The organism is Gilvibacter sp. CC01 (assembly GCF_055755295.1).
On record NZ_CM146909.1, the window covers coordinates 344,504 to 575,189 of the forward strand.

Here is a 230,686-nt window from a genome sequence, read left to right on the forward strand (position 1 = left end):
AGATTATCACTTGGGGCAAATCCTAGTCCAGAACGGTGATTTTTATATCCTTGATTTCGAAGGAGAACCAGAAAGTACCATCCGAGACAGAAAGGTAAAACAACCTCCGCTTAAGGATGTGGCCGGTTTGTTCCGCTCTTTCCATTATGCCATTTACGCTACTATCTTTAACGAAGGAGAACATTTCCCTTACGAGCAAAAAGATTTGTTCGCGGCCGGAGAATTGCTTTACCGTTACATGATCGGCGTCTTTTTGAACACGTATACGGATGTAGTACGCAATGCCAACATTAACATTGGGTATGAACAGGAACGCGTTTTCATGCTCAAATACTCCATGTTAGAAAAGGCGGTTTACGAACTCGGTTACGAAATGAATGCGCGTCCGCGCTGGGCGGTGATTCCTCTAGAAGGGATCGCATCAATAATGAATGAAAACTAAGATTAGCACATGTCTAAGGTAATAGCACACAGTTTTTTCAGCGATTTTGACATTGACCTCTTTAAGGCCGGAAAGCACTTTAAACTTTACGAGAAGTTTGGAGCGCATTTAACGGAGGTAGACGGGGTTCAAGGCGTGTATTTTGCCGTTTGGGCTCCTGCTGCCAAGGCGGTCTCTGTAATAGGAGATTTCAATTATTGGCTAGAAGGAGAGCATCCGCTCAACATACGCTGGGATGCCTCTGGAATTTGGGAAGGCTTCATCCCCGGGGTGCAAAAAGGCGCTAAATACAAATACAAGATCCACAGCCATCACAACGACATAAAGACTGAAAAGGCAGATCCTTTTGCCTTTAGAACAGAACATCCGCCTAAGACCGCTTCTATAGTTTGGGATGCGCCTTACACTTGGAAAGACAATAACTGGCTTAAAGAACGACCTAAGCGCAACGCGCTGGACCAGCCGTTCTCTGTTTATGAGGTACACTTAGGATCTTGGATGCGCAATGGTGCAGAAGACCGCCCATTGACCTATATCGAACTAGCTACAGAACTGGTCGATTATGTAAAGAAAATGCAGTTCACCCATGTGGAGTTCATGCCAATTATGGAATACCCTTATGATCCTTCTTGGGGCTACCAACTTACGGGCTACTTCTCTCCTACTTCTCGTTTTGGGAAGCCAGAGGATCTTAAATTTTTGATCGATGCGCTGCACCAAGCTGGAATTGGTGTGATCTTGGATTGGGTGCCTTCGCACTTCCCAGAAGATGCCCACGGTCTTGGACTCTTTGACGGAACACATGTATACGAACATCCTGATCGTAAAAAAGGCTATCACCCAGACTGGAAGAGTTTGATCTTCAACTACGGACGCAACGAAGTACGCGCCTTTTTGATCAGTAATGCCCTCTTCTGGTTAGATCAATACCATGCAGACGGCCTGCGTGTAGATGCGGTAGCTTCTATGTTGTATCTGGATTATTCCAGAGAAGATGGGGAGTGGGAACCGAATCAATTCGGTGGCCGCGAGAACTTAGACGCGATCTCCTTTTTTAAAGAGCTCAATGAAGCTGTATATGGCGAGTTCCCTGGCGTACAGACAATAGCCGAGGAATCTACCTCATTTCCCATGGTCTCTAAACCTACTTTTTTAGGCGGATTAGGCTTTGGAATGAAATGGATGATGGGTTGGATGCACGACACCTTGGAATATTTTAAGAAGGAGCCTATCTACCGACAACATCACCAGAACGACATTACTTTTAGTCTTACCTACGCCTTTACAGAGAATTTTATGCTGCCGCTGAGCCATGACGAGGTGGTCTACGGTAAGAAATCTATTCTAGATCGCATGCCGGGTGATACTTGGCAGCGTTTCGCCAATTTGAGGTTACTCTACGGATGTATGTTTACCCACCCAGGAACCAAGCTACTCTTTATGGGAGGAGAATTCGGACAATGGGGCGAATGGGATTACAGCAAGAGCCTAGACTGGCATTTGACTGAGTACGATGACCACAAGAATATGCAGCAATATGTAGCAGCCCTGAATGGACTCTACAGAAAAGAAAAGGCTTTACATGAAAAGCAGTTCAATGCAGAAGGCTACGAATGGATTGACTATACGGACAACACAAACTCGGTGCTAGCCTTTATTAGAAAAGGAAACGGCCCTAAGGACGATCTAGTAATTATCTGCAATATGACACCGGTAGTACGTGAGAACTACCGCGTAGGTCTGCCGCAAGCAGGCGCTTATAGAGAGATATTCAATTCTGACGATCCAAAATTTGGAGGCAGCGGCGTTGTGAGCACTCAGCGACCTAAAGCAGAAGCCATCCGGTCTCACAATAGGGACTATTCGCTGGCCTTTACCTTGCCCCCATTGGGAATCAAGGTCCTGAAACGCGTCCAAAGCAAATCTTAACCACACGACAAAGACGACATTAATCTATGATCACAAATACCGAACTCGAACGGAAAGGGAACCAGTTTCCTGGACCGATTACCACCTTTAGTAAAAAAGCAGACACCTTTAGCATAGCGGCAGATAATGGCGTACTGCTGCAGATCACTGTGATTCGGGACAGTATCTTCCGATTTCGCTATGCGACAGAAGGAAATTTTCCAGCGGATTTTAGCTATGCCTTAGATAAGAACGCTACACACGGTTATAACCACTTGGAATATTCCGAAACGCCTGACACTTTTATCATAAAGACAGCCAAGTTAGTGTTGCATATAGATCGTGTGTCCATGAAAAAGCGTATTTATGATCTGGAGGGCACCTTGATCAGCGAGGATGAAGCTGGTTTCCACTGGGAGTTCAGCTACGAGCACGGATCTGACATCGTTAAAATGAGTAAGCACGCCCAGAAGATGGAGAGTTACTACGGTTTGGGAGACAAGCCAATGCACTTTAACCTCAAGGGCAAACGCGTGGAGAACTGGGTGACCGACCAATATGCTTTTGGGAAAGACCAGGACCCGCTCTACAAAGCCATCCCTTTTTATGTTGGCTTGCATTCGGACAAGGCTTACGGAATATTCTTTGACAATACCTTTAGAACCTTTTTTGACTTTTGTCAAGAAAGAAGAGATACCACGAGTTTTTGGGCGCAGGGAGGAGAAATGAACTACTATTTCATTTATGGACCTGGAATTGACCGTGTGGTGAGTAGTTATACCGATCTTACCGGAAAGCCAGAAATGCCGCCACTTTGGGCCCTTGGCTTCCATCAGAGTAAATGGAGTTATTATCCGGAAAGCAATGTGCGCGAAGTAGCTAGCAAATTCCGCGAATTGCGAATTCCTTGCGATGCGATCTATCTGGACATTGATTATATGGACGGATTCCGTTGTTTTACATGGAACAACGAATACTTCCCAAATCCGAAGAAAATGATAGACGACCTAGAAGCAGACGGCTTTAAAACGGTGGCTATTATCGATCCGGGAATCAAGATAGATAAGGACTACGATATCTATAACGAAGCCTTAGAAAAAGACTATTTCTGCAAACGTGCCGATGGCCCCTTAATGAAAGGAAAGGTTTGGCCGGGCGAATGTAACTTCCCTGACTTCACCAATCCAAAAGTACGCGAATGGTGGGCAGATCTATACCATGAGCTCATAGGCGAGACTGGAGTTCACGGCGTTTGGAACGACATGAACGAACCTGCTGTGATGGAAGTTCCTACCAAGACCTTCCCGCTCGACGTGCGCCACGACTATGACGGACATCCTTGTAGTCACCGCAAGGCACACAATATCTACGGTATGCAAATGGCCCGTGCCACCTATCACGGAGTAAAAAAATACACCTATCCGAAGCGTCCGTTTATCATTACACGTTCTGCTTATTCTGGAGCCCAGCGTTATTGTTCTTCTTGGACTGGAGATAATGTCGCCACCTGGGAGCATCTTTGGGTAGCTAACCAGCAGATACAACGCATGTGTCTTTCGGGTATGTCCTTTATTGGAACCGATATCGGTGGATTTGCCGAGCAACCTACCGGTGAGCTATTTAGCCGTTGGATACAGTTAGGTGTGTTCCATCCGTTCTGTCGCGTGCACTCTTCTGGAGATCATGGCGATCAGGAACCTTGGTCATTTGACGAAGAGGTAACCAATATTGTGCGCGATTATGTAGAACTGCGTTACCAGTTGTTACCTTACCTCTACACCATGTTCTGGGAATATGCACAAGAGGGTATTCCTATGATCAAACCTTTGGTTTATTTTGATCAGGAGGATCACCAGACCTTTTACCGTACCGATGAATTTATCTTCGGAAACGATATTTTGGTCTGCCCTATCTTGGAACCCAATGCACAAGGACGCCGTATGTATATCCCTCGTGGGCTTTGGTATAACTACTGGAGTGACGAAGTGGTTGAAGGTGGCAAAGAACTTTGGGTCGATGCAGATATCAATAAGATCCCACTCTTTGTACGCAGCGGGTCTATGATCCCTAAATACCCTGTTCAGCAGTATGTTGGAGAGAAAAAAGTGGAATCTTTGACCTTAGACGTTTATTACAAGGAAGGCAAAGGACAAGCCAAGGTTTACGAAGACGGACAAGACGGCTACGACTACAAAAAAGGTCGTTTCAGTTTGCGCTCCTTTAAGTTGACAGGTAAAACTAAAGAACTGATCATTCAGCAACATAAAGAAGGTAAGTTTGTGACAGACTACGATACCATTACCTTGAAATTCCACGGATTACCTTTTAAGGTGACTGCTATAGAACTGGATAACCAATTGGATACCAGCATAAAATTCAATGGAGAAGCTACTTTACAGATCACCAAGGATTTTACAGAATTGCATCTTATCGGCGAATAAGAATTAGCATTTTACACTTAAATATGGCCAAGGATATTTGATATCTTTGGCCTTATGTATATACCAGAACTCTTTAAAGAGACCGATCAACAAAAGATCACGGAGTTTTTAAAGCAAAATGCTTTCGGGCTACTCATCACTCAACACCAGGGTAAACCCCTAGCCACACATTTGCCATTAGAATATCTAGAAAAAGCCGGAAAGGCATATTTACATGGGCATTTTGCCAAGGCGAATCCGCAGTGGAAATCCTTCGAGGAGCAAGAGCAGGTCTTGGCCGTATTCAATGGGCCACACTCTTATGTTTCTGCCAGCTGGTACAGCATAGAAGAAGTTTCAACCTGGAATTACGTTTCTGTTCATATTTACGGAAAATTGAGAACTATGGCCCAAGAAGAACTGATGCCAATGCTCGAAGCCTTAATGGACAAATACGAAAGCGATGTGCAGCGGCCGGTTGTCATGAGCAAACTTTCTAAGAAAACCTTGAATCAGGTATACGGAATAGTTGGATTTGAAATTGAGATCACCGAGCTACAAGCCAAGTACAAAATGTCTCAAAATCGCTCTGAAAAAGACTATGACAACATCGTTGAGAACTTGGAGGACGGACGCGGGACTCAAGCGGCAGAAACAGCAAAACTTATGCGTGAGTTTAGGCCAGACCTTAGCGGCAACAAATAATATTAAATACTTCCAATCGAATTAATTTAGAGGGAAAACCCTGTTGACCTTCAGGGAGTTAAACACTACATTTACTGTCTTTGCACGCAACTGCAATCGACTTAACGCAATTGTAGTGAAAAAGAAAAAAATTCTGCTACATGTTCAAAGAACCCGATCGGCACGGATCGGGTTTTTTATTGATGCTATTTGTTTTCTCGGCGCATTTGCCTTTGAATCTTATTTATTGCAGTCTCAATAGACTTTTCGGGTTCAATAACATTTCTTGGCCCCCAGAAATCAGGATCGGAGAATCCAGTGATCGCATCGGTGATCACCACAGAAGGGCGTAATCTATCTTTAGGTCTAGCAACCTGATCGTTCGAGATAAGCTCCCAGTCTGTCACGGCCATTTCACTGTTCAAGGTGTAAATGGAATTAAAAAGTTTGCGTTTTTTATTAATCTTAAAGCTCAAATCCACACTGCCGTAACCATAGAACCAGCGGCCATCCTTTTCTCTGTAATCTACACGATATGCCGCCTTTAAAGGAGTTACCTCGATATCTCCGGGCTTTCGTCTCACAAAAAGGGCACTGGCTGCCTTTTTATCGTTGAGCAGTAATTGGTAGTTGGCACTGGTCAAAGCAAGCGTCTCGGTATCTATGTATAATTGCCCATAATAAAGCGGATCTAAAACAAAGTCCTTCTGTTTAAAATTGACCACATAGACCGGTCTGTCGTTTACTGCGGTAGAACGTTCCAAAGAAAAGTCGTAAAGATCATAAGTGTCTTCGGTAAAGATGTACTCCGGATACTTCATAATATCCAAATACAAGGTGGAAAAAGGACCGCCTTGAAGTTTTAGTGCAACGGTGTCCAACCTACGGTAGTCTGTACTCTTCCGTGCTTTATCTAAGGAAACAACGTCCTTAATATTATTCGTGCTCGGTTGTTTGTAAAGGTTCACTACCGCCTCAGTAAGAGAAACATTTCGGTTTCTCCTTTTAATGGTCTCCCGGTAAAAAGCAGTCATTCTAGCCGTCTGGGGGAGCGTATTCTCTCCTCGCTTTCTAAACACAGCGCGAACTAACGCATTGGCATCTGCAAAGCGAGTTACACTGATCTCACTGAGTTGAGAAACCTCTATATTGAGGTAAATGGTGTGTCTGTCCTTAGGTATCTCGCTTAGCTCGGCTGTATAGGTCTCAAAACCAAGCATGGTAACCTCTAGGGCCGCATCTAGATGTTCATTGGGCACTTTTAAAAGGTAGTTGCCTTCAGTATTACTTACAGTACTAATATTTGTACCGCTAACCAATAAAGTGGCAAAGACCACAGGATCCTTCCCTTTACTGTCTAATATCTTTCCGCGAAATTCGGTATACTCCTCTGCAGCATTCTGGGCTATAGTCGCTGCGGATGGTACTAAGAGTAAGATCGACAGCAGCAGCACCAGACCGCGGAAATTGCACTTTGGAGTTTGTGGTTGGGCTCGCATTGGGCAAAATTTAGCATCAGATTAGTCCACCTAATTTACTAATTAATAGAATAATAGGTATAAATACGCTGTCTAGATTTAAAACAGTCCTATACTTTGTGTGCAAATAATAACACATAACAACATTCCATCCAAAACCTCAAGGCGTAACCATTAACGGACAGCATTACACCTTAACCACATTTTATTATCCAGGCTATCAGACCAGTTATGATCTGATATACGAGGCCGACTTTCTAGGAAACTTTTACCCTTGTAGTTTGACACTGAATCACGGAGGTGTTTCCGCTACATTTCACAATACGGAAGCTGCTTTTCAAGCCACTAAATGGTGGTATGATCCGAAAATACGAGCAGAATTTGAAAACGCACTGACCGGTGGCGATGCCTTTAAAATCAAAAAGAAGTATCGAGGTACGGAAGACTGGACTTACGGTGGTTATGGTAGTAATTTGAATGCCATGCGCGCCATTCTAGACGTCAAATTTGCGCAAAGTGATTTTAAACAAGGTCTTTTAGATACTGCGAACTCCTATCTACTAGAACATAATGAAAAACAAGGGCGTGACAACTTCTGGAGCGATGACAACAACGGATTCGGTCAAAACCATTTAGGATTAATGCTCATGGAAATTCGAGCCCAATTGGGAGGCAAAGCCAATCCTGCAGTTGGCATTCCAGTTGTCGACTTCACTAAAAATGTCAAATACCATTAAAACCATATATCATGAATTCACCATTAAAAGCAAAAATGATCATACCAAAAAACGGCCATGCCTTATGGACTAAACTAATGCAAAACGGCAGTGCTGCGCAAAAGGGAATTTCAGAAGGCGACTTTATCGCTGCCTCTTTTGCCCAATTCAGTGATGGAACCTATGTCTTTGGCGGCATCGCTCAGGGGCCAGAAAACGAGTACAACTATCCGGCATTTATGGTTTTCAAGGCGGATGGCAATCAAGTGGCCGGTTGGCCTATAGACCCTTCCGATTGGAAAGATTTTAGTGTAAAATCCATTTCGTATTGTATTGATCCTGACTGTGACCAAGATCAATACCAATTAGAAATAGTCGAAGCAGATTAGACCAAAATTTTGTGTAAGGTCACTTTAAAAAGCTGATCTTACGCGATAAGACCATAAAAAAACCCAGCCAAATGGCTGGGTTTTTAAGTTATATATGTTGTGAATTACTTCACTTCTTCGAAGTCTATCACGTGTCATGCACGTGACAGGCTACTTGACTTCTTCGAAGTCTACGTCTTCTACATCAGAACCCTGATCCTCTCCCGCAGCATTGGCATCACCTGTCGGCGCACCTTGTTGCTGAGCTTCGGCTTGGGCTTTGTACATTTCCTCGCTTGCCACCTTCCAGGCCTCGTTCAGCTTGTCTAGCGCAGGTTGGATCGTTTCTACCTCCTTGGTCTCAAAAGCCTTTTTAAGGTCTTCTAAAGCAGCTTGGATAGGCGCTTTCTTATCATCGCTGATCTTATCGCCAAACTCTTCCAATTGCTTTTCGGTTTGGAAGATCATCGCGTCAGCTTCATTGATCTTGTCTGCCTTTTCTTTTGCAGCCTTATCTGCCTCAGCATTAGCTTCTGCCTCTGCTTTCATTTTCTCGATCTCCTCTTCTGTAAGTCCAGAAGATGCTTCGATTCGGATGTCTTGAGATTTTCCAGTAGCCTTATCTGCAGCGGTCACTTTAATGATACCGTTAGCATCGATATCAAAGGTCACCTCAATTTGAGGCATTCCGCGCGGTGCTGGTGGAATTCCATCTAAGTGGAATCTACCAATGGTCTTATTGTCTGCTGCCATAGGACGCTCCCCTTGCAGTACGTGGATCTCTACACTTGGCTGGTTGTCTGCAGCCGTAGAGAATACTTGAGACTTTTTAGTAGGAATGGTCGTATTGGCTTCGATAAGCTTGGTCATTACGCCACCCATGGTCTCAATACCCAGTGAAAGTGGTGTAACATCTAGAAGCAAAACGTCTTTTACGTCTCCGGTAAGTACCCCACCTTGAATTGCAGCTCCAACAGCTACAACTTCGTCTGGGTTAACACCTTTACTCGGTTCCTTGCCAAAGAATTTCTTTACAGCCTCTTGTACTGCAGGGATACGAGTTGAACCTCCTACTAGGATTACTTCGTCGATATCAGAAGTAGAAAGTCCTGCGTTCTTAAGAGCGGTTTGACATGGCTCTATAGTTCTTTTTACCAAGTCGTCGATCAGTTGCTCAAATTTAGCACGGCTCAAAGTGCGTACCAAGTGCTTTGGTCCACTAGATGTAGCCGTAATGTATGGTAAGTTGATCTCGGTCTGAGAAGAAGAAGACAATTCGATCTTGGCTTTCTCTGCAGCTTCCTTAAGGCGTTGCAAAGCCATAGGATCTTGTCTGAGGTCCATGCTTTCGTCTGCTTTGAACTCGTCTGCCAACCAATTGATGATCTTGGTATCCACATCGTCACCACCCAAGTGGGTGTCTCCGTCTGTTGCCAATACTTCAAATACGCCGTCTCCAAGCTCCAAAATAGAAACGTCATGCGTTCCACCTCCAAAGTCGAATACAACGATCTTTTGATCAGATGTCTTCTTATCTAGTCCATAAGCCAATGCAGCTGCTGTTGGCTCGTTGATAATTCTACGAACGGTAAGTCCTGCGATCTCTCCAGCCTCTTTTGTTGCTTGACGCTGAGAGTCATTAAAATAAGCCGGAACGGTAATTACGGCCTCAGATACAGAAGTACCTAAATAATCTTCTGCGGTTTTCTTCATTTTCTGAAGTACCATTGCAGATAATTCTTGTGGCGTGTAAAGACGACCATCTATATCCACACGTGGCGTATCGTTGTCTCCTTTTACCACTTTATATGCAGCGCGATCTGCCTCTTGCTGAGACTCGCTGTATTTGTTCCCCATAAATCGTTTGATAGAAGCTACGGTCTTGGTTGGGTTGGTTACCGCCTGACGCTTTGCAGGGTCACCCACCTTGATCTCTCCGCCTTCTACAAAAGCAATTACGGATGGTGTTGTTCTTTTTCCTTCGGCATTCGGAATCACCGTAGGCTCGCTTCCTTCCATTACGGCGACACACGAGTTGGTGGTTCCTAAGTCGATTCCAATTATTTTACTCATAATTCTATGCTATAGGTGTGTTGATTCAAAATTTAAACTCACTCCCCTATAGTCAATCATTATGCCAGTCGTATTTTTATGACAGGCTGTCAGTTGAATTGTCAGGCACTAAAAATTAATACTCTGGCAATAGAAAATTATCTGCCACAATGAACTAAATTTAGCCCCTAAAATACTACCGTGGAAAGCATCAGTGTATTCGATATGCTCAAAATAGGCGTTGGCCCTTCGAGCTCGCATACTTTAGGCCCCTGGCGGGCCGCCAACCGATGGATCAAGATCGCCAAGAAACGCGGTTATTTCAAACAGATCGATCAGGTAACCGTTAATCTTTATGGCTCTTTGTCTTTGACAGGAAAAGGTCATGCCACAGACATTGCTGTGCTTTTAGGTCTCTGCGGATTTGACCCTGTGAGTTTCCCAACGGATAGGATCGAAGCAGAGATCGCACTGATTAAAGAAAACAAGACCCTGGCCCTTAACGGAGAGCGTCCCTTGCAATTCGATATGGACAAACAAATTGTTTTTAATAGAGAGTTCCTTCCCTTTCATCCGAACGGGATCGAATTCATAGGGTTGCTCAACAACGGCAAGCTCTTTAAAAAAACCTTTTACAGTATCGGAGGTGGATTTGTAGTAGAAGAATCTCGCAAACGCGCCGCCGCTAAAAAAGAGGCTTTTAGCCATTTTCCCTATCCGATCCAGCGAGCAGATGAGCTTCTTCAATATTGTCAATCATTAGGCATGAAAGTGTCCGAAGTCGTCTATCAGAATGAATTATCACTCCGCAGTCCGGAGCAGATAGACGCAGATTTCAAGGCAGTTTGGGACGTAATGTTGGAGTCCATGTATATTGGCTGCCACACAGAAGGTGTGCTGCCCGGCGGGTTAAACGTACGCAGACGAGCTTATGATTCTCATAAAAAACTCATCAGAAACACCAACTACAGCAATCCACAAGAATGGATCGCTGCCATCCGTGACGGGGAGGTGAAATTCCGAGAGATCTTAAAATGGGTGAGCTGTTTTGCCCTGGCGGTCAATGAGGTGAATGCTTCCTTAGGCCGAGTTGTAACGGCTCCTACCAACGGAAGCGCAGGAGTTATTCCAGCGGTGCTGATGTATTATATGGTCATTGAGAACCACGACGCGAATTTTGACGATGTAAAACAGTTCTTATTGGTAGCCGGAGAAATTGGCAGTCTCTTTAAGAAAGGAGCGACTATATCTGCTGCCATGGGTGGTTGTCAAGCAGAGATAGGGGTGTCTTCTGCTATGGCTGCGGGAGCATTAACCGAGATCATGGGAGGAAGCCCTGAACAGGTCTTAATGGCCTCAGAAATTGCAATGGAACATCATTTGGGCCTCACCTGTGATCCTATTGCCGGCCTAGTTCAAATACCGTGTATAGAACGCAACGCCATGGGAGCAATTAAAGCCATTAATGCAAGTGAGATGGCTTTAGACAGCGACCCAAAGAATGCCAAGGTGCCTTTAGATAAGGTGATCAATACCATGTGGCAGACCGCGAATGATATGAATACCAAATACAAGGAGACCAGTGAAGGTGGCCTCGCGGTCAATGTAGCTCTATCGGACTGCTAGTCCTGCTGTTCACAGCTTCCTTTGCGTCTGCTATCAATAAGACTTTGAATACGCCAACCGTCATTGGTTTGAATTAGCGTAAAGGCATTGGCTCCACAGTGACTAAAACTTCCGTTGAGATAAAACCTGTAAGGAGTCCAAACTTGAGCCAGATCCCCATCTATTTGAACCGAGTAATCCAATAGTTCTTCTTTCCACACCTGCTCTGCCGGCCGTTGTGCTATACCCTCCAAGAGTCTATCTACAGAACCAGTAACCAAACGTTTTTCACCATTGGGCGTGGTATAGACCGTATAGGTGGGGACTTCTTTTAAAAGTACGGAGCGCATAAGGGTGGTGTCACCCTTGTGAAAGCCTTCGAAAAAGGTGTCGATAACAGCCTTTGCGTCCTCTTGAGTAAAATCTTGGGCCTGTACGCTGAAGCTAAAACTCAGCAAAAGAAATAAGGAAATTCGTCGAAACATGATGTAATAAATGAAATATAGACTATACGACTCCGTGTCGTTCGGTTTCCTGTTAAAATTAGTATTTTTATTGCCTAAAACCTTATTAAATGTCTACGGCCAAAAAAGAATACAAAAGAATAACCACCAAAACTTTGGTGGATATGAAGCATAACGGTGAAAAGATATCCATGCTTACTGCTTATGATTATACGATGGCCCGTATTGTTGACGGTGCAGGTATCGATGTGATTCTGGTGGGAGATTCTGCTTCTAATGTAATGGCCGGACATGAAACCACCTTGCCTATTACTTTAGATCAGATGATCTATCATGCATCTTCTGTAATTCGCGGTATTACTAGAAGCTTGGTAGTTGTAGACCTGCCTTTTGGGACCTATCAGTCGGATCCTAAAGAAGCCCTGCGATCTGCAATCCGCATTATGAAAGAAAGTGGCGGTCACGCTGTAAAACTAGAAGGGGGACGCGAGATCAAAGAATCCATTAAGCGCATTCTAAATGCCGGTATTCCGGTAATGGGACATTTGGGCTTAACACCACAGTCGATCTACAAGTTCGGAACCTATACCGTCCGTGCAAAAGACAAAGATGAGGCCGAAAAACTCAAAGAAGATGCTTTGATGCTGGAACGTATTGGATGCTTTGCCATAGTTTTAGAAAAGGTTCCTGCTTCTCTAGCGGCAGAAGTTGCCAAGAGTGTACAGATACCTATCATTGGTATTGGAGCTGGCCCAGGCTGCGACGGACAAGTATTAGTAACTCATGATATGTTGGGGATGACCTACGAGTTCAATCCGCGTTTTTTACGTCGATATTTGGATCTGTACACCGAGATGACCAACGCTTTCTCCAAATACAGTGAAGATGTGAAGTCGGGCGACTTCCCGAACGAGGACGAGCAATACTAAAATTTACTGATGCGATCCACTCCGGATAACATTGACATTTTATACGAAGACAATCATCTGTTGGTGGTCAATAAACGCGCTGGCGATCTGGTTCAGGGCGATCAAACGGGAGATGAACCGCTTGTAGAAATAGCCAAAACCTATATCGGTAAAAAATACAACAAACCCGGAAAGGTATTTTTGGGAGTTGTGCATCGCTTGGACAGGCCCACTAGTGGCGTGGTGGTCTTTGCTAGGACATCTAAAGCCTTGAGCAGACTAAATGCCATGTTCCAAAAGCGAGAAACTGAAAAAACCTATTGGGCTGTAGTTGAGAATTGCCCAGAAGCTGAGCAGGATCAACTGACTCATTTTCTAGTTCGCAATCCAAAGCAAAACAAATCCTATGCCCATTCCAAAGAGGTAGCCAACAGTAAAAAAGCTTCCCTGAGCTATAAAGTTCTGAAGCGTTTAAAGAATTATACAGCATTAGAAATAAACCTCCATACCGGGAGGCATCACCAGATCAGGACACAGTTGGCGGCAATTGGCTGTGTGATCAAAGGTGACTTGAAATACGGTGCTAAAAGATCGAATCCAGACGGAAGCATCCATCTACACGCTTACCGTTTAGTTTTGAACCACCCAGTCAAGAAAACACCGCTTGAACTGTTGGCCTTACCCAATACTGCGGACCCGATCTGGGACGCGCTTATTGAATCTGATAAAGCCCATGCTTAAGAGCGTAGATAACCAGTCCTACCCTGTTTTTAATGTGTAAACGCGTGAAGAGTTCATGCCGATAACCATCGATGGTTTTAGGGCTAAGATTCATTTTTTCAGCTATTTCCTTATAAGTCATTTCGGTACAAGCCAGACTGATAAAAATACGCTCGTTCTCTTTTAAATGGTGTTCTGGCTTTTCTTTGGACGGATTCAACGATTGCAAGAGTGTAGCCGCAACTTTTTCTGAATGATAATAACCTTTATGGAGCACCTCTAACAAGGCTTCTCTAAGTTTATCTGGATGAATGTCCTTAAGCAGATAACCGTTGGCGCCACAGCGCAACATGCGTAAAATGGTCTCTTCGTCATCGTCCATGGACAGCGCCAACACCTTGATATCCTTGCGGTATGAACTGAGCCAATTGGCAGTCTCGAAACCGTCCATTACAGGCATGTTTATATCTAGCAAAACCACGTCAGGTTGTACGCTACACCCTTTTAATTGCTGTTGAAAATCAGCTCCGTTCTTGGCGTGGAACAAGACGTTGAATTCGCCAAATGACTCTAATAATTTGGCAAGAGAACCCGCAAAAAGCAGGTGATCGTCAACGATTACAATATTGTGTTTAGTTTTGGCGGTCATTGTCTTTATAAGGATATTCTAGGTTTAGGGTAACTCCTCGGCCTTGTTCGGAATCCAGATCCAATTGGGCATTGATTAAAGCGGCACGGCTTTTCATATTCAAAAGTCCGTTGCTGCCGCGAATGTCTGTTTGGCTGAATCCTATACCGTCATCACTTACCTTTACGAGCAATCTGTGGGGCTCAAAGTTTAAATTTACAAATAAATTATCGGCCTTGGCGTGCTTGATCACGTTGCTAAAGAACTCTTGCAGAATACGATAGATGATAATTTCATCTTTGGCATTGATACAACACTCTTCTCCAGATACACTGAGCTCGGCATTCAAAAAGTTCATACGATTGAACCGATCAATCTCGCGTTTTATGGAATTGATGAGTCCGTCGTTCAGAATCGCATCTTTGTTCAAAGAGCGGGAAAGGTTTCGTATCTCCTTAAGGCTCTCCCCCACAATTCCTTTAGTCTCCTTGAGTTGGGGTTTGTCGGCCTCGTCTAATTTAGGTTCGAGCATGTTGAGCTGAATATTGGCGACCGATAAGAGTTGACCAACGTTGTCGTGCAGTTCCCAGGCGATGTTCTTAAAGGTCTGCTCTTGTATCTCTAAGCGGGAATTTGCAAGCTCGCTTTCAAATTTCTTTTCCGCTTCCAGTTGCGCAAGAATGAGTTTATTCTTCCTGTGAATGAATACAGAGAAAAAACGGATTGCTACAATCACTATTATTAATAGAACAGAAGCGATATAGACTATTAACAGTATTAATTCTGATTCGGTTTGCATAAAATAAATCCCAAAGTAAATGTTCCATACATCACAACATTAGCTATAGCTAGAGTATATATATAGAACTTATTGAAAGTATCACTGCTTTCACCAGTGTAATAATAACTCCCATAAATAAATAAGGGTGTCATCGTTAAATAATAAATGAGCAATCCAACAGAGATATAAAAGGTCAAAGACTGACTAAATCTTAAAATATTATCACTTCGAAGCAATTCGAAATAATAAACCAATATTGCAATTAGTAGTAAGATCGAACCTATTATATATGTGAACTTTGATATCCCGTTGAAGTAGACGCCAGATAATAAAAGATTAACCAAAGCACCAATCATGAAAACAATAATTACCAACTTGATAATACTTGCTAACAATCCGGGTTTTAAACTCGACCTAAAATAATTTGCAAAAAAACCAAAGGTGATGATCAACTGAATATTATGAACCCAAAAATTCTTTTCAAAGGGAGTGCCTTTAACAAAGCCAAAATATTCGAAATCACTTGCTTTGGCAATCGGAACATAGGTAGAGAAAAGCTCTGTGATCGCCACAAAGAATAATATAAGTACAAGCCTTTTTGTTATTTTACTAACTCTATATTTTTGAATGTATTTCAATCCTGCAGATGCAGCAATGAATTCAAGAATAATAACTAAGACCAGTACGTAATAAGCCATTAGTATTGCTTTGGAGGAAATCCACCAGTAATTGTATTATACGGTTGAATATCATAGTTGTTATCTGAATTCTTAGCGTCTGACATGGTTGCGCTGAGAAAAACAGTTGCTAGATCTGAATTCATATTGTTGTAAGCCGCAAAGTACAGCCGTACTCCCGGATTGTTAATGCCATTTTTCTTAGACTCTGATTTTACATAATCCAGAAATTCTTCTAGTTCTGCTATATTAAAAACCATTTCGCGAGCATCTTGTTGTCCTCCTCTGGCTTGTGTTATAGCGGGTTCGCGGGTATTCACCCAATTGTCTTGAAGTTGTCTGGCTTGTTGTACTGTGATACACTTGGCAGGTATGGCCATATTCTAATTTTTTTAGTTATAACTCTTTAAAGTTTATAAAAAGCAACGGGTAATTCAAAGCAATACTGGAAAAAAAGGAAAAATCCCCTCTGGGCTGATTCAAGGAAAATAAAGGGACTCAATAAAGTACAGGGTTTAACCTCTTGTAGCTTAAGCTAATAGCGTCTACCTTTAACAAAAAGACAATTATGAGAACGCTAAGACATCGATCCCAAGGCTCCGACGTTCACACCTTAGAAGAAATGCTTGTCGCTTTAGGATATAGCGTCAAGATCTCGGAATTCTTTGGTCTGGATACGCAGAAAGCCGTTATGGACTTTCAATCGCAAAACAATTTGGTGGTAGATGGCATTGTGGGCCCAAAAACCTGGTCCGTCCTAATTGCAGCGCACGATAATTTGACACGCTTTAACGATAAATTCTTGGGCGAACAAGACCTTATAGAGTTTGCTTCTCGTTACAATCTAGAAGTGGCTGCGGTAAAAGCAGTAAACGAAATAGAAAGTAGCGGTAAAGGTTTCCTTTTAGATGGTCGGCCTCGTATCTTATTTGAAGGACATATCTTTTGGAAGCAATTGGCTAAACGCGGCTTGAGACCAGAGGATTTTGTGGAGGACAGAACAGCCAATGTACTTTACAAGTCTTGGACAAAAGCGTTTTACGAAGGGGGTGAGCAAGAATACGACCGTTTAGTAAAGGCAGCAGGAATGAGCGATCTAGACGCTGTCCACGACGCTGCGTACTGTTCAGCTTCTTACGGAGCCTTTCAAATCATGGGGTTTCACTACGACCTCTTGGGGTACCCTAATGTCGATACCTACGTAGCTCATATGTACACCCATGAAAGAGCCCATTTAGAGGCCTTTGGCAGTTTTTGCTTAGCGAATAATTTGATCAGACATTTACAGTCTAAAAATTGGACTGCCTTTGCACGTGGCTATAACGGACCAGGCTTCGCTCAGAATAAATACGATATCAAGCTAGAAAAGGCCTACCAGAAATACAAAAGTCTTTAAGTTGTAGTTTTTAGTCTAAACTGCAAAGTTGTTCCCGGAATCTGTTGTGCTAACACACTAATCGCATCTGGCATTAATTGTAAGATACGCGCGTATCCTCCAGTAGTTTGTGCGTCTCGCATTAGTACTATAAGTTCTCCTCCTGGTGTCAACTGTACCGTTCCTGCTTGTACAGGCCCAGTTAGGATTCCATCTGAATGTAAGCCAGGTTTAGGATTAAAACGATAACCCATACGGTTTATATTTCTGCTGAGCTTATGCGAGCTATTCCATAATATCTCCTTTTGTTCTGGGCTGAGTCTGTCGTATTCTGGCCCTTGTGTAACTTCAATGTGTTCGGTTTGGAAAATATGTGCGATGGATTTCACTCGGGCCAAGCTAGGCACCTCGATGGTGTAGTTTTCATTGAAGTTGAGTTTGTCCCCTCGTTCTAATCTGATACTTTTGGTAATACCCTGACAATAGGATCTGCTTCCCAAAACTAGCTCTGAATCAAAGCCACCGGCAATAGCTAGATATCCAAAATTGGTAGCTGCCAGGGAGTTTATACTCAGCTCTTGTCCAGACTTGACCTTATGAGCCCTGAACAGTGATTTTGATTCTCCATCGATCACGAGTTCGAAATTTTGTCCGGTAACAGCGATCACAGCATCAGCCTCAAATTGCAAGCTCGGCCCTCTTTGATAAAATTCCAAGACCGCATCTTCTGGAGTATTTTGCACCAACTCTTTGGCCAATCCGGCACTGAAGCTATCCATAGGTCCACTCCAAGGAACTCCAAAGCTGCGGTAGCCAAACCGGCCAGCATCTTGCAGGCTCGATAATAACCCTGGATGAATGACTGTTATCATGACAACTCCGTTTTTAGAAGTTCATAGCTTCCTTTAGCAACTTCTTGCTCAATAGCATGGTATTGCTGGAGATCTACTGGCACAAAGCGGATCAGTTGTCCTGCATAAAATGGACTCGGTCTGTCATCTTCCTGCGGATCAAATACGGGTACCGGACACCGACCTATAATCCTCCAACCTCCCGGGCTATCACTGGGATAAACTCCTGTCTGCGACCCCGCAATACCAACAGACCCCGCAGGAACGTGAGTTCTTGGCACTGCTAGCCTTGGGCTATGTAGGGCTTTGTTGAGCCCTCCTAAATAAATGAAGCCAGGTAGAAATCCGCAGAAATAAATATGATAATCCACCTCACTGTGTAACTTGATGAGCTCCTGCTTGCTCATTTGCTTTTCTTGGGCGAGTTCTTCGAGGTCCATGGCGAGTTGTGTGTCATAACACACTGGCAAATCCCAACGCATACTTGGCGGTAAGGGAGTTACCTCGTTCAAACTAATGGTCTCTTCCAACTGCGCTTTCAGTGCATTAGGGGAATGCCCTGGTTTTAAGTGTAAGGCAATGGCATTATAAGTTATGACCGTTTCTGCGATCTGATCCGCGAATAATTTGGACAATTTGCGGTAGGCCAACAGCTCGGCATGGATCTCAGGACTAATTAGCTGTGGCCATTCTATAAGCAGTGTCTGTGGGCCAAAAGATCTGATCTTTAAACTGTTCATATTGCCAATTGCAGATTATTCGCCGCCATTTGCTGGTGAATATGAGTTAATAAATCCAAAGCCCCCGGGGTGTCGCTATGCACACAGAATGTTTTGGCCTTTATTGGGATCATGGTTCCCTGTACACTGCGGATGTGCCCTTGCTTTACAAGCATTTCTAATTGCTGCCAAGCCTCTGATGGGTCAGTTATCAGTGCGGTAGATAAGCTTCTGGACACTAAAGTATAATCGGCATTATAACGGCGGTCTATAAAAGCTTCAGGAATGATCTCCAGATCGCTTGCCAAGGAATCCAAGATACTGCCAGACAAGGTGTATAGTGGTAATTTTTGATCGATGGACTCCATGACCTCAACGATAACTTTTGCGGTCTGTAGATCCTTGGCGGCTTGGTTGTAAAGCGCGCCATGGAGTTTGATATGATGCGCTTGTATATCCAGTTCCGAACAACAACTAAAGAACAGTTCTAATTGGCTTAAAAGCTCGTCTTTTAGGCGCTCAACTTCTATGTTAATGACCTCTCGGCCAAAATTGGCTTTGTCTGGATAGGCTGGATGCGCCCCTACTTTAATTCCCGCTCCGCGAGCTAGTTCCAAGGTCTTTAATACACTATCTCTGTCTCCATAATGACCACCACAAGCCACATTGCAACTACTTAGCAGGGGAATGATCTCTGCCTCGGTAGCTACGCCTTCACCTACATCTGCATTTAGATCTATGCGATATTCTAAGCCAGCCATGTAGTGATGAGTTTGTAAAGCGTTCTTCCACTAAGTAGCACGCATATTATAATGATCAACAATCCTAATAAGTTTTGCAGCTTAGAGTTCACAAATTGGCCTAAAAGCGCTTTTTTATTGACAGCCCAAACCAGAAAGATTGCAATGAGTGGTAAGACGATGCCGTTGGCTATTTGGGCAAACTGAATGATCGCTATAGGGCTACTCCCGCTAAGGGCAAAAAATACACCGACAAATAGCACGATCATCCAAACACTGCGAAATCTTATGTCTTTTAGTCCAGCATCCCATCCGAAGCAACCTCTAGCCACATAGGCAGCCGCCAAAGGTGCTGTGATAGCCGAAGTAATACCTGCAGCAAAGAGCGCGAGGGCTATAAAATATTTGGCAAAGCCTCCTAGTAGTGGTTCTAGACCCTTGCCAAGATCGGCAGCCGAATTAACCGACATGCCTTGCAGTGCTGCTCCGCAGAGTAAAATTGCCATAGATACCAAGCCTCCTACACCAACAGCGATAAGCGTGTCCTTGCGCACCCATCCCAGATCTGAACTCGATTGCCATTTTTCACTGACCAGTGCTGCGTGCAAAAACAAATTGTAAGGTACTACTGTGGTTCCAATTAGCGCTATGATGGTATATATACTGTCTTGAGGCGCAGACGGGATCAATAAGCCTTTGAGTAAGGATAAGAGGTCTGGTCCGGTGAGTACGGCTGTAATTAGAAAGCAAAGACTCATTAGCAAAACCAAGCCCATAAGTACGCGCTCCAAAAGCTTGTAAGTGCCCAAATAAAGCAAGATAAAGGCCACCACGCCAATAACTATCACCAAGGATTCTAAGGGAAATCCGAATAAACTGAACTGCGTATTGGGAATCAACTCACGCAAGCCTAAGACACCGCCGCTAATATTTCCTGCCTCATAAGCACTATTGCCAATAATAATGGCGGCAAACACTAAGATCAACGCTGTATTTCTGAGACCTGAATTGCTGAGTTGTGATCGGATAGCTTCTGCCAAACCTTTACCGGTGATTAGACCTAAACGAGCAGCCATCTCTTGCAGTACGATAGTTGCGAGCATGGACAAAAGCAGTGCCCAGAGTAGGTTCATGCCAAAATTCACTCCCGCTAAGGTGCAAACTGTTACAGTTCCAGGACCAATAAAAGCAGCAGCGATCAAGGTCGCTGGGCCAATTTTCTTATACCAAGCTTTACGCATCGCACTAAAGTTAAAAAATAAAAAAAGGAGCCCCGTATGGAGCTCCTTTTTATTTTCGTCGAAAAGGAAATTACATTTTTACGTCTTCCAGTTCTACTTCTTTAGCATCTTTATCTACCAATTTCACCTCGTCAAAGCCCATGTCCTTGAACTGTGCGTATTGGGTAGCGGCATCACCAACAACCAAGTAAAGCATGCGGTTCTCGTCCAATAGTTTATTGGCAAGCTCCTTGTGCTGCTCTAAAGTCATATTATTGATGATAGCTTCTTCCTGCTCAATGTAATTAGGAGCTAAGCCGTAGTTACTCATTTCAGAAAGCATTCCCAAGAGTGAGAATTGAGTCTCGAAACGACGCGCGTTAGACTTGATCATAGCGTTCTTAGTGAACTCAAGGTCTTCTGCTGAAATTCCTTCTTTGTAAGCCTTGATCTGATCTCTAAAGATCTCCACAGATTCACCAGTGGTGTTGGTTCTTACACTAGAACTCGCGTTAAAGGTTCCAGGGATCTTAGTTCCGCTAAAACCAGAGCGCGCTCCGTAAGTATAACCTTTCTCCTCACGAAGGATCAAGTTCACATTACCGGAGAACGAGCCTCCAAGTTTGTAGTTCATCACCTCTGCCGGATAGAAATCCTCGTTATCTCTTGCCATAGACAAGTAACCGATGTTGATTACCGATTGCTTCGCATTTGGAATATCTACAAAAGCAAGGGTTGACTTATCGCGAGAAGTGTCTACAGGGAATTCTGGAATTGTTACTTCCTTAGCTGCCCAGTTAGATTCCAAACTGTTTAGCGCAGCTATAGTTTGATCTTGATCGATCTTACCAACAATTAAGAAACGGCTAATAGAAGGTGAAAAGTTCTTCTGATAGAAGGCCTTTAGATCGTCCATAGTAATTGCCTCAACAGATTCCACAGTACCACTAGTTGGGTAAGCAAATGGATGTCCTTCTCCGTAAAGCATCTTGTTCCATACGCGGTTCGCTACTGCATTAGGGTTAGCGTCAGAACGCTTAATGCTGTTAATAGTAGCTGTTTTGATACGGTTGAATTCTGCCTCATCCCAACGCGGTTCTAATAGGATCTCCTCTACCAAAGTCATCAACTTATCAAAGTTTCTCACCAAGGTATTTCCTTGTACTACGATAGATTCACGTGTGGTATACATGTTTAGACTCGCTCCAAGCAATTCGATCTCTTCTTCTAATTCCTGCGGAGTCTTGTTAGCGGTTCCTTCCATCATGATATCACTCATTAGGTTGGCAACACCGTTCTTAGAAAGATCGTCAAGTAGGTGTCCACCCTCGATGATCAGACTAAAGTTTACTGTCGGGATCTCATCTTGAGAAATTCCGTAAACCACCATGCCGTTGCCCAGCTCTGATTTCCAACTTGTTGGTATATTAAGTGCAGGAGCTTCTCCAGTTCCTGGCTCTACAGAACGGTCAAAAGCAGAAGGAGTCTTAGCGATCTCTTCTTCTGTATTGACGATCTCTCGAGCAACATTCTCTTTGATCTCTTCTTCGACCACTGGAGCAACCTCAGAATTGTTCGCTGCCAATTCTGGCTTTCCTTTAGGTACAAAACTTGTCAATACATATGGCTTGTCTTTGATGTAGGTATTGTACACACGCATTACATCTTCCTTGGTCACGCTCTGGATATTCTCCAAGTCTTTCTTATAGAATTCAGGATCTCCAGCAAAAACATTGTACTGTGCCAAGTTGAATGACTTTCCAAGCACACTGCTGATCTGGTTGTAGAAATCTGTCTCTAAGCTTGCCTTGATACGCTCAATATCGCGGTCGGTAACTCCTTGTTCTTCGAACATAGTGAAGGCTTCAAAGATCGCATCTTCCACCTCTTGAAGCGTCTTACCTTCGTTAGCGGTAATGATGATTCTAAAGGCACCTGCAATTTCTTGAGAGTTGTTAAAAGCCGTTGTGCGAGAGGTCAATTCCTTTTCCTCTACCAATACCTTGTACAACGGAGCTTTCTTTCCTTGAGACAACAATTGTCCTAAGAAATCTAAAGCGTAAGCATCGTCGGTATATTGCTGAAGCGTTGGGTAAACCATGTTAAGCTGAGGCGCTGTAGCAAAGTTATCCTCGTGCATCAAACGCTTGGTAGCATCTAAAGTAACAGGCATAGGCTCTAGTGGCGCTACCTCTTGACGTTTTTTGATCTCGCCAAAGTACTTCTCGATCATTGGCTTGATCTCTTCTGTTTCGAAGTCTCCGGCTATAACGAGCGTAGCGTTGTTTGGCCCGTAGTATTTGTCATAGAACTCACGAACATCTTCTACGGTGGCGTTTTGTAAGTCCACCAATTCCCCAATAACTTGCCAGTTATACGGATGTCCTTCTGGGTAGATGTTCTTGTCGATAACCCAGCCAGTATGTCCGTAAGGATTGTTGTCTACGCGCTGGCGCTTTTCGTTCTGAACTACTTCTTGTTGATTGTAGAAAGCTGATTCTGTCACTGTATTGATGAAGAATCCCATACGGTCGCTCTCTAACCACATGATCTTTTCCAAAGCGTTCTTAGGAACAACTTCGTAATAGATGGTTCCATCCTTCCAGGTACCACCGTTAAGTGTTCCTCCAACATCTTGAATCTTCTTGAAGAACTGATCTTGCCCCACGTTCTCTGACTCTTGGAACAACATATGCTCAAACAAGTGAGCAAAACCAGTTCGTCCGGTCTTTTCTCTGTTAGAACCAACACCGTATTGGATCGCCATAGAAACGATAGGGTCACTCTTGTCCTGATGCAAGATTACATCCAGGCCATTTTCCAGTTCGTACTTCTCGAATTCAAGAGTGAGATCGCTGTTTGCTGAATCTGCTGCTCCTCCTCCATCTTTACACGAAGTGGCAAAGACGAGCAGTGCTGCAGGAATTAACAACAGACTGCGTTTGATTGATTTTCGCATGATTGATTTTTTTTAAGTGGGTTAAAGATAGGTAATTCGGGTTTCCTTACTGCGGATGGAATTCTAAAATATCTGTTAAAAAGCCCGTAAATAAAGCCGTTATACACTCCTCAAGTGAACCTATTTGACGGTCAACTGACCAAAATCATGTTTTAGGCGCTTAAAACAGCCTAAACTTGAAGAGCAACTATTAAACGCTTCAATATGGGAAGACATGACGTAGCAGGATTGACACAAAGTCAGGCAAAGGCCGAATTCTTAGCACATTTACTCAACGATATCAAGGCCCTAGATCACTTGTTGGCCACAGGGCAAATTGAATCTGGAATTACCCGTATAGGAGCGGAACAAGAGTTTTGCTTAACTGATGCGCAATGGCAGCCTGCTCACAATGCCCCGGAGATCTTGGCTGAAATAACCGATCCGCATTTTACTTCCGAATTAGCTCGATATAATCTGGAGATCAACCTGGACCCCCTAAAGCTAGAAGGAAAATGTTTTAGCGAGATGGAACAAGCCCTAAAAGGACACCTGCAACTTGCCAAGAAACATGTGGAGGCAGCGGGTAGCAGTGTTCTGCTCACAGGAATACTTCCCACCATCGGACCCAAGCATTTGGAATTGGACTATATGACTCCCAGCCCAAGGTATTACGCCCTTAACGACATGATCAAACATACGCGTGGTAGTGACTTTCAATTGCATATCCGCGGTGTAGAAGAACTAAGCATACTCCACGATTCTGTGCTTTTTGAAGCCTGCAATACCAGTTTTCAAATGCATTTACAGATCGATCCGGAGGATTTTATATCGAGCTTTAATTGGGCGCAAGCGCTAGCAGGTCCAATCCTTGGGATTTGTACCAATTCTCCTTTGCTACTTGGAAGAGAATTGTGGAAAGAGACCCGTATAGCACTGTTTAGACAAAGTATAGACACCAGACCTACACGCTCAGCACTAATAAATAAGCAGCCTAGAGCGCAATTCGGAACGGCTTGGGCTCAAGGCGACGTGAGTTCCATATTTAGAAATGAAATAGCAGCGCATACGGTGATCTTACATCACGAGATCAAAGAAGATGCTTTGCGTATGGCCCGAGCCGGACAGGCACCTAAATTAGAAGCCCTAAACCTGCACAATGGCACGCTTTACAATTGGAACCGCGCTTGTTATGGTGTTGGTGGAGATAAAGCGCATTTGCGTATAGAGAATCGCTATGTGCCCTCTGGACCTACTGTTCAAGATGAAATGGCAAACTTCGCCCTCTGGGTTGGCCTTATGAAAGCCAGACCAAGCGCCTGTGACAATATGGCAAGCGCAATGGACTTTAAATCGGCTAAGAATAACTTTTTAAAGGCTGCTCGTTACGGTTCTGAATCTGTAATGGAATGGATGGGCGACAGTTTGGGCGTTAAGAAACTAATTGGCCGAGAATTGCTCCCTATGGCAGAGTCGGGATTAAAGTCTGCAGGAATAGACCCTGCGGATATCCAACGTTATTTGACCATCATAGACAAGCGCTTACACGCCAAAGACGGCTCCAAATGGATCGTTTCCAATTATCGTGAGGCGAGTAGAAAATACGGTAAGGATGCTGCTAGGCGCATGCTCTCTAAGACCATCTATGACAACCAACAAGAGGATAATTGTATTGCCGAATGGGGACCACTCTGTGATTTTAAAGACATGGATCCGCCAGAAAGAATATCTCAGATCATGTCCACTGGAGTTATCACAGTGCGCGAAGATGACTTAGCCGCCTTGGCGACCAGCATTATGGACTGGAAGAACATACATCACGTTCCTGTGGTTGATCGCAACGATTCATTGATAGGATTGCTTACTTGGACCCATGTGATTCACACCGATTATGCTGTAGCTATAGACGACGGTCTAAGCGTTGGCGACATTATGGTTAAGGCTGTTGTCAGCGCATCCCCAGATACGGATATACAAGAAGCTATAAAAATCATGAAACATCATGAGATTGGCTGTTTACCGGTAACCGAAAAAGGAACCTTAGTTGGAATTGTGACCATTAAAGATATACAACTCTATGACCCTGAACCTATCGATGGCTGATCTACAAAGCCTGGACCTCATAAAATCTCGATCAATTGTCCCGCCCATTGTAAAGAATGACGGTCCTGTAGTGATTTTCATAGGTGGGATTCACGGTAATGAACCTGCCGGCATAGTTGCGCTAAAGCAGCTACTTATAGAACTACAAGAGCAGCAGGAGCGCATGGTTGGTTCTGTTTATGGTCTTATCGGTAATAAAGCGGCATTAAAATCTGGGCAACGCTATTGTGAGGTTGATCTGAATAGAATATGGTCCAAGGGCGAAATTGCCGCGCTCTCCCAACAAGATGCATTGAATTCAGAACAAAAAGAGCAGCTCGAGTTATGGCTCGCGTTGCAAAATATAGTTGATCAACATAAAGGCCCTTTTTATTTTATGGACCTACACACGACTTCGGGACCCACAGCGCCTTTTTTAACAGTAAATGACAGCTTGTTGAACCGCCATTTTACTCAGCACTATCCCCTACCCGTAGTTTTAGGGATAGAAGAGTATCTGCAAGGACCGCTGCTGAGTTATATCAACGAACTTGGATATGTGGCCTTTGGTTTTGAAGCAGGGCAACACGATGATCCCTTGAGCATTCAGAATTGTTACGATTTTGCGCGTTTGTCGCTAGAGATCATAGGACTTATTCCCAGTGGATCTGAGCAGGAACACCAACTAAGACTCGGACGCCAATGCAGTGATTTAGAACAGTTCTACGAGATCACTCACAGACATGAAGTGCAGCAGCGAGAAGCTTTTAAACTAAATCCTGGTTACCGCAATTTTCAGCAGGTTCCCTCTGGAACGATTTTGGGTTACGATGGCGACGTCGCCTTGATCTTAGAGCAGCGAGGGCAATTGTTCATGCCTTTATACCAGGGACAAGGGGAAGACGGTTATTTTCTAATTCGCAGTGTGCCTGCGTTCTTTTTGGGCTTGAGTAAAATACTTAGAAAATTACGTGTGGATAAGGTATTTCCACTACTTCCCGGAGTACATTGGATGACAGAAGACAAAAGTAAATTAAGGATTGATCTTAAGATAGCAAGATTCTTTACCACAGAAGTGCTGCATCTATTCGGGTATAGAAAAAAGGAAAGGTCCGCAGAAGAACTCATAGTGACCAACCGAGAGGCGGCTTCCAAGCACGAGGCTTATAAGAAGGCGTCTTGGTACTAACTCAATTCACGCAGTTCTATAGTCTCTCCCGGATTTACAAAAGCAAAGGCGGTATATCCCATTGCCTTGAAGTCATCTAGTTGTCTTCCGAGATTTTTTGCCTTATAATCAAGCAAAACAGTATTGCCATCCGCTCTAAGTGAAGCTGCGTTCTGGCGCATGGCTCTAATAGAATCAGCGTCTTTATTACCTAAGAGCGCAATGCGTTTGCGGCTGTCTGGTATTTCAAAGCCCTGTTCTTCTAAAATCAAAGCCAAGCGCTCAAATCCGATCGAAAAACCACAAGCTGGAATTTGCTGTTTCCCTCCAAGAAAACGTCCTATCATACGGTCATAACGCCCTCCACCTGCGATGGACCAGGAATACCCCTTGACCTTCACTTCGAAGATCATTCCGGTGTAATACCCCATGCCGCGAACCAAAGAAAGATCAAATGCTATGTCTATGCCCGAGCCTGTTTCTTTTTGAATCGTATCGATCACAAATTTTAGATCTTCCAACAGTTCGGCAGGGACTATATTCTGTTTTTCATTGGCAGTTATAAAGTCTTCAAAAGCATGTGAGGTAAAGGAGGAAACTATTTCTATGAAGGTGTCACATTGCGTCTGATCTAGCTCCGTCGCTGCCAATTCTTCCTTGATTCCACCGATACCGATCTTGTCCAGTTTGTCTAAAATGATAAAGACCTCTGCGGCTTGGTCTTCGTTAAATCCGCAGTAATTAGCAATAGCCATTAAAAGGCGCCTGTCATTGATCTTTACTTCAAAACCGTCGAGGCCAAATTGCTTCAAAGTTGCTGTAGTGGCAGATATAAGTTCCAACTCAGCCAAATAAGTAGGGTCTCCAATGACATCTATGTCACATTGGGTGAATTGGCGATAACGCCCTTTTTGAGGTCGCTCAGCACGCCAAACATTTCCTATCTGAATAAACTTATTCACCTTGGGCAATTGCCCCATATTATTGGCATAAAAACGCGCTAAAGGCACTGTCAGGTCAAAACGCAGCCCAAGATCGGCCAAGTCGTCCATACTGGATTTAGCCAATTTGTCTCCTCGCTTTAAGATCTTAAAGATCAACTTCTCGTTCTCACCACCTTGTCCGCTGGATAGCAAATCGATGTTCTCCACACAAGGAGTTTCGATCTGTCTGAATCCGAAGGTTTGATAATGCTCCAAGATCACATTTTGAATGTAATTTCGAATCGCCTTTTGATCGGCTGTGAACTCGCGCATGCCCTGAGGAGGTGTCTTTAGTATCTTCATGGGTTCCCTTTGGATTTTTAAGATGCCACAAAAATAGCAATTGCACTACAGATGCAGAAATACCGAGCTCCTTATTTTCAAAGCCCACCCATCCAACCAGGTCTATCAAGGTTGCGATACTGAATGGCTTCCAGTAAATGCTCCTCTTTGATCTGAGCAGCTTCGTCCAGATCTGCCATGGTTCGAGCTACTTTCAAAATCCGATCGTAAGCTCGAGCAGAGAGACCCAAACGATCCATGGCCTGCCTTAAGAGTTCTTTGCTGGCTGCATCCAACTTGCAATACTTTCTAATGGCCTTAGACTGCATTTGTGCATTGTAATGCACTGCCTCTTGATCTTTAAACCGCTGCTCCTGGATTGCCCTCGCCTTTATAACCCGAGCTCTTATAGTTGCGCTAGAAGTTCCTGCAGGAGCATCGCTTAGTTTATCGAACCCCACAGGATTAACCTCTATATGCATATCCATCCTGTCTAATAACGGACCTGAGATACGCCCTAAATACCTTTGGATCTCCTGCGGAGAGTTGACCACAGGAGCATCTGGTTCGTTGAAATAGCCTCCGGGACTTGGATTCATACTAGCAACCATCATAAAACTAGCCGGATAGGTAACATTGAAACGGGCGCGAGAGATACAAACTTCTCGATCTTCTAAGGGTTGCCTTAAAACTTCTAGCACTGCTCGTTTAAACTCTGGTAACTCATCTAAGAACAATACACCATTATGTGCAAGCGAGATCTCTCCCGGCTGTGGATAGGTACCTCCTCCTACCAAAGCCACATCGCTTATGGTGTGGTGAGGACTTCTAAAGGGACGCTGGGTTAGTATGCCTTTTGCCTCTTTGGTGCGCCCGGCAACAGAGTGGATCTTAGTGGTCTCCAAGGCCTCGTCCAAAGTCATTGGTGGTAAAATAGACGGAAGCCTTTTGGCTATCATGGTCTTGCCGGAACCTGGTGGTCCGATAAGCAGTATGTTATGTCCTCCTGCGGCCGCCACCTCCATACATCGTTTAATACTTTCTTGCCCTTTGATATCGGCAAAGTCCATACTTATAGTGTCATTTTGCCTTGCAAAAAGCAAGTTTGGATCTACCAATACCTGTTTTAAGGCCGTCCCTTTATTAAAATGATCAATTACTTCGCCGATTGACCGAACCCCATAGACTTCGAGTTCTCGAACAATGGCTGCCTCTTCGGCATTTTGAGACGGAAGTATCATGCGTTTAAAGCCTTCTTCTCTAGCCTGTATTGCCATGGGCAACGCCCCTCTTATTGGTTGCAGCGTACCGTCCAGAGAGAGTTCTCCCATCATGATATAAGATTCCGGATCGTGCTCTTGGGCGATTTGCTCGCTGGCCAATAAAATACCCATAGCCAATGGCAGATCGTAGGCTGCACCTTCTTTTCGAAGATCTGCCGGAGCCATATTGAGGGTTAACTTTTTGCCTGGGATTTTAAAGTTGTGTGTAAGTAGTGCTGCAGCAATGCGGTAATTGCTTTCTTTGATCGCATTATCTGGTAAGCCTACCAAATGATATCCTATACCGTTATCTACATGGACCTCTATAGTAATGGTGGTTGCATCTATACCGAAAACGGCACTCCCGAATACTTTTGTAAGCATAGCTTAATCATTGGGAGGAGTAATACCCTAGCAAGCTAAGAAAGCAAGACCGAAAATTTGAGGTCTTAATTATACTTAGACCACCAGATTTATAAAAATGTAGTCAAACTATTGCTCGGAAACCAAGGCCTCTGCACGTTTTATCTCAAATGGAGTAAACCAGTCCCAACTCACACCTACACTCAGTTGATTTCCGGAATCGACAAAACGGTAATTGTAATTGTCATGACCGTAGATATAACTGACAAAAAAGCCAAAATCACTTTTAAAAGGATACCAAGTACCAAAGACTTCTGTTCGGAGCGGTTCCACGCTGGGGTGCGCTCCAGATATACCTTGTAAGCAGAAGCCGACTGAATATTTAAGCGTCTCTTTATAGGTGTGTAGGTATTCATATTCAAAGCCCATTCTATGGCGCCCATAGATATCAATATCTAGAGGATTATAACCCCCAATATCTGCCACAAAGAACATATTGTTGTGCCACAACTCATACCATCCGGTAAAGGAATGCACCTGGTACGGAGTGTTCTTTTTAAGGTTGTTGAGTCTAAAGTTCCCACTGACCCTAGTGAAGTTCGTAGAAAAGTTTCCGTTGACTCTGTTGAGAATGTCAGACAGATTGGTTTGATCGGTTATAGCCGCATAAACGGCATCGCAGGGCGAAGTTTCGTCGTCCAAGTTGGTATCGAAAGCACATCCGGATTGGCCGTTGGAATAATGTCCGGATTCTAAGGCAGCAGCCAGAAAGTGGTTCCCGTCTGTCTTGCGCAGCAACTGAAAGCCAAGGAAAACACGATACGATGGCGTTTTTACAGGTCGAGAATTCTCGTTATACATGCGGATATGTGGCTGAAAACTCGCGTAAAAGGTGCTGCTAAAACGTTTGTCATTGACGTCTTGCAAGTTCTTGACCATATTGTTGTAGAAGCTGTAATAAACCACCGGATTGGCATCAAAAAGTATCTCTTCTTGTTCTACCATACTGGAGAGGTAGCGAACCGTAGGTTTTATGCTAATGGGGTAATAATCACCAAAAACAGAAGTTTGCTGCTCCGTTGTTTCCTGAGCTGAAGCCACCAAACCGATCAGCATAAAAAGAAGTAAAAGTCTGCGCACCGCAAATAGAAGTTGGTTAGTTACCCGAAGGTACTACAAAGAAATGTAAAAGCGACTACCGGGCGGCAGTCGCTCTTATCTTAACAGACTAACTTAACTCGTGGTGCTTGCGCCTGCACCTGTGGAGTTATTAAATAGTCCAGAAAATTTAAAAAGGTTGCGTAAAAATTTTAAAAAAATTTTAAAACCCCTGTTTCTTAACTACTTAGGTGACCTAATAAGGCCTGAGTAGAACCATCATGTGTTTTAGAAACATGTCCAGACTCAATATCACTCAAAGTATTCTTAGCCAAAACCTTACCTAATTGCACACCCCATTGATCATAACTAAAAATATTCCAGATCACCCCTTGAGTAAAGAGTTTATGCTCATAAAGGGCAATGAGCTTTCCGAGGGAATTAGGACTCAGTTGATCGATCAGAATCGTGTTGGTAGGACGGTTCCCTGTAAATACCTTAAACGGCGAATCTACCTGCTGCCCTGCAGTTCCCGTCATTAAAGCTTGGGTCTGGGCAATGAAATTGGCCATAAGTGCATCTTGATGCGCTTTCTGGTTGTGCTGATCTTTTTTAAAGCCGATGAAATCCGCAGGGATCACTTTAGTCCCCTGGTGGATCAATTGAAAGAAAGCGTGTTGGGCATTGGTCCCTGTAGATCCCCATACAATGGTCCCCGTTTGGTAATCGATCACCTCTCCGTTGCGATCAACTCCTTTCCCATTACTCTCCATTATGGCTTGCTGCAAGTAAGGAACCAGCTTGGTCAAATACTGCGTATATGGAATAACGGCCTCACTTTCGGCACCCACAAAGTTGTTGTACCAAACAGAGATCAGGGCCAACACAACCGGGATATTCTGCTCAAAAGGAGTATTAGCAAAATGCTGATCCATCTCGTGTGCACCGCGGAGCAAGTCCTCGTATTGCTCATAGCCGATCGCACATGCAATGCTCAAACCTACGGCACTCCAAAGTGAAAAACGACCTCCTACCCAATCCCACATGGTAAAGATGTTGTTAGGGTCGATTCCGAAGTCTTTTACCGCCGGAATATTGGTACTAACGGCAACAAAGTGTTTTGCGATGTTCTCTTCGGAGGTATATTGTAAGAACCATTTGCGAATGGTCTGAGCGTTCATAAGGGTTTCTTGGGTAGTAAAACTTTTAGAAACAATGATGAACAAAGTGGTTTCTGGGTCTAATCCATTTAGTGACTCGATAACGTGATCGCCCTCTACATTCGATACAAATCTAACATTCAAATGGTTACGTTGGTTGCGCAAGGCCTCCACAACCATATCCGGACCAAGGTCGCTCCCTCCTATTCCTATATTCACTACATCGGTGATGCTTTTACCGGTATAGCCTTTCCAAGCACCAGAAATGACCTGCTCGGTAAATGACTTTATCTGCGCCAAGACCTCTGAAACCTCTGGCTTCATAGCGGAGAAGTTACGCAATGCCGTATGCAACACAGCGCGATCTTCGGTCTGGTTAATGTGTTCTCCTGTAAATTGAGCAGCAATAGCTTCCTTAAGTTTAACCTCCGAAGCAAGATCCAGTAAGGCCTCTTTTATTGCAGCATTTATATGGGTTTTAGAAAAATCCACATAAAAATCCTGCCATTGCAAACTATAGGCTGCTGCCCTGTTGGCATCCTCTTTAAAAAGATCTTGCAAATTGGTGTTAGCAGTATTTTCAAATAAAGCAGTTAAGGCTGCCCAGGCTTTGGTTTGTGTCGGATTTACAGACGGAAAACTCATTTTTTTCTCTTTGGTTATCCCTGCAAATTTAATCACAAATCAGTAGAGACCCTTATCTAAAATGACCAAATTGTGCCGAATTGCAAACAAAACCAATCCGGCTACGTTCTTAGAATTGGTTTTCTGTAAAAGATTGTTCCTATGGCCCTCTACAGTGCGCGGGCTAATAAAAAGTCGCTCTGCTATTTCGTGAGTGGTGAGTTGGTCGCAAATAAGTTGAAGCACTTCCTTTTCTCGACTGGTCAGCTCGTCTGCATCGATTACCGTTCGGTGTTGACCGCCTTGAAGCTCATCTTGAATGATCTGCATGACCTGATAATTGTAATAAAATCCACGGCTTACCACTTCTCGAACCGTATGTTTTACGGTTTTAGGAGTAGAATTCTTGACCAAGAAAGCCGCTGCACCTATATCTACCATATTGGCAATAAACCCACGGGTGTTGTAACTGGTAAGCGCAATGACCTTAACCTGCGGATATTTCTTCAAAACAGCTTTGGTTGCCTCTATCCCGTTGAGCATGGGCATTTTAAGGTCGGTCAAGATTACATCGGGGAGCTCGTCCATGGTGGCCAAGGTATCCAGTAGTTTTTGACCATTCTCTGCTTCAAAGACCACTTCGAAATCGGGCTCACGTTCCAAGATAAAGGCTATGCCTTTGCGAAATAGTTCTTCATCGTCGGCCAAACCGATCCGTATTATATTGTCACTCATGCTGGTTTAATTTTAATGAAAAACTTATTCCTTCTCCGGGGGAACTTTTAAAAGTCGAGCTAGCTCCTAAAAGTGCCACTCTACTTTCTATATTCTTCATACCGAGCCCGGGGCTACCACCACTCTCGGTATTTTCAAAGCCCACTCCGTTGTCTGTATATAGCAGGCTCAATGGTTGTTGTTTAATGGAAATGGTAATAGCACTCGCCTTGCCGTGTTTAAGTGAATTGTTGACCAATTCTTGGATTATTCGGTACAGATGAAGCTCTGCCTTGGCGTCGAGTAATTTGGGCTGATAATCGCTATTAAAGCTGATCAAATTGGCTGTAGCCCTGTTAAAGTCATTGGTAAGCTCTTCTACTGCTGGAATTAGTCCGAATTTTTCCAGAACAGGCGGTAGCAGATCATGGGCTATGCGTCTGGAACTCTCTAGAGTAGTATTGGAGATTTGCAGAATAGTACCCAAGAGCTCGTTGGATTCTTGTTCATTCACGCCTCCTTCTAAAAGCACATTGGTGTTCAAAGAAACTATATTCAATTTAGAGGAGATAGCGTCGTGGAGGTCTTGTGCAATGCGCTTACGTTCCTTTTCTTGAGTGATAATGGTGGCCTGAAGCATTTCTTTCTGATGCGATATTTCCAGGTTGGCCTTTTCTAGCTCAGCATTGATAACCTTCTTCCTCGACAAAAAGAAAAAAGTGACCAGAGCAATGGCCATCAGCAATAAAAAGCTAAGCGCAATAAGAATTAAAGAAATTATGTCTGTGTTCTCAAACATTTAGGCACTGTGCTTTAAGCTTCTATAATTTTGAAACCACTCTACCATGATCAAGGTTTGAAAGATCAAATAGAACACAATATTGAGGTTCAAAAGCAAGATATAACTGTCTTTAGAAAGTTCGTACTGCAAATTTCCGCTAGCAAAAATCAGGGTGCTACAGATTAAATAGACAAACACCCCCACGTTTACAATAATAAAAGGCGTCTTAGCACTGATTGAACGATAAAAGTATACGACACAATACCCGATTATTAGCGCCTGACTTAGCGAGATTGCAATAGAATTATACCTGCTAAATAAACTCGGATCTAATATGTATTGAACAGTAATGAATGCAAGGAGTGCTCCAGAAAGTATATAAATGATCTTTTTGCTTATAAGCTCTCCGTAAAAAAGACTCAACAGCACCAATTGGATCACCGTATATATACTCGCGATAAATATATTTGGCTTACCCAAAATCACAAGAAGTATCATGCCCAATTGCGTCAAAGACATGGCAATGAGATACAGCGTAAAAATCTTAAAAGCTTTGCTTTCTTTTGCAAAGTTTTTAAGAAATAATAAGGCATTGATTATAAGAATGATCGTAGCGAGATACGATAAATTCTTAAAGAACCGTGTCATCGGTAATTAGCCGTTCAATTGACTCGAAGGATCACATACGGGAGGACAAGGCATTGTAAAATCGAAAATATAATTGCCGTTGTCACGACCGCTTGGGTCCGGTAATTTATCCTTGTAGGTACCGTCTATCTGATGCGTGCAGCCTACAATTACTAGTTTCTCCTGACCATTATCGTCTATTGCCAAATAGGCGCGTACGGCATTAGGATTCTCAGCTAATACACCCGTTAAGTCATCTTTTGGAATCAAAAAGGCTTTAACGGCGTTGGGGTTTTGAGTGCGCCAATTGGTTGTCCAGTTGGTCGCATCGCTTAACGAAATAGTGTCGTTGGGAGTACTCATAGTTAGGAAATGTTGTTTGGTTATTATATCACTCCCTGAAGATACTCAAATTGGTTCGCTCAAAACTAGAATTACGGTATAGCCGTAATTAGTTTAACGTAAAACCATAATGTTACTTACAACCCTCGTTGCGCTTGTAATAATCGATAAGTCCGTCTATAGGTCTACGGATAATATTTCCCAACTCCAAGTGGTAAGGTTTCATGCAATCTCTAATTATATCCTCGGAGAAATGCGCAATGGAACCAATAAAGTGAATGGGGACATGCTGTGCCTCTTTATAGCAGAGAATCTTGTTCTCTATGAACTTAAACATACCCTCGCTGATGAGTTTGTAAAAATAACCGTTCACCTCCTCGCTAGTAAAGATAAACTCTGCAAAAGACGCCAGATAGGTATTCGGATTCGGACGTTTATAGACATTGAGTTTGATCACATCGGTGTTTAGATCAAAGCGCTTTTCAAACTCTTTAGCCAGTTTCTCTGGCATTTTTTTGTAGAAATAATCGCGGATAAGACGTTTTCCAAAGTAATTTCCACTGGCTTCGTCCATTAGGGCATAACCTAGGGAATCAACCTCCATGTGGATATTCTTACCATCAAAGTAACAACTGTTAGAACCTGTTCCTAAAATACAGACAATACCAGGTTCGTCTGTAGCGGCGTAAACTGCAGCGGCTACATCTTCTTGCACACTGATCTTGGCTCCCATAAATAGGTTTTGCAATACAGCGTAAAGCGAAGCTTTTGGTGAAGGTGTTCCACAACCAGCACCGTAAAAATCAACCTTTTTAACAGTCTTGAAAAGTCCTACAAGTTCGGTGTTCTCGCGGATGCGACTTTCTAATTCGTCGGGTTCTACTACAGCCGGATTCAAGCCCTTGGTTCGGGTCTTGAGTACTTTTTCGCAGGAATCGTCAAGGAGGACCCAATCGCACTTGGTGGATCCTCCATCAGCAATTAAAATCATAATTAAATCTTAGATACTGGCAATATGAGCCGCAAGATCGATCAATTTAGACGAATATCCGTATTCGTTATCGTACCAAGCCACCAATTTAAAGAAGTTGTCGTTCAATGCAATTCCTGCATCTGCATCGAAATTACAGGTGTTTGGATCGGATACGAAATCCTGAGAAACCACAGGCTCGTCTACAAAGTCGATCACCCCGGCATATGCTCCAGCGGCTGCATCTTTAAAAAGTGCTTTTACTTCTTCATAAGTTGCAGATTTCTCTGTGCGTACCGTTAGATCTACCACAGATACATCTGCAGTAGGAACACGGAAAGCCATACCAGTTAGTTTTCCTTTCAACTCTGGAATTACTTTAGTTACTGCTACGGCAGCTCCAGTAGAAGTAGGAATAATGTTATTCAAGGCAGAGCGTCCTAAGCGATAGTTCTTGCGAGAAGGTCCGTCTACTGTCATTTGAGTCGCTGTTGCAGCGTGAACAGTGGTCATAAGTCCTTCTACAATTCCAAGATTATCGTGGATCACTTTGGCCATAGGCGCCAAACAGTTGGTGGTGCAAGAAGCGTTAGATACGATTTTGTCTTCTGGCTTCACCTTGTCGTGGTTCACACCCATTACGAACATAGGCGCGTCTTTAGAAGGTGCAGAGATCACTACTTTCTTGGCCCCGGCATCTAAATGCGCCTTTGCAGTATCCATAGTAGTGAAGATTCCAGTACAATCGATAACGATATCAACTCCAGCTTCGTCCCACTTCAATTGAGAAGGATCGCGCTCCGCAGTTACTCGTACCGTGTTTCCATTCACTTTTAAGTGTCCGCCGTCTACGGCTACAGTACCAGCAAATTTTCCGTGTACTGAATCGTACTTCAACATATAGGCCAAATGATCTACATCTAATAGATCGTTTACTGCAACCACCTCTACATTAGGATTTTGAGAGGCAATTCTAAAAGCCAATCTTCCAATTCGGCCAAAGCCGTTAATTCCAATTTTTGTCATAATTATATGAATTAAACAGACGTGATGTCTGCTACTCGAATTAGTTCTACATCTATTTCATTTTCCCCACTGATCGCTCTCGCGAAGGGAACATATACTATTTTTCTGTTTGCTATTCCAACCATAACATCCTGTTGACCAGCCAACAAGGCATCTATTGCGCCAACTCCTAAACGGCTTGCCAATACGCGGTCATAACAACTCGGTGCACCACCGCGCTGAATATGCCCTAAAACAGTTACGCGCACCTCGTAGGCGCTCATATTGTCTTCTATGTATTTAGCCAGATCAAAGATGTTCTTCCCGATCTGATCACCCTCGGCCACCACAATAATGCTTGAAGTCTTTCCAGATTTCTTACTGCGACGCAAGGATTCCAAAAGTCTGGTGCGGCCCATATTCTCTTCTGGAATAAGGATCTCTTCCGCTCCTGCACCAATACCGGCGTTTAGAGCTATGTCTCCTGCATTGCGACCCATTACTTCCACCAAGAACAGGCGGTTGTGCGAATTGGCCGTATCGCGGATCTTATCTATAGCTTCCACTACAGTATTGAGCGCGGTATCATAACCGATGGTATAATCGGTTCCGTTAATGTCGTTGTCTATGGTTCCGGGTAGGCCAACAATCGGGAAATCGTGTTCGCCTTTAAAAACGGATGCTCCGGTAAAGGTTCCGTCTCCTCCAATGACCACTAAAGCATCGATTCCTGCCTTCTTAAGATGGTCATAGGCTTTCTGTCGACCTGCTACAGTCATAAACTCCTTAGAGCGAGCGGATTTTAAAAAAGTTCCACCACGGTTAATGATGTTCTTCACCGAACGCGCGTCCAGATCTTCAAAATCACCTTCAATAAGGCCTTGATAACCTCTAAAGATCCCTACACAGGAAAGATCATTGTATGCACAAGCTCTAACAACTGCGCGAATAGCGGCGTTCATTCCAGGGGCATCTCCCCCAGAAGTAAGCACTCCAACCTTAGTAATTTTTGTACTCATTTAATGCTAAACTAGGGCATTCTGTGCAACTCCACAATAGCCCGATTAAACTAAAACGTTTTCGTTTGATAAATTTTTATAAAAAACTCCTAATTGCCTGATTTCCCTTTAGTTTTTAACTAATAACAGATAGGAATTCGGGGCGATCTCAAAGTTCTTTTCGCCATCGATCTGCACCTTTTCTCCAGATTTAAAAAAGCTAAAAGTACCCATTGCTTTTACTGGAAGATTTTTTACTTCGGATGAGAAGTTTGCCAGGTACAGAATTTCAGAATTATCTTTAAATCTTCTAAACGCCAACAGGTCCGGATCGTGAAAGGTATGGATCCACTCATAGTTGGCTGCATTTACTGCGCCGTGCAAGGCAGGAACCTCTTTTTTCACCGCTGCCAGTTTTTCTAGAACAGGCCAGATCTTGCCTTTGGTTTTAGGTATGCTGTCCTTTTCAAAGAATTTCAAACTGTGATTCAGATCGTATTCGAGGCCGCTGTATATAAGTGGCATACCGGGTAAGGCATAGCTAAGCACCAAACAGGATTCCCAATTGGCTCCAGTTCTTCCTAAAAAAGTACCGTTCCAAGAGTTCTCGTCATGGTTCTCTACAAAATTCATCACATAGTCGCCAGGCGCCCATTTTTCCATTTGCCCGTTGTAGTGTGCCCACCACTGCGCAGCGGGTTGCTCACCTTTGGCAATGTCGTTCATCAAGTGATGGTTCGCCCAGCCGTAGGCCATATCGAACAAGCCATCTTCCAATAGCTCCGGATTGTCTGCCTCTGCCAACATAAAGATCTTCTTTTCTGCACGCAGCTCCGGAATCGCCTTACGCCAGAATTCCGTAGGCACAAAACCTGCTACGTCGCATCGAAAACCATCAATGTCTTCTTCGGTGATCCAATACTTCATCTCTGCGATCATGGCTGGAGTTAGCTCCGGATTGTCAAAGTTCAGATCGGCTACATCGGTCCAACCCTCTGGGGTACGACCGTCGTCCTTTAGAGGTTCTGAGACCTCTCCTGCTTCGTTCTTGGTGTAGTAGTCCGGATGCTCTTTGATCCAATGATGATCCCAACCCGTGTGGTTGGCCACCCAGTCCAAGATCACGTAGATCCCATTGTCGTGCGCTGTTTTCACCAAGCGTCTAAAATCTTCTAAGGTTCCAAACTCCGGGTTGATCGCTGTGTAATTAGATATCGCATAATAGCTACCTAAATATTTCTTGCGCTCTTCTGGATCTTCAATATCGTCTGCCATCACATTGCCATAAGCCTTGCGTTTAGTAGAAGAGATCGGATAGACCGGCATGAGCCAGATAACATCCACCCCTAAGGCTTTAAGCTTAGGGATGTCTGCCGTAAAGGCATCGAAACTACCTTCTGGAGAGTATTGGCGGATATTCGCCTCATAAAGAATAGCGGTCTCTAGAAATTCATCGGTCAATGGTGGCATGGTAGCCACCTCAGCAGTTTGGTTCATAGCTTCTGGGTTTGAGGTATTTTGCTTACAGGCCATAAGTGTTATCACTAACAGCAATAAAACTATGGTTTGATATTTTTGCTTTTTATTCATCAATAGCCTCCAATAAAACAAGGGTTGCATCAGAAGTAAGGCTTACTTGGCCATCTTTTACAGTTACTGTCTTGTCGGAATATGCATCCCGTAGGGTCGCTCCCTCTGCAAAGGCCATTCCTATCTCAATGATCTTTGCCCCTTTTGGTGCGTTTAGAGCTACAACAACGGTGTCTTCTCCTTCGGCATAAGTACGAGAAAAGGTATAAGGCTCAGCAGCCAATTGTTGATGTCTACCAATCCCTACAGCCAGATGATTGTTCTTAAACTGACCCAATTTTTGGTAATGGGCTAAAAGGCGTTGTGCTTGGGCATCTTGAGCATATGCTTCCCAATCCATGGCGGAACGCAAGGTGGCATCGCCGTTGGTGCCTTCAATAAGCAGAGAACGACCTACTTCATCTCCGTAGTACATCTGAGAACCACCTGGAGTTAGCAACAAGAGGTTTGCTGCCGTATAAGTGTTCTCGCGAGCTTTATCAAAAGGGTAACCGTCATCGTGAGAGGTCAAGTAGCTCAAGGTCCCGTAATCTGACAAGGTCGTATTCAAAATAGAATCATAGCGAGAGAAAACTGCCTCGTAATCTACATCCGCCTCCTGAGAGCGCAGATCAAAATTGATCATAGCCGTAAAAGCATCCTTGTAATAGTCTTTTTGAACATCGCCAAAATTGGTCATCAGGCCATCGTTAATACCATAACCATAGACCTCGCCTACGGTGTAGAAAGGCGTGTCATCCATCACTTTATCTGGGTTGGCCTCTTTCCAGGCATTAAAAGCGTAGTCACACTCTTTTTTGAACTCCTGCCACACATAGGCTTCGGTATGTCTTACCGTATCTACACGGTAACCGTCAATTCCAAAGTCGGTGATATAATCAGTAAGCCATTTCATAATATAAAAGCGCGGCGCTCTTGGGTAGCCTGTTCGTGCAAAGAATGCATCCAGCTCTGCCATTTCTGCCTCGTAACGGCCTTCTGCCTTCCATTTGGCAACCAAGACCGGCGGTAATTCCACATCCTGGTTGCTTTCTGTCTTAATATCCGGTAAGTTCTTAACCAAGGTACACTCTACGGTAGTTTCGTATGAGGTGTAGGTACAGGTTGGCTCAGTACGCACCCACTCCTTGGGCCACACCGCATCTTGCTCGGTGACAGGCCCTGTATGGTTGATCACTGCATCTAGCAGAATGCGAATTCCTTTGCCATGAGCTGCTTCTACTAAAGCTGCGAGATCTTCAAAGGTTCCGAAATTCGGGTCTAATTGCGTCCAATCTTTTGTCCAATAACCGTGATAGGCATAGGTATAGCCAGTGCCTTCGTCCGTACCGTCGTGAACCTGCTCTACTATTGGAGTCATCCAAATAGCATTGATACCAAGGTCCGAGAAATAACCTTCCTCTATCTTCTGGGTGATCCCTTTTAGGTCTCCGCCTTCAAAACCTCGCAAAACAGCGGTCTCTTTGTTGCGCTCAAAATTAACATCGTTAGTAGTGTCGCCATTGTTAAAACGGTCGGTCAACAAAAAGTACAAATTGGCAGCCTTCCAATCGAAAGCTTTAGCTGTCTCGCTTTGCGTTTCAGCCTCAGCAACCGACTCTTTGGCCTCCTGTTTGCAAGCCATCAAAGCAAGCATCAGCAGTACATAAAATACAGATCGTAATCGCATAGTCTTAAAGATTTACAGTGGTTGCAGCCCCTTGGCTAACCGAAACATCCTGGCCGTTAATGCTAACAGTTAGCGAACTGTCTCCGTCAACTTCTAAACTACACAAATTAGCATCTATGGTCACAGTAAGGATCTGTCCTCTAAAATTCACACGGAAACGATAGCTGTCCCATTGTTCAGGTATTCTCGGAGTTAAACTCGGTTTATCATCGCGAATTCTAAAGCCAGCAAAACCCTCCACAATACTCATCCAAGTACCGGCCATGGAGGTGATGTGACAACCTTCTTCCACTTCTTTGTTGTAATCGTCCAAATCCAGACGAGAAGTTCTCAGGTAAAAAGTATACGCCTGCTGCATACGACCTAACTTGGCAGCCTGTATAGCATGTACACAAGGCGATAAAGAAGATTCGTGAACAGTAAATGGCTCGTAGAAATCAAAATGTCTTTCCAACTCCTCATCTGTAAACTGATCTTCAAAGAAATAGAACCCTTGAAGCGTATCCGCTTGTTTGATGTATGGCGAACGCAAAATACGATCCCAAGACCAGTGTTGATTTATTGGGCGCTGCTTCGGGTCAAGATCACCAACCTCAATGAGCTCTTTATCTAAGAAGCCATCCTGTTGCAAAAACACATTGTGCTCCTCTGAATACGGAAAATAAAGGCCGTCGGCAACAGCAGTCCAATCTTCTATCTCGGCAGCCGTTAAATTCGTTTTGTTGGTGATACGCTCGTAATCTGCAGCTGCTTCGGATTGAATGCGGTTCATCTGCGCTGCGGCGTAATTCAAACACCATTGGGCACTGAAATTGGTATACCAGTTATTGTTGACGTTATTTTCGTATTCGTTCGGACCAGTAACTCCTAAGATCACATATTTCCCTTTCTCTTTGGAGAAGGTAGCGCGCTGCTTCCAGAATCTAGCGATCCCGATAAGCACCTCGGCGCCCATCTCGTTGATATAAGAGGTGTCTCCTGTATAACGGGCATAGTTAAAGATCGCAAAGGCAATAGCCCCATTTCTGTGTATTTCTTCGAAGGTGATCTCCCATTCATTATGGCACTCCTCCCCGTTCATGGTTACCATAGGATACAATGCCGCTCCATCGGTAAAACCAAGTTTCTGAGCATTCTCAATGGCCTTTTGCAGGTGTTTGTATCTATAGATCAAAAGGTTTCTGGCCACCTGCTGATTCTTGGTAGCCATGTAGAATGGCAAGCAATAGGCTTCGGTATCCCAATAGGTACTACCTCCATATTTTTCGCCCGTAAAGCCTTTAGGGCCAATGTTCAAACGCGGGTCTTTACCCAAATAGGTTTGGTTGAGTTGAAAGATATTAAAACGGATTCCCTGCTGCGCTTTATCATCCCCTTGAATTTTGATATCTGCCATGGCCCAAATCTGCTGCCAAGCAGCCGCCTGAGCGTTAGCTAATGCCTTAACTCCGGTTTCCTTTCCTTTTGCCAAAACAGCTTTGGCTGCTGGGATCAAATCATCTATGGCATGGTTGGTAGATACTGTATAACCGGCATACTTTTCTAAATTGATGGTATCTCCTTTAGCGACCATGGCCTCATAAGTAACACTGGCCGTCATTTCAGTTTGATCTACCTGACTTTCTGCAACAGGTTTGTCGTTTAGAAAGACCTGAGAATCCATATAAGTACACACATGGAAGGCGGTCTTCTCTGTGGCTGAATGTATAAAAGCTGCAGATTTGTTCGCGCTGATGCCTTTGATATCCCAGAATTTATCGTCCCAGTTAGAGTCTTCATTGGTGATCCCGGCATCGATATAGGGCGTAAAACTGATCTGAGCGTCTGCGCTCAGTGGTGTAACGCGATAATCAATAACGCCTAACTCGTCCATATCCAAGGAAAGGAATCGCAAAACGGCAACCTCAACCTCCTTGCCATTTTGTAGCCTTGCTTTAAAGCTACGGGTGTATAGGCCGGTCTTCATGTCCAACTCGCGCTTAAAGTCAACAACACTTTTACAAGTATGCAAGTCTAGCGCTTCTCCATCAACACTAACATTTACGCCTATCCAATTCGGCGCATTCAGTACTTTGGCAAAATATTCTGGATAACCGTTTTTCCACCAACCCACTCGTGTCTTGTCCGGATAGTAGACTCCGGCAATATAGCTTCCTTGAAAGGTGGGACCTGAATACTGCTCTTCAAAATTGGCGCGTTGGCCCATTGCTCCGTTACCGAGACTAAAAAGACTTTCAGATGATTTTACGCGCTCCGGATCAAATCCTTCTTCTATGATAGACCACGGATGTGTTACGATATATTCCTGATTCATTTTACTTCTTCGCTGGTTAATTGATTTATAAAATCGGTTGGTATTTGCTCAAAATTTTCAAAGACGTGATGGGCGTGAGACAGATGCTCTTGTTTTCCAATTCCCACGGAGACCATGCCACCATTGTTAGCAGCCGTTACTCCCGCCTTAGAATCTTCAAAGACCACACATTGTTGTGGTTGTAATCCGAGAAGCTCTGCGCCTTGCAAAAAAACCTCAGGATCTGGCTTGGCAGCGGAAACGTTCGTACCGTCCACTATGGCGTCAAATTGATTGATCATGCCAACACGTTCTAAAATATGTCTGGCATTCTTACTGGCAGAACCTAAGGCAACACGATACCCTTCGCGCTTTAATTTGGCAATGAACTCACGTACCCCTGGCAGTACGTCGTCTGCACTCATGGTGGCTATATGTGCCAAGTAGTCGACATTCTTGTCCGAAGTCAAAAAGTCAAATCGCTCTTGAGTGATCTCTATCCCTGCCCAATCTAATATTTTTTGCAGGGAATCAATACGGCTAACGCCTTTGAGTTGTTCGTTTAATTCTGGTGTTAGCTCAAAGCCTAAGGTGGCTGCAGTTTTTTTCCAGGCTAGGTAGTGGAAATGGGCTGTATCTACAATTACCCCATCCAGATCAAATATAATTCCTTCTATTTTCATCGTAATTATAACGCGACCTGTGCCTCCAACTAAATAGATGTTGAAAGCTGCAAATCGCTTATGTATTTAAGCGACAAGCACTATGCTCATCTGCGTCAAAAAAAGGGAAGTAATAATAGCCGCAGAAATGCGGTATAAATATAAGGAATTTTTACACCAAAGCCTTATTTGGCAGTTGAGGCTCTGGGAATCAATTCGGTCTGTATCACTAAGGTCTGATAAGCGTCGTCCGGGTCGTCGTTCTCAATTCTGTCTATCAGTAAATGTGCTGCGCGTTTTCCCATATCATACCCGTGTTGACTTACTGTAGATAATGGCGGTTGCGCGTATTTAGAAAGCAAGCCGTCTGTAAAACCAACCACTTTTACATCTTGTGGCACTTGTTTACCAGTTTTTTTAACCGCATTCATGGCAGCAATCGCAAAGATCTCATTCACGGCAAAAATAGCATCCAGGTCAGGGTTTTTATCTAAGTAAGCGCCTATGGCCAAGTCTAAGGCATCACTCTGCGCTATGGTGTCCATATCGTCATCTAGTTTTAACACCCGCTGCGTCATTTCTTCTTGACCTGCATCCTTTAAGGCTTTCTGATAGCCCATATACCGTAGCTTACCTACATTGACATGATCGTTTGTGGTAATGATACCAATATTGGAACAGCCCTGATCTACCAAGTAAGAAACTGCTGTTCGAGCGCCACGCACATCGTCTACCACTACTTTATCGGTGTCCAGATCTGGCAGATCCCTGTCCACAATAACAATTGGCATTCCTTGATTTATGGTCTCGCGCAAATGGTGATAGTCTTTTTTAAGCAGGGTTTCCTTTGCTACGGAGATGATAAAACCATCTATACTCCCGTTGGCTAGGGTGTCCATATTGTGCACCTCTTTGGCAAATGACTCGTTAGAGAGTCCAATTACCACATTATAACCTCTACTATTGGCCTCCTCTTCTACGCCTTGAATTACCGTAGTGAAAAAATGGTGGACAATCTCCGGAATAATGATCCCTATGGTATGAGCCCGTTGATTCTTTAGGCTTAAGGCTATATTATTGGGCTTGTAATTGTACAAGGCGGCAAATGCCTGGATTTTCTTGCGGGTTTCCTCCCCAATTTCGTGGCTGTCCTTTAATGCTTTAGATACGGTAGAGATAGACACCTCTAATTCTGAGGCGATCTTCTTTAGGGTCATTTTTGGCATAGGCTCTCGTGTAGGATTCTAAAAAGTGCTAAACAATTGATAATCAAAGGCCGAAATATTCTCGATTCTGTAGTATTCGTCCGTAAAATTTTAGAAAGCGTTAAAATACGCAAACTTATCAACACGCAAACGTTTTCGTGAGTCTTTCTTAGCTGCGCAAGCTTTGCAGACTCAATATTTAGGCTACTTTTACTTTAAGGAAGTAATAATAGCATCTATTAGTGAATTTTTAGCCCGTTAAGGGTCGCTATTATAGTTGATATTAAAAAGAAGGCGCTCAATGAGCGCCTTTTTTGTTATTGGAAGTACACATAGGTGCTGATAACTATAATCACCACTATCGCTCCGGCAAGCTTAACGTGTTTCCATGGTTCTATATCAACCTGCTCGGTATACTTTTGTACATAAGGCGTTTCTCTCGGCTTCCACTTTCCGATAGCGAGCATAATCAAAGTGTTTAATACAAACAGGATCGCCATTACGTGTAAGAAGTGCGGATAAGCGTCTGCCATGATCTCAGCAATTTGCTGCTGATCGGTTATACCTTCTGCGGCGATTCGCGCCTCTGCACGACCTACAAAATATGGCTGCAAAATGAACTGGCTTATGCAATAAAGCAATGACCCGGACAAGAGTCCGATCTTTGCTGCTATAGCAGGTACGCGTTTTGTCAAATAACCTACCACAATAATGGTAAGTATGGGGATCGAATAGATTCCATTCACTTCTTGCAAGTAATCGAACAGCGAACCAGCATTGGCTAATTGCGGCGCAATGAACATCGAAGCCAACGCAAGTACAACTCCAAAGGTCTTTCCGTTCTTAACTACGGTCTTCTCGTCGGCATCTTTGTTTATATGCTGCTTGTAGATGTCTATCCCGAAAAGGGTCACCGAACTGTTAAGTACCGAGTTGAACGAACTCAAGATCGCTCCAAAGAGCACCGCCGCAAAGAAACCTAGCCAAGCCGAAGGCAATACAGCATTTACTAGTCTAGGGTAAGCCGCATCGGCCTGGTCCAATCCGCCTTGAAAATAATGGAAGGCGATAATACCCGGCAATACCACGATCACAGGGCCTAATATTTTAATAAAAGAAGCCAGAATCAGTCCTTTTTGGCCTTCTTTAAGGTTTTTAGCCGCCAAGGCACGCTGAATGATCTGCTGGTTGGTTCCCCAGTAGAAAAGTTGAACCAGCATCATTCCTGTAAAAATGGTAGAAAATGGGATCGCACTGGTTTTGCTACCCATAGCGTCGAATTTCTCCGGATTCGCCTCGGTAAGTGTTGTCCAGCCGTCCATGATACTGCCATCACCTATGGCCATCAGTCCGAAGATAGGTATAAGCAATCCCCCTATGAGTAAGCCAATGGCATTGATGGTGTCAGAAACGGCTACTGCCTTCAGCCCTCCAAATACGGCGTAAATAGAACCGATAATTCCGATCCCCCAAACACAGATCCACAGTGCTGCGGTATCTGAAACGCCTAATAATTCTGGGATCCCAAACATATTGGAGATCGCCAAAGATCCGGAGTAAAGAATAACAGGTAATAATACAACTACATATCCAGTTAAGAACAAACCAGATGTCAATGTTTTTGTGGTGACATCAAAACGATTGGCCAAAAATGTAGGTACCGTTGTGAGTCCGCCTTTTAAATAGCGTGGTAATAGAAATAAAGCGGTAACAACTATAGCAATCGCCGCAAGGGTTTCCCAAGCCATTACCAAGATACCTTGATCGTAAGCAGATCCGTTAAGACCAACGATCTGTTCTGTGGAAAGGTTGGTCAATAAGAGCGAGCCGGCAATGACACCAGCCGTAAGACTTCGGCCACCGAGAAAATAACCGTCACTGGTATTTTCGTCTGTTTTTCGGGTTGCTAAATAAGAGATCACACCCACCATTGCGGTAAAGCCTACGAAGGATAAAATTGCTAGCATAGTTGTTTGATGTTGGTTGATAAAAACTTGCCCAAACGGACAGTCTGGGCAAGTTAATAATAAAAATGAAGAACGTATTGTTCTTTAGGTTTGCCGTCTTTTTAGACTATCGCTTTACGATCTTGATCTGCTGCTGACCAGCATCAGTGGTCACTGTAGCAAAGTAAACTCCGGTCTTAAGACCAGCTACATTGATAGCAGAGTTTGTTCCAGTAAGCTTCTGAGTCAATACTTGTTGTCCAAGTACATTGTAAATAGCAATTCCTGTTTGCTCTGTTCTAGTCTGTACGTTTAACACATCACTAGCTGGGTTTGGATAAGCAGACAAGCCGATGATCTCAGCATCGTTCACATTAAGAGCAACTGGTCCTACTACTACGCTTCCTAGTGTACCTTCATCTGCTGGGTTAGCGTTAGGTCCAGATACTTCAAATCCGAACTGTACTTGTCCATCAGCTGCATCAGTTTCAGTCATGGTCATAGAGAATACACCAGCTTCTGTGATTGGCAAAGTCATCTCACGAAGTAAAGCAGAAAAATCTGCGTTGAATACACGGATAAAAGCAACTACGCTATACTCAGAACTCAAAGTATAGCTCTCTACACCACCTGTGAAAGTCTGCTCTCCACCCAGTCCAGAGTTGTCTCCTACAATAGTGTTAGCTCTCATGAACTTAGCACCTTCTCCAGTAGTTTGGTTTACCCAAAACGGATCGTCTGGGTTTTCTGCGTAAGTGTTGAAGTTTGGCTGAAGCGTGATACGCCCGTCAGCACAGTTTACAGTTGACTTAAGATCTCCTACACCCCATCCAGAGTTGAATACAAAAGTTGTTTCGTCTAATTCGAATACATTCATGAATCCGAACCAAGCGTCTCCGTCAACTCCAGCACAAGGATCTACTTCGATCGTTGTTTGTGCATTACTTGTGAACATCGCAAACATTGCTGCTAATAGTAAGTAAGTTTTTCTCATCACATTTTAATTTAAATTAATAATCAAGTTTCAAGTTTAAAAATTGTACACCTTCACATAGTCCACGATAAAGTCCTGCGGAAAGATGTTATCATCTACCTCAGGGCCGCCAAAATGTCCTCCAATCGCCATATTAATTATCAAATAGAATGGCTTATCAAACGGCCAGGTCTGGGCGTTCTTTGTCTTGGGCTTAAAAGTGTATACTTCTTTACTGTCTATATAAAAGCTGATCTTGTCTGCCGTCCAATCCGTACGGTACACATGGAAATCGTTTTCCACATCAGCTATATGTGTTTGTTTTGAGTTGATCGTTGCGCCATAACTGTCGGGCGTATGCAAGGAGTTATAGATAACCCCAGGTTGCTTGCCAACGTATTCCATAATATCGATCTCTCCACAAGCCGGCCAAGTGTTGGTGTCAATATCGTTGCCTAACATCCAAATGGCTGGCCAGATTCCTTTTCCTTTAGGTAATTTGGCTCGAACCTCAATACTGCCATATTGGAACTCCATTTTACCCTTGGTGGTGATACGACTACTGTTGTATACCTCACCTTTTTTAGTGGCGGAGATGATCAAATGACCGTTATCTACCACAGCATTGGCTTTGTTGTAGATCTGTCGCTCGTTGTTACCCCAACCGCAGAGATTAGGACAACCGTCGCCGAGTTCGTAATTCCAATAGACCTCATTGAGCTGATTCCCGTCAAAATGCTCCTCGAAAACGAGCTTGCTAGAAGTGTGTCCACAACCAGCTAAAAGCAAAAAAGACGATATGATCAAAATGGCTCTTAACATGTTTTATCTGGCAAATTCTGTACTGTATTGAGTTGCCGAGCTTCCTCCAACAAAAACTCGGAAAAGACCATCTTCCACTATAAATTCGCCTTCATTATTATAAAAACCTAATTCGGCATCACTCAAGTTAAATGTTATCTCTTTGGATGCTCCTGGTTCTAATTCCACCAGTTCGAATCCTTTGAGTTCACGAACAGGTCGGGTTACAGAAGCAGCAACATCTTGTATATATAGCTGAGCTACCTCTTTGCCTTTAACAGCTCCGGAGTTTGTAAGGGTAAAGCTGACTTTATAAGTGCCGTCTCCGTTGGCATTGACCTCTAAACCATCATATTTGAACTCTGTGTAACTCAAACCATGACCAAATGGATACAAAGGCGCGTTGGATTCGTCCATATAATGTGACCAAAAAACCAAATTTGGCGCTGGAATAGTCGGTCTACCCGTGCTCTTATGGTTGTAATACAAAGGAATTTGCCCCTTGTCTCTTGGCGTGGTCATCGGCATCTTCCCGCTCGGGTTGTAATCTCCATAAAGCACTTGAGCAATAGCGTTTCCACTTTGAGTTCCCAACTGCCAAGCTTGGACAATAGCTGGAATGTTTTCGTCTGCCCAAGGCAAGGCCAAAGGACGTCCACTTTGCAATACCAATACTATGTTCTTATTGACTTTATAAACTGCCTCTAAAAGCTCTTGTTGAACGCCTGGCAGATCTATATTTACTCGACTGCGTCCTTCTCCACTTTGCCATCCAACCTCTCCGAGATTCATGATCACAACATCTGCCGCACGAGCTACGCGAATTGCCTCTGCAAATCCACTGGTGTCATCTTCGTTGATCTGAGTTTCCATGACAAAAGAGGTAGGTCCAACGGATACTTGCGCCCCTAAGGCGTAAGTAAGCCTGTTGTCTGGGTAGGCTGCCATACCCTCCATTAATGAAACGGCAGTATTGTCATCGGCAGCAATTCTCCAACTACCCAGTGGGGAGTTTTTGTCATTAGCAAACTGACCTATTACGGCTATGCGTTGCCCAGACTTTTTCAAAGGGAGTAATTTGTTTTCGTTCTTAAGCAGTACAATAGACTTTTTAGCCATATCTAGCACAGCCTCTTGATGTGCTTCTTTACCTATGGTGGCTTTTTCTCGGGCCTCATCACAATATTTGTAAGGATCCTCAAAAAGACCCAATTCGTATTTCACTGTTAAGATTCGTCGTGCAGCATCGTTGATATAGGCCTCATCCACCTTACCTGCTCTTACTAGTTTGGCCAAATGCTCAACATACAGATAAGATTCCATATCCATATCCGAACCAGCATTTGCGGCCAACTCGGCAGCGTGTTTTCCATCTTTGGCATAACCGTGCGCTACCATTTCTCCAATTGATCCCCAATCGGAAACCACAAAACCTTGGAAATTCCATTGGCCTTTTAATATCTCTCGTTGAAGAAACTCATCTCCAGTTGCCGGTATTCCGTTAAGCACATTGAAACTATTCATAAAGGTCTTTACATCGGCATCTACTGTAGCTTTGAAAGGGGGTAGAACCATATTGTATAGCGTACTGCTGCCAAAATCGGCTGTGTTGTAATCTTTTCCACCTTCGGCAAAACCATATCCCGCAAAGTGCTTGGTGCAAGCCGCAATGGTAAAGGGGTCAGAAAGGTCATCACCCTGGAACCCTTTAACACGAGCCATGGCTATCTTGCTTCCGAGGTAAGGATCTTCTCCTGCTCCTTCCATTACTCGACCCCAACGTGGATCGCGTCCTATGTCCACCATAGGAGCAAAAGTCCAGTTTATTCCAGACGCTGCAGTCTCTGCTGCAGACACCTCTGCTGATCTTCTAATGGCTTCCATATCCCAGCTAGCGGATTCGGCCAGTGGGATTGGACTTAGGGTTTTATATCCGTGGATGGCGTCAAAACCAATGATAAGCGGTATTCCCAAGCGGGTCTCTTCTACAGCTATCTTTTGAACTGCGCGCACATTTTCAACTCCACGAACATTCAACATAGAGCCCACCCAACCTTTCTTCAGGTGATCGTACTTTTTGTTTGCAGCCTCATCACCCGCTGGTACTGGCCCTGTTACGTTCCAGAAACCGTTGTACTGATTCATTTGGCCGATCTTCTCTTCCAAGGTCATGATATTCAGTAAAGAATCAACCTCGGCTGCAAAAGGACTCGAACTGTCTGTATTGGCTGTAGACGACCCTGTTCCTGAATTACAGGCCGCAAAGGTCAAAGCCAAAATAACTATCCCGAAAAATGCTGCTTTTTTCATCTATTGGTATACTCTTATATAATCGATTTCGAATGTAGATTCCGTAAAGGCCGGATCTATAGCACCACCAAAGGTTCCTCCCATGGCCACATTGACCAAGAGGAAAAAGTCCTTTTGGAATGGTACCGACTCAGAATTTGGAAAGCTCAATCCAACAGTATCATTGACATAAAAGGTTATCTGATCCTCTGTCCATTCCAAGGCGTAGATATTAAAGTCGTCTGACGCTCCAGGTAATGGGGTGTCCACTGTGATGGCGTCTCCTCCGGAATTCCCAGGGAAGTGAAGGGAATTAAAGATCACGTCTTGGCTGTTGCCAACGTGCTCCATAATGTCCATTTCTCCGGCTCCTGGCCAAGGGTTGGTGTCTATATCCGCTCCTAGCATCCAAAATGCTGGCCAAGTTCCGGCGCCCGTAGGCAGTTTGGCACGCATTTCCACACGTCCGTATTGGAACTCGAATTTATCTTTGGTGATCATACGAGCCGAGGTATAGTTTGACCCTTCAAATGCCTCTGCTCGTGCAGTGATCTTTAATACACCGTCTTCTATAATAGCATTCTCTGGACGATCTGTATAGTACTGTGCCTCTGCGTTACCCCAGCCACATAGGTCAGGACAACCGTCTCCGATCTCAAAGGTCCAATTGGCTTCGCAAGGCGCTCCTGGAGTATCGAATTCGTCGGCCCATACTAAAACATCATTGTTTCCACTTCCGGTGGCTCCTGTAGAACCGCCAGCACAACCTGGAGCTCCGCCGCCACTTTCTGGCACAAAGGTGTGGTACCAAGCTAATGGATCTCCTGGTGGATCGAATGGATTCTGAATTCCACGAACCACTAATTTATTCTCAGTCAGTTCTACGATCTCATATTCTGTAATTCCTGCATAATAAGACAAGGTACTTCCTGGAACTGTTAGCGTTGTTGTGCCGTCTGACTCAATTAATGAGAAGTTTGTACTGAGTTCTATCTGATCAGATATGTCGCGGCATTCATCTACAAACTCTCCTGGACTAGCATCAGGAAAGAAACGCTTAATTTCTGTCCAGTTAATAAAGGTCTCCGCACCAGGGTTAAGGGTATAGAAAAAGCCTCCAGCTCCGTCGAAGCTGAAAGTTATAGTGTCGTCATAAAGGCAAGGATTTAATTGGTTGGGAGCTGCACTAAAGAAGTTCGCAAAGTCAACATCTGGAGCACCCACTCCGAAGTGGCCTCCATTTGCTGAATCCCATACCCACGTCTTGCTGCCGTCTCCCGCCAAGGCAAATTGAACCTCCGGATCCAGCACCAAAATAACGTCGAGTTCTGCTGTTAATTGCAATGAGCTGGAAGCCCCTCCTCTACCAAAGGCCACTACAACGATATCTCGTGTGTACTGGCCAACTTCGATATAGCGGAAGGTGGCTTCCTGTCCATTACTAACTACCACAGGGTCAGCATCAGGCTCAAAAAAGACATGAAAATTAATGGCATTGTCTGCCGATGGTAAAACACTAACTATGCCTGATTGGTCACTGGCCACTGTGAGTTCAACTTGCAAATTAGTCGGTGCAGTGACATCGCCGAAGACCTTATCGTCTTCTTGACATCCCTGGACACCTAGAATCACTGTGATGATGAAAAATAATTGATAAATACGTTTCATAGTCTATTTTTTAAAAAGCAAGTTGAATGTCGTCAAAATAATAGGTCGATCCGTCTCCAGGGAGGTCTACTACGAACTCAAAGAAAATAATCACCCTGTCGTAAGTTCCTGTTGGACTTGAACCAGAAAAGTCCCAAGTCAAGGTCTCCCAGGTGTCGATGACATTGGTATTGACATCGAGCTCTACAAACTCGCCTGGATCTGCTGAGTTCTCCAATTTTAAACGTACCGGAATCCCGGCTTTAGGAGAATAAGTATTCACAGAAATCATTTGTGTTGCAGAGAAGTCAACTGGACTGTCTAGTTCCACTATGGTTCCTGCAAAGAATTGAGCCCCTACTGTTTTAGTAGTTCGCACCACTGTTGCACTGGTGTTTATACCACCAGGTACGGCATTGGCTTCTACTGCAGAGTCTGCACCTTCGAATCCGAAGACGGTATAGGTCAGATCAGGATCTTCAAAGTCCACTGGTAATTCAACACCAGCCGGTGTGTCTAATTCAATATCATCGAAATAATAGGTAGAACCATCTCCAGGTAAGTCCACTATGAACTCAAAGAATACGATTACTTTATCGTAGGTTCCTGATGCACCGGTGAAGTCGTATACTAAAGTCTCCCAAGTATTGATCACGGTGGTGTTGGCATCTAGCTCAACAAATTCGCCCGGATCGGCAGAATTCTCCAGTTTCATACGTACTGGAATTCCAGCTTTAGGAGAATAAGTTTTCATTCGGATAGAAGAAGACTCAGTAAAGTCAATAGGCTCTCCCAGTTGTACAATGGTCCCTGCAAAGAATTGCGCGCCTACCTCTTTGGTAGTGCGAACCACATTAGCACTCGTATTGATACCACCTGGCACCGGATTGGCCTCACGAGCAGAATCTGCACCTTCGAATCCGAAGATACCGTAATCCAAAGTATCGTCTTCAAAGTCTACCGGCAGTGTTACAATAGGACCTGTAGTAACATTGGCTTGTTCAATATTGTCGTAATAGAAAGTGTCACCTGCTCCGGCATTACCGAAGTCAAAGAAGATCACCAACTTAGAATATTCTTGGGTCAGGTCTGCTCCCGAGAAATCAAAACCTAGCTGCTCCCATTCATTGGTAACAGAGGTTACTGCGTCAATCTCTGTGGCAATAGCCGGATCGTCTGCATTCTCTAATTTCAATTTAACCACGGCTCCTGCTATTGGAGACCATACGTCTACCGTAAAGCTTTGGAACTCGCTAAAATCTATTGGATCTCCCAATTGCAGTATGGTTCCCGCAAAGATCTCAGCATCTGGTTCTTTAAAGAACTCCGCAACCTTTGTACTAGTGTTTATTCCAGAAGGATCAGGATTGTCAATGACCTGGCTTTGTGCTCCGCCAAAATCTACAAATGCGTAATTGATAGTGCTAGATTCAAAATCGATAGGCAATACTATCGGGTTTCTGATCTCTATGGTAACGGTCTCTTCTACAGTGGCTGCACCACCGCTCAAGGCCACAACGCGAACATCGTAAAAGCCAACCTCGGCATATGTATAAGGCACGGTCTCTCCTATTCCAAACGGAGTAGCTTCTTCATCTGCAACCTCACCAAAGAATACTTCAAAGCTGGCAGCAAAGTCAGCTGAGGCAGAAACCTCTATAGTGAAAGCATCACTGGTTTGCACCACATTGACCACTAAATTCTCTGGCGCGCGAAACGATACAACTACCTCTTGCTCCAAGGTTGTACTCTCTCCTTCCAAATTAAAAGCCGTTAGTGTAGCAGTGTAGGTTCCCTCTGCATAGACATGGCTGTCTTGTTGCCCCGGAGTCAATTCATCGCTAGACCCTCCACCATCGCCATAGTCGATAACAAAGGTCGAAGCGCCTTGGGCCGTAGGCGTAAAGGTCACCGTTCCGGAATTGTCTTGGGCCAGAAGCACCCCGAGTCGCAAGTCCTGAGGAACGGTTATCTGATCTAAAAAGTCAAGATCGCGGTCGTCATCCTTACAGGCGCTAAAAACAAGCAGAAAGACAAAGGCAACTGCCGCAAATGGTCGTATGGTTCTCACTAAATGCTTCATATTAATATCCGGGGTTTTGTTCCCATCGGTTACCCGCTAATTGAATTTCAATTTCTGGGATTGGAAATAATTCGTGTTTGCCGGTTTGAAAACCGTCTATATCAGTAGCTGCACGGCCAGTTCTTACCAAATCAAAGAAATGGTGTCCCTCGCCTACAAGCTCTAATCTTCTGTCTAGGTAAATAGCCTCTGTTAATGCAGCTCCAGTCGCAGTGATCGGACCTAGGCCTGCTCTTTCGCGAACCTGATTCAGATACTGCTGTGCAGTTACATCAGAGCCTCCTCCACGATTGTGCGCCTCCGCAGCCATTAGTAATACGTCTGCATAACGGATAGCTCTGTAGTTGTTCGGATTGGTCAGGTTTTGATCTCCCACATTGAGATCCCCTTGTCTTGCAATATACTTTCTGTTGTAAAAACCAGTGTGCTCAAAACCTTCTACCCAAGATACTCCTGCTCCACCATTGTAATCTGCATTCTCTGCAGCAAACAGCTCGATATTCAAAATACCGGCATCTCTTCGGGTGTCAGAGTCATCATAGGCGTCATAAGTTTCTTGAGTAGGTACATTAAAACTAAAGCCTGAATCGTACAACGGGCCGCTAAAATTGCGGATCCCATTGAAACCAACGGCAACGTTTCCTTCGCTACACTGCAAACAGTCAAAACTCGCTCCTTGTATATCTGTATACTGTACTTCGAAAACAGATTCTGGTCCGTTTTCTCCTTCCAATTCCCAAATGTCTGCAAAGTTCTCTACTAAAGAATAGGCGCCAGAGTTAATCACTTGATCTAGAACAGTGGCAGCATCGCCGAATTTATTCTGATACAAGTAAACTTTACCCAGAAGCGCTTGAGCAGCACCTTTGGTCACGCGCCCTGTTTCAGGTTGTGCCACGGGCAGGTTGTCTATAGCAAATTGTAGATCGGCCTCGATCTGAGCATAAACCTCTGCCGCTGGAGTTCTGTCGATACTGGTCTCTTCTCCAAAAAGGATGCGTTTGTCTACCGCTAGCGGTACATCGCCAAAGAATTTTACCAATTCGAAATAATAATAAGCTCTAAGGAATGTGGTTTGTCCAAGCACATTAGCTTTCCCTGGGAAATCGGTCTTGTCTTTAAACTCCATAATAAAGTTCGCACGGTTGATTCCACCGTACATCCAAGTCCAGATGTCACGTAGCTGTTGGTTGATAGGTGTGTGACGCATATCGTCTATCTCCTGAATTCCAGGAACGTCGATCGCACTTTCACCACCGGCCAAAGTATTGTTAGAGGCTATCTCGCCTAACATCACGTTGATATAGCTACTCTGGAGTAGATCGTAAGCCGCGATTAAGGCAGATTGATACTCCTCTTCGTTGTTGAAATAGTCTTCTGAATTAGCCACAGGAGCGTCAACGTCTACAAAATCGTCGCTACAACTCCAGGCAAAGCCTACAAGCAGGCAAAAAGCTAAGACAGGTTTTAGAAAAATGGACACTTTCATGGGTTTAATATTTGATGTTTAAGCCTAACAAAAAGGTTCTTGGCGTAGGATAGAATCCTTGGTCAATTCCCGCTCCAATTGGTGCGCCACCAGAAGCTGTCGGGTCATACCCTTGATATTCGGTTAGGGTGAATAGGTTCTCAATAGATACGTATACTCTAAACTTGCTGAGCTTGAATTTCTCGCGCATGCCTTCTCCAAAAGAATATCCCAATTGAAGATTCTGCATTCTCAAGAAACTACCGTCTTCTACATAGAAATCCGAGAATAATGTGTTTGATGTAGCCGCAGTGGTCACACGCGGGAAAGAGTTTGAGCTTCCTGGACCAGTCCAGCGGTCTAAATAATATACGGTTCGGTTGGTTAGCTGCTGATTGCGTTCGTAATTACGAACAATGTCGTTTCCGACAGATCCGAAGGCATAAGCCAAGAAATCAAAGTTCTTCCACTCAAATGAGAGGTTCAGACCAAAAGTGAGATCAGGAATTGGATCTCCGATATTGGTTCGGTCGTTGCTGTCAATGACACCGTCGCCATTTACGTCAACAAAGCGAAGATCTCCAGGTAATGCACCGTCTTGAATAGCGTGTGCGTCGATCTCTGCCTGATTTTGAAAGATCCCGTCTGTTTGTAATCCGTAGAAATATCCGATAGGGAAACCGGCCTCCATACGGGCAGGGAAATCTTGTCCGATCCCAAAGGAACCTCCAGGCAAGAATGAATTGTCGCTATTAACGAACAAAACTTCATTGCGCAGGGCAGTCATGTTACCACTAATGCTGTATCTAAAATCTTCGTTGATAGTTCCGCGCCAAGACACGGCAAATTCAATCCCTTGGTTCTCTACAGTACCAGCATTTACGATAGGTGGTAATGATCCTGGCGCACTGGCTCCAAGGATACCAGAGATCGGTGCAGATACCAATAAATCGTTGGTCTGTCTGTTGAAGTAATCAACAGTCACGTTTAAGCGGCTGTTAAAGAAACGCGAATCGACTCCGATGTTGAAAGACTCTTGCTGCTCCCACTGGATCTCTGGGTTAGCAATAACCCCAAGCGTAGGGCGTTGCTCTAAGTTGCCGTCTATAACGTATTCTCCTTCACCTCCTAGTAGAGAAACGAATTGGAAATCTGGAATACGGTCGTTTCCGAGTATACCATAAGAAGCTCTTAGCTTTAAGAAATCTAACCAAGACACATCTGCCAAAAAGGCCTCATCACTCATGATCCAACCCGCAGAGAACGATGGAAAGATCCCGAACTTGTTTCGAGGTCCGAACTTGGTTGAACCGTCGCGTCTTACAACCCCGGAGAACAAGTACTTTCCTTTATAATCGTACTGAACTCGCGCGAAATACGAAAGCAAGCGCGCATCGAAAGTATTAGGAACATTCAAGAAATTATCGATAACATCTGAGGCATTGGCTATAGTCGCGTTGGCAACATCGTTGTCTGGAATGTCAAAACCAGTTGAACCTGTGAATTCGCCTACTGTTTGGAAAACCGAAGTACCAATGGTGGCCTTGATGTTGTGATCGTCTCCGATGGATTTGTTGTAATTTACAAAGGCATCAAAGGTGTAATCTTTAAAGGTATTTAAGGACTCCCCAACAGCATTACGGGCAATATTAAAGACCTTACCAGATCCGTAAAAAACCTCTGGCTGAAAGAACCAACTGTCAACTTCGGAATAGTTTCCTTGAAAACGGGCCTCCGCAGCAAAATCATCTAAGAATTCATATCTAAGCGTGGCACTACCACCAATCTTATTCACTTTGGTTCTGTTGTAAGTATTCTCTAACTGCGCCAAGGGGTTGATCACCTCGTTGCCGAGTCCTTCTGCCAAAGTAAAATCGCCGTTAGCATCGCGAATAGCGAAAGTCGGCGCATTGTTGAGTGCGTTGTAAAGTACAGATCCAATAGCGTTCTCTAGGATACCACGGCTGTCTGTATAGGTGTAAATCGCAGCGGTAGTGAATTTTAAGTTGTCTAGTATATCGTATTGGTAGTTAAGACGTCCTGTGGTTCTTTCGAAGTTAGATTTATCTCCTCCACCTACAATACCGTCTTGGTTGGTGTAGGCCAAACTGAAGGAATAACGAGATTTTTCACCTCCACCATCTCCAGTGAGTTCTATAAAAGAACGAGCGGCTGAGGTAAACACTTCATCTTGCCAATCTGTACCCTGCCCTAATCCAGAAACGTCATTAAATAAAGGAGCCTGTCCTCCATTGGTTCTAGCCTCATTGACCAATAAAGCATACTCTGTAGCGTTGAGCGCAGGGATCTTTCTGCTGGTCTGCTGAAACCCGGTAAAGGTGTTTAGACTTAATGATAGCGGTGCATTTTTACGACCAGATTTGGTAGTAATAAGGATAACACCATTTGCAGCACGCACACCGTAGATACCTGCTGTAGCATCTTTTAGTACATTGATAGACTCAATATCTGTTGGACTAATAGTACTTAAGTCCTCAATTACGTTTCCGTCTACTAATATTAACGGACGAGAATCCCCGTTGGTGGAAACACCACGGATAGTAATATTAAGTCCGGCGCCTGGCGCCCCGGATCCAGAGGTAACTTGAACCCCAGCCACTTGACCTTGAAGCGCCTGTTCCACACGTGTTGGCTTTAGTTCTTCTATGGTTTCTGCGGATAGGACAGTCACTGCCCCAGTAATCTCTTTACGTTTTTGAGCTCCATAACCCACAACCACTACTTGATCTAGGGCCTGCGCATCTTCTTCCATTATTACAGTAAGGGCTCCAGTGGAATTTACAACCTGAGTCACAGTTTTAAACCCTATATAGGTAAATTCCAAGGTAGCACCAGCTGGAACATTCTGGATCTCGAAATTTCCATCGAAGTCAGATATAGCCCCAAGGTTGGTATTTTGAACTACAACATTAACACCCCCTAAAGGAATGTTCTGATTGTCGTAAACGGTACCGGTGATGTTGAGTTGCTGTGCGGAGACAGACAAGATAAAAAAGCCGAAAATTGCAGTGAAGAGCAGTTTCATAGAGATACTTTAATAATACATCCACTAAATTACACTACTACATTTACGACTTGATAATTTACACCCCTACAAAATATCTACATCCTAAAATTTTAACATTTAAATTGTCGATTTAATAATTTTAAAATTATAATTGCCTATTTTACAGCTAATTAACAAAATACTTGTTGAGTCACTTCGGGTAAAATAGTACAGGTTTAGATCAATATTGTATAGGTAATGTTGAGTTTTAATTAACAATCTAACACCTCAACATCATATGGAAAGTATGTGATCGACCAAGTTTATCTCTGTAGGCAATCCCATTTTCTTGCGTAAGCGATACCTGCTGATCTCTACAGAACGGACCGAGATATTTAAAAGAGGTGCGATCTCCTTTGAACTGAGATTTAAACGCAAATAGGTACATAGTTTTAGGTCGTTTGGAGTAAGTTTTGGATACTTGGTCTTTAACTCCTTGATAAAATCCTTATCAACATTATTGAAGGCCTTTTGCAAAAGTTCCCAATCGCTACTGTCGTTTAGATTGTTCTCTATCATGGAACGCACATGCTTAAGAGCTTGTCTGGCGTCATTCTCGTCGATCTTATCGAGGTCTTTCTTGATCCCTTGTAGAGCCTCATTCTTGCGCGCCATACCCATAGTTGCAATGGCTAACTCTTGATTCTTGCTCACCATATCGCGCTCTAGATTAGCATTGCGCAAAGCTATGCTCTGTTTTTCATTTTTAAGGCGTTCCAGTTCTAACTTGCGCTGATTGTCCTCCTCTATTTTCTTGCGTTGTTTCTTATAGCGGCGTCGGTAAACTTCATTGATAAAAAGCATGCTCAGCAAGCCTAGAAGGATATAGCAACCAACTGCCCAATTGGAAGCGTACCAAGGTTTCGCTATGGTAAATTCCCAAGTGGCCGTATTGGAAGATGGGTTTAAGCCCACACGAGACTGAGCTTCTATAGTATAGGTTCCTGGAGGCAAATTCTCAAAGATCACCGTATTGTCCTTACTCCAAGGACTCCATTGTTCCCTAAAATCAAGCAAACGATAGCGAAACTCCTTACTGAGATAGGTATCGTAATTGGCCGTGTGGAGTGCTAAATGTAAACTGTTGAATTTTGAATTGAACTGCTCTTCGGACAGTATGATGGCTCTTTCTTCTCCGCGTTCACTAGTCATATAACCTGTACCAATTTGCACCACATTAACTCTGGGAGCAAAGCCTTCTATATCCAACATAAGGTATCCAGTGGTGGTTCCGAGGATATATTGACCGTCTGCGGTTACACCAACTTCTTCATACCCAATCACTTGATTTCTAATATCTTCGGACAAGGCAATGTTCTTCATGACTATGGAGCGACCGAATGAACTAGGTCCGTAGATCTTGATCTGATTAGCTCCAAAAAGCCAAAGATTCTGCTGCTCGTCTACATCTAACTGGCCTGTTACATATTGATCGTCTTTCTGATATGCTGCAGATAAGAGACTGTCTAATTTAAACTCTTGTCCAGGATCTTTTACAAAAACTCCAGATTCTGCAGCGTAGACCAAACGATCTTTATAACGTACCAATCCTGAATTCTTTCCAAGTGGCAAATCATCCTCCCGGTTAATATTGAGCAGTCGTTTGTTTTCTAGATCTAGTTCGAGCTGAAAAACCCCTTTATACTCATGATTCATCCACACCTTGCCATCGGCATCATAATACAAAAATCTCGAGGAGTATTGAAAATCTTCTATTACGCCATCAAATTCCCAGTTGCCGTTATTGCGTTTTAAAAGGCTTATTCCCTGATAATTACCGACCAGAATACGATCTGGATCGTCTCGAACAGCCAAAAAGGTCCAACTACCCGAGTGGTCAGATAAAAGCGTAGCTGTGCTCCCCTTGATTATCATCGTGCCATCGTTATGCGCACAGAACAAATTGCCATCGATTAGTTTTAACTCCCAAACCTGGCCATTGGTACCATCTACTCTTTGAAACTCTACAGCCTCGTTAAGATCGCGATAAAATAGCCCTTGATTGGTGCCCAAATACATCATTCCCTGATGTTCAACTGCCGTATAAACACTGCCGATGGTTCCATTTACATCTGTATAGATCTTTAATGGAGCGTTGAGATTTAGGACATCTATCCCATTGTCCAAGCCCGCCCACAAGTTGTTGTCGGCATCTTCATAAAGTGCCAGTACCGTGTTATTTGATAGGCCATTGCGCTGATTAAATTGAGCGATCAATTGCCCTTCGCTGTTTAAGATCAATAGGCCATAAGCCACGGTGCCCACAGCAAAATTCCCATTCTCTAGTTGAATTGCTGCGTAGACTCTCAAATCGGTGGCCATTTCGTCTAAAGCTGTTTGCCAAGGCTCATAGCCGTTCGGGGTCAACCGGTAAAACCCAGAGGTCTGACTGAGCAATAAGGTACCTGTACTTGTCGGAAATAGCGCCACTACCCGATCACTACTAAAATCGGACAGATCTCCTGTTCGCTGGGCTAATTGCTCATCAATGCGGTAAAAGCTCAAGTCGTTATCTTGGAAATAAAAAGTGTTCCCCTGTCTGAACATCTTAAAGATTCCAGGCGTTGGAACCGTCTCTATACTTGAGTTGACCGTGTCATAAATATAAATTCTATCCAAAGACTGAAACAACACCAGGTCGTCCACTTGCTGAATACTCCAGAATTGTTCGTCTTCCACTAGACGCCCAGCTATGTCCTGACTCAAAGAAGTGTATTGGTAAGCTCCAGCAGGATTCTTTTCCCAAAATCCAAACTCCATATAACAACCAGTGTAAACACGCTCGCCAACCGCAAGTACCGATCGCATTATGGTTTTATTTGGTGAATTGTAAAGCTTCCAGTTATTGCCGTCAAAATGAAGCAAGCCCTCATTGTTGGCAAAGAACATATTATTATTGGAATCTTGGCTTATGCCCCAATTTTGGTTTCCGGCCTGGTAGTTTTTAGAGGTATACGCCTTTATGGGAGGAAGTTCCTGTCCATATACCATGCATTGGAGCAAGCAGAAAATACCCGTTAAAAGCAATAATCGCCTCATAAGATGTGAAAATACCAAAAAATTGGCGTAAATGCTTATCTTAGTGGACTTGAAAAAATACGTGGAAGTACGTATAGGATATGCGTCCATCCGATATTATTTTTAACCAACTAAGAAAACGTGCTTTTGTCATTACAATTAATAATTTTTTGTGGGGATGAATTTTTATTAATAGACACAAGTATGTAACTGAAGCTCAAGAGCTTCAGTCTTTGTTAAGTTAGGTTTGTCTAAGCACTCTCGTACTTCGGTTCAGAGTGCTTTTTTAATTCCCGACAATTGGCTTTGGTGCTTTTGTAGCATTGAAGTTTTCCAGCCCGGTTTTCAGCCAAGAAGCAAATTCGTCGGCGTCTGGAGTATATCCTACTGGCCTGTTCAGCAGATTCAGGTCTGCATCCATAAGAACATAATAAGGCTGAGAGTTGTTCTTAAAGTTCACGGTTTGGAAGGTTGCCCATTTATTACCTACGTTGCGAATTGATTTTAAGCTACCGTCCTGACGTAAAAAATTGAATTGCTCTGAGGCATCTAAAGGCGCTCTATCGTCCACGTAAAGAGAAACAAGCACATAGTCTTGGTGTAATAAATCTCGGACTTGTGGCTCGACCCATACCTGTTCTTCCATCTTACGGCAATTAACACAGGCCCAACCGGTAAAGTCTATTATCAGCGGTTTGTTTAAACTACGAGCTGCAGCCACACCTTGCTCAAAATCTGTATAGGTGTGCTCTCCGTGAATATCGGCTATGTCTTTATCGTAGACACTGTAGAACATCGGCGGTGCAAAACCACTCAATAAAGGTAGGTTCGATTTAGGCGGATTGGTCAAGCCTAAGGTCATATAGCCCGCAAAAGCTACAAACAAGAGCCCGAGCAATACCGGGATCGCCTTGCGCTTGCTTTTAGCTTCGTGCGGAAACTTAAAGAATCCGAAGAGATAGGCCGCTAGGGCCAAGCTCAAGAGTATCCAAACTCCTAAAAAGATCTCCCGCTTAAGGATTCCCCAATGCGAGACCAGATCGGCATTACTTAAAAATTTAAAGGCAAAACCGAGTTCTAAAAATCCGAGAACCACTTTTACTGTGGTCATCCACCCGCCGCTTTTGGGTAAGGAGTTCAACCAATTCGGGAACATGGCAAAAAGTGCGAATGGCAAGGCCAGTGCCAATCCGAAGCCTGCTATACCATAAGTTAACTGCCAGGCACCTCCATCGGAAGAAAGTGAATTCCCCAAGAGCGTACCCAAAATAGGTCCGGTACAAGAAAAAGACACAATGGCTAAGGTTATCGCCATAAAGAAAATACCTAGCACACCACCTAAAGAGCTCGCTTTTTGATCCATTTTAGTTCCCCAAGAGCTCGGTAAGGTCAATTCAAAATACCCAAACAAGGAAAAAGCAAAGACCAAAAAGATCACAAAGAAGACCACATTGAGCGTAACATTGGTAGAGATGGTGTTGAGGATCTCTTCATTTATAGAATCCAAAACGTGAAAAGGAACACTCAGCAGCACATAGATAAGCGCAATGAATAAACCGTAGAGCACAGCGTTGAAAATACCTTTCTTTTTATCTTCGCTGCCCTTGGTAAAAAAGGAGACTGTGAGCGGGATCATAGGAAAAACACAGGGTGTAAGCAGTACGATGAGTCCGCCTAAAAATCCTAAGAAAAAATTCATCCAGCCGGAATTCTCTTCCTGATCCGTCTCTAAGTACTGGCCATTACCCAGATCGAGTTTAAGAGCATCACTAAGTGCCTTGTCCTTTTCTGTGGCTTCAGGGTTTTCAATTACCGAACTACTTCCAGGCACAGGAACAGCCAGCACAGCGTTTTCGAATATACAGCGCTCCGCATTACAAGACTGATAGTCTACTACAATGTTTAGTGGCGCACCTTGCTTATGCTGAATAACAGATTGTGTAAAAGTTGCGGTCTGCTCGTGAATACCTATCTCCATTTCGAAGGTCTCATCGAATTTACGGATCACTTCACTCTCTGCAACATCGTCTAAAACGGTATATTCTCCCTCAGTAAATTCATATGATATCTCGGTGGGAATAGGCCCTCCTTCGTCCATATAATAAGCATAGGTATACCAATCTTCAATGATCTCAGCATTTAGGCTGAGCTTTAAGGTATCACCGCGCTGCTCGCTTATGCTTACCTCCCACTTGATTGGATCAATGACCTGACTGTTAGCAGTTAAGGCGAAAAATAAAACCAATAAAGTTATTAATGACTTGAAGCTGCGCATGAAATTTGGAGTAGATTTTTAGTGTTTTCGGTTACTTTAAATCGATCGTCAGCTCGATAGCCAACAACCCAAACGATTTCAGAATCGCTGCAAAGTAGCCATATTTTTTCTTTTTCTGGTCCCGAAATCTTCTGGTCTGTAAAGTAGTCACTCAATTTTTTAGAACCTTGCATTCCCAATGGAAAAAATCGATCTCCAGGCTGCCATTTTCGCAAAATCAAAGGGCTCGATAAACAGTCCTGATCCACTACTATAGTATGGTTTGCAAGTTTGGACCAACTGCTAACCTTTTTAAACTGTAGCGCTACAGGCAGCTCTTGGGTGTTAAAGGCATCAAACTCGAAATAGGCATCTTGAGTGCTCACCTCCTTCTTGGTTAGAAGCAGCTGCTCTCTATCTTTTAATAGCTGATGCGTTGCAGAATAAACCTTTTTACCCGTTTGGGCTTGTTTAAGCTCTCCTATGGCCTTCCAATCTGTAAACCCATAATCACGCAGCAAATGAAACAGCAGAGCATCTGCAGCTCCAAGGTCACTGAGCGCATCAAGGTCTATTGTCATGCCGTTAAAAGTAGGCTGCCAAACTTTGCCCCTTAACTGCTCCACAAGGCTCTCAAGGAGTTTCAAATCTTGTTGTAAATAGGTTTGCGTCTGTAAAAGTTGGCTTTCTATATCGGGAAGCTGCTCTTTTAACTTAGGAATCACATTATGGCGCAAAGCGTTGCGCAAATAGGCATCGGAAGCGTTGGAACTGTCTTCTCGCCAAGCAAGCCCTTCTTTTTTGGCAAAGGCCCTGAGCGTGTCTCGATCAAAACTCAATAGCGGCCTTAACAGTTTATCGTTATGCGATGGGATCCCGCAAATGCCTTTAATTCCACTTGCTCTACTGATATTTATCAGGAAGGTCTCCAGATTGTCATCAGCATGATGCGCGGTCATCAGATAGTCAACTTGCTGCTCTTGGAGCAACTGCTCGAACCAATCATATCTCAGCCTGCGAGCCAGCATTTGAAGCGATTCCCCGCTTTGCTCTAGTAAGGCCTTTGTTTCAAAGGTTTTTTCAAAGAAATCCACATTATAATTAGCAGCTAGCTCACGAACAAACTCCTGATCTTGGTCGCTCTCCGCGCCTCGCAATTTAAAATTGCAATGGGCTACCATTAGCTCACAATCTTGTTGCGCCATTAAATGTAAGAGTACACAACTGTCCAAGCCACCACTACAGGCAACGAGAACCTTGGCTCCCTTAATTTCGGGGAGGTTTTCACCAAACTGAGCTGAAAAGATAGTGAGCATGCGCAAAGATAGGATTTGCCAATCAATACAACTGTTAAGGCTTTTCTAAGAAATACCTTCTAGCACCTGCCGCATGGCTTTGGCCTTTAAAAGGCATTCTTCGTATTCGTCTTGAGCGTTGGCAGCAGCGGTAATGGCACCACCAACGGGAAAGCTGACATAATTTCGAGCAGCATTGTACAAAATACTGCGGATAACCACGTTGAAATCGAAATCACCTTCTGGAGTAAAATAACCGATCGCACCGCTGTATACCCCCCGTTTAAAGTCTTCTACCTCTTCTGCGATCTGCATTGCCGCTATTTTCGGCGCCCCGGTCATACTCCCCATCGGAAAGGTCGCTTTGATTATATCTACCGAATCGGTTTCTGCTAAGACCTCAGCCTGAACCGTACTGATAAGTTGGTGCACTTGCTTAAACGAATGCAGCTCGCAGAGTGCGGTGACCTGCACACTACCAGGAACAGCCAATTGCGACAGATCGTTACGCACCAGATCTGTGATCATGATATTCTCACTGCGTTCTTTAGGATCTGCTTGTAAACGTTGTTTGTGGAGTTCGTCTGTTTTAGGGTCGCTGCCTCGCTTGGCAGTGCCTTTAATAGGTTGTGAGATCACCACAGTGCCTTTACGTTGCAAATAACGCTCCGGCGAAGAAGAAATAATATAATGCTCATTAAAACGCACAAAAGTGCTGAATGGCGCTTCCGCTACCGTGTTTAACTGCTGGTATAGTTGCCACGGATCCAGATTCGTAGCATTCGCAAAGAACTCCTGACAAAAGTTGGTTTCGTAAATATCGCCGCGCTGTAAATGCGCCTGTATTTTGGCGAAACGCTCAAAATAAGTGTCTTTGCTAGTTCGCAGGCGGATCTTTAAAGGTTTCTTCTTTTCCGTTTGCGGCCTTAAAACAATGGCTTCAATGGTCTCTTTATCGCTGCTTGCCTGATCTTCTAATTCCTCCGGATACCAAAAAGTACAGCTATTCCCTTTTAGAATGATAAGTTTCTCAGGAACCACAAAGTGTAAATCTGGAAATTGGAGTCCGTCGTGATTTTGGGAGTCTAAGTCTTCTAATTCATTTTTTAGATCGTAGCCCAAATAGCCGAACATCCAATCCGGATGGGATGCTCTAAAGGCTTGTAAAGTAGCAAAAGCTTTTCCTGCCTGGCATTTTATAGCTGCTCGTGCCCCCATCGCAATGGCTGTATCAAAAGCAGAGTGCGCAGACAGATGTGCGTTGGAATCCAAGATGACCAATTGCTCAAAACTGCGGCTCCACTTAAAAAGCTGCTGCTTGAACTTAGCGGGATCAGATACGGTGAATTGATAAGATTTCCTCAAGAAACTCAAGAATTATGGCTTAAAATTACTATTATTGATTGGTACAAATCCCTTTATTTTTAAACAATTGAACAAGCTACGCCCCTGGGCCTGTATTTGTGGTCTTTCACCGACTTTATTATTGTTAACGCTCAGCTTTCAGCTCGCATTAGGTCAGAACAGCTACAAAAGCCTTCCAACGCTAATCTCTTTAGAAACTTCCAAGACAGATCAAGACCGTAAAGTTAAATGGGTTCCCTATTCTAACGCCCAAGGCGCATATAGTGTAGAGATCCCCGATGTGCCTATGAAGCAAATGGATCGAGAGGTAGAAAATCCGCTGGATCCAGAAGGGCAGCCCTATTATATGAATATCGAATTCATAAGCGACCCTAAGCTAGATTTCAATTATCTGATCCGTTACAACGATCAACCAGAGGGATATTACTTGGTAAATCAGGAAGAGGTATTAGAGACTCTGGGATCTGAATTAGCTAATGGCATCGAACTTGTGGGTGACCCTATTCCTTTTGAGGAGCAAGGCGTAAAAGGTTTTATTGCCTATCTGAGCTTTTTTAACACCTATAACGGCGTGTTTAAATTCTATTTTCGAGGTAATCGCAGCTACGCCATCATGGCACAGGCCAAAGAAAAGGGAGACAAAGTAGATGTCGATTCGCGCTTTTTCACCTCCTTTAAGCTAGAACCTTTTCAAGAGGATCAGATCAGTGATTTTGTCTTTGAAGATCTTTTTAAGCTTCAAGCTCCAACAGAAATGCGTCTGTTTACAGAAGAACAAGGAACACCGGCTGACGAATTCTTATACACCCGTTCGTATACCGGAACATCAGATTTTACAGGTGGTCTTTATATGGTAGAGACCAGCAAACTCAATTCGCTTTACAGAACCCAAGATGTAGATACTTTCCTTATTGGAGCTTTGGACGATTTATTGGAGTACAAAGACTCCATTGCCGAGAAAGAGCTGATTGATATAAACGGAGTGCGTGGAATCAGGGCAAGGATCGTTAACCCAAACACCAACGTACAGCAGTTTATCCAAACCATGTATGTGGACGACCATTTGGTACAACTTTACAGTTGTGTGGGACAAGAAGAAATAGACCTAGGCTTAATAAATGGCTTTCTGGGCTCCTTTTCCTACACTAGAAAAACGCCCAAAATGGACATCAGCGCGCCAAAGACCAAGGAGATCGTGGCTGCGCTACTCAGCAGCGATACCACCCAGGTAAAACGCGGGCAAACGGCACTACTCTATCACGATTTTACCACTGCTGATATAGATCTACTATTGTCTGCCATGCCCTATGAAGCAGTAGAGGATCAAGGCTATGAAAAGAACAAGACCGACCTTATTATTCCCATAACCAAGCTGGGGAATCAGTCGCATATGGATGGCTTGCTAGCCTATTACCAACAAGATCAAACCCCAGAAAAGGTAAGAGAAGAGATCGTTAGTGAATTTTTAAATTTTCAAGCGCTACAAGCAGATAAAAAGCTTATGGATCTGCTGCTTACCGATCCGCCAAAGCGCACAGAAGAAACCTTCTTGGCCTTTTATCAGCTGGAGGATAGTTTACATATAATAAAGAAATATCCACAGCAGTTGGCAGCACTATACCGCAACGATGATTTTAAAGATCTACTTGTTGGACTTTATGCAGACTATATCATGGGAGAAGAAGACTTGCCTGAAATGTTCAGTGCCTTGCAGGAAGCGATCACCGAAGACATCCAAACACAATTGCGCAAATACAACGATGCTACTACCCGTGACAAAGAGTTCTACCTCAACGATAGCTTGATCTACTATTATATGTCTATTGCGGAGTCTGACCCTGCCGTTGATGCTGAGAAGAGCGGGGCCATCTTAAAAGCCATCTATACTCCATACGCCAAAGAGCCTTGGACCAAAACCGAAGCCTTACTCAAATACATGCGCATGGGTTATGAGGCGGATCCTGAAATTCTCAAGCAATATATGGACCCTTTCTATTCGCGTTACGAGATCATGGAAGCCTTGTTCAATGCCGAACTGTCAGATGTGATTCCGCAGCAATATCTAGCACCAGATAGTTTTACCGAGCTCTGTGTTTACAATTACGTCGGAGATTATATCGGCGAATACAATAACGAGGTCGAGAAAATGGGCGAAATAGAGGATTCTGGAGTCCGCGTAGGTGTTTACAAGGTCTTATCAACTTCTGACGAAAGCGAACCCATCCTTGCCATTGGGGTGATCGATTCCCCAGACCCTGAAGACTTCTCAGTTACGCCTGCTTACACAGAATTTGACGAAGTCAAAACTGCATGGAAAGCACAAGCCAGAGCTTTATTGCGCAGCTATAAAGAAGCGCTAGGTGAATAATCTAGATATGCAGCGGACGCTTATCTGTGGCGTCTAAGGCAGCTTCCTTAACAGCTTCTGCATAGGTTGGGTGCGCATGACTCATACGTGCAATATCTTCTGCGCTAGCGCGGAACTCCATTGCAGTAACCGCTTCGCTGATCAGGTCAGCTACACGAGCTCCCACCATATGTACACCTAAGACTTCGTCTGTCTTGGCATCGGCAAGGATCTTTACAAATCCGTCTATGTCACCACTTGCACGAGAACGTCCTAAAGCACGCATGCCGAATTGTCCAACTTTGTAGTCTACGTTCTCCTCTTTGAGCTGATCTTCGGTTTTCCCTACGGATGCAACCTCAGGCCAGGTATATACAACTCCAGGAATCAAATTGTAGTTTATGTGCGGCTGCTGTCCGGCAATGGTCTCAGCTACAAATACACCTTCTTCCTCGGCTTTGTGCGCCAACATAGCACCTTTAACTACATCGCCAATGGCGTAGATATTAGAAACATTGGTTTGCAAGTGCTCGTTCACCTCAATACGACCGCGCTCGTCCATTTGGATTCCAGCCTTATCGGCAGCCAATCCGTCAGTATACGGACGACGCCCCACAGAGACCAAACAATAGTCTCCGGTAAAGCTAACCTCTTCGCCTTTTTTGTTGTTGGCTTTGATGGTCACCTCATCGCCATTGCGCTCTACCGAAGTCACTTGATGTGAAACGTGGAATTTCACACCTTGTTTTTTCATCACTTTGGTGAGTTCTTTACTCTGCGCACGATCCATGGTTGGAATAATGCGATCCATATATTCTATAACAGAAACATCGGCCCCTAAACGACGGTAAACCTGTCCTAACTCAAGGCCAATAACTCCTCCTCCAATGATAACCAAGTGTTTTGGGATCTCTGGCATTTTTAAAGCCTCTGTAGATGTTATTATACGCTCCTTATCGATAGTGATAAAAGGTAAGGTCGATGGTTTACTTCCGGTAGCAACTATGATGTTCTTAGCCTCTAAGGTCTCTTCGCCTCCTTCGGTCAAGTCAACTTTTACGTGCGTTGCATCTACAAATGAGCCCATCCCGTGGTAAACGGTGATCTCGTTCTTTTTCATTAGGTAGTCTATCCCAGAGGTGGTCTGATCCACAACCGATTGCTTGCGAGCAATCATTTTCTCTAAATTCACTTTCACCTCGCCCGGAACCTCAATTCCGTGCTCCTCAAAATGCTTTACGGCATCTTCGTAGTGATGTGAAGAATCTAACAGGGCCTTACTCGGAATACAACCTACATTTAAACAGGTACCTCCTAGGGTATTGTACTTTTCAATTAAGGCTGTCTTCATGCCTAATTGCGCACAACGAATGGCTGCTACATAGCCTCCAGGGCCCGAACCGATTACTACTACATCAAATGAACTCATAGAAAAAATGATTTAAATCGACTGCAAATTTACAAAGCTTTTGGCGTTCTACCTAAGGGCTTGGTCGCAATGTTTTGTTCATACTTAAGCTCTAAGCAGCGCAGGCATCCATCCCAGGGAAAGCCAGCATGTCTCCCATCCCAACGGTAAACAACCAATTCCCATATACAGCGTGTTCTATGCTGACCAAGAGTGTGGATCTGGTTTTCAAATAAGTATAGGCAAACAGCAAACCACCTATAAAGGTAAGCACAGTCACTAAGGTGTTTCTAAAAAAGATATGGGCCAAAGAAAAGATAACAGCATTGACAAAGATCAAGACCTTCTTATTGGGGAACAAAGTCTCAAAGCGACTAAAGAAATAGGTTCTGTAGATAAGTTCTTGTGGCCATACGGACAAAAAAGTATACACCCCCAAGATGCTTACAAACAGCTGCGGATCATTTTTAGGCACACAAAATAGACTTCCCGGCGCTTTCCACAAGACAAAAAATGTTGTCACAACGGCAATGATAACGAACTGTAACGAGATGCGTTTTAAAAAGGATCTCCAGGGATAAGAATTGAACCACTTTAGGGGTTTAGTCGGGTCCTTGACCAATCTGGCAATGATATAACCCAAGCCTGCCAAGGCCAAGCCGGTTTTTATCCATATAGAATAATTCCAGGCGAAGCTTACCGGTAAGACAACAAAAAAGATCAGAAACTCTGCACCTAACAGCAGTTGTTTATTCATTACCCATTTCGTGTTTGGTGGTGTGTTTAACCGCACTGATCGAAAACGAACTATGCGTGCTACCAATGTACTGCAAGGTAGTCAATTTAGTAACCATAAAGACCCTGTAAGCTTCCATGTCCTTTACCGCTACTTTGAGCAAATAATCGTAATCGCCACTAATGTGGTAGCATTCCAAAACTTCCGGTAAAGCAATGATATCTGCCTCAAAGGTGGTCAGATAGTCTTTGGCATGTTGCAACAATTTTATCTGACAAAAAACCACAAAGTCACGTTCAATCTTGTCATCATTGAGCAAGGCCACATAATTCTTGATGAAATCATTGCGCTCTAGTTTTTTAATGCGCTCATAGATTGCCGTAGGCGAAAGATTGAGTTGCGACGACAGTTCTTTATTGGTGATTTTAGCGTCCTCTTGCAGCATGTTTAAAATCTGCTTATCCGTTTGGTCTAATTGCATAGAAAATTTTTCGGTGTTCGTAGCTTTTTTTAGAAAAGGGGATAAATTTTTTACTAATTAAATGCTTTTTGACCTAATAATATACTAATCATATGTAAATGTTTGGTTAAATAAACCTTTATAAATTAAATTTGATGAATAAAATCCTACTAAAATGGCTTTCAAACCTGCAGACAACATTCAAGACTTACAATATTTTGGAGAATTCGGTGGCGTTAACCCATCGATCTCAGACTCTTCTACCTATACCTTCTTATCGGCCAAGACCATGTTCGATACTTTTGAAGGCAACGCAGACGGTTGTTACCTCTACTCCAGACATAGTTCGCCGAGCAATTTGTATTTGGGAGAGGCTCTTGCAGCCTTAGAAGGTACAGAGACCGCCAATGTGACTGCCAGTGGTATGGGCGCCATTTGCCCAGTGCTCTTACAGCTCTGTGGACAAGGGAATCATATAGTTTCTAGTCGCACCATTTACGGCGGAACTTATGCCTTTCTTAAGAATTTCACCCCACGATTAGGAATTGCTACCAGTTTTGTAGACATCACCAAGCTCGACGTGGTAGAAGCAGCCATTAACGAGAACACCAAAGTGTTGTATTGCGAAGCGGTGAGCAATCCATTGCTTGAGGTGGCAGATATTGCGGCCTTAGCTGAACTTGCCAAAAAGCACAATTTAAAGCTGGTAGTTGACAATACCTTCTCCCCGCTCTCAATTCCTGCAGGGCGTTTAGGAGCCGATGTAGTGATCCACAGCTTGACCAAGTTCATCAACGGCTCTTCGGATACTGTGGGTGGTGTGATCTGTGGAACCCAAGAATTCATTGACCAATTGCGCAACGTAAATGACGGAGCTGCCATGCTCTTGGGTAGCACTATGGACAGTCTTAGAGCCTCGTCTATCCTTAAAAATCTCCGTACGCTGCACATCCGTATGAAACAACACAGCCACAATGCCTTTTATTTGGCGCGAGCCTTTGAAAGCTTAGGTTTAAAAACCGTTTATCCTGGTTTGGAATCGCACCCAAGTCATGAGGTGTTCTCTAAGATGATGAACTCAGAATATGGCTTTGGAGGCATGTTGACTATAGACGTAGGCAGTTTAGAGAAAGCCAATGAGCTGATGGAACTTATGCAAGAGCGCAACTTAGGCTATCTAGCAGTTAGTCTAGGTTTCTACAAGACCTTATTCAGTGCTCCGGGCAGTTCAACTTCTTCAGAGATCCCGGCAGAAGAACAAGCAGCAATGGGCCTAAGCGACGGACTTATTCGTTTCTCCGTAGGCTTAGACAACGACATCACCAGAACCTTCGCGCAGATGAAGGCATGTATGGAAGCTGTTGGTGTTTTACAACCTGCAACAGCAGTCTAAATAATAGAAACAAGTTTTAGAACGGGCCTAGTGCCCGTTTTTTTTGTGCTGCGGATACGACCTATTAGCGTTTGCAATTCGGAGGCTAAAATCGTAACATTACAGTTCTTAAAAACTAAGCATGCAAAACGAGCAAGACAATATTGAAAAGATCCCTATGGAGAATCAAAAGATCATAGAAAACAAAGAACTCAATATCTGGGAAGCCTTAATACCTGTGGTAATCTTAATGGCCTTGCTCGCTTATAACATATTTGTCAAAGACGGTGCCTGGTTAGGAGATTTCTCCAATCAATTCATACTATTATTGGGAGGTGCTGCTGCCATGATCATGGGCTTTGTTAATAAGGTAAGCCTGAATCTGATGCTCGCCGAGATTTGGGAAAACCTAAAAAGTATTTTTGTTCCGGTACTAATCCTGCTACTGGTAGGCGCTTTGGCCGGAACTTGGCTGGTTAGTGGTGTAATTCCCGCTATGGTATACTATGGTCTTAAGGTATTGAGCCCTGAGATATTCTTACCAGCCTCCGTGATCATCTCGGCAATTATTTCTATAGCTACCGGAAGCAGTTGGACCACCTCTGCAACTGTGGGAATTGCTTTGGTGGGTATTGGAATAGCTTTAGGCATCTCCCCAGGAATGATTGCAGGAGCTGTGATCTCTGGTGCCTATTTTGGAGACAAGATGTCTCCTCTGAGCGACACGACCAACTTAGCCCCAGCTATGGCGGGCACTGATCTTTTTACCCACATAAAATATATGTCTATTACCACAGTGCCTTCTATTTTGATCACTTTGGTGGTTTTTGCCATTCTTTCTTTCAGTGCCGATGTAAGTGGAGATGCAGATGTCTCTGCCATTTTGAACACTATAGATAATACCTTCAATATCAACCCCTGGTTGTTTGGTGTTCCTTTAGTTGTCATTGGGATGATCCTTCTTAAAGCCAAGCCTTTAGTAGCGCTCAGCGGTGGTATAATAGCCGCAGTGATCTTCGCTGTAGTTTTTCAAAGCGACGTTCTGGCCAGCTTGGGCGATTCCAATATAGGCGTGGTTGTAAATGCAATCTTTTTTGATACTGCGGTAGCAACAGACAATGCCGATCTGAATGACCTTTTCGCCGCTGGAGGTATGTGGGGTATGAACTGGACCATCGCCTTGATTATTTGCGCTATGGTTTTTGGAGGCGTTATGGATGCTATAGGTGCTTTGGCAAGAATTACCAAGGCCCTCCTGAGTTTGGCAGATTCTATCTTCGGACTTTTTGTCTCAACAGTGATCAGTTGTTTGGGGCTTAATGTCGTTGCCTCAGACCAATACTTAGCCTTAGTAATTCCAGGAAAGATGTTCAAACAAGCTTATGAAGACCGCGGCTTAGCTCCAGAAAACCTTTCTAGAACCTTAGAAGACAGCGGTACGGTAACTTCTGTATTGGTGCCTTGGAATACCTGTGGTGCCTATCAGAGTGGCGTTTTAGGCGTTCCAGTAGTCGACTACTTTGCCTTCGCGATCTTTAACTGGCTGAGTCCATTTATGACGTTGATCTTTGCTGCATTCCGCATTAAGATCCGTCAATTGGGAAGTGTAAAATAATCTAGATTTTTTAAGAGAACCTTAATGCATTCTGCATTGGGGCATCGTATTTTTGTAAAAAACAACAACTATGGCTTCTATTACCTTGGGCGGCAACCCCGCCGAAACTGTAGGATCACTTCCTGCTGTTGGATCTCAAGCTCCTGACTTTAGCTTGGTGGCCAACGATATGTCAACAAAAACACTTGCAGATTACGCAGGCAAAAACCTAATCTTGAACATCTTCCCTTCTGTAAACACAGGGGTATGCGCGGCTTCCGCAAGACGCTTTAACGAAGAGGCTTCTAAATTGGAGAATACTACCGTGCTTTGCATTTCTAAAGACCTACCTTTTGCACAGCAGCAGTTCTGTGCTGCAGAAGGCATTGAGAACGTAGAGATGCTCTCTGATTTTAAAACCGGAGCATTTGGACAAGACTACGGCGTGACTATTAAAGGCGGAGCCTTTGACGCGCTGCACTCTAGAGCAGTCGTAGTAGCGGACGCTAGCGGAAACGTTATTTACAACCAACAAGTAGCAGAGGTTGGTGAAGAGCCTGATTACGCTGCTGCGCTTGCTGCACTATAAAGCATGAAAAACACCTTTATCGGCAAACGATTAAAGGCGTTCAAATACGCTGGTCGCGGAGCCTGGATGCTGCTTAAGAACGAAGCTAGCATTCAGGTTCAGGCGGCTATTGCCGTGCTTATGATAGTGGCTGGTTTTTACTTTGACATTACCGCCACCCAATGGGCCTTGCAATTCTTTGCCATTGGTCTGGTAATGGCTGTAGAAGGAGCCAATACGGCAATAGAGGAAATTGCCAACTTTATCCACCCAGACCATCACCCTAAAATTGGTTATATCAAAGACGTAGCTGCCGGGGCGGTATTTTTTGCAGCAGTTATCGCTATAGTGATTGGTTGTATCATCTATATTCCCTACTTTGGCTAGGTACTACGAGCGTTACTCGGAACGTTAACATTTTGTACCTTTGCTTTACCCTTTATGGCCAAGAAGAAGACTACTAAACGCAGCGCGAAAAAAGCTAAACGATTCAAGATACCTAAATTGACCCTCAACAGGCAACAACAAGTTGTTTTTGGGAGCTTTTTAATGCTCTTTGGTTTGGCTCTCACTCTAGCCTTTGCATCCTTCTTTTTTAATTGGCAAGAAGACCAATCCATTTTGGGAGAATTGCGTAATCGGGAAGCGGAAGCTGGAAACCTGCTCAGCAAGTTCGGTGCAGCTCTTGGTAATTTCTTCATCTATAAAGGAGTCGGAATTGCAGCCTTTATTTTTAGCACCCTAGTCACCTTAAGCGGGGTTTACTTTTTCTTTGATTTTAAGAAGTCTGCCTTAGGCCGATTCTGGTTTTGGGGTCTTTTGGTCATGCTTTGGCTTGCTGTTTTCTTCGGATTCTTTGCAGCCCAAGGTGGTATCTTGGCAGGAACTGTCGGTTACGAACTCAACGACTTTTTACAAGACTATTTAGGCTTCACAGGAACCGCCATCCTTATGGCTTTTTTATTGATCGCTTATTTGGTATTGCGCTTACGTGTTACTCCAGACAAGGTAGCCGCCAAGCTTAAAAAGACCCAAGAAGCCATAGCTGAAGACTTTAAAACCGAAAGCACTACTGAGGAGACACTGGCCCAGTCAGACTCCGCAGTAAACACCATAGAATCAACACCTGAACCCGAACCAGAGGTAATAACGAATCAGACACAAACGCAACCCTTAGAGCTCACTCCAGAACCGGAATTGGAGAACATCCAACTCAAAACACCTAAGACAGTTACTCAAGAAGATGAGGTTACTATGGAAGTAGAAGCCGCCGCAGAAGAAGAGGAACTGCCCGCAGACCAAACTGCCAAGAAACTCGTAGAAGACTTTGGTGAGTTCGACCCTACTCTGGAGTTGGGCAACTATAAGTTTCCTCCGCTAGAGCTATTGAAAGATTATACCGGCGGCGCAGGGATCACTATCAATCAAGAGGAGCTTGAAGAGAACAAGAATCGAATTGTAGAGACCTTGCGCAACTATAAGATCGCCATAGCGCAGATCAAAGCCACAGTTGGACCTACCGTTACTTTGTATGAGATAGTCCCAGAGGCCGGGATCCGTATTTCTAAGATCAAGAACTTAGAAGACGATATTGCACTTTCACTTTCTGCCCTTGGGATCCGTATCATTGCGCCTATCCCTGGGAAAGGCACCATTGGTATTGAAGTTCCGAATAAGAATCCGCGTGTTGTATCGATGCGGTCAGTGATAGCGGCTAACAAGTTCCAACAAGCTGAAATGGCTTTACCTCTGGCTTTAGGAAAGACTATTGCCAACGAGACCTTTGTAGTGGATCTAGCCAAAATGCCGCACTTACTAATGGCAGGTGCTACAGGTCAAGGTAAGTCTGTTGGACTCAATGCGATCTTGACTTCCCTACTCTACAAAAAACATCCTGCCGAAGTAAAATTCGTGTTGGTAGATCCAAAGAAGGTAGAATTAACGCTCTTTAATAAGATAGAACGTCACTACCTTGCCAAGTTGCCCGATACGGAAGATGCCATTATTACCGATACCACAAAAGTGATCTATACGCTGAACTCCTTATGTATTGAAATGGATGCGCGTTACGACCTGCTCAAAGACGCTATGGTGCGTAACATTAAAGAATACAACACCAAATTCAAGACGCGTAAACTTAATCCCAACAATGGCCACCGATATTTGCCGTATATCATTTTAGTGGTGGATGAGTTTGCCGATCTGATCATGACCGCAGGTAAAGAAGTAGAAACTCCTATTGCACGTTTGGCCCAGTTGGCTCGTGCTATTGGGATTCACCTCATCATTGCTACACAACGCCCTTCGGTTAATGTGATCACCGGTATCATAAAAGCAAACTTCCCAGCAAGAATTGCCTTTAGAGTAACCTCTAAGATAGATTCACGTACTATTTTAGATGCAGCCGGAGCCGATCAGCTCATTGGACGCGGAGACATGCTTTATACACAGGGCAATGAAGTAATCCGTCTGCAGTGCGCCTTTGTAGATACTCCCGAGGTTGCAAAGATCACCGATTATATAGGTGGACAAAAAGCCTATCCGGATGCGCATTTGCTACCGGAATATGTAGGAGAAGAAAGTGGTACAAATCTTGATATATCTAAAGACGAACGCGATTCACTCTTTAGAGAAGCGGCTGAAGTGCTGGTAATTGCTCAGCAAGGCTCGGCTTCTTTATTGCAACGCAAACTCAAACTGGGATACAACCGGGCAGGCCGGATCATAGACCAGTTGGAGGCAGCGGGAATCGTTGGCCCATTTGAAGGTAGTAAGGCCAGACAGGTCTTAGTGCCCACCATTGAGGCCCTAAATCAACTTTTGGATAACGAAGAATAAAAAGTAGCAAAAATTTAAAACCATGAAATCGATAATTCTAGGGTGTTTATTAGTTATTAGCGGCGGATTTGCCCAAGCACAGGACGCCAAAGCCCTATTGGACGAAGTATCTGCCAAGGTGCGGTCTTATGACAATATCGTCATCGACTTTAAATACAGCCTTAACAACGAAAAACAAAAGGTGAAACAAGACACCCGAGGTAATGTTACCTTGCAGGGCGACAAATACCACTTGAACATGTTAGGAACAACGCGTATTAGCGATGGCAAGTACATTTACTCTATAGTTCCGGAAGATGAAGAAGTGACCATTTCCACTATTGGAAGCGATGAGAAAACGGGGATCACTCCAAGCGAGATGCTTACTTTTTACGAAGAGGGCTATACCTATAAAATGGACATCGTTCAAAACGTAAAAGGTCGTAAGATCCAGTATGTAAAGCTGATGCCTATAGACAGCAATGCGGAGATCAAAAATATCTTATTGGGTATAGACAGCATGACCAAGCACATCTACAAGCTTATCCAGACCGATGCCAACGGGACGGAATTTACCATTACTGTTAATTCTTTTAAAACCAACGAGCCCATTTCGAAAACCTTGTTTAGTTTTGATGAGCCCAAATACGAAGCAGACGGCTACTACATCAACAGACTGAACTAGAGGCATTTGAAAATACTCGATCGTTACATATTGGTCACCTATATACGCACTTTTATAAGTGTGTTCCTGATCCTTATGTTCATTTTTATACTGCAGACGATCTGGTTGTATATTTCTGAGCTCGCCGGAAAAGGTTTGGACATGATGGTGGTCTTGAAGTTCTTAATGTACTTCTCGCCAAAACTGATTCCGCTAGTATTGCCCTTGACGATATTAGTTTCTAGCCTGATGGTATTCGGGAACTTTGCGGAAAAGTACGAGTTTGCCGCCATGAAGTCTACCGGGATCTCCCTGCAAAGGGCCATGCGTAGCCTTACCTTCTTTATTATACTAATTAGTTTTACTGCTTTTTGGTTTGCCAATAGTGTTATTCCCTGGGCAGAATATAAATCACTCAACCTAAGGCGCAACATCGCTCAGAAAAAACCGGCTATGGTCATTGCCGAAGGACAATTCAGTCCTATTGGTGAGGAACTGAACATTAAGGTGGAGAAAAAAACGGGCGATAGAGACCAGTTCTTGGAAGAGGTCATCATTCACAAAAAGAAACCCAAAATAGCTGGTAACTATACGGTTATGGTGGCAGAACGTGGGGAACTCATCGGCTCCGAAGATTCCAACGTGCTCTCCTTAAAGCTAGACAACGTCTATTACTACGACGAGGTGCAACCTCGAGATGTCCAAAAGAAGAAAAAGAAGCCTTTTGTTAAGAGTTATTTGGATGTCTATACCATAAATATAGATCTGAGTGAGATCAACAATATTGACCTAGAGGCTGAGGGCGAACTGAGCAATCACGGAATGTATCCTATTTCGGAATTGATACCTGCCATAGACACCCTTTCTGATAATTTCTCTACGGATATAAAGACCTTTGCCAACACTATGTACTTGCGCAGTGGTGTGCCGAGTATTGGCGAGAATTATGCCCCTAAAGAACCAAAGGATACTGTTTATAATCCGCTAGATGCCTTTCAGCCAGTAGATCAGAAAAAGATCATTCAAATTGCTCAGAGCAGTGTTAGCGGGACGCTACAGACCTTAGAGGCCAAAAAGGACGAGTTCTTCTTAAAACGCAAGAACATCATCAAACACGAAATAGCCTTACACGAAAAATACGTCTTTGCCATTGCCTGTGTGATCTTATTCTTTATTGGAGCGCCCTTGGGAGCTATTATTAGAAAAGGAGGTTTTGGACTGCCCATGGTTATTGCCATCTTACTGTTTCTGACCTATCACTTTATCGGGATTTTTGCCAAGAACAGTGCAGAAGACGGCTCGTTAAATGCGGTTATGGCAACCTGGCTATCTAGCCTTATCTTACTCCCCTTGGGAATCTGGATCACCTACCGCGCTACAACAGACCAGAATGTCTTTGACTTTGACAGTTTCTTTGGCCGCTTTAGACGTAAACCGAAATTGGCTCCCGCAATCAATCAAGTAGCATTGAGTCAGCAACAAAAAGATGAATTGGCCGCCTTAGACAACGACGGTTTAATACGTGTTGTGAAATACCACCGCAAATTCGGCTATAGCAGTACGTATCGCAATCAGGCCCTACTCTATCTGGAACAAAGGGGTATCTCAGAATTAGAACTGCGGATGCAAGGCAATTTTGAAGACCACATTTACAACGAAGCCATGTTGGCATATGGGGAACATAAGAAATATGCCAACCAAACAGTCTATCTGTATGTTGCGAATTTAGTATTGGCCGTTGGGGTTTTAATTACTTCAATTTATAGCCCTAAAGTGGCTCCATTTATACTTGATGCGCTACCGATAGTTTTCTATATCATCTTAGGGTTAGTGTATATCCGTCTCATTCAAACAATGATTTGGCATACCAAGATTTATAAGGCAATGAAGAAGAAAACTCCTTTAGAAATATATTTGGCGTATTTAGGATTAGGCATACCCTTTTACTACTTTTTCAAGCGCACTTACAACAAACGCATAGAAGCAGACATAAAACAATTGTAAAGGCCTTATCTTTGCAGAAATTTTCGAATCATGGAGACGGCTCAAAAGCAGATCACTTTAAACACCATAGAAGAAGCCATTGCAGACATACGTGCCGGCAAGGTGGTTATAGTGGTCGACGATGAGAACAGAGAGAATGAAGGGGATTTTATCGCTGCCGCCGAGGCCGTAACCCCAGAAATGATCAACTTTATGGCTACTCACGGACGCGGTCTAATCTGTGCACCACTTACCGAGGAGCGCTGCCAAGAGTTAGAACTCAACATGATGGTAGAAAACAATACGGTTTTACACCATACCCAATTTACCGTTTCTGTAGATCTTATTGGTCACGGTTGTACCACCGGAATCTCGGTTCATGACCGCGCCAAGACCATAAAAGCCTTAGTAGATAAAGACACCAAACCACAAGACTTGGGGCGTCCGGGGCACATATTCCCTTTACGAGCCAAAGAAGGTGGGGTACTTAGACGTACCGGACATACCGAAGCGGCTATAGATCTGGCCCGACTGGCCGGCATGGAGCCAGTAGGTATCTTGGTAGAGATCCTGAACGAAGACGGAACCATGGCCCGTTTACCGCAATTGGTAGAAGTGGCCAAGAAATTCGATCTGAAGTTGATCTCTATAGAAGATCTGGTGGCCTATCGCATGCAGCACGATTCTTTGATCGAAAAGATGAAAGATTTTCAGATAGCGACCAACTTTGGTAGCTACCGTTTACGTGCCTACAAGCAAACCACCAATGACCAAGTTCATTTGGCCCTTACGAAAGGTGATTGGTCTTCTAACGAGCCTGTGGCTGTAAGGATCAACTCAACCTTAGTTAATAATGACATCTTAGGAACCCTTACCAACAATGCCGACAAAAAACTGGACGATATGTTCAAGGCTGTCGAGAAAGAAGGAAAAGGTGCCGTGGTGTTTATCAATCAGCAGTCGCAATCGCTTAATCTATTGAAGCGTTTAAGCGAGCTCAAGACACAGCAGTCCGGAAACGAAGTGGTGAAAGCTCCTCGCATTGCTATGGATAACAAGGATTTTGGTATTGGCGCTCAAATTCTGCACGATTTAGGCATCGCCAAGATACGCCTGATCTCTAACAATCCACAAACCAAGCGTGTTGGGATGATCGGTTACGGTTTGGAGATCACTGATTATATCAATTACTAAAGCTTAGATAGCACCTCTCGCATAGTAGCTGCGCGTTTGCGAACCTCTGCTTCTGTCCACGATAGTTTCACAAGACAAGAGAGGTTTCTACCCATCCAATGATCGCTTTTAGAGAAATCGCGATCGTCAAGGGATAACAATTGCTTTTTTATGGCTTCTGATAGTGGCCCGGCTCCTGTGGCGTTCTTTAAGTGCGCCCAGCCGCGGATATAATGCCAATTGTTGTTATACCAGTAAAAACAGCCGTCTATACCAGCCTCGGCAAGTGCTTTATGTGCTTTCACGGCCTGTGCTTCGGATTCCATAAAGAAATTGATAAAGGAATGGTTCCCTTCTGCCCCTTCTGGAATGCGTCTTGGTGTTACATTTGGTAGGTCTGCTAAAGCTTCTGCTAAAATGCTGAAATTCTTTTTTTGTATTTTCAGGATCTCATCGAACTGACTAAGTTGCCCCAACCCTACTGCTGCTTGCAATTCACTGATGCGGTAATTATAGCCCAAAAAGGGATGCCCTTCTGCTCCTCTATCGTTGCCAATATGATCGTGGCCGTGGTCTTGGTAATGATCGGCGCGTTTGGCATAATCGGCATTGTTGGTGATGACTCCCCCGCCCTCTCCGCAAGTAATGGTCTTTACAAAGTCGAAAGAAAAACATCCTAGATCGCCATAGGCCCCTAAGGCGGTGCCTTGATATGTTCCTCCTATGGCCTGACAAGCATCTTCTAAAAGCAAGAGGCCGTGTTTATCACAAATGGCCTTTAAAGGCTTTAGATCTGCCATGGCACCGCACATATGCACAGGCATGACACATTTGGTTTTAGGCGTTATGGCCGCTTCTACAGCAGTTGGATCTAAACAAAGGGTGTCATCTATGTCCACAAGAACCGGAACTGCACCTATCGCTATGATAGATTCAAAGCTGGCTACGAAAGTAAAGGTAGGCATGATAACCTCGTCTCCTGCCCCGATTCCAGCAGAAGCCAAAGCCACAGTAAGTGCTGCAGTTCCACTGCTTACCAACTGGCAATGTTCTACGCCCATGCGCTCGGCAAAGGCCGATTCAAACTCTTTGGCTTTCCAAATTCCGTCGCGCAGGCCATCAAAGCCATAACGCATTAAAATTCCTGTATTGAGTACGTCTTGTACGTGCTGGCGTTCTGCAGCACCGAAAAGTTCAAATCCGGGCATGAGCTCTTTGTTTTGAACAAATATAGCATTTGCAGCTCGCCCTTAAAACGGCAAAGAGAGAAAGTTATTCAACCCTAAGGACCACTTGGTCTGTGCCTCGACGAACTTTCTTGAGTTCGGCCATAAAATCATCTTCGGCACGATAACCCACTGGCAAGACCAAAACCGAGGTCAGTCCCTTAGCCTCAAGGCCTAGAACCTTATCGTATGCCGCTGGATCAAAGCCTTCCATAGGGCAGGAATCTATCTGTTCCAAAGCGCAAACTGTAAGTAGATTCCCCAAAGCGATGTAGGCCTGTTTGTCCATCCACGTAGCTAGTTCTATCTCCGATTTGTCGGCAAAGGATTCTAAAATATACTGTTCAAAGGGGGCCAAGATCTCACGAGGTGTACTGCGGATTTCCTCCACCCGCTTAAAATGCGCTTTTATAAAGTCGGAATCAAGAACGGTTTCTCTACAGATCACCAGTACGTGCGAAGCATCGCTGACCTGCTGTTGATTCCAGCTATGAGCTACGAGTTCTTTTTTTATGGCCTGATTGGAGATCACTACCATTTTTAGCGCTTGTAAACCATAAGAGGTTGCGGTAAGATTAAAAGCATCGCCCAAAGTCTCGAGCTGGACTTGACTCAGTTTTTTGTTCGGGTCGAACTTCTTAGTGGCATATCGCCAATTGAGTTTTTCTACTACTGCTGATTCCATAATGCAAAGATAAGGTCTAAAGAAGTTCCCTTTAGCAGGCTGTCTATAAGATTCTCAAATGGTAAAAAAAGTAATACTGATAGCACTAGGAAGTGAAGAACCAAAGCTTAATAGCCATAGCAATTACCATGACCACCAAAAAGATCTTGACCAATTTATCGCCTTTGTCTACGGCCCAACGGCTGGCCAACCAAGCTCCACTAGCACTTCCTATTGACATTACTAGTCCGTAACTCCATTTGATATCGCCGGCCAAAGCAAAGGTCAATAAGGCGCCGATATTGAAAATAAAGACCACAATGACCTTTACCGCATTGGATTTGACCAGACTCAAACGGTTTACCATGGCGAGTACCAAAAGAATCAAAAAGCCGGTTCCAGCCTGAATGAATCCGCCGTAAATACCAATAAAGAAGAATAAGAGCATGCTTACCCACAAGTGTTTCCCACTAAGGCGTTCGGCCAGCTCCTTTATTCCGCGTTTGCGCTGGGTGACCAAATAGACCACCACTGCGATCATAACAAAGGCCAGGATTTTGTTGAACAGCGATTCAGGTAGATCGATGGCGATTCGAGCCCCTAAAACCGCACCTACCACCGCCGGGATAGCCAAATAAATGCTGAAAGGAAAGGTGTTCACTCCTTTAGATAAAAACCCTGCCGAGCTCGACATAGTTTGCAAAAGGATATTGATCCTATTGGTTCCGTTGGCCACCGCAGCAGGTAAGCCCATAAAGATCAGCACCGGCAAAGTGAGCAGTGAGCCTCCGCCGGCAAAGGTATTGACCACGCCAGCAATAAAACCTGCTCCTACGAGTAACAAGAGATTCCAATCGAATTCCATGAAAGCAAAAATACAGTTTTCAAAATGATGCCTTCGCCTTTGAACTTTAAGGATTTAAGGATTTTTAACATCTATCACATTAAAATGATTTATGATTCTTATAAAAACGCATTATATTTACATCAATGAGGAAGTCACTGGTCTTATTTATTATTTCTGGAGTATTGAGTTTGTCAATACTGGCGCCTTCTGTCTGTACCTTATTGGAGATCAGCGTAGAGACCTCTTTGGTCAAAGAAAGCGATGACGAATCTAAAAAGGAAAAGACCGAAAAGGAATCCGAAGAAAAACAATGGGACACACCTCGTCTTAGCAACACTTTGCTGGCCTTTGCCGAGCGGAGCCAACACAATTTCGTTACACGTTTTACTGGGTATGCACTCCCTCCATCAGAAGTTGGTTGTCCGCCTCCGGAACAAATGACCCGTATCTAGGTCAAATTTCATCTTATTTCTAATGCCTTTGCAAGGCTCAAAAGTGCATCTTATGTTTAAAAATATTAAAAACGACTTGCCTGCAAGTATCGTCGTATTCTTTGTAGCGCTTCCACTCTGTTTGGGAATCGCGCTTGCTAGTGGAGCTCCCCTGTTCTCTGGTCTTATCGCAGGTATTGTAGGGGGTATTATTGTCGGATCTTTAAGTGGTTCGAGTATTGGAGTTTCTGGTCCTGCTGCGGGCTTAGCTGCTATTGTTTCTGCAGCAATTATTTCTTTAGAGGGCTTCGAGACCTTTCTTTTGGCGGTAGTTTTGGCCGGTATAATTCAAATTGGCTTTGGACTGTTGCGTTTCGGAATCATCGCCTATTATTTCCCGTCCTCGGTGATTAAAGGAATGCTTACAGGTATTGGTATCATAATTATCCTAAAAGAGATCCCGCACTTCTTTGGATATGACAAGGACGCTATAGGCGACTTTGCTTACAACCAAATGGACGGACAAACCACCTTTTCAGAATTAGGCAATATGATGGACTATATCAGTCCTGGTGCCACCTTGATCGCTTTGATCTCTCTGGCTATTTTGATCTTGTGGGACAGAGTCTTAACAAAGAAAGCGAGTATCTTTAAATTGATTCAAGGACCTTTAGTAGCCGTAGTATTAGGTATAGTATTCTTTTCTTTCACTACAGGCACAGGCATGGAGATAAGCAAAGAACATTTGGTGCAAATTCCTGTACCAGAAGATTTCTCCTCTTTCTTAGGTCAGTTTACCTTTCCGAATTGGAGCGCCATTACCACCTCAGGGATTTGGGTAACCGCTTTTACAATTGCTTTGGTAGCATCTTTAGAGACGCTACTTTGTGTGGAGGCGACCGACAAGCTCGACCCTGAAAAACGCGTTACTCCTACCAATAGAGAACTACTGGCTCAAGGAGCCGGAAACATGGTCTCTGGACTTATTGGAGGACTTCCGATAACTCAGGTAATTGTAAGAAGTTCTACCAATATCCAATCTGGAGGAAAATCTAAGCTATCTGCTATTATTCACGGATTCTTCCTGATTCTGGCTGTGATCGCTATTCCAACCTTGATGAACAAGATCCCACTGTCTGTTCTGGCAGCTGTACTTTTGGTAGTAGGTTATAAACTGGCTAATCCCAAACTGTTCCTTAAAATGTATCGCATGGGCTGGAAGCAGTTTATTCCTTTCATAGTTACCGTTGTTGGAATTGTGCGATTAGACTTGCTTAAAGGAATTGGACTTGGTTTAGCAGTAGGTATCATTATCATTTTATACAAGAGCTACCAAAACTCACACTTCTTGCATATTGAAGACAAGAGTAACGGCAAGCAGAAGATTAAAATGACCTTGGCAGAAGAGGTGACCTTCTTTAACAAAGGAGCAATCTTAAAAGAGCTGGATGCTTTAGAAGAAAACTCTTATTTGGAATTGGACGTGCGCAATACGCGTTATCTGGACAATGACATCATAGAGATTCTGGAGGACTTCCAAGAAAAGGCCAAGAATAGGAACATTACCATTAACTTGATCTCTACTCGGGGAACCGTAGAAAATCCAGACAGTTATATCGAATTTTTCAAATTAAAACCAACTTCATAAGTAATGAAAGCACATACTAAAGAAACACAGGCGGCAATGACCTCCGCCACTGCCCTTCAGGCACTGATAGATGGAAACAAGCGCTTTATGGCTGGCCAGCAGGTAAATCGCGATCTGAACCAACAGATCGCAGATACTGCTAACGGGCAATATCCTTTCGCAACTGTTTTGCATTGTATAGACTCTAGAGTATCTGCCGAATTACTTTTTGATCAAGGTATAGGCGATATCTTTAGCATTCGCATAGCAGGAAACTTTGTCAACGATGATATTTTAGGTTCCATGGAATTTGCCTGTAAACTGGCAGGAACTAAACTGATCGTTGTTTTGGGACACACCGCTTGTGGTGCAGTCAAGGGAGCTTGTGATCACGCACGCTTAGGCAATCTAACTACGCTGATCAACAAACTAGAGCCTGCTGTTGAAGCGGTAAGCGAGCCGACAGAACCAGAGGAGCGCACCTCTAAGAACATTGACTTTGTCAACGCCGTAGCTAAAAAGAACGTCCAAATGACCATGCAAAACATCAGAAACCGTTCTGGCGTTTTGAAAGAAATGGAAGATGACGGCAGTATCGCCATTGTTGGAGGTATGTACGACATTGCAGACGGAAGTGTAACCTTCTACTAGAAGTTGATAATAAATAAGAAACCCGGCCAAGTGCCGGGTTTTTTTATGCTGTTTGTAATTGACGTTCTGTCAATATCCGCTCTAGGGTTCTGGTATGACGAACAAGGTCGGGAACTCCATCGAGTCTGCATAGTTCACTAATTGCAGCCAAAAGCCCATTGTAAATAACCTGCGTATCCTGCGGATCCTCAGGTCGCACGCTTTTGTGGTCCAGCGGGAGTTGGTATCCGCAGCCACTTAAAAAAGCCGCTTCAATGCGCAACAGTTCACTGGGTAAATATCCTGCATAACGCCGGCCAAGACCTTCGTGAACCTTCCCAACATAATTGAGACTATCACTGCCGTGAAAATCGCTAAAATGCTTCCAGGCGCTCCAGCCTCCGGTTAGTGTTCCAACGGCGCAACGGCAAGCATCCTCTGGGTGCAAGCTGCCGTTATAGAAACCTTGGTAAAGGGTATTAAGGGCTTTGTCTAATCTGCTGCTCATAGCTTTGACTTTCTAGTAAAGTTAAAGCGCAAGCGGCAAAAAAACAATGTCTTGTGACAGTTTAACTGTAAGGAGAAGCTTTAGGAGCAGACTATCAAAGAAACTTTTATGTATAAATTAATGATCGCCGCTTTCTTTTTAATGCTGAGTCCTATGAGCCAGGCACAAGAGGTCAATTCCAAAAGAGGAGTAGCCGTTAAAGGCTATGATGTGGTGGCCTATTTTGATGGGCAGGCGCAAAAAGGTGATAAAGCCCATGAGTTTTCCTACGAGGGAGTTAATTACCGCTTTGCCTCCGCAGCAAACGCAAAAAGATTCAAGGCTAATCCAAAAGCCTATTTACCCCAATACGGAGGATACTGCGCCTATGCCATAGCACTAAATGGAAAAAAGGTAGACATCGATCCGGAGACCTTTGAGATAAGAGATGAAAAGTTATACCTCTTCTACAACGCTTGGGGAAACAATACACTAAAAAAGTGGCAGGAGGATCCCGAAAGCTTAAAAGCTCGAGCAGATCAAAATTGGAAAATATAGTGCCAATACCTTTGTTTTAAAACTCCTGGTCTATAAAGTAGAATTTCTTCTTATGGTTCTGGATTTCGATTCTCTGAACGGAATCGTATGGGATAGTAACATCGTTGCGTTCGGGATTAAGGAAACTCCGGATTCCCGTTAGGGTATCGTTCTTAAGCTCCATAGTGTCGAAGTAGAAAACGGTCTTACGGCCGCTGTTCTCAAATATGCGCGCTTCTATAGTAGGATTGTTCTGCAAGAATTTAGACTTGCCGTTCTTGTCTTTGACAAAGATGTACTCCATATCGTAAGCATAAAAATACACAGGGCCTAAATACAGGCTATCTGTGGAATCCAGCTGGGTAAAGACCGGATACTCCAGCATTTGGATCTTAAAACTCTCTGGGCTTACAGTGTACACTTGGCAACTGCTTAAACCCACAATAACAGCAGTTAATAGTAGGCTTTTAATGGCTAGTTTTTGCCGCATAGGATTTCTCTTTCTCACTTTTTAGGACACAAAAGATATGCCAACCTTAAAATACGAATAAAATCCCAAATTATATTGAAGCGAATACAGATCAATCAAAGCTAATGCGGTCGCGAATACCACCTTCTTTGCGGTGAATAATCACGTCAGCTTTCTTTTTACGCGCTATAGATTTAGCCCGATTGATAGCCGTACTCTGCTTGCGGTGTTTTGAAGTGATGCACTTGTTTCCTTCTCAACGTACCGCCCAGCCGTCTTCATAGGGAACTACGTGTTGATGCCAGGTTCGGGTACGCGAGTTTCTTTGCGTGGTCTCGAAGATCTGGGTAATGATCTCTAAAAGGGTACGCAAAAAGGATTTTTCCTTAGCCATGACTTAATAAAATCTCAAAGTTAAAGTTATGCAAAGCTAACTATTCTGTTTTGCTTTCTTTCCCAGTGAAACCTCGTAATCGTCTATACTTCCCTTTACTTGAACGTTCAAGAATTTGACTTTCCGTTTAGGATCAACCTCAACGATCTCATCTTCCTGCAGCGGATCGGCCGCGGTATCACGCTTGCCGCCAAAAAGCTTTTGCCAGGCCGCCTTGCGCACTGTTTTCCATGGAATTCGCAGGGAATAGTCAATGTTCTGATTGCTGTCGTGAGTTCCAGAAAGCTCCATATGTCCAAGAGAAGACTCTATGGTCATGTTTGGAATGCTGATGGTCCCCTGGCGGACAACCAGGTTATTTTGCAGGGTATCAAAGCGGATGTTCTGCAAGTTCTTATCGCCCATATAGTCCGACAAGGCCAACATGGGGTCGTAGTTCTTGAGTCGGCCATTGAGCACTTTGACATTCATGGTCAAGCTAGACTGATCCAGATCTGGAACCAGATCTGGGTAGACGCGAATCTTGCCTTGAATTCTAGAAGTTAAGGTGCCTTGTAAATTCTCTGAGACCAAGTGGTCTTGGCCAAAATTCTCGAACTTAAAAAGGAGCTTTTCTAACTCCACATTGGTCATTTGCAGATCAGGCTGTAAATAGATATGCCCCGGATCACTACCATTAAAATAACCGCTCAGCCGAATGTTTCCTCCGGCGGCATCCATGCTTAGGGTATCCACATAGATATAATGGTCGGGGGTGGTGCGTAATTCCGCCGTAATATTTTGCAGGTCTATCTTGTGATATATAAAATGTGCTATATCGGCCTTAAAGCGCATTTCGGTAAAGGGCAGCTCGTAATTATTAAAAGCGCTTGTATGGGCAGTTACATCTGCTGTGGTTGGGATGCTAGTGTTTTGCGGCTGAGGGCTGAGCTCAAAGGCAAACAAGGCATCAAAATCAATATAGTCGGCATTGAGATATAGGTAATTCTCTTGTTTATTGGCCTGAGTAGCATCCCCCAAATAATAATTCAAATCGAAATTAAAATTGGTAGCCCCTATCTCACCGTGGAAGCCCTTTATGAACAAATAGTCATCTTCATACAGGATGTCTCCTCTAAAATTGGTAAAACGCTGCGGATGGAGCTCCATCTTGGTGTCTAACTTATCTAGAGCCAATTCTACAAATTGCAAAATGGAATCCCTATAATGCATGCTGGAAGTAAAATGCAAAGCCAGATCGTCAAAGATCTCATGGCGGTACTGCTCGGGCACATAGTTTGCTCCTTTGTAAGAGAACACATCCTCCAATCGCAGTTTCTTAGAGGTCAAATTGATGTCTAGGTCCACATCGCCGTTAAGCTCGGGTTGCATCCAAAAGGCATAATCGTCAAAATTGGTATAAAGGAGAACTATTTGAAGGGAAAATAGTTATTTTTTCAGGCATAATAATGATAATTATTTCCTTACTGATATGGAAATACGGTTCTACTCCTAATGCAAAATCTCTGTTTTTACCAGTATTACTTGTCGGTCTATTATTTTCAATTGGCATAGGTGCCATGATGGCAAGTTACCCTAAGCGAATGACTGCGTCTGAACTTGCCTTTAAAGAAAACGCTAAAGAGTTTATTCTTGCAGAAAAAAAACGTGTGGAAGATTTTCAAGTTTTATACAAATATTCTGTTAGATTTGCAGCAGTTAGTTTCGTTTTAACAATTATTGCATTTGGCTTTGTTGAAAACAGAATATTTCAATCTATCTGTATTGCATTAATGCTATTATCAGTTTCTTTAATTATTATCGACCATTTTTCTAAGGAAAGAGCTGAAATTTATTATATTAAAATACAAAAACACTTAGAAGAGTAAATGAGTAAGATTATTCAAATTAAAACGATTAGTGAAATACACCATTTTTTAAATGTAGAAAAACCTTTGCATCCATTAATTTCTGTTTGTGAGCATATCCCAAGTATGAATTTGGAAATAACAAACACCAAAGTGTTTTTTGATTTTTACATTATTTCTTTAAAGTCGGACATAAAAGGAAGTATCAATTATGGTAGAAACACCTATGACTTTGAAGAAGGTACTATGTTGTTCTCTGCCCCAGGGCAAGTATTTAGTATTACAGATAAGCCAATAATTGACTTAAAAGGTTGGACTTTATTTATTCATCCCGATTTATTATCAAAATCTTACCTGCATCAAGCTATACAGAAATACAATTTCTTTTCTTATGATATAAATGAAGCATTGCATATATCAGAAAAAGAAAAAATTGTTTTAACTGTATTTGTAAATAATATTAAAAGTGAGATATCACAAAGCTTAGACCGACACAGTCAAGAAATAATAATTCATAATATAGCATCCATTTTGAAATATAGCAAACGTTTTTATGACAGACAGTTTTTAACTCGCACCAATAAAAACAAAGATATAGTAAGTCAATTTGAGCAATATTTAAAAGATTATTTTGATTCGAAACTCTTAACTTCCAAGGGAGCACCTACATTAGAACAATGCGGAAAAGCATTGAATATATCAGGGCATTATTTAAGCGATTTATTGAGATTAGAAACAGGAAAATCAATTAAAGAACATATTCATATAAAGCTAATAGATAAAGCTAAATTTAAATTATTGAATTCTACCATTCCAATAAAGACATTAGCTTCTGATTTGGGATTTGAATATCCTCAGTATTTCAGCAGACTATTTAAAAGTAAAACAGGAATAAGTCCAACGGAATATAGAAACCTGAATTAAAAGCCAGCAGAGAACAATGTGTAAAATTATTATTCAAAGTTGCAGCACAACTTCATCCTTTAAAGGACTATTTATAAGAAAACAAGTCCTATGAAATCAAAGAAAAAGGTTGTGATACTCACAGAGATTCAAGTAAAGTCACTAATGGATAATCTCAGAGTAGAGAGAGATAAGAGAATTCTCTCGGAGATCAGGAATCAAATCCCTAAAGGAAAGTAATCGTCAGGGAACTTAACGTTCTCACCTCTAATACGTCTCTCCATAAAATCAATAAGAGACTTCTCAGACATTCGATAGTTGGACCAGCCGCACTGAACTATGTCTCTTTCATTCTCATCAAGAACTTCAAGATATTGTCTAAAAAACTAATTTTATCCGGCAAATAGACGCTGATAAAATCATATTTTTTGATTATATAACAAGTTCTCTGCAAGCTGAAGAAACTTCTCCAAACTCAAGATATCCTGCAAAAAGTGTTCTACTATCTGCAATTTGTTTATCAAAAAGAGTAATCTATACTGTAATTTGGAACAATTACTCTCTGAAATTCTGACCTAAAAAGTTCAGATTTGTTTGAAGACTTACATATTATTTTCTTATTAACTAAATTACCATTACATTATGACTCAATTAAGATTAGGAGACCAAGCATCTCGTAGTATTTTTAAAGAACATGGTTATAAAGGTTGCCCACATGTCTCGGGACCACTTAAATCAACACGTTTAATCATCTTCTTAACAATTGTGCTAGCGTGTTCCTTCCAAACGATGTCGCAAACAGCTTTAACTTCAGGAACAGATGAGACCTGTTTTGGTGTGACATTTACGGATACCGAAGTACCTACGGTTATGACACAAAATATTACCGTACAGTTAGATGCGAATGGTCAAGCGGTTATTACTCCAGAGATGATTGATAATGGTAGTACGGATAATTGTAGCATTGCTTCGATGAGTTTAGATGTTACAGATTTTGATTGTTCAGATATTACTTCTGGACCAGGATCTTACGATGGTGTGACAACGTTGTCTTTTGACGGCACAGATGATTATGTGTCACCAACAACGGTTATTCCACAAACTTCGAATCATTCCGTTACAGCTTGGATAAAAAGTAGCACCATTAATAGAAATATTTTTGGTTGGGGCGGTTCAGGAATAAATAATTACTCGAGTGTTTCTTTCCTAGGAGGAAGCCTAAGATATTATGCAGGAAACGGTGTTGCTCCAGTAGAATCTGTTACTGGATCTACCAATGTTTTAGATGGCCAATGGCACCATGTAGCTATTACTAGATCAAGCGCTGGAGAAGTGAATATTTATGTTGATGGTGTACTGGATGCAACAGGTAACGTGACAAAATATGTCAACTCTGTTACAGCAAATGCTATAGGAGCAACGTTTGCAAATGGTATTTATCAAGGCTTCTTTAATGGTCAAATAGATGACCTTACGGTTTGGTCAAGTGTCTTATCAGAATCTGAAGTACAATCCCTAGTATGTAGCGCTCCAGTTGTCTCTGATAGTAATTTATTAGCCTACTATAATTTTGAGGATGGTACCAACAGCACTACTTTAGTGGATACTACAAGTAGTTACAATGCGGTATTGAACAACATGGATCCTGCAGCTGATTGGGTGGCTTTTGGAACCCCTGTTGTATCTCCATATTGTACTTCAGGTATCCCTGTGACACTTACTGTGACTGACGTTAATGGAAACTCGGCAATAGGATCTGCTACAGTAACTGTTGAAGATACTATAGGCCCAACGGTAGTCACTCAAGACATTACCGTACAATTAGATGTTAATGGTCAAGCGGTTATTACTCCAGAGATGATTGATAATGGTAGTACGGATAATTGTAGCATTGCTTCGATGAGTTTAGATGTTACAGATTTTGATTGTTCAGATATTACTTCTGGACCAGGATCTTACGATGGTGTGACAACGTTGTCTTTTGACGGCACAGATGATTATGTGTCACCAACAACGGTTATTCCACAAACTTCGAATCATTCCGTTACAGCTTGGATAAAAAGTAGCACCATTAATAGAAATATTTTTGGTTGGGGCGGTTCAGGAATAAATAATTACTCGAGTGTTTCTTTCCTAGGAGGAAGCCTAAGATATTATGCAGGAAACGGTGTTGCTCCAGTAGAATCTGTTACTGGATCTACCAATGTTTTAGATGGCCAATGGCACCATGTAGCTATTACTAGATCAAGCGCTGGAGAAGTGAATATTTATGTTGATGGTGTACTGGATGCAACAGGTAACGTGACAAAATATGTCAACTCTGTTACAGCAAATGCTATAGGAGCAACGTTTGCAAATGGTATTTATCAAGGCTTCTTTAATGGTCAAATAGATGACCTTACGGTTTGGTCAAGTGTCTTATCAGAATCTGAAGTACAATCCCTAGTATGTAGCGCTCCAGTTGTCTCTGATAGTAATTTATTAGCCTACTATAATTTTGAGGATGGTACCAACAGCACTACTTTAGTGGATACTACAAGTAGTTACAATGCGGTATTGAACAACATGGATCCTGCAGCTGATTGGGTGGCTTTTGGAACCCCTGTTGTATCTCCATATTGTACTTCAGGTATCCCTGTGACACTTACTGTGACTGACGTTAATGGAAACTCGGCAATAGGATCTGCTACAGTAACTGTTGAAGATACTATAGGCCCAACGGTAGTCACTCAAGACATTATTGTACAATTGGATGCCAATGGTCAAGTAGTTATCACACCAGATATGGTAGATAATGGCAGCTCTGATAACTGTGCAGTGGACACACTTAGTCTAGATATTACAAGTTTTGATTGTTCTAATGTAGGAGCAAATACAGTAAGGTTAACTGTTACAGATACCAGTGGTAACGTGTCTACTGATACAGCAATTGTAACTGTAGAAGACACTATAGGCCCAACGGTAGTCACTCAAGACATTACCGTACAATTAGATGTTAATGGAGAAGTTACTATTACTCCAGAGATGATTGATAATGGTAGTACGGATAATTGTAGCATTGCTTCGATGAGTTTAGATGTTACAGATTTTGATTGTTCAGATATTACTTCTGGACCAGGATCTTACGATGGTGTGACAACGTTGTCTTTTGACGGCACAGATGATTATGTGTCACCAACAACGGTTATTCCACAAACTTCGAATCATTCCGTTACAGCTTGGATAAAAAGTAGCACCATTAATAGAAATATTTTTGGTTGGGGCGGTTCAGGAATAAATAATTACTCGAGTGTTTCTTTCCTAGGAGGAAGCCTAAGATATTATGCAGGAAACGGTGTTGCTCCAGTAGAATCTGTTACTGGATCTACCAATGTTTTAGATGGCCAATGGCACCATGTAGCTATTACTAGATCAAGCGCTGGAGAAGTGAATATTTATGTTGATGGTGTACTGGATGCAACAGGTAACGTGACAAAATATGTCAACTCTGTTACAGCAAATGCTATAGGAGCAACGTTTGCAAATGGTATTTATCAAGGCTTCTTTAATGGTCAAATAGATGACCTTACGGTTTGGTCAAGTGTCTTATCAGAATCTGAAGTACAATCCCTAGTATGTAGCGCTCCAGTTGTCTCTGATAGTAATTTATTAGCCTACTATAATTTTGAGGATGGTACCAACAGCACTACTTTAGTGGATACTACAAGTAGTTACAATGCGGTATTGAACAACATGGATCCTGCAGCTGATTGGGTGGCTTTTGGAACCCCTGTTGTATCTCCATATTGTACTTCAGGTATCCCTGTGACACTTACTGTGACTGACGTTAATGGAAACTCGGCAATAGGATCTGCTACAGTAACTGTTGAAGATACTATAGGCCCAACGGTAGTCACTCAAGACATTACCGTACAATTAGATGTTAATGGAGAAGTTACTATTACTCCAGATATGATTGACAATGGTAGCACAGATAACTGTAGTATCGATACAATGGTATTGGACATTACGGTCTTTGACTGTGAAGACCTAGGAGCTAACACAGTCACATTAACGGTAACCGATACAAATGGTAACTTAGATACAGGAACAGCAACAGTTACAGTATTGGATGATATTGATCCAACGATCACTGCACCAGCAGATGTTACAGTTAGTGTAGATGCAGCAAGTTGTGAAGCCACAGGCGTTACTTTAGGAACACCATCAACTGATGATAACTGTAGTGTAGCCAGTACCACAAGTGATGCACCAGCAGCATTCCCATTAGGAGATACAGTAGTGACATGGACGGTAACTGACGGCACAGGCAACACCGCCACGGCAACACAAACGGTAACTGTAGTGGATGACATTGATCCAACAATCACAGCACCAGCAGATGTTACCGTAAGTGTAGATGCCGCAAGTTGTGAGGCTACAGGCGTAGCATTAGGATCGCCAACAACAGCAGATAACTGTAGTGTAGCCAGTACCACAAGTGATGCACCAGCAGTATTCCCACTAGGAGATACAGTAGTGACATGGACAGTAACTGATGGCACAGGCAACACCGCCACAGCCACACAAACGGTAACTGTAGTGGATGACATTGATCCAACGATCACAGCACCAGCAGATGTTACCGTAAGTGTAGATGCCGCAAGTTGTGAGGCTACAGGCGTAGCATTAGGATCGCCAACCACAGCAGATAACTGTAGTGTAGCCAGTACCACAAGTGATGCACCAGCAGTATTCCCACTAGGAGATACAGTAGTGACATGGACAGTAACTGATGGCACAGGCAACACCGCCACAGCCACACAAACGGTAACTGTAGTGGATGACATTGATCCAACAATCACAGCACCAGCAGATGTTACCGTAAGTGTAGATGCCGCAAGTTGTGAGGCTACAGGCGTAGCATTAGGATCGCCAACCACAGCAGATAACTGTAGTGTAGCCAGTACCACAAGTGATGCACCAGGAGCATTCCCATTAGGAGATACAGTAGTGACATGGACAGTAACTGATGGCACAGGCAACACCGCCACAGCCACACAAACGGTAACTGTAGTGGATGACATTGATCCAACAATCACAGCACCAGCAGATGTTACCGTAAGTGTAGATGCCGCAAGTTGTGAGGCTACAGGCGTAGCATTAGGCACGCCAACAACAGCAGATAACTGTAGTGTAGCCAGTACCACAAGTGATGCACCAGGAGCATTCCCATTAGGAGATACAGTAGTGACATGGACAGTAACTGATGGCACAGGCAATACTGCCACAGCCACACAAACGGTAACTGTAGTGGATGACATTGATCCAACAATCACAGCACCAGCAGATGTTACCGTAAGTGTAGATGCCGCAAGTTGTGAGGCCGCAGGCGTAGCATTAGGCACGCCAACAACAGCAGATAACTGTAGTGTAGCCAGTACCACAAGTGATGCACCAGCAGTATTCCCACTAGGAGATACAGTAGTGACATGGACGGTAACTGACGGCACAGGCAACACCGCCACCGCCACACAAACGGTAACTGTAGTGGATGACATTGATCCAACAATCACAGCACCAGCAGATGTTACCGTAAGTGTAGATGCCGCAAGTTGTGAGGCTACAGGCGTAGCATTAGGATCGCCAACCACAGCAGATAACTGTAGTGTAGCCAGTACCACAAGTGATGCACCAGGAGCATTCCCATTAGGAGATACAGTAGTGACATGGACGGTAACTGACGGCACAGGCAATACTGCCACAGCCACACAAACGGTAACTGTAGTGGATGACATTGATCCAACAATCACAGCACCAGCAGATGTTACCGTAAGTGTAGATGCCGCAAGTTGTGAGGCCGCAGGCGTAGCATTAGGCACGCCAACAACAGCAGATAACTGTAGTGTAGCCAGTACCACAAGTGATGCACCAGCAGTATTCCCACTAGGAGATACAGTAGTGACATGGACAGTAACTGATGGCACAGGCAACACCGCCACAGCCACACAAACGGTAACTGTAGTGGATGACATTGATCCAACAATCACAGCACCAGCAGATGTTACCGTAAGTGTAGATGCCGCAAGTTGTGAGGCCGCAGGCGTAGCATTAGGCACGCCAACAACAGCAGATAACTGTAGTGTAGCCAGTACCACAAGTGATGCACCAGCAGTATTCCCACTAGGAGATACAGTAGTGACATGGACAGTAACTGATGGCACAGGCAACACCGCCACAGCCACACAAACGGTAACTGTAGTGGATGACATTGATCCAACAATCACAGCACCAGCAGATGTTACAGTTAGTGTAGATGCAGCAAGTTGTGAAGCCACAGGCGTTACTTTAGGAACACCATCAACTGATGATAACTGTAGTGTAGCCAGTACCACAAGTGATGCACCAGCAGTATTCCCACTAGGAGATACAGTAGTGACATGGACAGTAACTGACGGCACAGGCAACACCGCCACAGCCACACAAACGGTAACTGTAGTGGATGACATTGATCCAACAATCACAGCACCAGCAGATGTTACCGTAAGTGTAGATGCCGCAAGTTGTGAGGCTACAGGCGTAGCATTAGGATCGCCAACAACAGCAGATAACTGTAGTGTAGCCAGTACCACAAGTGATGCACCAGGAGCATTCCCATTAGGAGATACAGTAGTGACATGGACGGTAACTGACGGCACAGGCAATACTGCCACAGCCACACAAACAGTTACAGTAGTAGATGATATAGATCCGATAGCGGTTGCACAAGACATTATAGTTTCTGTTGGGAATAATCCATTTGTAGAAATTACAGCAGCTGATGTAGATAATGGCAGTAGTGATAATTGTAGTATAGCATCGATTACTTTTGATATCTCTCAGTTTGACTGTAGTATGTTCGGTGATAATGTTGTGACGATGACCGTTACAGATACTTCAGGCAATACTGCAACAACAACTTTTATTGTAACTGTAACCAATTGCGATGCTGACAATGATGGTATTTTTGATGTAGACGATAACTGTCCATACACACCAAACCCAGACCAAGCTGATAATGATATGGATGGCATTGGCGATGTGTGTGATGACGATGATGACGACGATGGGGTATTAGATGTTGAAGATAATTGTCCAATGACGTACAACCCAGGCCAAGAAGATCGTGATAACGATGGTTTAGGTGATGTGTGTGATTTGATTGAGATTAATGCTTCTCAAGCCTTTACACCAAATGGAGACGGCATCAACGATACTTGGATGATTTATAACATTGAAAACCATCCTAATAACATAGTTAGGGTCTACAACCGCTGGGGTAATGAAGTCTTTAGCGCCCGTAGTTATCAAAACGATTGGGATGGAAGATATGTCAAATCTAATGGTAATGTAGGTAGCGATAGTTTACTGCCAGAGGCTTCTTCGTATTACTATCAAATTGATTTAGATGGTAATGGTACAGTTGATTACGATGGATGGTTATACATAACAAAATAAGATGATAATGAAAATTAAATATATAGTAGTATTTGCATTTACAGCTCTTTTGTTTGAAGGGTTAAATGCTCAGCAAGAGGGTATGTTCTCACAATATTGGACATTACCCACAGTTTACAATCCAGCTACAGTTGGTGTTGATGGAACGTCACATGTAGCTTTAGCTACTCGTCAGCAGTGGTCAGGAATTACGGATGCTCCCACCACTTATTTCTTTGCCTACAGCAGAGCGATGGGTAAAAATGTAGGTTTAGGATTAAGTTTAATTCAAGATAAGACCTTTATTGAAAAATCCACTTTTATCAGCATAGATTTTTCTTACAAGTTGAAGTTTAATGAAGATACAAGTTTATACCTTGGACTTAAAGGTGGAGGCAATAATTATAGTGTTAACACCTCTGGGCTATTGACCTATAATGTCTTATTTGATCCGGCTTTGGAATCATTTAGTAGATTTTTACCTAATGTAGGAGTCGGGTTTTCTTTGCATCACAAAAAATGGGAGTTGAATGTGTCAGTTCCAAGAATGTTGAATACCGAGCGTTATAAAAACGATAGGGGTCGTGCCACACAAGCTACGGATCGTCCACATTTTTATTTAGGACTTACCAATAGTTTTGATTTGTCGGATCAGATTGCGCTTCAGCCAAGGGTGTTTGCACGAATTGTAGAAGGAGCACCTTCATCCTATGATTTTAACACGATGGTTATTTTCAAAGAAATTTTCAATTTAGGGGGGAGTTACAGAACCGATGAATCATATGCTATCATTGCTGAATTTAATTTGATGGAGTATGAAGGCAATAACTTAACTTTTGGATGGGGCTATGAGAGAAGTACAAGAGCAGCCTTGGCTGATATTGGAAAGACCCATGAGTTTGCACTACGTTATAATTTTTAGAGAATAATCATAACAGTAAATAGAAAACCCCGCTACCTAGTTTGCGGGGTTTTGTTTTCAAAAAGATTCTAAAATTATGTTTAAAAAATAGAGGTTTTGTTTCGAAAATAGCTCAATGGGGTGTACTTTTAAAATCCGTAAATAGCTAAATTAGAAGCTTTTACGGATTTTTATTTTTATTAATTGTACGATTTTTGTATGATTTGGTAGATTAAGCTACAGAAAATATTATAAAACCCTCATCATAGAGTAATATTTAGTTGTAGCCTTTCCTAAAAACGTAAGCTTCATTCCATTTATCTGTTTCTAGCCTCTTTGGTAGATCTTCTTGACCGTATTTAGATAAATAATATTCAACTTGAATTAATTCTTTTGAACGTTCTGCCATTTTCTAATATATTTTAAAGCCATTTTTTGAAAGTGTTTCTAGATGTCTCTTGACATTTTTTTCGTGAAAACTATTTAGTTTTTTTAGTCCCCAAGCAAAATCAGCTATATAAGTGCGTTCCTTGTTACTTAAAATTTTTGCAGTAGAATCCCATTCAAACATTTTTCTCATCATTAACTCATCTATTCTAACATTTCTTCAATTTGTTTTTCACGTTTTGTCAAATCAGGTTCCATTAAGGCTTTATAATAGTCGTCTGGGACTCTTTCATTGTTTTTAACAAACTGTCTATAAAAACTTCTTAGGGTTAATGTTTTATGTGCATTTTCATCTTTCTCAATGGACAGTTTAATGTCAAAAATGGAGTTTCCTTTCTCATCTTTTAATGACATAAAACCTTCACCAAGACCTCCTGGGCCAGCAAACAAATCTATAACAGGTATTTTAAGTGTATTGTTCAAGAAAAATCAGTTATTAAGTCAAAATTGATCAGTTAGTCCAAATTACTTTTTAGGTTTATTGGATATAATTAGATCTTCAATATCAACATCCAAAATCTTAGCAATTTGGTTCAATATCTCTAACCTTGGTTGTTGTCGATTTTGAACATAACTGTTAACGGAATTAAAACTTTTACCAAGCTTCTCAGCAAGCCATTTTTGTTTAATACCTTTTTCTTCCAAAACATCTTTGATTCGATTCATGACGCTAAAATTTGTGTAAAATAAAATCTAATACTTTTGTAATTAATACACAATATTTTGTTGTATTTATATAAATTTATTTTGATGTGTGATTTAAATGAATCTTTACCATTAGTTTAAAAATAATCTAATTAAGGGTATTGTTTAAATAATTCATCAAATATGCTCTGGTCCTTAATCAACTTTTCCACAAGATGCTCATCAGCATACATCATAACAATACCTTTTAATTCCGTATTACCTAAGTAGGTTTTCCAAAAAAAAGTCACAGTCTGATTTTCTAATCCCTCAAGTACTCTAACATCTTTCTTGGGTTTGTCCTTATATTGTCCTTTTGTGGGAAAAATACCGAACTGTGTAACCATTACTAGAGTTATGCGATGATCTTTTTCAAAAAATTCACCATCATCTACCAAATCATATTGGCTCTCATCAATATGAATTGGTTTTGGCAAGTAATTAAGATATTTCAATTTCTTCTGGCTCATCATAATTAAATCATTTTTCATGTTTAATGCTCTTAAAGGATGAGTGAAACTCCTTTTTTAAAGGGTCATCAAATTCAATGTTATCATATTCATCGCACTCCTCTTCATTAATGAACATCTCCCATATCAGTTCAAGGGGCAGTTTTTTTGGTTTTCCGAAATTGAACAACATATCTGTTATTTTGATTTAATCCTACCATCTATTTGGTCATCCTTTTCTAACATGACCGTTTCATCAGAATGCATCACCACAATTCTGTTTTGCTTGAACCTTTCCATCAAATATCTTCCAAGTTGTTCCACAATATCCTTGAACTTATCTTTGGATAATGAAAATTTTGGATGGTTGCTAAGGGAAATGGTAAGGTGTGGTTCTACTTGTCCAGACATAACGATATCACAGGCCGTTACTTTTGCAGATACGTAAATATCCCCTTTTTCGATTAGGTTGTCCTGGAATTGCTGTATATATCCAATCACCTCGGATTTGTCAATCTCTTTCTGGGTATAGCCCTCTTCCAGTCCAATGGTGATTTCGGACTTAAAATTATCGATGGGTACTTTTTTTATGTTTCCCGTGATATTGATTTCCTCATAATCTGGGTTATTGAAAAACACAAGTTCACGTCTTCTCAAATAGGCCCTTTCGTTGCTTTTTTTCGGTTTGATGGAATAGAATCCCAGTCCAAGGGTCTTGTTCGTTACCAGGGTCCTGTTAAGGATGGCAATCAAGGGCATTTTAAGCTGTACACCTTCATTTGATAACTGTCCTGGCAAAAGCTCGGGTGTTGAACCCAAAAACAAGGGTACCCTATTTTTTTCAATGGCATTGAACTCATCGACATCATCGACCAGGTCAATACATTCTGATATAAAATCAAAATCAGCTCCGAGACAGATACCATCTTTACAATAATACTTAAACCTATATTTACCGTACTCTTGATTCTCCATAAAGTCATGGATCCATTCAAGGGTAGGTTTCCTGTTGCTCAGTATTTCCTCTAAATGATGCAGTTTCATAATTAGTTTGTTTTTGTTTCCAAATAGTCTTCCAAATCCTTTTGATTCCCTTTTTTTCTGCACCAGCCACATCCATAGGTGTCGTTTTTTGTAGAGACCATTATGTAATGTTTACCCTCGGAATAGGGGCATTTAGCTAACCATTGGTATTCATTTTTACCATCTGGAATGGGTTCAAGATTCACTTTTTCAAGATAGTCAATAAAGGGTGTTTTTAGTTCTTTTGCTCTCTTAATATATTGCTCCCTTTTTTCTTTTACACTATCAATGATGGCATAAAACTCCTTTTCATACAATAACCCCTCTTTCCTGAACCTTGGTAGCCCACCAAACGCTTGTCCCTTATCAAAGTATTCTTCAAGAAGTTCAATAACATCCTTTTTGTTCAAGTAATCGTTTATTTTCAGTGATTCATCACAGTCAAAATATTCCTCATTGGTATCGTTGGTGGTATAGAGCTTTAATAGGTCACCTTCTTTTTTTAAGTAATACCTAACGGCAACATCCCACATGGTTTCTTCAGTTTCAAATATAAAGACATAATCCATGTTGGTGTCATGGTTATTTACAAATCCTATGAAAGTTTTTACCTCCTTTATTTTTTGACAAAGCTCAAAATCTTCAAGAGCAATGGCTTGCTTAAGGTAGTCTTTTAATATTTCCTGTCGACTGTTTCTAAAAGCCCATACATTGAGTCCAATATAAAGCGATAGGGGTTTTGAGCCAAAATTTGCACCTTTTCTTCAAGCGAGGCGTTGATATGTTCCCACATGGGGTGATTTTTATTATTCATTGTATTTGTTTTTATTGCTAATTGTATCGAGTAGAACTAGATGTATGCTATTATAGGGTGTCTGTATCATAAAACTCCCCTTACTTTTAATAGCATAGTGTCTGCTCTTTAGTTCTCCAATAGTGTCGTAACAGAGCACTATGTAGTCATATGCTTTTGAAAAGTCGAGAATCGTGTTCCCGTTTGTATTGTTAATGTTTATGAAGAGGTTTTTGCCATTCTCTTCATGGTTTGCTACTATGAAGGTATTGGCATTGTATTCAATTGTTTTAGTATTAGTGTCATCTATTGACTCTTGTATCTTATTTAAATTCATATGATTTTATTTAATTAATATCTATATCTTTTGTAATGGTGGTTTGGTTCTGTCGCATAAACTTCATTAAGCTTAAAAATTACAATTTCACATTCTGTTATTTTAGCTGATAAAAAATAGCTGATCATCAATGAGTTTAACTTGATATTCTTGGATACATGTAATAACAACTTGTTTTGATATTTTCTTACCTGAATATCCTTCTTCCAAACTTATTGTAACAACTGCTGAAAATGGAGCAACTGACTTTTTTATGATTTTAGTTGTCTTATTGTTTTTTTTTAAAATTAGTAAGGCCAATAATCAACACATAAATTTGGATCATCATTGTCGTTCAATTCATCAAGGTAGTGGTCTCTATTATAGGCTAGTAAATTGTGCTGTTGGTCATGTAGCCATCCTCCAGAAGGAATACTATTTTGTAGTTCATATTCACCAACATAAGTAAAGAAGTAACTTTTATCTCTTTTTAAAACAAGATAGGCAGTGAATTCTTTTTTCCAGTTTTCTTTAGCTCGATCAATTATCCATTGGGTTAACGCTTTTAGTTCTTCTTCATAGATTTCTATTAACTCTTTTCTATCTAAAGATTGAAAATCATTTGAACTAATTATTAATTCAGTACCTGGGTATTTTTTCACATCAATTTCTTCTTCTTCTTCACAGACAAAGTGAATCGGAATTTGAACATATGTATTTCCAGATTGAACAGTTGGGAATAGTTCTATGTAAGGGAATATACCATATCCTTCTTTGAACTGTGAAATAGATTTAATTTTCATACAAATAAAATTTAGTTAAACAAACATTATTTGTATCTCGAAAAAGCAATAGGAATAGTGACGTTTATTTTGACTTGTCGTCCGTATTGTTTGACCACCGTGGTGTCTACACTCGGTTGGTACCCATAAAAGGGTTCGAAATACTAAGTAAAAATAGAATTTAATTCATTAAAAAAAACTAATTGCAGATTTTTTAGTGTTTCTTTCTTATCGCTTTCGGTCAATATACCTATTTTATGATGGCACCCCCTAAAAGGAAAACGACTTTAAATTCAATAGTGGGGATGAGTTTTTGGGTAATATGGTTGGAATTTTTAGGTTTTTTATTGGAGTTTTTTTTAATAGAGAGTTATTAGTAGTTAGGGTACTTCCTTATGTGCTTTATCAATGTATAGGAAAGTATTGTTTTAATGCGCAGTAATACAAAAGAAAAATTGGCAGTAAACCTTTGTTAAATGCTATTATTAAAAACAAGTATTAAATTGACGGCAGTATTGTATTATGGTAATTGTTTAGCAAGTACTGGAATAATAAAAAACTGTATATTTAACCAATAGCTGACTGATAACTGACTAAATACGGAAATAAAAAACCGTAAAAACTTATAAATAAAGTAATTACGGTTTTCAGTAGCGGAGAAAGAGGGATTCGAACCCCCGGAGGTGTGACCCTCAACAGTTTTCAAGACTGCCGCATTCGACCACTCTGCCATTTCTCCTTTAGCGGATGCAAATATAATCACTCCTTTGTTTTATAAAAAAGAAAAGTGTTGTTTTTTATTTGGGCGCATTGAGCGGAATCCCTGGCAAATTGAACGGCAAGTTTATACCAAAGTGCCAATAAGGAACATCAAGAGTAACATTATAACTATATCCTACACTAAGTATGTCTTTAAAGACCGTTAGCATACCTCCCACTCCAAACTCAGGAGTCCCGTCTGTATTAAAGTCAGGAGTGGAAACCGCTATTCCCAAACCGAGGTCAACAAAATCATTGTACCAACGGTGTTTTCTAGACCCAATCTTGAGTAAAAGCGACGCAGAAGGCGCATATAAGAAACGACGGTCGTCGGGCAGTGCTCCATGCAATTTTTCAGCGTTCAATGGCTCGGCCATAATGATCCCTACAGAGGTTTCAGATCTAAGACCAATGATCTCCATCTGTAAATCCCATGCTTCCAGTCTACGCGGGTCGTAAGCAACCGTCGCTGCCGCATTCTCTGGGGTGTCTGATTTTGGTAATAGCAGGAGAAGGGTTATTTCCAGGTTATCACCTGCTTCACGTGGGCCGGCACCTTTGAGTCTAATAAATCCCTCACTAGGCAGATCATTCAAGGTGAATTTTAAAATCTCATCTCCCAAATCCAAATTGTCCTTATAACGATCACTTTGATTCTTCAACAAGCCAGTCATGCGGCCAATGGCATTCACGGCATCGCTTAGGCTACCATAACAGTTTTCCGCATCCATGTAAAGCGCTGCAGCTTTATCTTTTAATTGCTGTAGCGTGTCCAAAATGCTTTGAAAATTCATGAATGTTTGCTCAATATCCTTTAGCTTTCCTTGCAAGGACTGTACAAGGCCCAATATTTCAAAGACCGATTCAATATTCCAGGACGATATTTGCGCTTTCGCATTGTTTATTAATGACACTATTGCGGTATACTCGGCTACTACCTCATTGGCTTTATCCTTCAATGCAGCCTCTACACTGCCTAATGGGTTGGAGTTAACAAAATCAACAATAGCAGTTTTGGCACTCTCAATGCAGGCCAAATCGGGAAAGTTTTGCAACAGACTTTGCTTGAGCTGTTCAAAAACCTTAGGTGCCTCTGCATTGTATTTTTTTGCGCGCTCCTTTAAGCTTTGAAGTTGTTTCAATTGATCATCGCTGAGTGTAGTAACCCAGCGCTCTACCGTGTAGATCTCCTTCTCTTTTATGTTGTCAAAATTTTCAATATGTACACGATCAGAGCCTAATTTGCTGCTCATGTAGGCCGTCAAGCTAATACTGTAGGACTTGCCTGAACTATTTTCCAGATCGGTTTTAAGCTGCCCCAATTGATCATTGAGTCGAGACAATATGTAAACTTCCTTAGGAACATCCTCGCTGGGGCTAATCCCGTTGCGACCGTAAAGCGCGCGCCAATCATTGAATAAGTCGTTTACCTCGGTAGCCAAAGCCGCATTTGACGGCGTGTCAAGGGTCTGATAAAATTGATTGAGGCCAGAATACAAAGCATTTAAGTCTCCTGTATTGAGTGTGGTTCGCTTAACGTCAGCAAATATTTGTTCTTGTAAAGACAAGGCTGAATCTAAAGCATCGATCTTATTCTGTAAATCAATAGATGCCTTGTACTGCGGATATTCAGCCGCTATCTTTTCTGCCAAAAGTTCTTTATTGATGTAAAGGCTCAAACTTCCGTTGATATCCACAATTTGTGGTCCAGATTTATGAACCGTATCGGAATCATAACTGGTCTTTTCAATCATGGTAATAATTGACTGGGCCTGCCCAAAATTCAGAATCAATAAGCAAAGCGGTAGGAGGAATTTTTTCATGATTTATTGATCTATAGATTGAGACTCTGCTTCTACATAAAGTTTCTCGAGTTTAACAAAGGTCATTTGACCGTTCTTATGGATTCTGGAGTTGGCCTTGCGCGGTTTTAAGGAAAGGCAAAACACTTTAATCTCTTCATAGGGGGTATCGTCTTCAATAATGCTCGCAGCAGTTAAATAAGGTTCCAAGTCTGCCTTAAGGGTAACAAAATCTTTGACCCACATCACCTTACGAGTAAACCCTCCAGGAGAGGTATCTGCTAGTTCGTCAGCCAGTGATACTCCTTCTGCAATATTTTCAGAATCACCTAAGACAACTAACAAAATACATTTTTGTGTATTTAAATTATCGTATTGCTGTTTGGCCACTGCCTGATCTTGGATGTTGATAATGGTAGTATTCAATAGTGCCATGGTAGTGCGTTTAGTTGACTTAAAGATACAGGGAGCCATTGAAAAATCGCTCCCCCCTAGCGGGTATTTTTAAAAATCAAGGGTTTTCACCTAGTTGGAGTTACGGATTGTTTTCACAAATATTTCACAGAAAAGACTGAGGGATTCTGTTATCTTTAGCGATCAAAATCAAGCAAATAAACTCAGAATGAAATACACTTTATTAGCGCTACTTACGGGCTTTGTCATTAGCTGCGGACCGGCTCAAAATGCAAAAAAAGTCACCAAGACCAATGTCGATTATGCTTCGACCATTACCGTAGACGACCTTAAATCGCATTTGTACACCTTTGCCAGCGATGAAATGCAAGGGCGCATGACAGGATCAGAAGGTCAAAAAATGGCGGCAGAATATTTGGTGAACTTCTACAAGGCAGAAGGCATTGCCGGAGGTGTTACTGCAGAGGACTACTATCAAGAGATTCCCGCTAGCTATTTTTCTCGCGCCAGAGATCCTAAAGATTCAGAAAACGTATTAGCCTTTATTAAAGGATCTGAATTCCCTGACGAGGTGATCGTCCTTTCTGCACATTACGACCATGTGGGCATGGACAAAAAAGGTAATGTCTTTAACGGTGCAGACGATGACGGAAGCGGAACCGTATCTATGTTAGAAATGGCTCAGGCTTTCCAACAAGCCGTAAAGGAAGGTAATGGTCCTAAGCGTTCCATTCTATTCTTGCACGTTACCGGTGAAGAAATTGGCTTGTACGGGTCGCGTTACTATACCGATAATCCAGTTTATCCACTAGCGAACACGGTTTGTAACCTAAACACAGATATGATTGGTCGTATAGACCCAGACAAGGCCGGCGGACCTGATTATATCTACTTAATCGGTAGCGATAAGTTGAGTCAAGAGTTGCACGATGTTTCTGAGATGATCAACAGCAAATACGTAAACTTGGAGTTGGATTACACCTATAATGACGAAAATGATCCCAATCGTTTTTACTACCGTTCAGATCACTACAACTTTGCCAAGAACAATATTCCGATCATCTTCTACTTTAACGGTACTCACGAAGATTATCACCAGATCACAGACACGCCAGACAAGATCGAATACGAACTTATGGCCAAGCGTGCGCAACTTATCTTCCTAACTGCTTGGGAAGTAGCCAATCGCGAAGGTAGAATCACTGCGGATAAGGTTAAGCCTTAAGCACACAGTTTTAAAAATAAAAACCGGCCTAGTGCCGGTTTTTTTGTGCTTTTAATTTCAATTACTATTCCTGCTGATCAAACATACGCGCTATGATAACCGTATGAGCAAAGGTAATAGCTCCTAAGAACGAAAAGAAAATGGTGAGAAAGGATTGATTCCCGCCTTCCATCAGCTTAAAGAAAACCACCAAACCAACAATAGACGCCAACCACACCCAAATAGCTCCGCGCAGGTAATTCTTCACACTTTGTTTATTGACCTTGCCGTATAGATAAGCGACCTGCTCTTTTATAGAGGGCACGCTGTGCCAGAAGATAAAGTATATAGTAAAGGCCCATACCAAAGATGCCCATCGAAATAGAATCGCAAACACCAGAAGTAAAAAGAGCTCTTGAAACGCCTTCGGAGGACTGATCCTTTTAGCTCCTATATAATAAGGTAAAATAACAGCAAAAAAGCCCGCCGAAACTAAAAGCCCGTAAGCGTACCACATTTTGGGTACTGCAAACTGTGTCAACTGTTCTATTACCTGGCTAGTCTCCACCGGATTCAAAAAGAAAAGTAAGAACAATATACCCAAGCCATAGGCCGCAAAGAACAGCTTATTTAGCGGGCTTCTGCCTAAGTATTCGTCCCAGTGTTGTTCTCCGAAATGATATCCACTTACTCCTATAAACAGGATAAGCGCAACAAAAGGCACCAAAAAGAACAAAGTGAATGCAGCAAAAACTACGCCTAAATAAAGTGCTAGTCTAGTGTAAAAAGTCGCCTTTTTCTCTTTAAAAAACGTACGCCCTAAAAGTTGTAAATCGTTAGACCCGTGCAATAAACCTACAGAAAATAGCAAGCTAAATGCTAAAATTGACTGCGATCCAGCCTCAAAATAATTCGTTAGCCAAAGGCTGAAAAACGTAATGATAATCAGTATTTCCCGTGTTTTGACCATTTATAATGTTTAATGAATATGTTAATTTATTAAACAAAGTACGTGTTTTTTGTTTAATTATTTGTAATTTTATTTCAACCTTTTATTTAATAATTCATACGTATATGGAAAATTTTGCTAACCTTATTTCACTGGTTCCTAAGTTGGCGCCAGACGATTACGTAGGCTTCACCTTCTTTGTAGGGTGTATGGCTATGATGGCAGCTTCTGCCTTCTTCTTTTTGTCTATGAACAGTTTTGACCGCAAATGGAGAACTTCGATTCTCGTTTCTGGTCTTATTACTTTCATAGCTGCAGTACACTATTGGTACATGCGCGATTATTGGGCAACCAATATGGAATCGCCAACCTTCTTCCGTTATGTGGATTGGATTCTTACCGTTCCACTAATGTGTGTGGAGTTCTACTTGATCCTCAAAGTGGCCGGAGCCAAAAAATCACTGATGTGGAAGCTTATCTTGCTTTCTGTAGTGATGTTGGTAACAGGATACTGGGGAGAAGGTGTGGACAGAGACAATGCCTGGTTATGGGGTCTTATCTCTGGTATCGCTTACTTCGTTATTGTTTACGAGATCTGGCTTGGTGGCGCTGCAAAGCTTGCCAAAGAAGCTGGTGGTTCAGTAGCGAGCTCACACAAGATCCTTTGTTGGTTCGTGTTGGTCGGATGGGCAATTTACCCAATCGGTTACATGGCTGGCACCCCAGGATGGTATGAGGGAATTTTTGGCGGATTGAGCATGGACGTATTCTACAATATTGCAGATGCGATCAACAAGATCGGATTTGGGCTTGTAATTTACAACCTAGCAGTGCAACAAACTTCAACAGACCAGTAAAGCACACCCACTTATGTGATTTGCGCTTTAGGCGCATGTTGAAAACCCTCCAGGCTATCGTGGAGGGTTTTCTTTTGCTCTAATTTCATGAAGATCACGATATATATGTTGTAGGGTTCATAGAACATGAACTAGTAATGCTTCGCTAATCAAGGAGATTACAATGGTCCTGAGATTTGCATTGATATGGGTAATCAAATCCTTGAATTAAAAAGCAAATCTGAAACTGCAAACCGGGGCTCAAAACTTTTATTTAGAATTTGTCTAAATAATTTTTTTAAGCCAAAAGGCTACCGTACTTTTGTCTGGCTTATGCGAAAAACACAGCACAGATCGGTCAATAAAATCCTAATTGTCGCCCTACTTTTTATGGTGATAGGTACGGCTATGGAGCTTTATCTGTTAGATCATTACGAAGATAGCTTACAGCTTATTCCGCTACTCTGTCTGGCAGCTGCCCTACTGAGTTTTATAGTAGTTTTGCTTAGACCAAGTAGCCAAAGCCTTGTTGTCTTTAAAACCGTTTTAGGTTTAAATGCCTTAAGCGGTCTGGTGGGAATCTATCTTCATCTAGAAGCCAATTACGAGTTTGAATTGGAGATGAAACCCGGAGCTGCCGGCTGGGAGCTATTTACCGAAAGTCTGGCCGGAGCCTTACCTGCTCTAGCCCCTGGCAGTATGATCGCATTAGCCCTAATTGGATATTCGTACACCTTATTAATCAATAAAAAATCATGAAAACTTTGCACAAATTATTCTTAGTGACCCTAGTTGCATCCCTGAGCTTTACTGCATGTAAGTCAGAAAAACAGGCAGAGACCACAGCAGAAACTACCACAGAAACTACTGCTACGGAGCAAAAATCCGAAGCAACTGAAAATACAGCTACCGTTGTTTTAAACGCAAACCTGGCCACGGCAGAAGAACTTAAAGGTATTGGTATGTCAGAGGAACTTGCCACAAAGGTGATCGAGAACCGTCCGTATTTGACACTTGCCGATTTTGCTGCGCAATTAGGAGAAGACGTTAGCAAAGAGAATATGTACAAAAAGATCTTTGTTCCCTTTAACCTAAACACCACTGCTGAGGCCGATTTTAAACAGATCCCGGGAGTAGGCGATAAAATGGCCCACGAGTTTGAGGAGTATAGACCTTATACCTCTGTGGCGCAGTTCCGCAAAGAGATCGGAAAATATGTAGACGAGGCGCAAGTGGAATATTACCTGAACTATGTCTTTGTGCCGGTTGAGCTCAACACTGCTTCTAAAGAAGATATCAAGGCCTTACCGGGTGTTGGTGACCGTATGACTCACGAGTTCGAAGAATATCGTCCCTACACCAGTATGGAGCAGTTCCGCAAAGAGATCGGAAAATATGTAGACGACAAGGAATTGGCGCGTTTGGAGCGATTGGTTTATTTGAAGCAATAACGCAAAACACATAAAAACGAAAAGCCCTGAAATAACTCAGGGCTTTTTAATTTTCTAAGAACCGATAATGCAGAATTCACTAGCTGCACTATCGAATCTCATGCAATACACTTTGCGTCATTAAATTGCCATTGGCCTTATAAGATTCTTCTTTTACCATCCCTACGCCTTCGGCTATCCATTGTTTGGCAGTCAAATTCTGTCGCATGCCACCAACGCTAACACTGTTGGTATAGGTCACCACATAGCATTCAAAGGTTCCTGCTGCTGTGGTAAGGGTTTCTAGGGCAATCACCTTCCGATCTGTCATGCTTATGGTGGTCGTAATAGCCATTACGCCTGCATCTACGCGCATCTCTATCGAAGCATCTGGGAGCTCCTGGCCCACACTTAAGGAATTCGGAAAAAAGATATCGTCTCCCGTTATACTGTATTCCATCCCTTCATACTGTCGCAATTGTGCAGACATGAATGAGGTCGGATCCAGACGCGTCACTCCCCCCTCGCAAATAGCGTCGAAACTACTTTGGGTAATGCTCCTGCCGCGTTTGTCTTTGATCTCGGTGTTTATGGTCATCCCACCCAAATGTACATCGGTGATGGTGTAATCCACTATGGTCTCCAAACGACCTCTTTTATCCATTTGATGTATTACCAGTGTCTGCCCTTCTGTAGTCGGGTAAAAACTACTGCAATTGTCCTGAGCCAGACCGGAACTTAGAATAAAACAACTTATAATAACAAGTATAGATTTCATTAGATATATTTTATTGAACACTCAGGTCTTTGACTTTCAAAGACCTTTTGTAAAAGTATAAGCTAAGCAATTGCAATTAGCTGTCTATTGTAACAATTCCCGTTACTTATGTAACATTTGGGATTTGTGTGGGCGCCCCTTGAAGTAGAACAAGTTCACTTCACGGTCGCGCTATTCGCTGCAACTCCTCGCTCGTTATACTCGCTGTGGGGTTTACGCTACTATCGCTGGCGCGGGGGTACGGGGTTGTATCACTTACCTGTCCAATAATCGATAACCTTGGAATCTTCGAAGCGGACATACAAGAATACCGGATCCATTTCAGCCCAACCTATATTATAGATAAACGAATCCATTGTCTCTGCGTGAGCTTTTCTCCATTTTGCCAGTTCTTCTATTCGATTCGCTTGATCTTTCTTTGGAAGTTTAACTATTGTTTTAGCCGATAGAGAATCCGGTAAAGTCTTCGCTACGTTCCGATCTACACGATTCTCAGTAGAACTTTTGTTAGGAGTGCCTAGCATCTAAAGAATCTGTTCTTTAGTCATCGATTCTTTTAAGTGGTTATCCATTAAGTCTTGGACCATATTCTTGCGTATATTCTCTCGAGATTCTATAGCTGACGAGGCATTCTTCCAATCATCAGAATTGAATTGGCCTGCGCAGCTATTGAAAACAAAAAATAATACGAGAATGTTAAAATTAATTTTCATTTGATAGTTAATATGGCTGGGGAGAGATTTATTTAGAATATACTATCTATCGAAATATAAGGAGATATTTCGACATAAACTTGTTCGAAAACTCGACGGTTCGCGTTACAGCCATTTCCTTCGTAAATGGCTGTGATCCGTGTGGGGGCCGAGCGTTTAAAAAACATCCGATGGATGTTTTTAGCGAAGGGGCCAGCCCGCCGCGCCGGCAGTTTTAGAAAATGATTCAGTAAAACTTCCAGAAGGTTACGCCTCGCCCTGCTCGGCGTGATCCGGATGTGAGAAAACTGCCAATAAAGCCCGCTGCAATCTGCGATTGCAGTTCTTTTTTTGTTCCTTCGCGCGCTCAAGCGAGCTTGGCGCGCTGGAACATAAAAAGCCCTTGCGCGCATGCGCAAAGGCTTTACTGGGTGGAAGACCGGGTTCGAACCGGCGACCTCTGGAACCACAATCCAGCGCTCTAACCAACTGAGCTACAACCACCATTTTTCGCTTATCATACTGGTTTGCTAATAAGCGGAGGCAAATATAATCACTTTAATTCCACAGCGCAATATGCGGGCCAAAAAAATTTTACTTCAAATCGTATAAGCTATCCACGGCAACATAGCGTTCTACCGTGAATCCTTCGGCGTATTCGGCATCTATCAAACGCCCCAGGTCTCTAGCTCTGTAGCTTATGCTCTCTTTAAAATTAGAGCTGCTTATAGGTGTAGACGGATCATCGCTATTCGGATCATAAAACTGGCTCGTATAGGCAAAGACAGCCTCTTCTTTCTTTTTAATGAAATCGCCCACATCTACCACAAAGTCGGGTTCTAAGTTCTTCCATTGAATGTAATGGTACACCAATTTAGGTCTCCAAGCTTGTTGCTGCTGTCCATTGTGGGTGGTCTCTATCCGGCGTAAACCACTCAAAAAACAGGCATCGCTGGCCAGTTTGGCGCCTTTGCCGTGGTCAATGTGCCTGTCGTCTACAGCATTGCAAAGCACTATATCCGGTTGGTACTTGCGCAATACTTCAATGATCTTGAGCTGATTCTCTTTAGAATTGATAAAGAACCCATCTGGAATGGCTAGATTCTCTCGCACCTCAACACCTAATATTGCTGCAGCCGCCTTGGCCTCTTGCTCTCTGATCTCTGGGGTTCCTCGGGTGCCGAGTTCTCCACGAGTAAGATCCAAGATACCTACTTTCTTGCCTGCTGCTATTTCTTTTGCCACCGTGGCTCCGCAACCCAATTCAACATCGTCCGGATGCGCTCCTATGGCCAGTATATCTAATTTCAAATGCTCTTAATTTACAGTTTGTATTTGCGCTGTCTTTTGCAAAGCAGCGACTATATCGGCCTGAATGTCTTCTACCTCTTCTATACCAACAGAGAATCGAATAAGTTGTTCTGAGATTCCTTGTCTGGCGCGTTCTTCTTCTCCCAATAAGAAATGAGAGGTCTTACTAGGCAACAACATGGTAGACTCCACTCCTGCCAAACTCATCGAGGGTTTTATTAAGCTAAAGGCTTCTAAAAAGGCCTCTGCATTGATACCATCTGCCAGCTCAAAGGACATCATGCCGCTAAATCCGCGCATTTGGCGTTTAGCCAGTTCGTGATCTGGATGCGACTCCAAACCTGGATAATACACCCGTCCTATTTCTTCACGGGTATCTAGCCATTTGGCCATCTCTAGTGCGTTCTTATTCTGCTGCTTTACGCGCAAGGCCATGGTCTTCATGCTGCGTTCCAACATCCAGACGGTCATATCGCTCAGGCTACCACCAAAGTTCTTGGCCAAGTTCCAGATCCTATCAATATGCTCCTGAGAAGCTGCTACCGCACCAGCACAAATGTCGCTGTGCCCGCCCATATACTTGGTCGCACTGTGGATCATAATGTCGATCCCAAAATCCTTGGGTGTCTGGTTTATGGGAGATGCAAATGTATTGTCTATCATACTAACCAGGCCGTGTTTCTTAGCCAATCGACCAATCATTGCCAGATCTGTCACCTTCATGAGCGGATTAGATGGCGTTTCCACATAGATCACTTTGGTCTTGTCTGTAATGGCAGCCTCAAAAGCCGCCTCACTGAGGCCTTGGGTAAAGCTGTATGCAATCCCGAACTTGTCAAATTCCTCCACCACCAAATTATAAGTACCTCCGTAGAGGGCCTCTTGCAAGACCACATGATCTCCTTTTTGCAAAAAGGCCATCAGTGTTGTGCTTACTGCAGCCATACCACTGCCAAAGATCAGGCCGGCCTCTGTGTCTTCTAGTGCGGCTACTTTTTTAGACAGTCCTTCTTGGTTGGGCGTATTGAAATAGCGCGGATAGCGCTTAACATCAACGCCTTCATAGGCGTAAGAACTGCTCAAATATATGGGCGATATCGCTCCTTTGAACTGCTCATCAGGGACTTCTCCTGTGTGCGTACAAACGGTATTTAAACCGAGTTTTCCTTGGGCCATGATCCTATAGTTTTATGCTTCTAAATTACGAAAAATGTGAGACTCAATTCGCGAGAGCTTTGTTATCTTTACCCTGCAACTGCAGCAGTGTTCACATGATCATTATAAAGAATATCAAAGGCCTAGTCCAAGTGCGTGAAAAGTCACCGAAATACCTCAGTGGTGCGCAAATGCAAGAACTTCCTGTATTGGAAAATGCTTGGATCAGCCTAAAAGATGGTCACATCAGTGATTTTGGCAGCATGGACACTTGTCCTGAAAAGGACGCTTTAGAAGTGATCGATGCACACGGATCTTACGTATTACCTGCCTGGTGCGATTCACACACGCATCTGGTCTATGCCGGCAACCGTGAAAAGGAATTCGAGCTGCGACTAAAAGGTGCGACTTACCAAGAGATTGCGGCAGCAGGTGGAGGTATACTCAACTCTGCAAAGACCTTACAAAATACTAGCGAAGAAGAGCTATACCAGCAATCCGCAGCGCGTTTAAAAGCTGTGATGCGCATGGGAACTGGCGCCATTGAGATAAAAAGCGGTTACGGCTTAGAACTTGAGGCAGAAATGCGCATGTTACGCGTAGCTAGAAGATTGGGCGAAGCATTCAATATTCCTGTGCGAACCAGTTTTTTGGCAGCACATGCTGTGCCGGAATCCTTTGAGACTTCCGGAGCATATGTAGCACACATCATAGATGAGATGTTGCCCAAGGTGGCAGAAAGTGGTCTAGCGGACTATATTGACATCTTTTGCGAGGACGGCTATTTCTCCTTGAATGATACCGATCAGCTACTTGGAGCAGCGGCAGCTTACGGACTCCGACCCAAGATCCATGTCAACCAATTTACCGCAGAAGGCGGGGTTGCACTTGGTGTTGACCATAATGCCCTAAGCGTAGATCATTTAGAAGAATTTACCAAGGCAGACTTAACGGCCCTTAAAGGCAGTGAAACCATGGCTGTAGCTTTACCAGGCTGCTCCTTTTTCTTGGGGATTCCTTACACGCCCGCAAGACGAATCATAGATGCAGGACTGCCTCTGGCTTTAGCCACAGATTACAATCCTGGGTCTGCACCAAGCGGCAATATGAACTTTGTGGTATCTGCAGCCTGCAGCAAAATGAAGATGACTCCACAAGAAGCCATCAACGCAGCCACAATAAACGGAGCCTATGCCATGGGCTTAGAAAATGAGGTTGGCAGTATTACCAAAGGAAAACGCGCCAACCTGATCATTACAGAAAACATTCCTTCTATTGGATATTTGCCCTACTCCTTTGGGCAGAACCATATTAAAGAAGTCATTATTGGCGGGCAACGCCTTAATTCATCCAACTAACTAAAATGCAAAAACAACTCATTGAATGCGTTCCTAATATCAGTGAAGGACGCGATGCAGACAAAATTCAAGAAATCGCTCATATTGTAGAGACCGTGCCTGGCGTAAAACTCTTGGATATTGATCCGGGAGCGGCCACCAACAGAACGGTGATAACCTTTGTGGGAGAGCCAGAGCCTGTTATTGAAGCGGCATTCCTTTTGATCAAAAAGGCCAGTGAACTCATCGATATGCGCCAACATAGCGGGGAGCATCCGCGTTTTGGAGCTACGGACGTTTGTCCTTTGGTGCCTATTGCCAACATCAGCCTAGAAGAGACTGCACAATATGCTCATAAACTAGGAGCTCGAGTAGGTAAAGAACTGGGCATTCCCGGTTATTTCTATGAAGCCGCTGCTAAAGAAGAGAAGCGTAAAAACCTCTCCAATTGCCGCGAAGGTGAGTATGAAGGTTTAGCTACTAAATTGGTAGATCCTGATTGGACTCCCGATTTTGGCCCAGCCGAGTTCAATGAGCGTGTTGCTAAAACAGGAGTTACCGCCATCGCCTCTCGTGATTTTTTAATTGCCTACAACGTAAACCTGAACAGCACTTCTACACGCCGTGCAAACGCTATCGCCTTTGACATTCGCGAGCGAGGTCGTGTTAAGCGAGACGGTAATCCCATCACAGGAAAAAAGGTGTTGGACAAAAACGGTGAACCGGTACTCATTCCAGGAAAATTAAAAGCAGTAAAAGGTATTGGTTGGTATATTGAAGAATACGGCATTGCGCAGATCTCTTACAATTTGACCAATGTTTCCATTACACCCATGCACATTGCTTTTGACGAGACCTGTAAAGCTGCAGACCGCAGAGGTTTGCGTGTAACAGGTTCGGAATTGGTTGGTTTGGTTCCTCTTAAGGCCATGTTAGACGCTGCGGATTTTTACCTGACCAAGCAGAGCAGATCCTTAGGGATCTCAGAAAGTGAAAAGATCAAGATCGCTGTGAAGTCTTTAGGGCTAGACGATCTAAAACCCTTTGACCCAAAAGCGCGTATCATTGAATATATGCTTGCGGATGATTCCGCGGACAAATTGATCGATCTCACGGTTAGTGGCTTTGCTGAGGAGACGGCCTCAGAATCTATGGCTCCCGGTGGAGGTTCCATTGCTGCTTATGTAGGTACGCTCGGCGCTGCTCTAGGAACTATGGTAGCTAACCTCTCCGCTCACAAAGCAGGCTGGGACGACAAATGGGAGTTCTATTCTAAATGGGCAGAAAAAGGACAGGCTTACAAGGATAAGCTGCTTTTCTTGGTGGATGAAGACACCAACTCCTTTAACAAGATCATGGATGCCTTTAGATTGCCTAAGGACAGTGAAGCAGATGTGTTGGCGCGCAAAGCGGCTATTGAGGCAGCAACGCAATATGCTACAGAGGTTCCTTTCCAAGTGATGCAAACCGCTTTAGATTCTATGGAAGTCATGCAGGCCATGCTTAAAGACGGCTTGCAGAGTTGTCTTTCAGATTCAGCAGTTGGCATACTTTGCGCTAAAACTGCCGTTTTAGGCGCCTATTTCAATGTGCGGATCAATGCCAAAGACCTTAAGGATCGCGACTTTGCAGACAACATACTGGCGCGTGCAGAAGCAATCTACCAGGAAGCACTCACTATAGAAAATGAGACTATCGCACTGGTGAACGAAAAGATGTAAACAATGCAGATAGTCGCCTACGATAAACAGTATGCCAAAGCCTTTGAGCTGCTCAATCTCGAATGGCTGGAAACCTACTTTTATGTAGAAGATTACGACAGAGAAGTTCTTAGCAAGGTAGAGCAATATATCATTGGGCCGGGAGGACATATCTTTTTTGCGGTAGAATCTGGTGTAGTTATGGGCTGTGTGGCCCTATTGAGAATAGAAGACGATCTCTTTGAACTCACCAAGATGGCCGTATCTCCAGCCGCCCGAGGCAAGGGCATTGGTCAAAAACTAATGCAGCATTGTATCGCTTTTGCGAAGTCTCAAAACTGGAAAGGCCTACTGCTCTACTCCAACCGCATTTTAGAGAATGCCATTCACATCTACCGCAAATACGGCTTTAAGGAGATTCCTGTAGAACCCGATTCTCCTTACGAGCGCAGCAATATCAAGATGCATTTAACCCTCAAGTAACTGACTATCAAATTGCTCAATTTCTGCGTATCTTTGTAAGACCCATCAATTCCCTTTATAATGAAAAGATTAATCCTTGGCCTCTTTACGGCCCTAAGCCTTGTAGGCTGTAAAAACAACCTTAAAGAAGCCGATGTTGATACAATTGCAGATACTACTGCGGCTGTTGTAAAAAGCGAAAAAGAACTTCAGATTCACCCAATAGGGCATGCTACTATGGTTCTGCAATGGGGAGACACTACCATTTATGTAGACCCAGTTGGTGGTGCAGAACGCTTTGCCAATTTTGACAGCCCGGATCTTATTTTGGTAACCGATATCCACGGAGATCATTTAAATGCAGAGACTCTGGCTGCAGTAAGTACGGACAAATCTAAGATCGTTTTGCCACAGGCCTGTGCAGACCGTCTGGGAGCCGATTTCACGGCCCAACTAGATGTGCTAGCCAATGGAGAGACCAAAACTCGTTATGATATTGCCATCACTGCAATTCCGATGTACAATTTGCGAGAAGAGGACAAAGACAAACACGTTAAAGGACGCGGAAACGGTTATGTCCTTGAGTCGGACGGTAAACGCCTATACATTTCTGGAGACACAGAAGACATTCCTGAAATGAGAGCTTTAGAGAATATTGATATCGCTTTTGTTTGTATGAACTTGCCTTATACAATGACGGTAGAAAGTGCTGCGGATGCGGTTCTAGAATTTGCGCCTACTACTGTCTACCCTTATCACTACCGCGGAGCCAATGGACTGAGCGATGTAGCTAAGTTTAAAGCTATTGTAGACGCTGGTGGGAAAGAGATCTCTGTAATTCAAAAAGATTGGTATGCCCAGTAAATTGAAGTCTACCGATGGCTTGGTGGTTTTTTGGATCACCAATATTTTGATTCTTACAGTTATTTATTTGTTGGTCAATGCGCCGTCTAATGTGTTTGACGCGAGCTCTTGGTTACTGCTGTTGTGGATCTTCTTTGTTATAAGTATCCCTTCACTGCTCGTGATGGTCTTGGTTCATTTTTTGCTTTTCAGTGTGGACGAGCGCCACAAACGTCTGGGAATAAGACTCATGTCTTGGGTAGCGTTTTTAGTGACCTTTGAACTCTGGAAAGCCACCGACGGTCAAACCAATTATTTGGCCCCTTATTTTAAGGAGACCTTTGCTTGGGCAGCAGCTATACTCGCGATAAGTCATTTTTTGAGCTACAAACTCATAGGTAGAATCCGCAGAAAAAACGAAACTTCCCTTAGTTCTTAGGGGTTCTAAATTTATCGAACCATGCCAAGGTGTGCGCTACTTTGGTGATTAAGTTGCTCGGTCTGGAAGCAATACCATGCGAAGCATCGGGAATCTCTACGAGTACGGTTTCTATTTTACGCAGCTTTAAAGCGTGGTACAATTGCTTGGCCTCACTAGGTGGCGTGCGCAAGTCATTCATACCTACCATGACCATGGTTGGGGTCTCAACATTACCGACCAAAGAGATCGGTGAGAATTTCCAATAGCCTTCAAAATTCTCCCAAGGTTGCCCCGGGTAACGACTGTTGGCGTATCCGTAGTAATTGTCTGCCACCAAGGTCTTACTGATCCAGTTCATTACTGGTTTGGCCACAACGGCAGCTTCAAAACGATTATTCTTACCAATGATCCAAGCCGTCATGATCCCGCCTGCGCTACCGCCAGTGACAAAGAGTTGGTCTTCATGAGCGATGCCTTTGCTTATAAGCACGTCTACTCCATCCATCACGTCCTGATAATCATCGCCCGGATAGTTGTTAAACAGCAAATTCCCAAATTCTTCACCATAACCGGTACTTCCCCGTGGATTCGGATAATAAACAATATAACCAGCTGCAGCATAGAGTTGTATCTCCGCAGAGAAACGGTCGCCATAATTTAAAATTGGCCCCCCGTGGTTCTCTATCATCATAGGGTATTTTTTATTCGGATCGTAATTGGGAGGATAAACCACCCAAGCTTGCAGGTCTCTTCCGTCTGTGCTGGCCTTGTACCACAACTCCTCCACTTTTCCGAGGGTTTTATGACCTAACAGATCTTCGTTAAGGGCTGTGAGTTGTTTGGGTTTGGCACTCTTCGCCATAAGTAATGCAACCTCTGCCGGACGGTCTGGTTTAGACAAACTAAAGGCAATATCGCCGCGCTTAGAAACACTATAGCTTCCGCTCGCATAAGGTCTTCCCAAGCTTGTGCCGCCGATGTGCTCTGCCACCACTTTGTGAGAACCTCCTAAATTGTATTGCGCCACTTTGGTGTCTCCAAATTCGTCATACATAAAATAAATACGCTTGCCATCTGCAGACCATTGGATATCCTTCACAGATCGGTCCAAATTGGTCAACACTTCACGCTTATTTGTTCCGTCCACGTTCATGAGTCGAAGACGTGTAACTTGATAGGTCTGCACCTTGTCTTGATACCCTAAATAGGCTACTGTTTTGCCGTCTGGAGAAACTACAGGGCTTCTGTCTGGCCCAGCAGCGCTTGTCAGGGCCTTAATGTCTCCCGTTGCAACTGTTAAGGCGTAGACTTCCGAGTTTCTAAAATCATATTCCCAATCCGGATTTCTATTGGCAGAAAAAAGGAGTTGTTTGCCATCTGGTGTCCAGCTCAAAGATCCCCCGTGATTAAAATCGCCACTACTCAATTGTCTAGGGGTTCCTCCGCTGGCGGGCACAACAAAAATGTGTGTAAAACCAGGTTTTAGATAACCCGCACCATCGGCCTCGTGCTTTAAGCGGTCTGTGATTCTAGGGGCATCGGCCCATTTGGCACCCTTAGGCTTGGAAGGCATCTGCGCAATAACCGGAGCTTTGGCATCTACTTTCATAGTAAAGGCGATCCACTTGCCGTCAGGTGACCAAGTTAAATTAGAGGGAGATTTCTCCAACTGGGTCAAACGTGCCGTACGGCCGCTATCCATCCACATAACAAAGACCTCCGAACCTTTGTCTGAACTGCTTCTGTAAACCAATCGATCGCCACTAGGTGACCAACGTGCACTCCCTTCACTTACGTCATTAGGAGTTAGTTTTTGGTGGACCTTTCCATCTGCGCTCAGCAACCACAAATTACCAAAAGAGCGGTCTTCCATTATATCGAAGCCCGTGCGTCTGTACACAATTTGACTCCCATCTGGACTGATCTGCGGATCTCCGGCATATTCCAGTTCAAAGACATCCAGAGGTTGGAATACCTCTTGGGCAGTGGTTGTAATGGCTAAAAACAGGGCTAAACAGAAGGAAAGTGTACGCATAATTATGAGTTTGCTTTACAAGTTAATAAAAGGATCGAATCCACAAGCATACCCAAAAAGGAAAGACTCTATTGGCGCATTATCAGGCCAAAAGAGCTAACAATTCTGTAGCCTGATACAACTCTTTAAAATGCGGATGCTCAACAGGCTCCTTGACCACTTCGTGCTCCCAGGTCGTATGAAATGGGATATGAATTGCATAAGAACCGATCTCTAGAACAGGCAAAATATCTGACTTGACCGAATTGCCCACCATTAGGAATTCCTTGTTGCGTATGTCTAAATGCCGCACCAATTTGTTGTATTCTTTCTGAGTCTTGTCAGAAACGATCTCTATATGATGAAAAAAGGGCTCCAGCCCTGATTTGATTAGCTTGCGCTGCTGATCCAGTAGATCGCCTTTGGTAGCAACCACCAAGCGATACTTGCCCACCAAACCTTCTAAGGTATCTTCTACACCATCTAAAACCTCCACGGGGGCTTCCAACATCTGCTTCCCCATTGCAATAAGTTGATCTATGGTCTTTAGAGGGACTTTATTGTCCGATATACGCATGGCGGCCTCTATTAGAGACAACACAAAAGGTTTGATGCCATAACCATAAAGCGGTAAGTTTTGCATCTCGTAGCCGAACAATTCCCTATTGCAATCCTCTTTTTCTGCAAAAGGTTCCATCAATTCGCAAAAGCGTTCCTCTGCCTGTCGAAACAGCGGTTCGTTCACCCATAAGGTGTCATCGGCATCAAACGCAATGGCCTTGATGTGGTGCAATTCCACTAGCGGATCAGTTTTTTGTATTTGATGCGTTTCGGCATAAGATCGCCACCCAAACGCTTTTTCTTGTTCTCTTCGTAATCGCTAAAACTGCCCTCAAAGAAATAGACCTGGCTATCACCTTCAAAAGCTAGAATATGCGTACAAATTCTATCTAAGAACCAACGGTCGTGAGAGATCACTACAGCACAGCCGGCAAAATTCTCCAAACCTTCTTCTAAGGCACGTAGGGTATTTACATCTAAGTCGTTGGTAGGCTCATCCAGAAGCAGTACGTTCCCCTCCTCTCTTAAAGTCATAGCCAAGTGCAAGCGGTTGCGCTCTCCTCCAGAAAGGGTGCTCACTTTTTTATTCTGATCACTTCCGCCAAAATTAAAACGGCTCAGATAGGCTCTAGAATTGACTTGCTTTCCGCCCATCATGATCAACTCTTGCCCATCACAGAAGTTTTCCCAAATGCTGCGTTCTGGGTCAATGTTAGAATGGCTTTGGTCTACATAGGCTAGCTTAACAGTATCACCAACCGTGAACGATCCTTTGTCTGGGGTCTCCTCGCCCATGATCATTCTAAAAATGGTCGTCTTCCCTGCACCGTTAGGTCCAATGATCCCAACAATACCAGCTTGAGGTAGATTGAAGTTTAGATCTTCATAAAGCAATTTATCCCCATAAGCCTTAGAAACACCCGTTGCTTCGATAACATTGGTTCCCAAACGTGGACCATTTGGAATATAGATCTCTAGTTTTTCGTCAAGTTGTTTCTGATCTTGACTCATCAGTTTGTCGTAATTGTTCAGACGTGCCTTTTGTTTAGCTTGACGTCCTTTTGGAGCCATACGCACCCACTCCAATTCGCGTTCTAAGGTCTTCTGGCGCTTGCTGGCCTGCTTTTGCTCTTGGGCCAGACGCTTGGATTTTTGATCCAACCAAGAAGAGTAATTACCCTTCCAAGGGATACCCTCACCTCTATCAAGCTCAAGGATCCATCCGGCAACATTATCTAGGAAATAACGGTCGTGAGTTACAGCGATCACGGTTCCCTTATACTGAGCCAAGTGGTGCTCCAACCAGTGTACAGATTCCGCATCCAAGTGGTTGGTCGGCTCATCCAGTAATAGAACATCTGGTTCTTGGAGCAGCAAACGGCACAGGGCAACCCTGCGTCGTTCTCCTCCAGACAATACATTGATAGGCGTTTTTGGCGCAGGCGTTCTAAGCGCGTCCATAGCGATCTCCAATTTGGTATCTAAGTCCCAGGCATTGGTAGCGTCTATCCTGTCTTGCAATTTAGCTTGCTTGTCCATGAGCTCCTGCATCTTGTCTGGATTCTCATATACCTCTGGTAAACCGAACATATCGTTGATCTTGTTGTACTCATCCAGTACATCGACCACCTCTTGTACGCCTTCTTTTACAATATCGATGACTGTTTTAGATTCGTCTAGCTTTGGCTCTTGCTCTAGCAAGCCCACGGTAAAGCCCGGGGCAAAGACTACATCGCCTTGGTAGTTCTTCTCTACTCCGGCGATGATCTTCATCAGTGTAGATTTACCACTACCGTTAAGACCCAAGATCCCGATCTTGGCTCCGTAGAAGAAGCTCAGGTAAATGTCTTTTAGTACTTGTTTTCCGGTTGATTGATAGGTCTTAGAAACCCCGGACATCGAAAAGATGACCTTCTTATCGTCACTCATATATACAGTGTGTTATACGCGTCCTTTGAGCGCGTTGAATACCCAGGCAATGCAAAAAAATCCTATACCCACGGCGGCAAAGCCCCATCCGGCTACATCGTCATATTTAAAAGCGCCCATGGCTATAAGTCCAATTCCAACCAAGATCATTATTGTAGTTGCCCAGGCCAGAACGGTGTTTTTATTCATTCCCATAATTGTTGTTTTTGTGAGGAAAACAAATATCGGACATTTTTAATAAAAAAAGCAGCCCGAAGGCTGCTTAGATGGCAGGTCGGTTTCCTAATCCTTATCCTGCGCTTACAGACAGATAGCCCATTTTGCCCATTTGATAATCTCTCAAGGCTTCCATGATCTCTGTCTGTGTATTCATAACGTAAGGTCCCCAGCTGGCAACCTCTTCGTGAAACGGTTCTCCGCTTAAGAACAGTAATTGTGCCGTCTCATTGGCTTTAATTAACACACTATCACCGTCTTGCTCAAAAGTAACCAATTGATCGGCCTTTTCCATGAGGTTGTATTGACCGTTTATATTGACCGCTCCATGCAACAGATACAACAAAGAATAATGCATCTTATCTAAAGGAAGTTCCAAAACAGCTCCGGCCTCCATTTTAAGCATAAAGGCATTTACAGACGTTTGGGTTGCTATCTTACCTTTTTTATCACCTAAGCTGCCCGCCACGATCTGTACTGTAGACAGACCGTCTTCCCCTTTATATACCTCAAATTCCGCATCGCGAACGTGCTGGTAATTCGCAGGTATCATTTTTTTTGCCGCCGGAAGATTCAACCAAAGCTGAATCCCTTCTAGGGTTCCGCTGCGCTGCACGAACTCTTTGGTTGGGGCTTCGGCATGTATGATACCGCGGCCTGCTGTGGTCCACTGCACGTCTCCGCTTCTAACCACGCTCTCATTACCCAAGGAATCCCGATGCAATTGCTCGCCCTGAATCAAAAAGGTAATTGGTTCAAAGCCACGGTGTGGGTGCGGCCCCAGATCAAAGGGATTGGACTCCGGACTTATCTCATACGGCCCATAGTGATGCAGCAGCACGAACGGATCAACCATATCTATACTACGCGTAGGAATTGGCTGTCTGAGTTCTATTGGCCCCATATTCACAAAGGGACTCTGACCTAATTGTTTAACACTTGCTCTTTTCATTATAATGTTCCTTTCTTATCTAATTTTGTCCAAAAGCCCGCTGAGCTGTTTGGCCTCTTGAACGGTTAAATTTTGCAGCAAGTGATTGTTCGGATCACTGCCTATTTCTTCTAACAAAGCCAATCCGGCTTTAGTTATTTCTACATGCACTACACGCCTGTCGGAGGCGCAGGGAATTCGAACCATCAAATCTTTCGCACACAGTTTATCCATAAGTCTGGTGGCATTGGGTGCACGATCAATCATCCGTTCTTTTACCGTCTGTGTGGGCATTGGCCCACCTGCTCCGCGCAAGATGCGCAGTATATTGTATTGCTGCGGAGAGATCCCATAAGGCTTAAAGAAAGCATTCTGGTGGCCGCTGATCCAGCTTGCGGTATACAAGATGTTGATCAAGGCCTTGGCTCGCTCTGAGCTGAATTTAGATTGTATTTCCTTAGAAAGATCGCCCATAAATTATCCCATTACAGCTGCTTGAAAAGGACTCAACTGCGCCTGAAATGCAGCAGCCAACTCTGGGTCGGTTATACCCTCTTCGCTAAAATTCGATCCGAAACTCGGCAAAGAGAATTTGGAGATCACATTACCACCCATAAAAGGAAAGCGTCCGGCTGCAATATCTAATACTGTCTGTCCGCCTCTAGCTCCAGGAGAAGTCGCCATAAGGAACATAGGAACCTCAGACCACAAATTTCCGTCTATGCGCGACATCCAATCGAACAAATTCTTAAAGACGGTAGCATAAGCTCCATTGTGTTCGGCAAAAGAAATCACTATCCCATTGGCAGCTTTTATCTCCTCTAAAAAGCGATGCGCATTTTCAGGTATCCCCGATTCGTTCTCCAAATCGATCCCGTAGATCGGTAGCGGATAGTCGTTCAAGTCCAAGACGGTTACTTCCGCCCCCTCGACCTGCTTAGCCGTATAAGTTGCTAATTGTTTATTGATCGAGTTTTTACTGTTGCTTGCCCCAAAGGCGATTATTTTCTTCATAACTGGTTTTGAATTTCTGATACAAAGTTCGGAAGAATAAATTTATTTTCCAAGGAAACTATTTCCATGTAAATATTTTAGAAGCTTTTATGGTTTTACTGCGGATGGAATCCTAGCTTATTTCGTAATTTTGACAAAATTCACTTTATGGATCTCAGCTTCAACAAAAACGAAGACCACAATAAATTACTCCGTTCAGACCTTAGAAACCGTTTGGCCAAAGTCAAGCTTGGCGGTGGGGAAAAACGCATTGAAAAGCAGCATGCAAAAGGTAAAATGACAGCGCGCGAGCGGATCGACTTCTTGTTGGACCCAAAAAAACCGCGTATTGAGATCGGTGCTTTTGTAGCCGATGGTATGTATCAAGAACACGGTGGTTGCCCTTCTGGTGGCGTTGTGGTTAAGATCGGTTACGTAAAGGGAGTGCAATGTGTGGTTGTTGCAAACGATGCCACGGTAAAGGCCGGAGCTTGGTTTCCCATCACAGCTAAAAAGAATTTAAGAGCCCAAGAGATCGCCATAGAGAACCGCCTGCCTATTATCTATCTAGTAGACAGTGCGGGAGTGTATTTACCTATGCAAGATGAGATCTTTCCAGACAAAGAACACTTTGGACGCATTTTTAGGAACAACGCAGTGATGAGCAGTATGGGCATAGTGCAGATAGCTGCGGTTATGGGTAGTTGTGTTGCCGGAGGGGCCTATTTACCAATCATGAGTGACGAAGCCCTAATAGTAGACAAAACGGGAAGTATCTTTTTAGCTGGGAGTTATTTGGTTAAAGCTGCCATTGGAGAGACCATAGACAACGAAACTCTTGGTGGTGCTACTACCCATTGTGAGATCTCTGGGGTGACGGACTACAAATCCAAAGACGATGCAGACGCGCTGACCACCATCAAGAACCTGATGAGCAAGTTAGGCGATTCCAACAAAGCAGGCTTTAACCGAATTGCCGCAGCCAAGCCTAGCAAAGACCAGGAAGAGATCTTTGGACTACTGCCCGCCTCCAGAGCTGAACAATACGACATGCTAGAGATCATCGAGCGTTTAGTAGATAATTCGGATTTCGAAGAATATAAATCCGGTTACGGCCAAACCATTTTAACGGGATATGCCCGAATTGACGGTTGGGCTGTAGGGATAGTTGCTAACCAACGCAAGATCGTTAAGACCAAAAAAGGAGAAATGCAGTTCGGTGGAGTGATCTATAGTGACTCCGCAGATAAAGCAACACGCTTTATAGCCAATTGCAATCAGAAGAAAATACCATTGGTCTTCTTACAAGATGTTACTGGCTTTATGGTTGGCTCTAAAAGCGAACACGGAGGCATTATTAAAGATGGGGCCAAAATGGTAAACGCTGTGAGCAATAGCGTGGTGCCTAAATTTACCATAGTGATTGGAAACTCTTATGGAGCAGGAAACTACGCCATGTGTGGCAAGGCCTATGACCCGCGTCTTATCGCTGCTTGGCCAAGTGCTGAACTCGCGGTGATGAGTGGAAACTCCGCAGCAAAAGTATTGCTGCAAATCGAGACGGCTTCTTTAAAGAAAGCCGGCAAAGAGATCACTAAAGAAGAAGAGTCTGCCCTTTACGACAAGATCAAAGCTCGTTATGACGAGCAGATCTCACCCTATTATGCTGCTGCTCGCCTTTGGACCGATGCGGTAATTGACCCTATGGACACCAGAACTTGGATAAGTATGGGGATAGAAGCCGCAAATAATGCCCCAATCGAGAAGCCTTTTAATATGGGCGTGCTACAAGTTTAATTGTTGTAACTTGGCCTTATTCATACTAGAATTTGAGCCTTAAGCTAACATCCAAACAACAACGATCACTCTATTTACTCCTGCTCATTTTGGCCGGAGAAGCCGTGTTTATCTTACCCTTTGTGCTCATTCGTGTATTCGGGAAGACTTTTCTGGACGCCTTTGGAATAACCAACTTTGAAATTGGGGCCGCACAATCTATTTACGGTATAGTGGCATTTGGAGCGTATGTTTTTGGAGGACCCTTAGCCGACAAATACGAAGCCCGTAAACTCATGGCAGTTTCCCTCTGGGCAACAGCACTGGGTGGTCTTTATATGGCTACCTATCCTGTTATATTAGGGCTAAAAATACTATTCGGATATTGGGGTTTTACAACCATATTTTTGTTTTGGGCAGCCATGATCAAAGCGACGCGCATTTGGGGTGGTGATAAAAGTCAAGGCCGAGCCTTTGGTATACTCGATGGCGGACGCGGCTTGGTCGGTGCCCTTTTTGCATCCATGGGTATTTGGATCTTAGCTGCCTTTTCTTCTGCGGACATTCAAGAGATCAGTCCGGCCGAGCGTCAAGAGGTTTTCTCTTATGTGATCTATACTACTACTGCGATAGTAAGTGTGATCGGGTTATTGGTTTGGCTATTCATGAAAACGGAATCGGACGAGCAAACTACCTTAAACAAAATAAGTTGGCCAGAGATCCGCTCTGTGCTTAAGATCCCAGCCATCTGGCTTTTAATGATTATCATATTATCTGCTTACGTCGGTTATAAATTGACCGATGTTTTTTCTCGCTACGCCAGAGATGTCATGGCATATAACGAAGTAGATGCCGCCAAAACTGGTGCTACCCTGCTATACTTACGACCTATAACAGGTTTGCTCTTCGGATTTTTGGCCGATAGGAACAAGGTAACGCTGTGGCTTGTTATAAGCTTTGTGTTGAGTGTTTTTGGCGCCTCGCTGTTTGGCTTCGGTTTTATTGAGGCTGATAGTACCTACTTCTTCATTATGGGAGTGCTGCTATGTGCTACGGGCATTTACGGAGCAAGAGCCTTGTACTTTGCGACCTTAAAAGAGAGCAAGGTCCCCGTCTTACTCACGGGAACAGCTGTTGGATTGATCTCGCTAATAGGATACACCCCAGATATCTTTACCAGTCCGGCCATGGGTTACTTAATAGACAATTGGCCAGGAGCTCAAGGCTATCGTTATGTCTTTTTGATGCTCGGTGGCTTTGCTATGCTGGGGCTTATAGCTTCGACCATTTTGTATCGCATCAACAGAAAATAAATCCGTACCTTTTGGTACAACTATTCCAACCAATATGAAAGCGTTTAAAATTGCCTTTTGCCTTTTCTCGGCACTACTTTTTACCACTAGTAACTATGCACAAACCCAAGGTGACGGACCTTATGATCAGCTTATCATTCGCGGGGTTACCTTGATCAATGGCGATGGCTCTCCTCCGAGGGGCCCGATAGATATAGTAGTAGAAGGCAATAGGGTCACGCAAATACAAGTTGTGGGCTACCCAGGAGTAGCTATAAAAGATTCTTCCAGACCTCAACTTAAATCTGGTGGCCGAGAATTGGATGCCAATGGCATGTATTTACTGCCAGGTTTTGTGGACATGCACGGACATATTGGTGGCGTAGCTCAAGGAGCCGATTGGGATTATGTTTTTAAACTCTGGATGGCCCATGGGGTGACCACCGTTCGCGAACCATCTGGTCGTGGAATCGACTGGACCTTGGATCTAAAGAAAAGATCCGCAGCAAACAGTATAACAGCACCTCGTATTTTCGCTTACACAGGCTTTGGGCAAACTTCAAATAGCTTCAACCCGTTAGATGATATGCCGATAAGCACTCCTGAATTGGCTCGTAAGTGGGTACGCGCAAATGCCGCACGCGGTGCAGATGGTATAAAATTCTTTGGCGCAGAACCAGAGATCATGACAGCTGCATTGGACGAGAATAAAAAACTAGGATTGCGATCGGCCATGCACCACGCACAGATGAGTGTGGCACGCTGGAACGTACTGCATTCTGCGCGCGCTGGACTAACCAGTATGGAACATTGGTACGGCTTACCAGAAGCCCTGTTCAACGACAGAACGGTACAGAATTACCCACTAGACTACAATTATCAAAACGAACAACATCGCTTTGGAGAAGCAGGAAAACTCTGGCAACAAGCAGCAGCGCCATTCTCAGACCATTGGAATGCAGTAATGGACGAGCTTCTAGCCCTGGATTTCACGCTAGACCCAACCTTTAATATCTATGAGGCCAGCCGGGACTTGATGCGAGCGCGCAGAGCCGAATGGCATGAAGACTATACCCTACCCTCGCTTTGGCGGTTTTATCAGCCCAGCAAGATCTCTCATGGATCGTATTGGCATTTCTGGGGAACAGAAGAGGAAGTCGCTTGGAAGGAAAACTACCGCCTCTGGATGACCTTTATCAACGAATACAAGAATCGAGGTGGGCGCGTTACTGCCGGCTCAGATTCTGGGTTTATTTTTCAGCTTTACGGCTTTGCCTATATCCGCGAACTGGAATTGTTACGAGAAGCAGGGTTCCACCCCTTAGAAGTCATCCGTGCAGCTACATTGAACGGTGCAGAAGCCTTGGGTGCTGACCAAGACCTTGGCTCTGTACAGATCGGCAAACTGGCCGATTTTGTGATCGTAGAAGAGAATCCTTTAGAAAACCTCAAGGTCCTCTACGGTACAGGGGCCATAAAACTCACCGAAGACAATGAGGTGGTACGCGTAGGTGGAGTTAAGTACACCATTAAAGATGGGATCATCTATGACGCCAAAGCACTGCTTGCGGAGGTTAAAGCAATGGTAGATGCCGCCAAAGAGGCAGAAGGTTTCACCTTAAAACAACCCGGAATTAAAGATTAATCCGAACCAATAGGAATAATAGCCTCTTGCCGCTCGTTTACATAACGGAAGCCATTAGTGCCATAAAAACCCGCTTCTTCTAGCATGATACGAATGTCCTTATCCCAAGGTTCTATACGAACCGTGGTGTTGAGTTCTATAGCATACACGGTATTAGGATACAAAGGATAATCACCATTGACAGGGACTCCGCCTTGAGAATCCCACATTCCAATAGTAGGCCCGCTACTGTGGCCGTAAGTACCTAATGGATGTGTATATATCGATGGGCGAAGGCCTTCATTTTTAGCTTTTGCAAGAGATTTCAACAAGATCTGGTTCCCGGTTTGCCCCGTAACGAAATTATTGGTCAAGATATCTTGCAACCTATTACCGAGCTTAAAAGCATCGGCCAAAAACGCAGGTACCTGAGCCTCCCCTTCTTGTAAAACATAAGCGTGTTGTTGGCAGTCGGTGTTCAGTCCAATATAGGTGATCCCAAAATCACAATGCAACAGATCTCCCGGCATAATGGTCTTGTCCTTATAACCGTTAGAGAAAGACTCTATATGACTTTTTAAGGCCTCATCACTGCGTTGAATATCTACCGTTGGGTGAAACCAGGTGGCTAAGCCCAGGTCGGTCACCTTTTGACGCATCCACCAGACCACATCGTCAGAGGTTGTTACTCCAGGCGTGATCACCTTTCTAGAGAAGGCTTCGGCGACTATATCATGGGTAATTTGAACCAAGATGTTGTAGAGCTCCATTTCTTTAGCGGTGCGGGTCTCTATCCAGCTGATAGCCAGTTTTTCTGCGGAGACCAATTTGGCTTCTTCCTCTGGCGGTAAAGCTTCTAACAGGGCTTCATAATCCGTCTTTACCAAACCGTCCGCAATGCCAAAGTAGTCCGAAGTGTTGATACCGATCTTCTTAGGATTGCGCTCTTTTATAAGCCTTACCAAAGCTTTCCACTGATCGGGTTCTTCTTCTTTGTTCCAAGCCGATTTGATATTCTCTCCCACATTGTAGCGGGCCACGGCCAGCTTATCAATGGTTCCTTGCACTGCATCTCTGTAAAACACCAGCATAGTGCGTCTTCTGGCGTTGAGCCATTTGGCCGGAAGCATAGTGCGCATAACAGGATCTTCATTGTATTCGCGCGCAATCAGGATCCACATATCTATTCCAGCCTTGTCCATAAGTTCAGGCAGCAAATTGTTGAATCGATCTGCAAGGATCTCGTCTTTTAGTGTAGCGCGATCTCTTTCTGATAGAATTTTGTCATACTGACCCAAGACAGTTTGGCTCAGCAGAAATACAAGCAAAAATAGGTATCTCATTATTTGGCAGGATTAAAGCCTAAAGATACAAAACAACTATTGCTTGTTAAACTTCTGATACGGATTGATCAGGGTATCTGCTTTAATGGTTCGCTGTATGCGCTGCTTAAAGGAATTGTCAATGATCTCAGGGGTATTCAAGTAGGCATCTATCCTGGCGAATGCCCGTTGTACCTCTGGGTGATAATACACCATAGCTTCTTGATATCGCACCGCGGGTTCAGATAATACTCGAGCTAAAGGAGGCTCCACTACGCCCCACTGCCTGAGCTTGTAATTTTCGTAATCGCGAAGTACCCAACGAATAGTGTCGTTGTGTTGTTTAATGAGTTCAAAGTTATCGAATTGTCCGTGCTGAGGCGCGTAGATGTAATCGTTGAGTCTGAATTTAGCCGTGCAGAAAAGCAACAGCAAAGAAAGCAGTATCCACAGAATGACCAGTGGATTCAATCCCTTAAGAAACCATTTTTGCATGCCTATTACTATTAGGCGGGGAGGTCAGTCAGAATACCCAATGAAGGTACAAAAAATATTAAACCCCTTACAGCTTAACCTTTAGAACGGTTTCTTCTTTGCTTAAGGCCTCCAAGCGGATCAGCTTCACTTCTTTTCGCTGGTTCGGGCTGCCAAAATCGAAATAGGTGGTCACCTTCACATAAGTAGGCGCCGCGTTATCTCCTGTCCGCTTTCCTTTATAGGTCATATTGAAGAGCCACTCTCCCTTGTCTTGAGCAGTCATAAAGAATTCTTCCAAACCATAACCCAGAGTTTGCTCATCTGCCCAACGAATAGCGTCTGTCGCCTTATCGTGCGTCCAGGTAAAGAAGCGGTTCTGTGGATTCACGATCTGCAGATCGAACTCTGCATCGTAATCGCTCCACTCAAAAATTACCCGAGCTCTATGCGAAACATTGCTTTTAAAGAAATCTCTGACTCCTGCGAGTTGCAAGCTACCTTTATGGCTAAAAATGAGGTTCTTGTAATCTTTGACATAGGTCTTTTGCAAATTGCCCAATTGTCCGTTTTGAGCCAGTTCCTTGTTGTCTATTCCCTTGTAGATGGATAATGCCTCATCTGGGCGTCCAGCGGTGGTTAAAGCCAAAGCCAGGTTTCTGTAATGTTGAATTTGCTGCGGATAGGCAGACACCAATTCACTGTAAATGGCGGCTGCCTCATCATGCATGCCCAGATTTTCGTATTGATAGGCTGTGGCTCGTAGCTCGTTGGCGGATCTGGCAACTAATTTTGCATTAGACAATACCCGAGATACCAATACCGGATTGTTCCAGTCTTTAAAATAGCTCGCCGCATCGATAAAGAAATAAGGCGCATTGCCATAGCGTTCTCGTTGCTCTAAATAGATGTTATAGGCCTCATCGATATTTGAAGCTGCTTGTAAAGCTTTAATGTAAGGCGTATTGGGTAAGGCAGCCATATCTGCTGCAGATCCGGTGTAAGTAGCTGTGGTTCCCAGTGGAATTGCACTGTCACGCGTTTGTACCTTGCTCACCGCTGCAGTCTTGGTGGTTACCAAGATAACTCCGTTTCTACCCAAGGTCCCGTATTTATTGGTAGCGGCGAGTCCTTTCAAAACGGTAATGTCTGCAATATTGGCCGGATCTAACAAGCCACCTTGCCCAAAGATAGAGCGGTCGTTTCCGGTACCAACTCCATTGTTCCCCGTGGTAACTCCACTCAAGGCCCCTGGACTGCTCTCTATGGGAACACCATCTACCACGATGAGTCCGGTTTGATCTAGCAAGATGGTCATATTGTTTCCTCGTGAGAGGAACTGCGTAATGTCTTGATCTGGTTTTAAATTGATGTTTGAAAACTGCCCCTGTACGGCAGTTTCAAGATTGATGTCCTGCTCGCTGATCTCCTTATCTGTTATGGTCTCTACCGAATAACCCAATCGTTTCTTGGCAACTCGCATATTCCCTGTATTGACCGCATCATCATCGGACTCCAGGGTGGCTGTAAGCACAACCTCATCGAGTAATTCACTACCTGCGACCATAAGTACATCTTTAACACCATTTTCAGGAACGCGGGTTAGCAAGGTGTTCTTACCTACATAACTGAATTCTAAGATCCCGTTTATTTTGGCATTTAAACTGTAAGTGCCATCTGCTGCGCTCAAAGTTCTCGCACCTGTCTCCCTGTTATAGATAGACACTCCTTCTAGCGGACCTGCACTGTCGGATACACGACCGCTTACCGAACGGATTCCATCGCCTTGAGGAATTTCATTGGTAGTAGCAAAAACATTGAAAAAAGTTCCTCCGCTGCGCAATGCAAGCCCTTCTAATCCCTTTTGATTGGAATTGGTCACACTGCAGATCACGTTTACCTTATTCGAGAAATCTTGCGGGAAATCCTGCAGATCTGCACGCCCATTGGTTACCAACATAACCTCTGTGGCAACGCCTTTGAACAGATCTTTATAACTTCCTGCTCCGTCATAAATACTGTTCTCCAATTCATCGCGAAGCGCTGTCCAAATGCCTCCTCTAACCTTGTAAACTCCTTCTTGAATAATATCGTTGCTAAAACTCACAAAACGCACATCTACGGCTTTGTTTTGATTGAAATACGAATCCATAAAACGCAGTTCTGCCTCCAGATCTTTGTTCCTCATATCGTAAGAGGTATCGTATAGTAGGGTGAGTTGTTTTACTGTTTCTTGTGCCAGCGCACTAAAACCCACTAAAAGCGTGAGTAGTGCTAATAGAAGATGTTTTTTCATATCGAGCTCGGTTAGTTGTTCAAGCCTCAAGGCTAGATCAGCAAGTCCTATAAAGATAAATTATATTCTGTAGACTTGCTAAGACCCAGAAAGGCAAGTACTAAATAAACACATCACAGCGATGATTTAGTTAATTCCGTTCAAACTTTACGAGCGCATCTGCAAAAAATCGGCCATAAAAAAAAGGGCCGAGGCCCTTTTTGCAATTAGTTGTTCTTATTGCGACGTTTTTTCTTCTTTTTCTTCTTCTGATCGCCAAAGTGCAGCTCTCCAAAACGGGCAACTTGCTCTTCGGTCAGCATGGTGGAAAGATTTCCAGATAGTTTTTCGTTGAGCTTTTTATAGGTCTGTTGTTTTACATCGTAAGAAACCGTCTCGTCTGCCATAACAGCCATCTTCTCTTTTTCATATTCTACGATATAATTCTTAACAACCGCCTTTTCAAATGCATCCAGTTCAAACTCTGTGGCGTAGAGATCCATCTTCTCGTCTATATCCTCTAAAGTGTTCTCAATGGCAATAGCGCCCTGATCTCTTGGTAATGGTGGCGGAACATATCCCCGCTGTCCTCTAGGTATCTGTCCCATGTTTTGACTTAGGGCTGTTCCTAAGGAACCGAACACAATTAATAGAATTAGCAGTAGACTCTTTGGCTGCATGATGTATATTTTAGGTTACAAATATCTTAAATTTCAACCAGAAAGGACAAAAACTATACCAAGGATTACTTTTTCTTAGGATAACTTTCAATGAGTGACAAGACTTCTTTACGTCTGATCTTACCGGTCTCGGTATATCTGAATTTTGAAACTCCGTAGATCTTCTTCGGACGAGAATACTTAGGCAAGTTATCAAAGAGCCCTTTATGTACTCCAGAAGCACGGCCATCTTTAGTAGGACTTTCCACAACTAGAACTACCCGCTGCCCAAGGACTGGGTCTGGCTCGGCAGCAATAAAGAAAGGTACATCCAACTGATCTTCTAAGGCGGCTTCAACTTGTTCGGGATAGATCTTTATACCGCCAGAGTTGATCACATTGTCTATGCGACCTAACCATTTGAAGTGAATCTCATCTTTAAACTCCACTAGATCATTAGTAATAACGGGTTCTTTAGCGATACCCGGAGCGTTGATCACCAAGCATCCTCTGCTGTCTAGCGAAAGAGATACCTCGGGCAGGGCCTTGTAATATGCGGAAGACTGATCTCCATTAATACGTCTTAAGGCAATATGACTAACCGTTTCTGTCATGCCGTAAGAAACATAAGCGGCTGTTGCCACCTTTTGCAAGGCCTCCTCCAATTGAGTAGATATTACACCACCACCAATAAGCAAAGTGCCAACTTTGTCTAAGGCTGCGAGTGAATGCATGGCCTGAGCAGGAACCATGGCCACAAAGTCGTACTCGGAATCGTATTCTGTCAAAGCTTCCATAGACGGAGCTACCACGTGCAGATGCCAACCTAGGGTTAGGGCACGCACGCACATCATCTTTCCAGCAATATAATCCGAAGACAAACACAACAAGGCTTCTGTTTCTGGGCCAAGGTTTAGCGCTTCGCCAGTTTTGCGTGCACTGTAGACCATAGCGCTCTTAGGCATGCGGATGGCTTTAGGCGTTCCTGTGGATCCGGAGGTTGTAGTAATAATGAAGTCATCATTATTCAACCACTCTTGCAAGAATTTGGACAAGGATACTTCGTGATCTGCACCTTGCTGTTCCAAGTTCAGCGTAAAGCCCAATAGTTCTTCTGCGCTATCAAAGCTAAGACCATTGAGTTTAAAGGCAGGATGTACGGCTATCACGGGGGAATCTTATATTAGAGGTAATCTATCGGATCGCGCTCTGGGGGTGGAGGCACCTCTCCAAACAGCCGCCCTGACCAATCTTTCCATTTATATCTGTAAGCCATGATGGCCAGAAATATCGGATAGATTACCAAGACAGGAACCAATACATCAAAACCTGCCGCGGGCTCGGAAACATCCAAGAATATCGAATTGGTTTGGAATACGGTCCAATCTGCAGTAACTAGAAGTGCCGCTATTAAATTGTTCCCGGCATGAAACCCTAGAGCGAGTTCCATTCCTTGATCCATCAGTGTAATTATGCCCAAGAACAAGCCGGTACCGATATAATAAATCATTACTATGTTGCCTAACTTTTCGACCTCTGGATTGAAAAAATGCAAGCCTCCAAAAACAAAGGATGTTATAAGCAAGGGTAACCATCGGTTCTTGGCCATTATTCCTATTCCTTGCATCAGATAACCTCGAAAAAGATATTCTTCCATGCTGGTCTGTAACGGAATAAAGACTATTGCAATAACAGCTAAAATAGCAAATAGCTTAGCGTCGAACTGCAGTACATAATCATCCGGATTTCCATAATAATCTAATACGGTTAACACGGTGGTTGTTAACCCAATAAGCAAAAACCCAAACATTACCCTGCCCCAATCGATCTTAGAACGGGCCGTTGTAAGACTTACAAACGACTGTTTGTGCACATATTTCACCCAGATGAGCAAGGCTGCCAATCCGATGGCGAAACTCAGCAACATAAAGAACAAGGTGCTATTGGAATCCAACACGCTGAACATATCTGCCTCGTCGCTCAATTCTAACATACTGCCACCGCTGGCAGATTGTTTCATAAAAATCGCAATGATAAAAGGAATACTCCCGAGTTGGGAGGCTATAAAAACGATGACCACTCCCAAAAGGTAGCGCCATGGTTGATAGAGGGATTTATACGCCTGTGCTATGTACATAGACTATAATGACTTTAAATTTAAAACATTTAGATTCCATTGGCCTGTCTTACAATAGTGGATATATCCTGAGTCCACCACCAAAGGCGCTTCTACATTATTGGTGTAGAGACTGCCTGTTCCCAGACCTTGTGGCAAGATAGTTCTTTTTGAAAAGGTATATTGACAAATAGCATTTAAACCGATATTACTTTCTAGGGCGGAGGTGATCCACCAGGGAATATCGAATTTGTCCGCCGCAGCTATCCACTGATCCGTGGCTGCGAATCCACCGAGCAAACTGGGTTTAAAGATCAGGTATTGTGGCTTAATAGCAGCCAACATTTGCAGTTGTTGCTCAGGGTCATGCACACCAATGAGCTCTTCGTCAAGGGCGATGGGCAAAGGACTAGTGGCACAAAGTGCTGCCATTTCCTCCCACTGCTTGGGTTTTATGGGTTGCTCTATCGAATGGATCTCGTACTCAGACAAACGTTTGAGTTTGTCCAGTGCCTCTGCAGAGCTAAAAGCACCATTTGCATCTACTCGGAGTTCAATAGTTTTGGCATCAAAACGAGTTCGAATGTGTTTTAAAATATCTAACTCCGCCTGAAAATCGATAGCGCCGATCTTCATCTTTATACAATCAAAACCCGCAGCGAGCTTCTGCTCTATCTGCTCACTCATAAACGCTAGACTGCCCATCCAGATTAGGCCGTTTATTGGAATTGGAGCTTCTTTCTGCGTAAAGTCAGAAGGAAAGAGTTCGTAGGGATCTTCGTTGTGTAAAGAGGCCAGCGCCATTTCCAATCCGAAGCGGATCGAAGGAAAATCTATCAAAGCTTCTATTAGCTCCGCTATCGGCTTATCTATGTTTGCACAAAGCCAAGCCAATTTATCTTCGTAATCCGGTCTGTCGTCTATGCTCAACCCACGTAATAAAGCACATTCGCCTATACCCCAATGCTCACCATCTCGCAATTGTAAAAAATAAGACTGCTTTTGTGTAAGCACACCTCGAGAAGTTCTGCTGGGCCGTTTAAAGTTCAGCAAATAAGATTGGTAACTAGCTTTCATTTAAACAGTCAAGCTGCCTCCTATAGGTAGCAATTCTAATTGTTTACCTGCAGCTTTAAAGGCAGCACTTGCAGCCTCTTGGTCTATCTCGATATAACCAAAGGTGTCGTAGTGAACTCCCAAGACCCTATCACAAGCTACAAAATCACTGGCATGTACGGCATCTTTGTAGCCCATAGTAAAATTATCTCCAATAGGTAAGACCGCAAGATCCAGTTTGTATTCTAAGGGAATGAGCTTCATGTCCATGGTCAGTGCTGTATCGCCGGCGATATAAACCGTCTTGCCGTCTGCCTCAATGACAAAACCACCAGGTTCTCCTCCGTAGCTACCATCAGCAAAACCACTAGTATGCACTGCGGCTACATATTTCACTCGCCCGAAGGGAAAATTCCAGTGCCCTCCGTGATTCATAGGGTGAACCGGGATATCCTTGGCACCGTAATGCATGGCGATCTCATAATTGGAAACTATGGCCGCCCCAGTACGTTTGGCCAGAGCTTCTGCATCCAAAACATGATCTTGATGCGCATGGGTAAGCAAGATAAAATCGGCCTCCAATTGATCTAGGATCGATTTGTCTTCGATAAGCGGATTTCCATTGATAAAAGGGTCGATAATTATATGATGCTCACTGGTCTTTATAGCGAGGGTGTTGTGCCCTAAATACTGAATTTGCATGCCGTAAATGTTTTGAGTTAAAGATACGGACTATGGGCCTATTAAAGCAAGTTGGCTAGCAGCAAAAGTACAGCATAACCAAAAGTACTAAGTGCCACTACTTTTAACTGTGGATCCAAACTTTTATGGTCTTTAGTGTTTCTAGCTACCGTTAAGTGTTTGTTCAGCAACACTACAGCGACTAGCGGTAAAAGGCCCCAGTAGCCTGTAGAATCCCAACTTAAATATTGCCCGACTATGGCACAGACACTTCCGCCTAAGATGAGAAAACTGTGATAATTCATGCTGCCTTGTTTGCCCAACTTTACCGCCAGGGTATTCTTACCAGCTTCAGTATCGCTTTCGCGGTCTCGCATATTGTTCAGATTGAGTACGGCTGCGCTCCAAAGTCCAATGGCAGCTCCAGCCAAAACCACTGTTAGCTGTATGCTTTGATTGTATAAAAAGTAACCTCCCACAACACTGACAAGACCAAAGAAAACGAACACAAATACATCGCCCAGACCGCGGTAACCGTAAGCCGAATCCCCTACGGTGTATTTTACAGCAGCGATGATAGCGGCGATTCCCAATGCGAGAAACGCCAAGGCATAAAGAAGTTTTTCGGCTCCAAAAGCTCGATAAATCAAGGCTACCGCCAAGAGCAATGTAATGATTGCAGTTAGATACATGCCCATTTTTAAAGCTGTCGCGGTGAGCGCTCCACTTTGCATGGCACGCGCAGGGCCAACTCGGTCTTCGTTATCGGTGCCTTTAACACCGTCGCCGTAGTCGTTAGCAAAATTAGAAAGTACCTGAAACCCTATAGCTGTAAAAATGGACAGGGTAAAGATCAGGCCATCAAAATATCCGGAAGGCAGGATTAAAGCGCCTGCAGCAATTATGCCTGCTATCGATAAGGGTAGCGTTCGGGGGCGTGCCGCACTGATCCAAGCTTTGGTGGTACTCATAAAGTGTTTTTGCAAAAATACGGCAAAAAAAATCCGCCCCGTACTAATCAAACGAGGCGAATTTTAAAACAGCAGATTTGGAAAGGAGACTATTGCTTGATCAGACGTTGAACAAGTCCGTTTTCATTGCGAATCAAATAAACACCACTTTTTAACCCAGAAGCATCAAAAAATGCTTGTTGCTTAAGTTGTACGATCAATCTTCCTTGAATGTCGTAAATGGTGTAATCTCCAGGGGTGCTAAAGAAAACGGTGCTGGTTGTGGGGTTTGGATGGATGGTGAATTTATCGTCAGCAGTTTGGAACTCGTCCACACTCAATACATTGTCTAAGGACCAAATGCTCAAAGTAGCGCTCTCCTCGTTAGAGATCACTAAATGTGCAATACCCGTAGGGCTTTGCTCAGCAGAAACATAGACCACACCTTCTGGTGCCAAATCTCCAGATTCATCATCTCCGGGTACAGCGCCTCGAGAGTTGTTGTACTCAATGAATACCGGATTGTTCGGGTCAGTAATGTCATAGGTCATAAAACCTCCAATGCGCTCTAAAAGGACAAAAGCGTAAAAGGAAGTTCCAATCTCTGCAACAACTACACCTTCTGGCTCAGGCCCTTTATTGTCCGAACGGTTCTTGAAATTGTTATTGCTGTTGCTGGCATTAAAGATGCCGCCGTAAACTGGATCTGCCGCAGTGATCACTTCGAAGTCGTTTCCACTATCAAAGACCTGTGCGCCAGTGTCTGCATTGTAAATACTGAAAGAGCGGGCTCCGTAAACGTGAATCTCTTCAAATTCTCCATCACCATCTGTATCTCCAGAGGCGATGGAAACATTGATCTCGGCCAAATTAGATTCTAGCTCTAAAATGTCGATATCACTAAACACAGCCGGGTCTAAAGTGTATTCGTCATCGTCTAGTTTGAATTCCTCAACATAAGTGTCATACTCACGTGCATCGCCTTCATTGGCGGTAACGATATACCCTGTACCTCCTACTTCATAGAAATCGATGGCATCTGGCATGTACATTCCAAAAATTGGCCAACTGGCATTAAATACAAAATCGGTCTCGTCAGAAACGTCTAAAGAGTTTTGAGGTAGACTGTGATCTTTCAATCCGAAGCTAAATAGATCCGTTACCGTATTTGTGTTCAAATCAACAACGGCATAGGCATTGTTCTCTTGACACACCACATAAGCGGTCTGGCTGTCGCTAGCAACAGTAATGTATTCAGGTTCTAAATCTTGAGAAGCATTAGCTCCCGGGCCGTAAATACGAATGTTCGCTGCATTTAAAGCTGCTTCCGTACCGTCAAAGGCGTTGAAGTCAACAATCGTTACGTCTGAATCAACAATAGATCCCAGACCTCCGGTAACATCAATCACAGCGATGCTCCCTTCTGGGTCAACGGAGTAATCGCCATTTGGCTCTCCTTCATTGGCTACCAAAACTTTGGTTCCATCAGGCGTGAATGTCAACATATCAGGCAGCGCTCCTACAGTTACTGTAGATTGAGAACCTCCATCTGTGTCCATAAATAACACCACTCCAGGGTCTGTTGCCGGATCGGCAGCAATGGCGGCTGCGACAATTCCGTTGTTTACTGCAACAGACTGAACACCATCTCCAAAACCAGAAACATCAACAGAGGCTATAGAAGATATGTTCGCAGGATCACTAAAGTCAAGGATCTCTATACTGTTCGAGTTGGTTACAAAAAGGCGCTGCGTATCTGGATCATATGCAGTGATCTCTGCAGTTCCAGAAGCATCAACCAAATAGCTGTCTACAAAGTTAATATCCAAAACAGCAGGGTCCCCAGTAGGAACCACGGTGTCATCATCTAAAATGTAGATCGCGGTTAGGTCATCCTCATCAATAGAAACTCCTAATGGGTTTTGCAGCTCTAAAACAAAAAACACATCGCTTCCATCATCCGTATTATTGATAATTGGAATGTTGAGTGCTTGTGGAGCTGAACTCCCCGAAGGGAAGGTCAAAGTTTGGGTAGCAGCATAAGTAAAATCAGCTCCTTCTGCAGCAGTTCCACCAGAAACCAACACTACATCCACAGTTACATCAGCAGCGGGTGCTTCTGCAATTTCTACTTCAACTTCAATGCTTCCACCGTCTTCTGGAACTGAATTAAAAGGCAAAGTAAAACTTACTGCTGGAGGAACCTCCTCACCAGTAAAGACCACATTGTCCATATAAACCGCTTCTGAAGAAGAGTTGGTGCGAACTTCAAAGACCAACTCGGCCTGAGCGTTATCTGGCAAGCTAACACTTAGGTTTTGCCAAGCGCCTTCAATGGCTAAGTCATTAATGTCTGAACCTGTAGTGTCTAAAAGATCGTATTCACTGCCGTCTGTTATATCAACCACATAAACACGAATTCGGTCAGAACCACTTTCATTCACGGTTCCATCACCTTCATAACCGGTGCTATTAATAAACAGGTCCAAGGACACTTCATTATTGGTGAACCCATCCATGTCTACAAGATCAAAAGTGGTGATCATGTTTCCGTCAGAATCTGATATCTGGTAGCCTTGAGTTCCGTCGGTGTAAGCACCTACAGCTCCAGTAAAATCAGTTACTCCTACAAAGTCACCATCAGTAAGTCCAGAACCAGGAGTGTCGTAAGGTTCATAAACGGCGTCAAAACCTAGTTCAGTAGCTACCGCCACATAATCCACTAAAGGCTCTCCAGCATTGTTCACAAGATCGTGGGCCACAGCAGCATCACCGGTGTCTGTATAGGAACCGCCAACAGCGGCCGGTTCTTCAAAGCTGGTACCGGCAATGACAGTACCAACGCTAGCATCCTGCCCGTAAGCAAAGATTCCGCCAAGTAATAATAAAGTCGTTGTAATTTTTTTCATGTCAATTTGATAAATATTGTTGGATTTAAATCATCCTAAAATTACCGCTACAAAGAGGCCTTATGTTTAAAAGAATATTAACCTATCATGATTTATTATTACACGACTATCTGTTTGTCAACTGTTTTTTAAAGAAAAGGTAAAAACAAGGTTATATGAATTTGCTTACCTTTAAAACGAACAACTTAACTAACTTTTATGAGCGTTTCTAAAAATTACCAAACCGGACTGTTGGTATTAAGAGTGGGTATGTCTGCCCTAATGCTAACCCACGGCATTCCCAAATTAATAAACTTAATCCAAGGCGATATGAGCTTTGGAGACCCCTTAGGGATCGGTTCAACCTTAAGTTTCATTCTTGTGGTATTTGCTGAGGCGATTTGTCCTGTGTTGATCATCTTGGGTCTACGGACTAGATTGGCCGCCATTCCGGTAATCATTACTATGGCCGTAGCCGCATTTATAGTGCATGGCAATGATCCTTTTAGCTCTATGGAAAAAGCATTGATGTATCTGGTTGGCTTTACCGCAATTGCCCTGATGGGTGGCGGCAAATACACCATTAAACAACTGTTTTAATTTTTGGCCGGACGATTCTTTAAACTTTCTAAATTACCAGCGATGAGCAAAGGCAAAGTTGGACGTTACCTCTTATATGCCTTGGGTGAGATCGTTTTGGTTGTAGCTGGAATATTGATCGCCTTGGCCATAAACAATGCTAATGAGCAAAAAAAAGAACGGGATGAACTGCTGGCTATCTTTTCTGATGTTAAGGCAGACCTTGTCATAGACACTACTTTGGTAGGGCGGATCATCCCGTATTATGAAGCTCGAGAAAAACTCGCAGATAGCATTTCTAAAGGTTTCTTTACAAGAGAAGATTACAAACGGTGTTTGCCTTGTCATTCCATGATAACCACCTATGTTCCTTTTAAACTCAATGACAAAGGTTACAGCCAATTACGCAACTTTAATCAGTCCAATGAGAACAAGGATTCCTTGGCGGTAGAAATTGTGCAGTTCTACAACGGTTTTATAAATATCATAGACGAGATCTCCTCTCGTGTGGAAGAGGATACTTATAGTACGTTAGAGCAATGGAGAAACACCCAACCTTGGTTTGCCGACATACTTAGTGGCAAATTACCGGAGGCCTATCTGGACTATATTTCAGAAGACCCAGAATACCGCAATCGGGTGGCATTTTTTAATGTGATAGCCTGTAAAAATCTGTTGCCGGTTTTGCGTCAGTACAAGACACAAGCAGAGGAAGCCCTAAAAAGGCTCGATGAGCGCCTGGTCCCTAATGATCAAAAATCGTAATAAGGAGTTCTTTGAGCAAATCGCCTTGGCTCATGTTGTGCGCCCCTACTCCTTTACTCTTCATATCCACCACACGTATACCTTTTATAATGGCGCTTACGCGTTTCATCGGATAATTTCTCGCTGCTACCTGATAATCTTTGATAAAGTAAGGACTTACTCCTAGTACTTTTGGTGCTGCGGATGGGTCTGGCAGGGCGTGGTACTTGAGTAATTTGTTGAAAAAACTGTAGAGTAAAGCCACCGTCATGACCAACGGATGGTTCTTGGGGTTCTGTGCAAAGTGCTGCGCTATACTGTAGGCTTTCTTGATATTGCGTTCGCCTATGGCCTTTTGCAATTCAAAATTGTTGAACTCCTTGCTTATCCCAATATTCTCTTCTATAATCTCTGGACTGATCTCAGTACCAACGGACACTATGAGTTGTAATTTTTCCAATTCGTTGTTGATCTTGGAAAGATCGGTCCCAATAAACTCAACAAGCATCTGAGCAGCTTTAGGCGCTATGGTATATCCACGCCCTTTGAGCACCCTGCGAATCCAATCTGGAACTTGATTCTCGTAAAGTTTTTTACTGGTAAAGAGTTCGCCTTGTTTGCTGAGGGTCTTGTAAAGCTTTTTGCGCTTGTCTAGTGTTTTGTATTTGTAACAGATAACCAGCACCGTTGTTGGCTGCGGATTCTCTGCGTAGCTTACCAACTGCTCAATAGTGCGCGAAAGGTCTTGCGCCTCTTTTACAATGACCACTTGGCGCTCTGCCATCATAGGGAAACGCTTGGACTGTCCAACAATATCATCAATACTAACATCTCTGCCGTAAAGAATCATTTGGTTAAAGTCGCGTTGAGACTCATCTAACGCATTGGCTTCTATATAATCAGCTATCTGATCGATATAATAGGCCTCCTCGCCCATTAAAAAGTAAATGGGTTTAAAATTGCCGTTTCTAATATCGGCCACTATGCGCTTTACGTCTTCCATCTGAAAAAAAAGATGCACCTTTGCTCTATGCAGCAACTGGCATTTCCTCGGTACGAGTTTCGCTTCAAAAATACCAAAAATAAGCCCGGCGTTTTTGATGTGGTTAGAAAAAAATTCGTGGTACTTACCCCAGAGGAATGGGTGCGCCAACATTGTGTGCGTTACCTCAACGAAGGGCTCCACTACCCTTTGAGTTTGATTAATGTAGAAAAGCAACTGCAAGTGAGCGGATTAAAGAAACGCTACGATGTAGTTGTATTTACTCCGGAGGGAAAAATTCGCATTCTGGTAGAATGCAAAGCCCCTAGCGTGGCAATTACGCAAGAGACCTTTGATCAGATTGCGCGTTATAATCTATCGCTTAAAGCAGACTTGCTAATGGTGACCAATGGACTGTCTCATTATTATTGTCAATTAGATTACCAGCAAGGACGCTATAATTTCTTAGCAGAGTTGCCACCGTATGCCTAAATTTGCCTTTGTGAAAACTGCGGTCGTTATACTTAATTGGAACGGAAAGTCTTTGCTAGAGACCTATTTGCCTTCGGTGATGGCTCACAGTGAAGGGGCACATATCTACGTTGCCGACAATGCCTCTACGGACGATTCGGTCGCCTTTGTAAAAGATCACTATCCACAGATCACCATAATTCAGAACAAGACCAATAGTGGTTACGCAGGCGGATACAATGAGGCTTTAAAACAGGTCGACGAACCCCTTTGGGTCTTACTCAATAGCGATGTTGAAGTAACACCCGCCTGGTTAGAACCCATGCAGGCAGCCTTTAACGACTATAGCGACTTGGCGGCGGCTCAGCCTAAGATCTTAGATCATAGCCAACCGAAGCAGTTCGAATATGCAGGAGCAGCCGGTGGATTTATAGACAAATACGGCTATCCTTATTGCCGCGGACGTATTTTTGACAGTCTGGAAGAAGATAAGGGGCAATACAATGAGCCACTTGATATCTTTTGGGCCAGTGGTGCTTGTTTGTTTATTCGCAAGGACGATTTTATTGCTGCAGGAGGTCTTGACGAGCGTTTCTTTGCTCATATGGAAGAGATCGACCTATGTTGGCGCTTGTTTCACATGGGCCGCACTGTGAAATGCATACCGCAAGCGGTGGTCTATCATTTAGGCGGGGGAACCCTGCCAAGTATGCATCCGCAGAAAACCTACTACAACTTTAGGAATTCGCTTTACTGTTTAGCCAAAAATCTCAAGGGCTTTACCGCAATGCGACGCATCTTTGTACGCATGTTACTTGACGGCTTGGCAGGACTGCGATTTTTACTACAAGGTAAATTTGCCCATCTCAGCGCCATCTTACGGGCACATTTGGATTTCTACAGAAATTACAGCAGCATAAGCAAAAGTAAGCCAGGGGTTTACAAAAACGAAAAATACTACACCCATAGCAGCATAGTATGGAACTATTTTGTTGCTGGGATTCGTTCTTTTGGGAAGCTTTAACTACCTTTACCTAAAGTATTGTTAAGGATTTTTAGCTAAGCAGCTTATCCACTAATTTTACATCACTAAACCGAGATTTATGAAGAAAATAGCATTAATTGCCGCGATTGCCCTTACTGCGGTTTCCTGTGTTTCTAAAAAGCAATATGCTGAATTAGAAGCAAAACAACGCAACACTGAAGATTTATTAAATTCTGCAACAGTTAAACTAAACAGCTGTTTGGAGGAAAAAGCGGGTCTTACAGCTCGTGCCAACTCTTTAGAATCTCAAGTTGCCTCACTAAACGCCACCAATGGCGATCTGATCAAACAAATTGGAGAGTTCACTACCCTTACCCAACAAGGTGCAGCGAACTTGGAGCGCTCATTGGAAAGCCTTAAAGAAAAGGATCTGACCATTCGCAAACTGCAAGATGCGGTTACTCGTAGAGATTCTGTGAACCTAGCCTTAGTTCAAAGCCTTAAAGGAGTTCTGGGCAACCTGGACGACGAAGACATTGAGGTGAGTGTAGAAAAAGGAGTGGTTTACGTAAACATCTCAGATAAATTATTGTTTAAGAGCGGAAGCTATGCTATTACCGATCGTGCCAAAGAAGTGCTAGGTAAGGTGGCCAAAGTGGTTAACAACAAACCAGACTTTGAGTTCTTGGTAGAAGGACATACCGATACCGACCCAATTAGCCGTGCTGGCATTAAAGATAACTGGGACTTGAGTGTACTTAGAGCTACTGCCGTGGTGCGTTTATTACAAGACGATTTTGGAGTAGATCCTAAGCGTATGACAGCCGGAGGACGTTCGGAATACATACCGGTTGCCTCTAACGACTCTGCAGAAGGTAAGGCTAGAAACAGACGTACACGTATTGTTGTATTGCCTAAGATCGACCAGTTCTACAACATGATAGAAGACGGTCTAAAAGATCCTGTTATTAACGACTAAGAGTTCGTATAAAGATTTGAGAAACCGCGCCCAAAAGCGCGGTTTTTTATTTTAAAGACTTAACTTTAACAGACACCATCATTTATTTTACGATATGAGTGAACAAGAATTCGAAACCGTGTACTCTGGAACAGAGGTACGTGTGATAGTTTTACAAGGACTTTTAGCTGCAGCTGGCGTTGATACCATGGTTCAAAACGACTATCAAGCCGGGATCACTGCAGGATTTGGCGGAGGCACCCCAAACACTGTGAGGCTCAAAGTGCATCAAGACGATCTGGAAACGGCTAAAGGCGTTGTAGAAGACTTTATTAACAACCAACACACCGATGAAGCCTAAACTCCTGTTATTGGCGCTAGTATTGAGCTTTGCATGGCCAAGTATTGCCCAAGAAAACAAAGCCTACCCTGCCCTGGTAACAACGCTAGACAGCACCTTAGCAACCCTATACGGAGTGATATCCGGAGAAAAAGGAGAAGCCAGAGACTGGGAACTTTTCAAGTATCTGTTTCATCCGAAGGGACAACTTATCTATTCTGTTAAGACCAAAAGTGGTGCTCATGCTCTTACCTATATGAGCCCGCAAGACTATATCGAAAGGTCTGGGCCTTGGTTAGTAGAAAACGGATTCTTTGAGGTAGAAGTAGCGCGCAAAGAAGATCACTTTGGAAACATTTGTCAGGTATTTAGCACCTACGAATCCTACCGCAGCAAGACAGACGACAAACCCTTTATGCGTGGCATAAACAGTATACAAATGCAGTTCGACGGAACGCGTTGGTGGATCGTAAATATATACTGGACTCCAGAGACTCCGGACAATCCTATTCCGAAGCAATATTTGAAGCAGTAGGCTAACTAAACACCTATGAATCGATCACTGTTCTTTGAATTCGCACAAATTGGAATCGCTGTTATTTTGGCCAGTATAGGCTTAAAAGCCTTTCTGCTGCCCAATGGATTCTTAGATGGCGGAGTTACTGGGATCGCTATTTTGATCTCTGAGCTCTTTACCGTGGAACTTTCTTACACCCTACCGATCATAACCATTCCGTTTTTCGTGATAGGTTGGTTTACTGTCTCAAGGAAGATCTTGATCAAGTCGATATTCTCGGTATTACTGCTTGCAGTAGTTATTCATTTCGAGAATTTTCAATCTATCACAGACGATAAACTTATCATTTCAATTTTTGGCGGATTGTTTCTTGGCGCTGGTATTGGCCTGGCCATAAAGAACGGTTCGGTCTTAGACGGATCAGAGATCTTTGGGATCTATATCAACGAGAAATGGGGTATAAGTATCGGACGTGTAATCTTGGCCTTTAATATCATCCTCTTTGGAGCAACAGCTTTCTTACTCTCGATCGAGGTTGCTTTATACTCTATATTGACCTACATTGTAACTGCCAAGGCCATTGACTTTACCATAGAAGGTTTTGAAGATCATGTAGGACTTATGATCGTGTCTGAACAGGCACCTGCCTTGCGCGAGGCATTTACTGAAAACCTAGGCATAGGAATGACCGTTTATACGGGTAGTAAAGGATTTGGCCGACGTGGTGAAAAAGAGAATGTAGAGATCATCCACTCGGTGATCAACAGGATCGATATCCGACGTGTACAGCGACTTATAGATCAGCTAGACCCAAACGCCTTTGTAATAGAATTCGATGTGAATAACGTCAAAGGTGGCATACTGAGAAAATACCTCAGCAGAAAAAAAATGTAACGAGTGAATTGATTAGACTAAAATACTAGTTATACTATTTTCATCTTATTTCGGATCATCTTAGATTAACGATTCATTACCAAAGAATTAGGAATCCTTAGGGATACCTAAGTTCCTAGCGGACGTACCTTTAGAAAAAAATTCAACTATGAGAATTACAACTACACTCTTTGCACTATTTGCCATGGTATATTGCGGATTTGCTCAAGATGCGAACATCCTTGAACTAGATCCGAACCAATCCATGTCTATAACCGGAAAAGGGCCCGGACAAGATGCTACCATTAACCCATTCATTGCTGAAAACAGTATAATTGTGGTCACCAATATTGGAAAGGGTGTATTCACTGTACGAGTACAAAAAGAGGGCATTATTTTACAGGAAGTGACCGTAAAACCAGAACAGACCCGAGAACTACTGCTTTCTAAAGGTCTTGAGGTCTATTTTGATTCGGAAGAAGAAGCCAAAATCGCTGTTAGCTACAAGCCGAATAAAAAGTTTTAGCCGACAAAGCGGATTGGTGAGGCAAAAAAAATCACAAGTACCTGAGGACGAAACTTATATTCCAATTCTTAAGCCCAAAAGATAAGGGCTCAGTTTTGTCCATTTTTCTGTAGTTTTGGCTTGCACAAAACAAGCAAATATGCGCATCCTGAATCTACTCTTAATACTGTCCTTAGGGCTAGTTGTTACCACCAGTTGTAAAGATGAAAAGACTGTTTCTACTAATCCGAAGGAAGATCCAACTCGCTTTCCAGATACTGTAAACAGTAGGCTTACAGAAGCGCACAAACGCATCCCAGGTTCTAAGGTTTATGCTTTACTTCCCGATGATTTCAAGTTCATTCGCGCTCAGAATCAGATCCAAAAAGATCAAAATACTTTTATACAGATCGTAGAAACACCTTCTGCGAACTTTGAGAATGCTAAAAAGGCCTTTAGCCGCGAAAATATCGAAGCCGGCGGATCTAAAGTAGACATTGTGCGGCCTATTCGCTTTGGGATCTACGACGGAATTTTTCTAGACGGACCTTCTAATTTACCTACCCAAAGAAAGGCCTCCTTAGTTTTTGGAGATCAAGACTTTGTCTGCTTGATCTTTGGTGAATATCCTAGCGATAGTCCGGAGTCTCGCAACGAGATCTTGAGTATTTTTAAATCTATGGTACACGATAAGGACCAGAATCCAGAAGATCTCTCCGGACCATTCTACACCTTTGATCCGAATATCACTGGTTTTAAAGCTGCTGTTCTCAGTAAAACAGTAGACATTTATAATCTCAGCGGAGATCCTGAAGAGGAAAAAGGCCTCCCGACCTCTATGAATTTTGCCCCAATTCCCGTGCTCCCGGTGGAAGCTCAAGAAAAATACTTTGAGCAGCTAATAACAGAGAGTCAAGAGGGAAAATTAAAGATCACATCTAAAGAAACCCAGCAATTGGTCATTAGTGGAATGCCTGCAACGGTTCTAGAGACCACTGTGAATGCGGACGGAAGAACCGGGGTCTTTTACGCAGCGATCTTAAATGGTCCCAACAGCGCCCTAGTTTTTATTGCCAGTGCCTTTGACCAACCCTTACAACGATTACCGCAGTTTAAAGCGACCTTGGAGTCGGTTCGATTCAGATAATAATTCAAGTATTTTCTCTATACGCAAATATCGCCCATCGCTTGCGTTTTGCAGCCCACTTCTACTTCTAGGACTGATTTCCAATACGCTACTTGCTCAAAAAGCAGACAGCCTGCAAATCAAGTCATACGTAGATAAGATCATCTTGAAATTAAACTTAGACACTCAGAACGAAGAGTTTCTCATCTTTTCAGACCAACAAGAGCAGATCGCATTGAGCACCAACAATAGCCTCCGATTAGACCTCTCCTTAGATTATGAGTTTTTAGGTTTTAGCATTGGGTTTGCTCCGAACTTTTTTAACTCCAATAAGGATGACGCCAGAAAAGGCTCAAGCGAGCTTACCGATATTGGATTTCGCTTTTTTTTAGGCCGATGGACACAAGAACTCACCTACCAAAGCAATGAAGGATTCTACGTTGAGAATACTGCGGATTTTATTGCTGACTGGAATACCAATAGCGACCCTTACATTCAGTTTCCAGATCTAAAACGTACCTACTACGGAGGATCCACAGCTTACGTTTTAAACGATAGGTTTTCTCTTAGAAATATTGTGTACAATACCGAATGGCAACTAAAAAGCGCGGGCAGCTTTGTGCCTACTGCGCGATATGGTTACCGACGAATTTCTGCAACCTTAAATCAAACCAGAGAAATTGAGAACAATTTTGAACTGGACCTTATTGCCGCATACTATTACACCTGGGTGATCCACTCCAACTGGTTTATAGCACCGCAACTCTCCCCAGGAATCGGCATACGCTTTAGTAACACTACTCAAGAGAATACAACAGCGCGAGAACGCGACACCCGCTTCCCTGTAATACTCGATGGTGGTTTGCAATTGGGATATAGCTCGGAGCGTTTTATTGCTGGTGGACTACTAAACTTTCAATCGATCTACACCAAAACCGGTTCTGGTAGTTCAGTGATCAACGACCAGGTCTTTGCGCGATTCTTTGTAGGCATCAGATTAGACCCACCAGAATTTATTGCCAAACAGGCCAGACGCATCAACGAGAAATTCGGTATGTAAAAAAAGTGACCTCCGCAGAGGCCACTTTAAAAATTAAGACTCAATAAGGGAGTAACTAGGCCAGATCAAAGCGATCTGCGTTCATTACTTTGGTCCAAGCCGCCACAAAATCATTTACAAACTTTTGCTCGGCATCGTCTGCAGCATACACTTCTGCCACAGCGCGTAGTTCAGTATTCGATCCGAAGATCAGATCGGCACGTGTACCTGTGAATCGAACTTGTCCGGTTCTGCGATCACGGCCTTCGAACAATTTATCGTCGCCAGAAGCAGCGCTCCAAGTGTAGGTCATATCTACCAAGTTCTTAAAGAAGTCGTTGGTCAAATGTCCTACATTGTCTGTGAACACTCCATGCTTAGAACCGTCGTAGTTCGCACCTAAGACACGCATACCTCCAACAAGCACAGTCATTTCCGGAATAGATAGTGCCATTAGGTTAGCCTTGTCCACAAGCAGATCTTCTGCTGCAACATCAAGGTTAGGATTCACATAGTTGCGGAAACCGTCTCCTAGTGGTTTTAGGTAATTAAACTGCTCAATATCGGTTTGCTCTTGGGTAGCATCTCCTCTGCCGCCGCGGAAAGGAACACTGATATTGTGTCCTGCATTTCTGGCAGCCTCTTCTACAGCAGCATTACCTGCCAATACAATTAGATCTGCCATGCTTACATCGCCGCTGAATTCATTCTGAATAGCCTCTAGAACACCCAAGACCTTATTCAGTTCCTCCGGATTGTTCACCGGCCAGCTGCGTTGCGGCTCCAAACATACTCGAGCTCCATTGGCACCTCCGCGCTTATCGGTGTCTCTGTAAGTAGAAGCAGATGCCCAGGCAGTTCTAATCAATTCAGAAATACTCAAACCAGAAGCCAAGATCATTTTTTTCAAAGAATCCTCGTCAGCACTGCTCAAAGTGTAGTTTGCTACTGGAATCGGGTCCTGCCAGATCAGCTCCTCAGCAGGTACTTCTGGCCCCAAATAACGTACTTTTGGTCCCATATCACGGTGCGTAAGCTTGTACCAAGCTCTAGCAAAAGCATCCTCAAAGGCTTTGTGATCCTTGTGGAAACGCTTAGAGATCTCCAAATAAGCAGGATCTGTTTTTAAGGCGATATCTGCTGTGGTCATCATAAGCGCTTGCTGTCCGTTAGGATCTCCAGCTGTTGGTGCCATTCTTGCTTTAGACTCCGCTGTTGGTGTCCATTGGTGCGCTCCTGCAGGACTCTTGGTTAATTCCCAATCGTAATTCAACAATACATCAAAATAATCGGCATCCCATTGGGTTGGGTTCGGTGTCCATGCACCTTCGATACCACTGGTAATAGTATCTTCTAGCACTCCAGACTTATAAGTGTTCTTCCATCCGGTACTCATTTCTTCAATTGAAGCTCCGTGAGGCTCAGGTCCTACGTATTTTCCTGGATCGGCAGCTCCGTGTGCTTTTCCAAAAGTGTGTCCTCCAGCAACCAAGGCTACGGTCTCTTCATCGTTCATAGCCATACGGCCAAAGGTCTCGCGTACATTTGCTGCGGAGCCCATAGGGTCAGGGTTTCCGTTTGGTCCTTCTGGATTAACGTAGATCCATCCCATCATTACTGCTGCAAGTGGATCTTCTAATTTACCTCCTTCGTAACGGTCTTCATTAGCTCCCCATTCGGTTTCGCTACCCCAGTAAACATCTTGTTCTGGTTCCCAAATATCTTCTCGTCCTCCGGCAAAACCAAAGGTTGGGAATCCCATAGATTCCAAGGCGACGTTCCCGGCAAGGATCATTAGGTCTGCCCAAGAGATCTTGTTCCCGTATTTCTTTTTGATAGGCCAAAGCAACAAACGCGCTTTGTCTAAGTTCCCGTTATCTGGCCAGCTGTTAATTGGCGCAAAACGTTGGTTTCCCGTTCCGGCGCCACCTCTACCATCTCCTACTCTATAGGTACCGGCACTGTGCCAAGCCATACGGATCATTAAACCTCCGTAGTGCCCGTAGTCTGCCGGCCACCACTCCTGAGAGTCTGTCATTAATTTTTCAAGGTCTTTCTTTAAAGCATCGTAATCCAAGCTCTTAAAAGCCTCCGCATAATTAAAGTCTTCTCCCATTGGGTTAGACTTAGTGGCATGCTGACGCAGTATGTTCAGTTTTAATTCGTTTGGCCACCAATCGCGGTTCTTCACGCCGCCACCGCCAACAGTGTTCTGCTTTCCGCTAAGAAAAGGACATTTGCTAGCGTCGCTGCTATTCAAGTCTCCTAATTCGTTATTTCCCATTTTTTGATGATTTTGATTGTTTCCTCAAATTTACCATAAGCTCTCCTTATATTTCTATGACCGCTATCAGTATTGCTTATATCGGAATAATGGATGGTAAACAAATACTCGCTGCCCCGCTTGTTCACTGCATTGAGGTTTTTTGTACCTTAGAAAACAACCAACAATACTAACATCCAACCCATGAGAATCTTAAAATTTCTGGTTTTAAGTGCATTGCTCATTCCTTTATGCACCAATGCACAACGCAAGAGCAAAGCATCAATTCCCACAGTAGCAGACACTTTATTTCACGGCCTTGAATGGCGCAATATTGGCCCTTTCAGAGGTGGTAGGTCTGTGACGAGCACCGGCGTGGTCGGCGATCCTAACACCTATTATATGGGATCTACCGGAGGCGGTGTCTGGAAAACCACAGACCGTGGAATCACCTGGAACAATATTTCCGATGGCTTTTTTAAGACGGGTTCCGTAGGCGCCATTGCCGTTTCTGAAAGCGACCCTAATGTGGTAGTGGTAGGTATGGGAGAACACGCAGCTCGAGGCGTTATGACCTCTATGGGTGATGGTGTTTATATCTCTCACGATGCAGGAAAGACCTGGAAACATATTGGTCTTGAAAGTTCACGTCACATCTCTGACGTGATCATTCATCCGCAGAATCCAGATGTAATATACGTAAGTGCACAAGGAGCGCAATACGCTCCCTCCAAGCAACGTGGTGTTTACCGAACTACCAATGGTGGTGCAAGCTGGGAGCAAGTATTAAGTGTAGGCAACAAAGTTGGCGCTTCTTCCTTGAGCATGGATATGAATAATCCGCGCATCCTTTATGCCGCCATGTGGGAACATCAGCGTTTTCCTTGGATAATGGAGTCTGGGGGAGCACAATCCGGACTTTACAAATCTACCGATGGTGGTGACAATTGGGAAAAAATGACCGACGGCTTGCCTGCGGATTTTGGCAAAGCCGGGATCTCGGTTTCTCGCGCCAATTCAGAACGAGTTTATGCAGTCATAGAAGCAGAAGGCACTAAGGGTGGGGTTTACCGCTCAGACAATGCCGGAAAGAACTGGAAACAGATCAACAAGGACCGTGTAAACATTGCACGCTCTTGGTATTATATGGAGATCTTTGCCGACCCTGTGAATGAAAACATGGTCTATGTGCTCAATGCACCTGTTATGAAATCTATTGACGGTGGAAAGACCTTCTCTGGTATTGCAGTACCGCATGGTGACAACCACCATCTGTGGATCAATCCGCAGGACAATCAAAACATGATCAATTCTAACGACGGGGGAGCCAATATCTCCTTTAACGGCGGTAAAAGCTGGAGTTCTCAACGCAATCAGCCCACGGCTCAGTTCTACAGAGTTATAGCAGACAATCAAGTGCCATATCACGTTTACGGTGGGCAACAGGATAATTCTGCCATAGGGATTGCGAGCAGAACCAACGATGGCGGAATTGGTTGGAAAGACTGGTATTCTGTTGCCGGAGGGGAGAGTGCCTTTATCGCCTTTGACCCAGACAATCCACAGACCGTTTACGGCGGAACCTATCAGGGAAATCTCAGCAAATGGGACCGAGATGCGCGCTATCAGAAATCGATAAAGCAATATCCGGAACTGGGTTTAAGTATTGCACCCAAAGACGCCAAGTATCGCTACAACTGGAATGCTCCTATTATCACTTCGCCCCATGATCGCTCGGTGATCTATCATGTGGGAAATATTGTATTTAAGAGCACAGATGGTGGTTTGAGTTGGACTGAGGTAAGTCCGGACCTTACCAAGAACGAAAAAGACAAACACGGCCCTGGCGGCGGTCCGTATACCAACGAGGCCGCGGGTGGTGAAAACTACAACACCATAACATCTTTGGTAGAATCTCAACATGAAGAAGGCGTACTCTACGCAGGAACAGACGACGGCTTACTACACATTACAAAGGACGGCGGTAAGAACTGGACTAACATCACTCCTCCGGGAATCAAAGATGGTATAATCAATAGCGTTGATGTATCCGAGCACGATCCGGCAACAGCTTATGTAGTGGTGATGCGCTATAAATCCATGGATCTTAGTTCGCATGTGTTTAAAACCAACAACTACGGTGCATCTTGGACTAAAATTGTAAACGGTTTGGACGATCCTAACGGCTTTGCTCGCGTGGTTCGCGCCGATAAAAAACGCAAAGGGCTGCTTTATGCCGGTACAGAAACTGGTATGTATGTCTCCTTTAACGATGGGGCCAAGTGGCAAAGGTTTGATCTTAATTTACCTGTGGTTGCTATAAATGATCTCTTTATTCGTCAGAACGATTTGATCGCTGCAACTTCTGGTCGCGCCTTTTGGATCTTGGACGATCTGAGTCCGCTACAACAATTGGCTGTGAGTGGTCAAAGCTTTCAAATATTTCAACCTAAAGACAATTACAGACTTTTTGGAGGTGTTTCTAATGCACCTGAACAAGGCCGCAACCCGAGAATGGGGATCTACTTTGATTATTATTTGGAAGAGGCTATTGACAGCTTGGAGGTGAAACTAGAGATCTTGCAAGACAAAAAGGTCATTAGAACCCTTAGCAGTAAGCGCCCGGAAGGATACAGATCATGGCCGGGCGGACCTCCACCACCACAGGTGCTGCCTAAAAAGCAAGGTTACAACCGCTTTAGCTGGGGCTTTGATAGAGATCCGATGCCAGGGGTTGACAAGGTTTTTGTCTTTGGTGGCTTGAACGGTGGCAGCGTCGCGCCTGGGATTTATACACTACGTATGAGTTATAACGGAAAAGTGAGTGAAACTCAAGCTACCGTTCTGCCAAATCCTGCAGTGAAAGCGACGGCATCCGATTGGGCAGCTCAGCAACAAATGCTTAATGAAATAGAAGGAGTAGTGACCGAGATGCATGAGTCCGTGACCAAAATGCGTTCTGCAAAATCTCAGATTGCACGCTATGCAGAATATTTGGCCGACAATGAATCCGCAGCAAGCTTGATAGAAAAAGGAAAGGAAATTAGCAAGCGGATTACCCAATGGGAGGAGAATTTGATTCAAGCCAAGCAAAAAACCTTCCAAGATGTGATCAATTTCAACAATAAGCTAAATGCACAGTTTAGAGTGTTGGCGGGGTATATTGATCAAGACGATCCTAACTTAACTGCTGGGGCAAAACAGCGCTTCAAGGACCTTATGGATGATTGGAAGGTCTATCAGGACGAACGCGATGCGATAATCAACACAGAAATGCAGGCCTATAACGCCCTGTATAATACACTCCAGCTACCAGCTATTTTCTTAGATGACTAGCCATGTTTAAAAGCAAAAAAGCAGCTCTAATAGAGCTGCTTTTTTTTATTCCCATTGTTTGAGTGTGGAACTGAGTCCCTGATAGAGCGGAACAAAATTACTGCCTGAACTGGGCAGAATAGAAGTATTACCTGTACCGAACAGCCACTGGGCTCCGGATTTGGCTTTAGAACCGTAATTGTTAGGAGCGTACATACCCAAATAGCCCTCACCTGTTGTGGGACTGTCTGCACCTTTGATCACAAAGTGATTGTATTCATCGTCATGCTCTGGAAAAGCCATGCCTACATCTTCAAAAGGGCCGCTAAAGTTTCCTTCTGAGAGCTTTACTTGGACATTGTTAGAATTGTTTACCCAGCTGTAGTATTTAAAAGCGAATAAATAACTTCCCGCAGGCAACTTCTGCTCATTGACGGTACTTATAGTTACATTCCCTGCAGAGGAACTGATAGTCGTAGGACTGATCAAGTCACTGTCCTCTGCCCCACTTTTTGAGGTCATGGCCAGATAATTGGCCAAATCGTTGTATTCACTTTCTAAAACAGGAACCCACTCGCCTGGTTCTGCATCCAGATAAGCATCTCCAGAAGTGTGCAAAAAGGCCCAAATATCATCTACATTGTCTATTTCAATGTCTATGTTCAAATTTTCCGTTTCAGTGCCGTTACTGGCCTCAATAGTTCCTGTAATATTGGTGCGCTGTTCGTAATCATATACTAACCAATCCGCTACGGTAAGGCCTGCAGTTGTGATTGTAAAGGCTCCTGGTACCGATTCGAAAGTAAGATTGTAACTAACCTCCCCACTTAAACTGCTGCTTAGGCTAGAGAGTAAAGTTCCACTTGTTGGATATTCCGCTATAGAACGAGCGATGTCGTTTGTGGTTTGCTGCGGATCTGGATCTGTTGTGTCGTCTGAGTTCTCTGAGCTACAAGCCCAAAGTGTGGCGACCGTTACAATTGAGATAAATAAAAGATTGCGATTCATGACTTAGAATTTTAGTTATGCTGTTGCCCCATTTTTTAAGGACAGTACAAACCTAGCGCCGAGCTTGATGAAAATCTAAAAAGTGGCATGGACAAAGTATGGACAGCTCCAAATAAATATGGACAAGACTGATGTGCTGATCAAGTTAGAATCAACATAAACAAAAGCCCTCAAACCACTATTAATCAAATATTTAAATAAATACACAGTTTAGTTTAAATTCATTTGAAATGTGGAAATATGAAGTGAATTTTATAGACTGACACCTTAGTGGCTATAGATTGCATCCTGATTCTAACTATCTTAGACCTAGCAACTAAGGCCATCATTATGAGCAAAAAACCACTATTACTTCTCCTTTTTATTCTTCTGTGCAGTACGAGCTTCGGACAAAACAAAAGCCGGATTGACAGTTTACTCACCGCCTACAATCAGCATAAAGAAGACAGCTTAAAACTCAGAACGATCAACAACCTGATCAATTTTTATATGTATAGGAATACTCCAGAAGTAAAACCCTATGCAGAAGAGATGCTCACATTGGCGCGAAAATTAAAAAACGTCAAAGGGGAATCCCTAGCCTTGTATCAATTAGGAGTGTATCATTACACCCTATTTGAAACTGATTCTGCCAGCAACTACTACAATCAAAGTTTGCAAATTGCCCTAAAAGATGAAGATGTACCCAGAATTTCATCTAACTATAGAGGCTTATCTATTATTGAATTTAGTCAGGGGAATATGTCCGCTGCAGACAGTATAAATGATCTGGACCTCGCGAACTCTATTAAATATGAAGACAGTACAGGCATCGCCCTTGCATATGATTTTAAAGGCACTATAAATCAAAATAAAGGTTATTACGATATTGCTATTGCCAATGTACAGAAGGCGTTGAAGTACTTTGAATCCTTGGGAGATTCCATCCGAATTGCAGATACTTACAACCATTTGGCCACTTTAGAGAATAATATCGGCAATACGCAAAAGGCCATTGAATATAATATGATCGCTTTAGGAGTATACCAAAAAGAGAATGATCTTTATTACGAATCGCAAGCCTTAAATGATATTGGAGTGATGTATAAAGTGCTCAAACAGCACGATAAGGCTCTGGACTTTTTCAAAAAGGCAGAGCGTGTAAGTCAAGAGGCTAAAGCCCAAGATATAACCGTTTCTGTATTAACCAATATAGGCGAGGTGTATGAAGAACAAGGCCAGCCGCAACAAGCCATACCTTATTTTGAAAAGGCCATAAGCTTGGCAGAAAGCCTTAATTCCAAGCGCAAGATAGCATTGGCCCAAAACAAAATGGCAGAGGCCTATTTGGCTATGCGACAACCGAACCAGGCCGTGCAATTGGCAGAAGCCTCGCTCGCCTATTCTGTTCCAAACAATACCATTTCATTTCAAAGAGTCTCCCAACGTGTAAAGAGTCAGGCTTATGAGCAACTCGGAAATTATGCCAAAGCTCTAGAACACCACAAGTACTTTAAAACGCTCAGTGATTCTATCTTGAACACAGAGACCTCTGATAATATAGAAAACCTGCGAGCCCAGTTCGATCTGGAAAAAAAAGAAGCGCGTTTGGCGTTACAAGAACAGAAGATCATTGCTTTAGACGCTCAAGCAGAATCGGACAAATTAGCCAAACTACTTTATGGTCTCGGACTTGCTGCAGCGATGGTCATTGGCCTTTTAGTGATCTTCGGATTGCATCAGCGGATGCGTAAAAACAAGATAGAACGCGAAAAGCAAGAAGCCATGCTCCGTCAGGAGATCGATTTCAAAAAGAAGGAACTGGCCAGTCAGACCTTGCATTTAGTACAAAAAAGTACGTTTATTCAGGAGCTTAAAGAGAATTTAGAGAAAATCAAATCTTCTCCGGAGCTGTTTAAGATAGAGTTTAGAAGGCTGATCCTACTGCTTAAAAAAGAACGGGCAGAAGACAAGGATTGGGAAGTTTTTAAATCTTACTTCTCAGAAGTACACAACAATTTTGATGATAAGATCCGTCAGATCAACGATACTATAACCGAAAAAGAGCTCAGATTAGCCTCCTTTTTACGGATGCATTTAAGTACCAAAGAGATCGCTTCTATGCTTAACGTTTTGCCAGAAAGTGTGCTTAAATCCAAATACCGTTTAAAACAAAAATTGAACTTGGACAAGGAAACCGATCTCACTGAATTCTTAAACACCCTATAAAGCGAAAACCTCCGCTCTTAAAGGATCGAGCGGAGGTTTTGCATCAACTAACTAAACAATTAACTGTGGAAATGAAACACTACTCTCCCTGACCTAGTGAGAATCCGCGTGTACCATCGAATTCGTAGAGGTTCTCGGTTTTGATGACATCAAAACCTTGGGCGTGCAGTTTAGATAAGAGCGCTACCACTTGCTCAAAATCTACTGGTTGATACACCGGGCTTGTACTTGTTGTTGTGGCGTCCATGGCCACAAAACGGCACCTCCAGTGATCTGTTTTATAAGTCTCTTTTAATCCTTTAGGGTAAACTTTTACCCCACGGTTGGTGATCATCTTCAATTTCAATTTAAAGGCATCGATAGCGACCAATGCATCGCCAATTTGGTTTGGGTCCTCCCCTTTCCAATCGATAAAGACATCTACTCCAACCAACTCTTTTTTACGTGTTTTTCGAACGTAGTCGGGAATTTGAATGGTACCGGCTCCTTCTGAAAGCTTGCTTGCTTTCAAAGATTTTGGTGTTTCTCCCAACCTAGCAATTACAGCTTCTGCAAATTCACTGGTGTTTACCAAGCGGGTCGATGAACCTTCGCGGTAAATATCTGCAGTGTGAATACCTGCCTCTATTGTTGCGAGTAATGCGTTTTTAATACGATCTGCAACCTCGGTTTGACCTAGGTGCGCGAGCATGAGCACCGCACCGTTGATCAAGCCCGATGGATTAGCAATTTTCTTCCCTGCGATATCTGGTGCTGAGCCGTGAATGGCCTCGAACATGGCTACTTCGGTCCCAATATTGGCAGAACCCGCCATCCCAACAGAACCGGCAATCTCCGCAGCGATGTCAGAAATGATATCACCGTAAAGATTGGCAGTCACAATCACGTCGTATTGTTCAGGACGGGCAGCCAAGCGGGCAGATCCGATATCAATGATCTGCGAATTGCTTTCAATTTGCGGATACTCTGCAGCGATCTCTTTAAAGACGCGGTGGAAGAGTCCGTCTGTCAATTTCATGATATTGTCTTTCACCATACAGGTCACTTTTTTGCGACCATAGGCTTTAGCGTATTCAAAGGCATATCGAATGATACGTTCACAACCAGGACGTGTAATCAGTTTTAAACACTGTACTACATCGTCAGTCTGTTGGTGCTCTATTCCTGCGTAAAGATCCTCTTCATTCTCGCGAATTATTACCACATCCATGTCTGGATAAGGCGTATGAATATATGGATGTAAAGCACTTACAGGACGGACATTAGCGAAGAGTCCGAGTGACTTTCTAAGGGTCACATTCAAACTCTTATAACCTTTGCCTTGCGGCGTGGTGATCGGTGCTTTGAGGATCACCTTGTTCGCTCTTATAGACTCCCACGCTTCTGGAGAGATCCCGGAGGTGTTCCCGGAAAGGTACTGCTGTTCTCCGATTTCGATAAAGTCTACTTCGATCCGGGCTCCAGCGGCCTCCATGATCTTTAAAGTGGCGTCCATGATCTCTGGTCCTATCCCGTCTCCTTTGGCAACGGCAACCTTGGTCTTTACTCCGGCCTGTGGAGCTGTAATGTCTTTGTTAAGCAATTGATTCTGCATAGGTGTTTATTTGTTTGATGCAAATTTCATAAATCAATTTCATTTATTTTTATTTATGTTTTTTATAAAAAACATAAATAATCTTAATAATCCATAAGTAACCCCTGTTACCGTAGACTTGCTAAAAAATGGACTATCTTGTACGTATCAAACTCAACAGCATGAATCTAACTAGAATTGGATTAAACCGAGTTGCATCGGAATCTACCGCCGCCAAATTGAATGTTCTATTGGCTAATTATCAATTGTTTTACATGAACTCCAGAGGCTTTCATTGGAACATTAAAGGAGATAAATTCTTTGAATTACACCTTAAGTTCGAAGAGCTCTACAACGATTCTTTACTCAAGATCGACGAGATAGCAGAACGCGTACTAACACTAGGTTTTACTCCTTTACATACCTATTCAGACTTTATAGCGGTAGCTAGTATCCCAGAGGCGAAAAACATCACGGATGGAAAAGAGGCCTTAAAAGCTGTTTTGGAAGGATATGAGGTCTTACTTCCGCTAGAGCGAGAACTATTAAATATGTCCGCTGAGTCAGATGATGAAGGCACCAATGCCCTTATGAGCGATTATATCCGCGAACAGGAAAAACTGGTTTGGATGTATTCGGCCTACTTGAACCATTAATTCGCAATGACTTATGTTTTGTAAATCTTGGTTCATTGGAATAGGTACACTCCTACTGTTGATGACAAGTTGTGGGAATTCTGAACCCCATAGGTTAACATTACCTCAAGAGGCTGATTCTTTTATCGCTTCGGATTCTGCCAAGACCTGGATGTTGGCCAGTAGATACAATGGCGGGCACCGTATGAATATGGGCGACTGCTTTCTGCGTTATCGCATCACTTATCATCGCGACAGTACATTTACCGATAACAACGGTAGCAGCAGTAGTTGCGGTCCAAGTCTATACGGAAAGTGGAAAGCCTTTCAAAACGAGCACGGTAGTTTCATTAAATGGGAAAGTCCTCAATTGCCATCACTGATGCAAATAGAGAACGACTACAAATACTTTAGACTAATAACCCTAAATGTAGACTCTCTGGTGGTCTCCTACAAACACACCCAATACGGAAATCAGGAGCGAACCATAGTAGATTATTATGTACCAGAGGGCACGAAGGTTGCCGATCGCGATTTTCACAACCGTTAATCGAAAATAATAGACCTCCCTAGATCTCTAAGCTTCCCTTTCCTTCTCGAATAAGTTCAGGTTCGCCAGAAGTAAGATCTATGATCGTGCTAGCAACATTTCCTCCGTAGCCACCATCGATGACCAGATCTACCAAATCTTGCCACTTCTCATAGATAAGTTCCGGATCTGTAGTGTACTCGATGATCTCATCCTCATCACGTATAGAAGTAGAAATAATAGGATGCCCAAGCTGATCCACTATAGCCTGAACAATAGCATTGTCTGGAACGCGTATCCCTATTTCTTTCTTTTTTCTAAAGGCTGTAGGCAGATTATTACCTGCCGGCAAGATAAAGGTATAAGGACCTGGCAGGGAGCGCTTCAAGATCTTAAAGGTACTGTTGTCTATCTGTTTGACAAAATCAGACAGATGACTCAAATCCTTACAAACAAAAGAGAAATTGGCTTTCTCTAGTTTAAGGCCTTTTAGTCTGGCCACCTTTTCTAAGGCAGCCTTGTTGTTTATATCACAACCTAAGGCATATACCGTATCCGAAGGGTAGATCACTAGGCCGCCATTGCGAATGATCGCTACGGCCTTTGAAACCTGTTTCGGATTCGGATTTTCTGGATAAATCTTAAGAAATGTCGCCATGATCCAAGCATTTATTTAAAGTTAGCACAAAAAAATTCCGCAGCCAACTAAAAAAAATCTTAAACAAACTGTAATAAATTCTTAAATCGGGCGTCTTTTATTAAACGGTGATTCTAAAAGGTCATCTAAATTGCTAGGAACAAGATGTTGCGATCGCACTTTTTTATTTGGGTTTTCTTTGGTTTTATGCTGACCTTGGGCTGTTCTTCTGACGAACAACCACAAGACACAAACATGCAGGGGCAAAGCGACACCACTGTGCCGCTAGCCGCTGCGATCCAAACAGATGTCTCTTACGGCTCAGATCCGCAGCAGGTATATGATCTCTATTTGCCTGCGGGACGCAACAGTACAAAAACAAAAGTGCTGGTATTGGTTCACGGTGGCGGATGGGTTTCCGGAGACAAGCAAGACATGACTCCTTATATAAGTTGGATCCAAACTGAATTACCGCAGTATGCGATCATGAATATCAACTACGTACTTGCCGATGCCACTACTCCTGCCTTTCCGAATCAATTCTTAGATCTAAAGGCGGCATTGAATCAGGTTAAAGAACAAGCCAGTGAGCTTGGGGTATTGCCTGAGTTTGGTTTGATTGGCGTAAGTGCTGGAGCTCACATCTCCTTAATGACCGACTATGTCTATGACAATGAGGATCTGATAAAAATGGTATGCAGTATTGTTGGCCCTACCGATTTTACAGATCCTTTCTATAATGACAACCCAGAATTCCAGTTCTTACTCGCAGCCTTAACAGACGAATCTGCCTACGCTAGTGATACCGATTATGCAGAGGTCACAAGTCCGGTCTATCAAGTAAATAGTACAAGTGCTCCTACTATTATGTTCTACGGGAATACTGATCCCTTAGTCCCCATCACCAATGGTATAAATTTAGAGGCTGCATTGGCCAATGCGAACATTTCGCACAGCTTCACGATCTACGAAGGAGGTCATGGCGATGATTGGAGCCAAGCCAACTATCAAAACCTCCAATTTCAACTCTTTGACTATATCTCACAATACCTTGCGGTTAACCCATAATTTTTTAACAGGAATTTTCTGATTTGTTAATATTTTAAGCATTTTATCGATTATTTATGTTGTTTGTCGTATTTATATTACAAATATGACTAATTTAGAGCCCCTAATCATTAGAACAACATACTTATGTCACACCCTAAAAATCTGATCCTGTTTGTTCTAACCGCGATTTTTATTTTAACTGGGTATTCACCTTTAAATTCTGGCTTTGAAGGATACAAAGAATTAAGCCCAAAATCCATCTCCCAAATGGATGATTTTGCCGGACGCTCTGTTGTATTTTCTGATATCAGTTATGGAACTGGTGAACATCAGACCTACGACATCTATTTACCTGTTAACCGAGATCACAGAAAAACTAGAGTAGTTATCTTACTTCACGGTGGAGGCTGGACCAACGGCGACAAGATCAACCTGAACGATATGGTAGCTACCCTTTTGGAGCGCATGCCCGATGTAGCTATTGTAAATATGAACTACACCTTGGCTGATGCAGAGAATTTTGCCTTTCCAACACAGTTTTTGGATGTCGGTATGGTGATCGATCATGTGAGCATGCTTTCGGACAGTTTTCAGATCCTGCCAGAGTTTGGCATTGTAGGTCGTAGCGCCGGAGGTCACATAGGCCTTATGTATGACAGTGTTTTCGATAAAGAGAACAAGGTTAAGTTCGTAACTAGCATTGCTGGCCCTACGGATTTTACCGATCCTTACCTCAACAGAGCAGATAACTTTGAAGACCTATTAGGAATACTTGTAGATCCTGAAACTTATGGTGAGGATCCTCTTGTGACCTTAAGTCCTTTACACAATATCAATATATTTACTTCACCGCGCCTGCTGATCTACGGACAGGACGACAAAAAGGTACCGATGAGTAACGGTATCAATTATTCCAGTGCTTTAGAAGAGGCAGGTATTCAGATGCGATTCAAAGAATTTGATGCCGGACATTCCAACAGCTGGGACGATACGCAATGGAACGAGACGTACGACCAGATCGAAAAGTATGTAGGCCTTTTTCTAAGATAATTGTTTGCCCTATATCTGCATTAGGACAAAAGCTTGAGCTTCGCAAAGCGCAGCAATAGCTTTTTGAGTCCGCCGTGCTCAAATCGTATCTCGGCCTTGGTATCTCCTCCTACTCCTTCGAGTTTTAGGACTTCACCTTTGCCAAACTTAATATGTTCCACTAAAGAACCCACTTGAACCTCGGACGCACTAAGATGCGTTCCGGGGTTTGCGGTGGCTCTGCTTACCGGCTTTAATCTTCGTAATTTTTCTAACTGCTCTTGAGAAGGTCCTTTAGGAGGAGAACCCGCTGTAGGTTTTCTGAGTCGGAGCTTACTTTTATCAACTTCCCCGAAAATATCAGCATCGATCAGTGGTTTGTACCTGTGCTCGGTGATCGGCGTTAGGTATTCCATATACTGATCGTCTATCTCTTCTATAAAACGACTGGGTTCCGCATCGATGAGTTTACCCCAACGATAGCGCGATTGGGTGTAGGTCAAAAAGGCTTGTTTCTCTGCTCGAGTTACAGCGACATAGAACAAGCGGCGCTCTTCCTCTAATTCGGCTCGCGTATTCATGCTCATTCCACTTGGGAACAATTCCTCTTCCATCCCAACAATATAGACGTAAGGAAACTCCAGGCCTTTGGCTAAGTGAACCGTCATTAAAGACACCCTGTCTTCATTAGAAGTATCTTGATCAAGATCTGTAGCTAAGGCTACATCTTCTAAGAATTCATTGAGTGACCCGGTAGCGTCTGCCAATTCCTTTTGCTCTTCTACAAAATCACGGATACCGTTGAGCAACTCCTCCACATTCTCAATTCGAGCAATACCTTCTGGAGTCCCATCTTTTTTAAGCTCCTGAACTAGTCCGGTCTTTTTGGTAACATGTTCGGTGATCTGAAAGGCGTCATAGGACTCATTCAAAACCTGAAAACTGCGTATCATTGTACAGAAATCCAAAAGCTTTTGCTGGGTGCCTTTATTGATCTTCAATTCCAACTTTTCGATGTTCTCCATCACTTCGAACATGGAGCGGTTGTAGTGGTTCGCCGCTACAATTAGACGATCAATAGTGGTCTGCCCTATTCCACGAGCCGGATAGTTGATAACCCGTTTTAGGGATTCTTCATCCTTCGGATTCAGGATGAGGCGCAAATAGGCCAATACATCCTTGATCTCTTTACGCTGATAGAAACTCAACCCTCCGTAAATGCGATAAGGAATGTCCTTTTTTCGCAAAGCATCTTCCATGGCTCGCGATTGAGCATTGGTGCGATAAAGAATTGCAAAATCTCTATTGGCGAGTTGTTGCTGCATCTTGTTCTCAAAAATGGAACTCGCCACAAACCGTCCTTCATCACCGTCTGTCATGGTTCGATTTACCTTGATCTTAGGGCCATCCTCATTGGCTGTCCATACGGTCTTTTCGAGTTTGGTCTTGTTCTTATCTATAATGCTGTTTGCAGCTTCTACGATATTCTTGGTAGAGCGGTAATTCTGTTCCAAACGATAAACCTTGACATCCTCATAGTCTTTTTGGAAGTTGAGAATGTTGTTGATATTTGCACCTCTAAAGGCGTAAATACTTTGCGCATCATCTCCTACCACACAAATATTTTGAAAACGATCTGACAATGCTCTAACGATCAAATACTGGCTGTGGTTGGTATCTTGATACTCATCTACCAGGATGTATCTAAATCTATCTTGATATTTGGCAAGCACTTCTGGAAAGCGCGTGAGCAGTTCATTGGTGCGCAATAAAAGATCGTCAAAATCCATAGCTCCAGCCTTAAAGCATTTGTCTACATAGGCCCTGTAAATCTCTCCCAAGCGCGGCATTTTGGCCATGGCATCGGCTTCTTGTAACTCCGGATTCTGAAAGTAAGCCTTTACTGTGATCAGGCTGTTCTTATAACTGCTGATGCGATTGTAGACCTGCTTATATTTATAGATATCCTTGTCGAGCTGCATCTCTTTTATGATGCTGCGGATCACACTCTGAGAATCTTGGGTGTCATAAATGGTGAAATTAGACGGATACCCCAACTTGTCTGCTTCAAAGCGCAAGATCTTGGCAAAGATGGAGTGAAAGGTTCCCATCCAGAGGTTTTTAGCCTCACTAGCTCCTACGATTTTGGCAATACGAGATTTCATCTCTCGCGCAGCCTTATTGGTAAAGGTTAGCGCCAGGATATTGAAAGGGTCTAACCCTTGTTGCATCAAATAAGCAATTCGAAAGGTCAATACTCGGGTCTTGCCCGAACCAGCACCGGCAATAACGATCATAGCCCCGTCCTTTTGCAGTACGGGAGCCCGCTGTGCCTCGTTCAATTCATTTAAAAAATCTTGCAAAATGCTCGCTTTGGAAGTCTCGATTTCAGAGTCGTGAAAATAGACATTTAAGGGCAGAAATTTGGTTCAAAAGCTCAATATTTATGAACATTAAAGTGTAGAATACCCGACTCCTATATTGCTTCTTGCCATGCTTTTGGTAGTTCTTGAATATGCGTATATTTAAAAACCTAATTAAAACAATGAAATTACTGCTTACCGCTTTTTTGTTCAGCTCGCTTATAGGTTATTCCCAGAATGCTCGTATTCAGGGAACAGTCATCGAGAATTACGGAGCGATCTTTGATGTTCCCAACCTAGACATTCCTTTAAATACAACCGATACTTTTAAGGTCTTATTCGATCTTAGGGGAGCGCCAGATGATCCAGGACAATTAAGCGCTTACATCAATACTGTTGCCCGTTTTCTCAATATGCATGTCGCCGCCGGTAAAGATAGGTCTCAGTTAGAAGTTGCGGCTGTATTTCACGGGAATGCAAGCTACAGCTTGCTTAAAAATCAATTCTACAAGGAGAAGTTCGGCGTGGACAATCCAAATCTAGGACTTATCCAAGCCTTGCAAGCTGCCGATGTGGATATTATTCTCTGCGGACAATCTGCAGGAAGCAGAAATCTCAGTGATTCACGTCGTATTCCGGGTGTTCAAATGGCATTGTCTACTATGACTGCAATGATCCAGCTCCAACAAGAAGGTTATACCATTATAAATTTCAATTAAAATATGTACCGACACCTTTGTCTCGTTTTAGCCTTTATGACCCTGGGCTGGTCTCAGGCGCAAGAAGTGAACGAAAAACTCATGCTGGATGCCGAATCCATTGAAAGTAAAGTGATTCAATGGCGCAGAGAGATCCATCAGAATCCAGAGCTCAGCAACCGAGAATTTAAAACAGCCGCTAAGATCGCGGCCCATTTAAAAAGTCTTGGTCTGGAAGTTCAAACAAGGGTCGGTAAAACTGGTGTTATCGGTATTCTCAAAGGAGATCAACCTGGAAAAGTAATTGCTTTACGCGCAGATATTGATGCCCTTCCCGTTACCGAACGCAACGATCTTGCTTTTAAGAGCACAGTTACCACTACCTTTTTAGGCACAGAAACAGGCGTTATGCACGCTTGCGGCCACGACACACACACAGCCATACTCATGGGAGTGGCAGAGGTTTTAGCAGCCAATAAAGACCTACTTAAAGGAACGGTAAAATTCATTTTCCAACCTGCTGAAGAAGGCCCTCCTCCGGGTGAAGAAGGCGGCGCCAAACTTTTGATCAAAGAAGGAGTGCTTAAAAACCCCGATGTGGATGCCATTTTTGGACTGCACATCAACTCGGCCACTCCTGTGGGCACCATTAGATACAAACCGGGAGGCACTATGGCAGCAGTAGAACGCTTCGTGGTAAAGGTCAATGGAAAACAGACCCATGGTTCCCAACCTTGGAGCGGTGTTGACCCTATCTATATTGCAGCCAAGATCGTAGATGGCTACCAAAGTATTATCAGTAGAGAGTCGCGCCTGATCGATGAGGCAGCGGTGATCTCCGTAGGTAAAATAACAGCCGGCGTGCGCTTTAATATCATTCCAGAATCCGCAGAAATGATCGGTACGGTCCGCACCCTTGACCCAGACATGAAAGCCTTGATAGTACGTCGCATGACAGAAATGACAGAAACCATAGCCAAAGCCTATGGTGGAACAGCGAGTATTGAGTTTCAGAACTTCACTTCTATCACTTTTAATGATCTGGCCTTGACCAATCAGGTGCTGCCAAGTTTACAAGCAGTGGCCGGAGCAGATCAAGTAGAGCTGGTAAAGGCGACCACAGGAGGAGAAGATTTTTCTTTTTATCAAGAAGAGGTGCCTGGCTTTTATTTCTTTTTAGGCGGAATGACTCAAGGTAACACAGAGGCATTCCCGCACCATACACCTGACTTTAAAATTGACGATTCAGGCTTACTCCTTGGCGTTAAGGCCTTTTTACAATTAACTGTTGACTATTTAAACACACCATAAGATGCGTAAATTAATTCTTGTAGCCATCGCAGCGATCGCTACCCTGCCTGTCGTTGGACAGGCCAATTTGGATGCTGATATTGCCAATATTGAATCCAAAGTGATCGAATGGAGGCGCTACTTCCACCAGAATCCGGAGCTATCCAATAGAGAATACAATACTGCAAAGAAGATCGCAGCACACTTAAAATCTCTTGGAATGGAGGTTCAAACAGACATTGCTTTGACAGGTGTAGTCGGTATCCTGAAAGGAAATCGCCCTGGGAAGGTCTTAGCTTTACGCGCAGATATAGATGCTCTTCCCGTAACCGAGCGCAACGATCTGGACTTTAAAAGTACTGTTACCACTACCTTTAGAGGTGTAGAGACGGGAGTTATGCACGCCTGTGGCCACGACACACACATCGCTATCTTAATGGGCGTTGCAGAGGTTTTGAGTAAGAACAATGACTTTGCCGGAACCATCAAGTTTATCTTTCAACCTGCAGAAGAAGGTGCTCCTCCGGGAGAAGAAGGTGGTGCGGAACTTATGGTGAAAGAAGGCGTGTTGAAGAATCCAGATGTAGATGCTATCTTTGGTTTACACATCTCTTCGCAACAACCTGTTGGCCTTATCACTTACAAACCTGGCGGTATAATGGCGGCAGCACAAAGCTTTGAGATTACTGTAAAAGGCAAGCAAACACACGGTTCTCAACCTTGGGGTGGTGTGGACCCGATCATGGCTGCTGTTAAGATCATAGACGGTTTACAAACCATTATTTCTAGAGAATCTCCACTTACCCAAGAGGCTGCCGTGCTTTCTATTGGTAAAATCACGGGCGGAGTCCGCAGTAATATCATTCCAGAAGAAGTTCAAATTGTCGGAACGCTTAGAACCTTAGACAAGAACATGCAGGCCTACATCAACAAACGTATGGAAGAAATGGTACCTGCCATTGCTGCAGCTTATCGTGCAGAAGCCAGTATTCAGATCGCTAAGGGTTACCCTATCACGTATAACGATCCGGCTTTAACGGCTCAGATGCTGCCTTCATTGCAAGCGGCTGCTGGAGCTTCTAAAGTTGTTGAAACCAAAGCTGTTACCGGAGCTGAAGACTTCTCATTCTTTGCACAAGAGGTTCCAGGACTTTATTTCTTTTTGGGCGGACGGGCTCCAGGCGGGGCCGAAGCGTTTCCGCATCACACGCCTGATTTTAAGATCGACGAATCCGGAATGCTCTTAGGAGTGAAAGCATTTATTCAACTCAGCATGGATTATCTGAACAACTAAACCATGGACGCAATTTTGGACTTTTTAGGCACAATGCCTTGGTGGGCTTGGCTACTTGTCGTGTTTGGTTTTATTGCGCTGCGCGATATATTCCAACGCAAGCACACCATAAGTCACAACTTCCCCATTGTTGGGCATATTCGCTATATGCTGGAAAGCATTGGCCCAGAACTACGCCAGTATTTGGTGGCCAACAACAGAGAGGAGTTGCCCTTTAATCGCATTGAGCGCGGCTGGATCTATGCCTCTGCCAAAAAAGAGAACAATTACGAAGGCTTCGGAACCGATAGAGACATTTACCAGTTTCAACATGTGTTTATAAACAATGCGATGATACCCTACAAACTCAGTCCAGATCATCCGAATACGCTAGACAAATGCTTTTTGCCCTGCGCCAAGGTAATGGGACAACACAACAAGCGCAAGCGACCGTACAGACCTGCCTCCATCATTAATATCAGTGCCATGAGCTTTGGATCGCTTTCTGCCAAGGCGATCGAATCTTTGAATATTGGAGCTGCAAAGGCCCAGGCCTATCACAATACCGGCGAGGGCGGCCTCTCCCCGTACCATCAGAAAGGGGCGGATGTGGTCTTTCATTTTGGCACCGGGTACTTTGGAGTTCGAAACCCGGACGGTACCTTCTCCATGGAAAAAATGAGGCAATTGGTGGCAGATAATCCGCAGATTCGGGCCATAGAGGTAAAACTCTCCCAAGGGGCTAAACCCGGAAAAGGCGGCGTATTACCCGGGAAAAAGATCACCAAAGAGATCGCTGCAATACGCGGGGTTGAGGTAGGCAAAGACGTACTGTCTCCTCCAACACATTCTGCCTTTTCAACAGTTCCAGAACTTCTAGATTTTATAGAGGACATAGCAGATAACACGGGGCTTCCTGTCGGAATCAAAGCCGCTATTGGTAAGTTGGATCAATGGGAAGAGTTAGCTCGAGAAATGAAACAACGCGGCACAGGGCCTGACTTTATTAGTGTAGACGGTGGTGAAGGCGGCACCGGCGCAGCGCCCCCAAGTTTTGCCGACCATGTATCACTACCTTGGGTATACGGGTTTGCGGATCTTTACAAACTGTTTCTAAACCATGGACTCACAGACAGAATTGTCTTTGTGGGGAGCGGCAAACTGGGTTTTCCGGCCAAAGGAGCAATGGCCTTTGCCTTGGGTGTAGACATAATCAACGTTGCCCGAGAGGCCATGATGAGCATTGGCTGCATACAGGCACAGATCTGTCACACCAATCGCTGTCCGGCTGGCGTGGCCACCCAATCCAAATGGTTACAAAACGGAATTGATATTCCGCTCAAATCGGACCGATTGAATCAGTACTTCAAAACCTTTAGAAAAGAGCTCATAGAGATCACCCATGCCGCAGGTTACGAACACCCATGTCAATTCACTATGGGAGATGTAGAAATGAACATGGACGATAAGCACTTGTCGCAAGACATGCGCGCTACGTTTAAATACAAAAAACAACCCGTACCTTTTGAAAGTATGCAGAAATTGAAAGAATGCATACATTTGGGAGGAACCTACCAAACATCAAACTAGAACTATGGAAATCGAACAGGTATTAGGATATGTCGCCTACTTACTTCCGGCCATCTTGGTTGGAATTGTCGCTTATTACTTTTTCAAAGGTCACACGGCTAACGAAGAAGGTCGCCGTCGTTATCTGATCCAGCAAGAAGCGCAAAAGAACACCATTCCAATGCGTTTACAAGCCTACGAACGCTTGACCTTGTTTTTGGAGCGCATAGACCCCAACCGACTCCTAACGCGCATTAAACCCGTAGGAGATAGCCTGGAGAACTACGAGAGCCTATTGATCCGTAATATTGAACAGGAGTTCGACCACAATATCTCTCAGCAGATCTATGTCTCTCAAGAGTGTTGGAATTTGATCAATGCCGCCAAGAATGCAACCATTCACGTTATCCGTCAAGGCGTGATGCACGAAAAAGACGGATCTCCAGACAATTTACGTCAGTATTTGTTGACCAACTTCATGGACGACGTTACCCCTTCTCAAAAAGCGCTCGCTTACATTAGAAAAGAGGTGGCGGAATTATTCTAGTACACTGCGAAGGTACTGCTGCTGCTTTAGTGGCAAAGCGGGTAAAATTTCTTTCAAGTTCGAGACAGACAATGGATTATCCATTTGTCTTTTCAGCAATTCTCTGGCACCAGAGCGGAATCGCCAATTGGGGTGTACACAAGCGTCTACCAAGGACAACAGCACCGATTCGTTTACAATTTGAATCTCCGTGAGATAGTTTAAAGCCAACTCCCTTGTCTCAAAACTGTAATTCGCTGTCGCATAGCTCATTAGTTCCTTGATGAACTCCCGTTTCTGATCTTGCTTGTAATTTGGAGTCACAATGGCCAAAGTAAGCCAAAGCTGTCTGATGTTCATTTCCTTAAAACCTAGGGCGGAGGCCATTCGGTCCAGGTATTTAGATCGATCTTGTGGGAAGCTGCTCCACAGTCTGTACAAGGCCATTTCTTGAGTCACATAAGATTCATCACCTAAAAGTTCCTCAAAATCACTTTTAATAGCAAAAGGAATACTACTTAGACTTTGGGCTACAGCTTGTCTAACCAGAAGCTGTTCATCGGCTAAAGCGGCCGTATATAATGGCAAACTTAAGTTCATAGACTCTCCGGAAAGTTGAAAGACGGCCTCTTGCCCCAAATAATCATTGGAACTACCAATGGCTGCTGCTAAGGTGCTTTGTTTGGCCTTTAGTGGCTGTTTTCGCAGAGCTTCTAAGCTCAAGTACGATTTTATAAATTCGGACTGCGTTAAATAATCTAAGGCCCAAGCAGACTTGAAGGAACTTTGGTCTATCCACTGCTTGCGAAACTCCGTCATATCCTTGCCGGTTATCTGGGTAACTACTGCAAAGAAATCGTCTAAGGTCGCATTATTAAAAGCGTAACGCTCCAAATAAGCTTTGATCGCTCGATCAAAGTCAAAAGTACCCAGCAACTCATCCAAAGCAATTAAAGCCCAAGTACCTTTCTCGTAAAAAGTGAGCGAACTCGCCTTAGGGTTGGACAAGGCCTCCCCTTTTCCGCTGTCACTTCTGCTGCGGAGTTGTTCTGCGGTATTGAAGAGTTTCCAGTAGTAATAATCATCTCCAAAGAGTTCCCGCTCTGCCAATAAGGCGTAATAGCTTGCAAAACCTTCGTGCAGCCAATGATCTGCCGCAGATACCTCTGTGACGTAATTTCCGAACCATTGATGCGCCAACTCATGCGCATTCACGTTGACATAATTCTTATCATTAAAGCCTATACTATCCACCACAAAGGCCGACGAAAAGACAGTGGCTGTAGTGTTCTCCATGCCGGCGTATAGAAAATCGCGCACAGGTACTTGCTTGTAGTTTGGCCAGGGATAAGGCACGCCTATCTTGCGTTCCAGAAAATCGAAGATCTCTTTGGTGTAGCGATAGGTAGGTTCTATATAGGCTTCATCACCTTTTAAATAATAATTCTCTAAAGGAATTCCAGAACTTGAATTCAGTTCTTGTTTGTCATACTTTCCAACAGCGATCATTACCAAATAACTCGACATAGGTGTTTCCATATCAAAGTGCCAATGAGAAATACTCTCATCATCTTCCTTATCAGTTAATCTACCGTTTGATATGGCGACATAGTCAGCGGGTAATGGTATTGACAAATCGAATTCGATCTTCTCGGTCATATCATCAATACTCGGCAACCAATAACTCGTGTACTTTCCTTGGCCTTGAGTCCACATCTGATCTCCAAAAAAGTAAAGCGTTTGTTTTGGTTTTACCTCGTAATTAATATAGAAGTTGTAGGTGTTACCCCCCTCGAATTCTCCCGTTATCCAAATTTTGTGTTGGTCATCTGCATAATTGATTCCTTTTGATGTATACAGATCAATGAGTTTATCAATGTGAGCATTTAAATAAATGGAGTCCGTCCTCTTAATTACTTTTACCTCATAACGAACAGCACCGTGAATGCTTTGTTGTTTAAAGTCAGGCGTAATCACGGCTTCTACCCTGAGAAAGTCAACATCGGGCTGATTTTGTCCTAAACAGTGCAACCCAAAAAAAAGAAAACTAAAAAAAATCACTAGACGCATAGATTGCAAATTACATGAAAAGCAACAATAATGTGGAATGCCAATAGTAAACATTAACAATCCCACGAACTTTTTAACAATGGTAGGCTGTGGCGGGTGAATCGATTATTTTTAAACTATGAACGCGAATTATCTGCAAACACCTATCGCCTATCTTAAGGGCATAGGCCCCAATCGGGCCGATCTGCTGCGTTCTGAACTCGCTATACACACCTATCAAGATCTATTACACTTATTTCCACGTAAATACATAGATCGTACCCAGTACTTAAAGATCAGTGACTTGCGCGACACTGGCGCAGAAGTGCAAGTTATTGGCATGATAACCCATCTAAAAACGATTCAACAGCAAAAAGGCAATCGACTCGAAGCGACCTTTGAAGACGAAACCGGAAGCTTGAAAATGGTATGGTTTCGAGGACAAAAGTGGATAAAGGAACGACTCAAGCTTGGAAAAAAATATGTCGCCTTTGGCCGGATCAATAAATTTCAACAGCAGTTTTCCATGCCGCATCCAGAGTTGGAATTACAATCTGAACACGAAAAAAAGCTCCGTTCGGGCATGCAGGCGGTTTATCCATCGACCGAAAAATTGGTGGCAAAAGGGGTGACAAATCGAGCCGTAATTAGCATGGTTGAACAGCTCTTTTTAGGAGCCAAAAATGAGTTCCAAGAAAGCCTTCCAAAAGCCCTTTTAGAACAGCTCAAATTACCCACCAAAAAACAGGCTCTTTTTGCAGTTCATTTTCCCAGGAATCAGACCGTCTTGGCTGCGGCACAATACCGCTTAAAATTCGAGGAATTATTCTACATACAACTGCAACTTATTCGCAAGAATTTTCAACGCAAACAAAAAATTAAAGGTTATCCATTCACTCGAGTAGGGGAATATTTCAACACCTTCTTCAACGAACATTTACCCTTTGAATTGACCGACGCGCAAAAACGAGTGATCAAAGAAATTCGCAACGATTTGGGGAGCAATGCCCAAATGAACCGACTTTTGCAAGGAGATGTGGGTTCAGGAAAGACCATAGTTGCGTTCATGTCAATGTTAATAGGGCTTGACAACGGTTTTCAGGCTTGTTTAATGGCGCCGACTGAAATTTTGTCAGTTCAACACTACAATGGATTATTACCGTGGTGTAAAAAATTGAATATCAGTGTTTATATACTTACAGGATCAACCAATGCTTCAACTAGAAGAGAAATTCACGAAAAACTCGAAAATGGCGAATTGGACCTTTTAATTGGCACTCATGCACTCTTAGAAAAGAAGGTTGTTTTTAAGAATTTAGGCTTAGCAGTTATAGACGAGCAACATCGTTTTGGAGTGGCACAACGCGCGCAACTTTGGAAAAAGAATGAGCGCCCTCCACACATTTTGGTGATGACCGCAACTCCAATTCCGAGAACTTTAGCCATGAGTCTTTACGGCGATCTGGACCTCTCTGTGATAGACGAATTACCCCCTGGAAGAAAGCCTGTAAAAACCGTCCTGAGAAGCGATGCAAATCGGCTTAAAATGTTTGCCTTTTTAAAGGACCAAATCAGGCTCGGTAGACAGGTCTATATTGTGTACCCATTGATACAAGAAAGCGAGGCTTTAGACTACAAAGATTTGATGGATGGTTACGAGTCTATTTCACGCTCCTTCCCTATGCCGGAATTTCAGATCTCCATAGTTCACGGAAAGATGAAACCAGCCGACAAGGATTACGAAATGGAACGCTTTGTAAAAGGAGAAACTCAAATCATGGTGGCCACCACTGTAATAGAAGTTGGTGTAAATGTTCCTAACGCTTCCGTTATGGTCATTGAAAGTGCAGAGCGCTTTGGACTTTCTCAGTTGCATCAGTTGCGCGGCCGAGTAGGTCGCGGTGCCGACCAGTCCTTTTGTATACTCATGACAGGAAAAAAGGTGTCTAAGGAAGCTAAAACCCGTTTAGAGACCATGTGTGCAACCAATGACGGCTTCGAGATTTCCGAAGTTGACCTCAAGCTACGCGGACCTGGAGATCTTATGGGAACTCAACAAAGCGGGGTTTTAAACCTTCGCATTGCCGATGTGGTAAGAGATCGCGACATATTGAGTTTGGCTCGCAGTTACGCTATTGCCCTGCTCAAAAAGGATCCGAACCTAGAGCATCCGCAGAACGAAGCAGTAAGGCGCACCTATATCGAATTGGCTAAATACGGCAACATCTGGAATTTTATTTCGTAAATTCTTTATTCTGCCTCCAGATCGGCCAAGAATGCCTCGAAGGAAGTGACAAACTCAGTGTATTTATTGCCAGTGGCAGGACCATTGAACCCGGTGTGTATTTTGCGTACAGCACCCTTTTTATCGACCACTATGGTGGTGGGGTAACTCAATACCGCATTCAACATGGGAAGTTTTTCGCTAGCCTCACTTTTAGAATTGGTACCGTATTGCGCCAATACTATCGGATACTCCAAGCCCATACGTTCCTTAAGCCTCTCTATGGCCTTAAAAGCTGGTTCCGGGGTCGTGGAATAGTCTATAGCCAATGCTATGAATTCTACTTCAGATTCTGGATTGCGAGCTATATAATCTGCAAAATATTTGGTCTCGTCCAAGCAATTAGGACACCAGGTCCCCATAAGTTGCACAACGACAACCTTGTCCTTGAACTGCGGATCGTCTAAGGTCCATGTCTTACCATCAGCATCGGGGAAAGCAAAATTAAACCGCTCATAACCGGGCTTTAAAAAGGTCAAGGAATCTGGGTCAGCCAGTTCAAAACCAGGATCAAGCTTACCATTAAAAGCCGCTTTGTAATGATTCCCGCTGTAAAACATGCCTCCGTTTAAAGTACTGTCGGTCACTTTCGCAGTGAACAAAAATGCGTGGGCTCCATCAAAGGTGGAGAGTTTCAAGGAATCTCCATCGACCACACCCTCTAAATAACGATAGTCTCCAGTTTCTGTGCGAATAGTTCCAGTCAGGTCACTGCCTTGCTGGTCAAACACACCTTGCGCCGGATAGGAATTGCCGTCATTCTCTGTAAATTCGATCTTCCAAGTACCGCCAAGTTGCACTTGTGCAGGATCCACTTCTTTAAAGCGTTGACTATTACCATAGGCCATAGAAAAAGGAATGGATCTATCCATATTGGCAATGACAAAATCACCTTCAACATTATTCTCGTTTGTAAATACACCTTGGAATTCACCAGCGAATACCGGATGTTTTATAAGTACAGAATCGCCATTTTGAACAATATCCGTAATTGCGATCCGTTCTTCAGCATTGCGAATAACAGCAGTACCATCGGCCTTGATCTCTAGGTTAAATGGAAGCAACATCTTGTCCTGTAGTTCCATATTAACGCGCCAATCTCCAGTTTTAAGTGTTGGAGCCTCATCAGCACAGGAAAATAAAAGCAAGGCAAGGAATGACAGTAATAGCAATCTCATCTGAAAGGATTTATAAAGACTTGGTCGAAAGATGTAAAAGTACTTACAAAATTCAATCTTGTGATGTCGCTCTGGAGTTTAATGCGAAAAATCCGCAGCAATCCCCGAAAACGCTATGACTTCATCTGGTAAATGCTATCTTTGCAGCTTAAATAGCGCATAGGGGCATGAAGATATCTTACAACTGGCTAAAACAGTTTATAAACATCGATTGGGATCCTGAAAAAACAGGAGCATTACTTACAGATCTCGGCTTGGAGATAGAAGGTATAGAGCGTTTTGAATCTGTACCCGGAGGCCTTGAAGGTGTGGTAGTAGGACATGTTTTGGAATGCGGACAGCATCCGAACGCCGACCGCTTAAAAATAACCAAAGTTGACATAGGTGCTGACGAACCGGTACAGATAGTATGTGGTGCACCCAATGTGGACAAAGGGCAAAAAGTACCTGTAGCAACGGTAGGTACAACTTTATATGATGCCGAGGGCAAGCCTTGGAAGATCAAAAAGGGAAAGATTCGCGGAGAAGTGAGCATGGGAATGATCTGCGCCGAAGACGAACTCGGACTTGGAGATTCTCACGACGGTATCATGGTCTTAGATGCAGCTCTCACTGCAGGAACTCCTATGAATACAGTAGTTGATGTAGAAATTGACCACGTATTCGAAATTGGTCTTACCCCTAACCGCGCGGACGCGATGAGTCATTGGGGAACCGCTCGCGACTTAAGAGCAGGACTTTTACAGCAAGAGGTGAATATAGAATTGATCACTCCTTCTAACACCAATTTTAGAGTGGACAACAGATCTAATAAGATCGATGTCAAAGTGGCCAATAACGACCTGGCTCCTCGTTACTGCGGAGTCACCATTAGCGGCCTTAAAGTTGGACCCTCCCCCAAATGGTTACAAAACCGCTTAAAGGCTATTGGGCTAACTCCTAAGAACAATGTGGTAGATATCACCAACTATGTCTTGCACGACCTTGGGCAACCCCTACACGCCTTTGACGCTGCCAAGATCAATGGAGCAACTGTAGAGGTTAAAACACTAAAAGCAGGCACCAAGTTCACTACCCTAGATGGAGAAGAGCGCAGCTTACACCAAGATGATCTGATGATCTGCGATGCAGAGAAGCCTATGTGTATTGCGGGTGTTTTTGGCGGATTGGACAGTGGAGTGACCGAGCAGACCACGGCGATATTTCTGGAATCGGCCTATTTTGATCCTGTGAGTATTCGCAAGACCGCAAAGCGCCACGGACTCAATACCGACGCCTCTTTCCGCTTTGAGCGTGGTATAGACCCTAACATAACGGAATACGCCTTGATGCGCGCTGCAATTTTAATCAAAGAATTGGCGGGTGGTGAGATCACTAGTGATGTGGTGGATATCTATCCGAAGAAAATAGAAGATCACCAAGTAGTATTGAACTTTGACAATGCTACACGCCTTATCGGGCAAGAGATCCCCAGGGAGACCATTAAAGCCATTCTTACGTCTTTAGACATTAAGATCAACAACGTCACCGAAACTGGCATAGGAATGACCATCCCTGCTTACCGCAACGATGTGACTCGCGAGGCGGATGTAGTTGAGGAAGTGTTGCGCGTTTACGGTTATAACAATATTGATTTTGGAAAGAAGCTGAATGCCTCTATCTCAGAGACCAAACGCATCGAAGATTATAGAATTCAGAATCTTACAGCCAACCAACTGACCGCAATTGGATTCAATGAAATGTTGGCAAACTCTTTGACCAAGCCAGATTATACAAACTTGACCGCAACCTTGGACGAATCCAACAATGTGGCTATGCTGAATCCGTTGAGCAACGATCTGTCTGTACTAAGACAGTCCATGTTATTCACTACCCTGGAGGCTGTTGCTTACAATAAGAATCGCAAGGCCAGCAGTATAAAATTGTTCGAGTTTGGAAAGACTTATCATCAGGAAGGCAAAGATCTTATAGAACACAAGCATTTGGCTATCATTGCAGAAGGCAGCGTTTATCCGGACCACTGGACACACAACGGAGCCACCGAGATAGATTTCTTTTATATAAAAGGAGTTGTAAGCGGTATTTTGGAGCGACTCGGCCTAACCGATTACAACGAGCAACCCAATGCTACCGATGTGTTCTCAGAAGGGATCAGCCTTAAAATGGGTGAAACCGAATTGGTGAGCCTAGGGGTTGTACATCCAAAGATCGTAGGTCATTTCGCGATCAATAGCCCTGTTTTCTATGCGGATTTCAACTGGGACGCTGTTCTACAGACCTTGTCAACCAAAGAGATTCTCTTTAAGGCCATTTCTAAATACCCTGAGGTAAAACGCGATTTTGCACTCCTATTGGACGAGGGAGTTAGCTTTGAAGCCTTGCACGCCACTGCTTTTGCTACGGAGAGCAAGCTGCTTAAGGAGGTACAACTCTTTGACGTTTACACTGGAAAGTCTTTACCTAAGGGTAAGAAATCTTATGCCTTGAGTTTTACTTTAGCAGATGAGAACAAAACCCTTACAGACAAGCAGATCGATAAGATCATGAGTCGTTTGCAGCAGGCCTTTGAGTCCAAGTTCGAGGCGCAATTACGCTAAGCGATTTATTCTTTGATCAATTTATTCAAAAGCACTTGCCCACTTGTGGTCGTTATGCGTACAAAGTAAGTACCTGCCGACCAATTAGCGGTGTTGATCTGTAGTGCGGAATCGTCATTAAGATTGCTTTGATATAATTGTTGCCCCAGGGTATTGAATATTTGCACTTGTGCGCCGAGTCCCTCAGGAATTTCCAAATTAAAGTCGCTTCGTGCAGGATTGGGGTAGAGACTGATTCCTTTTAGTCTGAATTCATCTGTGTGTAAAGGATCACAGGAAGGATCAGTACCGGGGATTTCATTAAAGATGCCCGCATCGATACTCCAATTCAGCCACTCACCTCCACTAGCTGTTTGCCAATCATTGAGATCGAAAGTGTTTTCACCCGTTTCCGTGCCTTTGACCTTGTAGGCGTATAAGGCCGCTCCATCTCTATACCAAGTGATCGGTCCACCAGGGCCTATAACTTCTGGCCCAGGCACCTCCAAGTTACAATTGGAATGTATGAAATAGACATTGTCATCGAAAGTTGGGTACTCCCCAAACACTCGCGCTATTCCATCCGGAGCAATACAAACGGCGGCAAACTCGTCGCAGGCAATTCCTCGAGCATTCACTCCCATGTCAACCATGGCCCGCGCCAAGAACACACTGTGCCTGGCACGTCTATCCGGATCGTCATAGTGTGTGTCTGTGATCACCCCTGTTAAATAGTCAATGTCTAAAAATGGAGCTCCACTTAAAGTAATATTAGGATGATAGGGATTCGTTGTGGCTTGGTCTGAGGTAACTGTTCCGTTTTCTGCAGTAAAATAAATACTTCCCATAATAGCCATTCCAGCGCTAATACCACCAACAACGGCGCTTCGCTCTGAGATAGCATCGTTTATTCCTGTAGCGACACCTGTGCCTCGCCAGTAGGAAACATAATCCCACTGATCTCCCCCTGCAAACCAAATCGCTTCTGCCTGCTGTATCTTATTCAAAATATAGGGTTCACTTGCGGCAGTCCAATCATTAAAAACAATGGTCTCGACAGAATTCACAGTAACGCCCAACTCGCTGTACATATAATCGTTGTAGCCATCGGAGCCACTGGCACGCAAGACCAATACATCTCCGCCATTGGCGCGCTGCAAGAACCAGATCATTGCTTGATCGTTCTCGCCAGCTCCACCCATTAGCACAAAACCGCCTTCTGGGTTTACTTCTGTATCTGTTGGGTTTCCTGTAACATATGAGGTATAATTAGTCTGCGCCCCGACTTGAAAAGCCGTAAGCAAAAAGACTAATATGCAGAGCTGCTTAGAGTTCATCTGCAATTAAAAAAGCGTCCACTAAGTGTATAAATCCTTGTTTGTGGTAATAATTGGTCGCAGTTACCGTAGCCGCTGGGGCATTCGGAATCTGCAAACGTATATTTCCGCCTTGACTTTTAAATTCAGGATCTACATCTGCAGGAGATCTGAAATAAGCTGCTCCGGCATTTTGCTCCAAATTGCGTTGTAGACTGTTTTGGTCAACCCTTCCTATAATAATATGACGCAGCAAGGCTTTTTTTAGCTGCTCGGAATTGGCAGGTTTTAAAAGGGCCTCCAAAGCCTTTTCATCGTATTGCGCAAAGGCCGCATCAGTGGGAAGAAATACGGTGCACATACCAAGCTTATCAATAGTTTCTTGCGCATTGGTGAGCTCAAAGATGGTAGTGAGTATTTTAAATTGCTCGGTGCCCTTGATATTCTCATAGATGCTTTTAGTTGGAAAAATAGTGTCATTCCCTATGAGTTGATATGACTTAGAGGCAACACCGGCTTTGTAATCTTGAGCTTGTAATGGGCTTAAGATCAAAAGGAAACAAAGTGTAAAAAACAGATTCTTCATAGCTAGGATATTTATGCTAAGATATCAAATAAGCCGGGCTTTCAAAGACCGAGGATGTTAAGGCTGGTAAAGAATTGTTAATTTTTACCAGAAGAATTTGTTTGAATTAAAAAAAGGTTTCAACTTTGCAAAAGCATATCGAAACAATGAATAATACACAGTTACATCATCACCATGCGCATTCTGGCCTTCAGGCGAGCTAGTATGGTATTGATTACTGTTTAAATCCATATAACCCGTCTGAGCAATCAGACGGGTATTTTTTTTCCCGCATTTTGCTCGGACACTATTAAACGAAAATGAGCAGATTAAAAATTGCAATTCAAAAGAGCGGGAGACTTCACGACAAATCCATCGAATTACTCAAGGACTGTGGTATTTCCGTTCAAAATGGAAAGGATCAATTAAAGGTTACTGTAGCAAACTTTCCCCTAGACATCCTCTACCTCCGCAACTCGGATATTCCGCAATATCTGGAAGATGGAGTGGCAGATATAGCCATAGTTGGGGAAAATCTCTTGATAGAAAAACAGAAGAACGCCTCTGTAATTAGGCCATTGGGATTCTCGAAATGTAGGGTGTCGCTCGCTGTTCCAAAAGCGGTAACAACTGACGAACTCAGCTATTTTAACGGCAAGAAGATCGCCACCTCTTACCCGAACACCTTAAATAAATTCTTAAGCGACAATGGGATCGAGGCAGACATTCACCAAATCGCTGGTTCTGTTGAGATCGCTCCAAACATTGGCCTGGCAGATGGTATTTGCGATATTGTAAGTTCTGGTAGTACCTTGTTTAAAAACGGGTTGCGAGAGACCCAGGTCATATTAAGATCTGAAGCAGTTCTTGCCAAAGGCCCAAACCTATCTGAAGAAAAGCAAGCCATACTGGACAAACTTTGCTTTAGAGTAAACGCAGTATTGCGCGGCAAAGCTTCTAAATATGTACTGATGAATGTACCCAATAATAAGATAGCCGCCGTGTCTGCCTTGCTGCCAGTACTGAAAAGCCCCACGGTCTTGCCCTTGGCAGAAGAAGGTTGGAGTTCCCTGCACACTGTGATCGATGAATCTCAATTTTGGGATGTAATAGAAGAGCTTAAACTCGCAGGTGCAGAAGACATACTCGTTGTACCAATTGATAAAATTGTACGCTGATGGAAGTTTATATCAATCCGCCGAAATCGCGCTGGGACTATCTCTGTAAACGCCCAGTCTTAGACACATCGAGCTTAAATAAAACGGTAGTCGATATAATGAATGCCGTAAAAAGCGAAGGCGACGCCCAATTGTTGGCTTATGCAGAAAAGTTCGATAAGATAAAGCTTAGCAGTATTATTGCAACTGTCGCCGAGATAGACCGCCAAGCCGATCAAGTAGCCCAGTCCTTAAAAGATGCTATACAAGTTGCTGCCGCAAACATTGAAAAATTCCATAAAGCACAGCGCCTAACGCCAGAAAAAGTAACTACCTCTCCTGGAGTTGTTTGCTGGCGCAAACAATTGCCCATACAAAAAGTAGGGCTCTATGTCCCCGGGGGAACTGCTCCCTTGTTCTCAAGTTTGCTGATGCTAGCGATCCCAGCAAAACTAGGAGGATGTGAGACCATTGTTATCTGCACTCCGCCTAACCAGGACGGCAGTATTGCTCCAGAAGTTGCTTATTGCTGTAAACTTTTAGGACTCGATGCAATTTTTAAAGTAGGAGGTGCACAGGCCATTGCTGCCATGAGCTTTGGGACAGCTTCTATTCCTAAGGTCGATAAGATATTTGGACCTGGCAACCAGTTTGTGACCCGAGCCAAAGAAATGAGCCTGAACTACGGACTGGCTATAGATATGCCTGCAGGACCTAGCGAAGTTTTGGTTATTGCAGATAAGCAATCCAATTCAGAGTTTGTAGCGGCAGACCTTTTGTCGCAAGCGGAACACGGTATAGACAGTCAAGTGATCTTGTTGGGAGACGATCTCACTAAAATAGGCGAGATCATGGTCTTGGTAAACAAGGAAGTGGAGAAACTGCCCCGAGCAGCCATGGCCAAAGAAGCCTTAAAGAACAGTAAAGCTGTTGTGTTTGATGAGCTGCAGACCTGTATGGACTTTAGCAACACTTATGCCCCAGAGCACTTGATCTTGGCTGTGCAAAACCCAGAATCTTGGGCAGAAGCGGTTAAGGTGGCGGGCTCTGTGTTTTTGGGTAACTACACTCCAGAAAGCGCTGGTGACTATGCCTCAGGAACCAATCACACTTTACCGACCAACGGATTTGCGCGACAGTACAGCGGGGTGTCTTTAAACAGCTTTGTCAACTATGTGACCTTTCAACAAATCGATAAGGACGGAATCCAGAATTTAGGCCCCGTTATCGAAACAATGGCAGAAGCAGAAGGCTTACAAGCCCACAAAGATGCCGTAAGTGTAAGATTAAAAGCAATTGCAGATGGATACTAATTCCCTAATAAGACCTAGTTTAAGGGATCTTAAACCTTATTCTAGTGCTCGCGACGAATACACCGGTAAAGAGGGAATTTTCTTAGATGCCAATGAAAACCCTTACGGCAATTTAAACCGATATCCTGATCCGTATCAGAGAGAACTCAAGTCAGCGTTAGCACAATTGAGAAATGTAACTAGTGAGCAAGTATTTATTGGCAACGGCAGTGACGAGGTGATCGATCTGTGTTTCCGCCTTTTTTGCGAGCCGGGTAAGGACAAGGTTTTACAGTTTAGCCCAACCTATGGCATGTACAAGGTCTCTGCCGCTATTAACGATGTCGAAGTTCTAGATTGCCCGTTGGATGCCTCTTTCGAAATCGATCTGACCAAGGCATTACAGCTCATAGAACAGCAACAACCTAAGTTGATCTTTGTGTGTTCGCCCAACAACCCGACTGGAAATCTTTTTAGCTTGGAAACTATAAAGGCCTTGGCCGCAGCTAGTCAAGGTGTGGTCATTGTAGATGAAGCCTATATAGACTTTGCGAATGCGCCTAGCGCTGTAAGATTGATAGATACCATTGACAATCTGATCGTCTCACAAACCTTTAGTAAGGCTTGGGGACTTGCCGCGGCTCGCGTGGGAATCGCCTATGGCAATGCAAAGCTGATAACTTGGCTCAGCAATATCAAACCACCTTATAATGTAAGCGAGCTCAATCAAAAAGCGGCATTAGATGCATTGGCTGATAAAGCCGGATTTGAGCAACGCAAACGTGCCATCTTGGAAGAAAAACAGCGTCTTATAAGCTTTTTCAAAGCCTTACCCCTGGTGGAAAAAGTATATCCTAGCGAAACCAATTTTATTCTTATCAAACTGCCGGACGCAACGGGCTGGTACGAGCGACTTATCGGCCAACAAATAATAACGCGCAACAGAAGTTCTGTGATCGCTGATTCGCTGCGCATCACAGTTGGAACACCAACAGAAAACGATATTCTCATCAACGCATTTAAAGCATGAACAAGAAAGTATTATTTATAGATAGAGATGGCACCTTGGTCATTGAACCTCCTGTAGACTATCAATTGGACAGTTTGGAAAAGCTAGAGTTCTACCCTGGCGTGTTTCAATGGTTGGCTAAGATAAATCAAGAGTTAGATTACACTTTGGTCATGGTTACCAATCAAGACGGTTTAGGAACAGCCTCTTTCCCAGAAGAGACATTTTGGCCAGCCCACAATAAGGTGATGCAAGCCTTTTCTAATGAGGGCATAGAATTCTATAAAGTTCATATTGACCCTACCCTGCCAGAAGAGAAGGCACCTACACGTAAACCAGGAACCGGCATGCTTGTAGAATATATCCACGGAAACTACGATCTGGAGAAATCATTTGTGATAGGCGATAGAGTCTCAGATATTGAACTAGCTAAGAATTTGGGGAGTCAAGGTATTTTGATCGCTGCGGAGCCTAATAAGGACGCGGCCCTCACAACTACAAGCTGGGAAGATATTTACCGCTTTTTAAAAGGGCAAGACCGCAAAGCCGTGGTAGCCAGAAATACTTCGGAGACACAGATCAATATCGCCCTAAACCTAGACGGGAAAGGACAAAGCAATATCAACACTGGGCTTGGGTTTTACGACCATATGTTAGAACAGATAGCCAAACACGGCGGGTTTGACCTAGAGATCGCTGTTAAAGGCGACCTCCACATAGACGAGCACCACACCATAGAAGATACGGCCTTGGCTTTGGGAACCGTATTTAAAGAAGCTTTAGGAAGTAAAAAAGGAGTAATGCGCTATGGCTTTTTACTACCGATGGATGATGCCTTGGCACAAGTGGCCGTAGATTTTGGTGGTCGCCCTTGGTTGGAATGGGAGGCGAATTTTGAACGTGAAAAAGTTGGCGACTTGCCTACGGAGATGTTCTTCCACTTCTTTAAATCCTTTAGTGATAAGGCGCAATGCAACCTGAACATCAAAGCAGAAGGCGATAACGAACACCACAAAATAGAAGCAATTTTTAAAGGTTTTGCCCGAGCGCTGCGGATGGCTGTTGCCAGAAGCGGGTCTAACGACATTCCAAGCACAAAAGGAAGTTTATGATAGCGATAGTAAAATACAATGCTGGTAATATTAGATCTGTGGAGAACGCGCTCAAACGGCTCAATGCAGCTTGCGTGATAAGTGATGACCCAGCTGTGCTCGAATCGGCAGATAAGTTGATCCTACCAGGAGTTGGAGAGGCTTCCTCTGCTATGGCCTATTTAAAACAAAAGGGCTTAGATACTGTTATTAAGCAACGAACTAAACCAACTTTGGGGATCTGTTTAGGGCTACAGCTGTTCTGTTCGTATTCAGAAGAAGGTAACACGCCCTGTCTAGGCATCTTTGACGAACAAGTCAAGAAGTTTCCGCCCAGGTACAAGGTGCCACATATGGGGTGGAATGAAATAATAGATCTGAAAGGTCCTCTATTCAATGAAGTTAAAACCAACAGTGACCTTTACTTTGTACATAGCTATTATGCGGAGGTTGGCCCAGATACTGTGGCGGCTTGCGATTATATTCAACCGTTTTCTGCAGCCCTGGCTAGAGACAATTTCTACGCCACGCAATTTCACCCAGAAAAATCCGCAGCTGTCGGAGAACAAATCTTATCTAACTTTTTAAAGCTCAATGTCTAATGCGTATCATACCAGCTATAGACCTAATTGACGGTAAATGTGTGCGACTGACCCAAGGTGATTACAACCAAAAGACCGTGTATAACGAAGACCCATATGAGGTCGCAAAGATGTTTCAAGACTACGGCATTAGGTATCTGCATTTAGTAGACCTAGACGGGGCAAAAAGCAAGCAAATTGTAAATCACAAAGTTTTAGAACGCTTATCCACAAAGACCGAACTCCAGATCGATTTTGGTGGAGGTATTAAATCTGATGAAGACATTCGCATTGCCTTTGAAAGTGGTGCTAAACAGGTAACAGGAGGCAGCATTGCAGTGTCTAAGCCAGAACTTTTCAGTTCTTGGTTGGGACGCTACGGAGCACAGAAGATTATTTTGGGAGCCGATTGTAAGGACCGAAAGATCGCAACCCACGGATGGCAACATGCCTCCAGTTTGGATGTGAATGATTTTCTTGTCGACTACTTAAGCAAAGGCGCACAATATGTAATCTGTACAGATATTGCCAAAGACGGCATGCTACAAGGTCCAAGTTTTGACTTATACCGAGAGCTCTTAGCACTAGACGGCATTAAGCTTATTGCCAGCGGCGGTGTTACCACGCTAGATGAAGTAGTGCAATTGCGAGAACTGGGCTGTGAAGGGGCTATAATCGGCAAGGCGATCTACGAAGGAACCATTAAACTTAAAGACTTGGAAGCCCTATGCTAAAGAAACGAATCATTCCTTGTCTGGACATTAAAAACGGACGCACGGTCAAAGGGGTCAATTTTGTAGACATCCGAGATGCGGGTGACCCAGTAGCACTGGCCAGACAGTATGCCGACCAGGGTGCCGACGAACTGGTATTCTTAGATATTACTGCTACCATAGAAGCTCGAGAAACCTTGATCTCTTTGGTAGAAGCTATCGCAGCCAACATAAACATTCCTTTTACTGTTGGAGGAGGTATAACAACCGTAGCACAAGCTAAGGCCTTGATAAGAGCTGGGGCTGATAAGATCAGTGTCAACTCCGCAGCAGTTAAGCGTCCGGAGCTGGTTGAGGAGCTAGCTGCGGAATTTGGCTCTCAATGTGTGGTGGTAGCCGTAGACACTAAGTGTAAAGATGATCAGTGGACGGTATTCGTCAGTGGCGGACGCACCCCAACAGGTATTGACACTCTGGCTTGGGTTGAAAAAATGGAAACCTTAGGGGCTGGCGAGATCTTATTGACCTCTATGAACAACGACGGCACCAAGGCTGGCTTTGCCTTAGATATAACCTCCGCAGTGGCAGAGAAGGTACAAATTCCGGTGATCGCCTCTGGAGGTGCGGGTACCATAGCTCACTTTGAGACCCTTTTTAAGAAAACAACCGCGAGTGCAGGACTGGCTGCTAGTATTTTTCACTACGGTGAGATCCCAGTGCCCCAATTAAAATCAGCATTAAAAGATAAAAACATCCCAATAAGATGAATCCGAATTTTGAAAAATCCGCCGATGGTCTGCTCCCAGCGGTGATCCAAGACAGCAATACCAAACAGGTCCTTATGCTGGGCTATATGAATGAGCAGGCCTACCAGAAGACCTTGGCAGAGAATCACATTACTTTTTACAGCCGATCCAAAGGGCGTCTATGGACCAAAGGAGAAAGCTCTGAGAATTACCTTGAGCTAAAAGAACATTATTTGGACTGCGATCAGGATGCGCTTTTGTTTTTGTGTGAGCCTACCGGCCCCACTTGTCATAAAGGAACCCAAAGTTGCTTTGCCAATGACAGTGCACAAGGCTTTCTAGGGCAGTTGGAGGCGACAATAGCCCAAAAGATAGCCAGCGACGAAGTTGATTCTTATACCCGCTCTTTAGCGCAAAGAGGAATCAATAAAGTGGCGCAAAAAGTAGGTGAAGAAGCAGTAGAATTGGTCATTGAAGCCAAAGACGATAATGCCGAGCTTTTTAAGAATGAGGCCGCAGATCTACTCTATCACCTCCTTATTCTGTTGAACGTTAAAGGGTATTCTATAGCAGATATTGAGGATATCCTTAAACAACGTTCTAAAAAATAGACTTTAACAACACAGCTATTTGGAATGTAGCATTTTAGCGTGTAACTTTGAGTAAAAATTGGGTATGAGCTAAGCTAAAAAGGAATCACCTTCTACCCACCTAAATTCAGCATTCCTTTGGCAAACGCTTCTAAGTGCAGCACAATTTTTGAATGATTCAGTACACGAATTTGAAAAATTTTGATCGGATGAGATTGAGCACGAACATAGAGCGCGAGTTAAACCGCAGAAGAGCAAAAAACAGCGCTGAAGTATCTATACTAGACCAGATTCAACAGGTCTTGGATTCCAATGAAGAGCAGCGACAAGACATACATACACGTCTTAGAAGCAGGTCAAAAACAACCGCTAATGCCTTTAAGCTAAACGCATTAGAGACTGCTAAGATCTACCATATAGACACTATCAAGTCGATCTGTGTGGATTATCGCCTGCGCTTTTTAGATGCAGCCTTGTTTAAAAGCGAATTCCCAGAAGAGGCCATTAGTAAGATCAGAGCCTTAGAAGAAGAGCACGACACCAGCCTGAGTGGCTTTAAAATGATGGCACCTTCTAAACTCTTCAAGTTAGAGAATGCAGACGATCCACTACTCTTTGCACCGATCGGCAATGGCTATTATTACCTTATTCACAAATGGGGAAATGACCTGAGTGGCCTTAGACGTCTTTTGGTATGGCCGGTAAAGAATTTCGATAATATGGTGTTTAGCATTTTTGTAACGAGCATCTTATTGACTGCGATCTCACCCATGGGAGTATTTACCAACAAAGAAGTAGGCATGACAGAATACGTCATGTTGTTCCTGTTTATGTTCAAGGCGGTGGCCGCCATTGTTTTATATTACGGATTCGCCGCAGGAAAGAACTTCAATACGGCTATTTGGAATTCTAAGTATTACAACGCCTAAGCGTTAACCGCATACATTTTTTGTCGCAACTCTTTGATCTTCGGATCACTCATGTACTCATCAAATGTAGTATACCGATCTATAACCCCGTTAGGCGTTAATTCGATCACGCGATTACCTACTGTTTGCGCAAATTCGTGATCATGTGTGGTGAACAATACGATTCCTTTAAAGTTCTTGAGCGAATTGTTAAAGGCGGTGATCGACTCCAGATCCAAGTGGTTGGTCGGTTCATCGAGCATAACAACGTTAGCCCGTAGCATCATCATACGACTAAGCATACAACGCACCTTTTCTCCTCCAGAAAGTACGTCTGAGTTCTTCAAGGCCTCTTCGCCGCTAAAAAGCATCTTTCCTAAGAAACCGCGAATGTAAACCTCTTCACGCTCCTCTTCTGTAGTTGCCCATTGACGCAGCCAATCTACCAAGGATACCTTTTCTTGAAAATAAGAGTCATTGTCTGCCGGCAAATAACTTTGGGTAGTGGTGACTCCCCATTGGTACTTCCCGCTATCAGCCTCTTTTTCTCCGTTAATGATCTGATAGAAAGCAGTGGTCGCTCTAGAATCTTTAGCGTAAACCACTACCTTATCGCCTTTGGCTAGGTTTAGATCTAACTTTGTGAATAAGGTCTCTCCATCTAAGGAGGCCGACAGATTCTCAATATTCAAAATCTGATCTCCCGCTTCGCGCTCACGCTCAAAGATGATCGCAGGATAACGGCGACTAGACGGTTTGATATCTTCTATATTCAGCTTATCGATCATCTTTTTACGAGAAGTTGCTTGTTTGGACTTGGCCACGTTGGCACTAAAACGCGCGATAAACTCTTGTAGCTCTTTCTTTTTCTCTTCGGCCTTTTTGTTTTGCTGCGCACGTTGACGTGCTGCCAATTGACTGGATTCGTACCAGAAGGTATAGTTTCCGGAATAGTGGTTGATCTTCCCAAAATCGATATCACTGATATGGGTACAAACAGCATCTAAGAAGTGACGGTCGTGGGATACTACGATAACGCAGTTGTCGTAATTGGCCAAAAAGTGCTCCAACCAAGAAATGGTCTCATAGTCCAAGTCGTTGGTAGGCTCATCCATGATCAGCACATCTGGATTTCCAAAAAGTGCCTGTGCTAAAAGCACACGAACTTTGAGTTTGCCATCCATATCCGCCATAGGTGTGTAGTGGAATTCTTCCTTAATACCTAAATTAGAAAGCAAGGCGGCTGCATCGCTGTCTGCGTTCCATCCGTTCATCTCTTCAAAGATCACTTGCAACTCCCCAACACGCTCTCCATCTGCATCGTTAAAGTCTGGCTTGGCATAGATCTGGTCCATCTCCATTTTAACTTCGTAAAGCGGCTTGTTTCCCATGATCACTGTTTCAAGTACAGTATGCTCATCAAAGACGTTGTGATTCTGCTCCAATACAGACATGCGTTTACCAGGTTCCAGATGTACGTGTCCAGAAGTAGGATCCATCTTTCCAGATAAAATCTTTAAAAAAGTAGATTTTCCGGCCCCGTTTGCACCGATGATTCCGTAACAGTTCCCATTAACAAAAGTGGTATTCACTTCATCAAAAAGCACACGTTTACCAAATTGAACTGATAGATTAGATACTGAAAGCATAATTCATGTCTTAAAATGCGCCGCAAAAATAGGCATAAATGCGGGCTTTATAAAGGTTTTATAAGCCAATTATTTTAACGAGCGCTTAACACTAAGCTCAGGGCGGAGCGCTTATTTTTGTAAGGATTCTTTATGGAGCGCATGTTTAAAAAATACTTGTTTCCCTTAAGTGTGTTACTCCCCTTGTTTTTTGGGGCTTGTAAGAGCGATAAACTACAAGAAATAAACACATGGTTTGGTGGTGAAATTATCAACCCCTCAGAAGATTTTGTCCTTTTGGCTAAAAATTCTCGCGTGGTCGACACTATCTTCTTAGATAAGGACAACTTTTTCCGATATAAATTCGATAGTCTTGTTCCAGGTCTCTACAGTTTTATCCACAAGGAATATCAGCTGGTATACATAGAACCTGGAGACAGCATAATGCTGCGCGTTAACACTTTGGACTTCGACGAATCTTTAGCCTACTCCGGTACTGGCGCAGCAAAGAACAACTATCTGATAGAAATGTTCTTGCACAACGAAGAAGAGCAAAAGCTTATGCCGAGCTATTATCAGAAAAGCCCAGAAGCTTTTAGTGCCTCTTTAGACAGCATGCGTAATATTCGTCTAAAAATCTTGAATCGATTCCAAGAAAAACACGAGACCTCCACAGGCTTTAACGAGGTTGCTCAAGCCAGTATTGACTTCGATTACTATTCAAAAAAGGAACTCTATCCCTTTGCCCATTACGGCAGTAACCATTTAGAGAATATGAACTCCTTGCCAGAGAATTTTTACGCCTTTAGAAGCGGTGTGAATTACGGCGATGAGCACTTATACACCTATTATCCGTATTACAGATATATTTCGTCTTTTCTAGATAATGTGAGCTACACCACTTATATGAATCGGGCAAAGTTTGACAGAACATCTCCCTTACACACCAAGGCGAAGCTGAAACTCATAGACAGTGTAATAACACACGATTCCTTAAAGAACAACCTGTTGTACGCCACCACGCGTCGCTACCTAATCAATTCTAAAGATCAAGACAGCAGCGAGGAGATCTTTGATTTGTTCATGCAAAAGAACAGCAGCAAGGCGCAGCATAAAGAAATGAAATTGTTGCATCAAGCCTGTGATAAGATGATCCCTGGTAACCCACTGCCGAATCAGATGGTAGTTACCACAGACAATACCATAAAGGACCTACACAGTCTCATAAACCGACCTACGGTGCTTTTCTTCTGGTCTGCTGGTTCGTCTAACCACAACAAGCGCATTCACAAAAAGGCAGCAGAGATGAAAGCCAAATACCCAGAATTTGATTTTGTGGGTATCAGCGTAGATCAAAACCATGAGAAATGGCTCAAGACCATGGCGCTGCGCACTTTTAACGAAAAGACCGAATACCGATTCAACGACGCGGTTCAGGCAGAACGCGAGTTGGTTCTCAATTCTCCGAACAAAGCGATCATAGTTGACTCGCGAGGTCGTATCATTGAGAACAACACCAATATCTTTGGCAGTTCTTTTGAAGTGCAATTACTCGGTTATCTCAACCGAGTCCCATAAACCTTCGCTTAGTTTCCTTTGCGGTAATCTGCGAGGAATTTCTCTAAACCGATATCCGTTAGCGGATGATTCAACAGACCTTCGATAGATTTTAAAGGCCCTGTCATTACATCGGCACCAATTTTAGCACAGTCTATAACGTGCATGGTGTGTCGTACTGAAGCGGCAAGGATCTGTGTCTGAAATCCGTAGTTGTCATAGATCAAGCGGATCTCATTGATAAGATTTAAACCGTCCGTAGAAATATCGTCCAAACGACCGATAAAAGGAGAGACATATGTAGCTCCTGCCTTAGCAGCCAAAAGAGCTTGTCCAGCAGAGAATACCAAGGTACAATTGGTACGGATACCGTTGTCGCTAAAGTATTTGATGGCTTTCACACCGTCTTTGATCATAGGAACTTTAACCACGATCTGCTCGTGCAAAGCCGCTAATGCCTTTCCTTCTGCGATCATATCCTCGTACTTGGTCGAGATCACCTCCGCAGAAACATCTCCGTCTACAATATTACAAATGTCTACATAGTGTTGGCGGATATTATCTTGTCCGGTAATGCCCTCTTTGGCCATTAGTGATGGGTTGGTGGTAACCCCGTCAAGAATTCCCAATTCTTGGGCTTCACGGATCTGATCAAGGTTGGCGGTATCGATAAAAAATTTCATAAAGTTCCAGATGTGTGATTATGGATACAAAAATAAGCAAGCTCGAAAAGCCAACGCGCCATCCGCAGTAAAAATTATTTACTAAAACTGTTAATAACTGCTAGAGCTTGTAGTGCTTTCTGAGCATAGACTCATACCAAGTATCTGGCAGCAGTCTTTTAAGTACGATAGACAGTCGCTGCAAGGGCGCCCCTACACGGTAGTGTACCTTAACTTTTTTCTTTTGAATAAGCCGATGCACGAAATTGGCCATGGCTGCAGGATCCTCACCGGCGTCTACATGCTCGTTCATCAGGTCTAAAGACACCTTGTAATTGTTGTAGTAGGCAGAATCTTCTTTTAGCGGAGCGTGATAGCGACCGGCAGCGATATTGGTTGCAAAGTCTCCGGGTGCAACCGTTGTAAAAGAAATACCAAACTCACGCGCTTCCATACGCAAGGTCTCCGTAACAATTCCAAGGGCGGCTTTACTGGCGGAGTAAATTCCGCGATAAGGCAAGCCCATATAACCTGCTATAGAAGTAATATTAATTATGCGGCCATGCCCTGCTTTGCGCATGGCTGGCATTACCGCCTTTATCACGCGGATAGGACCGTAAAAGTTGGTGTCGAATGCTTTGTTGATCTCGGCATCTGGAGTTTCCTCTATGGGACCTGTTATCCCCACACCTGCATTGTTTACCAAAACATCGATGCGACCCTTTTCTGCCAATACCCAGGCAACGGCTTCTGTTATGCTCTGCGGATCGTTAACATCTAAAGGAATTAAAGGGAAAGGAGAGTCTGTGATCTTTGACGGATTACGACTTGTACCGTAAACGACCATGCCCTTTTGGTGTAGTAGCTCGCCAATGGCTCTGCCAATACCTGATGATGCTCCCGTTATAAAAACTACCTTACTCATAGAACTGCTATGGGCCAAAAATAGCAAATGCAAAATCCTTGACCAAAGGGCAAAAAAAATGGCAAGCTACCTACATCACACCGCTACGACCGTCTACCCTTGCTGTGTTCCCACCCTGGGGGATTCAACAGGAGCTGGTTGTGTAGGACTTGCCGCTGCAAAGATACGCTCATTCTTAATATTTGCAATGAATTTTAAGTTGAATTTAAAATCTCTTTGCCTTGATTTTAGCGCAAAATGGATAACTTGCCAAAAAATTTGGGATGAACTATTTCAAGACGCTTTTCCTACCGATTTCAATAGCCTTATTCTTAGGTTCTTGTGCAGAACCAAACCTTAAAGACGAGCACGGCTTTAACCTGAACTTCTCAGAGGACAAAGCTACCATGAAAGCTGATGCGACCATGGAAGTGAGTCTATACAATGCAAATAATAAACAAGTAGACTCCGTTGCTTACTTTATAGACGATGTGCGTTTTGCAGCTGCTGCGGATGGCAATGCGAGCATTCGCATTGCAGATGGAAAGGTCGGACAAAGAACCATTTTGGCTCGTATTTACAGTGGTGAAGATCGTTTTGTGACCCAAAAGAATATTACAGTCTTGGCTGCCAAGGCTCCTAAAGCCTATAGCTACGAGATCTTAGAGACCTATCCACACGACACTAAAGCCTTTACACAAGGAATTGAATTTGTTGGCGATACCTTATACGAGAGCACCGGACAATACGGAGAAAGCACTCTGCGCAAGGTCGATTACAAAAGCGGTACGGTGGTTAACTCCGTAGCACTACCTGGTAATCAATTTGGAGAGGGACTCACTATTAAAGACAACAAGATCCTCCAGCTGACCTGGCAGCGTGGTATTGGCCTGATCTACGACCTAGACAGTATGGAGAAGCTCGATTTCTTCAATTACGGCGATAGCAGACAAGGTTGGGGTCTTTGCAACGATGGAAAGAAGATCTACAAGAGCGACGGCTCTTCCAGGATCTGGATCCTGGATCCAGAAACCTTGATAGAAGAAGATTATATCGAGGTATACACCCACAGCGCCAAGATCGACAATATCAACGAACTGGAATTTGTAGACGGAAAGATCTACGCCAATGTGTGGCAGCGAGATGCTATTGCCATAATCAATCCAGCTACTGGAGCCGTAGAAGGTGTGATCAACACCCGTACCCTTAAAGATCAGGTGGCACAGGCCAGCGAAGACAATGTACTAAACGGTATAGCATATAAAGGCGAGCCTAATACACTCTATTTGACCGGTAAACGCTGGGAAAAACTCTTTAAAGTGGCTATTGCAGAAGTGCAATAATCCATTTCCCTCATTGAAAAGGGCCGTTCCCTAGTTCTGCATTTTTATTCTGATGGATTTTGAGGTGATTTGAGTAACACTTAAATCAACCTTATGGCCAAGAAGATTACCCTTCAGATCCCGGAACCCTGTCACGAAGACTGGAACCAAATGACTCCACAAGGACTCGGGAGGCACTGCGAAAGTTGTGCCAAGACCGTTGTCGACTTTACTGCCAAGTCAGATAAATTCATTGCCTCTTATTCTAAAAAGCACGACAATATCTGCGGACGCTTTAGATCAGATCAGCTCAATCGACCCATTGATCTTTCGGTAAGAAGAAACGCTATCTTACCCCCTCTGGCTGCGTCTTTTATATTGCCTTTGGCTATGCTTGCAGCTAGTTCAGCTTACGGACAAGAGTCGCCAAAACAGTTCTCTAGAGATGCGTCTTATGTCTCACTCCATATTGGGAGCCAAAAACAGCAGGCGTATAAAGATATTAAAGGCGTGGTTACCGATACCGCAGGAAATCCTCTACCCGGAGTAAGAATAAGCATCTTAGAAACCAACGATCAAATCCAAACAGACAATAAGGGAACTTACCGCTTAAAGGCTCAGGTGGGACACACTTTACGCTTTAGCTCTTACCTCTATCTAACGGAAGAAATTCAAGTCCATGAGCACCAAGACATCTATAGCTTTGCTTTGCAATACAGCCCAGAACATTTACCAGAGGTGGTCGTTGTGGCTCAGGCCATTAAGCGTGTAAGCGTCACACTTGGAGGAGTTTTACAACTGGAAGAACCCATGGAAAAGCAAGTTGATAATGATACGGTCAAAACTGTGCGTGGCAATATAATCGACGATACGGACCTACCCCTGCCTGGTGTAGCCGTTGTAATTCGCGGTACAACGCACAGCACAATGTCCGATTTTGATGGAAACTTTGAAATAGAAGTTAAACCAGGACAAGAACTCCAATTCAGCTATGTTGGATTTGAAACTGTTGAGCTTCCCATTGCTAGATCAACCGATACTTTAAATGTAAAGATGGTTCCAGGCACTGAATTTGAAAACATGTTAGTAGTTGGTCAGCTAGTTGTTAAACAAGGCGGAATCAGCGTCACTGAAGTATACCCAGAAGACTTTAGATCGTCCTATAATCCGTCGACCAATTTTAACGGCAATCCGCAATTACAAGAAGATAGAGCTCGGTATGCCAACACTATTGAGTTTCAGCGTTTAGAACGCGAAAAGAAAAAGGCAGCACGCAGGGCGCGCAAAAAACGCAAATAAGGAGCTACGCACAATAAGATGCTATGCAAAAAGTTATATTTTTACACAAAATAGATCTTTATGCGAAGCTTACTTGCCCTGACTATCTTGGGTTTTGTTGTTCTCCTTTCCAGTTGTCGAAACGATTTTGAAACCGTACCCAATACAGGTATGTTGGAATTTTCCAGAGATACCGTTTATCTCGATACGGTATTTACCAATATCGGTTCCAGCACCTATAACTTAAAGGTATACAATCGTGGAGATGAGGATATCAACATCCCAACCGTACAATTAGGACAAGGAGAAAGCTCTCTTTACCGATTGAATGTCGATGGAATTCCGGGTAAAACTTTTGAAGATGTGGTGATCCGTGCCAAGGACAGCATTTTTGTCTTTGTAGAGACCACTGTGGACATAGAAGATTTTGCCGCTACAGCCAATCAATTCCTATATACCGATCAGATCCAATTTGACAGCGGCGCCAATCAGCAAGACGTTGAACTGGTAACCCTGGTACAAGATGCGGTGTTCCTGTTTCCGGAGCGCGATGCAGATGGCGTTGTAGAGACCTTGAATTTAGGAACTGATGCCGATGGGGAACCCATTTTGATCGAAGGATTCATTTTGGAGGACGACGAATTGACTTTTACCAATGAGAAGCCTTATGTGATCTACGGTTATGCGGCAGTTAATAGCGGAAGCACCCTTACGGTAAACCCTGGGGCTCGTGTACATTTTCATGCCAATAGTGGCATACTTGTAGCGAACAATGCCACCATGATCTCTAATGGTGCGCCTAGCGGAGATGCTGAAGCACTGGAAAACGAAGTTATTTTTGAAGGCGATCGATTAGAACCTGGATTTGCAGATGTTCCTGGGCAATGGGGCGCCATTTGGCTGACCCAAGGGAGCACAGGACACACCTTTACCAATACCACCATTAAAAATGCCACTGTTGGCATTTTAATGGATCGCAACGACGGTTCTGCAGACCCTACCCTAGTGTTGAACAATGTGCAAATCTACAACAGTTCGAATGTTGGCCTTTTGGCCCGTACAGGATATGTGGACGGTCAGAACGTGGTGATAAACAATGCCGGACAATCTGCCTTGGCATTGAGTTTTGGCGGACGCTACAACTTTAGACATTGCACTTTTGTCAATTATTGGAACGATAGCTTTAGAAGCTTCCCAGCCGTACAATTAGACAATGTTTTAGTATTGAGTGAGACGGATATTCGCTTTGAAGACCTTATCGAAGCCAACTTTACCAATTGTATCATTTACGGCAACGAGAATATCGAGCTCGGCTTGATAGATGGCGGCGGCGCAGCTTTTAACTACAATTTTACCAATACCCTATTGCGCTTTAACGATGTGCAAGGAGTGTTTGATGGTGATCCGCTCTACGACTTCACTAATGCGAGTAGATACAACAACTTAGTGGTTAATGAAGATCCGTTGTTTTTGGCGCCTTTTGAGAATCAGTTGAATATTCCTGACGATTCAGGAGCGAACGGTTTAGATGCCTCTGGAACAGCAATAGTTCCATTTGACATTCTCAATGTTGCACGAACTTCTCCTTTCGATGCTGGAGCCTACGAAAGCGTTGTATTTCCAGACGAAGACTAAGGCTGATTCAGACGATAGACCTCTAGTGGCCCATTGTTGTTGGTCACCAACAGACGACGCTCGCCATTGGCCAGCGTGATCAGATCCACATCTTTGGCGTCGCCACCTCCGGCCAAACCAGACTCCGAATCTGCGAGCATATGGAATTTTCCGTCCTTGAACTGCATCACCGAACCACGAGAAGCATCATAACGCGTGGTCTCTACTTCTGTGGGATACAAATTCCCCACAGCTATGATCTCTTGAGTGCCGTCTCCATTTAAGTCTACCACTTCAAAGTCCATAATAGGTGCCACTTGGGTCATTCGAGGTAATTCGACACGGGTAAAAGACCCACCACCTTCGTTAATAAGCGCCATATGATGGAAATCTTTAATGCTGTAATGCAGGGCTGAGGCCAATTTATCTTCTCCTATGATCTCTCCCAAGGAGGCATTGGCAAAAGATTGGAAGTTGGTGAATTTGTCTAAGATAAACGGCATCTGCTCTGAGGAGCATTCACGTCCTCGCATAGGCACTAGCTTGCCTTTATAATCTTTAGAGAAGACAATGTCGTAAGTCCCGTTATTGTCAAAATCGTCACAAAAGACATGAAATGGTTTATCTTCTTTGGCCGTCATTTTGGAATTGGTACCGAGGTTGCCCAAAAGGTAATCCATATCGCCGTCGCCATCCAGGTCTGCCTCTTGTATGGCAAACCAAAGACCGTTGGAATCCTCGAAGCCTTTAAAATTCTGCTTGCGAAAAGTACCTTTATTATTGGCAAAGAACTGCACGGGGCTCCACTCACCTACTATGACCAGATCCTTATCACCATCGCCGTCGTAATCTGAAAAGACAGCACTGGTCACCAGTCCAACGCGCTTCAAGTCTGGCTGGGTGATGTTTTGAAAACGCCCGTTTTGATTAATCAGCAATCGCGACTCCGGAGCATATGGATACTTATCCGGAATTACTCGGCCCGCTACAAAGAGATCAATATCACCATCGGCATCTACGTCTTCTGCCAATACTACCTGATTACTCGTTGTTTCAACCGGTAAAACTCCCTGCGTGCGTTTAAATACACCAGCACCATTATTCTCGTAAAGCCTGTCTTGATACAGGGCATCGCCTTCTGGAGCCGCTGCTCCCCCACTGGCAACATAGAGGTCCATATCGCCATCGCTATCGTAATCTAAAAAGACTGCACCAGTATCTTCATACGGAGCATCTTGCAACCAACCTGAAGTTTGATTGGCTTTAAAACTACCATCGGGCTGCTGCATGTATAAAGCTGCCGGACTGCCGGCGGCACCTCCTACGAAAATATCAGTTAAGCCATCGCCATTGACATCTGCCTGAGCAGAGAAAGGTCCGTTCTGTGACTGCGAATACGGCAGTAATACTTGTTTTCTAAAATCGTTGAAGCGGTCTTCTTTATGATAAAAATTCAATCCGGTTTGCTGCGGATCCAATTTGGCTAATAAGGCCTCTGGCTGCTCTGGCGAAGTAGTCACGCTAGAAGCTCCGCCGTAGGCTAATTTAAGCCTGCTATTAGCAGGGATATCGTTTATGGTCTGAACTTTACCGTCGGGCCAAACCACCTCTAAACTACGTACAGTTGCAGCCTCACCAATTCCGAGCACCGCAGTATAGTCAACAGAAGACAAATAACCTCTGGACGGATAATGCTCATAATACACGATCTGATTGTCAAGGGTAGCAGTAACTTTTGCTCCTAAACCAAAGGAATTTCCACTAGGTCCTTCAAGATCGAGCATTAAAGAATTTCCGCTTTGACCGCTCGGACTGTTATTCCTGTATATGGCAGCCTCAGCATCCATATTATTTAAGATCATATCTAGATCCCCATCTCTATCTAAATCCGCATAAGCTGCACCATTGGAATTGAAATTGGCATTATCCACCCAAGCGGTAGAGACATCGGTAAACTTGAGCTCGCCTTTATTTTTAAAGACTTGGTTTGGAGTCACATCAGAAGGAACCAATTCAAGGTACTCTTGCAGTGATAGCGGCCTTTGTAAGGCATCTTGCTGACTAAAGACCTTTTCTTTAATGTCGTTATCGTTAAGGTTCTCTTTAATTCCGTTGGTGACAAAAAGATCTTTTTTACCGTCTAGATCTATATCGAAGAATAGCGGTGCCCAGCTCCAATCGGTCTTTGCTATACCGGCAAATTGTCCCAATTCACTGAAGCTGTTATCTCCATTGTTGAGCTGCAAAGAGTTCAGCATGTATTGATGGTGAAAACCAAAATGTACAAAGGCATTGAATTTATCGGTATCCATGCTCGGCATAAAGGTTTTGGAGCGCACGTGATCGTCCGGCGTCATATCCGTAACATAGATGTCTAACTGTCCGTCGTTATTAACGTCAACCACATCACTACCCATACTGTAATAAGTAATGTGTTTCATGCTTTCGCGTACCTTGTTGCTAAAGGTCTTATTGCCATTGTTCACATAGTAGAGGTCTGGCTCTCCAAAATCTGTAGAGACATACATGTCCGGATACCCGTCTTTATTGAGATCTCCAACGCCAATGGCGTTTTTATAACCGTAATTGACCAGGCCAGCAGCATCGGTCTTTTCTACAAATTTTCCGTTTTCGTTCTCGTAGAAATTATCCGTTCTAAGGACCCCATCGTTGATCGCTTTAACATAGCTGGCAAAACTTTTCGGATTCTTTTTATCCGACCCGGGCATGGGGTGATTCGCCAAGTACATGTCCAAGTCTCCGTCTAGGTCATAATCTAAAAAGGCCGCCTGAACACTGTAGTTCTTAATGTCTAAGCCGTAAGCAGCAGCCTCTTCACTAAACGTACCATCTCCTTTGTTAATAAATAGGCGGTTCGCTAAATATTGTTGATTTGAATATGGCCCAGCCTTACAAACATAGATATCAAGAAGTCCATCTGAGTTAATGTCTACCATACTCACCCCAAAAGACCAACCGGCTACATAATTACCAATTCCAGCTTCTACAGTAACTTCTTTGAATTTAAAATTTCCTTGGTTAAAGTAGAGTTTGTCGTCAACGGAGTTTCCCGCAAAATAGAGATCGGGCAGATCGTCGCCGTTGAGATCTCCTACGGCAACTCCTCCTCCATTGTATATCTGTGTATAGGAACGGTGATTCTTGTATTCCGTTTCTACAATACCATTCTTAAAGCTGATCCCGGTACTGGCTGGGTTAAGCAGTTCTAAAAAAGTAGATTCTGTATTGTCAGCATTGACTGTAGTAGCCAGTGGGCGTTCAATACTAGCAATGCTGGGTGAATTATCACAGCTCTGCAGACAGGCCGCCAGAGCAAATAAGATAAAGCCGGAGTACTTCATTCAAGTCACATTTTAATGCGCTAAAGCGCAGATGGAAGTCCTCCAAATATAGCTGCGTAGCTTCAGATAAGCAAGCCCTAAGCGTTAAATAAGGGACGCCCAGCCATCAAGGCGTTTACTGCCTCGGCCACGGCTTCCAATTCTGCAGTGTTGTCAGGAGCTTGGATCACGCGGTCTATTAGTTCAACTATGGTCTCCATATCGTTTTCCTTTAAGCCGCGCGTAGTAATTGCCGGAGTTCCGATGCGAATCCCAGAGGTAACAAATGGCGATTGGGTATCAAAAGGTACCATGTTCTTATTCACCGTGATCTCTGCTCGGCCAAGGGCCTCCTCTGCAGCTTTTCCGGTAATGTCTTTGTTGCGCAGATCTATGAGCATCATATGATTGTCAGTTCCGCCAGAAATTACCTCATAACCGCGGTCTACAAAGGCCTGCGCCATGACCTTAGCGTTCTTTTTAACCTGTACCATATAATGCAAGAACTCCTCAGAAAGAGCCTCTCCAAAAGCTACTGCTTTAGCCGCAATAACATGCTCCAAAGGACCACCTTGATTCCCAGGGAATATACCACTGTCTAATAGCGATGACATCTTACGCAGATTACCGTTCTTTAAGGTTATCCCAAAAGGATTGTCAAAATCTTTACCCATCATGATGAGTCCACCACGAGGCCCGCGTAAAGTCTTGTGGGTAGTAGTAGTGATCACGTGACAATGTGGAACCGGATCCGCGATTAGGCCTTTAGCGATAAGTCCTGCCGGATGCGCAATATCTGCCATAAGTAAGGCTCCTACTTCGTCTGCGATCTCGCGGAAACGCGCATAATCGATCTCTCTAGAATAGGCACTAGCCCCGGCTATGATCATTTTTGGTTTTTCGCGCTTGGCGATCTCCATGATGTTATCATAACTCAATAGGCCAGTCTCTTCATCCACTCCGTAGAAAACAGGTCTGTAAAGCTTACCCGAAAAGTTTACCGGAGATCCATGTGTCAAGTGCCCTCCATGTGCCAGATCAAAGCCCATAAAGGTGTCTCCCGGCTTTAAACAAGCGGCGAACACCGCTGTGTTGGCCTGAGACCCGGAGTGCGGCTGAACGTTGGCGTATTCGGCCCCGAAGAGCTCTTTGGCACGCTCAATGGCTAATCGCTCCACTTTATCCACTACTTCACAGCCTCCGTAATACCGCTTGCCAGGATAGCCTTCGGCGTATTTGTTTGTGAGTACAGAACCCGTAGCTTCCATAACCTGAGGACTTGCAAAGTTCTCAGAAGCAATAAGTTCCAAACCGTTGAGTTGTCGTTGTTCTTCTTCTTGAATTAGGGAAAAGATCTCGGTATCGCGTTGCATTTTATAAGCTTAAAAATTACGAGATCAAAAATACGCAATAGCTGCTTTTGCACCATCTAAAATCATATCTTTGATTAGACGATTTACCAACAATTTATTAAGAACCAACCATGCCATTATCAGCAAACAATCCAGATCGCACTACTTGGTTAGAAGTAGCGCCAAACTCGGATTTCCCAATACAGAACATTCCTTTCGGCGTTTTTTTAACGCGAGATGACATTATTACCATAGGTACTCGGATCGGAGATTTTGCCATAGATCTTGGTGCTATGCATCAGTTGGGATACTTTGAGGGGATAGATCTTACAGACGATATCTTTTTGCAAGACAGTCTGAACGATTTTATCTCTGATGGCCGCAAGACTTGGCGTTTGGTTCGCAATCGTATCTCTGAGGTCTTTGAGGCAAATAACCCAAAGCTGCGTGACAATATGGAGCATCGTGAGGTGATTATATTCACTATGGACGAGATCGAGATGCAATTGCCTGTTAACATTGGAGACTATACAGATTTTTATTCGAGCAAGGAACACGCCACCAATGTTGGTAGCATGTTTCGTGATCCGGAAAAGGCATTATTGCCAAACTGGTTGCACATACCTGTGGGCTATCACGGGCGCAGTTCTTCCATAATTCCCAGTGGGATCAATGTGAGAAGACCTAAAGGACAAACATTACCACCAGATTCGAACGAGCCCGTATTTGGACCTTCAAAGCGCGTGGATTTCGAATTGGAAATGGCCTTTATTACTACGGATGCCAATCATTTAGGGGAGCCGATTCCTGTGGATGAGGCCGAAGACTATATTTTTGGCCTGGTCCTTTTTAACGATTGGAGTGCTCGCGATATTCAGAAATGGGAATACGTGCCGCTAGGCCCTTTCCTTGCCAAGAACTTCGCATCTAGCATTTCGCCTTGGATAGTTACTTTGGATGCCTTACAACCCTTTAAGGTGGATGGCCCTGAACCAGAGAAACCGCAACTTCCTTACTTACAATATACAGGCCCTAAGAGCTATGACATTAATCTGGAGGTCTATTTACAGCCCGAGGACAGTGAACCGCACAAGGTTTCGACTTCCAATTTTAAATATATGTATTGGAATATGGCTCAGCAGTTAGCGCATCATACCGTAAACGGATGTAATGTGGTGAGTGGAGACATGATGGGAAGCGGCACCATTTCAGGTCCAACTCCAGACAGCTATGGCTCTATGTTGGAATTGTCTTGGGCTGGGAAGAATCCGCTACAACTGCCAGACGGTTCTACGCGTTCCTTTATAGAAGACAACGATACGGTGATTTTAAAAGGATATTGCCAAAACGACCAAGTACGAATTGGTTTTGGCGAATGCCGCACCAAACTCTTGCCTGCGCTTAAATAAATCTGTGCAGATCTGCGGCTTGTATCTCATAATGAGAAGCTGCATGAACTGCGCTACCGTTTTTTATAACCAATAGCTGCGGACTTTGATGCAGCACTTGAAAGCGAATGGCGATCTCGTTCGAGATTTCTCTGTATGACAAAAGATCCAATATATAGGGTTGCATTTGCTCTAGAGGTAGGTCGTAGCTTTTAGTAAACTGCCTCAGCACCATTGCACTTATCCCACAGCGGGTGGAATGTTTAAAGATGACAACAGCTTTAGTGGCTGAGACCGAGCTCAACGCATCCAGCTGGTCCATGCTCGTTATTTGTGTCCATGGGACTTCAGATTGAGGCTCTTGGGGAGCTGAATCGCTAGTAAACAGTTTTCTAAATAAACTCATAGCACAAAAATAATGGTTTTGACCGCTTTACAGAAGGCGGTGACTGTCGATTTTTGACATTTTGTCGGATAAAACCCAGATGCATTACGCCAAAATGACGGGAATTTAAAATGGTCTGAGTTTTGATTTTAACAGCTCGAATCCAAATCAAAGATGACGATGAATTTTAATAATTACACTATAAAATCACAGGAAGCTGTACAGCAGGCGCACCAACTCACTCAAGAGTTGGAGCATCAGCATATAGATCCGGAGCACTTGTTCAAAGCAATGCTCGAGGTCGATGAGCATGTGCTGCCCTATCTGCTTAAAAAGCTTAACGTGAACCCTACTACCCTAGAACAGATCTTGGACAAGGAGCTTCAGCGCAAGCCAAAAGTAAGCGGAGCAGAGATCATGTTAGGGCGTGAAACAGCAAAATTGCTCAATGAAGCCTCTATTGGTGCTAAGAAGCGCAAGGACGAATTTGTGTCTATAGAGCACCTCTTATTAGCGCTTTTTGAAAGCAAGAACAGTATTGCTCAGGCCTTGAAAGATCAAGGTGTGAATACCAAGAGCTTAAATGCGGCGATAGATGAGCTGCGCAAAGGAGAACGGGTTACATCCGCATCCGCAGAAGAATCCTATAACGCTTTGAACAAATACGCCAAGAATCTAAATCAATTGGCGCAAGAAGGTAAGCTAGACCCGGTTATTGGCCGTGACGAAGAAATAAGACGCATACTGCAGATCCTATCTAGACGCACCAAGAACAACCCTATGCTGGTCGGAGAGCCTGGAACGGGAAAGACCGCTATTGCAGAAGGTTTAGCGCACCGTATCGTAGACGGAGATGTGCCCGAAAACCTGCAGCAAAAGCAGATCTTTAGTCTGGATATGGGGGCTCTGATCGCTGGAGCGAAGTTTAAAGGAGAGTTCGAAGAACGCCTTAAAGCGGTGATCAAAGAAGTGACCTCTAGTGATGGAGATATTGTCTTATTCATAGATGAGATACACACTTTGGTCGGAGCCGGAGGTGGACAGGGAGCCATGGACGCCGCCAATATCCTTAAGCCAGCCTTGGCAAGAGGAGAACTACGTGCTATTGGGGCCACCACTTTAGATGAGTATCAGAAGTATTTTGAAAAGGACAAAGCCTTGGAACGTCGTTTCCAAAAGGTACAGGTAGATGAACCCGATACCGAAAGTGCGATCTCTATCTTAAGAGGTATAAAAGAAAAGTACGAGACCCACCACAAGGTGCGTATCAAGGACGATGCAATTATTGGCGCGGTAGAACTATCTCAGCGTTATATCACCAACAGATTCCTGCCCGATAAGGCGATCGATCTTATGGACGAGGCAGCCTCTAAACTGCGGATGGAGATCAATTCCAAACCAGAGGAGCTGGATGTTTTGGACAGAAAGATCATGCAATTGGAGATTGAGATAGAAGCCATAAAGCGGGAAAAGGACGAGGCTAAGCTCAAGATCCTTCGTGCAGATCTGGCCAATCTCAAAGAAGAACGCAACGAGATCCATGCGAAATGGAAGCAAGAAAAAGAGGTTGTAGAAAGCGTTCAGCAAATAAAAACTGAGATAGAGGCATTCAAAATCGAAGCCGAACGCGCCGAACGCGAAGGCGATTACGGTAAGGTAGCCGAACTGCGATATGGAAAGATCAAGGAAGCTCAAGAAGCACTAGAAGCTAAACAAGTAGAATTGGCCGCCCAGCAAGGGTCTTCGCTCATCAAGGAAGAAGTCACCCATGAGGATATCGCAGAAGTCGTGGCCAAGTGGACCGGAATTCCTGTAACCAAAATGTTGCAGAGTGAACGGGAAAAATTGCTGCTATTGGAGCAAGAGCTGCATAAACGCGTTGTGGGGCAAGAAGAAGCCATTACAGCGGTAAGCGATGCGATTAGAAGATCTAGAGCTGGTTTGCAAGACGCTAAAAAACCTATCGGTTCTTTCCTATTCTTGGGAACCACAGGGGTTGGAAAAACAGAATTGGCCAAGGCCTTGGCAGAATACTTGTTCAATGACGAAAACGCTATGACGCGAATAGACATGAGCGAGTATCAAGAAAGGCACAGTGTGAGCCGCTTGGTAGGAGCTCCTCCGGGATATGTAGGCTATGACGAAGGCGGGCAACTTACCGAAGCTGTGCGACGCAAGCCGTATTCGGTGGTCTTATTGGATGAGATCGAAAAGGCGCACCCAGATACCTTTAATATTTTATTGCAAGTATTGGATGAAGGTCGCCTGACGGATAACAAAGGGCGCGTTGCAGATTTTAAGAATACCATTATAATCATGACCTCAAACATGGGAAGTACTGTGATTCAGGAGCGTTTTGAAGCTATTAAAGATCAAGACAGTGCCATGGAAGCTGCCAAAGTAGATGTCCTAGGATTACTCAAACAGACTGTACGTCCGGAGTTCTTGAACCGTATAGACGACATTATACTGTTCACACCGTTAAGAGAGCAAGACATAGCGCAAATTGTGAGTATACAACTCCGCAGTGTAATAAAAATGCTGGCAAAACAGAACATTACCTTAGATGCTACGGATGATGCTATTGCATATTTGGCCGAACGTGGATTCGACCCTCAGTTTGGAGCCAGACCTGTAAAGCGTGTGATCCAAAGAGAAGTACTCAACGAACTCTCCAAGGAGATCTTAGCCGGAAAAGTATCGGCAGAAAGCATCATTTTGCTCGATAGTTTTGACGGGAAGCTCGTTTTTAGAAATCAGAACGATCTGGTAACTCCTTAATATAATTGAATCAAGTTAAAACCTCCTGCGGGAGGTTTTTTTATTTAAAATAATATACCGTTCGGTATTTTATTATGGAGAATTTACCTAAAGTATTAGAAAGCACAACCAAGATCCGATTTCAGGATTGCGACCCATTTAATCATTTAAACAATGCGGAATATCTGAACTATATGATCAATGCCAGAGAAGATCAGCTTATTGCGCACTACGGTATTGATATCTACGAATTGGGCCGCAAGGAAGGAAAGAGTTGGGTTGTTGGCAGCACGCAAATAGCTTATCTAAAACCTGCTTTTACTATGGAAGAGGTCAAAATAAGCAGTCAATTGTTGCATTACACAGACACGAGTTTATTGGTAGAGATGCGAATGAACGGTCTTAAAAAAGACGAACTCAAAGCTGTTATGTGGAGTAACTTCGTGCATTTCAACCTCTTAAAGCAGCAAAGAGAGCAGCATTCACAAAAATTTATGAATCTTTTCGAAGCAGTAGCAAATCCGGTAGCTGAAACGACATTTGAGGCCAGAATTTCGACAGTTCGGTCGCAAAAGGTGTAACAAAGATTTTTCTGGGTCGTCATATGGATGTATCAAACAAAAAACGAAAACTCCAAAAAATGAAGATCATGGAAACAGCAATCAACAAAAAGATACAACCTAAACGCAATCACGCCTTAGCCGTTTACGTTGAGGTTGTTACCCTAGTAACACTATTCTATTCACTTTCTATCAGCATGTTGTAAGAAAGGACCTTAGAAAAGGTGATTGCCTAGGGGGAGCTAAAGGGCTTCTTTTAGGCAATTTTTTATTTAATAACTTCACGGTCTAAAACCGCTTTATGAAACGCGCTTTACTTTTTATACTGCTGATGGGAGCCGTATTGGCTCCGCAGCAATTCTTCGGACAAGAAAAGACATCAGACCAGACCACAGTGTATTATTGCATCAGACATGCGGAAAAAGACCGTTCTGATGCCAACAACAAAAATCCGAATCTCACCGAGGCCGGTAAACAAAGGGCTGCCAAGTGGGCTAAAGTATTTGAGAATGTAGCCTTTGAAGCTATTTACAGTACAGATTACAACCGTACACAACAGACAGCGCTACCTACTTCTCAGATGCAGGAATTGGAAATTCAGTCTTATGACCCAAGAAATCTTTACAGCGTGGACTTCGCAGCAGCGACTCAAGGCAAAACGGTATTGGTTGTTGGGCATAGCAACACCACTCCTATGTTCGTAAACGCTGTTTTAGAAAAAGAAACTTATCCTTGGATAGCGGATGACAACAACGGCATGCTTTTCATAGTCACCAAAAATGGTGAAAAGGTCACCGTACAGGTCTTACAGATCGATTAATTCGACTTCGGGTCAACTTCAATGTCCATATAGGTAGTAACAGCTTTGCGCTGCATATTCCCAGAATTATAGGCCATCCCCAGAGAATCAATGGCTACTTCTTTATTTCTATCTGGAGTTTGATACAGTTCGAAATCAGAGAAGAGCATGCCACCAACACGGCGTTTATAAGCAGCCGCCATAAATTGCTTTCTGCCACTTGCGGCCTCGTTCTGTTTGGCGATAAAATCGATCTCGTAGGTATCGGCGCTGATCCACAAGACATAAGCGCGCTCGTCCGGATCTGCTCCCGGAATTTGTTTATAGCTCACTTTTAACTTGTGATAAGGTTTTAGACGCATATTCTCAGTACCTAAATACTCCAATACAATATCGTTACCCGTTAAGGAATACGGAATGTAGAAATCGTAAGCTACGTTGTTGACCCGCTCTCTAATTAAGGTCATTTGACGCCCTCCGTGGTCCACAAGGCTATCTCCGATCTTATAGATAAGACCACCGTTAAAGGTGTTTACAACATGAAGCGCCCCATCTTTTTCTTGGGACATTTTGTAGTCATAAGTGTAACCCTCGCGCTTGAGCTCAAAATCGTAATTGTTCAGCGCAAAGCGTATGGTAGCGCCATCATAGCGAGCACCGCCATGAGCAGTTATTGCACTATCAAGTAGGGCTCTGGGTTCAATAGCTTCAGATTTAGCCGATTGCTCACAGCTTTGCATTAATCCTACTAGTAACAGCAATAAAAAGGTTCTAAAGTGCATCGTCTACTATTTTCACTTTAACATTTTCCAATTCGATCTTTGAGACCTCAATAAGCGATCCCTGCTCGTAGAGGTAATCCAGATCCTCCAGGGCTACATCCAAACCTTGCGGTTTGCAATTCACATAATCTTGAAAACGCAATCCGTTTATCTCTCGTGGATTGTAGGCCGCTCGGAAGCGAATCCCACCCCCATCGGTCTCGTAAGAATAGGCCAAATAATCCATAGCGCCCGTTTCTGTGTCAAACCAGTACATAAATACATCTTGAAAATCTACACCGCCACCTTCTTGCTTAAAGCGCACTTCAACTTCGTGATAGGCTCTCCCTTTAATAGAGTCGGTCCCGATCAGCTTTTTTTCTACGGCAGGCGCATGCAAACCATAAGGCAAGCGCGCAAAATAATGAACAGAGTTAACACTATTGGTGAACTTGACCTTCATAGAATCTACAATATTTATCTCAAATTCGTCATTCAATACTTGGGTATAGCCCGAATTGGTAACCCGGTCTGTTATCTTACCGATAGCATCGTTGTACGAAATCCTGTCTAAGGTGAATGTTCCGCCCTCTTGCAAAGATCTGTACTCATAATCTCTAAACTTGAATTCCATCTCGGCTTTCTCAAAAAGTGGGCCTCCGTGATATTCAATAGCGCGGTCTACGATTTGCCCAGCAGTCAATCTGGGTTTAACAGCTTTGGGATCTGGCTCCTGTTGCTCTTTGCTGGGGCCACTGTTACAGCTCCAGAACATCAGACTGCATAAAAGCAGTATTGTGGTCGATTTCAACATAAAACAAAAATACACAGAACTAACAATCTGCTCGTGCCGGAGCTCTTAAAATTTTGATAAGAACAAAAATCCAAAAGCCAGTGACTATGGCCGACAATTACATGGGAATTAAATGTAAATTTGCGGCATGAGTTTGCAAAAACAAGTGAAAATAAAGAATCGCAAAGCCCGCTTTGAATACGAGATCCTTGACCGCTACACGGCAGGTATCGTTCTGGCTGGTACCGAGATCAAAGCCATACGAGAAGGACGCGCCTCTATAGCTGAGAGTTTTTGCGAGTTCAACGATCGTGGTGAACTCTTTGTCATTAATATGACCATAGAGGAGTATTCTCATGCAACGCACTTTAACCACAAGCCGAAAAGTGAGCGTAAATTACTCCTGAATCGCAACGAGTTAAAGAAACTTGAAAAAGAAGTTAAAAACTCAGGCTTGACCATTATTCCCCTTTTATTGTTCACCAACGATAGAGGTCTTGCCAAGATGGAGATCGCACTGTGTCGCGGTAAAAAACTCTTTGACAAACGCGAAACCATCAAAGACAGAGACAACAAGCGTAACCTCAGCAGGATCAAAAAGAACTTTAACAATTAATGGTAAATTTATGTTAGCTAACACTTTTTTAAGAGGTGGGTAGCCTACCATTGATTTTATTTGCTCCAAAACACTGACCATGCAAAAACCGCTACTCCTACTCTTTTTGTTTTTAAGTGCAAGCCTGCAGGCCCAGATAAAAGGTCGGGTGACCGATTCTAAGGGCGAGCCTCTACCCTTTGTGAATATTTTTGTGCAAGACAGCTACTTAGGTACAACCTCTAACGAACTCGGGGATTACATACTAGAACTACCAGAAACTGGAACTTATACCCTGGTTTTTCAATATTTAGGCTTTGAAGTAAAAACCCAGCAGCTCGAGTACAAAGGAAAACCCCAAGAATTAAATATGAGTCTGCAGGCCACCAGCCTTAGCCTTGACGAGGTAGTTATCGATGCTAGTGAGGATCCGGCCTATAGGATCATAAGACAAGCCATAGCGAATCGCAAAAAGAACAGCCAACGCATCGCCGCCTTTACAGCAGACTTTTACTCTAAGGGCTTATGGAAGGTCACCGAGGCGCCAGAGCGTATTATGGGAGAAGATATTGGCGATTTCGGAGGAGCTTTAGACTCTACCCGAACCGGGATCATTTACCTATCAGAAACCATTTCAGAGATCTCTTACCAACAACCTGACGATTTTAAAGAGCGCATAATAGCTTCAAAGGTTAGTGGTAATGACAACGGCTTTAGCTTTAACAGCGCGGGAGATGCTAACTTTTCTTTTTACAACAATACCATAGATATCAATGCGCAATTGGTATCTCCTATTGCCAACAACGCTTTAGAGTATTATCGCTACAAATTAGAAGGGGTCTTTTACGAGAATGACAAACTGATCAATAAGATCTTAGTCACTCCTAAACGCAGTCAAGACCGCGTTTGGGAAGGTTATATTTATATAGTGGAAGACGATTGGGAATTCTACGGCATAGACCTTAGCACCTCTGGTACTTCTCTGCAGATCCCGTTTGTGAAGGAACTCGTGTTTAAACAGAATTTCACCTTCGACAAGGAAAATCGGTTTTGGGTAAAGATTTCCCAGACCATAGATTTTAGTTTTGGGCTCTTTGGGCTTAATGGCGATGGACGATTTACAGCTGTTTACAGCGATTACGATTTTTCCCCTGGCTTTACCAAACAAAGTTTTACCAATGAGATCCTCACCTTTGTAGACAATGCGAACGAGAAAGATTCGCTCTATTGGAACCAGGTTCGCCCTGTACCGCTGACTCCTGAAGAGATCGCAGATTACATTCGCAAAGACAGCATTCAGACCTTGCGCAAGTCTAAAACCTATTTGGATTCCATAGACGCTGGGAACAACAGGCCATCGCTTTTAGCGCCACTTACTGGTTATACCTATCGCAACAGTTATGAGCGATGGAACATTTCTTATGATGGTCCAAGTGTTCAGTTCAATACCATTCAGGGCTATGTTCCAGAGGTCGGTTTGCGCTTCTTTAAAGGGTTCGACGAGAACTACACGAAATGGCTGAGTTTCAACTCGCGTTTCAATTACGGGATCGATGAAGATCGATTCCGCTTTGATGCCGGCCTTACCTACCGCTTCAATGCAAAAAATCGTGCGAGACTCAGTGTTAATGGTGGTGTGACTGTAGAACAGTTCAACCGTGGGGAGCCCATTTCACCTTTTGTGAACACCATTAGTAGCTTGGCTTTTGAGCGCAATTACCTAAAGGCCTACGAGCTGCGTTCTGGAGCAATTAATTACGGGCAAGAAGTGGTGAACGGTTTGTTTATAACGAGCAGACTGGCTTATGAAGAGCGCGTACCGCTGTTCAATACTTCAGATCAGGTTTGGTTTAGAAATTCCGGTGCTTCCTACAACTCCAACAATCCGTTGAATCCTACAGACTTTGAAAATGCAGCCATTGATAAGCACAATATTGTTAAAGCTGGCCTAAGAGCGTTCATCACTATTGGGCAGAAATATATGAGCTATCCCGATTTTAAATTCAATGTGGGGGGTGACAATAGATTTCCGCGGATACAGCTCAATTACGAAGGTGGATTCGCTGCCTCTAATGACAATTACAACTTTCATCAATTCAGCGCGGGGCTTTACCAAAGCTTTAAAATTGGCAATAAGGGACGCTTTCGTTATAACCTAAAAGGAGGGACTTTCGTGAATGGAGAAGGCATTTCCTTTGTAGATTTTCAGCATTTCAATGGGAACCAAACCCGCGTGAATGATGGCGGGGTGTATACCAACGTTTTCAACAATCTCCCCTACTACGCCTTAAGCACCAATGATTCCTATATGGAATTTCATGCAGAGCATCACTTTAACGGCTGGCTCTTAGGGAAGATCCCGGGATTAAATCAGCTCAACTTCAATTTGGTTCTTGGTGGGCATGTATTGAGTACCGTAGGCAACAAGCCTTATTACGAGTATTCTGTTGGTTTGGACAATATTGGTTGGGGTAAGTATCGTTTGCTGCGGATAGATTATGTGCGTTCTAGTCTTAATGGGGTTAATGACGGTATTTTTGTCTTTGGCCTCAAGTTCTTGGACTTCTTAGATTAAGCCTTTTACGCAACCAAAAAAGCATTTTTGTATCTTTTGTAAAATGCTTGTTATGAAAAAATTAATTCCTCTTTTCGTTTTAATAGCGGTCTTGTGGAGCTGTTCTTCGGATGACGACGGTACTCCGCCTAGTTTTGAGGCCTTTAGTCTTAAGACCTACCAACCCAGTGCTATGAACCCTGAGGTTCAGGAGTTCGAGACTGGAGAGATAGTCTGGTCCTTTGACTTTGCCAATCAAAAGGTGGTTGTAGAAGTAGCCTTAGGGGCAACTTCCATTCGTTTAGATCCTGGCACTTATGATTATTCCTTGAACGACAATGTCTGCAACTACGACGACAATCGTTATTTTCATATAGGTAGTGATGCCATTGGTCTGTTGATCATGGACGATTATGCCTCCGGAGTTGTGATCATCTCCGACGGCTGTATAGACGGACCCATTTTTAATTTTGAGCGCGACTAGCTTATTGTCTTCTGTTTGCCAATAGCGGCGGTGGTTCCCCCGTAAAGGGATTCCAGCGTCCAATACTCTTTGCATTCATACCAGCAGCCTTGATCACCGCCCGATCGCCATATCTGGCACGCATCTTATCCATAGCCTGATACAGATTAATGATCTTTTCGTTGTCCTGAAACAGATCGATCTGATGCCCACCAGAAATCAAATGACTGAACCGCACACCAATTAAACGCACCAAAAGTCTGCGCTGATAGAGCTTTTGGTACAGCTCCATGACCACTGGCAGTATCTTGTGATCTGCTGCACTATAAGGAATGCGCTTTTGCATGGTATAAGTCTGAAAATCCGAATAGCGGATCTTTACCGTAACACAAGCCGTAAGTTTATCTCCGCGCCGTAGTTGGTAAATGAGATTCTCCGCCATGGCAGTCAATATTCCTTTTAATTTCTGCGGATCTGTGGTGTCCCGATCAAAGGTGCGTTCTGTAGAGATGGATTTGCGCTCGTGGTATTGCACTACTGGTGAAGGATCTATTCCATTGGCCTTGCGCCAGATCACCTGTCCGTTTTTGCCAAAGACCCTGGCCATCATATCCAAAGGCATCTCTTGGATAGTTTGGATCCGCTTGATCCCCAGATCACAAAGCGAACGGTAGGTGACCTCTCCCACCATCGGGATCTTCCGTACGGAAAGCGGCGAGAGAAAGGGTTTTTCGTTACCCTTTTTTATGCGGATCTTATTGTTGGGTTTGGCCTCTCCAGTGGCGATCTTAGAAACGGTTTTGTTGGTAGAAAGCCCAAAGGAAATGGGCAGTCCCGTCTCTTTGATGATCCGATCCCGCAGCTCCGAAGCCATTTTATGACATCCAAAAAAGCGGTCTGTCCCTGTGAGGTCAATGTAAAACTCATCTACAGAGGTTTTTTCATAAAGCGGTACGCTCTCTTTGATCACATCAGTAACCATATCAGAGAATTTAGAATAGACCCCAGAATTTCCCCGCAGCACAATCGCCTCTGGGCAAAGCTGTTTGGCCATCCGCATGGGCATGGCCGAATGTATTCCAAAAGTACGGGCCTCATAACTGCAAGAGGCCACTACCCCACGGTCTGTGGTTCCGCCTATCAATACTGGTTTTCCTTCCAATCGGCTGTCTAATAGCCGCTCACAGGACACAAAAAAGGTGTCCAGATCCATATGCACTATCGCGCGTTCACTGTTCATATTCGCAATCCTTTTTTAGAATCGGCATAACGCGGATCCGCAATGATGGGCAACCGCTCCATTCTACTTACCTCTACCGATACACATCCAAATTCTTCCATCACTACGCCCGTGATTCGGTAAATTCCCTTGCCCCTAAAAGGGTATCTTTTGGCCACCGGCGGGAAATGTACGGTGTCAATAAAATCGCCATCGCGGTCTAAGAAGTTGCCAAAGAACATGCCTTTTCCGCCTGTGGTGTTGGTGCGTTTAGTGGTCACCAAATAGCCTTCTATGGTTATGGTTTTACTGATGTAAGCCATAAGTTGTCGGGCCCGCAGGGTATTCCCACCCGGATTCAGCAGCAAGAAAAAAGGCGAACACAGCGGAAAACCCAAAAGCTCCATCTGATCAAAAGCATCTTCTAAAACCGTGGTGCTGAGTTCTGGAGTTTGATAGTTGATCTTCTCTGCCTTAAAAAGTGAAGGCATGGGTTCTACCACCGCTGTTTTGCCCAGCTTCATATGGGCTTCCCAAAGCAGTTCTCGCTTATTGACTCCTGTAAAACGAAAGGCATCTATCTTGATTAAAATGGCGAGCTGCTCCATACCTACCGGCACGCGCTCTATAAAATCGTCCAAGCTTTCAAAAGGGCCATTAGCCGCACGTTCACTGAGCAAGGCCTTGGCTGTATTGCTCTCAAAAGCGTGCAAAAACATAAAGCCCAGATAAATGTGTTTGCCTTTGATGATGGTCTCGTGCTTGCTGGTATTCACACAGGGCGGTTCAATGATCCCGCCGTGCAACCGCGCTTCATGCACATAGAACTCTGTACGGTAAAAGCCGCCAAAATTGTTGATGGTCGCTACCATATATTCCAAAGGGAAATAGGCCTTGAGATACAGACTCTGATAGCTCTCTACCGCATAAGAAGCTGAGTGCCCTTTGGCAAAAGCGTAACCAGCAAAACTCTCTATCTGCCGCCAGATCTCCGCGATCAAGGCATCGGGTTTGCCGGCATTGCGGCAGTTCATAAAGAATTGATCCTTCACCTTGGCAAACTCTTCTCGAGAGCGGAACTTCCCAGACATCCCGCGGCGCAGCATATCGGCCTCGCCCAAGGTTAACCCACCAAAATAGTGAGCCACCTTGATCACGTCTTCCTGATACACCATAACTCCGTAGGTCTCTGGCATGATGTCTAGTAGAATCGGATGGGCATCCTTGCGCCTTTCCGGGAAACGGTAGCGCAGTATGTATTCCCGCATCATTCCAGATTTGGAGACCCCGGGGCGAATCACCGAACTGGCAGCAACCAATCCTAAATAATCGTCCACCCGAAGCTTTTTGAGCAGCATCCGCATGGCTGGAGATTCTACATAGAAACACCCAATGGCCTTGGCATTGCGCAGTAGGTATTTGATACGCTCGTCTTCTTTAAAACCTTTGATGTCGTGAATGTCTATGGGCTTTTGCTTTGGGCGATTGTAGGCCACAATACCTACAGTCTCTTTGATCTTCCCCAGCCCGCGTTGGCTCAGAATATCAAACTTATACAGGCCAATATCTTCTGCCACTACCATATCAAACTGGGTGGTAGGAAAACCCTTGGGCGGCATGAAGGTGGCGGTGTAATAATGTATGGGTTTTTCTGCAATGAGAATGCCTCCGGCGTGAATCCCCAGATAATTGGGAAAGCCCTGAATGCGCTTGCTGTAGGTCACTACCAAACGAGAAAGGGAATCCAATTGCTCAAAGACATAGCTACCCGCAGAAAGCAGATCGATCTCGGCCTTGGGCAAGCCAAAGACTTTCCCTAATTCACGCACAGCAGCCTTGTATTTAAAAGTGTTGTAAACCGTGAGCAAGGCGCAGTTGGGAAAACGTTTAAAGATGAACTGAGTCACGTCATCCCGATCACTCCAAGAGAAATCAATATCAAAATCGGGCGGGTTTTTGCGGTACAGATTTATAAATCGTTCAAAGTAGAGATCCAACTCAATGGGGTCTACGTCTGTGATCCGCAGCAAATAAGCTACTATACTGTTGGCGCCACTGCCTCGGCCCACATAGAAATACCCTTTGGAACGGGCGTATTTTAAGATCTTCCAATTGATCAAGAAGTAAGAGATAAAGCCCATTTCTTTAACTATGGTCAGTTCCTTTTGAATACGGTCTAAGATCTTATCGTCTGCGGATTCGTATCTATAAGCCAAACCTTGATAGGTCAGTTTTTTGAGCAGTCTAAAATCCAACTCGGCATTGCCGGTATAGGTCCTTTGATTGTTGGGCGTCTCGTTAGAAAAATCAAACTCAAAACGACAAGCCTCTAACAGTGCCGTAGCATTGTCCAACAAAAATGGAAAAGCCGCATATTGCTGCTCTAAAGCTTGAGGTGCACACAAAATATGTGTTTCTAAACCTTGCTCAGATTCTGGCAATTTGCTCAAAAGGGTATTGTTATCTATAGCCCGCAAAAGCCTGTGGGTGTTGAAACTGCGTTTGCCTGCAAAGCTCACGGTATAGAGTGCCACCAACTTGTGCTTGCGCTTGAGCCAGGGAGAAAACTTCAATCGATTCAGATCCTGAGGGCAGACGCCTAAAAACTCGTGCTCGGCTAATTTGGTTCCCTTAAAATTCGCAAAAGGGTAGATTATAAAACTGTCTTTAAGTGTAGCTGCCCGTGCAGGGGTCTGTAGATCTTCGTGTAAAAAATAAGACAAATAGCGGTTGATCTGCGCAAAGCCTTTGTGGCTTTTTGCCAAGGCGATGAATTGCTGCTCGGCCCCGTTTCTAAAATCCACGCCTACTACCGGTCTGATGCCGTATTTCTGACTCAATCTCAGCAGATCAAAGCAGGCCGAAACATTGTTTATATCGGTAAAGGCCATTTGCTGTATCCCTAGGCTGGAAGCGGCTTCCAGCAAAGGTTCCGGAGCAAAAGTGCCGTAACGCAAACTGTAGTATGTATGGGTATTGAGAAACACATTTCAAAATTAGCTATCATTTGTAGTAATTATTGCTTATATTTGTAGTAAATGAATAAAATTATTCACAAAAATATCAGACATCTGCGCAAGCTCCGTGGACTCACTCAAGAACAGTTCGCAGAAGAGCTGCAAGTACCTCGTTCGCGTATCGGTTCTTATGAAGAAGGCCGTTCTGAACCACCCATTGCAATGCTGGTAGCCTTGTCTGATTTCTTTAAAATTCCTGTAGACATCTTGATCAAGAACGATCTGACCAGCGCCCAAGACCATTCTTTTATTGAGATCGGGCAACAACGGGTGCTGTTCCCCATTCAGGTAGACGAGACCAACGAAAATGTTATTGAAGTGGTGCCTGTAAAGGCTTCTGCAGGTTATTTGTTGGGTTATGATGATCCGGAATACATAGAACAGTTAGAAAAGATCAAGCTGCCCTTCTTACCTACGGGAAAACATAGAGCATTCCCCATTAAAGGAGATTCCATGCTGCCACTTAAAGACGGTTCTTATGTAGTGGCCCGCTTTGTGGAAAGCCTGGACGACATTAAAAACGGAACCACCTATGTGGTGGTGACCCTTAACAACGGAATCACCTACAAACGCGTAGAGAACAATTTAAAAACTCAGGGGAGCATTCGTTTAATCTCTGACAACAAAGCCTATGAAGCCTTTGAAGTTCCTGCCGCAGAGATCGTAGAGCTCTGGGAATTCACCTGTTCCATCAACACTCAAGAATACGATGCCCAAGAACTTAAAATAAGCAGTATTGCACAAATGCTTACTGAATTGCAGGTGGAGTTGCAGAGTTTGAGGTAATAGGAGGCTATTCGGATTCTTATGGATTTAGGCTTTACCTTTCTGTACGGGGCTTTCAGCCCCTCCCCAATTTTAAATTAGCCCATTTTACGAGCTTTAAAAAGCACTACATGTTAGAATTCATAAATCTATTTATGATATCTGCAAATGGCTAGCGACACTAAAAGCACAATAGCTCTCGACTATTTACATTAACCTTTCTACTTTGAAGAAAGCTATGACTGGAACTGCAGAGTTTACGGCAGTAGTTAGTATTCAACACTTAGTAGTTAGCACTTGGAAAACATTAAACATGTAGTGAATTGCTTCGCTGGAAAAATAAGCCATTAAATACTAGCCTCTAAATACTAGCCTCTAAATACTAAACACTAATATCTAATTCTTATCCTCCAAAAGCGGTACAAAACGGAACTCGCCATATTCTTTCTTGACGAATTTAGTTTCTGATTCCCTTGTATAGACTGTCATGATCTGCACCTTCTCGCCTACAGGAATCACCAAGCGGCCACCAATGGCGAGTTGCGCCATGAGTGGTTTGGGAACAAAAGGAGCGCCGGCGGTAACGATCACCCCATCAAAGGGAGCGAATTCTGGCAAGCCCTTGTATCCGTCTCCAAAAATCAGTCGTTTGGGGCGATAGCCCAATTTAGGCAAGAAGAGTTGCGCCTTTTTGAAGAGTTCATTCTGGCGCTCAATGGTAAAGACCGTTGCTCCCATTTCCATAAGCACAGCAGTCTGATAACCACTTCCTGTTCCAATCTCTAAAATCTTTTCTCCAGGTTTGACTTGAAGTAGTTCGCTTTGACGCGCTACGGTATAGGGTTGTGAAATGGTCTGGTCCGCAGCAATGGGAAAGGCTTTATCCACATAAGCGTGGTCTAAAAAGCTGGAATCCATAAACAAATGTCTAGGGATCTTACCAATAGCATCCAAAACTGCTGGTTCTGCTATGCCTTTGGCTTTGATCACCTCGACCAATTGCTTGCGCTTGCCTTGATGTTTAAAGGAATCTTTCACGGTTAATTTGAGTCTCACAAAGAAAACGAACTAAAAGTTTTCCTGCAAAAATCACGGCCGATTTATCCTGTGAAGTTCGGGGAATAAATACTATTTTTGTAGGTGTGATCGCTAGGGCACAATTCGCTCTGAGATCAGTCAAAATCAACAATCAAAGACTATGCTTAAAGCCGGTGTTGCAGGTGCGGGGCATCTGGGAAAGATCCATTTAAGACTTTTGCAAGAATCCGATCAATACGAGTTGATGGGGTTCTACGATGCGGACCCTAAACAGGCTGCAGCTATTACAGAGGAGTTTGGGTATAAAGCCTACCCAAGCTTAGAGGCCCTAATTGCCGATTGTGACATGGTAGATGTAGTAACGCCTACCTTATATCACTTTGAAACGGCCAAAAAGGTCATTGAGGCTGGTAAGCATTTGTTCATTGAAAAGCCGATCACTACAACAGTAAAAGAAGCTGAGGCGCTCAGAGCCTTGGCCAAAAAACACAAAGTTCGCGGACAGGTAGGACAGGTAGAACGCTTCAATCCTGCTTTTCGAGCGGTAGTAGATCGATTTGACAATCCTATGTTTATTGAAAGCCATCGTTTGGCAGAATTCAATCCTAGAGGTACAGACGTTTCTGTTGTATTGGATCTGATGATACACGACATCGACGTGATCTTGAGTGTGGTTAAATCACCGGTTAAATCGGTTACCTCAAACGGAGTTTCTGTTATAAGTTCTACCCCAGATATCGCTAATGCGCGAATCGAATTCGAGAACGGCTGTATCGCGAATTTAACTGCCAGTAGAATTTCACTTAAGAATATGCGCAAGAGTCGTTTCTTTCAGAAAGATGCATACATTTCTGTTGACTTTTTAGAAAAGAAATGCGAAGTGGTAAAAATGATGGATGCTCCAGAGACTCCAGACGACTTTGCCATGATACTCACCAATGCAGATGGTGACAAAAAGCAGATCTATTTTGACAATCCGGAGGTAAGACCGAACAATGCCATCCTAGACGAACTCAACACTTTTGCAGAGGCGATCAAAGATGATAAAACGCCTATAGTGAGCTTGCATCAAGGCACGGAAGCACTGCGCTTAGCCATGCAGGTCATTGAAAACTTTAACAACTAAGAACTTCATATATGAAAAACGTAGCCGTAATAGGTGCAGGAACCATGGGTAACGGAATTGCCCACACTTTTGCCCAATTCGATTATAAAGTACAACTGATAGATATTTCTCAAGCCTCTTTAGACAGAGGAATGGCCACGATCACCAAGAATCTGGACCGCATGGTCGCCAAAGAGAAGATCAGTGAAGAAGACAAGGCGCGTACCCTTGGGAACATCACCACTTACACCAGCCTAGAAGAAGGTGTGGAATACGCGAGCCTAGTTGTTGAAGCGGCTACAGAGAATGTAAACCTGAAACTGAAGATCTTTCAAGACTTGGACAAATTGTGTCCGGACGATACCATCCTGGCTACTAACACCTCATCGATCTCCATTACACAGATCGCGGCAGCGACCTCAAGACCAGATATGGTTATTGGGATGCACTTTATGAACCCTGTACCGATCATGAAATTGGTAGAGATCATTAAAGGTTATAACACCAGTCAAGAAACCTACAACACCGTTGCTGAGATCTCTAAAAAGCTCAATAAGGTTCCTGTAGAAGTAAATGACTACCCTGGATTTGTAGCCAACCGTATCTTGATGCCAATGATAAACGAGGCGATAGAAACCCTTTACAATGGTGTTGCTGGAGTACAAGAGATAGATACAGTAATGAAACTTGGAATGGCCCACCCAATGGGACCTTTACAATTGGCCGACTTTATTGGTCTGGATGTTTGTCTTTCTATATTAAACGTGATGTATGAAGGCTTTAAGAATCCGAAGTACGCTCCGTGCCCACTGCTTGTAAACATGGTTATGGCAGGAAAATTGGGAGTTAAGAGCGGAGAAGGCTTCTACGATTATTCAGAAAGTCGCAAGGCCGAAAAGGTCGCAGCAATGTTTTCTTAATTTATGGCTGATGTTCGTCCCTTTGCCGCAGTAAGGCCGGCACGCGAACTGGTCAGCATAATGGTGAGCAGATCTTATGACACCTACTTGCCCAGCGAGCGGAATGCGCGAATGAAAGCCAATCCGTTCTCGTTTTTGCACATCATCAATCCGGGCTTTAAATACCAGAAGAAACTCTCTGGCCAGGAACGTTTTGAGATGGTTCGCAACCGCTATTTGGAATTTAAAGAAGAAGGCAATCTTATCCAAGATCCGCAGCCCTGCTATTACATATACCAGATCATAGATAGAGATGGGCATACCTATCGTGGTATCATTGCGGCAGTGAGCACTGAAGATTACCAAAACAATGTCGTGAAGCGACACGAAGACACTTTGGCTCAGCGCGAAACACTGTTTACAGAATACCTACACACGGTTGGTTTTAACGCGGAGCCCATCCTGCTTACCTATCCACCCAACGATCCCTTGGAAGAGATCATGGATCAAATAGTGCGAGTACGTGCAGAATATGAATTCACCACCACCTTTAGAGATACGCACTATTTATGGCCGGTAAGTGAAGAGGCTCATGTAAAAGGCATCAAGTCTTGTTTCTCAGCTATGCAACAGATCTATATTGCAGATGGGCATCACCGCTGCGCGAGTTCCGTGCGTTTGGCGGAGCAGATGCAAGAAAATCCTTTGGGAGAAGGGCAAGACAGCTACAATTTCTTTATGAGCTTTCTAATTCCGGAGAGCGATCTGCGGATTGAAGCCTTTTATCGCATGGTTAAAGATCTCAATGGCTTGAGCAAAGAGGCATTACTCATTAAGTTGGACGAATTTTTCCGTATAGAGAATCGCGGGGTAAGCCCATATGCTCCAAGTAAGAAGCATCATTTTGGGATGTATTTGGACGGAGAATTCTATTCGCTTTATCTGAGAAAATTCAAAGTGGAATTCCAAGATGCCTTACAAGCGCTAGATTCTCAATTACTACTAGACACCATATTACAGCCAATATTGGGCATCAAGGACCCTAGAACAGATAAACGCTTGAGCTACCACAGTGAACGCGAAGGAAAGTTCAACATCAAAGATGCTGTAGATTCTGGTAAATTTGCTGTGGGATTCAGCATGGTTCCTGTAAATATCGAAGAATTAAAAGCAGTGGCCGACCAGCAACTAACTATGCCACCTAAAAGTTCTTATATAATGCCCAAATTACGATCGGGCATAACCATTTACGAGTTTTAATGAGCATAGCAGAAAACATAAAGCAATTCAAGGAAAAGCTCCCTGAGCATGTAACACTGGTTGCAGTATCTAAGACGAAGCCTACCAGAGATCTACAACAAGCCTACGATGCCGGGCAACGGATCTTTGGTGAGAACAAGATCCAAGAAATGGCGGCCAAATGGGAGCAGCTTCCAAAGGACATTGAATGGCACATGATAGGCCATGTACAGACCAATAAGGTTAAGTATATGGCGTCTTTTGTGAGTCTAATTCATGCCGTAGACAGCCTGAAGTTGCTCAAGGAGATCAATAAACAAGCTAAAAAGCACGAGCGGGTGATAGACTGTTTGATCCAGTTAAAGATCGCTTCGGAAGACAGTAAGTTTGGCCTTCCTCCTGCGGACTTGGAGTCCTTATTAGCCAAGAAAAAAGAACTACAACTCGATCATGTCCGTATAGTCGGCCTAATGGGCATGGCTACTTTTACTGAGAACGAGCAGCAGCTACGGAGTGAATTTGATATCTTGAAAGAAAAATACGACCAACACCAACAAGCTGAAGCCTTTCACGTTCTCTCCATGGGGATGAGTGGCGACTACCCAATAGCCATAGCAACGGGCAGTACCATGATCCGCGTAGGGAGTGCCATTTTTGGCGCCCGTAATTACAATTGATGTACGCGATTTTAGACATAGAGACCACTGGAGGGAAATACAATGAAGAAGGTATTACCGAGATCGCTATTTATAAGTTTGACGGCCACGAGATCGTAGATCAGTTTATCAGTTTGGTGAATCCCGAGCGAAAGATCCAACCTTTTGTGGTAAATCTAACTGGGATAAACAATGAAATGCTGCGCAATGCGCCTAAATTCTACGAGGTAGCCAAACGCATCATTGAGATCACCGAAGGTTGTATCTTGGTAGCTCATAATGCTCAATTCGATACGCGTATCTTGCGCACTGAATTTGACAGACTCGGTTACAATTATGAGCGCGAATCCTTATGTACTGTGGAGTTGGCTAAAAAGCTGATCCCAGACATGCCCTCTTATAGTTTGGGCAAACTGGTGCGCTCCTTGGGTATTCCCTTAAGTGACAGACATCGGGCGGCCGGTGATGCAAAAGCTACGGTTACCTTATTCAAGTTGCTACTGAGTAAGGATCAGAAGAAAGAGATTATCAGTCAAACCGTGCGCATGGAAGCCAAGCGGCAGTTGGAACCCAAACTGCTAGACATGGTAGAAGCCACCCCTTCTGTGACCGGAGTGTATTATATGCACCGAGAAGATGGGAGTATCATTTATATCGGCAAAAGTCGGAACATTAAAAAACGCTTGAACCAGCACTTTACCTCAGACAATAGAAAGTCCAAAAAAATTCAACTGGAAGTTGCTGCGGTAAGCTATGAGGCAACCGGAAGTGACTTAATAGCTCAGCTTAAAGAATCCGAAGAAATAAAACGCAACAAGCCGCGCTATAATCGAGCCTTGCGCAAGACGATCTACAATTATCAATTAGGGCTAACTAAAGACGAGGCGGGTTATCTTCAATTCAAGATCGAAAAGACCAATTTGGACAAACCGGCCATAACCACTTTCACCAATTATCAACAGGCCAAGTCACAACTCTTTAAGATCACTGAGCAGCATCAGCTCTGTCAGAAACACACGGGACTACACAAAACCAGCGGGCCGTGCTTTTTACACACGATCAAAGAGTGCTTCGGAGCCTGTATAGGAGAAGAACCTGTAGACCAGTACAATGCTCGTGTAGAGCGCTATTTGGCCATGCACAGCTATGAGAATCAGAATATGGTCATTATAGATTACGGCCGAGAAGTAGACGAGCGCTCCGTGATATTGATAGAAGACGGTGTTTACC

At 43.6% G+C, this 230,686-nt stretch carries 193 protein-coding genes, 2 tRNA genes, 1 other RNA gene, 1 pseudogene and 1 riboswitch (2 of these 198 cut by a window edge); of the genes and pseudogenes, 91 read left to right on the forward strand and 106 right to left on the reverse strand.

The annotated features are described in order from the left end of the window. The 4 genes in view from AC0J2F_RS01700 to AC0J2F_RS01715 are tightly spaced (at most 54 nt apart) and all read left to right on the forward strand, a layout consistent with a single transcriptional unit that may run on beyond the window. Window positions 1–442 carry the 3' end of a trehalose synthase gene (locus AC0J2F_RS01700; protein ID WP_374958574.1) on the forward strand. Its footprint begins 1,184 nt before the window's first position, so 442 of the gene's 1,626 nt are visible here — the last part of the coding sequence; the start codon falls outside the window, past its left edge; the stop codon is at window positions 440–442. Between the two features lie 9 nt (window positions 443–451). Then, complete coding sequence (gene glgB / locus AC0J2F_RS01705; protein ID WP_473008353.1) at window positions 452–2,371, forward strand: 1,4-alpha-glucan branching protein GlgB; 1,920 nt, start codon at window positions 452–454, stop codon at window positions 2,369–2,371. A gap of 26 nt (window positions 2,372–2,397) precedes the next feature. Then, entirely contained in the window at window positions 2,398–4,791 is a 2,394-nt protein-coding gene (locus AC0J2F_RS01710; protein ID WP_473008354.1) for a glycoside hydrolase family 31 protein, read from the forward strand. A 54-nt stretch (window positions 4,792–4,845) separates the two neighbouring features. After that, the gene (locus AC0J2F_RS01715; protein ID WP_473008356.1) at window positions 4,846–5,475 is read left to right on the forward strand and encodes an FMN-binding negative transcriptional regulator; all 630 of its coding nucleotides are present in this window, start codon (window positions 4,846–4,848) and stop codon (window positions 5,473–5,475) included. A gap of 185 nt (window positions 5,476–5,660) precedes the next feature. On the opposite strand, the gene AC0J2F_RS01720 is transcribed toward AC0J2F_RS01715, so the two are convergent. Then, the gene (locus tag AC0J2F_RS01720; protein WP_473008357.1) at window positions 5,661–6,953 is read right to left on the reverse strand and encodes a carboxypeptidase-like regulatory domain-containing protein; all 1,293 of its coding nucleotides are present in this window, start codon (window positions 6,951–6,953) and stop codon (window positions 5,661–5,663) included. A 218-nt stretch (window positions 6,954–7,171) separates the two neighbouring features. On the opposite strand from AC0J2F_RS01720, the gene AC0J2F_RS01725 reads away from it, so the two are divergent. Then, window positions 7,172–7,669, forward strand: a complete 498-nt coding sequence (locus tag AC0J2F_RS01725; RefSeq protein WP_473009354.1) for an NADAR domain-containing protein — start codon at window positions 7,172–7,174, stop codon at window positions 7,667–7,669. 11 nt (window positions 7,670–7,680) lie between these two features. Continuing rightward, window positions 7,681–8,037 carry a hypothetical protein gene (locus AC0J2F_RS01730; RefSeq protein ID WP_473008358.1) on the forward strand — a complete coding sequence of 119 codons (357 nt, stop codon included), beginning with the start codon at window positions 7,681–7,683 and terminating at the stop codon, window positions 8,035–8,037. Window positions 8,038–8,187: 150 nt separating this feature from the next. Here the strand turns inward: AC0J2F_RS01730 and dnaK are convergent, their stop codons facing one another. Continuing rightward, window positions 8,188–10,089 carry a molecular chaperone DnaK gene (gene dnaK / locus AC0J2F_RS01735; protein ID WP_374958576.1) on the reverse strand — a complete coding sequence of 634 codons (1,902 nt, stop codon included), beginning with the start codon at window positions 10,087–10,089 and terminating at the stop codon, window positions 8,188–8,190. A gap of 180 nt (window positions 10,090–10,269) precedes the next feature. On the opposite strand from dnaK, the gene AC0J2F_RS01740 reads away from it, so the two are divergent. Beyond that, window positions 10,270–11,694, forward strand: a complete 1,425-nt coding sequence (locus tag AC0J2F_RS01740; protein WP_374960297.1) for an L-serine ammonia-lyase — start codon at window positions 10,270–10,272, stop codon at window positions 11,692–11,694. Here the strand turns inward: AC0J2F_RS01740 and AC0J2F_RS01745 are convergent. Next, complete coding sequence (locus AC0J2F_RS01745; RefSeq protein ID WP_374958019.1) at window positions 11,691–12,158, reverse strand: nuclear transport factor 2 family protein; 468 nt, start codon at window positions 12,156–12,158, stop codon at window positions 11,691–11,693. The genes AC0J2F_RS01740 and AC0J2F_RS01745 overlap by 4 nt on opposite strands. 89 nt (window positions 12,159–12,247) lie before the next feature. Here AC0J2F_RS01745 and panB point away from each other — a divergent pair, with 89 nt between their 5' ends. Together panB and AC0J2F_RS01755 are read left to right on the forward strand one after the other, a co-directional pair. Then, the gene (gene panB, locus AC0J2F_RS01750) at window positions 12,248–13,066 is read left to right on the forward strand and encodes a 3-methyl-2-oxobutanoate hydroxymethyltransferase (RefSeq protein WP_473008360.1); all 819 of its coding nucleotides are present in this window, start codon (window positions 12,248–12,250) and stop codon (window positions 13,064–13,066) included. A gap of 9 nt (window positions 13,067–13,075) precedes the next feature. Continuing rightward, the gene (locus AC0J2F_RS01755; protein WP_473008361.1) at window positions 13,076–13,786 is read left to right on the forward strand and encodes an RluA family pseudouridine synthase; all 711 of its coding nucleotides are present in this window, start codon (window positions 13,076–13,078) and stop codon (window positions 13,784–13,786) included. On the opposite strand, the gene AC0J2F_RS01760 is transcribed toward AC0J2F_RS01755, so the two are convergent. The 4 genes from AC0J2F_RS01760 to AC0J2F_RS01775 are packed head-to-tail and all read right to left on the reverse strand — an operon-like array spanning window position 13,758 to window position 16,231. Beyond that, window positions 13,758–14,414, reverse strand: a complete 657-nt coding sequence (locus AC0J2F_RS01760) for a response regulator transcription factor (protein ID WP_374958017.1) — start codon at window positions 14,412–14,414, stop codon at window positions 13,758–13,760. The genes AC0J2F_RS01755 and AC0J2F_RS01760 overlap by 29 nt on opposite strands. Next, the gene (locus tag AC0J2F_RS01765) at window positions 14,398–15,192 is read right to left on the reverse strand and encodes a sensor histidine kinase (protein WP_473008363.1); all 795 of its coding nucleotides are present in this window, start codon (window positions 15,190–15,192) and stop codon (window positions 14,398–14,400) included. The genes AC0J2F_RS01760 and AC0J2F_RS01765 overlap by 17 nt, the downstream gene beginning before the upstream one ends. Next, a complete protein-coding gene (locus AC0J2F_RS01770; protein WP_374958015.1) occupies window positions 15,171–15,872 on the reverse strand; it encodes a hypothetical protein in 702 nt (233 codons plus the stop codon). Before AC0J2F_RS01770 ends, AC0J2F_RS01765 begins: the two co-directional genes overlap by 22 nt. Next, a complete protein-coding gene (locus tag AC0J2F_RS01775; protein ID WP_374958014.1) occupies window positions 15,872–16,231 on the reverse strand; it encodes a hypothetical protein in 360 nt (119 codons plus the stop codon). Before AC0J2F_RS01775 ends, AC0J2F_RS01770 begins: the two co-directional genes overlap by 1 nt. Window positions 16,232–16,419: 188 nt before the next feature. Here AC0J2F_RS01775 and AC0J2F_RS01780 point away from each other — a divergent pair, with 188 nt between their 5' ends. Next, window positions 16,420–17,247: an N-acetylmuramidase domain-containing protein gene (locus AC0J2F_RS01780; protein WP_473008364.1), complete on the forward strand. Its 828-nt coding sequence runs from the start codon at window positions 16,420–16,422 to the stop codon at window positions 17,245–17,247. On the opposite strand, the gene AC0J2F_RS01785 is transcribed toward AC0J2F_RS01780, so the two are convergent. The 5 genes from AC0J2F_RS01785 to AC0J2F_RS01805 all read right to left on the reverse strand — a co-directional run bounded on the left by AC0J2F_RS01785 (window position 17,244) and on the right by AC0J2F_RS01805 (window position 23,715). After that, a complete protein-coding gene (locus AC0J2F_RS01785) occupies window positions 17,244–18,098 on the reverse strand; it encodes a 5-oxoprolinase subunit C family protein (RefSeq protein WP_473008365.1) in 855 nt (284 codons plus the stop codon). The two genes, AC0J2F_RS01780 and AC0J2F_RS01785, sit on opposite strands and share 4 nt — an antisense overlap. Then, complete coding sequence (gene pxpB / locus AC0J2F_RS01790) at window positions 18,095–18,817, reverse strand: 5-oxoprolinase subunit PxpB (protein ID WP_473008367.1); 723 nt, start codon at window positions 18,815–18,817, stop codon at window positions 18,095–18,097. The genes AC0J2F_RS01785 and pxpB overlap by 4 nt, the downstream gene beginning before the upstream one ends. Then, entirely contained in the window at window positions 18,814–19,557 is a 744-nt protein-coding gene (locus AC0J2F_RS01795) for a LamB/YcsF family protein (RefSeq protein ID WP_473008369.1), read from the reverse strand. The genes pxpB and AC0J2F_RS01795 overlap by 4 nt, the downstream gene beginning before the upstream one ends. Then, window positions 19,545–20,777, reverse strand: a complete 1,233-nt coding sequence (locus AC0J2F_RS01800) for an Nramp family divalent metal transporter (RefSeq protein ID WP_473008370.1) — start codon at window positions 20,775–20,777, stop codon at window positions 19,545–19,547. The genes AC0J2F_RS01795 and AC0J2F_RS01800 overlap by 13 nt, the downstream gene beginning before the upstream one ends. Before the next feature lie 70 nt (window positions 20,778–20,847). Continuing rightward, window positions 20,848–23,715, reverse strand: a complete 2,868-nt coding sequence (locus AC0J2F_RS01805) for a M16 family metallopeptidase (protein ID WP_473008371.1) — start codon at window positions 23,713–23,715, stop codon at window positions 20,848–20,850. A gap of 204 nt (window positions 23,716–23,919) precedes the next feature. On the opposite strand from AC0J2F_RS01805, the gene AC0J2F_RS01810 reads away from it, so the two are divergent. Together AC0J2F_RS01810 and AC0J2F_RS01815 are read left to right on the forward strand one after the other, a co-directional pair. Further along, window positions 23,920–25,797, forward strand: coding sequence for a CBS domain-containing protein (locus AC0J2F_RS01810; protein WP_473008372.1), 1,878 nt, complete (start codon window positions 23,920–23,922; stop codon window positions 25,795–25,797). Further along, a complete protein-coding gene (locus AC0J2F_RS01815; RefSeq protein WP_473008374.1) occupies window positions 25,790–26,965 on the forward strand; it encodes an aspartoacylase in 1,176 nt (391 codons plus the stop codon). Before AC0J2F_RS01810 ends, AC0J2F_RS01815 begins: the two co-directional genes overlap by 8 nt. Here AC0J2F_RS01815 and hisS read toward each other — a convergent pair. The 28 genes from hisS to pabB form a co-directional block, all read right to left on the reverse strand. Continuing rightward, complete coding sequence (hisS, locus tag AC0J2F_RS01820; protein WP_473008375.1) at window positions 26,962–28,230, reverse strand: histidine--tRNA ligase; 1,269 nt, start codon at window positions 28,228–28,230, stop codon at window positions 26,962–26,964. The genes AC0J2F_RS01815 and hisS overlap by 4 nt on opposite strands. 77 nt (window positions 28,231–28,307) lie before the next feature. Then, window positions 28,308–29,855, reverse strand: a complete 1,548-nt coding sequence (locus tag AC0J2F_RS01825; RefSeq protein ID WP_473008376.1) for a YifB family Mg chelatase-like AAA ATPase — start codon at window positions 29,853–29,855, stop codon at window positions 28,308–28,310. Window positions 29,856–29,963: 108 nt separating this feature from the next. Then, window positions 29,964–30,974 (reverse strand): hypothetical protein, encoded by a 1,011-nt coding sequence (locus AC0J2F_RS01830; RefSeq protein ID WP_473008377.1) that lies wholly within the window; start codon window positions 30,972–30,974, stop codon window positions 29,964–29,966. 197 nt (window positions 30,975–31,171) lie between these two features. Next, complete coding sequence (pgi, locus tag AC0J2F_RS01835; protein WP_473008378.1) at window positions 31,172–32,737, reverse strand: glucose-6-phosphate isomerase; 1,566 nt, start codon at window positions 32,735–32,737, stop codon at window positions 31,172–31,174. Between the two features lie 39 nt (window positions 32,738–32,776). After that, the gene (locus AC0J2F_RS01840; protein WP_473008380.1) at window positions 32,777–33,451 is read right to left on the reverse strand and encodes a response regulator; all 675 of its coding nucleotides are present in this window, start codon (window positions 33,449–33,451) and stop codon (window positions 32,777–32,779) included. Next, window positions 33,444–34,229, reverse strand: coding sequence for a sensor histidine kinase (locus AC0J2F_RS01845; protein ID WP_473008381.1), 786 nt, complete (start codon window positions 34,227–34,229; stop codon window positions 33,444–33,446). Before AC0J2F_RS01845 ends, AC0J2F_RS01840 begins: the two co-directional genes overlap by 8 nt. Further along, window positions 34,230–34,859, reverse strand: coding sequence for a hypothetical protein (locus tag AC0J2F_RS01850; RefSeq protein ID WP_473008383.1), 630 nt, complete (start codon window positions 34,857–34,859; stop codon window positions 34,230–34,232). A 6-nt stretch (window positions 34,860–34,865) separates the two neighbouring features. After that, entirely contained in the window at window positions 34,866–35,201 is a 336-nt protein-coding gene (locus AC0J2F_RS01855) for a hypothetical protein (RefSeq protein WP_473008384.1), read from the reverse strand. A gap of 112 nt (window positions 35,202–35,313) precedes the next feature. Continuing rightward, on the reverse strand, window positions 35,314–36,171 hold the full coding sequence (locus tag AC0J2F_RS01860) for a BadF/BadG/BcrA/BcrD ATPase family protein (protein ID WP_473008386.1): 858 nt from the start codon (window positions 36,169–36,171) through the stop codon (window positions 35,314–35,316). Between the two features lie 9 nt (window positions 36,172–36,180). Continuing rightward, window positions 36,181–37,176: a type I glyceraldehyde-3-phosphate dehydrogenase gene (gap, locus tag AC0J2F_RS01865; protein WP_374959756.1), complete on the reverse strand. Its 996-nt coding sequence runs from the start codon at window positions 37,174–37,176 to the stop codon at window positions 36,181–36,183. An 11-nt stretch (window positions 37,177–37,187) separates the two neighbouring features. Beyond that, entirely contained in the window at window positions 37,188–38,174 is a 987-nt protein-coding gene (pfkA, locus tag AC0J2F_RS01870) for a 6-phosphofructokinase (RefSeq protein WP_374957998.1), read from the reverse strand. A 108-nt stretch (window positions 38,175–38,282) separates the two neighbouring features. Further along, entirely contained in the window at window positions 38,283–39,650 is a 1,368-nt protein-coding gene (locus tag AC0J2F_RS01875; RefSeq protein ID WP_473008387.1) for an alpha-amylase family glycosyl hydrolase, read from the reverse strand. 85 nt (window positions 39,651–39,735) lie between these two features. Then, window positions 39,736–41,412, reverse strand: coding sequence for an alpha-amylase family glycosyl hydrolase (locus AC0J2F_RS01880; RefSeq protein WP_473008388.1), 1,677 nt, complete (start codon window positions 41,410–41,412; stop codon window positions 39,736–39,738). A 4-nt stretch (window positions 41,413–41,416) separates the two neighbouring features. After that, the gene (locus AC0J2F_RS01885) at window positions 41,417–43,726 is read right to left on the reverse strand and encodes a glycoside hydrolase family 65 protein (RefSeq protein WP_473008390.1); all 2,310 of its coding nucleotides are present in this window, start codon (window positions 43,724–43,726) and stop codon (window positions 41,417–41,419) included. Next, window positions 43,723–44,388 (reverse strand): beta-phosphoglucomutase, encoded by a 666-nt coding sequence (pgmB, locus tag AC0J2F_RS01890; protein ID WP_473008392.1) that lies wholly within the window; start codon window positions 44,386–44,388, stop codon window positions 43,723–43,725. The genes AC0J2F_RS01885 and pgmB overlap by 4 nt, the downstream gene beginning before the upstream one ends. A gap of 164 nt (window positions 44,389–44,552) precedes the next feature. Further along, window positions 44,553–45,593, reverse strand: a complete 1,041-nt coding sequence (locus AC0J2F_RS01895) for a LacI family DNA-binding transcriptional regulator (protein ID WP_473008393.1) — start codon at window positions 45,591–45,593, stop codon at window positions 44,553–44,555. A 296-nt stretch (window positions 45,594–45,889) separates the two neighbouring features. After that, on the reverse strand, window positions 45,890–47,539 hold the full coding sequence (locus tag AC0J2F_RS01900; protein WP_473008395.1) for a solute:sodium symporter family transporter: 1,650 nt from the start codon (window positions 47,537–47,539) through the stop codon (window positions 45,890–45,892). A gap of 106 nt (window positions 47,540–47,645) precedes the next feature. Continuing rightward, complete coding sequence (locus AC0J2F_RS01905) at window positions 47,646–48,512, reverse strand: T9SS type A sorting domain-containing protein (protein ID WP_473008396.1); 867 nt, start codon at window positions 48,510–48,512, stop codon at window positions 47,646–47,648. A 36-nt stretch (window positions 48,513–48,548) separates the two neighbouring features. Beyond that, on the reverse strand, window positions 48,549–49,313 hold the full coding sequence (locus AC0J2F_RS01910) for a glycoside hydrolase family 16 protein (protein WP_473008397.1): 765 nt from the start codon (window positions 49,311–49,313) through the stop codon (window positions 48,549–48,551). 3 nt (window positions 49,314–49,316) lie between these two features. After that, on the reverse strand, window positions 49,317–51,602 hold the full coding sequence (gene bglX, locus AC0J2F_RS01915) for a beta-glucosidase BglX (protein WP_473008398.1): 2,286 nt from the start codon (window positions 51,600–51,602) through the stop codon (window positions 49,317–49,319). Beyond that, window positions 51,603–53,249: a glycoside hydrolase family 16 protein gene (locus AC0J2F_RS01920; RefSeq protein ID WP_473008400.1), complete on the reverse strand. Its 1,647-nt coding sequence runs from the start codon at window positions 53,247–53,249 to the stop codon at window positions 51,603–51,605. It abuts the gene before it with no gap. Window positions 53,250–53,259: 10 nt separating this feature from the next. Then, a complete protein-coding gene (locus AC0J2F_RS01925; RefSeq protein WP_473008401.1) occupies window positions 53,260–55,311 on the reverse strand; it encodes a hypothetical protein in 2,052 nt (683 codons plus the stop codon). Window position 55,312: 1 nt separating this feature from the next. After that, entirely contained in the window at window positions 55,313–56,800 is a 1,488-nt protein-coding gene (locus AC0J2F_RS01930) for a RagB/SusD family nutrient uptake outer membrane protein (protein WP_473008402.1), read from the reverse strand. A gap of 4 nt (window positions 56,801–56,804) precedes the next feature. Beyond that, on the reverse strand, window positions 56,805–59,825 hold the full coding sequence (locus tag AC0J2F_RS01935) for a SusC/RagA family TonB-linked outer membrane protein (protein WP_473008404.1): 3,021 nt from the start codon (window positions 59,823–59,825) through the stop codon (window positions 56,805–56,807). A 255-nt stretch (window positions 59,826–60,080) separates the two neighbouring features. Beyond that, entirely contained in the window at window positions 60,081–62,885 is a 2,805-nt protein-coding gene (locus tag AC0J2F_RS01940; protein ID WP_473008406.1) for a ligand-binding sensor domain-containing protein, read from the reverse strand. Window positions 62,886–63,150: 265 nt separating this feature from the next. After that, the gene (locus tag AC0J2F_RS01945; RefSeq protein ID WP_473008407.1) at window positions 63,151–65,109 is read right to left on the reverse strand and encodes a protein-disulfide reductase DsbD family protein; all 1,959 of its coding nucleotides are present in this window, start codon (window positions 65,107–65,109) and stop codon (window positions 63,151–63,153) included. An 8-nt stretch (window positions 65,110–65,117) separates the two neighbouring features. After that, a complete protein-coding gene (gene tilS / locus AC0J2F_RS01950) occupies window positions 65,118–66,434 on the reverse strand; it encodes a tRNA lysidine(34) synthetase TilS (RefSeq protein WP_473008409.1) in 1,317 nt (438 codons plus the stop codon). Window positions 66,435–66,479: 45 nt separating this feature from the next. Continuing rightward, window positions 66,480–67,778, reverse strand: a complete 1,299-nt coding sequence (gene pabB / locus AC0J2F_RS01955; protein ID WP_473008410.1) for an aminodeoxychorismate synthase component I — start codon at window positions 67,776–67,778, stop codon at window positions 66,480–66,482. 67 nt (window positions 67,779–67,845) lie between these two features. Here pabB and AC0J2F_RS01960 point away from each other — a divergent pair, with 67 nt between their 5' ends. Further along, window positions 67,846–70,146: a hypothetical protein gene (locus AC0J2F_RS01960; RefSeq protein WP_473008412.1), complete on the forward strand. Its 2,301-nt coding sequence runs from the start codon at window positions 67,846–67,848 to the stop codon at window positions 70,144–70,146. Between the two features lies 1 nt (window position 70,147). Here AC0J2F_RS01960 and lpdA read toward each other — a convergent pair whose 3' ends face one another. The 3 genes from lpdA to AC0J2F_RS01975 all read right to left on the reverse strand — a co-directional run bounded on the left by lpdA (window position 70,148) and on the right by AC0J2F_RS01975 (window position 72,750). Further along, window positions 70,148–71,554: a dihydrolipoyl dehydrogenase gene (gene lpdA / locus AC0J2F_RS01965; RefSeq protein WP_473008414.1), complete on the reverse strand. Its 1,407-nt coding sequence runs from the start codon at window positions 71,552–71,554 to the stop codon at window positions 70,148–70,150. A 91-nt stretch (window positions 71,555–71,645) separates the two neighbouring features. Then, window positions 71,646–72,290 (reverse strand): CPBP family intramembrane glutamic endopeptidase, encoded by a 645-nt coding sequence (locus AC0J2F_RS01970; protein ID WP_473008415.1) that lies wholly within the window; start codon window positions 72,288–72,290, stop codon window positions 71,646–71,648. After that, window positions 72,283–72,750, reverse strand: a complete 468-nt coding sequence (locus AC0J2F_RS01975) for an Lrp/AsnC family transcriptional regulator (RefSeq protein WP_473008416.1) — start codon at window positions 72,748–72,750, stop codon at window positions 72,283–72,285. Before AC0J2F_RS01975 ends, AC0J2F_RS01970 begins: the two co-directional genes overlap by 8 nt. 154 nt (window positions 72,751–72,904) lie before the next feature. Here AC0J2F_RS01975 and AC0J2F_RS01980 point away from each other — a divergent pair, with 154 nt between their 5' ends. The 8 genes from AC0J2F_RS01980 to ribB all read left to right on the forward strand — a co-directional run bounded on the left by AC0J2F_RS01980 (window position 72,905) and on the right by ribB (window position 82,921). Next, the gene (locus AC0J2F_RS01980) at window positions 72,905–74,122 is read left to right on the forward strand and encodes an aminotransferase class I/II-fold pyridoxal phosphate-dependent enzyme (protein ID WP_473008417.1); all 1,218 of its coding nucleotides are present in this window, start codon (window positions 72,905–72,907) and stop codon (window positions 74,120–74,122) included. 121 nt (window positions 74,123–74,243) lie between these two features. Further along, the gene (gene nhaC / locus AC0J2F_RS01985) at window positions 74,244–75,716 is read left to right on the forward strand and encodes a Na+/H+ antiporter NhaC (protein ID WP_473008418.1); all 1,473 of its coding nucleotides are present in this window, start codon (window positions 74,244–74,246) and stop codon (window positions 75,714–75,716) included. Window positions 75,717–75,786: 70 nt separating this feature from the next. Beyond that, window positions 75,787–76,284 carry a thiol peroxidase gene (tpx, locus tag AC0J2F_RS01990; RefSeq protein ID WP_374960234.1) on the forward strand — a complete coding sequence of 166 codons (498 nt, stop codon included), beginning with the start codon at window positions 75,787–75,789 and terminating at the stop codon, window positions 76,282–76,284. Window positions 76,285–76,287: 3 nt separating this feature from the next. After that, window positions 76,288–76,650 (forward strand): diacylglycerol kinase, encoded by a 363-nt coding sequence (locus AC0J2F_RS01995; protein ID WP_473008420.1) that lies wholly within the window; start codon window positions 76,288–76,290, stop codon window positions 76,648–76,650. Between the two features lie 54 nt (window positions 76,651–76,704). Next, on the forward strand, window positions 76,705–79,101 hold the full coding sequence (locus AC0J2F_RS02000) for an FtsK/SpoIIIE family DNA translocase (protein WP_473008421.1): 2,397 nt from the start codon (window positions 76,705–76,707) through the stop codon (window positions 79,099–79,101). A gap of 22 nt (window positions 79,102–79,123) precedes the next feature. Continuing rightward, entirely contained in the window at window positions 79,124–79,765 is a 642-nt protein-coding gene (gene lolA1, locus AC0J2F_RS02005) for an outer membrane lipoprotein periplasmic chaperone LolA1 (RefSeq protein WP_374960145.1), read from the forward strand. 6 nt (window positions 79,766–79,771) lie between these two features. Further along, window positions 79,772–81,748: an LptF/LptG family permease gene (locus AC0J2F_RS02010; protein ID WP_473008423.1), complete on the forward strand. Its 1,977-nt coding sequence runs from the start codon at window positions 79,772–79,774 to the stop codon at window positions 81,746–81,748. 30 nt (window positions 81,749–81,778) lie between these two features. Next, complete coding sequence (ribB, locus tag AC0J2F_RS02015; RefSeq protein WP_473008425.1) at window positions 81,779–82,921, forward strand: 3,4-dihydroxy-2-butanone-4-phosphate synthase; 1,143 nt, start codon at window positions 81,779–81,781, stop codon at window positions 82,919–82,921. Here ribB and AC0J2F_RS02020 read toward each other — a convergent pair. The 3 genes from AC0J2F_RS02020 to AC0J2F_RS02030 form a co-directional block, all read right to left on the reverse strand. After that, window positions 82,918–84,108 (reverse strand): DegT/DnrJ/EryC1/StrS family aminotransferase, encoded by a 1,191-nt coding sequence (locus AC0J2F_RS02020; protein ID WP_374960147.1) that lies wholly within the window; start codon window positions 84,106–84,108, stop codon window positions 82,918–82,920. The two genes, ribB and AC0J2F_RS02020, sit on opposite strands and share 4 nt — an antisense overlap. A gap of 64 nt (window positions 84,109–84,172) precedes the next feature. Next, a complete protein-coding gene (locus AC0J2F_RS02025) occupies window positions 84,173–84,811 on the reverse strand; it encodes an NAD(P)H-dependent oxidoreductase (protein ID WP_473008426.1) in 639 nt (212 codons plus the stop codon). 85 nt (window positions 84,812–84,896) lie between these two features. After that, on the reverse strand, window positions 84,897–85,655 hold the full coding sequence (locus AC0J2F_RS02030; RefSeq protein ID WP_374958759.1) for a sulfite exporter TauE/SafE family protein: 759 nt from the start codon (window positions 85,653–85,655) through the stop codon (window positions 84,897–84,899). A 125-nt stretch (window positions 85,656–85,780) separates the two neighbouring features. Between AC0J2F_RS02030 and AC0J2F_RS02035 the strand changes: the two genes are divergently transcribed. Genes AC0J2F_RS02035 through AC0J2F_RS02045 form a run of 3 tightly spaced genes read left to right on the forward strand, consistent with a single transcriptional unit; the run spans window position 85,781 to window position 88,346 of the window. Beyond that, entirely contained in the window at window positions 85,781–86,089 is a 309-nt protein-coding gene (locus tag AC0J2F_RS02035; protein WP_473008428.1) for a hypothetical protein, read from the forward strand. A gap of 52 nt (window positions 86,090–86,141) precedes the next feature. Beyond that, the gene (locus tag AC0J2F_RS02040) at window positions 86,142–87,716 is read left to right on the forward strand and encodes a SulP family inorganic anion transporter (protein ID WP_473008430.1); all 1,575 of its coding nucleotides are present in this window, start codon (window positions 86,142–86,144) and stop codon (window positions 87,714–87,716) included. Between the two features lie 3 nt (window positions 87,717–87,719). Continuing rightward, window positions 87,720–88,346 (forward strand): carbonic anhydrase family protein, encoded by a 627-nt coding sequence (locus tag AC0J2F_RS02045; protein ID WP_473008431.1) that lies wholly within the window; start codon window positions 87,720–87,722, stop codon window positions 88,344–88,346. 43 nt (window positions 88,347–88,389) lie between these two features. On the opposite strand, the gene AC0J2F_RS02050 is transcribed toward AC0J2F_RS02045, so the two are convergent. Beyond that, a complete protein-coding gene (locus tag AC0J2F_RS02050; protein WP_473008432.1) occupies window positions 88,390–88,833 on the reverse strand; it encodes a Na(+)-translocating NADH-quinone reductase subunit F in 444 nt (147 codons plus the stop codon). A 108-nt stretch (window positions 88,834–88,941) separates the two neighbouring features. On the opposite strand from AC0J2F_RS02050, the gene AC0J2F_RS02055 reads away from it, so the two are divergent. Beyond that, on the forward strand, window positions 88,942–89,370 hold the full coding sequence (locus tag AC0J2F_RS02055) for a YHS domain-containing (seleno)protein (RefSeq protein ID WP_374958791.1): 429 nt from the start codon (window positions 88,942–88,944) through the stop codon (window positions 89,368–89,370). Window positions 89,371–89,386: 16 nt separating this feature from the next. Here the strand turns inward: AC0J2F_RS02055 and AC0J2F_RS02060 are convergent, their stop codons facing one another. The 4 genes and pseudogenes from AC0J2F_RS02060 to AC0J2F_RS02075 form a co-directional block, all read right to left on the reverse strand. Next, window positions 89,387–89,839: a hypothetical protein gene (locus tag AC0J2F_RS02060; RefSeq protein ID WP_374958790.1), complete on the reverse strand. Its 453-nt coding sequence runs from the start codon at window positions 89,837–89,839 to the stop codon at window positions 89,387–89,389. A gap of 91 nt (window positions 89,840–89,930) precedes the next feature. Further along, a pseudogene (locus tag AC0J2F_RS02065) lies at window positions 89,931–90,062 on the reverse strand (DUF2188 domain-containing protein); the annotation flags it as partial. Between the two features lie 12 nt (window positions 90,063–90,074). After that, window positions 90,075–90,212: a hypothetical protein gene (locus tag AC0J2F_RS02070; RefSeq protein ID WP_473008434.1), complete on the reverse strand. Its 138-nt coding sequence runs from the start codon at window positions 90,210–90,212 to the stop codon at window positions 90,075–90,077. A 36-nt stretch (window positions 90,213–90,248) separates the two neighbouring features. Beyond that, entirely contained in the window at window positions 90,249–91,583 is a 1,335-nt protein-coding gene (locus AC0J2F_RS02075) for an AsmA-like C-terminal region-containing protein (protein WP_473008435.1), read from the reverse strand. A 77-nt stretch (window positions 91,584–91,660) separates the two neighbouring features. Here AC0J2F_RS02075 and AC0J2F_RS02080 point away from each other — a divergent pair, with 77 nt between their 5' ends. The 4 genes from AC0J2F_RS02080 (at window position 91,661) to AC0J2F_RS02095 (ending at window position 101,339) form a co-directional block, all read left to right on the forward strand. Beyond that, on the forward strand, window positions 91,661–92,080 hold the full coding sequence (locus AC0J2F_RS02080; protein WP_473008436.1) for a hypothetical protein: 420 nt from the start codon (window positions 91,661–91,663) through the stop codon (window positions 92,078–92,080). Next, window positions 92,081–92,983 (forward strand): helix-turn-helix domain-containing protein, encoded by a 903-nt coding sequence (locus AC0J2F_RS02085; protein ID WP_473008438.1) that lies wholly within the window; start codon window positions 92,081–92,083, stop codon window positions 92,981–92,983. A 768-nt stretch (window positions 92,984–93,751) separates the two neighbouring features. Next, window positions 93,752–100,438 carry a LamG-like jellyroll fold domain-containing protein gene (locus AC0J2F_RS02090; protein WP_473008439.1) on the forward strand — a complete coding sequence of 2,229 codons (6,687 nt, stop codon included), beginning with the start codon at window positions 93,752–93,754 and terminating at the stop codon, window positions 100,436–100,438. 7 nt (window positions 100,439–100,445) lie between these two features. Next, window positions 100,446–101,339 (forward strand): PorP/SprF family type IX secretion system membrane protein, encoded by an 894-nt coding sequence (locus tag AC0J2F_RS02095; protein WP_473008441.1) that lies wholly within the window; start codon window positions 100,446–100,448, stop codon window positions 101,337–101,339. 256 nt (window positions 101,340–101,595) lie between these two features. Here AC0J2F_RS02095 and AC0J2F_RS02100 read toward each other — a convergent pair whose 3' ends face one another. The 10 genes from AC0J2F_RS02100 to AC0J2F_RS02145 all read right to left on the reverse strand — a co-directional run bounded on the left by AC0J2F_RS02100 (window position 101,596) and on the right by AC0J2F_RS02145 (window position 108,808). Next, complete coding sequence (locus AC0J2F_RS02100; protein ID WP_473008443.1) at window positions 101,596–101,727, reverse strand: hypothetical protein; 132 nt, start codon at window positions 101,725–101,727, stop codon at window positions 101,596–101,598. A 182-nt stretch (window positions 101,728–101,909) separates the two neighbouring features. Next, entirely contained in the window at window positions 101,910–102,188 is a 279-nt protein-coding gene (locus AC0J2F_RS02105; protein WP_473008445.1) for a hypothetical protein, read from the reverse strand. A gap of 42 nt (window positions 102,189–102,230) precedes the next feature. Next, a complete protein-coding gene (locus AC0J2F_RS02110) occupies window positions 102,231–102,431 on the reverse strand; it encodes a helix-turn-helix transcriptional regulator (protein ID WP_473008446.1) in 201 nt (66 codons plus the stop codon). A 131-nt stretch (window positions 102,432–102,562) separates the two neighbouring features. Beyond that, window positions 102,563–102,940, reverse strand: coding sequence for a hypothetical protein (locus tag AC0J2F_RS02115; RefSeq protein WP_473008448.1), 378 nt, complete (start codon window positions 102,938–102,940; stop codon window positions 102,563–102,565). Between the two features lie 156 nt (window positions 102,941–103,096). Next, window positions 103,097–103,942 carry a hypothetical protein gene (locus AC0J2F_RS02120; RefSeq protein WP_473008449.1) on the reverse strand — a complete coding sequence of 282 codons (846 nt, stop codon included), beginning with the start codon at window positions 103,940–103,942 and terminating at the stop codon, window positions 103,097–103,099. 2 nt (window positions 103,943–103,944) lie between these two features. Then, window positions 103,945–104,490, reverse strand: coding sequence for a hypothetical protein (locus AC0J2F_RS02125; RefSeq protein ID WP_473008451.1), 546 nt, complete (start codon window positions 104,488–104,490; stop codon window positions 103,945–103,947). Between the two features lie 848 nt (window positions 104,491–105,338). Beyond that, window positions 105,339–105,833: a hypothetical protein gene (locus AC0J2F_RS02130; protein ID WP_473008452.1), complete on the reverse strand. Its 495-nt coding sequence runs from the start codon at window positions 105,831–105,833 to the stop codon at window positions 105,339–105,341. 55 nt (window positions 105,834–105,888) lie between these two features. Then, window positions 105,889–105,982: riboswitch (SAM-I-IV-variant riboswitch) on the reverse strand. Between the two features lie 484 nt (window positions 105,983–106,466). Then, a tRNA-Ser gene (locus tag AC0J2F_RS02135) sits at window positions 106,467–106,551 on the reverse strand. Window positions 106,552–106,609: 58 nt separating this feature from the next. Further along, window positions 106,610–108,394, reverse strand: coding sequence for a hypothetical protein (locus tag AC0J2F_RS02140; protein ID WP_473008454.1), 1,785 nt, complete (start codon window positions 108,392–108,394; stop codon window positions 106,610–106,612). Between the two features lie 3 nt (window positions 108,395–108,397). Continuing rightward, window positions 108,398–108,808 carry a hypothetical protein gene (locus AC0J2F_RS02145; protein WP_473008455.1) on the reverse strand — a complete coding sequence of 137 codons (411 nt, stop codon included), beginning with the start codon at window positions 108,806–108,808 and terminating at the stop codon, window positions 108,398–108,400. Window positions 108,809–108,995: 187 nt separating this feature from the next. Here AC0J2F_RS02145 and AC0J2F_RS02150 point away from each other — a divergent pair, with 187 nt between their 5' ends. Beyond that, window positions 108,996–110,012, forward strand: a complete 1,017-nt coding sequence (locus tag AC0J2F_RS02150) for a M28 family metallopeptidase (RefSeq protein WP_374960204.1) — start codon at window positions 108,996–108,998, stop codon at window positions 110,010–110,012. 64 nt (window positions 110,013–110,076) lie between these two features. On the opposite strand, the gene AC0J2F_RS02155 is transcribed toward AC0J2F_RS02150, so the two are convergent. Next, window positions 110,077–110,961 carry a Brp/Blh family beta-carotene 15,15'-dioxygenase gene (locus AC0J2F_RS02155; protein ID WP_473008456.1) on the reverse strand — a complete coding sequence of 295 codons (885 nt, stop codon included), beginning with the start codon at window positions 110,959–110,961 and terminating at the stop codon, window positions 110,077–110,079. Between the two features lie 104 nt (window positions 110,962–111,065). On the opposite strand from AC0J2F_RS02155, the gene AC0J2F_RS02160 reads away from it, so the two are divergent. From AC0J2F_RS02160 to AC0J2F_RS02170, 3 genes are all read left to right on the forward strand, one after another. After that, the gene (locus AC0J2F_RS02160; protein ID WP_473008458.1) at window positions 111,066–111,797 is read left to right on the forward strand and encodes a bacteriorhodopsin-like; all 732 of its coding nucleotides are present in this window, start codon (window positions 111,066–111,068) and stop codon (window positions 111,795–111,797) included. A gap of 312 nt (window positions 111,798–112,109) precedes the next feature. Beyond that, entirely contained in the window at window positions 112,110–112,535 is a 426-nt protein-coding gene (locus tag AC0J2F_RS02165; RefSeq protein WP_473008459.1) for a hypothetical protein, read from the forward strand. Continuing rightward, window positions 112,532–113,227 (forward strand): helix-hairpin-helix domain-containing protein, encoded by a 696-nt coding sequence (locus AC0J2F_RS02170; RefSeq protein WP_473008461.1) that lies wholly within the window; start codon window positions 112,532–112,534, stop codon window positions 113,225–113,227. Before AC0J2F_RS02165 ends, AC0J2F_RS02170 begins: the two co-directional genes overlap by 4 nt. A gap of 88 nt (window positions 113,228–113,315) precedes the next feature. Here AC0J2F_RS02170 and AC0J2F_RS02175 read toward each other — a convergent pair whose 3' ends face one another. From AC0J2F_RS02175 to AC0J2F_RS02195, 5 genes are all read right to left on the reverse strand, one after another. Next, window positions 113,316–113,984 carry a TapB family protein gene (locus tag AC0J2F_RS02175; protein ID WP_473008462.1) on the reverse strand — a complete coding sequence of 223 codons (669 nt, stop codon included), beginning with the start codon at window positions 113,982–113,984 and terminating at the stop codon, window positions 113,316–113,318. Between the two features lie 251 nt (window positions 113,985–114,235). Further along, complete coding sequence (locus AC0J2F_RS02180) at window positions 114,236–114,508, reverse strand: hypothetical protein (RefSeq protein ID WP_473008464.1); 273 nt, start codon at window positions 114,506–114,508, stop codon at window positions 114,236–114,238. Between the two features lie 597 nt (window positions 114,509–115,105). Beyond that, window positions 115,106–115,181, reverse strand: a tRNA-His gene (locus tag AC0J2F_RS02185). An 89-nt stretch (window positions 115,182–115,270) separates the two neighbouring features. Continuing rightward, window positions 115,271–115,987, reverse strand: coding sequence for a bacillithiol biosynthesis deacetylase BshB1 (gene bshB1, locus AC0J2F_RS02190; protein WP_473008465.1), 717 nt, complete (start codon window positions 115,985–115,987; stop codon window positions 115,271–115,273). A 6-nt stretch (window positions 115,988–115,993) separates the two neighbouring features. Further along, window positions 115,994–117,163, reverse strand: coding sequence for a trans-sulfuration enzyme family protein (locus tag AC0J2F_RS02195; RefSeq protein WP_473008466.1), 1,170 nt, complete (start codon window positions 117,161–117,163; stop codon window positions 115,994–115,996). A gap of 95 nt (window positions 117,164–117,258) precedes the next feature. Between AC0J2F_RS02195 and hutI the strand changes: the two genes are divergently transcribed. The 5 genes from hutI to AC0J2F_RS02220 are packed head-to-tail and all read left to right on the forward strand — an operon-like array spanning window position 117,259 to window position 121,923. Beyond that, entirely contained in the window at window positions 117,259–118,500 is a 1,242-nt protein-coding gene (gene hutI / locus AC0J2F_RS02200) for an imidazolonepropionase (RefSeq protein WP_473008468.1), read from the forward strand. Window positions 118,501–118,505: 5 nt separating this feature from the next. Beyond that, window positions 118,506–120,200 (forward strand): glutamate formimidoyltransferase, encoded by a 1,695-nt coding sequence (gene ftcD, locus AC0J2F_RS02205; protein WP_473008469.1) that lies wholly within the window; start codon window positions 118,506–118,508, stop codon window positions 120,198–120,200. Window positions 120,201–120,203: 3 nt separating this feature from the next. Then, window positions 120,204–120,662, forward strand: coding sequence for a GNAT family N-acetyltransferase (locus AC0J2F_RS02210; RefSeq protein ID WP_473008470.1), 459 nt, complete (start codon window positions 120,204–120,206; stop codon window positions 120,660–120,662). Between the two features lie 60 nt (window positions 120,663–120,722). Continuing rightward, on the forward strand, window positions 120,723–121,505 hold the full coding sequence (locus tag AC0J2F_RS02215; protein WP_473008471.1) for an MBL fold metallo-hydrolase: 783 nt from the start codon (window positions 120,723–120,725) through the stop codon (window positions 121,503–121,505). Further along, window positions 121,495–121,923, forward strand: a complete 429-nt coding sequence (locus AC0J2F_RS02220) for a hypothetical protein (protein WP_087525023.1) — start codon at window positions 121,495–121,497, stop codon at window positions 121,921–121,923. The genes AC0J2F_RS02215 and AC0J2F_RS02220 overlap by 11 nt, the downstream gene beginning before the upstream one ends. Here AC0J2F_RS02220 and AC0J2F_RS02225 read toward each other — a convergent pair. From AC0J2F_RS02225 to AC0J2F_RS02255, 7 genes are all read right to left on the reverse strand, one after another. Continuing rightward, window positions 121,913–123,940 (reverse strand): S9 family peptidase, encoded by a 2,028-nt coding sequence (locus AC0J2F_RS02225; RefSeq protein WP_473008473.1) that lies wholly within the window; start codon window positions 123,938–123,940, stop codon window positions 121,913–121,915. The genes AC0J2F_RS02220 and AC0J2F_RS02225 overlap by 11 nt on opposite strands. Before the next feature lie 82 nt (window positions 123,941–124,022). Beyond that, complete coding sequence (locus AC0J2F_RS02230) at window positions 124,023–124,718, reverse strand: HAD family hydrolase (protein ID WP_374960011.1); 696 nt, start codon at window positions 124,716–124,718, stop codon at window positions 124,023–124,025. Beyond that, entirely contained in the window at window positions 124,718–126,409 is a 1,692-nt protein-coding gene (ettA, locus tag AC0J2F_RS02235; protein WP_374958490.1) for an energy-dependent translational throttle protein EttA, read from the reverse strand. The genes AC0J2F_RS02230 and ettA overlap by 1 nt, the downstream gene beginning before the upstream one ends. 12 nt (window positions 126,410–126,421) lie before the next feature. Next, window positions 126,422–126,604 carry a CAL67264 family membrane protein gene (locus AC0J2F_RS02240; RefSeq protein WP_087525020.1) on the reverse strand — a complete coding sequence of 61 codons (183 nt, stop codon included), beginning with the start codon at window positions 126,602–126,604 and terminating at the stop codon, window positions 126,422–126,424. A gap of 94 nt (window positions 126,605–126,698) precedes the next feature. Next, a complete protein-coding gene (locus AC0J2F_RS02245; RefSeq protein ID WP_374958491.1) occupies window positions 126,699–127,577 on the reverse strand; it encodes a pirin family protein in 879 nt (292 codons plus the stop codon). Window positions 127,578–127,592: 15 nt separating this feature from the next. Then, a complete protein-coding gene (locus AC0J2F_RS02250) occupies window positions 127,593–128,030 on the reverse strand; it encodes a MarR family winged helix-turn-helix transcriptional regulator (protein WP_473008475.1) in 438 nt (145 codons plus the stop codon). 3 nt (window positions 128,031–128,033) lie between these two features. Beyond that, window positions 128,034–128,570 carry an NADPH-dependent FMN reductase gene (locus AC0J2F_RS02255; RefSeq protein ID WP_473008477.1) on the reverse strand — a complete coding sequence of 179 codons (537 nt, stop codon included), beginning with the start codon at window positions 128,568–128,570 and terminating at the stop codon, window positions 128,034–128,036. A 147-nt stretch (window positions 128,571–128,717) separates the two neighbouring features. On the opposite strand from AC0J2F_RS02255, the gene AC0J2F_RS02260 reads away from it, so the two are divergent. The 3 genes from AC0J2F_RS02260 to AC0J2F_RS02270 are packed head-to-tail and all read left to right on the forward strand — an operon-like array spanning window position 128,718 to window position 133,262. Then, the gene (locus tag AC0J2F_RS02260) at window positions 128,718–130,346 is read left to right on the forward strand and encodes an acyl-CoA carboxylase subunit beta (RefSeq protein WP_473008478.1); all 1,629 of its coding nucleotides are present in this window, start codon (window positions 128,718–128,720) and stop codon (window positions 130,344–130,346) included. A gap of 32 nt (window positions 130,347–130,378) precedes the next feature. After that, window positions 130,379–131,638, forward strand: coding sequence for an MFS transporter (locus AC0J2F_RS02265; protein ID WP_473008479.1), 1,260 nt, complete (start codon window positions 130,379–130,381; stop codon window positions 131,636–131,638). Window positions 131,639–131,672: 34 nt separating this feature from the next. After that, on the forward strand, window positions 131,673–133,262 hold the full coding sequence (locus AC0J2F_RS02270; RefSeq protein ID WP_473008480.1) for an amidohydrolase family protein: 1,590 nt from the start codon (window positions 131,673–131,675) through the stop codon (window positions 133,260–133,262). On the opposite strand, the gene AC0J2F_RS02275 is transcribed toward AC0J2F_RS02270, so the two are convergent. The 10 genes from AC0J2F_RS02275 to AC0J2F_RS02320 form a co-directional block, all read right to left on the reverse strand. Beyond that, window positions 133,259–134,584: a M24 family metallopeptidase gene (locus AC0J2F_RS02275; protein ID WP_473008481.1), complete on the reverse strand. Its 1,326-nt coding sequence runs from the start codon at window positions 134,582–134,584 to the stop codon at window positions 133,259–133,261. The two genes, AC0J2F_RS02270 and AC0J2F_RS02275, sit on opposite strands and share 4 nt — an antisense overlap. Before the next feature lie 36 nt (window positions 134,585–134,620). Further along, window positions 134,621–135,058 (reverse strand): hypothetical protein, encoded by a 438-nt coding sequence (locus AC0J2F_RS02280; protein WP_473008482.1) that lies wholly within the window; start codon window positions 135,056–135,058, stop codon window positions 134,621–134,623. 67 nt (window positions 135,059–135,125) lie between these two features. Continuing rightward, complete coding sequence (locus AC0J2F_RS02285) at window positions 135,126–137,333, reverse strand: YfaP family protein (protein ID WP_473008483.1); 2,208 nt, start codon at window positions 137,331–137,333, stop codon at window positions 135,126–135,128. A 206-nt stretch (window positions 137,334–137,539) separates the two neighbouring features. After that, window positions 137,540–137,992, reverse strand: coding sequence for a hypothetical protein (locus tag AC0J2F_RS02290; RefSeq protein WP_473008485.1), 453 nt, complete (start codon window positions 137,990–137,992; stop codon window positions 137,540–137,542). A 65-nt stretch (window positions 137,993–138,057) separates the two neighbouring features. Next, a complete protein-coding gene (locus AC0J2F_RS02295) occupies window positions 138,058–139,140 on the reverse strand; it encodes an AMP-binding protein (RefSeq protein ID WP_473008486.1) in 1,083 nt (360 codons plus the stop codon). Window positions 139,141–139,154: 14 nt separating this feature from the next. After that, the gene (locus AC0J2F_RS02300) at window positions 139,155–140,108 is read right to left on the reverse strand and encodes a lysostaphin resistance A-like protein (protein ID WP_374958786.1); all 954 of its coding nucleotides are present in this window, start codon (window positions 140,106–140,108) and stop codon (window positions 139,155–139,157) included. A gap of 3 nt (window positions 140,109–140,111) precedes the next feature. Then, entirely contained in the window at window positions 140,112–141,164 is a 1,053-nt protein-coding gene (locus AC0J2F_RS02305; RefSeq protein WP_473008488.1) for an o-succinylbenzoate synthase, read from the reverse strand. Next, complete coding sequence (locus tag AC0J2F_RS02310; protein WP_473008489.1) at window positions 141,165–141,845, reverse strand: metal-dependent hydrolase; 681 nt, start codon at window positions 141,843–141,845, stop codon at window positions 141,165–141,167. A 41-nt stretch (window positions 141,846–141,886) separates the two neighbouring features. Next, window positions 141,887–142,795 carry a 1,4-dihydroxy-2-naphthoate octaprenyltransferase gene (gene menA, locus AC0J2F_RS02315; protein ID WP_473008490.1) on the reverse strand — a complete coding sequence of 303 codons (909 nt, stop codon included), beginning with the start codon at window positions 142,793–142,795 and terminating at the stop codon, window positions 141,887–141,889. Between the two features lie 89 nt (window positions 142,796–142,884). After that, window positions 142,885–145,683 (reverse strand): choice-of-anchor I family protein, encoded by a 2,799-nt coding sequence (locus AC0J2F_RS02320; protein WP_473008491.1) that lies wholly within the window; start codon window positions 145,681–145,683, stop codon window positions 142,885–142,887. Window positions 145,684–145,881: 198 nt separating this feature from the next. Here AC0J2F_RS02320 and AC0J2F_RS02325 point away from each other — a divergent pair, with 198 nt between their 5' ends. Both AC0J2F_RS02325 and AC0J2F_RS02330 read left to right on the forward strand, forming a co-directional pair. Beyond that, a complete protein-coding gene (locus AC0J2F_RS02325; RefSeq protein ID WP_473008492.1) occupies window positions 145,882–146,262 on the forward strand; it encodes a DoxX family protein in 381 nt (126 codons plus the stop codon). 42 nt (window positions 146,263–146,304) lie between these two features. Continuing rightward, window positions 146,305–147,006 carry a DUF6090 family protein gene (locus tag AC0J2F_RS02330; protein WP_473008494.1) on the forward strand — a complete coding sequence of 234 codons (702 nt, stop codon included), beginning with the start codon at window positions 146,305–146,307 and terminating at the stop codon, window positions 147,004–147,006. On the opposite strand, the gene holA is transcribed toward AC0J2F_RS02330, so the two are convergent. Next, on the reverse strand, window positions 146,987–147,988 hold the full coding sequence (holA, locus tag AC0J2F_RS02335; protein ID WP_473008495.1) for a DNA polymerase III subunit delta: 1,002 nt from the start codon (window positions 147,986–147,988) through the stop codon (window positions 146,987–146,989). The two genes, AC0J2F_RS02330 and holA, sit on opposite strands and share 20 nt — an antisense overlap. A 27-nt stretch (window positions 147,989–148,015) precedes the next feature. Here holA and AC0J2F_RS02340 point away from each other — a divergent pair, with 27 nt between their 5' ends. The 9 genes from AC0J2F_RS02340 (at window position 148,016) to AC0J2F_RS02380 (ending at window position 154,802) form a co-directional block, all read left to right on the forward strand. After that, the gene (locus AC0J2F_RS02340) at window positions 148,016–148,459 is read left to right on the forward strand and encodes a type I restriction enzyme HsdR N-terminal domain-containing protein (RefSeq protein ID WP_473008496.1); all 444 of its coding nucleotides are present in this window, start codon (window positions 148,016–148,018) and stop codon (window positions 148,457–148,459) included. Window positions 148,460–148,469: 10 nt separating this feature from the next. After that, window positions 148,470–149,462, forward strand: a complete 993-nt coding sequence (locus AC0J2F_RS02345) for a glycosyltransferase family 2 protein (RefSeq protein WP_473008498.1) — start codon at window positions 148,470–148,472, stop codon at window positions 149,460–149,462. A gap of 79 nt (window positions 149,463–149,541) precedes the next feature. Further along, window positions 149,542–150,402, forward strand: coding sequence for an OmpA/MotB family protein (locus AC0J2F_RS02350; RefSeq protein ID WP_473008499.1), 861 nt, complete (start codon window positions 149,542–149,544; stop codon window positions 150,400–150,402). Window positions 150,403–150,496: 94 nt separating this feature from the next. Then, window positions 150,497–150,742 carry a putative signal transducing protein gene (locus AC0J2F_RS02355; protein WP_374958418.1) on the forward strand — a complete coding sequence of 82 codons (246 nt, stop codon included), beginning with the start codon at window positions 150,497–150,499 and terminating at the stop codon, window positions 150,740–150,742. Further along, window positions 150,732–151,256, forward strand: coding sequence for a hypothetical protein (locus tag AC0J2F_RS02360; protein ID WP_473008501.1), 525 nt, complete (start codon window positions 150,732–150,734; stop codon window positions 151,254–151,256). The genes AC0J2F_RS02355 and AC0J2F_RS02360 overlap by 11 nt, the downstream gene beginning before the upstream one ends. A 15-nt stretch (window positions 151,257–151,271) precedes the next feature. Continuing rightward, window positions 151,272–152,132: a YitT family protein gene (locus tag AC0J2F_RS02365; protein ID WP_374959016.1), complete on the forward strand. Its 861-nt coding sequence runs from the start codon at window positions 151,272–151,274 to the stop codon at window positions 152,130–152,132. A gap of 148 nt (window positions 152,133–152,280) precedes the next feature. After that, the gene (locus AC0J2F_RS02370; protein ID WP_374959015.1) at window positions 152,281–152,637 is read left to right on the forward strand and encodes a hypothetical protein; all 357 of its coding nucleotides are present in this window, start codon (window positions 152,281–152,283) and stop codon (window positions 152,635–152,637) included. A gap of 139 nt (window positions 152,638–152,776) precedes the next feature. Then, on the forward strand, window positions 152,777–153,763 hold the full coding sequence (locus AC0J2F_RS02375; RefSeq protein WP_473008502.1) for a hypothetical protein: 987 nt from the start codon (window positions 152,777–152,779) through the stop codon (window positions 153,761–153,763). Further along, a complete protein-coding gene (locus tag AC0J2F_RS02380) occupies window positions 153,699–154,802 on the forward strand; it encodes a DUF4421 family protein (protein WP_473008503.1) in 1,104 nt (367 codons plus the stop codon). The genes AC0J2F_RS02375 and AC0J2F_RS02380 overlap by 65 nt, the downstream gene beginning before the upstream one ends. A 55-nt stretch (window positions 154,803–154,857) precedes the next feature. Here the strand turns inward: AC0J2F_RS02380 and katG are convergent, their stop codons facing one another. Next, a complete protein-coding gene (gene katG / locus AC0J2F_RS02385) occupies window positions 154,858–157,065 on the reverse strand; it encodes a catalase/peroxidase HPI (RefSeq protein WP_473008505.1) in 2,208 nt (735 codons plus the stop codon). Window positions 157,066–157,248: 183 nt separating this feature from the next. Here katG and AC0J2F_RS02390 point away from each other — a divergent pair, with 183 nt between their 5' ends. After that, complete coding sequence (locus tag AC0J2F_RS02390; RefSeq protein WP_473008506.1) at window positions 157,249–160,380, forward strand: VPS10 domain-containing protein; 3,132 nt, start codon at window positions 157,249–157,251, stop codon at window positions 160,378–160,380. Between the two features lie 45 nt (window positions 160,381–160,425). On the opposite strand, the gene AC0J2F_RS02395 is transcribed toward AC0J2F_RS02390, so the two are convergent. Then, the gene (locus tag AC0J2F_RS02395) at window positions 160,426–161,367 is read right to left on the reverse strand and encodes a hypothetical protein (protein WP_473008507.1); all 942 of its coding nucleotides are present in this window, start codon (window positions 161,365–161,367) and stop codon (window positions 160,426–160,428) included. A 330-nt stretch (window positions 161,368–161,697) separates the two neighbouring features. Here AC0J2F_RS02395 and AC0J2F_RS02400 point away from each other — a divergent pair, with 330 nt between their 5' ends. Continuing rightward, window positions 161,698–163,575, forward strand: coding sequence for a tetratricopeptide repeat protein (locus AC0J2F_RS02400; protein WP_473008509.1), 1,878 nt, complete (start codon window positions 161,698–161,700; stop codon window positions 163,573–163,575). 79 nt (window positions 163,576–163,654) lie between these two features. On the opposite strand, the gene AC0J2F_RS02405 is transcribed toward AC0J2F_RS02400, so the two are convergent. Next, a complete protein-coding gene (locus tag AC0J2F_RS02405) occupies window positions 163,655–165,169 on the reverse strand; it encodes an NADP-dependent isocitrate dehydrogenase (protein WP_473008510.1) in 1,515 nt (504 codons plus the stop codon). 161 nt (window positions 165,170–165,330) lie between these two features. Here AC0J2F_RS02405 and AC0J2F_RS02410 point away from each other — a divergent pair, with 161 nt between their 5' ends. Both AC0J2F_RS02410 and AC0J2F_RS02415 read left to right on the forward strand, forming a co-directional pair. After that, window positions 165,331–165,804 carry a Dps family protein gene (locus tag AC0J2F_RS02410; RefSeq protein WP_473008511.1) on the forward strand — a complete coding sequence of 158 codons (474 nt, stop codon included), beginning with the start codon at window positions 165,331–165,333 and terminating at the stop codon, window positions 165,802–165,804. A 13-nt stretch (window positions 165,805–165,817) separates the two neighbouring features. After that, complete coding sequence (locus AC0J2F_RS02415) at window positions 165,818–166,333, forward strand: hypothetical protein (protein WP_473008513.1); 516 nt, start codon at window positions 165,818–165,820, stop codon at window positions 166,331–166,333. A 19-nt stretch (window positions 166,334–166,352) separates the two neighbouring features. Here the strand turns inward: AC0J2F_RS02415 and AC0J2F_RS02420 are convergent, their stop codons facing one another. Further along, entirely contained in the window at window positions 166,353–166,970 is a 618-nt protein-coding gene (locus AC0J2F_RS02420; protein ID WP_473008514.1) for an L-threonylcarbamoyladenylate synthase, read from the reverse strand. 144 nt (window positions 166,971–167,114) lie between these two features. Between AC0J2F_RS02420 and AC0J2F_RS02425 the strand changes: the two genes are divergently transcribed. Together AC0J2F_RS02425 and AC0J2F_RS02430 are read left to right on the forward strand one after the other, a co-directional pair. Continuing rightward, window positions 167,115–168,017 (forward strand): alpha/beta hydrolase fold domain-containing protein, encoded by a 903-nt coding sequence (locus tag AC0J2F_RS02425; protein ID WP_473008515.1) that lies wholly within the window; start codon window positions 167,115–167,117, stop codon window positions 168,015–168,017. A gap of 249 nt (window positions 168,018–168,266) precedes the next feature. After that, a complete protein-coding gene (locus AC0J2F_RS02430; RefSeq protein WP_473008517.1) occupies window positions 168,267–169,049 on the forward strand; it encodes an alpha/beta hydrolase in 783 nt (260 codons plus the stop codon). Between the two features lie 20 nt (window positions 169,050–169,069). On the opposite strand, the gene AC0J2F_RS02435 is transcribed toward AC0J2F_RS02430, so the two are convergent. Beyond that, window positions 169,070–171,391, reverse strand: a complete 2,322-nt coding sequence (locus AC0J2F_RS02435; protein ID WP_473008518.1) for an ATP-dependent helicase — start codon at window positions 171,389–171,391, stop codon at window positions 169,070–169,072. A gap of 182 nt (window positions 171,392–171,573) precedes the next feature. On the opposite strand from AC0J2F_RS02435, the gene AC0J2F_RS02440 reads away from it, so the two are divergent. The 5 genes from AC0J2F_RS02440 (at window position 171,574) to AC0J2F_RS02460 (ending at window position 176,768) form a co-directional block, all read left to right on the forward strand. Beyond that, window positions 171,574–172,110: a DsrE family protein gene (locus AC0J2F_RS02440; RefSeq protein WP_473008520.1), complete on the forward strand. Its 537-nt coding sequence runs from the start codon at window positions 171,574–171,576 to the stop codon at window positions 172,108–172,110. Between the two features lie 81 nt (window positions 172,111–172,191). Beyond that, on the forward strand, window positions 172,192–173,400 hold the full coding sequence (locus tag AC0J2F_RS02445) for an amidohydrolase (protein WP_473009355.1): 1,209 nt from the start codon (window positions 172,192–172,194) through the stop codon (window positions 173,398–173,400). Between the two features lies 1 nt (window position 173,401). Further along, window positions 173,402–174,673, forward strand: coding sequence for an amidohydrolase (locus tag AC0J2F_RS02450; RefSeq protein ID WP_473008521.1), 1,272 nt, complete (start codon window positions 173,402–173,404; stop codon window positions 174,671–174,673). 3 nt (window positions 174,674–174,676) lie between these two features. Then, complete coding sequence (locus AC0J2F_RS02455; RefSeq protein WP_473008523.1) at window positions 174,677–176,242, forward strand: FMN-binding glutamate synthase family protein; 1,566 nt, start codon at window positions 174,677–174,679, stop codon at window positions 176,240–176,242. A gap of 4 nt (window positions 176,243–176,246) precedes the next feature. Continuing rightward, the gene (locus AC0J2F_RS02460) at window positions 176,247–176,768 is read left to right on the forward strand and encodes a DUF7935 family protein (RefSeq protein WP_374957263.1); all 522 of its coding nucleotides are present in this window, start codon (window positions 176,247–176,249) and stop codon (window positions 176,766–176,768) included. Here AC0J2F_RS02460 and AC0J2F_RS02465 read toward each other — a convergent pair. Next, window positions 176,760–178,817, reverse strand: a complete 2,058-nt coding sequence (locus AC0J2F_RS02465) for a M1 family metallopeptidase (protein ID WP_473008524.1) — start codon at window positions 178,815–178,817, stop codon at window positions 176,760–176,762. The genes AC0J2F_RS02460 and AC0J2F_RS02465 overlap by 9 nt on opposite strands. A 118-nt stretch (window positions 178,818–178,935) precedes the next feature. Between AC0J2F_RS02465 and recG the strand changes: the two genes are divergently transcribed. Next, window positions 178,936–181,041, forward strand: a complete 2,106-nt coding sequence (gene recG, locus AC0J2F_RS02470; protein ID WP_473008526.1) for an ATP-dependent DNA helicase RecG — start codon at window positions 178,936–178,938, stop codon at window positions 181,039–181,041. 5 nt (window positions 181,042–181,046) lie between these two features. Here recG and AC0J2F_RS02475 read toward each other — a convergent pair whose 3' ends face one another. Beyond that, window positions 181,047–182,258 carry a peroxiredoxin family protein gene (locus AC0J2F_RS02475; protein WP_473008528.1) on the reverse strand — a complete coding sequence of 404 codons (1,212 nt, stop codon included), beginning with the start codon at window positions 182,256–182,258 and terminating at the stop codon, window positions 181,047–181,049. 167 nt (window positions 182,259–182,425) lie between these two features. Between AC0J2F_RS02475 and pheT the strand changes: the two genes are divergently transcribed. After that, entirely contained in the window at window positions 182,426–184,855 is a 2,430-nt protein-coding gene (gene pheT, locus AC0J2F_RS02480) for a phenylalanine--tRNA ligase subunit beta (RefSeq protein ID WP_473008529.1), read from the forward strand. Between the two features lie 5 nt (window positions 184,856–184,860). Here the strand turns inward: pheT and AC0J2F_RS02485 are convergent, their stop codons facing one another. Beyond that, complete coding sequence (locus tag AC0J2F_RS02485) at window positions 184,861–186,171, reverse strand: T9SS type A sorting domain-containing protein (RefSeq protein WP_473008530.1); 1,311 nt, start codon at window positions 186,169–186,171, stop codon at window positions 184,861–184,863. Next, entirely contained in the window at window positions 186,161–186,736 is a 576-nt protein-coding gene (locus tag AC0J2F_RS02490; protein WP_473008532.1) for a fasciclin domain-containing protein, read from the reverse strand. Before AC0J2F_RS02490 ends, AC0J2F_RS02485 begins: the two co-directional genes overlap by 11 nt. Window positions 186,737–187,035: 299 nt before the next feature. Here AC0J2F_RS02490 and hisG point away from each other — a divergent pair, with 299 nt between their 5' ends. The 9 genes from hisG (at window position 187,036) to AC0J2F_RS02535 (ending at window position 194,823) form a co-directional block, all read left to right on the forward strand. After that, window positions 187,036–187,893 carry an ATP phosphoribosyltransferase gene (gene hisG, locus AC0J2F_RS02495; protein WP_473008534.1) on the forward strand — a complete coding sequence of 286 codons (858 nt, stop codon included), beginning with the start codon at window positions 187,036–187,038 and terminating at the stop codon, window positions 187,891–187,893. Further along, entirely contained in the window at window positions 187,893–189,185 is a 1,293-nt protein-coding gene (gene hisD / locus AC0J2F_RS02500; protein WP_473008535.1) for a histidinol dehydrogenase, read from the forward strand. Before hisG ends, hisD begins: the two co-directional genes overlap by 1 nt. Then, a complete protein-coding gene (hisC, locus tag AC0J2F_RS02505; RefSeq protein ID WP_473008536.1) occupies window positions 189,175–190,194 on the forward strand; it encodes a histidinol-phosphate transaminase in 1,020 nt (339 codons plus the stop codon). The genes hisD and hisC overlap by 11 nt, the downstream gene beginning before the upstream one ends. Next, on the forward strand, window positions 190,191–191,285 hold the full coding sequence (hisB, locus tag AC0J2F_RS02510) for a bifunctional histidinol-phosphatase/imidazoleglycerol-phosphate dehydratase HisB (RefSeq protein ID WP_473008537.1): 1,095 nt from the start codon (window positions 190,191–190,193) through the stop codon (window positions 191,283–191,285). The genes hisC and hisB overlap by 4 nt, the downstream gene beginning before the upstream one ends. Then, window positions 191,282–191,866 carry an imidazole glycerol phosphate synthase subunit HisH gene (gene hisH / locus AC0J2F_RS02515; protein ID WP_473008539.1) on the forward strand — a complete coding sequence of 195 codons (585 nt, stop codon included), beginning with the start codon at window positions 191,282–191,284 and terminating at the stop codon, window positions 191,864–191,866. The genes hisB and hisH overlap by 4 nt, the downstream gene beginning before the upstream one ends. Further along, window positions 191,866–192,579 carry a 1-(5-phosphoribosyl)-5-[(5-phosphoribosylamino)methylideneamino]imidazole-4-carboxamide isomerase gene (gene hisA, locus AC0J2F_RS02520; protein ID WP_374958994.1) on the forward strand — a complete coding sequence of 238 codons (714 nt, stop codon included), beginning with the start codon at window positions 191,866–191,868 and terminating at the stop codon, window positions 192,577–192,579. The genes hisH and hisA overlap by 1 nt, the downstream gene beginning before the upstream one ends. Then, a complete protein-coding gene (hisF, locus tag AC0J2F_RS02525; protein WP_374957249.1) occupies window positions 192,573–193,325 on the forward strand; it encodes an imidazole glycerol phosphate synthase subunit HisF in 753 nt (250 codons plus the stop codon). The genes hisA and hisF overlap by 7 nt, the downstream gene beginning before the upstream one ends. Further along, complete coding sequence (hisIE, locus tag AC0J2F_RS02530) at window positions 193,322–193,915, forward strand: bifunctional phosphoribosyl-AMP cyclohydrolase/phosphoribosyl-ATP diphosphatase HisIE (RefSeq protein ID WP_473008540.1); 594 nt, start codon at window positions 193,322–193,324, stop codon at window positions 193,913–193,915. The genes hisF and hisIE overlap by 4 nt, the downstream gene beginning before the upstream one ends. Before the next feature lie 188 nt (window positions 193,916–194,103). Next, window positions 194,104–194,823 carry a hypothetical protein gene (locus AC0J2F_RS02535; RefSeq protein ID WP_473008541.1) on the forward strand — a complete coding sequence of 240 codons (720 nt, stop codon included), beginning with the start codon at window positions 194,104–194,106 and terminating at the stop codon, window positions 194,821–194,823. Here AC0J2F_RS02535 and AC0J2F_RS02540 read toward each other — a convergent pair. Then, window positions 194,820–196,451, reverse strand: a complete 1,632-nt coding sequence (locus tag AC0J2F_RS02540; RefSeq protein WP_473008543.1) for an ABC-F family ATP-binding cassette domain-containing protein — start codon at window positions 196,449–196,451, stop codon at window positions 194,820–194,822. The genes AC0J2F_RS02535 and AC0J2F_RS02540 overlap by 4 nt on opposite strands. A 132-nt stretch (window positions 196,452–196,583) precedes the next feature. Between AC0J2F_RS02540 and AC0J2F_RS02545 the strand changes: the two genes are divergently transcribed. Further along, window positions 196,584–198,008, forward strand: a complete 1,425-nt coding sequence (locus AC0J2F_RS02545; RefSeq protein ID WP_473008545.1) for a TlpA family protein disulfide reductase — start codon at window positions 196,584–196,586, stop codon at window positions 198,006–198,008. 8 nt (window positions 198,009–198,016) lie between these two features. On the opposite strand, the gene fsa is transcribed toward AC0J2F_RS02545, so the two are convergent. From fsa to ffs, 3 genes are all read right to left on the reverse strand, one after another. Continuing rightward, window positions 198,017–198,670: a fructose-6-phosphate aldolase gene (gene fsa / locus AC0J2F_RS02550; RefSeq protein WP_087524952.1), complete on the reverse strand. Its 654-nt coding sequence runs from the start codon at window positions 198,668–198,670 to the stop codon at window positions 198,017–198,019. Between the two features lie 100 nt (window positions 198,671–198,770). Further along, window positions 198,771–199,574, reverse strand: coding sequence for an SDR family oxidoreductase (locus AC0J2F_RS02555; RefSeq protein ID WP_473008546.1), 804 nt, complete (start codon window positions 199,572–199,574; stop codon window positions 198,771–198,773). 56 nt (window positions 199,575–199,630) lie between these two features. Further along, window positions 199,631–199,729: signal recognition particle sRNA small type (ffs, locus tag AC0J2F_RS02560), an RNA gene on the reverse strand. 108 nt (window positions 199,730–199,837) lie between these two features. Here ffs and AC0J2F_RS02565 point away from each other — a divergent pair. The 3 genes from AC0J2F_RS02565 (at window position 199,838) to AC0J2F_RS02575 (ending at window position 203,788) form a co-directional block, all read left to right on the forward strand. After that, window positions 199,838–200,896, forward strand: coding sequence for a glutaminyl-peptide cyclotransferase (locus AC0J2F_RS02565; RefSeq protein ID WP_473008548.1), 1,059 nt, complete (start codon window positions 199,838–199,840; stop codon window positions 200,894–200,896). Between the two features lie 93 nt (window positions 200,897–200,989). Beyond that, a complete protein-coding gene (locus tag AC0J2F_RS02570) occupies window positions 200,990–202,174 on the forward strand; it encodes a carboxypeptidase-like regulatory domain-containing protein (RefSeq protein ID WP_473008550.1) in 1,185 nt (394 codons plus the stop codon). 60 nt (window positions 202,175–202,234) lie between these two features. After that, the gene (locus AC0J2F_RS02575) at window positions 202,235–203,788 is read left to right on the forward strand and encodes a hypothetical protein (RefSeq protein WP_473008552.1); all 1,554 of its coding nucleotides are present in this window, start codon (window positions 202,235–202,237) and stop codon (window positions 203,786–203,788) included. On the opposite strand, the gene AC0J2F_RS02580 is transcribed toward AC0J2F_RS02575, so the two are convergent. Both AC0J2F_RS02580 and glyA read right to left on the reverse strand, forming a co-directional pair. Further along, entirely contained in the window at window positions 203,785–207,129 is a 3,345-nt protein-coding gene (locus tag AC0J2F_RS02580; protein ID WP_473008553.1) for a VCBS repeat-containing protein, read from the reverse strand. The genes AC0J2F_RS02575 and AC0J2F_RS02580 overlap by 4 nt on opposite strands. A 77-nt stretch (window positions 207,130–207,206) precedes the next feature. Continuing rightward, a complete protein-coding gene (gene glyA / locus AC0J2F_RS02585) occupies window positions 207,207–208,481 on the reverse strand; it encodes a serine hydroxymethyltransferase (protein WP_473008555.1) in 1,275 nt (424 codons plus the stop codon). 110 nt (window positions 208,482–208,591) lie between these two features. On the opposite strand from glyA, the gene fahA reads away from it, so the two are divergent. After that, window positions 208,592–209,869 (forward strand): fumarylacetoacetase, encoded by a 1,278-nt coding sequence (fahA, locus tag AC0J2F_RS02590; RefSeq protein WP_473008557.1) that lies wholly within the window; start codon window positions 208,592–208,594, stop codon window positions 209,867–209,869. Here the strand turns inward: fahA and ytxJ are convergent. After that, complete coding sequence (gene ytxJ / locus AC0J2F_RS02595; protein ID WP_473008558.1) at window positions 209,862–210,254, reverse strand: bacillithiol system redox-active protein YtxJ; 393 nt, start codon at window positions 210,252–210,254, stop codon at window positions 209,862–209,864. The genes fahA and ytxJ overlap by 8 nt on opposite strands. 159 nt (window positions 210,255–210,413) lie before the next feature. Here ytxJ and clpB point away from each other — a divergent pair, with 159 nt between their 5' ends. The 3 genes from clpB (at window position 210,414) to AC0J2F_RS02610 (ending at window position 214,373) form a co-directional block, all read left to right on the forward strand. After that, a complete protein-coding gene (gene clpB, locus AC0J2F_RS02600; RefSeq protein ID WP_473008560.1) occupies window positions 210,414–213,014 on the forward strand; it encodes an ATP-dependent chaperone ClpB in 2,601 nt (866 codons plus the stop codon). 74 nt (window positions 213,015–213,088) lie between these two features. After that, entirely contained in the window at window positions 213,089–213,574 is a 486-nt protein-coding gene (locus tag AC0J2F_RS02605; RefSeq protein ID WP_473008561.1) for an acyl-CoA thioesterase, read from the forward strand. 280 nt (window positions 213,575–213,854) lie between these two features. Then, entirely contained in the window at window positions 213,855–214,373 is a 519-nt protein-coding gene (locus AC0J2F_RS02610) for a histidine phosphatase family protein (RefSeq protein ID WP_374958985.1), read from the forward strand. Here the strand turns inward: AC0J2F_RS02610 and AC0J2F_RS02615 are convergent. Both AC0J2F_RS02615 and AC0J2F_RS02620 read right to left on the reverse strand, forming a co-directional pair. Then, window positions 214,370–215,134, reverse strand: a complete 765-nt coding sequence (locus AC0J2F_RS02615) for a DUF6503 family protein (RefSeq protein WP_473008562.1) — start codon at window positions 215,132–215,134, stop codon at window positions 214,370–214,372. The genes AC0J2F_RS02610 and AC0J2F_RS02615 overlap by 4 nt on opposite strands. Beyond that, complete coding sequence (locus AC0J2F_RS02620; RefSeq protein WP_473008563.1) at window positions 215,124–215,927, reverse strand: DUF6503 family protein; 804 nt, start codon at window positions 215,925–215,927, stop codon at window positions 215,124–215,126. Before AC0J2F_RS02620 ends, AC0J2F_RS02615 begins: the two co-directional genes overlap by 11 nt. A 127-nt stretch (window positions 215,928–216,054) precedes the next feature. Between AC0J2F_RS02620 and smpB the strand changes: the two genes are divergently transcribed. The 3 genes from smpB to AC0J2F_RS02635 all read left to right on the forward strand — a co-directional run bounded on the left by smpB (window position 216,055) and on the right by AC0J2F_RS02635 (window position 219,539). Next, the gene (gene smpB / locus AC0J2F_RS02625; RefSeq protein WP_473008565.1) at window positions 216,055–216,522 is read left to right on the forward strand and encodes an SsrA-binding protein SmpB; all 468 of its coding nucleotides are present in this window, start codon (window positions 216,055–216,057) and stop codon (window positions 216,520–216,522) included. Window positions 216,523–216,601: 79 nt separating this feature from the next. Beyond that, window positions 216,602–219,076 (forward strand): DUF5686 and carboxypeptidase regulatory-like domain-containing protein, encoded by a 2,475-nt coding sequence (locus tag AC0J2F_RS02630; protein WP_473008567.1) that lies wholly within the window; start codon window positions 216,602–216,604, stop codon window positions 219,074–219,076. Between the two features lie 52 nt (window positions 219,077–219,128). Next, on the forward strand, window positions 219,129–219,539 hold the full coding sequence (locus AC0J2F_RS02635) for a hypothetical protein (protein WP_473008568.1): 411 nt from the start codon (window positions 219,129–219,131) through the stop codon (window positions 219,537–219,539). Window position 219,540: 1 nt separating this feature from the next. On the opposite strand, the gene dinB is transcribed toward AC0J2F_RS02635, so the two are convergent. Both dinB and AC0J2F_RS02645 read right to left on the reverse strand, forming a co-directional pair. Beyond that, the gene (gene dinB / locus AC0J2F_RS02640; protein ID WP_473008570.1) at window positions 219,541–220,758 is read right to left on the reverse strand and encodes a DNA polymerase IV; all 1,218 of its coding nucleotides are present in this window, start codon (window positions 220,756–220,758) and stop codon (window positions 219,541–219,543) included. Next, window positions 220,755–223,724, reverse strand: coding sequence for a DNA polymerase III subunit alpha (locus AC0J2F_RS02645; RefSeq protein ID WP_473008571.1), 2,970 nt, complete (start codon window positions 223,722–223,724; stop codon window positions 220,755–220,757). Before AC0J2F_RS02645 ends, dinB begins: the two co-directional genes overlap by 4 nt. 51 nt (window positions 223,725–223,775) lie before the next feature. Between AC0J2F_RS02645 and AC0J2F_RS02650 the strand changes: the two genes are divergently transcribed. Beyond that, on the forward strand, window positions 223,776–224,540 hold the full coding sequence (locus AC0J2F_RS02650; protein WP_374957230.1) for an XRE family transcriptional regulator: 765 nt from the start codon (window positions 223,776–223,778) through the stop codon (window positions 224,538–224,540). 375 nt (window positions 224,541–224,915) lie between these two features. Here AC0J2F_RS02650 and AC0J2F_RS02655 read toward each other — a convergent pair whose 3' ends face one another. Beyond that, the gene (locus AC0J2F_RS02655) at window positions 224,916–225,557 is read right to left on the reverse strand and encodes a protein-L-isoaspartate(D-aspartate) O-methyltransferase (RefSeq protein ID WP_374957269.1); all 642 of its coding nucleotides are present in this window, start codon (window positions 225,555–225,557) and stop codon (window positions 224,916–224,918) included. 160 nt (window positions 225,558–225,717) lie between these two features. Between AC0J2F_RS02655 and AC0J2F_RS02660 the strand changes: the two genes are divergently transcribed. The 5 genes in view from AC0J2F_RS02660 to AC0J2F_RS02680 are tightly spaced (at most 11 nt apart) and all read left to right on the forward strand, a layout consistent with a single transcriptional unit that may run on beyond the window. Continuing rightward, window positions 225,718–226,683 carry a Gfo/Idh/MocA family protein gene (locus AC0J2F_RS02660; RefSeq protein ID WP_473008572.1) on the forward strand — a complete coding sequence of 322 codons (966 nt, stop codon included), beginning with the start codon at window positions 225,718–225,720 and terminating at the stop codon, window positions 226,681–226,683. Window positions 226,684–226,694: 11 nt separating this feature from the next. Continuing rightward, a complete protein-coding gene (locus AC0J2F_RS02665; RefSeq protein ID WP_473008573.1) occupies window positions 226,695–227,582 on the forward strand; it encodes a 3-hydroxybutyryl-CoA dehydrogenase in 888 nt (295 codons plus the stop codon). 3 nt (window positions 227,583–227,585) lie between these two features. Continuing rightward, window positions 227,586–228,821, forward strand: a complete 1,236-nt coding sequence (locus tag AC0J2F_RS02670; protein WP_473008575.1) for a DUF1015 domain-containing protein — start codon at window positions 227,586–227,588, stop codon at window positions 228,819–228,821. After that, a complete protein-coding gene (locus tag AC0J2F_RS02675) occupies window positions 228,821–229,477 on the forward strand; it encodes a YggS family pyridoxal phosphate-dependent enzyme (protein ID WP_473008577.1) in 657 nt (218 codons plus the stop codon). The genes AC0J2F_RS02670 and AC0J2F_RS02675 overlap by 1 nt, the downstream gene beginning before the upstream one ends. Beyond that, on the forward strand, window positions 229,477–230,686 hold the 5' portion of the coding sequence (locus tag AC0J2F_RS02680) for an exonuclease domain-containing protein (RefSeq protein ID WP_473008578.1). Its footprint extends 182 nt past the window's final position; only the first 1,210 of its 1,392 coding nucleotides appear in the window; its start codon is at window positions 229,477–229,479; the stop codon falls past the right edge of the window. The genes AC0J2F_RS02675 and AC0J2F_RS02680 overlap by 1 nt, the downstream gene beginning before the upstream one ends.

What these genes read in the sequence shown, in the direction of transcription:
- AC0J2F_RS02030 (WP_374958759.1), bottom strand. Translation starts at nt 85,655, where the DNA reads ATGGAATTCGATTGGAATCTCTTGTTACTCGTAGGAGCAGGTTTTATT.
- AC0J2F_RS01710 (WP_473008354.1), top strand. Translation starts at nt 2,398, where the DNA reads ATGATCACAAATACCGAACTCGAACGGAAAGGGAACCAGTTTCCTGGA.
- AC0J2F_RS02565 (WP_473008548.1), top strand. Translation starts at nt 199,838, where the DNA reads ATGAACTATTTCAAGACGCTTTTCCTACCGATTTCAATAGCCTTATTC.
- AC0J2F_RS02430 (WP_473008517.1), top strand. Translation starts at nt 168,267, where the DNA reads ATGGATGATTTTGCCGGACGCTCTGTTGTATTTTCTGATATCAGTTAT.
- AC0J2F_RS02175 (WP_473008462.1), bottom strand. Translation starts at nt 113,984, where the DNA reads ATGAAATCTATACTTGTTATTATAAGTTGTTTTATTCTAAGTTCCGGT.
- AC0J2F_RS01730 (WP_473008358.1), top strand. Translation starts at nt 7,681, where the DNA reads ATGAATTCACCATTAAAAGCAAAAATGATCATACCAAAAAACGGCCAT.
- AC0J2F_RS02170 (WP_473008461.1), top strand. Translation starts at nt 112,532, where the DNA reads ATGAAAACTTTGCACAAATTATTCTTAGTGACCCTAGTTGCATCCCTG.
- menA (WP_473008490.1), bottom strand. Translation starts at nt 142,795, where the DNA reads ATGAGTACCACCAAAGCTTGGATCAGTGCGGCACGCCCCCGAACGCTA.
- AC0J2F_RS02575 (WP_473008552.1), top strand. Translation starts at nt 202,235, where the DNA reads ATGCGAAGCTTACTTGCCCTGACTATCTTGGGTTTTGTTGTTCTCCTT.
- AC0J2F_RS01935 (WP_473008404.1), bottom strand. Translation starts at nt 59,825, where the DNA reads ATGAAACTGCTCTTCACTGCAATTTTCGGCTTTTTTATCTTGTCTGTC.
- AC0J2F_RS02145 (WP_473008455.1), bottom strand. Translation starts at nt 108,808, where the DNA reads ATGGCACTATTGAATACTACCATTATCAACATCCAAGATCAGGCAGTG.
- AC0J2F_RS02070 (WP_473008434.1), bottom strand. Translation starts at nt 90,212, where the DNA reads ATGGCTAAGGAAAAATCCTTTTTGCGTACCCTTTTAGAGATCATTACC.
- hisF (WP_374957249.1), top strand. Translation starts at nt 192,573, where the DNA reads ATGCTAAAGAAACGAATCATTCCTTGTCTGGACATTAAAAACGGACGC.
- AC0J2F_RS02490 (WP_473008532.1), bottom strand. Translation starts at nt 186,736, where the DNA reads ATGAAGAATCTGTTTTTTACACTTTGTTTCCTTTTGATCTTAAGCCCA.
- lpdA (WP_473008414.1), bottom strand. Translation starts at nt 71,554, where the DNA reads ATGAGTTCATTTGATGTAGTAGTAATCGGTTCGGGCCCTGGAGGCTAT.
- fsa (WP_087524952.1), bottom strand. Translation starts at nt 198,670, where the DNA reads ATGAAATTTTTTATCGATACCGCCAACCTTGATCAGATCCGTGAAGCC.
- AC0J2F_RS02140 (WP_473008454.1), bottom strand. Translation starts at nt 108,394, where the DNA reads ATGAAAAAATTCCTCCTACCGCTTTGCTTATTGATTCTGAATTTTGGG.
- AC0J2F_RS01875 (WP_473008387.1), bottom strand. Translation starts at nt 39,650, where the DNA reads ATGAACCAAACTGCTGAGGTGGCTACCATGCCACCATTGACCGATGAA.
- AC0J2F_RS02665 (WP_473008573.1), top strand. Translation starts at nt 226,695, where the DNA reads ATGAAAAACGTAGCCGTAATAGGTGCAGGAACCATGGGTAACGGAATT.
- AC0J2F_RS02485 (WP_473008530.1), bottom strand. Translation starts at nt 186,171, where the DNA reads ATGAACTCTAAGCAGCTCTGCATATTAGTCTTTTTGCTTACGGCTTTT.
- AC0J2F_RS02195 (WP_473008466.1), bottom strand. Translation starts at nt 117,163, where the DNA reads ATGGCCCAAGGAAAACTCGGTTTAAATACCGTTTGTACGCACACAGGA.
- AC0J2F_RS02580 (WP_473008553.1), bottom strand. Translation starts at nt 207,129, where the DNA reads ATGAAGTACTCCGGCTTTATCTTATTTGCTCTGGCGGCCTGTCTGCAG.
- AC0J2F_RS02670 (WP_473008575.1), top strand. Translation starts at nt 227,586, where the DNA reads ATGGCTGATGTTCGTCCCTTTGCCGCAGTAAGGCCGGCACGCGAACTG.
- AC0J2F_RS01795 (WP_473008369.1), bottom strand. Translation starts at nt 19,557, where the DNA reads ATGGCTGGCTTAGAATATCGCATAGATCTAAATGCAGATGTAGGTGAA.
- hutI (WP_473008468.1), top strand. Translation starts at nt 117,259, where the DNA reads ATGATCATTATAAAGAATATCAAAGGCCTAGTCCAAGTGCGTGAAAAG.
- AC0J2F_RS02390 (WP_473008506.1), top strand. Translation starts at nt 157,249, where the DNA reads ATGAGAATCTTAAAATTTCTGGTTTTAAGTGCATTGCTCATTCCTTTA.
- AC0J2F_RS02545 (WP_473008545.1), top strand. Translation starts at nt 196,584, where the DNA reads ATGGAGCGCATGTTTAAAAAATACTTGTTTCCCTTAAGTGTGTTACTC.
- hisIE (WP_473008540.1), top strand. Translation starts at nt 193,322, where the DNA reads ATGAATCCGAATTTTGAAAAATCCGCCGATGGTCTGCTCCCAGCGGTG.
- tpx (WP_374960234.1), top strand. Translation starts at nt 75,787, where the DNA reads ATGGCTTCTATTACCTTGGGCGGCAACCCCGCCGAAACTGTAGGATCA.
- katG (WP_473008505.1), bottom strand. Translation starts at nt 157,065, where the DNA reads ATGGGAAATAACGAATTAGGAGACTTGAATAGCAGCGACGCTAGCAAA.
- AC0J2F_RS02110 (WP_473008446.1), bottom strand. Translation starts at nt 102,431, where the DNA reads ATGAATCGAATCAAAGATGTTTTGGAAGAAAAAGGTATTAAACAAAAA.
- AC0J2F_RS02650 (WP_374957230.1), top strand. Translation starts at nt 223,776, where the DNA reads ATGAATAAAATTATTCACAAAAATATCAGACATCTGCGCAAGCTCCGT.
- AC0J2F_RS02120 (WP_473008449.1), bottom strand. Translation starts at nt 103,942, where the DNA reads ATGAAACTGCATCATTTAGAGGAAATACTGAGCAACAGGAAACCTACC.
- AC0J2F_RS02270 (WP_473008480.1), top strand. Translation starts at nt 131,673, where the DNA reads ATGAAAGCGTTTAAAATTGCCTTTTGCCTTTTCTCGGCACTACTTTTT.
- AC0J2F_RS01910 (WP_473008397.1), bottom strand. Translation starts at nt 49,313, where the DNA reads ATGTTAAGAGCCATTTTGATCATATCGTCTTTTTTGCTTTTAGCTGGT.
- AC0J2F_RS02285 (WP_473008483.1), bottom strand. Translation starts at nt 137,333, where the DNA reads ATGAAAAAACATCTTCTATTAGCACTACTCACGCTTTTAGTGGGTTTT.
- AC0J2F_RS02180 (WP_473008464.1), bottom strand. Translation starts at nt 114,508, where the DNA reads ATGCTAGGCACTCCTAACAAAAGTTCTACTGAGAATCGTGTAGATCGG.
- ettA (WP_374958490.1), bottom strand. Translation starts at nt 126,409, where the DNA reads ATGAGTGACGATAAGAAGGTCATCTTTTCGATGTCCGGGGTTTCTAAG.
- AC0J2F_RS02075 (WP_473008435.1), bottom strand. Translation starts at nt 91,583, where the DNA reads ATGCAACCCGAGCTTAACGGCGATGTGGACCTAGACATCAATTTGACC.
- fahA (WP_473008557.1), top strand. Translation starts at nt 208,592, where the DNA reads ATGCCATTATCAGCAAACAATCCAGATCGCACTACTTGGTTAGAAGTA.
- pgi (WP_473008378.1), bottom strand. Translation starts at nt 32,737, where the DNA reads ATGAGTTTTCCGTCTGTAAATCCGACACAAACCAAAGCCTGGGCAGCC.
- AC0J2F_RS02415 (WP_473008513.1), top strand. Translation starts at nt 165,818, where the DNA reads ATGTTTTGTAAATCTTGGTTCATTGGAATAGGTACACTCCTACTGTTG.
- hisA (WP_374958994.1), top strand. Translation starts at nt 191,866, where the DNA reads ATGCGTATCATACCAGCTATAGACCTAATTGACGGTAAATGTGTGCGA.
- AC0J2F_RS02325 (WP_473008492.1), top strand. Translation starts at nt 145,882, where the DNA reads ATGAGCGTTTCTAAAAATTACCAAACCGGACTGTTGGTATTAAGAGTG.
- AC0J2F_RS01780 (WP_473008364.1), top strand. Translation starts at nt 16,420, where the DNA reads ATGAGAACGCTAAGACATCGATCCCAAGGCTCCGACGTTCACACCTTA.
- AC0J2F_RS01720 (WP_473008357.1), bottom strand. Translation starts at nt 6,953, where the DNA reads ATGCGAGCCCAACCACAAACTCCAAAGTGCAATTTCCGCGGTCTGGTG.
- AC0J2F_RS02660 (WP_473008572.1), top strand. Translation starts at nt 225,718, where the DNA reads ATGCTTAAAGCCGGTGTTGCAGGTGCGGGGCATCTGGGAAAGATCCAT.
- AC0J2F_RS02425 (WP_473008515.1), top strand. Translation starts at nt 167,115, where the DNA reads ATGTTGCGATCGCACTTTTTTATTTGGGTTTTCTTTGGTTTTATGCTG.
- smpB (WP_473008565.1), top strand. Translation starts at nt 216,055, where the DNA reads ATGAGTTTGCAAAAACAAGTGAAAATAAAGAATCGCAAAGCCCGCTTT.
- AC0J2F_RS02405 (WP_473008510.1), bottom strand. Translation starts at nt 165,169, where the DNA reads ATGCAGAATCAATTGCTTAACAAAGACATTACAGCTCCACAGGCCGGA.
- AC0J2F_RS01755 (WP_473008361.1), top strand. Translation starts at nt 13,076, where the DNA reads ATGCGATCCACTCCGGATAACATTGACATTTTATACGAAGACAATCAT.
- AC0J2F_RS02455 (WP_473008523.1), top strand. Translation starts at nt 174,677, where the DNA reads ATGGACGCAATTTTGGACTTTTTAGGCACAATGCCTTGGTGGGCTTGG.
- pgmB (WP_473008392.1), bottom strand. Translation starts at nt 44,388, where the DNA reads ATGAAAATAGAAGGAATTATATTTGATCTGGATGGGGTAATTGTAGAT.
- AC0J2F_RS02395 (WP_473008507.1), bottom strand. Translation starts at nt 161,367, where the DNA reads ATGAATCGCAATCTTTTATTTATCTCAATTGTAACGGTCGCCACACTT.
- AC0J2F_RS02475 (WP_473008528.1), bottom strand. Translation starts at nt 182,258, where the DNA reads ATGAGATTGCTATTACTGTCATTCCTTGCCTTGCTTTTATTTTCCTGT.
- recG (WP_473008526.1), top strand. Translation starts at nt 178,936, where the DNA reads ATGAACGCGAATTATCTGCAAACACCTATCGCCTATCTTAAGGGCATA.
- AC0J2F_RS01845 (WP_473008381.1), bottom strand. Translation starts at nt 34,229, where the DNA reads ATGTTTGAGAACACAGACATAATTTCTTTAATTCTTATTGCGCTTAGC.
- clpB (WP_473008560.1), top strand. Translation starts at nt 210,414, where the DNA reads ATGAATTTTAATAATTACACTATAAAATCACAGGAAGCTGTACAGCAG.
- pfkA (WP_374957998.1), bottom strand. Translation starts at nt 38,174, where the DNA reads ATGAGTACAAAAATTACTAAGGTTGGAGTGCTTACTTCTGGGGGAGAT.
- AC0J2F_RS02220 (WP_087525023.1), top strand. Translation starts at nt 121,495, where the DNA reads ATGCCCAGTAAATTGAAGTCTACCGATGGCTTGGTGGTTTTTTGGATC.
- nhaC (WP_473008418.1), top strand. Translation starts at nt 74,244, where the DNA reads ATGCAAAACGAGCAAGACAATATTGAAAAGATCCCTATGGAGAATCAA.
- AC0J2F_RS02630 (WP_473008567.1), top strand. Translation starts at nt 216,602, where the DNA reads ATGCAAAAACCGCTACTCCTACTCTTTTTGTTTTTAAGTGCAAGCCTG.
- AC0J2F_RS01900 (WP_473008395.1), bottom strand. Translation starts at nt 47,539, where the DNA reads ATGCTAGCAATTTTATCCTTCGTAGGCTTTACCGCAATGGTGGGTGTG.
- AC0J2F_RS02340 (WP_473008496.1), top strand. Translation starts at nt 148,016, where the DNA reads ATGCAGCAACTGGCATTTCCTCGGTACGAGTTTCGCTTCAAAAATACC.
- AC0J2F_RS02090 (WP_473008439.1), top strand. Translation starts at nt 93,752, where the DNA reads ATGTCGCAAACAGCTTTAACTTCAGGAACAGATGAGACCTGTTTTGGT.
- dnaK (WP_374958576.1), bottom strand. Translation starts at nt 10,089, where the DNA reads ATGAGTAAAATAATTGGAATCGACTTAGGAACCACCAACTCGTGTGTC.
- AC0J2F_RS01895 (WP_473008393.1), bottom strand. Translation starts at nt 45,593, where the DNA reads ATGCCAAAAATGACCCTAAAGAAGATCGCCTCAGAATTAGAGGTGTCT.
- glgB (WP_473008353.1), top strand. Translation starts at nt 452, where the DNA reads ATGTCTAAGGTAATAGCACACAGTTTTTTCAGCGATTTTGACATTGAC.
- AC0J2F_RS01980 (WP_473008417.1), top strand. Translation starts at nt 72,905, where the DNA reads ATGGCTTTCAAACCTGCAGACAACATTCAAGACTTACAATATTTTGGA.
- AC0J2F_RS02610 (WP_374958985.1), top strand. Translation starts at nt 213,855, where the DNA reads ATGAAACGCGCTTTACTTTTTATACTGCTGATGGGAGCCGTATTGGCT.
- AC0J2F_RS02240 (WP_087525020.1), bottom strand. Translation starts at nt 126,604, where the DNA reads ATGGGAATGAATAAAAACACCGTTCTGGCCTGGGCAACTACAATAATG.
- AC0J2F_RS02095 (WP_473008441.1), top strand. Translation starts at nt 100,446, where the DNA reads ATGAAAATTAAATATATAGTAGTATTTGCATTTACAGCTCTTTTGTTT.
- AC0J2F_RS02355 (WP_374958418.1), top strand. Translation starts at nt 150,497, where the DNA reads ATGAGTGAACAAGAATTCGAAACCGTGTACTCTGGAACAGAGGTACGT.
- tilS (WP_473008409.1), bottom strand. Translation starts at nt 66,434, where the DNA reads ATGCTCACTATCTTTTCAGCTCAGTTTGGTGAAAACCTCCCCGAAATT.
- AC0J2F_RS02215 (WP_473008471.1), top strand. Translation starts at nt 120,723, where the DNA reads ATGAAAAGATTAATCCTTGGCCTCTTTACGGCCCTAAGCCTTGTAGGC.
- AC0J2F_RS02440 (WP_473008520.1), top strand. Translation starts at nt 171,574, where the DNA reads ATGAAATTACTGCTTACCGCTTTTTTGTTCAGCTCGCTTATAGGTTAT.
- AC0J2F_RS02375 (WP_473008502.1), top strand. Translation starts at nt 152,777, where the DNA reads ATGCGCATCCTGAATCTACTCTTAATACTGTCCTTAGGGCTAGTTGTT.
- AC0J2F_RS02155 (WP_473008456.1), bottom strand. Translation starts at nt 110,961, where the DNA reads ATGGTCAAAACACGGGAAATACTGATTATCATTACGTTTTTCAGCCTT.
- pheT (WP_473008529.1), top strand. Translation starts at nt 182,426, where the DNA reads ATGAAGATATCTTACAACTGGCTAAAACAGTTTATAAACATCGATTGG.
- AC0J2F_RS02050 (WP_473008432.1), bottom strand. Translation starts at nt 88,833, where the DNA reads ATGAGCAGCAGATTAGACAAAGCCCTTAATACCCTTTACCAAGGTTTC.
- AC0J2F_RS02275 (WP_473008481.1), bottom strand. Translation starts at nt 134,584, where the DNA reads ATGAGATACCTATTTTTGCTTGTATTTCTGCTGAGCCAAACTGTCTTG.
- AC0J2F_RS02555 (WP_473008546.1), bottom strand. Translation starts at nt 199,574, where the DNA reads ATGAGTAAGGTAGTTTTTATAACGGGAGCATCATCAGGTATTGGCAGA.
- ftcD (WP_473008469.1), top strand. Translation starts at nt 118,506, where the DNA reads ATGCAAAAACAACTCATTGAATGCGTTCCTAATATCAGTGAAGGACGC.
- pxpB (WP_473008367.1), bottom strand. Translation starts at nt 18,817, where the DNA reads ATGAACAGTTTAAAGATCAGATCTTTTGGCCCACAGACACTGCTTATA.
- AC0J2F_RS02000 (WP_473008421.1), top strand. Translation starts at nt 76,705, where the DNA reads ATGGCCAAGAAGAAGACTACTAAACGCAGCGCGAAAAAAGCTAAACGA.
- hisS (WP_473008375.1), bottom strand. Translation starts at nt 28,230, where the DNA reads ATGAAGATACTAAAGACACCTCCTCAGGGCATGCGCGAGTTCACAGCC.
- panB (WP_473008360.1), top strand. Translation starts at nt 12,248, where the DNA reads ATGTCTACGGCCAAAAAAGAATACAAAAGAATAACCACCAAAACTTTG.
- AC0J2F_RS02035 (WP_473008428.1), top strand. Translation starts at nt 85,781, where the DNA reads ATGAGGAAGTCACTGGTCTTATTTATTATTTCTGGAGTATTGAGTTTG.
- glyA (WP_473008555.1), bottom strand. Translation starts at nt 208,481, where the DNA reads ATGCAACGCGATACCGAGATCTTTTCCCTAATTCAAGAAGAAGAACAA.
- AC0J2F_RS02365 (WP_374959016.1), top strand. Translation starts at nt 151,272, where the DNA reads ATGAATCGATCACTGTTCTTTGAATTCGCACAAATTGGAATCGCTGTT.
- AC0J2F_RS02080 (WP_473008436.1), top strand. Translation starts at nt 91,661, where the DNA reads ATGATAATTATTTCCTTACTGATATGGAAATACGGTTCTACTCCTAAT.
- AC0J2F_RS01800 (WP_473008370.1), bottom strand. Translation starts at nt 20,777, where the DNA reads ATGCGTAAAGCTTGGTATAAGAAAATTGGCCCAGCGACCTTGATCGCT.
- lolA1 (WP_374960145.1), top strand. Translation starts at nt 79,124, where the DNA reads ATGAAATCGATAATTCTAGGGTGTTTATTAGTTATTAGCGGCGGATTT.
- AC0J2F_RS02210 (WP_473008470.1), top strand. Translation starts at nt 120,204, where the DNA reads ATGCAGATAGTCGCCTACGATAAACAGTATGCCAAAGCCTTTGAGCTG.
- AC0J2F_RS01760 (WP_374958017.1), bottom strand. Translation starts at nt 14,414, where the DNA reads ATGACCGCCAAAACTAAACACAATATTGTAATCGTTGACGATCACCTG.
- AC0J2F_RS02460 (WP_374957263.1), top strand. Translation starts at nt 176,247, where the DNA reads ATGGAAATCGAACAGGTATTAGGATATGTCGCCTACTTACTTCCGGCC.
- AC0J2F_RS02085 (WP_473008438.1), top strand. Translation starts at nt 92,081, where the DNA reads ATGAGTAAGATTATTCAAATTAAAACGATTAGTGAAATACACCATTTT.
- AC0J2F_RS01920 (WP_473008400.1), bottom strand. Translation starts at nt 53,249, where the DNA reads ATGAAACGTATTTATCAATTATTTTTCATCATCACAGTGATTCTAGGT.
- AC0J2F_RS02675 (WP_473008577.1), top strand. Translation starts at nt 228,821, where the DNA reads ATGAGCATAGCAGAAAACATAAAGCAATTCAAGGAAAAGCTCCCTGAG.
- AC0J2F_RS02570 (WP_473008550.1), top strand. Translation starts at nt 200,990, where the DNA reads ATGGCCAAGAAGATTACCCTTCAGATCCCGGAACCCTGTCACGAAGAC.
- AC0J2F_RS02400 (WP_473008509.1), top strand. Translation starts at nt 161,698, where the DNA reads ATGAGCAAAAAACCACTATTACTTCTCCTTTTTATTCTTCTGTGCAGT.
- AC0J2F_RS02115 (WP_473008448.1), bottom strand. Translation starts at nt 102,940, where the DNA reads ATGAAAAATGATTTAATTATGATGAGCCAGAAGAAATTGAAATATCTT.
- AC0J2F_RS01995 (WP_473008420.1), top strand. Translation starts at nt 76,288, where the DNA reads ATGAAAAACACCTTTATCGGCAAACGATTAAAGGCGTTCAAATACGCT.
- AC0J2F_RS02125 (WP_473008451.1), bottom strand. Translation starts at nt 104,490, where the DNA reads ATGGATTATGTCTTTATATTTGAAACTGAAGAAACCATGTGGGATGTT.
- AC0J2F_RS02025 (WP_473008426.1), bottom strand. Translation starts at nt 84,811, where the DNA reads ATGGAATCAGCAGTAGTAGAAAAACTCAATTGGCGATATGCCACTAAG.
- AC0J2F_RS02160 (WP_473008458.1), top strand. Translation starts at nt 111,066, where the DNA reads ATGGAAAATTTTGCTAACCTTATTTCACTGGTTCCTAAGTTGGCGCCA.
- AC0J2F_RS01840 (WP_473008380.1), bottom strand. Translation starts at nt 33,451, where the DNA reads ATGAGTGACAATATAATACGGATCGGTTTGGCCGACGATGAAGAACTA.
- AC0J2F_RS02100 (WP_473008443.1), bottom strand. Translation starts at nt 101,727, where the DNA reads ATGGCAGAACGTTCAAAAGAATTAATTCAAGTTGAATATTATTTATCT.
- AC0J2F_RS02410 (WP_473008511.1), top strand. Translation starts at nt 165,331, where the DNA reads ATGAATCTAACTAGAATTGGATTAAACCGAGTTGCATCGGAATCTACC.
- AC0J2F_RS02225 (WP_473008473.1), bottom strand. Translation starts at nt 123,940, where the DNA reads ATGCGTACACTTTCCTTCTGTTTAGCCCTGTTTTTAGCCATTACAACC.
- AC0J2F_RS02330 (WP_473008494.1), top strand. Translation starts at nt 146,305, where the DNA reads ATGAGCAAAGGCAAAGTTGGACGTTACCTCTTATATGCCTTGGGTGAG.
- AC0J2F_RS02020 (WP_374960147.1), bottom strand. Translation starts at nt 84,108, where the DNA reads ATGCCCGGATTTGAACTTTTCGGTGCTGCAGAACGCCAGCACGTACAA.
- AC0J2F_RS02250 (WP_473008475.1), bottom strand. Translation starts at nt 128,030, where the DNA reads ATGGGCGATCTTTCTAAGGAAATACAATCTAAATTCAGCTCAGAGCGA.
- AC0J2F_RS01815 (WP_473008374.1), top strand. Translation starts at nt 25,790, where the DNA reads ATGGCTGATCTACAAAGCCTGGACCTCATAAAATCTCGATCAATTGTC.
- AC0J2F_RS02165 (WP_473008459.1), top strand. Translation starts at nt 112,110, where the DNA reads ATGCGAAAAACACAGCACAGATCGGTCAATAAAATCCTAATTGTCGCC.
- AC0J2F_RS02300 (WP_374958786.1), bottom strand. Translation starts at nt 140,108, where the DNA reads ATGTACATAGCACAGGCGTATAAATCCCTCTATCAACCATGGCGCTAC.
- hisB (WP_473008537.1), top strand. Translation starts at nt 190,191, where the DNA reads ATGAACAAGAAAGTATTATTTATAGATAGAGATGGCACCTTGGTCATT.
- AC0J2F_RS02290 (WP_473008485.1), bottom strand. Translation starts at nt 137,992, where the DNA reads ATGCAGCCAAAGAGTCTACTGCTAATTCTATTAATTGTGTTCGGTTCC.
- AC0J2F_RS01825 (WP_473008376.1), bottom strand. Translation starts at nt 29,855, where the DNA reads ATGCTTACAAAAGTATTCGGGAGTGCCGTTTTCGGTATAGATGCAACC.
- AC0J2F_RS02420 (WP_473008514.1), bottom strand. Translation starts at nt 166,970, where the DNA reads ATGGCGACATTTCTTAAGATTTATCCAGAAAATCCGAATCCGAAACAG.
- AC0J2F_RS02280 (WP_473008482.1), bottom strand. Translation starts at nt 135,058, where the DNA reads ATGCAAAAATGGTTTCTTAAGGGATTGAATCCACTGGTCATTCTGTGG.
- AC0J2F_RS01775 (WP_374958014.1), bottom strand. Translation starts at nt 16,231, where the DNA reads ATGGCCATACCTGCCAAGTGTATCACAGTACAACAAGCCAGACAACTT.
- holA (WP_473008495.1), bottom strand. Translation starts at nt 147,988, where the DNA reads ATGGAAGACGTAAAGCGCATAGTGGCCGATATTAGAAACGGCAATTTT.
- AC0J2F_RS02350 (WP_473008499.1), top strand. Translation starts at nt 149,542, where the DNA reads ATGAAGAAAATAGCATTAATTGCCGCGATTGCCCTTACTGCGGTTTCC.
- hisH (WP_473008539.1), top strand. Translation starts at nt 191,282, where the DNA reads ATGATAGCGATAGTAAAATACAATGCTGGTAATATTAGATCTGTGGAG.
- AC0J2F_RS02245 (WP_374958491.1), bottom strand. Translation starts at nt 127,577, where the DNA reads ATGAAAAGAGCAAGTGTTAAACAATTAGGTCAGAGTCCCTTTGTGAAT.
- AC0J2F_RS01860 (WP_473008386.1), bottom strand. Translation starts at nt 36,171, where the DNA reads ATGATTTTAATTGCTGATGGAGGATCCACCAAGTGCGATTGGGTCCTC.
- AC0J2F_RS02060 (WP_374958790.1), bottom strand. Translation starts at nt 89,839, where the DNA reads ATGCGGCAAAAACTAGCCATTAAAAGCCTACTATTAACTGCTGTTATT.
- AC0J2F_RS01850 (WP_473008383.1), bottom strand. Translation starts at nt 34,859, where the DNA reads ATGACACGGTTCTTTAAGAATTTATCGTATCTCGCTACGATCATTCTT.
- AC0J2F_RS02540 (WP_473008543.1), bottom strand. Translation starts at nt 196,451, where the DNA reads ATGCTTTCAGTATCTAATCTATCAGTTCAATTTGGTAAACGTGTGCTT.
- AC0J2F_RS01785 (WP_473008365.1), bottom strand. Translation starts at nt 18,098, where the DNA reads ATGATAACAGTCATTCATCCAGGGTTATTATCGAGCCTGCAAGATGCT.
- AC0J2F_RS01765 (WP_473008363.1), bottom strand. Translation starts at nt 15,192, where the DNA reads ATGCAAACCGAATCAGAATTAATACTGTTAATAGTCTATATCGCTTCT.
- AC0J2F_RS01975 (WP_473008416.1), bottom strand. Translation starts at nt 72,750, where the DNA reads ATGCAATTAGACCAAACGGATAAGCAGATTTTAAACATGCTGCAAGAG.
- AC0J2F_RS02045 (WP_473008431.1), top strand. Translation starts at nt 87,720, where the DNA reads ATGAAAGCACATACTAAAGAAACACAGGCGGCAATGACCTCCGCCACT.
- AC0J2F_RS01925 (WP_473008401.1), bottom strand. Translation starts at nt 55,311, where the DNA reads ATGAAGCATTTAGTGAGAACCATACGACCATTTGCGGCAGTTGCCTTT.
- AC0J2F_RS02635 (WP_473008568.1), top strand. Translation starts at nt 219,129, where the DNA reads ATGAAAAAATTAATTCCTCTTTTCGTTTTAATAGCGGTCTTGTGGAGC.
- AC0J2F_RS02605 (WP_473008561.1), top strand. Translation starts at nt 213,089, where the DNA reads ATGGAGAATTTACCTAAAGTATTAGAAAGCACAACCAAGATCCGATTT.
- AC0J2F_RS02255 (WP_473008477.1), bottom strand. Translation starts at nt 128,570, where the DNA reads ATGAAGAAAATAATCGCCTTTGGGGCAAGCAACAGTAAAAACTCGATC.
- AC0J2F_RS01885 (WP_473008390.1), bottom strand. Translation starts at nt 43,726, where the DNA reads ATGAATCAGGAATATATCGTAACACATCCGTGGTCTATCATAGAAGAA.
- AC0J2F_RS01745 (WP_374958019.1), bottom strand. Translation starts at nt 12,158, where the DNA reads ATGTTTCGACGAATTTCCTTATTTCTTTTGCTGAGTTTTAGCTTCAGC.
- AC0J2F_RS02445 (WP_473009355.1), top strand. Translation starts at nt 172,192, where the DNA reads ATGCTGGATGCCGAATCCATTGAAAGTAAAGTGATTCAATGGCGCAGA.
- AC0J2F_RS02465 (WP_473008524.1), bottom strand. Translation starts at nt 178,817, where the DNA reads ATGCGTCTAGTGATTTTTTTTAGTTTTCTTTTTTTTGGGTTGCACTGT.
- AC0J2F_RS02360 (WP_473008501.1), top strand. Translation starts at nt 150,732, where the DNA reads ATGAAGCCTAAACTCCTGTTATTGGCGCTAGTATTGAGCTTTGCATGG.
- ribB (WP_473008425.1), top strand. Translation starts at nt 81,779, where the DNA reads ATGGAGACGGCTCAAAAGCAGATCACTTTAAACACCATAGAAGAAGCC.
- AC0J2F_RS01905 (WP_473008396.1), bottom strand. Translation starts at nt 48,512, where the DNA reads ATGAGAAAAACTTACTTACTATTAGCAGCAATGTTTGCGATGTTCACA.
- AC0J2F_RS02260 (WP_473008478.1), top strand. Translation starts at nt 128,718, where the DNA reads ATGGATCTCAGCTTCAACAAAAACGAAGACCACAATAAATTACTCCGT.
- AC0J2F_RS02150 (WP_374960204.1), top strand. Translation starts at nt 108,996, where the DNA reads ATGAAATACACTTTATTAGCGCTACTTACGGGCTTTGTCATTAGCTGC.
- hisD (WP_473008535.1), top strand. Translation starts at nt 187,893, where the DNA reads ATGGAAGTTTATATCAATCCGCCGAAATCGCGCTGGGACTATCTCTGT.
- AC0J2F_RS02615 (WP_473008562.1), bottom strand. Translation starts at nt 215,134, where the DNA reads ATGCACTTTAGAACCTTTTTATTGCTGTTACTAGTAGGATTAATGCAA.
- hisC (WP_473008536.1), top strand. Translation starts at nt 189,175, where the DNA reads ATGGATACTAATTCCCTAATAAGACCTAGTTTAAGGGATCTTAAACCT.
- AC0J2F_RS02305 (WP_473008488.1), bottom strand. Translation starts at nt 141,164, where the DNA reads ATGAAAGCTAGTTACCAATCTTATTTGCTGAACTTTAAACGGCCCAGC.
- gap (WP_374959756.1), bottom strand. Translation starts at nt 37,176, where the DNA reads ATGACAAAAATTGGAATTAACGGCTTTGGCCGAATTGGAAGATTGGCT.
- bglX (WP_473008398.1), bottom strand. Translation starts at nt 51,602, where the DNA reads ATGAAAAAAGCAGCATTTTTCGGGATAGTTATTTTGGCTTTGACCTTT.
- AC0J2F_RS01855 (WP_473008384.1), bottom strand. Translation starts at nt 35,201, where the DNA reads ATGAGTACTCCCAACGACACTATTTCGTTAAGCGATGCGACCAACTGG.
- dinB (WP_473008570.1), bottom strand. Translation starts at nt 220,758, where the DNA reads ATGAACAGTGAACGCGCGATAGTGCATATGGATCTGGACACCTTTTTT.
- AC0J2F_RS02535 (WP_473008541.1), top strand. Translation starts at nt 194,104, where the DNA reads ATGAGATTGAGCACGAACATAGAGCGCGAGTTAAACCGCAGAAGAGCA.
- AC0J2F_RS02620 (WP_473008563.1), bottom strand. Translation starts at nt 215,927, where the DNA reads ATGTTGAAATCGACCACAATACTGCTTTTATGCAGTCTGATGTTCTGG.
- AC0J2F_RS01770 (WP_374958015.1), bottom strand. Translation starts at nt 15,872, where the DNA reads ATGGCTTATTACGTACTGGTCTTAGTTATTATTCTTGAATTCATTGCT.
- AC0J2F_RS02055 (WP_374958791.1), top strand. Translation starts at nt 88,942, where the DNA reads ATGTATAAATTAATGATCGCCGCTTTCTTTTTAATGCTGAGTCCTATG.
- AC0J2F_RS02320 (WP_473008491.1), bottom strand. Translation starts at nt 145,683, where the DNA reads ATGAAAAAAATTACAACGACTTTATTATTACTTGGCGGAATCTTTGCT.
- AC0J2F_RS02040 (WP_473008430.1), top strand. Translation starts at nt 86,142, where the DNA reads ATGTTTAAAAATATTAAAAACGACTTGCCTGCAAGTATCGTCGTATTC.
- AC0J2F_RS02130 (WP_473008452.1), bottom strand. Translation starts at nt 105,833, where the DNA reads ATGAAAATTAAATCTATTTCACAGTTCAAAGAAGGATATGGTATATTC.
- AC0J2F_RS01810 (WP_473008372.1), top strand. Translation starts at nt 23,920, where the DNA reads ATGGGAAGACATGACGTAGCAGGATTGACACAAAGTCAGGCAAAGGCC.
- hisG (WP_473008534.1), top strand. Translation starts at nt 187,036, where the DNA reads ATGAGCAGATTAAAAATTGCAATTCAAAAGAGCGGGAGACTTCACGAC.
- AC0J2F_RS01880 (WP_473008388.1), bottom strand. Translation starts at nt 41,412, where the DNA reads ATGCGATTACGATCTGTATTTTATGTACTGCTGATGCTTGCTTTGATG.
- AC0J2F_RS02370 (WP_374959015.1), top strand. Translation starts at nt 152,281, where the DNA reads ATGAGAATTACAACTACACTCTTTGCACTATTTGCCATGGTATATTGC.
- AC0J2F_RS01805 (WP_473008371.1), bottom strand. Translation starts at nt 23,715, where the DNA reads ATGCGAAAATCAATCAAACGCAGTCTGTTGTTAATTCCTGCAGCACTG.
- AC0J2F_RS01970 (WP_473008415.1), bottom strand. Translation starts at nt 72,290, where the DNA reads ATGAATAAACAACTGCTGTTAGGTGCAGAGTTTCTGATCTTTTTTGTT.
- AC0J2F_RS01930 (WP_473008402.1), bottom strand. Translation starts at nt 56,800, where the DNA reads ATGAAAGTGTCCATTTTTCTAAAACCTGTCTTAGCTTTTTGCCTGCTT.
- AC0J2F_RS01940 (WP_473008406.1), bottom strand. Translation starts at nt 62,885, where the DNA reads ATGAGGCGATTATTGCTTTTAACGGGTATTTTCTGCTTGCTCCAATGC.
- AC0J2F_RS01715 (WP_473008356.1), top strand. Translation starts at nt 4,846, where the DNA reads ATGTATATACCAGAACTCTTTAAAGAGACCGATCAACAAAAGATCACG.
- AC0J2F_RS02450 (WP_473008521.1), top strand. Translation starts at nt 173,402, where the DNA reads ATGCGTAAATTAATTCTTGTAGCCATCGCAGCGATCGCTACCCTGCCT.
- AC0J2F_RS02310 (WP_473008489.1), bottom strand. Translation starts at nt 141,845, where the DNA reads ATGCAAATTCAGTATTTAGGGCACAACACCCTCGCTATAAAGACCAGT.
- ytxJ (WP_473008558.1), bottom strand. Translation starts at nt 210,254, where the DNA reads ATGAGTTTATTTAGAAAACTGTTTACTAGCGATTCAGCTCCCCAAGAG.